We start from the raw sequence: 230,686 nt of genomic DNA, 5'->3' as shown, positions 1-230,686 counted from the left end.
GCTGCTGCCGAGAGACAATGAACGAGATTTGAAGGATATTCCGGATAGCATCAAGCAGGATATGATTTTTGTGCCGGTGGGGCATATGGACGAGGTTCTCCAGCATGCGCTGCTGCCGGCAGGAACAGTAGAGAAGGCGGGTACTCCAATTTCATGAAAATATTAGACGCACAATTTATTATTAGCGCGGTTCTGCCGCATCAATATCCTGAGGACGCCTTGCCAGAGATTGCTCTGGCAGGGCGTTCCAACGTGGGTAAATCCTCGCTCATCAATAAGATGATCATGCGCAAGAACTTAGCGAGAACGAGCTCGCAGCCTGGCAAGACGCAGCAGCTCAACTATTATAAAGTGAATGACTTCGTTTATTTTGTCGATTTTCCAGGTTATGGGTATGCCAAGGTGTCCAAGACGCAACGGGAGAAGTTCGGACAAATGATTGAGACGTATCTGCAGTCAAGAGAACCGCTTAAGCTGCAGCTGCTTATTATCGACATTCGTCACGAACCATCTAAGGATGATGTTTTGATGTACCAGTGGCTCAAGCATTTCGAGATCCCGACTTGTATCGTCGCGACGAAAGCGGATAAAATCCCGAGGTCAAAATGGGATAAGCATATAAAAATGATCAAGACTACACTCGAGGCCGATCCACGCGATTCTGTCGTCCTGTTCTCCTCCGAAACCGGGCTTGGCCGTGAGCAACTGTGGGACGTTATTACAGAAGCGATTGGCACATAAGGGTGTAAGTACGTGAAGTTCTCACATAAAGCAGAGAATTCCATGCAATTGTAGCGGTTCGTCGTGAAATCCTCCGTTTTTTATGGAAATATGCTTAAATATGAAGGCTGGCAGGCAGGAATAAAAAGCTCCGATCACGTATAATGAGAATAAGCAATTTGAAAAGGCTGTCTTCGCTGGAGCGAGGAGGTCTTCAAAGAATTGAGGAGATTTTTATGGCTAAGCGGCTAGCCACTGAGTATGTAAATGCCAAACTGCAGCTAAAACACGAAGAGATGTCCCGGTTTATCGCATTGATGGAGGATCAGCAGCTAAGGCTGCAGGTTCTGGTACTGGACAATGGCAATCAAGAGCTTGTGCTTCAAGATGTAGCAGGGCGGGAAGAAGTCCGTCTGACCTTCGAGAGGAGGCAGGACTGTTACGTATGCGAGCTTTCTTGCCGTGTGGTAGAGCCAAAACTGACCAACGCGTTGCGCAAAGCCGTCGCGGCCTTCAGAGGCCAAGCGATCGTCAATCGAATCTACAGCCATTATACGATGATCTATCACTATACGAACGGCGCCGTCCGCAAAATCGTGGAAAGCACGGCTAGCGGCGAACGCACTGTGTTCGAACACAAGGACACGCTTGCCGAGCTCGAGCGAGTATTCCAGAGCAGGCTAGTCGAACGCGAGATCGGTCTCGTACAAGGAGCCGTCAACGAGCTCCTGGATCTGCGCAATCAAACGAAGAACCATCGAGAAATCGAGGGTATCGACGAACGCTTGAAGCAGCTCACGCAACGATTGTTCGCGCTGGAAGCCTAACGCGAGCTTCGAAAAGTTAAGGAACAAGAAAGCAGCCGCGTCAGCGCGGCTGCTTTCTTGTTTTTGCAATATTTTTGTTTATTGGGCGCGTTGCGCGCGAGATCTGGCCGACATACATTGATACGTAACATTTGCCGCCGCTGCGCTCGAAGCCTGTTCTCCAAAAAAAACTATTGCAATTATAGCGGATAGATGTTATTTTTAGTTTCGTTGAAAACATTATAGTTACAAATTAGGAACCAGGATTCACTCAGGACATAGTTATGTTGCGAGAGATTAATCCCTCGGGAAGTGAATGACGTAGGTCCTAGCGGATGAAATTTTTTAAACATTTTATTCCTAGGAAGGGGGAACCGGAAGATGGAATACTCTACTTTCGGAAGACACGTTGCTGTTGATGCTTGGGGTGTAGATTTTGATTTGCTGAACAGTGCTGAAGAATTGCAATCTCACATGGTAGAGGCTGCAGAAGCATGCGGTGCAACGGTATTATCCGTGCAATCCAAACAATTTGAACCTCAAGGCGCAACGGTTCTCGTGCTGCTGTCGGAGAGCCACCTCTCGATCCATACGTATCCTGAGAGAGGTTTCGCTGCGCTGGACTGTTATACCTGCGGTGAAACTGTAGACCCTCAGCTTGCGATCGATTACATGCTGTCCGTTCTGAAACCAAAGACGACTCACGCGAAGAAACTTGTTCGCGGCATGGGCGAACTGCAAGTCGAAGAGCCAAAGATGAAACAAATCGAGCTTGTTTAACAGAGAGCTCATTCATGTACCATACAAGAATAACCATGGAGCCAATCCATGGTTATTTCTTTGCGAAAAGCGGGAAATACTACAATAGGGATTAGATATTTACCTTGCCGCTTGATTTTGTATGCGTGTATGCGGTCTAGTGTACATATTTCAAACATTGGTCAAATATGAACCCTGTATGAATGTCGAACTATGCTATAATAATGGCTAACATCTAGTTATCGGATACATAAAAACGTGGCGAAGAGAGACAAGCTTACGTCCGCGCAGGAAAGGGGGATACCACGCATGCACATTATCGCAGTCGGATTAAATTACCGGACCGCTCCCGTGGAAGTCAGGGAGAAGTTTTCGTTCGCAGAGAAAGAGCTGCCTGAGGCGATCAGCGCCCTGATGGGGACGAAGAGCATTATGGAATGTGTCATCGTGGCGACCTGCAACCGGACGGAGATGTATGCAGTAGTTGACCGCCATCAATTATGCGGACATTATATCCGCAGCTTTATGGAGAAATGGTTTCGTCTGCCGCGTGATCAATTCACGAATCATCTCTATATGTACGAGGACGAAGCGGCCATCAAACATCTGTTCAAAGTGACCAGCGGCCTTGATTCCATGGTGATCGGCGAGACTCAAATTCTGGGGCAGGTCAAGGATGCGTTCCAAACCGCGCAGAGCATGAGGGCGACTGGCACAGTGTTCAACATGTTATTCAAGCAAGCTGTCACCATGGCAAAGCGGGCACATACGGAAACGTCGATCGGCGAATCCGCTGTTTCCGTCAGCTATGCTGCCGTAGAGCTTGGAAAACAAATTTTCGGTCAATTTAACCGCAAGACCGTCATGATTATAGGTGCTGGCGAGACAGGCGAGCTGACTGCCAAGCACCTGTATGCGAACGGTGCGGAGCGTATATTGGTTGTTAATCGGACATTCGAGCGTGCTGCACAGTTAGCCGATAAATTCGGAGGAACGCCGCTTTCCTTGGAGGAAGGCATACAGAGGCTGGCAGAAACAGACATCGTTATCAGCTCAACGGGTTCGGAGAATTATGTGCTTAATCGTGCACAAGTTGCTGAAGCAATGAAACGTCGCAAGTCAAAGCCATTGTTTATGATCGATATTGCGGTGCCGCGTGACTTTGATCCATCCATCGCAGCTGTGGAGAACGTATTTCTCTACGACATTGATGATCTGGAAGGGATCGTGGAGAGTAATCTCGAACAGCGTCGCCTTGAAGCGGGGAAGATCGAAGTGATGATTGACGATGAGATGGCCGGATTCGAGCAATGGTATAAGACGCTTGGTGTTGTGCCGTTGATTCGTTCTTTGCAGACCAAAGCCGCTGATATTCATGAAGAAACGATGGTCAGCCTATCGAATAAGTTGCCGGGACTTAGCGAACGGGAGCTTAAAGTGATTCGAAAGCTGACAAAAAGTATGATGAACCAAATGATACAAGACCCCATATTGCGTATAAAAGAAATGGCAGGCGAGAAACGTTCTGAAGAAGCGATGGACACCTTCGTAAAGCTGTTCGCGCTGGAGGAACTCGCCGAATCACAGCAGTTATCCGGTCAATATCCCGGAGCTGTTGCGAAGCAGACCGAAGCAGCCAAGAGCATGTCGCATAAGCCTGCTCAGCAACAGGCAGGAGCGCCGATACTCGCTCGAACTTGATTGGCCGGATCGTTCGAACGCATGCGCGAATCGCTGACAGAGCATCTTATACATGATCCGTCGGCAACCCACGCGCTTGCAGAACAGCTTTAGCGGAGGGGTTATGGGAACAGCGAATTGGTTGTACGATGCGATATTGTATGTTTATGCCCTGAGCCTTCTGTTTTATTTCTCCGACTTTATGAACGCAAGCCGGAGAGCGAAACGGATAGGCACAGGGCTCCTTATTTTTGTATGGGTGCTTCAAACCGGCTATTTGGTCATGAGGCTGGTGTCTCATCTGGACTTATCCCAAATTTCTGCTTTTGAATATTGGTTATGCTTCTCATGGCTACTCGTGACGGTATCACTGGTGATGAGCCGGTTTTATTCCATTGATTATTTTGTGTTTTTTGTTAACGTAATCGGGTTCGCGGTGCTGGCGCTTAATTTGTATGCAGGCATAGCGGAGGGCAACGAAAATTCTGTCGGTCAGACGACGCGCGAGCTGCTTTATGTACATATTAGTTTGATATTATGCGCTTACGCGGCTCTTACCTTTGGAGCGCTGCTGTCTGGCATGTATTTGTTCCTGCATCATCGACTCAAGAGTAAGCGCTGGTCCAAATTCGTAAGGCGATACCCGAGTCTCGACACGATCGAACGTTTCTCTGATCGTTCTGTCATGATTGGAGTGCCGCTGTTGGCGATGTCGCTAGCGATCGCTGTTACATCGCTGTTAGTCGAAGGCAGGGCGCAGCTTCTTTTGGATTGGAAGGTTCTTTCGTCGTTCGCCGCGCTTGTGATGTTTGTCATTTATATTTATCAACGAGCTGTTAATAAACGGACCGGCGAAGAGCTCTCGAAGCTCTATTTGATCTCTTTTCTTGTTCTTCTGCTTAATCTGGCATCCAGCACGTTATCTTCGTTCCACTAAGATAGAGGAGTAACGGTCAGGGGCGTTAAGGAGGAAGAGATGGGTATGACGAATAGCGACGGGAATCAGGGGCATGAACGGTATTATGCGACGGCATTGTCCTTATCGGGCAAGCGCTGTGTCATCATTGGCGGAGGCGCTGTAGCAGAGCGGAAGCTGCTTGGTTTAATCGAGGCAGGTGCGAATGACGTTCTGATCGTAAGCCCCGACCTAACCGAAGGGCTGCAACAGCTTGTACAGCTGTACCCCGGCTGTATAGAGGCAGCAGGACGACAGTACCGCGAAAATGATCTTGCAGAGGCTTGGTTGGTTTTTGTTTGTACGGCTGATAGAGAGCTCAACAAGGGGATTGCGTTGACGGCTGAGCGGCTTCGAATATGGTGCCAAGTAGCGGATCAGGGAGCAACGGGAAGTATGGTTACCCCTTCTACCGTTCGTCGGGGGAGCTTATTGCTTGCTGTAACAGCTTCAGGTGCAAGTCCTGCACTTTCGATTGCAATCAGACGAGAATTGGAACGCCAGTATGGTCCGCGCTATGAAAGAGATGTCGAGAGACTTCGAGCCTTAAGAGATTATGTGCTCATGCAGCAAAGCAACGATAAGGTTCGCAGGAGTATTTTGACCCTTGCAGCTGAAGAAGTTATGCAACGCGATACGCTGATTGAACAGAGCGGGTATATGGCTCTTGCGATAGAAACATGGTATCAGAAATTATTAGAATTGACGAAGGAGAGCAACCACGATGAATAGAGCAGAACGCGTCATTACCGTAGGAACTAGGCAGAGCGCTCTTGCGCTGACGCAGACGGGTCAAGTTATCGACCAACTGAATGCGATTTGCGAGGAGCAGGGACTGCCTTATACGTTCGAAATTCGCAAAATATTAACAAAAGGGGACCGTATCCTGGATGTGACATTATCCAAAGTTGGCGGAAAAGGTTTGTTCGTCAAGGAAATCGAACAAGCGTTAATCGATGGCGAGATCGACTTAGCGGTTCACAGCATGAAGGATATGCCGTATGAGCTCCCTGAAGGTTTGATGAATGGTGCAACGCCAAAGCGTGTGAATCCGCTTGATTGCTTAATCATGAAGGAAGGCGGCAGCCTGCAAGACTTGCCTCTAGGCGCGAAAGTAGGTACAAGCAGCCTGCGCCGCTCCTGCCAATTAAAATATGTTAGACCCGATCTGCAGCTGGAGTCGATTAGGGGCAATATTGATTCTCGTATTCGTAAGCTGGAGACAGAGGGCTTTGATGCTGTCGTACTCGCAGCAGCAGGCATGAACCGCATGGGCTGGGAAGATCGGATCTCCACGCTAATTCCCGCTGATGTTTGTACGCCAGCTGTAGGGCAAGGTGCACTAGGCATCGAGTGCCGCGAGAGTGACGAAGGCGTGAGAGAGCTTCTTAGCTTCTTGAACGATGCGGAGACGGAATATGCCGTCCTTGCGGAGCGCAGCTTCCTTGGCACGCTACAGGGCGGCTGTCAAGTTCCGATTGGCGCGCATGCGGTCATTGTGGACCGCACAGGCGAAGCGCCGGTTCTGGAGTTAACTGGAATCGTCGGCTCACCGGATGGAGTTACGCTACTCAAGGAGATTAAACGCGGCACCGATCCGCTCGAGCTGGGCAAGGAAGTGGCAAGTTTGCTGCTTGCAGCGGGCGGTGACCGGATCCTGTCGGAAATCGGGGGATAAACATGGACAAGGGGAAAGTCTATTTGGTTGGTGCGGGACCGGGAGATCCTAAACTGATTACTGTGCGTGGCAAGGAATGTTTGGAGCGCTGTGATGTTGTTGTGTACGACCGTCTGGCGAGTCCGCGCCTGCTTCGACATGTTAGACCAGGAGCAGAGTTTATTTATGTAGGAAAACTGCCTGATCGGCATACGATGAAGCAGGAAGAAATTAATCAATTGCTTGTCGATCTGGCACTCGCCGGCAAGACGGTAACTCGTCTAAAGGGCGGCGACCCTACCATATTCGGCCGTGTCGGCGAAGAGGCGGAGCTGTTGTATGATAACGGCGTTGAATTCGAGATTGTTCCAGGTATTACTTCCGCGATTGCGGTGCCTGCATATGCGGGCATTCCGGTTACGCATCGCGACTTGGCATCTTCATTGTCGATTGTGACGGGACACGAAAGTCCGGACAAGCTGGACCGCTCCATTCATTGGGACAAAGTGACGAACGCAACAGGTACGTTGTTATTCCTAATGGGCGTAGCTAAGATCGGTTATATTGCCGAACAGCTCATTCGGCACGGCAAAGCGGCAACAACGCCTGTGGCGCTGGTACGTTGGGGGACTCGAGTGGAGCAACGGACCATCGTAGGAACGCTGGAGACGATCGAAGCTAAGGTCATCGCGGCAAATTTCCAACCGCCTGCTGTTATTATCGTTGGCGAGGTCGTGCTGCAGCGGGACAAGCTGCGTTGGTACGAACGTAAGCCGTTATTCGGCACCAGAGTTCTCGTTACGCGAGCACGCGCGCAGGCAAGCGAGCTATCGGAGCAGATCGAAGAGCTCGGCGGCGAGCCTTGTGAATTTCCGGTTATCGATATTCGTGAACCGGCAGGAGTAGCCGAGATGGATCACTTGCGAGAAAAGCTCTCTGCGGCTGGCAGCTATCAATGGCTAATCTTCACAAGCGTTAACGGCGTCCATTATTTCTTCCGCTGGCTGCGCCGATTCAATCTCGATATTCGCTCCTTCTCGGAGGCTCGTATCGTGGCCGTTGGTCCTAAGACAGCCGAAGCGCTCGAGAACAGAGGACTTCAAGTAGAAGAGCTTCCAGTCAAGTTCCATGCAGAGTCGCTCCTGGAGCGCGTGGAAGGCTGGATGCGGCCCGGTGACAAAGCGCTGCTGCCAAGAGGGGATCTTGCCCGCGAAGTGATGCCTAGGCTGCTGAGAGAGCGTGGCATAGAGGTAGATGAGATCGATGTATACGAAACGGTATTAGCAGATACGCAGGACGATTATGTGCTCGAATGGCTGAAGGAAAAGGCGATTCATATGATCACGTTCACAAGCTCGTCGACCGTAACGAATCTGCTTACGATATTGCAAAATAGCGGCATTGAGGATCCAGTCGCAGCGCTGGCAGGCATTCCAATTGCTAGCATTGGACCTATCACTTCGGAAACCGTGCGACAGGCGGGATTACAAGTGACGATAGAAGCCGAGGAAGCTACAATAGATCGTTTGATTGACGCAGTTGCCGGTTGGCGGCTCGCAACAAGAGCATCAGAGGAGGAAGAAACAAAATGACATTCCCAATAACACGAAATCGCAGACTCCGTAGAACAGCGGGAATCCGCTCGTTGGTACGCGAGACGCTGCTTCGCTCGAGCGACTTTATCTATCCAATCTTCGTGACGCATGGCGATAACGTGAAGGAAGAAATACCGTCGATGCCGGGTGTATACCACTTCTCGATGGATCGCCTCGAAGAAGAAATTCGCGACGTGGTTGCTTCAGGGGTATCCGCTATCTTGTTGTTTGGCGTACCGGAGCATAAGGATGCCACTGGTACATCGGCGTATGATTCCCAAGGTATCGTACAACGAGCAACCCGCGCAATTAAACAATGGGCACCTGAGCTCGTTATTGTGGCGGACACCTGTTTATGTCAGTTTACGGATCACGGCCACTGCGGGATCGTGACGCTGGATGAGACATCTGGGACTGCGATTGTGGATAATGATCAATCGCTCGCATTATTGGTACGTACAGCGGTATCCCAAGCGGAGGCGGGGGCGGATATTATCGCTCCATCCAACATGATGGACGGGTTCGTTCATGCGATCCGTGCCGGACTTGACGAAGCGGGATACAGTGATATCGCGATTATGTCGTATTCGGTCAAATACGCATCGGCATTCTATGGTCCGTTCCGCGATGCGGCGCATTCGGCGCCGCAATTCGGCGACCGCAAGACGTATCAGATGGATCCGGCCAATATGCGTGAAGCGATGCGCGAAGCAGAATCTGATGTGGCAGAAGGCGCAGACATGCTGATGGTGAAACCTGCTCTCGCTTATCTGGACGTCGTTCGTATGCTGAAAGAGCAATTCGATCTGCCTGTAGTGGCTTACAATGTCAGCGCAGAATATTCGATGGTCAAGGCTGCTGCTGCCAATGGCTGGATCAACGAAAAGTCGATTGTATTGGAGACATTAACGGGAATGAAACGCGCAGGCGCGGATATCATCATTACGTATCACGCCAAGGATGCAGCACGCTGGCTGAGAGGAGGGGAAGTCTAATGAGCAATACAATTGGCAATAGAAAAGACACGAACTCTGCAGCAGCTTTCGAGCAGGCGAAGAAGGTAATTCCCGGCGGCGTCAATAGTCCGGTAAGGGCGTTCAAGTCGGTTGGCCTGACACCTGTTTATATGGAACGTGGCGCAGGAAGCCGAGTGTACGATATCGATGGCAATTCGTACATTGATTATGTTGCATCCTGGGGACCGCTAATTATGGGTCATGCCCATCCCGAGGTTATAGAAGCGATTCGCAAGACGGCCGAGAAGGGAACAAGCTTTGGCGCGCCGACGGAACTTGAGACTCTTATGGCTGAACTCGTCTGCGAGCGTGTGCCTTCCGTAGACCTAGTGCGTATGGTCAACTCAGGTACGGAGGCAACCATGAGTGCGCTCAGGCTTGCTCGCGGTTACACGAAACGGAGTAAAATCATGAAGTTCGAAGGCTCCTACCACGGGCACGCTGACAGCCTGCTGATCAAAGCAGGATCCGGCGTTGCTACGCTTGGTCTTCCCGACAGCCCTGGTGTGCCGGAGCATGTCGCTTCGCATACCATTACAGTGCCGTATAACGATATCGAATCCGTTAAACTTGCGTTTGAGAAGTTTGGCGAAGAAATCGCTTGTGTTATCGTAGAACCGATCGCAGGCAATATGGGCGTCGTTCCGCCGCTTCCAGGATTCCTGGATGGACTTCGGTCTGTCACCTCCGAATATGGCAGCCTGCTGATCTTCGACGAAGTGATGACCGGCTTCCGCGTCGGTTATTCCTGTGCCCAAGGGCTATTCGGCGTTACGCCGGATCTCACATGCTTCGGCAAAGTAATCGGCGGCGGCTTGCCGGTAGGCGCGTATGGCGGCAAACGAGAAATCATGGAGATGATCGCGCCGAGTGGTCCGATCTATCAAGCTGGTACATTGTCAGGTAATCCGTTGGCGATGACAGCTGGTTATACGACGCTTAAGCTCATGACGCATGAGAAATACGAGTTGCTTGAACGGCAAGCTGTTAAGCTGCAACGCGGTTTCGAAGCCAATGCTGCGAAACATGGCATCGCCTCGACCATTAACCGAGTAGGCTCCATGGTATGTCCATTCTTTACCGAGCAGACGGTTATCAACTACGATTCGGCCAAAACATCGGATTTGGGACGATTCAGAGCCTATTTTTCGGCCATGCTGGATCTTGGTGTCAGCATAGCGCCTTCTCAGTTCGAAGGGATGTTCGTGTCTACGGTGCATTCGGACGAGGACATCGAAGCGACCATCGCTGCGCATGACGCTGCATTTGCACGTTTATAATGGCATAGAGGAGGTTCGGCGCAGAAGATGGATGATCGTTATGAACGCGATGGCGAGTGGCTGGTGCTGTATCCCGAAGCGCTAGCCCCGTTCTCCTCCGACAGCAGCCAGCCTAAAGCCGGCAGCCACGCGCACGAGGTGCGCAAGTGGCTGCTGGCTTGTTCTGTTTTTCCGGACAAATGGATTAATCGGCTGTTTTCGGTAGGCGGCATACGGATGAAGGAGGACGGGCGAATTGCTTTGCTGGCTTTTCCTGTCGACAGCTCGATGAAGCATCTCGGCGGATCAAGAAGCGGAGAGGCAGAAGGGAATGGAATAATTGTACCGCCTATTCTGTATGAGGATGACTTCTGCCTTGTGCTCGACAAGCCGGCAGGTATGCCTGTGCACGAGTCTTATCCCGGACAGCGCGGTACGCTCGATGCGGCAGCGAATCAATATATGTCGGATCAGAATGACCCTGTGCTCGTCAGGCATATTCATCGGCTGGATGATGATACGTCTGGTCCTGTGTTGTACTCCAAAAACGATCTGGCACAGCAACGCCTAGACGAAGCAATGAGAGAGAAGGAGATTGACCGCATCTATATTGCCGCTGTTCATGGCAGGCTGCAAGGCGGCAGCGGGACAATCGATGCCCCAATCGGCAAGGACCGCCATCATAAGTCGCGACGTCGTGTTACGCCAGGCGGTGATACAGCGATATCGCATTATGAGCGAATCTTTGCTTCGGATCCATATTCCATTGCGAGAGTAGAGCTGGAGACAGGCAGAACGCATCAGATTCGTGTTCATATGAGCCATATTGGGCATCCATTGCTAGGAGATATCCAATATGGCGGCAGACGGACGGACGAGCTAGGGCATCAAGCACTGCATGGTGAGCTGCTGATCTTCCCGCACCCGCTGACTGGCTTGAGGATAGAGGTACGTTCCGCTTGGCCGATATGGCTGACGAAACTTTATAATAGGTAGTCCGTCTTTGAAAATGACAGTCATGCTCCCGCTTGTTGGACCATATAGATAAGTAGTGTATGTGCCATTAGACCAAGCATTAAGGATGAGAAGGGAGGACTTTGGCGTGTCGAATCAAAATAACGGATTGCGATTTGACGTGTATGAACGCGTTCATCTGCCTGATGATGTCGCGGCGATAGACGAGTTGGAGGAGATTGAGTTAGTTCCCCGCATTCAGGTGATCGATCAGGGAGATCACGCTGTCCTAAAGGGGCAGTTGCTGCTTAGCGGGGTCTACCGGAGTCAGAATGCGATCGTGGGACCTCTTACGCTCGAGCATTGGATTCCTGTGGAAATTTCGTTGCCAATGAACCGTGTTACGAGGCTGGATGACATCTCCATCGAGATCGATAACTTCGATGTGGATCTGATCTCCGCACGCACGCTCAATGTTACAGGCGTGTTGTCGCTGAGAGGCATCACTGTCGATTCCGTAGAGGAACAAATCCAGTCATGGCAAGAGGAGCCGTTCACAGCAACGCATGAACGGGAAGCGGAGAATGAGGAATTGCCAGAGAACTTTGGGCAGCAAGCTCAGCCGTATGCGACGGATGCGTTCGGCAACATTGTGCAGGGTGGATATGGGGCCGTTCCTCAATTCTGGTCGCCGCCACAGCCGCAACAGCCGCAGCAGGATTACACAGGACGTGATCTGTCTCCGCCACAGTTTCAAGCAGAGCAGGACGAGCAGAGCTACATAGCGGAGGCCTCGGCAATCGAAAGCGGGGGAGATGCTCGCGAGATTACAATCGCATCGCAGCAGTCCGGAAGCGATAGCTGGCTGCAGTGGAGCGCCCTAGCCGAATCGGGTCAGAAGCAGGCTCAGTCTAATGCGGAGGTGCCGGCATCCGGCTCCCAGCCGTGGTCATCCGAAATCCAATACTCGGCGCCAGGGGAGCAAGGTATTGTACGCCCCGAAGAGGAGGCTGCGCTTCAGTCAACCGAGGAGAACTACGCAACTGCTGGCGAAGAGATCCGAATCGAGCAGCAGGAAGAAGAAGTTCTCAACGTTGCGATCGAGCAAGAGCAGCAGGAGCAGATATCCCGGAAGCCGGAGGAGGTCCAGATTGCGTTTTCGGGTAAATCAGCAACCGGCAGCGACAATGGGCAGCCTGAAGTCGGTTACCGTGCGATCTTGCAATCCAGCCGGCGCGAGCAGGCGCTGAGAGAAGCTGCTGAACAAGTGAATCAGGAGCAGCAAGAGGCTCAGAACAGCTCGAGGGCGACCGCCATCGAAGAGGAGATCGAGTGGAAGAAGTTATTCCTCAGTAACCAGCCTGAGCATAACGAGTTCCGTAAGATAAGAATGTGCATTGTTCAGAAGGAAGAGACGCTGGAGCAAATTGCCGTTCGATACAGCCTGAATCCAAGGGAAATCTTGAATTTTAATAGGCTGCATGAGTCGGCTGTTGAAGAAGGGCAGTTATTATACATCCCTTAACGATACGGAAAAAGCGGATAGCCGACCATTCATAGACAGTATGAATGGTGCGGATGAAGCGTCTCGCTGAATACAAGGCATCCGTGAAGGACGTCCTCAGGACTTTCTTCTAAAATGCTATATTCGTTAAACCGATAGAAGTTGTCTCTGGTGGTCGAATTGCGACCTGAACGAGGCAGCTTCTTTTGTTGTTGGCCGATTGCGAGCGCTTGAATATAGGCTTGCCATGTCTTAGCTTGGATCTATTGTCCCAATATGGCGCCTAATGTTGACTCTGTTCGTTAACAAATGTATGATAGAGCATATGTATGTATAGAAGTGATGGATATCTTTATACGAAAGACATTGAAGGGGAGTAGTACGCAGTATACCTTCAGAGAGCAGAATCGTTACGCTGAGAGGTTCTGCAGGATCGGACTGCATACGAGTCGCCCCGGAGTCACCCAGCTTAAAGCGGAGCCGATGAGGAATTGTCGTGTTTTCTTGCCCAGGTGGGGTCGGTCGCAGCCGTTATCTGCTCCAAGTGCCGTATGTCTAGACATACGGAACAAAGGTGGTACCACGGAAGATAACCTTTCGTCCTTTACGGGCGAGAGGTTTTTTTGATTTTTTTTTGGAATGGTGAGGGTCAACTCACGATGGAGATTGATACGCGCAGAAGAATGAATGGGAGATGAAACAATGTCTGACATGGAGAACAAATCAGCAATGCCTACGACGTACGACCCCAAATCGGCGGAGCAGAAATGGTACTCGTACTGGGTGGAAGGCAATTATTTTCAAGCGGGAAAGAGACCCGAAGCAGATCCATATACGATTGTCATTCCTCCTCCTAACGTAACGGGGATGCTGCATATCGGTCATGCGCTCGACTTCACGCTGCAAGATATACTGATTCGCACGAAACGGATGCAAGGCTACGATGCATTGTGGCTTCCGGGGACGGACCATGCTGGAATCGCGACACAAACAAAGGTGGAACAGAAGCTGCGCGAGCAAGGCATTACGCGTCATGATCTGGGCCGGGAAGCGTTCCTCGAGAAGGTATGGGAGTGGAAGGACCAGTACGCGGACACGATTCGCTCGCAATGGGCGAAGATGGGTTTGTCATTAGACTACTCCAGAGAACGATTCACGCTTGACGAAGGTTTGTCCAAGGCTGTTCGCGAAGTGTTCGTGCGTCTTTATGAAAAAGGATTGATCTACCGCGGCAAAAAAATCATTAACTGGGATCCGGCCGCTCGTACGGCGTTGTCGGATATCGAGGTTGAATATAAAGAGCTTAACGGTCATTTGTATCATTTGCGCTATCCGCTTAAGGATGGATCGGGTCATATCACCGTTGCAACGACAAGACCGGAAACGATGCTCGGCGATTCAGCGGTTGCGGTACATCCTGAAGACGAGCGATATGCTCATCTGATTGGATCGATGATTGTGTTGCCGGTAATCGGCAGAGAAATTCCGATTATTGCGGACGAGTACGTTGAGAAGGACTTTGGTTCTGGCGCGGTTAAGATTACTCCGGCGCATGATCCTAACGACTTCGAGGTAGGTGAGCGCCACAGCCTGCAACAAATTACGGTAATGGATGAATCCGGCGTCATGAATGCGGAAGCGGGTCCATACCAAGGCCTGGACCGATTCGATTGTCGCAAGCAGCTTGTAAAGGATCTGCAAGAGCAAGGCGTATGTGTCCTGATTGAGGATCATGTGCATCAGGTTGGTCATAGTGAACGCAGCGGCGCGGTAGTCGAGCCGTATCTGTCGACGCAATGGTTCGTGGCGATGAAACCGCTCGCGGAAGCTGCAATTGCTGCCCAGAAGTCCGGCAAAGGCGTACAATTCGTACCGGAGCGCTTCGAGAAAACATATCTGAACTGGATCGAGAATGTACGCGACTGGTGTATTTCCCGTCAGCTCTGGTGGGGTCACCGGATCCCGGCTTGGTACGATGATGCGACAGGCGAGATCAACGTTTCTCGCGAGGATATGCAAGGCGACCATCTTCGTCAGGATAACGATGTGCTTGACACATGGTTCAGCTCCGCTTTATGGCCGTTCTCAACGCTTGGTTGGCCGGACCAAACCAATGACTTGAAACGTTATTACCCGACGGATGTTCTCGTAACGGGTTATGATATTATTTATTTCTGGGTGGCGCGCATGATCTTCACCGCCTTGGAATTCACGGACGAGATGCCGTTCAAGGACGTACTGATGCACGGTCTCGTACGCGACAAGGATGGACAAAAGATGTCCAAGTCGCTTGGTAACGGGGTAGACCCGCTGGAAGTGATTGAGCAGTATGGCGCCGATGCCATGCGTTTTATGATTTCGACGGGCAGCACGCCTGGGCAGGATCTCCGCTTCCGCTACGAGAAGGTAGAGCAAGCCCGCAACTTTGCCAACAAAATATGGAACGCATCACGATTCGCGCTTATGAATCTAGAAGGATTCACTGCTGCGGACATCAATATCGATGTGCAATTGGGAACAGCAGACCGCTGGATTCTGCATCGATTAAACGAGACGGCTCGAGATGTTACTCGATTAATCGACAGCTATGAGTTTGGCGAGACTGGCCGCGTTCTCTACAACTTCATCTGGGATGACCTATGTGACTGGTATATCGAATTCTCCAAGCTGAGCCTGAATGGGGCAGACGAGGCTGCGCGACGCGCGACGCAATCCGTCCTTGCTTATGTGCTGGATCGTACACAACGTTTGATTCATCCGTTCATGCCGTTTATCAGCGAAGAAATTTGGCAGCATCTGCCTCATGTTGGCGAGACAATTACGCTGGCGGAATGGCCGATGTACGAGACGTCGCTTGAAGCTCCGGAAGCGGTCAAAGAGATGGAGCTGTTAATGGAGATGATCCGCTCCATTCGTAATATCCGTGCAGAAGTGAACGTGCCGATGAGCAAGAAGGTAGAGCTGTTGATCAAGCCTGCCGGCGAAGCCGAAGAAACGATTTTTACTCGCAACGAAGAGTTTATCAAACGGTTCTGCGGAACGTCGCTTCTTGAGATCGGACGGGATCTTGCCGCTCCGGACAAAGCGATGACCGCGATCGTGACGGGCGCCGAGCTATATCTACCGCTTGCAGGTTTGCTTGATATCGCGCAGGAAATCGCTCGTCTCGAGAAAGAGCTGAAGACGTTGATCGGCGAAGTTGAACGCGTCGAGAAGAAGCTTGGCAACGAAGGTTTCGTAGCGAAAGCGCCGGCGAAAGTAATTGAAGAAGAAAAAGCGAAGATGAACGACTACGCGGAGAAACGCGACAAGGTGCTTGCGCGGATCTCGGAACTGCGCGGTTAATCGCCGCGACCGCGGCAAGGAAGAAGGGTTAGGCATGACGGTTGAAGGAAACAACGGGACAGCGGCTGCTTCGCTGTCCTCCTACCGTGAAGCGGTAGAATGGATTACTGGGCTTATTCCTTTTGGCATTCGTCCGGGTCTAGAGCGAATTGAAGCGTTGATGGAGAGAGTAGGCAATCCGCATCGACGACTTAAGTTCATCCATGTAGCAGGCACAAATGGAAAGGGATCCACCTGTGCATATTTGACCAGCACGCTCATAGAAGGCGGGTATGACGTTGGTACGTTTACTTCGCCGTACATTACGAAATTTACGAACAGATTTCAATATAACGGTGTCGACATCGAAGAGGAAACACTGCTAAGGCTCGCCAATGACCTTCGCCCACATGTGGATGCAATAGCGGAGACGGAACTGGGTTCGCCCACGATGTTTGAGGTTTCTACGGCACTGGCGATCCTCTACTTTGCCAAAGTAACATTCCCCGATTATGTTGTATGGGAGACTGGGCTTGGTGGCAGGATGGATGTGACCAACATTGTTTATCCAGTTCTATCTATTATTACGAATATAGGCCATGATCATATGGATCGTCTGGGTGATTCTCTTGAAGCGGTTGCTGCAGAGAAAGCTGGCATTATTAAGCCGGGTGTTCCCATTGTCAGTGCGGCTACCCAGCCTGAAGTGATCGAAGTGCTTCGCCGGACGGCTGCTGAACGCAAATCGTCTTTCTATTTGATAGGTGAGCACTTCGAGGAGAAGCCACAGGATGTTCGCGAGGATGAGCAAACCTTCCGCTTCGAGGGTTTATTCCGTCATATCGAGCCGCTTACGATTACGCTCAATGGTTCGCATCAGCGCACCAACGCGGCGACGGCCGTAATGGGACTCGAAGTACTGCGTCAATACAATGCGCTGGTGCTGGATGATGAGGCGATGCGTGATGGCCTGCGCAAGACGGCCTGGCCGGGAAGGCTGGAGATGGTAAGCCGCAATCCTCGTATTGTGATTGACGGCGCACATAATCCGGAAGGTGCGGAGAGTCTTGCTGCTACGCTGAAATCGACGTACACATACAAGAAGCTGCATCTTATGATGGGGATGCTGGAGAATAAGAATCATCGGGAGACTTTGAAGCATATACTACCTATAGTGGATACGCTTATCTTGACCGAACCTGATTATCGCATGCGCATGGAAGCGCAGGACCTGGCTTTGATCGTCCAGGAAATGCGTCAGAGTATGCCCGAGCTTCCTCTTGCAGAAATCGTGATCGAAAAGAATTGGCAGCAAGCATTAAACAAATTACAGCAATTTACCGGGAACGAGGATCTCGGGGTCGTGACAGGAACGCTATATTTGATAGCGGACGTGCGCGCTTCCCTGCTATCTGGCTCGGCTGCTGAAAAAGGTTGGTGAACCGTCTTTGAACAGTGCAGAACACGTTCATTTCATCGGAATTGGCGGCTACGGAATGAGCGCGATCGCCCGCGTTATGTTGGAGATGGGGTATAAGGTAACTGGCTCGGACGTTGCTAGCCAAGAGTTAACGGAGAAGCTTGCCGCCAAAGGTGCGGATATTTTCATCGGGCATCAGCCCGAACATGTCAAGGGAGCGGATCTCGTCGTTTATTCGACGGCGCTAACTAGCGATAATGTAGAACGTAAAGCTGCAGAAGCGCTCAATATTCCCGTTCTGCATCGATCCCAAATGCTCGCAAGGCTGATGAATGCGGGCAAAGGTGTGGCTGTTGCTGGCGCGCATGGCAAAACAACAACCTCTTCGATGATCGCACTCGTCATGGAAACCTGTGGAATCGATCCTACTTACATTATCGGCGGCGAGATTGTTAACGTCGGCACCAATGCCAAAGCGGGCAAAGGCGAATACGTCGTTGCAGAAGCGGATGAAAGCGATGGTTCCTTCTTGCATTATCATCCGTCGATGGCGATTGTGACGAATATTGAGCCCGATCATCTAGAAAATTATGATGGCGATTTCGAGAAGCTAAAGTCGGCTTATGTTCAGTTCTTGAGTCAGGTGAGAGAAGGCGGCAAAGCAATCGTATGTGCGGATGATCCAATCGTACGCGAGCTGCTTCCCAAAGTATGGGGAACGGAAAACAATGCTCATTCGTCTGCTCTTGTCACTTATGGCATCGATGAGGATGCTACCTTCAAAGCGGATCAAATTATTCTCGGAGACCGTAAGGTGTCCTTTCATTTGAGCAAGGAAGGTGTCTTGCTTGGCAATGTGGAGCTGTCTGTGCCGGGCATCCATAATGTATACAATTCAATGGCGACCATCATTACTTGTTTGGAAGCAGGTTTGACGTTTGACTCTGTCAAGGAAGCGATTAAGTCTTTCCGCGGCGCGAAACGAAGATTCCAGGTGTTAGGCGAAGTCAACGATATACTTGTAATCGACGACTATGCCCATCATCCAACCGAAATTCAAGCGACGATTAGTGCGGCAAAAGCGACAGGCAAACGCATTATTGCGGTGTTCCAGCCTCAGCGCTATACAAGAACGTTTTTCCTATTCGAGCAATTCAGCAGGGCGTTCCCTGAGGCGGATCAAGTAATTATTACCGATATCTATTCCCCTGCGGGAGAGAAACAGATTGAGGGGATTAATTCCGGCAAGCTCGTCGAGCTGATTCGCAGCAACAGTCATGCGAGTGCTGAATATATCCCTACAAAGGAAGAAGTGCTGGAAGCGCTGAAAGCACGAGTTGTTCCAGGCGACCTGGTAATTACGATGGGCGCGGGTGACATCTGGAAAGTAGCTGACGCGTTAGCCCGATCTCTTACCGAAAAACAATCGTAATGTACGGATGTCCCCATATGCGTACAAAAGAGCCGTTCCGAATATTCGCAAATCATGCGATGTCCGGAGCGGCTTTTCTATTACTCCGCCGTTATGTGTAATGCCCTTACTCGTCATAACTCTCTCATTGATCTCATAGACTAATAGTAGACCAGGTAGAGGAGAGATCAACATGAAACCGAATAATCGAATCACCTATCGCTTTGACATCCCTGAGAGCCGGCCGAAGCAGGACAAGCCCCATAGACTTATCGAAGCTGAGCGTACGTGGGATACAGCACCGGATATTGACACCGAGGAGCAGAAGCAACTACCAACTTCATCCAAATTAAATGTCATCCCCTTATATTATCCTTCGTCTTCGAATGTTATAGAGGAAGCGCAGCCTTGGAACAACGCCTTTCAAGAAGATATTGGAGCATTGGAGCAATTGATTCGCGAAGCGGAATCCGATGACCATCCATCTTCAGCTAGTAAACAAACAGAATGGGAACATCCAATCGTCCCAGCAGCCCCAGAGCAAGTTCCTGTGACGACGATTATTACACCTCAGTGGCAGCCTGTTGTTGATTGGGAGTACGAGACGAAGACGGACAAACCGGTCATCACACGCAGAACAGGCGGCAAGGGTCCATCCTGGCTGCATGTATTCTTATCGGTAGGCGGAGCGCTTGCGACCGGAGCGATCTTTGGTTATTTGATTCTGACCTTATTTACAGGTGCAACGATATGGCCAGGAGGAGAACGGGCTGATAATGGCGGCAACACACAGCCGGTCGTTCAGCCAGAAGTGCGCGAGCCGATCGGATTGGATGATCTGCAGGATGATCCGCAGGTTGACGAGACAAAGGGAGCCAATGAAAATAATCTTCCTGCTGCCTCTATTCAAGCGGGAAGTATCGCGCACACGTATACGCTGCTTCAGTTCGGTCTGTTCAGTAATGCGGAAGGACGAGATGCCGCGCTAAAGCAATTAAAGGATGGGGGATTCGCGGCGGCGTCTATGAATACGCCCGAAGGGTACCGCGTCTATGCAGGGATGGCATTAGATGGAACCAAAGCTGGCGTAATCGTAAGCAACGTGCCGGATCTCTTGTTATATAAGAAACCGGTGACCTTGCAGGGACCTGACCAGTTGCCCTTCGCAGGTGGAGAAGAAGTCGCGCAAGGGTTCTTCGTTTCGACGAACGAACTGATTGCGACCTGGTCAGATCTCGTGATTGCTCAGCTGGAGCAACCGTCCCTTTCACCGCTAGGCGCTGCCGCAGCAGAAGGATGGCGGACAAGGCACGAGCAATGGACCGTGCATGCGGCGGCAATGGAGAAGGGTGTTTCTGATCCCGGAGGCGAGACGTACTTCGGTAAGCTAAGGACGGCAATCGATAAAGCCGCTGTGTCGATGACCGAATATGATAACAATCCTTCGAAAGCTCATTTGTGGGATGCAGAAACTTCTCTTATGGAAGCGGTGCTCGCGCAAAAAGAATGGTTTGAGTCTTCGAGCGCATTGTAAACGGACAGGCAACTGCGTATAATGGAATCAGGTGTCATTTCGTGGCGAAAGGGTCTGAACGATGAAAAAAAACGGATGGATACTTTTTTTGTTTATATTGCTCGGAATGATAGCAGGAGCGCTAGTCGCAAAATGGCTGGAATCCGTACCGGGCGTATCCTTCCTGACTAAGCCGATCGCGACTTCTTGGTCGCCTAACGTTGATCTGTATGTATTGAGCCTAAACATGTCGGTCAGCCTGCAGATTAGCTTGCTGAGCGTCGTCGGTGCAGCCATTGCGATTTGGTTGTACAGAAAAATGTAAGTACTGCACACATTTTTTAAGGTGGCAGCTGGATCATGATTGATCCGTAGAAGGAGCACGCCCTTATGAATGAAAGTTTTACTAACCAAGCACCGATAAGCCGGCTCGTGCTGGCTTCATCGTCTCCGCGCCGGAAGGAACTGGTCGCATCTCTGGACCTTTCCTTGCCGGTTTCTATTTTGTCTACGGATATGGATGAAAGTTATGAATCCAACTGGACGCCGCAAGAGGTGGTCGAACAGCTGAGTCTTCGCAAAGGTTTAGGAGCCGAAGCGCTGCTCACACAACGGGGCGAAGAATCTGCAGGCACGTTAATTCTTGCTGCAGACACGATCGTAGTACTGGATGGCCAAATACTCGGAAAACCCAATGATGACGAAGAGGCAGTACGGATGTTGACTTCCTTGCAAGGCAGGTCACATGAGGTATACAGCGGCATCGCATTACTAGCGGCAGGCACGGAGCATCACAGTGTTGCCAGTCGCAGAACGAAGGTTTTCATGAAGGCATTGGATGAACAACGAATCCGCAGATATGTCGCATCTGGCGAGCCGCGTGACAAAGCCGGAGCTTATGGCATTCAAGGATATGGTGCTGCTTTAGTAGATACGATCGAAGGCTGTTATTTCAATGTCGTGGGTCTGCCGCTATCGCTTTTGTCTGATCGGCTTAAGACGTTTGGCGTACAGACGTATTAATTCTATGATGGGATGGGATGATTATGGAAATACATGGTAATGTATTGCGTGATGTCCCCCATGAAGAACGTCCAAGAGAGCGCATGATGCGATATGGGGCGGAGGCGCTTAGCCATGCTGAGCTGCTTGCGATTTTGTTGCGAACAGGTACAAAACGTCAGTCGGCCATTCATTTGGCGAACTCGATTTTGCGTCAGAGCGGAAGCCTGCGCGGATTGCTGGATATGAGTCACGAAGAGCTCACGTCAATTAACGGGATCGGTCCGGCCAAGGCCTTGCAGCTGCGTGCAGGGATTGAACTTGGCAGACGAATGATCAAGACACGGATTGATGATTGGGTCACAATCCGCAAACCCAAGGATGCTGCTGATTATGTGATGGAAGAGCTTCGATATTTGGACAAGGAGCATTTTGTCTGCTTGTTCTTGAATACCAAGAACGGAATTATTGCCCGGGAAACATTGTCGGTCGGTACACTAAACGCGTCGTTAGTTCATCCTAGGGAAGTGTTCAGAGCGGCAATTAAACGTAACAGCGCCTCTGTCATTTGTGCTCATAATCATCCTAGCGGTGATCCAACTCCGAGTCCTGAGGATATTACGCTTACGGATCGACTTGTAGAAGCAGGTAAGCTTGTTGGCATCGAAGTGCTGGATCATATCATAATCGGGGATGGCAAATTCATGAGTTTGAAGGAACTTGGTCATATGTAATATAATATAAAAGGCGTATTAAAAAGTCTGATTAACAAGGCCACGGACGAATACAACATTCGACGTTGAATATGTACGTAAGATAAGAGCAAAATGGATGTACGGAATTAGAAGGGAGCAACAACATGTTCGGTAGATTGAACAAGGATTTGGGGATTGACCTCGGAACAGCAAATACGCTGGTATACGTTAAAGGCAAGGGGATAGTCGTGAGGGAGCCATCCGTGGTAGCCCTGCGTACCGATACAAAAACGATCGAAGCGGTAGGCGAGCAAGCCAAAAAAATGATAGGCAGAACGCCGGGCAACATTCGTGCGGTTCGTCCAATGAAAGACGGAGTTATTGCGGATTTCGAGACGACGGCAACGATGATCAAATATTTTATCCGCTCTGCGCAAAAGCAGCGTTCGCTGTTCCCGCGCCATCCGAATGTGATGGTGTGCGTGCCTTCCGGTATTACGGCAGTTGAGCAACGAGCTGTAGAAGATGCGGCTAAGCAAGCTGGCGCTAGAGAAGCGTATACCATCGAGGAGCCCTTCGCTGCAGCTATTGGCGCAGATCTTCCAGTCTGGGAGCCAACAGGAAGTATGGTAGTAGACATCGGCGGCGGAACGACTGAAGTGGCGGTCATCTCGCTAGGCGGCATCGTAACGAGCCGTTCCATCCGTGTTGCGGGCGACGAAATGGATGAAGCCGTTATCCAATATATCAAACGACTGTACAACCTGATGATTGGTGAGAGAACGGCAGAGCAGCTTAAGATGGAAATCGGCTCTGCATTGCAGCTTGATAAGCCAGAAACGCTCGAAATCCGTGGACGCGACCTCGTATCTGGCCTTCCGAAGACACTCGCTATTACATCGGATGAGATAACAGATGCACTGATGGATACCATTAATGCCATTGTGGAAGCTGTTAAAGTCACACTCGAGAAATGTCCGCCGGAGTTATCTGCGGATATTATGGATCGTGGTATTGTATTGACTGGCGGAGGCGCTTTGCTGCGCAATCTGGATAAGCTGCTGCAACGTGAAACCGGAATGCCGGTCATCGTGGCAGACAACCCGCTTGATTGTGTCGCGATCGGCACAGGCCGTTCATTGGATAATATTCATCTGTTCAAGAGCAGAGGATCGAATCGCTCGAAGCGTTAATACATGTTAGGCGCAATCACGGATTTGGGACAGGCAGGTGATCGGGCTGTTAAATTTCATGAGGAATAAGCGTGTGTTTATGCTTATGATCGGTTTTATTTTGTTTATCGCGATCATCGGCTTCTCGCTTAGCGATCGCAAAGAGCTGACCGGGCCGGAGAAGTTCCTCAAGGATACGTCCGGCTTCGTGCAGCAGTGGTTCTACAAGCCCGCTGGCTATATAGCGGGCTTCTTTGAGGACATTCGCGATTTTCGAATCGTATACCAAGAGAATGAGCGACTTCGCAGTACCGCAGCCGCTTATGCGCGCGACAAAGTGAAATACAATTTTATGGAGAAAGAAAACGTGCGGCTTAAGGAAGAACTTAATTTCACTGAGCAGCAGAAACAAATGAATAATTACAAATATCTTATCGCGCAGGTCGTATCGGTCAGCAATGATGCTAATAATCGGACGATGACGATTAATCTGGGATCGAAGCATGGAGTCCAGAAAAATATGGCGGTCACGACAGTCGACGGTCTAGTCGGATTGGTCAGCTCGGTTACGCCGTTTACCTCTGCAATTACGCCAATCACCGAGCTTAACGAAACGTCGCCGACGTTTAATTCGATTGCTGCGACGATTGAAGGACGTGAGGACGAATCCTTTGGCATTCTTAGCAGCTTCGAGAAAGAAACCAATCGGATCATTATGACTCGTATTGCCGAGAATGACAAAATGGAGATCGGCGATACCGTTATAACGTCGGGGCTTGGCAATGTATATCCGCGAGGTTTGCGGGTTGGAACGGTAGAGACGAAGCAGGTCGGAGACTTTGGTCTTACATACACGGCGACAGTTAAGCTGTCAGCTAGCTTCGATCATCTCACGGAGGTATTTGTCGTGCAGGTTCCTGGCATGGAGGAATCCGAGCAATGAGCATGAACCGAATCGTTGCGCTGATGCTGCTGCTATTCGTGGTGGAAGGTTCGTTAATGCCCTGGATCATCCCGGAAGGTTTCGGCGACCGGATTATTCCGCACTTTATTTTCGTTTTTGTATTATTTTCGGCACTTTACGGCAATCGTCATCAGGCTCTGTTGCTTGGCGCTGGATTTGGTTTGCTGCAAGATATTATCTATTTCGGACAGCTGCTAGGCCTACACTTCTTTGCGATGGGATTGCTGGGGTATCTTACGGGCATTCTGCTGGAGCGCAAACGCGCAACGGTCATGATGGCAGTCTCCGTCATCGGATTTGCTTGCATCCTATATGATTCCTCGTTGTTCTTTATCTACAAGGTATTCCGGATAACAGACGCTTCTTATGCTTGGGCGCTTCTTAATCATATTCTCCCCAGCTTGTTCCTGCAGTTAGCCTTTGCGCTTGCTTGTTATATACCGATTCGACGCATGTTCGAATCCCGCAATCAAATGGGAGAAAACGGCGAAGAGGAATAATGGTCGAACGCAGGCAGGAATTCGGGCTATCCGTTTAGAATTGAATAGGTTGGGGAGGGACAAACGTGACCGAGAAACAACATATTATGATTAAAGGCGTCAAGGAAGGTCTGCTGTTCCTTCTCGACGATCAATGTGCTTTCGATTCGCTGGTAGCCGAGATGAAGCACAAGCTGGAGAAGACACATCAGCAGCTGCTGACGGGACCACTCGTACACATACATGTTAAGCTGGGCTCCAGAATCATTACGGACGAACAGAAGGAACAGCTATCGAGCATCATCGGTGCGCAAGGCAATTTGATGATCCAGTCCATGGAGTCGGATCCGCCGACTAATCCGGAATCTGGCAATAACGGCAAGACGCTGCAAGTGATTACGTCCATTGTTCGTTCGGGGCAGACGCTGGAGCATGACGGAGACTTAATGCTCATCGGCGATGTTAATCCGGGAGGCACACTACTCTGCACCGGAGATATCTATGTGATGGGCGCGCTGAGAGGAATGGCGCATGCTGGAGTCGCAGGTAGAAAAGATGTGATCATCGCCACATCTCTGATGAAGCCTACTCAGCTGCGTATCGCGGACGTCGTCAGCAGGCCGCCTGAAGAATGGCTGACGCTGGACTCGGCGATGGAATTCGCCTTTCTGAACGAAGGACAAATGCAGATCGACAAGCTATCGCAGCTATTCCGAATCAGGCATAATCCGATCCTATTTAAAGGAGTGTAGAGCATGGGAGAAGCGATTGTAATCACATCAGGCAAAGGCGGTGTCGGCAAGACGACGACATCGGCTAATATCGGAACTGCGCTTGCGCTGCTTGGCAAAAAAGTTTGCATGGTCGACACTGATATCGGACTTCGTAACCTTGATGTCGTCATGGGTCTGGAAAATCGGATCATATACGATTTGGTCGACGTTGCCGAGGGCAGATGCCGACTGAATCAAGCATTAGTAAAGGATAAACGATTCGAAGAGCTGTATATGCTGCCCGCAGCACAAACAAAAGACAAAGATTCAGTTAAGCCCGAGCAAATTCGTGATATGGTGCTAGAGCTTAAGCAGGAACATGATTATGTCATCATTGACTGCCCAGCAGGCATCGAGCATGGTTTCCGCAACGCGATCGCAGGGGCGGATCGAGCTATTGTTATCACGACTCCAGAAAACGCGGCTGTTCGAGACGCGGACCGTGTCATTGGGCTTCTCGAAGGCAACAAAATTCCATCGAAGCTGATCATTAACCGCATTCGTCCAACGATGATGAAGAGCGGAGAAATGCTGGATATCGACGAAATTTGCCAGGTGCTTGCGATCGATTTGCTAGGGATTGTACCCGATGACGAGAAGGTCATTTCTGCAGCCAATAGCGGTGAGCCGACTGTCATGAATCCAACCTCTCGCGCTTCGATTGCATATCGCAATATTGCCCGCCGTATACTGGGGGATATGGTTCCGTTGATGGTTCTCGACGAGAAGGCTGGAGCGTTCAAGCGGTTCCGGAAGTTCCTCGGAATAGGATGATGGACTTGTGGTTAATAAAATAAAAAAACTCGATTGGGGCATCTTGGCCATTCTTGCTTGTCTTGCGGCGATTAGCGTTATCGCTATTCATAGCGCCACGGCTAATAACGCGCTTTATTCAAGCAACGATATGAAGCAGTTAGTGTTCTACGGACTTGGGTTTGTAGTTGCTATCGCTTCAGTGCTGTTTGATTATCGGATTATCTTGAAAATCTGGCATGTATTGTACGCGATCGGAGTCGCTTCGCTAATTCTCGTCTTTTTCTTCGGAGCCGAGATCAACGGTGCAAAGGGTTGGTTTAAGCTGCCAGGCGGACTTCTCAACTTCCAGCCTGCAGAAATTATGAAGATTATCCTGATCATCGGCATCGCATATCTTATGGGTCGCCGACAAGGAGACAAACTTAATTTTACGACGGACCTGCTGACTATAGGCTCATTTGCGTTATTGCCATTCGTGCTCGTTATGATTCAGCCGGATCTAGGCAATGCCATCATTTATCTTGTGATTGTGCTTGGGATGCTCTGGATCGGCAATGTCAAATACTCGCATGTGGCGATCGGGCTTGCAGCAGTCGTCGCCGGCATTGTGTTGTTTATGTTCTTGTTCAACGTGTTTAACACCGAAATCAAGGACTATCTTGTGGATCAGGATAAGAAGCATTGGTATGACCGGATTAATACGTTTATCAACCCTGAGCTTGCTTCTGCGGACAGTAAACATCAATCCATGTATGCGCAGATTGCGATTGGATCAGGCGGGTTGAATGGCGAAGGATTTCTGGAGGGCAAGCTGAAGAACGGCGGTTATATACCGTATGCTTACTCGGATTCCATCTTTGTTGTGGTCGGAGAGGAATTTGGGTTTCAAGGTGCCGCGGTGCTTCTGCTGCTGTACTTCCTATTGATTTATCGAATGATAATGGTTGCGTTCAAATGTTACGATCGAAGAGCGTCCTATATGGTGATCGGGATCGTCTCCATGTTTGTGTTCCAGGTGTTCCAGAATATCGGGATGATGATCGGTCTTATGCCGATTACCGGTATCACGTTGCCATTCGTCAGTTACGGGGGGACATCGCTGCTCTTAAATATGATGTCAATCGGCCTCGTATTCAGCATCAAGGCGCATCAAGAGGTATACGAGCTCGCCGAATGAGTGGGCTTAATAGATACGGCAGTGTAGCGGGAATTGTTCCCGGCACTGCCGTTTTGTCGTTTGTAAGGACTAGCGAAACTCTCTCCTCCGATTGCCCCGGACTCGCATACTTGTCCTCTGTAACTCATAAAGATGGTAGTAGGACAAGGTGCAGGGAGGATACTGGCATGGGACTAAGAGACGATGTTAGGCATAGAAGGCACGAGAAAATAAGGACGCTGCTGGAAGAGTATGCGGCGAAACAGGGGGGAGCAGAGAAACCCTCGCAGCAAGCGGAGCTGCCCGTGAAAGGTAATCCGAAGAAGGCGAATGACGTGCAAATGGATCGACAAGCTTGGCGGTCAAGATCGGATGAGGAAAGGCATCTGGAATTTCCGTCTCATCCGGCAAACGTACTGGAACGAGAGGATTTAGCGTCTGAAATTAGGAACAGCGGACAGACACAAGATCCGGAATTAGCTTGGAAACGTAATCCGAATCCATGGTCAGCTTGGGGAGAGGATTCCGCTCAAGGCGGGGAGTCCCGCAGCTTCGTTAGACAGACGAGGACGTACGATGATTCCGACAATCCACCAAGGAGCAGCTGGAGTCGTTTTCTCAAGGGCATGCAATGGAAGGCAGCAGCTGCTTTGCTTATTTTTGGCGGCATTTATGGCATGTTCCACTACGAAGCGGACTGGGCCGGACGGGGACAAACCATTGTGAAACAAGCGCTGACGGATGAGTTCGATTTTGCTGCCGTAGCGATTTGGTACAAAGAAGCTTTCGCAGGTGCGCCTTCGTTTATTCCGATATTCCAAGGCGACCCGGAGGCAGCAGTAGGGGTGGATGGAGACGTGACGGATCATGTTGTTGCTCCGCTCGAACATGGATCGCTTATACGTACATTCGCCGAAATGCTGAATGGCATCGAGCTGGCGGACGAGTCTGAAGCTTCCGTAGTAGCAGTTGAGATGGGCAGAGTTGTCATGGTGACGGAAGGTCAAGACAGCATCTTAATACAACATGCTAATAACCGAGTTAGTATCTACAGCAAGCTTGGCAGCGCAGGCGTGTCGGTTAACGATTGGGTAGAGGCCGGAGACCCTATCGGGAATCTTAAGGGAGCGAATGAAAGTGGACAAAGCCTGCTTCATTTTGCCATTAAGGAGAATGACCAGCATGTGGATCCACTTGAAGTGATCACGCTTGATTAAGTGGGGGGGCATCGTTTGGTCGATTCATCCGCTATTTGTAATGGTTATGGCAGCTTCCGCCTTAACCGGTTACTTTGCCGAGTTAGCCGTATTGTTCTTGATTGTGTTTGTCCATGAGCTTGGGCATGTCATTGTGGCCAAAGGGCTGGGCTGGCGCATAAAGGAGGTTAAGTTGCTGCCCTTCGGCGGTGTTGCTGAGGTGGATGCCGGGGCGGCAAATGCCAAGGAGGAAGCGTTGGTTGCCATTGCTGGACCTTTGCAGAACGTTTGGATGGGTCTGATTGCTTGGGGCTGCGGGTTCATAGGGTTATGGTCCGAACCTTGGTCCGATTACGTGGTGCAGGCGAATCTGATGATCGCCTTGTTTAATTTGCTGCCGATCCATCCGCTCGACGGAGGAAAGCTCGCCCATGCGCTAATTAGTGTGTTTGTTGATTATTATCAAACACTGCTATGGTCGGCACGACTGAGCCTTGCGTTCAGCTTGATTATGATTGTCGGCGCCGCAGCTCCAATCTGGATCGGTGGCGGCGATGGCGTACAGCTGAATCTACTGGTTGTCGGTTTGTTTCTATTGTTAAGCAACTGGACATATTATCGCAATGTTCCTTATTTGTTCGTGCGCTTCTTGACCCACCGCCAGCGTGCCGTTATGGCGGCACTTGAACGCGGAAGGAAAGCGACACCGATTATCGTCAGCAGCGAACAATCCATATTGTCTGTCGCGAGGCAATTAAATCGTGAACGTTATCATCTGATCTATGTGATGGAGCCGTCAGGCAGAGATTTGAGAGTGCTGCCTGAGGGGCAGATTGTGGAGAGCTGTCTCTCGGGACTAAATCCAAATCGTGCAGTCCGCGAACTTTTGGGCTAAAATAGAAGCATATGATAGAAGCATACGATGATAAAAGGGCGGATTCGCTACGATGAAACAAATGCTGATGCATGTGGAAGGCGATACGATGCAGACGGCCGTTCTGGAGAACGGGCAGCTGACAGAATTTTTTATGGAGCGTTCAGGCGGGGCAAGTCTCGTCGGCAACATTTATAAAGGCAAGATCGTCAATGTGCTGCCTGGTATGGATGCAGCCTTCGTCGATATTGGCACAGGCAAAAATGCATTTCTGTACATCGACGACATGTTGCATCCGCATGCGGATAAGCAGCCGGCGAACAAGCCGAGCATCCGTGAGCTTGCACAGCCTGGACAAGATATGATCGTACAGGTTGTAAAGGATCCGCTAGGCGGCAAAGGAGCTCGCGTGACGACACATTTTAATCTTCCGGGACGCTGGCTCGTGTATTTGCCATTTGCAGACTATGTAGGCGTGTCCAAGAAGGTGTCGAGCGAGGTGGAGCGCGAACGGCTGCGGGTGGCAGGTGAAAGAATCAGGCTGGATGAAGAGGGCATTATCATAAGAACTGCAGCTGATGGCGAAGCGCTGGAGTCGCTGCAGGTCGACGTGTCCAAGCTCCGCGAACGCTGGAGAATGATCGGAGTGAAAGCGGCAGGGGCGGTGGCGCCGGCAATGCTGCATTGCGAGGAGGGGCTGCTGCACCGGGTCATACGTGACACTTTCTCATCCGATATGGACGAGCTGTGGATCGACCATTCGGCACGATTTGGAGAAGCTGCCGGACTGCTTCGAGACATCTCACCGGCATTAGAGGGCAGGGTTAAGCTGTATCGCGGTGGCGGAGGCAGAGGCATATTCCAGGAGTTCCGCGTGTCGGAGCAAATCGAGACGGCTTTCTCCAAGCGTATTCCGCTGCAAAGCGGAGGTTATCTGATCTGGGAAGAAACAGAGGCGCTTACCGTTGTAGATGTGAATACAGGCAAGTTTACGGGCTCAGACAATTTGGAGGATACGGTATTCCGGACCAATCTTGAAGCGGCGGCATTAATTGGGCGATTGCTGCGCGTACGCGATGTCGGCGGTATTGTTATCATTGATTTCATTGATATGGAAAAGGAAGACAGCCGCTCGAAGGTGCTCGCGCGAATGGCCGAGGAAGCCAAGCGTGACGGCACCAAGACATCGATTGTAGGCTGGACTCGGCTTGGTCTAATGGAGATTACCCGCAAGAAAGCAAGAGAAAGCGCGGGCCGACATTTGATCCAGGGCACATTATAAAATACTGCTTGAACCAGCTTGTCGGATGTGATAAACTGTTTGGGTGTATGTTTCGTATGTACGTGATGCGAAGGTACAGGTACCGCTCCGAACAGGTTACATAAAAGTGTATCGCTACGGCGATTGCCACCTGCCTCAGGCGAGTCTTCGAAAACAAGGAGGTGCACCCATTATGTTCGCAATTATCGAAACTGGCGGCAAGCAATACAAAGTTCAGGAAGGCGATGTGATCTACATCGAGAAACTGAACGGCAGCGAAGGCGAAAGCGTAACGTTTGATCGCGTTCTGGCCGTAACTGGCAAGGACGGTCTCGTGACTGGCGCTCCGGTCGTATCCGGCGCAACGGTAACTGGCAAAGTCGAGAAACACGGCAAAGGCCAAAAGATCATCGTTTACAAATACAAAGCCAAAAAGAACTACCGTCGTAAGCAAGGCCATCGTCAGCCTTACACGAAAGTAACGATCGAGAAGATCCAAGCGTAAGCGGAGGATTCCTTCATGATTACGATTACGTTCGTACGTAATGAAACTGACAGACGCATCGTATCATTTGCAGTCGAAGGACATGCTAAATATGCGAAGCCCGGCAAAGACATTGTCTGCGCCGGCGTGTCGGCGGTATCGGTCGGCACGGTTAATGCGATTGAAACACTTGCGGGTGTCGAGTTACCCGCCATGATGAAGAACGGCTGGTTGTCATCGGACGTACCATTGCTGCCCGATGCAGCGGCGGACGGAGTGATGCAGTTGCTTCTTGAAAGCATGGTTGTGATGCTCGAGACGATCGCTACATCATACGGTAAGCACGTCGTAGTACATGAGCAGTTTCGATAAGACAGCTCATGGAAGGCGGCTCATCAACTCGCGGAAGGAGGGGTACACCATGTTGAAATTAAATCTTCAGTTGTTCGCATCCAAGAAGGGTGTAGGTTCCACGAAGAACGGACGTGACTCGCAATCGAAGCGCTTGGGCGCTAAACGTGCTGACGGTCAAGTCGTAACAGGCGGAAGCATTCTGTTCCGTCAACGCGGAACGAAGATCCACCCGGGAACAAACGTAGGTATCGGCAAGGACGATACGCTGTACGCGAAAGTAGACGGCGTTGTCAAGTTCGAGCGCCTGGGTCGCGATCGCAAGAAAGTGAGCGTATACCCTGTTGATCAAGCTCCTGTTGCAGCTGCAGTAGAAGCATAAATCACAACTTAAAGCCCCGGCCAGCATTGCTTGGTCGGGGCTTTTGTGTGGGTGAACCTATGGAATAGCTGTATGGTGATTTGGTCTGTTCAATCTTGTTACTCGCGCTTTTTAGCAGATGACCGGCATGGACGGGCATGATATACTGGGGAAGCTAGTATTTCCTAAGAAGGCAGGTTCTGGCATGATACCCAAGACATCGGCAAAACATTATGTCGCGACGACGGCGCTCTTGCCCGCGTCCGCGTTACTGATCTGGCCTGGCGAACGCCTGCTGGCGGCAGGCTGCTTAATTTGGATCGCCGCCGCCGCGATATATTGGATTCTCAGCGAACGCCGCGCGCATCGGGAACGATTGTCAGGTACGATTGCCGCTATGCAAGCATCGAGCGTGCGCACGTTAAACCATCATCGTCATGACTGGATGAATGACCTCCAAGTACTGTATGGCTACATCAGACTTGGGAAGCTGGATAAGACGATAGGTTACGTGGAGAAAATAAGAGAAAGAATGAATGCTGAAAGCTCGATATCGAAGCTGGGCATTCCTTCGTTAATTAGTTATATTCAATCGTTCCGTACATTAACGAACTCGCTGATGCTGGAGGTCGAGGTCGAAGGAAACGTAAATCTGCTGGATATGGGTCAGGACACGGCGGAGAGTACAGCAGAGATGCTCATACATACGATTAATGCTTATCGTCTGTCGGCGAAGCCTAGATTGGGCGAAGAAGCGGTGTTGCGCCTGCATCTTTGTGCCGACGAAGGAACATTGTATGCATCCTTCTTCTACGATGGCGAGCTTGTAAACCCGGAACTTTGGAACCAAAAATTGAAAAAGCAGTTGAGAGACGCGCCGCTCATCCATGTCTCGGAAGAACAATCTTATCAGAAGGTTGTACTCAAGGCAGAGCTGCGCGGGCTGGGCGCTTGAACGGAGGCATTACATGTTTGTCGATAAGGCGAAGATTTTTGTAAAAGGCGGCGACGGGGGAGACGGAATCGTATCCTTCCGCCGGGAAAAATATGTTGAAAATGGTGGTCCCGCAGGTGGGGATGGCGGCAACGGGGGAGACTTGATCTTTCGTGTCGACGAAGGTTTACGTACCTTGATGGACTTCCGCTACCAGAAACACTTCAAGGCGGAGCGCGGTGAACGCGGTAAAGTCAAGACGATGCATGGAGCGAGTGCGGATGATACGATCGTTCGTATTCCGCCAGGTACGGTTATCATTGATGATGACACGAATCAAATCATTGCGGACATGACGCGTCACGGGCAACAAGTTGTTGTGGCCAAAGGTGGACGCGGAGGACGCGGCAACTGCAGGTTCGCAACGCCGACTAATCCTGCTCCTTATATATCGGAGAATGGTCAAGAGGGCCAAGAGCGCTGGATCGTGCTCGAGCTCAAGGTGATGGCAGATATCGGTCTGGTTGGTTTCCCGAGTGTAGGCAAATCGACATTATTATCGGTCGTGTCCGGGGCCAAACCAAAGATCGGCGCGTATCACTTTACAACGATCACACCAAATTTAGGGGTCGTCGACGTAGGTGATAGCCGGAGCTTCGTTATGGCGGATTTGCCGGGCTTGATCGAAGGGGCGCACGAAGGCGTTGGACTTGGACATGAATTCCTTCGACATGTCGAACGTACGCGTGTCATTATCCACGTTATCGATATGGCCGCTTCAGAAGGACGAGATCCATTTGACGACTGGCTCAAAATTAACGCGGAGCTCACTCTGTATAATGAAAAGCTTGCTGATCGACCGCAAATTATCGCAGCGAATAAGATGGATATGCCGGAAGCCGAGGAGCAGCTAGCCCTATTCAAAGAGCAGCTGGACGCAGTGAAGGGCGACAAGGAATATCTCATCATGCCGATCTCTTCTTTGACCAAACAAGGCATCCAGGAGCTGCTGTATAAGGCGGCGGATGTACTTGATACGGTCGAGGAGACAATCGAGGTAGAAGATGTGAAGGAAATCGAAGAGCGCAAAGTATACACATACGAGAAGCGCGAAGAGATTACGTTCACGATTCACCGTGAAGACGAAGTGTTTGTGGTAGAAAGCGAAGGCATCGAACGGATGATGAAGCGGATCAATCTGAATTCGTACGACGCCGTTATGTTATTCGCCCGGACGATGCGGAAGCTCGGACTTGATGAGGCGTTGCGCAAGCAAGGCGCTAAGGATGGGGACATGGTTCAAATCGCCGACTTCGCCTTTGAATTTTTTGAGGGCTCCGATTATAATCCATACGATTAATGTGAAGAGACGACGGCAGTCGTCTTTTTTTTCGTACGGCCTATTGCTCCTTAGTCTGTAATTCGATATAATGTCCACTATAGGTGTACAGTTGTCTTTATGAGGAGGACTGAAGTGGCGGAACGCTATTACGTCGTCCGGGAGGATATATTGCCGGAAGCGATTCAGAAGACGATTCAAGTGAAGGAGCTGCTAAGCAGCGGTATGGCGGCAACGGTTCACGAAGCTGTGGAACGAGCAGGTTTAAGCCGCAGTGCCTTCTATAAGTATAAGGATGGGGTATTCGCTCTCAACGAAATTGCACGTGAGCGAATCGTAACGATATCCATGGATTTGGAGCATCGTTCAGGCATTTTGTCCAGCGTCTTGGGGCTCGTAGCGAGTCAAGAAGGCAATGTGCTGACGATGAACCAGAGTATCCCGCTACAGGGCTTTGCAAACGTCGTGTTGTCGGTCGATATTTCGGGACTGGCGGGTGAGCTGTCCGATCTGATCGAACTCCTTCGGAGGCAAGCGGGCGTGCGCAAGGCAGCGGTAATTGGGCAAGGATAATGAATAGAGCGGAGGATGTTAAGATATGAAGCCAATCAAGGTAGGATTGCTCGGACTAGGAACGGTCGGAACAGGCGTAGTGCGCATAGTGGAAGGGCATCAGGAGGATCTGCAGGGTCAGGTTGGCTCGCCGATTATGATCGAGAAGATTTCGGTACAGAATAAAGCAAAGGGACGTTCGGTTTCCATCGATCCGGATAAATTGACTGAAGATCCATGGGATGTAATCCGCGATCCGGAGATCGATGTCATCGTTGAAGTGATGGGCGGCATCACGCAAACCAAGGAATATATTCTTGAAGCGTTGTCTCTAGGCAAACATGTAGTTACGGCCAACAAGGATTTGATGGCGATGCATGGACCGGAAATCCTGGCGAAAGCAAAGGAAAACCGCTGCGATGTGTTATATGAAGCAAGCGTAGCGGGCGGCATCCCGATTCTGCGAACATTGGTGGAAGGTTTCTCTTCCGATCGTATCACGAAAATCATGGGTATTGTGAATGGCACGACGAACTATATTCTCACAAAGATGAGTCAAGAGGGTGCCTCTTACGGAGATGTGTTGAAGGAAGCGCAGGACCTCGGTTATGCCGAAGCGGATCCGACCTCTGATGTTGAAGGCTTGGACGCGGCACGCAAGATGACGATTCTCGCAACACTTGGCTTCCGCACAAACGTATCGCTCGAGAACGTGTCGGCTAAGGGGATTTCGCAAGTAACGAAAGAAGATATCCTGTATGCGAAACGACTGGGCTATGAGCTTAAATTGCTTGGCATCGCGGAGCGTCAAGACGATCTGGTGAGCATAAGCGTGCAGCCGACAATGGTGAAGCAATCGCATCCGATCGCATCCGTCAATGGCGTCTTCAATGCAGTGTATGTACACGGCGAAGCAGTAGGAGAGACGATGTTCTACGGCGCAGGAGCGGGTGAGCTGCCAACTGCGACTTCGATCGTAGCCGATCTCGTAGCAGTTATCAAAAACTTGAAGCTTGGCGTCAACGGAAAACAAAACAGTATTGCATACAAGGAAATGAAGTTAAAGACGGATGAACAAATTTCGTCTAAATATTTCCTTCTGCTGCATGTCGCGGATCGCGCGGGCGTGCTTGCCCGGATTACGCAGTCGTTCGCCGAATTCGAGGTCAGCCTGGAGTCCGTGCTTCAACAACCGAACCCTCACAATCCAAATGCCGAAATCATCATCATCACGCATGACGCCAGCAAAGCAGCTGTTCAAAAGGTGATTGAGAAGTTCGAAACGCTCGACGTGGTGCACAAGGTCAAGAGTGTGTATCGCGTGGAAGGGTAAGACGATGAACGGAGCGGGGAGCATGGAGATCAGAGAGACAACTAGAACAGCATTATTGGATAATCGCCGCGTGACAGTCAAGGTGCCGGCGAGCACAGCGAATCTGGGACCTGGTTTCGACTCATTAGGCATGGCCTTATCGTTATTTGCCTGGATCGAGATGTCGGCATCCACTACTGGGGAAACAACATTCAGGTTCTATGGCGATGGCATGGAAGGGTTACCTACTGACAAAAGCAATCTTCTCTACAAGGTCGCTCAGATGGTCTTTGATCGAGCTGGCGTAAACTGCCCGGAGCTCGAAATTGCGATGTACAGCGATATTCCGCTGGCGCGCGGTCTCGGGAGCAGCGCCACGGCGATTATTGGAGCACTGGTCGCAGCCAATGCGCTGATCGAAAGTCCGCTAAGCGACCATGAGCTGTTCCAGATGGCGACGAAGCTTGAAGGACACCCCGATAACGTGGGTGCATCGTTGTTCGGCGGCATTATTGTCGCCGCATGGGACGGCGAGACGGCAGTACACGCCAGAATTGAGCCGCATGAGAAGTTGCAGACATTAGTTGCGATTCCTGCATTCGAGCTTGCGACGGAGAAGGCTAGACATGCGCTTCCTTCGCAGTTAGCCATGTCTGACGCTGTATTCAATGTTGGACGCAGCTCGTTGCTCGTAGCGGCGCTTGCCAGCGGGGAACTTGGATTGATTCGTCATGCGATGAAGGATCGACTGCACCAGCCATATCGTGCGCCGCTTATTCCCGGCATGACGGAAATTCTGGAGCGGGCATCAGACTTCGGAGCGCTTGGCTCAGCCTTAAGCGGGGCAGGCCCCACGTTGATTGCATTTGTGGATGCGGATAGTCAGTCGAAGTCGGAGCTGGAACAATTCCTTCAGGACACGATGCGCAAGGAAGGAATCAAGGCCGAAACCTTATGGCTAGGTCCTTGCAGCTCAGGACCACAAATAACAGTAGAGAAACGGGATGCGGGCGCAGACTTCGAAGGTGCGACGCTTCTGGAGCGAATTAAAGGAGATTTGGCATAATGAAGACGATTGCTTTATTGCCTGCCGGCTCCGTATCGGACGAAGCGGCAAAGCAGCTATTTGCCGGCGAAGAGATGGACTGGAAGTATCATCGGATGATCTCAGATGTGTTCTTGTCGACGGTGAATGGTATCAGCGACTATAGTATCATCCCAATTGAGAATACAATCGAGGGCTCTGTTAGTCTGCATATGGATTGGCTTGTACATGAGGTGGATCTGCCCATGCAAGCCGAATGGGTATACCCCTCCATCCAGAATTTAATCGGCAGACGTTCCGAGTTGACCGGTGAAGCTGGAGAGCTTGATTTGAGCCGCATCAAGAAGGTAATCAGCCATCCTGTCGCAATGGCGCAATGTACGCAGTTTCTACGCGAGCAGATTCCGCAAGCGGAAACGGAACACGTTAGCAGCACAGCAGAAGCGGTACGAATTGTGCGCGAGCACCCAGGGGAAGGTTGGACGGCGATTGGCACACGAATTGCGGCTTCCAATAACGAGCTGGATATTTTGGCGCCCGAAGTGACGGATCACGACAACAACTACACGCGATTCGTGCTGGTGGGATCCGAGCCTTACACTTCCCGTAAGTCGGAGCGAATGAAGACAAGCATTCTGATCACGTTGCCCGAGGATTATCCAGGTGCACTGCACCAAGTGTTATCGGCTTTCGCATGGCGGCGTATTAACTTGTCGCGTATCGAGTCGAGACCTACCAAGAAAAAGTTGGGCAATTATTATTTTTATATCGAGATTGAGATGGCGCTCGACACGGTATTGCTCCCTGCGGCACTTCAAGAGATCGAAGCGATCGGATGTCAGATCCGTATACTAGGTTCTTATCCGACTTTTACGTACGAGCAGCTTTTGTAGTTGATCACTGCGTTTATGATAGAGCTCATTATGTAACAGTTCAGATCTAGATCTATGCAATTGTATTAACCTGGCAGTATGTTAGGACTTTAGCTTGGATGAAATCGCGGAGGTGTTAGGGAAGGTATGGCACAGCAATGGATTTATTTGAATGGTGATTATGTAACGAAGGAAGACGCTAAGATTTCTGTTTATGACCACGGTTTCTTGTATGGAGACGGCATCTTCGAAGGTATTCGCATTTATGACGGCAACATCTTTAAGTGCAAAGAGCATCTGGATCGTCTATATGATTCGGCCAAATCCATTATGCTTGACATCCCGTTGACATTTGACGAAATGCAAGCAGCACTTGTGGAAACGATTCGTCGCAATGAGCTTCGTGACGGTTATATCCGTCTTGTCGTATCCCGCGGACCAGGCAACCTGGGGCTAGACCCGCGTCGTTGTCCATCTGCTTATGTCATCATAATCGTCGAGCAGCTAGCGATTTATCCAGAAGAGGCTTATCGTGACGGTCTTGTATCGGTATCCGTTTCACAGCGCCGCAACATCCCGGATGCCCTCAATCCGAAGATCAAGTCGCTGAATTACTTAAACAACATTCTGGTCAAAATTCAGGCAAACCTCGCCGGGGTTGGCGAAGCCATCATGTTGAACTCCCAAGGCTATGTAGCGGAGGGTTCGAGCGATAATATCTTCATCATCAAAAACAACGTAGTTTACACGCCGCCTTGTTATGTCGGCGCACTTGAAGGTATTACGCGCGCAGCTATCATGGAGCTATGTGAAAAGTTTGGTTATAAGCTGAAGGAAGAGCCGTTTACGCTGCATGACGTGTACGTTGCCGATGAAGTGTTCTTTACGGGCACGGCTGCAGAAGTAATCGCAGTGCGCGAAGTAGACGGTCGCAAGATCGGATCCGGACAAGCCGGTCCAATTACGACACATCTGCTCGGAGAATTCCGTTCCATCGTCAAAGTTGACGGTGTGAAGGTGTACGAATAACTGTACGAATAATATATATATGGATCAATTGGAACCTGCTTGGGAGATGGAACACACTCCTAGGCAGGTTTTTATTTATGATGCTGCGTGTGTAACGTCAGTTGCAGTCGAGTTCGCTGGGATCGATTTTTCGAGTTTATTGGAGGTACTCGGGGTGGATTGAGCGCAATGAAGTGGATTTTTCGATCACATCCGGATGTGGCATTACATAGAGGTCGAGAATGTCCAAATGAATGGAGAGTTTTTTTTCGCACGAGATGGCGACACCTGCCCATGTTCTGCATAGGATGTAGAGATTGATAACGGGCATTAGCCGTGCCGAGTTATCCAGAACGTGACAGGAGGTTATCTGCGAGTGAAAATCCATATTGTGAAAAAAGGCGATACGCTTTATTTCATCGGACAGAAATACAATGTATCGATCGAGGAAATTGTTAGTTTGAATCCGGGTATAACGAATCCGGATACGCTTGAGGTAGGGATGAAAATCAAAATACCTAACGCTCAAGGACAAAACGGTGCTAGCGGCGTCGAAATCATGCATCAACATGTCGTGAAGCAAGGGGATACGCTTTGGAAGCTCTCCAAGGCATGGGGTGTTCCGTTAGCTGCCATGGTATATGCGAATCCGCATCTCAAAAATCCAAATGTTCTGCTGACTGGAGAAATCGTCAACATCCCCAAAGCGGACACCGTTGTTCCGCCATATGCGATGCCGGGCAAAACCAATACGGCGGTCAAACCAACTGGCGGTGGTGCTAATCCATTACATCCATCATCAATTATGCAAAGTGTGCAAGGCATAGTTGGCAAGTTGTCGACGGCTCCGGTCATCGGCAAAAAAAATACCGCACCGATAATGGAGAAGACGTCGACAGCACCGGTTTCTCCGGTTCCGGTTCCAGCTCCAGCACCGGCCCCTAAGGAAAAGGAAGCCAAGGTGGAGCCACTTGATACGGGCAAGGTCGAACCTCTTGCAACGAAAGTAGAGCCGCTTGACACAGGTAAAGTAGAGCCACTTGACACGGGGAAAGTTGAGCCGCTGTCTACGGGCAAAGAGCTGCCGAACACATCCGTGTCGCCGCTGTCTACGGGCAAAGAGCTGCCGAATACATCCGTGTCGCCGCTGTCCACGGGCAAAGAGCTGCCGAACACATCCGTGTCGCCGCTGTCCATGGGCAAAGAGCTGCCGAACACGTCCGTGTCGCCGCTGTCCATGGGCAAAGAGCTGCCGAACACATCCGTGTCGCCACTGTCTACAGGCAAAACGCTGCCGAACACATCCGTGTCGCCGCTATCTACGGGCAAAACGCTGCCGAACACATCCGTGTCGCCGCTATCTACGGGCAAAACGCTGCCGAACACGACTGTAGCACCGCTGAGCACGAATAACGTAGCGCCAATGTCGACGAACGTTTCTCCGCTGAGCACGAATAACGTAGCGCCAATGTCGACGAACGTTTCACCACTAGGCATGAACAACATGTCGCCGAATACGACAGTTTCGCCTGCAGCGGTGTCTCCGACGCCGTATGCGTCGAAAAAAGCGCTGCCGATCGAAAAAGCAATCGAGCAGAAGGTAAGCCCGGTGCAATCCGAATATATGCAGTCGATGGATATGAATCTATTCCAGCAATACAACGTTCCGGCAACTGAGGCGATCTTCGCTAATCCATCCAATCCAGTGGCGCCGTATGCTGCCAATGCTGCGATGTCACCATATGGTGAGATGGCCCCAATGTTCCCTTATGATTGTCCGCCAGGCACAGTCATGATGGGATATCCGGCTCCGGCTCTAATGCCTTACGGTGGAGCTATGGGCTACGGGTATCCTGACAGTGGATACGCGGGCTCAAACGATATTGGAGCGGTATCCCCGATGTCCAATATGTCAAACGCGGGTACGATGCCATATGCGAACCTGAATGCGGCTAACGCGGGTATGATGCCGTACTCCAACATGAACGCTGCGAATACAGTCATGATGCCAACTAGCGCAGGCATGGTTTCGCCAATGTCAGGCATGCCGACGAAGGGGCTGCCTAACACGATGTCAACTCAATCCATACCTGGTTATGATAATGGAGGATATCCAATGAACTACCCACCGTATGCACCGTATCCATTATGGCAAAATAACATGGGGGCAACACCTGCTCCGAATAACACAAATAACGATTGCGGCTGCGGCGGAAAGCGGGAGGATGAGGTTGAAGCTCAACCTGCCAAAGCAGGAGCAAGCAAAGCAACAGCTTCCAAGCCTCGCAAAAAAACGAAAAAAGTGGTCATTCGTACAGTTGCCCCTCGTCCAAAGAAAAGAACGACGAGCGGCAGCCGGCCATGGCTAAACCGGTAGTCAAACGGTAAAAAACAACTGACGACTCGAACGCATAAGCAAAGAGCGCCTTTACGAACGAAATTCGGAGGAATTCCGAAGTTCGTAGAGGTGCTTTTTTGATGTTTGCATCATGAACTAAGTTTTCCTCCTGAATGTCGGATCCGCAAAAATCCGGAAATTGGATAATTGACTATTTTACGATAACAAATATCATTCAAATATTCTTAATAAATGACAACAATTCACAAATCGGAAAATCGACAAGCAATTCAGAACAGTAATAGAATCGCTGTGAGTTCAAATTCCCTGCCAACCTTACCATATATTTGGTTCGTAAGGTCCAGTAAGCGGTTCGTCGGGAGAAAGGAGAGCAACATCATGATTTAGACAGATGCTATACAAGTACAGGTACGACAAAGACAGATGGCTACATCCTCATCGAGAGAGGCGACTCCGTGTATTTGGATTAAGAGTCGCAAGGATTGTTACCAATTTACTTTTGGAGGTACATGTATGGCAAAACGACTATTTGGATGTATGCTGATGCTCTTTGTATTCATTATTAGCGTTTGTATCTCTACCACGGAAGCTGCCGGCAGTTCGCTGGATAATTCCTTCGAATCGGGCGTAGCCGGAGAGCAATACGGACTCGAAGACTGGCAATCCATAGGCTGGACCACGAATCAATTGCTTGGCAAGGATCGGAGTTTCATTGATGGAACAATCAAGCACAAAGGAGACAATTCTTTAAAGGTGCTTTATCCCGCAGGCAAAATTGGACCAGAGGATTCAGGTTATCATGCACCATTTCAATTAGAGCCAGCCAGTGAATATTATCTCTCCTACTGGGTTCGGTTCAGTGAAGATTTTAGTTGGGGAACCAGTCAGTATGCCGGTAAAGTCGGGCTTGGCTTAACGGGCGGTGCAGCTTGTTCGGGTGGACAAGTATGCGACGGCACCAATGGTTTCAGTTCCAGACCCATCTGGAGGAGCAATGGGCAGGCAGCGATCTATTACTACTCGATGGAGCAAACTGCCGTAAACCAATACGGAGATTACAGAGTGTTGAAATACAATGGTTCGGATGTTTATTTTCCAAAGGGCAAATGGGTCAATCTGGTTCAACGAGTGAAAGTTAATACAATAACCGACGGTCAAGCTAATCCGGATGGAGAGATCGAAGTTTGGTATAACGGTCAATCCGCGACCTTGGTCACGGGTCTTCGCCTTGTCACGAATGAGGATCAAGTAGACACCGCGTATTTCTCTTCTTTTGCAGGCGGAGGGGACGAACGGTTTGCTCCTGTAAATGACTCATATATCTGGTACGACCAAATCAAAGTATCGACTAATCGGGCGGATATTTGTGAACTGAACGAAGGTGGATGTGATGGAGAATGGGCGCCTGGATACAACGACCCTCTACAGCATTTGCGTATTCAGCCCGTTGGAGTAGAAGCGAGTGCCGTTGATGGGGTTAATGAGGCTGCTAATACGATCGACAACAAATTGGAGACACGTTGGTCTGCAAACTCTGAGAGCGGCGGGCAATGGATATTGTATGATATGGGAGAAAGTATGCCTCTATCCCAGATGTCCATCGCGTTTTTCCAGGGTGCGGCCAGGGCGACGGATTTTATTATCGAAACGTCCCAGGACAATGTAGCTTGGACCGAACAATTTAAAGGTTATAGTTCCGGTACGACCACTGAGCTTGAACCTTTTCCTTTTTTGGAGGATACGACCGCTAGATACGTAAGAATCACCGGATTTGGCAATAACGCAACCACCGCAGCCCGAGTATGGACAAGCATAACGGAAGTCGTCCTATACACGGCAGAGGAAGAGGAAGAAGTAGAGGAGCCTGTGGTCGCAGATCCCCCACTGAAAAGCAGACTCGAAAATTCGTTCGAAGCGGGGAGCGCCGGCTCGACATACGGACTGAATCAATGGAAAAAAGACGGATGGTTAGCCGATTTTCTTCTGGGCGGCGATCGAAGTGAAATTGATAATACGATGAGCAAGACAGGCACTAAATCCTTGAAGGTGCTATATCCGGCAGGAGAGCTAGGACCAGCTAACGGCTATCAAGCTCCGTTCCAGCTCGTACCGGCCGATGAGTACTACTTGTCTTACTGGGTTCGTTTCGCTCAAGACTTCAGTTGGGGAACCACGCAGTTCGGCGGAAAATTGGGGCTAGGCTTAACAGGAGGCGCTTCCTGCTCCGGTGGTCAAATCTGTGATGGAGAGAACGGCTTCAGCGCTCGTCCCATCTGGAGGAAAGATGGACAAGCGGCGCTATATTATTACCATATGGATAAACCTAGCGCATTTGGCCAGGAGGCCGATCTAAAGTATCTGAACGGTTCTTCGATTCATTATCCCAAAGGAGAATGGTTCAACATCGTCCAACGCGTCAAGATGAACACGGTGACCAATGGGGGAGCGAACCCGGATGGCGAGATCGAGATGTGGTACAATGGCGCGCCTGCAGCGAAATTAACCGGTATGCGATTTGTCTCCAATTCGGATAAAATTGACAAAGCGTATTTCTCTTCCTTCTTTGGCGGAGGCACTGAAGGTTACGTGCCAGCTAACGATTCTTACATCTGGTATGATGATATTAAAGTATCGACAAATCGTAACGATATCTGCGAATTGGATCTCGGCGGTTGCGACTATATTGCCAATGACCCACTCAAGTCGTTTGTGTTGAAGCCTGTTTCCGTTACAGCTAGCGTATATGAAGTGGGCAATGGACCGGAGAACACGATTGATAACAATCTGTCGACCCGTTGGTCAGCAGAAGGCGAACAATATCTTCAATACGATTTGGGTAAATCGATAGCCTTGTCGCAAGTTTCCATTGCTTTCTATCAAGGGAACATAAGGTCCACTTTATTCAAAATCGAAGGGTCACAGGATGGTGAGACCTGGACCACTTACTATAATGGACAAAGCACGGGGCGCTTCTCGATCCCAGAGCCTTATGTGCTAGAAAACGCCAACGCCCGTTATATTCGCATTACCGGCTTTGGCAATACCATTAACAGGTGGAACAGCCTCTCTGAGGTTCGAATTTATGCTGTAGAAGAGCAAGAGCCGATTGATGAAGAAGAACCAGGCAATGAAGAAGAACCAGGCAATGAAGAAGAACCAGGCAACGAAGAAGAACCAGGCAATGGCGAAGAGGTTTCGCCTCCTCCTGTAACAGAAGAGCCTCAGGATGATAAAGAGACGGAGGAGCAGCCAGCTGCAGATGTTGTGAAAGCGCAGGTTGAAGCAATTCGTAAGGCAGTTGGCGGTCACTGGTCCAAGAATAACTTGATTGAAGCGGTCCAACTAGGAATCTGGCAAGTGCCAAGCGATTTGAGTTCGATTCAATTGGACACTCCGATTACGCGATTGGAATGGGTTCAGTTGCTGGTCAGAGCGTTGGATCTGAAGTCGGCTTCAACAACAAACCCATCCACACTTTTCCCGGATATGCGGACATTGAACAAAGGTCAGAGAGATGATATTGCGCTTGCTGTGCATGCAGGGATCATCAACGGATTTGAAGACGGCACCTTCAGACCGGACGAGAAAGTGACCCGGGCGCAAATGGCTGTGACCATTACACGTGCCATAAAGCTTTCTGTATCCGATGCATCTTCAACCGCTCGGTTTGCTGATGATGAGAAGTTGCCGACATGGGCCAAAGACAGTATCTACGCGCTCTCTCAGATCGGCATTCTGCAAGGACGTTCCGGCCATATGTTTGATTCGCACGACAATATGAAGTTGGCTGAAGCCATTACGGCCTTATTGCGCACCGTGAAGTCCGAATCTCTCTAGAAAGGCATTTTGAGACTCTGTTTCCAAGGCTGAATAATTACCCAATACTGGTGCACACTATGAGCAAAACGACAGTCAAAGGGGGCTTCCCCATGATTTTGTTCAGCCTGTGGAAGCAAGTCAAGAAACGTATCCTGAGAAATAGGCGTCCTTTATGGACGTTAGGCGGTTTTGTTCTATTCATTGCGCTGACAACTTCACCGCATGTCGCTTTCGCAAGTAAGTCTGTCACCATAGAGCCTGCGATCCGCCATATGATTCAAGATCGGAACGAGCCTGTTCAAGTGATTCTGCACCGCATTTATGTATGCGGAGAAGAAACAGAGCCGCTGGGATTAATGAGACCGGAAACGATCGTTCGGTTGCTGGGTCAGCATCCCGAATGGAGCGCAAAGCTTGATGACGATGAGCAGACGTTGCGCGTGATGCAGCAAATTGACGATTTGTCGGAGGCTTGCAAGAGCAATGCATATTTCGGGATGGACCGAAGCGGCAACTTCTCTTTGTTTGAAGGTGAGCCCAAAGGGGAGAAGGTCATGCGTACGTTCTTCCAGCTGGATGTCCACTTTATGGAGAGCAGCTTGCCGAAGGATCAGCTCAATCAGTTGTGGGAGGGCATTCGGGTAAGCGATATTGACGAATATAACAGCGTATTGTCCACTTACAGCGATTACGCGATGGAGACGCAAGATGTATCGGGCACAAGTCAAGGTTATGAATGAACGATTCGTCCAATGTTCGAAGTAGTGAAGTCATTCAAATTGGATCTAAAGGTCTGTTCCCTAAGTCATCAGCGAGATGAATGGGGACAGGCCTTTTTTGTCATGGACAAACGTTCGTTCTCATTTATGCTTTCTTTTGTTATAATGAAGGGCGGACATCATACTAGGCAGTTATAGTGCTCATAGCAGCTGGAACTTAATCGGCGTTATTACATAGGTAAGGGGCTGGAGATATTGCGTGTATTAGGCATAGACCCCGGCATTGCGATTGCGGGTTTCGGATTTGTGGACAAAAACGGGCATAAGCTGACCCCCGTACAATATGGCGCGATCACGACAGAGGCACACACGCCGCCAGAGACAAGACTGGTGCAGATTTATGAATCGGCGTGTTCGCTAATGGACCGTTATAAGCCTGATTCTGTCGCGGTGGAGAAGTTGTTTTTCAATAGCAATGTTACGACCGCGTTTGCTGTAGGACAGGCACGAGGTGTTATTATTTTGGCGGCGGCGCAGCGCGGTCTTCCCGTTGCAGAATATACGCCGCTGCAGGTGAAGCAGGCAGTCGTCGGTTACGGCAAGGCGGAGAAACGGCAAGTGCAGGAAATGGTCAAGATGTTTCTTAAGTTGTCCGCGATTCCTAAACCGGATGACGTGGCGGATGCGCTCGCAGTGGCAATCTGCCATGCTCATTCCGCTGTGATGACTAACAAAATCAATGAGGTGAAACGTTCATGATCGATTATTTGAGAGGTCCTGTCGTCCATATCGAAGCCGAATATATCGTAATGGATGTCAGGGATATAGGGTATAGGGTCTTCACGCCTAATCCCTATGCGTTCGCAGGCAAGGACGAGCCGAAGGTTGTCTACATTCACCATCATGTGCGGGAAGACGCCATCCATTTGTTCGGTTTCGAAACAAGAGAGCAACAGACGTTATTCCGCAAGCTGCTTGATGTTTCCGGGATTGGTCCACGCGTGGCGCTTGGGATTTTATCCGCTGGCCGGCCAGAATCAATCGTTGGGGCTATTCAGCAAGAAAACCTCTCGTATCTGACGAAACTTCCAGGCATAGGCAAGAAGACTGCGCAGCGTATGATCCTCGACTTGAAGGACAAGCTGGCCTTCGCAGACGCAGACGGACTATTATTCAGTGCGGCTGGATTCGCGGCAGAGCTTGGAGCGGGAGATACAGGCAGCGGCCAAGGTGCGGGCACGGCTTGGGAGGAGGCGCGCGAAGCGCTGGCGGCACTTGGTTATACGGCGGCAGAGCTTGATCGTGCTTGGAACGGATTGCAAGGCAGCGTGACAGCGGAGGAAACGGTAGACTCGCTTATGAAGCGGGCGCTGCAGCAGCTGTTTAAGGGCTAACAGAAAGGAGCGGAATAGAAGATGGACGACAGAATAATCTCCGCTAACCTGATGATGGAAGACCAGGCGGTAGAGCTGAGCCTTAGGCCGCGATATCTGGCCGAATATATCGGGCAGAACACAGCGAAAGAAAATTTGAAAATTTATATCGAAGCCGCTAAGATGCGTAAGGAAGCGCTCGATCATGTATTGTTATACGGCCCTCCGGGACTCGGCAAAACAACGTTATCCAACATCATCGCGAACGAGCTGGGTGTGAATTTGCGCACGACTTCAGGACCGGCGATTGAGCGTCCTGGCGATCTGGCAGCTTTGCTGACGAATCTGCAGGAAGGCGACGTGTTGTTTATCGATGAAATTCATCGACTCCATCGGACGGTGGAAGAGGTACTCTATCCGGCCATGGAAGATTTCGCGCTGGACATCATGATCGGCAAAGGTCCAAGCGCGCGCTCGGTCAGGTTGGATCTGCCGCCGTTTACTTTGATAGGCGCGACAACACGCGCTGGGCTGTTGTCCGCACCGCTTCGCGATCGTTTCGGCGTTGTAAGCCGATTGGAGTTCTATACGGTTGACGAACTCGCTTTCATCGTATCGAGAGCCTCCGAGATATTGAACGTATCTATAGTAGGAGAAGCATCCGTAGAGATCGCCATGCGTTCTCGCGGCACCCCGCGTATCGCAAACCGTCTTCTAAAGCGTGTGCGTGACTATGCGCAGGTACGCGGCGACGGAGTCATTACGCATGAAATCGCGAGAAGCGCCTTGGAGATGCTGCAGGTTGACCCGATGGGCCTTGACCATATCGACCATAAGATGCTGCATGCCATGATGACAACCTTTACGGGGCGTCCAGTCGGGCTGGACACGATTGCGGCAACGATAGGCGAAGAAAGCCAGACCATAGAAGATGTATATGAACCTTATCTCATGCAGATCGGATTCCTTCAGCGGACGCCACGAGGTCGTATTGCGACGGATAGCGCGTATCGTCACTTAGGATTGCCTATTCCCGGACGTTCTTAATAGACATACGTTTTCGAGAGGAGCAACAGGATGAGTTACTATTCTGCGGGGACAAAACCGCGACAACAACGCTACAAACGAATTGGCTGGTTAACATTAGCGATGGTACTTCTAGTATCGAGCTGGACACCCCAGTCGTCCAGCGCAGCCGTACCGACGCTCGACAACGTCAGGGTCGCAATGTTTATGAGTCTCCCTGGCAAATACAATACGACAACGCCATCCGCCACGTTCTCATCCCCTGATGGACTGTTTGTAGGTGTTCGAGAGCCAGACGGTGTGCAGAGCTGGTTCACCAGTGCCGAAGGACAGAATATCAGGTTTGGTGCGGATGACTTCAAGGTGAAGGTATTCGAATCAGCGACGTATGGGCAGGCTCTTGCGGTATTCCAACAGGTAAAGGCAAGCGCCGGAGCCGCGTTGTTAACATCGATTGCCACAACAACTGTTCCACGGTATCAGGTAACAGAGGGTACATACAAGAACGAAGAAGAGGCAAATGCCGCGTTAATCCGCTGGACATCAGATGTTAAAGTAGCCGGATTGCTTGGCAAATACAAGCCCAAGGTTCAAGGTCCGAGCCATCTGGAGACGGCAGCATTGCCAAGCAGGAAGGACGCAGAGATCGCTGCGGCTGCATTCGGCGGAGCTGGATTGGATGCGTTTGTTGCCGTAAGGGGGAGCGCGGGCAAAGCCGTATATTCGGTTATGCTGGGTAACGAACCTACAACGGCGGGATTGGCTGCCGTGCAAGCGGCGGCGTCCACTTTGCCAAACGGTGCTTCATTGAAGGCGATAGCGCCGCAATCGCGGCATTTGTTACTCGTACGAGATCATACGGTCAGCGGATCGTCAACTACCTCGCATGAGCTCTATCAGTTCCCATCAACGGGCGATATGAAGGTATGGATCCAGCCAGCTGGTGATCAATTTATAACGTTCACGGAGAGATTTAATCAGAAGTATAGAGGGAACTTTGAATTAAGCCTCCTTAACGGCAAGATGGCCGTCGTCAATGAGCTGCCATTTGAGCAATATCTATATTCGGTCGTTGCCATCGAGATGTATCCGTCGTGGCCACTCGAAGCGCTCAAGGCGCAGGCCGTGGCTGCAAGATCATTTGTGTTGAATCGAGGATACGGCTTTGGAATCGCGCATGTCGTCGATACGACACAGAGCCAAGCTTATAATGGCGCAGGTGTAGAGAAACCTTCGACTACGGAGGCGGTTGATGCTACGAGTGGCGTCGTTGCGATGTATAACGGCAAGGTCATCGAAGCGATCTATTCGTCAAGCGCCGGAGGGATAACGGCTGATGCCACAGAAGCATGGAATAATAGTGTAGCTTATCTGCAGCCAGTTACCAGCCCGGATGAAATTTCTGAGTCGGGACTCAAAAGCTGGTATCGAGTCGTATTATCCAGCGGCGCTGTGGGATACATTCGTGAAGATCTAGTACGCGATACGGGACGCAAGACGGACGCGGGCAGCACGATCCTGGAATCTACGACGGACGGAACGAATATTCGTCGTCATCCTTTGATTCAGGATTCCGTACCTGTTATTACCCAAATCCAAAAAGGCGAGACGCTCATCGCGATTGATAAAGTGACAGAATCGAATCCGATGAATTGGCAGCGAGGCCCATTCACAGGCGCGGAACTATTATCAGCGATCAATGTAAGCGCCAATCCCAAAATAACGGGTCCCATTACATCGATCGAGGTGACCAAACGAGGTCCATCTGGCCGAGCAACGGAAGTGTCTGTCAACGGTGTTCCGATCGGCATCGCTTCGCCAACTGGATTACGTTCGGCTTTGGGGTATGGCGGCTCGCTGCCAAGCACGAAGTTTGACGTGGAGCAGACGGGACAAATCGTTATGCAGGGCGCATCCGATGCGACAACAACTCGGAGCAACAACGCCAAGAAGCTTTATGTGATGGGAGCGGACGGTAAGTCTACGGTTTATTCTCAAGAGTATCTGTACGTCATGGACGGTGACGGAGACATGCGAGCAGCGACGATAGAACCGGGGTTTGCAATTGCCGGCACAGGCTTCGGGCATGGTGTCGGACTCTCTCAATACGGGGCATACGGCCTCGCGATGCAAGGGTATGACTATGAATATATTTTGCAATACTACTATAAAGGCATAACGTTAGGTAAGGAATGATGACTTCGATATGAAAGCGGATTGGTTTGACTTTGAATTACCGGAGGCGTTGATTGCTCAGACGCCTCTTGCCGAGCGTACAGCCTCCAGATTACTAATGTTGGACAAGAAGACTGGCGAAACGAGACACGGCATCTTTACCGACTTGGCGGATCAGCTTGGCGAAGGCGATGTGCTTGTGCTCAACAACACGAGAGTACTTCCTGCGAGACTTATGGGGGCCAAGCATGATACAGGAGCGAAAGCGGAGCTGTTGCTGCTGAAGCAGCTTGGAGACGATCAGTGGGAAGCGCTCGCGAAGCCTGCGAAACGATTAAAGGAAGGTGCCGTCATCGGCTTCGGCGACAACGGAGCAGGCGAGCCGCTGCTTCTTGCGGAAGTGATGTCCGAAGGAGAGATGGGCGCACGTACTGTGCGATTCCGTTACGAAGGTATTTTCCAAGAGCTGTTGGATAGACTCGGCGAGATGCCGTTACCGCCGTATATTAAGGAACGGCTGGCCGAGCAAGAGCGATATCAAACCGTATATTCGAAACATCAGGGATCGGCTGCAGCACCCACTGCAGGATTGCACTTTACGGAGAGCTTCCTCAGGCAGCTGCAAGAGAAAGGCGTGAAGCTAGCTTATATTACCCTTCACGTAGGTCTCGGAACGTTCCGTCCGATGACGGCGGAGAGTGTAGAGGATCATGAGATGCACTCCGAATATTATGAGCTGGACGAGGAGAATGCGGCCATATTGCGTGAAGCCAAGGCGGCAGGCAACCGTATTGTAGCGGTAGGTACTACATCCGCTAGGACGTTAGAGACGGTTGCGGGCAGGTTCCAAGGTGGAATGCTGGAAGCGTGCAGCGGATGGACATCGATCTTTATCTATCCCGGGTACGAGTTCAAGCTCGTTAGTGCTCTGTTGACTAACTTCCATCTGCCGAAGTCAACACTCGTCATGCTTGTCAGCGCATTAGCCGGCAGAGAAAACATATTGCGCGCCTATCATGAAGCGATTGAACTGGAATACCGTTTCTTTAGCTTCGGCGACGCCATGTTTATCGAATAAGACAACGAATAACGGACATGAACGATACTGTCCGCAAGAATAGGAAGCGTGCAAAGTGGCAATTAAATACGAATTTATAAAAGAGTGCAAACAATCCGGTGCGAGATTGGGGCGCGTTCATACGCCGCATGGGATTATCGATACCCCAACATTTATGCCGGTAGGAACACAAGCGACCGTTAAGACGATGAGCCCGGAAGAACTCAAGGATATGGACGCCCATATTATTCTAAGCAACACCTATCATCTGTTTCTTCGTCCCGGACATAACATCGTTAAGCAAGCTGGCGGACTTCACAAGTTCATGAATTGGGATCGCCCGATCTTGACGGATAGCGGCGGCTTCCAAGTATTCAGCCTTAGCGAGATGCGTAAAATTACCGAAGAAGGCGTACAGTTCCGTTCGCATCTGAACGGAGATAAGCTCTTTATTTCTCCTGAAGTGGCGATGGAGATTCAGAACGCGCTGGGCTCTGATATTATGATGGCATTTGACGAATGCCCGCCTTATCCAGCGGAGTACAAATACGTCAAAGAGTCGACTGAACGGACTTCGCGATGGGCCAAGAGATGCCTTGAAGCGCATGCTAGACCCCATGATCAAGCGCTATTTGCGATTGTTCAAGGAGGCATGCATAAAGATTTGCGCATTCAGAGCGCGAAGGATTTGACTTCCATGGATTTCCCGGGGTATGCTATTGGTGGACTAAGCGTAGGTGAGCCGAAACACTTGATGTATGAGGTGCTAGATTACACCGTTCCGGAGCTGCCAGCGGACAAGCCCCGTTATTTGATGGGTGTAGGATCGCCGGATGCACTTGTGGAAGGTTCCATTCGAGGCATCGATATGTTCGATTGTGTCTTGCCAACGCGCATCGCCCGTAACGGGACAACGATGACAAGCAGCGGTAGATTAGTGATCCGCAACGCTAAATTTGCGGAGGACTTCGGACCGCTGGATCCGAATTGTTCTTGTTATACATGCCGCAACTACTCGAGGGCTTATATCCGCCATCTGCTTAAAGCGGACGAGACGTTCGGTATTCGCCTCACGACCTATCATAATTTGCATTTCTTGCTGCAATTGATGCGCGACGTTCGTCAAGCTATCATGGATGATCGGCTGCTAGATTTCCGTGATTCCTTCTTCGAGGCTTACGGACTGAACGATAACGACAGAGGATTTTGAAAGGGGTGAATTCCATGTCTCAGTTACTAGCAGAGGGAGCCGGCAGCCAAAACATTTGGCAGTTGATCTGGCCATTTATTCTGATGTTCGCAGTATTCTACTTCTTGCTTATTCGTCCGCAACAGAAGAAACAAAAGCAACGTTCTTCGATGCTTAACCAGATCAAGAAGGGCGACAAAGTAACAACAATCGGCGGCTTGCACGGTACAATCGTTGAGCTCGCAGACGATACCGTTGTTCTGCGCGTCAACGACACAACCAAGATGACGTTCGAACGCAGCGCGGTTAATGCAGTTGTTGCTTCGGCACCTGCAGCTACAGAGTAATCACAGAATAATAGTAATACGATAAAGGGCTGCCCATAAGGTCATTCATTGACCTGAGGGCTGGTCCTTTTTTTGTTATGTTCAAAAACAAAAAAGGTACCTTCCCTCGATAAAATGGAAATGGCGGTGCAGGGATCGTACCCAAGCACCGCCATTTCCTTATGTAGGTTTAAGAATTGCCCCTTCAAGCGAAACAAACTTTCTTTTGGATTACCTTTTTAAGTTTACGCCGATCATGCCGCCAAACGCTCCTGACAGTAAGACCGTTCCAATCATAAGCAAGGTATGCCAGGATAAACCGGCATTCTCCGCAAGGAAACTTACGATGATGACAAGGATGCCGTAAATCCCGCCTAGCAGGCCGCCATTGTACCAGCCTTTGTTCTCCGACCGTCTGCCGGAAGAAAATCCTCCAGCAAGGGCAGAAGCTGCGTGAACGATAAGTGCGTAGGTTCCCAGCTCATTTTCCTGCATATTGCCGAAGTGAAGCAAAAGGGATAGCAACAGTGCGCCTGCTGCCAGCCAAATTAAGGAGAACGCAATACCCGCGAGTAACGGAGGTCCGATTACGGGCGGTTTGGGTGCTTGCTTGACGGAGCTCATCTTATTCCTCCATTCAATACCTATGATTATTAAACCATATGGCCAAGCAGGGCAAATTAGTACAAGGAGTTGCTGAGGAGCAATAAGATTTTTGCCATATATTCGCGTTTGCGCATCTGTATGAGCGATTGCCGCTGAGGTCAGAATAGCTGTACGAGCTTGATCGTACGCGGAGGTCTATGTTTGCAGTATTGCACCTTGCAGCGTAACGAACGGAAGGAGGCGATAAACCAGTGGAATTGTGGAGCCTGTTGATCCGGACTACGGTCATTTACTTTGTCGTTTTCCTAATTATGAGGTTAATGGGGAAACGAGAAATCGGCAAACTCTCGGTGCTGGACTTGATTATTTCCGTCATGATTGCCGAGATTGCGGTTATTGTTATAGAAGATGTTAATCGTCCATTATGGGATGGTGTTGTCCCCATGATCGTCTTGCTTGTCATCCAGGTGACGATGGCGTTACTTACGATGAGCAATCGTAAGCTTCGGCTATTCTTTGACGGTAAGCCGAGCGTCGTAATCGCCAAGGGCAAAATCAATCGTGATGTCATGCGAAAACAGCGTTACAATCTGGATGATCTGATGTTGCAGCTCCGAGAGAATAAAATTACTTCTGTAGCGGATGTTGAATTTGCGATTCTGGAAACGAGCGGTAAGCTATCGGTAATTCCAAAGGATGAATCTGGAGAGAGCGGCGCACAAGAAGCCGAGCGAAAATCAGGTCCTGTACGTAGCGTGGAGGACTCGGGAATACGATCCGTGACAGACAAACTCGCATCGCAGCATACAAAGGAGAAAACAACGATACCTGTCGGCTATCGTTTCGAGATTTTACCGATCCCGCTTATTATGGATGGAAAAGTACAAGACGAAAATCTTGCCAAAATCGAGAAAACACGCTTCTGGCTCAAAAACGCGCTGCAAGAAGAAAATGTCCATGACTTCAAAGAGGTTTTTCTGTGCACCATCGATCATAAAGGCAGGCTGTTCGTTGATGTACAGAATAAATTCACCTAAACCATGCGCCGATCCAAGGGATACGGGCAACGTCATGACGATCGATCAGCTTCATCCAGAACATGAGCAGCACATACAGAATGGCGGCGATGCCGCAAGCGGAAACTAAAGCTATCCACTCCAGTGTAAGCGGCAGATGGTTCATCAACCATCGCGCAGCGGCCCTTGTCACAATCATTGCAACGCCGACCTTTATAAAGTCGGCTATTTGCATGCGGAAGCCAATGTAACGCAGCACGCTTATTCCATGTAAAACGGTAACAAGAACGATATTTACGTTGATGGCGATGATGGCCCCGTTGATCCCAAGCTCAGGTCTGGAAGCGAGCTGGACAATCAATATTAGCTTCACGCACGCCGCGATAAACGTGTTGATTAAGGCTGCTCCCGGTCTGTCCAGAGCTTGCAATGCAGCTTGCAACGGGGCTTGCAAATAAATAAAGATGCCGATCGGAGCCATGAGCTGAAGCATAGGCGCATATTCTTCGTGCGCATAGATGATTCGGCAGAGTGGTTCTGCAAATAAGCTCATTACAACAACAAAAGGTGCCCCTGAAACAAGAGCAATTCGCATCGATTGATGCATCCGCTTCTGAATGAGTGCTTTATCACCTCGTGCCGCGGCTTCTGATAGGGAGGGGATTAATGATACGGCAAGGGAGTAAGTCAGTGCTGTTGGGAGCAGCAGAAGCGGGATAATCATCCCCTGTAATGCGCCGTACTGTGCTGTTGCAATACCGGTGATTATACCTGCTGCTGCCAGACTTTTTGCTGTGAAGATCGACTCAAGCAGATAAGATAACGAACCGACTAACTTGCTGCCCGTAACCGGTATCGATAGCCCCAGTAAACGTTTCAGTACAGGACGCTTCCCCCAGAAATGAGGTTGTTGAGTGGTTTCGCCAGCAGACGGAGCAGCTGCTTTCGAGGCATTCTTCGCTTCATTGGACAATCGTCTTTCTTGTTTGGACTTGTATGACAACAGCATGACGGCAAGTGCGCCGATTTCTCCTGCCACAACGCCGAGCATCGCGCCTGCAGCAGCCCATTCCAAGCCGTAAGGCAGCAGCATATATGCAAAGATGAGGGAGGCGATGATCCGAATAATCGTCTCTAGCGTCTGGGCTACCGCGCCGGGTATCATATTCTGTTTGCCTTGGAAGTAACCACGATAAACAGATGAAATACCGATAATAAGCAGTAATGGACTCATGATAAGAAATGTGTTGTACACACGAGTATCAGGTAATAGATGTCGGATAATAAAAGGAGCGAACAGCAGCATAACAATTGTCAGAACAGAGGCGATAAGGATTGTCAGCAGCATGGCGGTCCGGAATATCGATTTTACGCGGGCATGGTCACGAGCCGATTCCGCTTCGGCAATCCACTTGGAGATTGCGAGCGGAATACCTCCTGTAATAATCGTCAGCATGACGATCAGGAACGGATAGGATAACTGGTAAAGGCCGACGCCTTCTGCACCAATGATCCGCGGAAGTGTAATTCGCGGCACGAAGCCAAGTATACGGTTCACGATCCCTGCAATAAGAAGGATCATTGCGCCTTTAATAAAGGTTTGTTTCGTCATGACGTACACCTCAACTCCTTCAATGGACCTTGCTCTAGACACGTCTTATATCGCAGAGGTAGAATCGCCTTGTCCTTCTCTACCTTATCTGTATGCGCGGCATGTCCGCTTCAATGTCAGCCAATTTGCTTTCTTCTTGTATCGGACCTATGCAGGAGATTGATGCTAAGGGGTAGAATAAGTACGAATGGCATTCATGTCAGCAAGGAGAAAGAATACAGGAGGTTAGCCATGGCGGATGAAGAGCTTAACGCGATGATTGAAGAGTTATGCACGAGCAAAGCGGAGGAATTCCGGCTCATCGGCTACGAACATGTGACAGGCAAGGAAGTATGGGAATGCGTCAGTGCGGGATATGCCAAGACGGGTCTGCCGGAGCTCCATCAGATGGTTAACGATATATTGTCGCTGAAAGTCACTCGGTTCATGAATTATTTGACGATCAGCGCCTATAAGGGAACCTCATTCTGACGAAGAGGTTCTTTCTTTTTGACTCGATTTTGGTGCATCTGTATAATGGGAATATTGAGATCATAAGGAGGATTCAGACGTATGTTTGGGAAGAGAATTATGGCCTTCCTGTTGATCGTGGTCGTGGCGTTTGCCATTATGGCTAGTACGAGCCCCTGGCTGCTTAAGGGAGTCAAGCTTGGCCTCGACCTGAAGGGCGGCTTCGAAGTGCTGTACGAGGCAGTTCCGTTCGAGGGAGGCGTCGAGGTAACGCCGGATAGCTTGAAGCAGACGGCAATAAGCCTGCAGAAGCGAATTGACGATCAGGGTCTTGTGGAGCCAGAGATTACAACTGAGGGGACGAACCGTATCCGTATCAAGCTGCCGGGTCTCGAGAACGAGGAAGAGATGCGTGAGCTGCTGGCCAAGCCGATCAACTTGACATTCCGCGCGCCGGACGGCGAAATTATGCTGACAGGGACGGACTTCGTGGAGAATGCGGCAGGATTGGAGTTTAACGATCTTAATCAGCCTGTTGTCACCATTAAATTGAAGAGCGCGCAGAAGTTTGCCGATGTCACGTCTAAGCTGGTCGGTCAAACCATGTCCATTTATCTCGACGAAGAAGAGATTTCGAGTCCGAGAGTAAATCAGGTCATTAACAGCGACAGCGCTATTATCGAAATGGGCAATTCCTCTACTCAAGAAGCAAGGGATCTGCGGGACCTAATCAATATGGGCTCCTTGCCTCTGAAGCTGGAGGAAAAATATACACAAAGCGTTGGAGCCAAGCTCGGTATGGAGTCGCTTCAGGATACGGTGATGGCGGGCATTCTTGGCTCGATCATCGTTCTGGTGTTCATGATTATTATTTACCGTGTGCCAGGTTTTGTTGCATCAATTACAATCATCACATACGCTTGGCTGCTCATACTGGTGCAGAATCTGATGAACGCAACGCTGACCTTGCCAGGTATCGCGGCGTTTGTCCTCGGTGTCGGGATGGCCGTTGACGCCAATATCATTACAGCGGAGCGGATCAAAGAAGAAATCCGATCGGGCAAGAGCATGCTCTCGTCTCTTAAGGCGGGTTCCAAGAGCTCGTTCCGTACCATAATGGACGCTAATATAACCGGTATTATCGCTAGTGCCGTGTTGTATTTCATCGGCGATGGCGCGATTAAGGGCTTTGCGCTTACGATGATTTTCAGTATTCTGGTCAGTATCATCACGAATATCTTTTTTGCACGGTTCCTCTTGGACATGCTCGTACGCAGCAACCGGTTCATGAAGCCGGGCTACTATGGCGTTAAGGAGGGTGAGATCCGTGAACTATAACACCAAGATTCGGTACGACGTCGTCGGCAACCGGAATAAGTACTTTATATTTTCGATCGCCCTCACCCTTGTAGGGATTATCTCATTGATTTTGTTCCAGCTGAATTTCGGCGTCGACTTTAAAGCAGGTACGAATATCGACGTTTCGATTGGGCAGTCCGTCACGCAGCAGGAGATTAATGACACGCTGCATGAGGCCGGATTCCCTGATGAAACCTCGACGATCGGCGGTGCGAACAAGGACCGGGCGACGATTCGATTCACCGAAATATTGACACAAGAGCAATCAACCAAAGTGCTAGACGCTATGAAGGCGAAGTATGGCGACGAAGTGTCTGCAGAAGTGAACGTCGTGTCTACGGAGATCGCACAGGAGCTCGGTATTAAGACGATCTGGGCGATCCTGATCGCGAGTGTCGGTATCATGTTGTATGTGATGATTCGATTCGAATGGCGTTTCGCCGTGGCCGCGAATATTTCGATCCTGTATGACAGCTTTGTTGTTATCGCGATTTTCTCGATCTTCAGATTCGAGGTTGATCTTCCATTTATCGCTGCCGTGTTAACAACATTAGGGTACTCCATCAATGATAAAATCGTTATTTTCGACCGTATTCGTGAGAACCTGAGATTCTCGCAAGTGAAAAGCGAAGAGCAGCTTGCCAACCTTGTTAATGCGAGTATTTGGCAGACGATGGCTCGTAACCTTTACACAGTGTTGACGGTCGTCATCGTAACGCTTTGTATATTCTTCTTGGGTAGTCCTTCTATCAAAATGTTCTCTTTGGCTTTGCTAATCGGTCTCGTTAGCGGTGCGTATTCGACCATATTTATCGCGAGCCCGCTCTGGTTCCTGTTCAAACGCAAAGAGAAACATAAGCCAAAGGTTGCAGTTAAGACAGAACCTTAAATCATAAGCAATGGGACAATCGTCTAACGTTAGCGATACAGGAGGTATTTGGCACTCATGTCAACCAGAGAGCGAGAGGGCGGGAAACCGTCAGGTAATAAGAAGCGCTTATGGGATCACGTGACGAACATTCTGTTTCGTGGTACGCGAAGAAACGGCGCCAGCCGTAAACGTGAGGAATCCGCAGTTGAGCTGGCAGCAGTCGTACAACGCGTGGAAGGTGTTCTGACCGTACAGTCCATCAGGGCTAGGGAGCAAGGGCATTACGTGGTGGCCGAGATTGTAATCAGCGTTAACCCGCGCATTACGGTGCTGGAGGGGCAGGATATCGCCAAGCGAGTCAAGCTCTTGCTTATGCATCGATTCCTCCACTTATCGGAAGTTATGATCCATGTGGAGCCGTATGATCCCGGATATCCATACAAATCGAATCATGATCCTAATCAGGAACAGATGCCCACGCTGCTGCAATAAATGCAAGGGCAGCATGAAGGAGAGAACCTGATGATAGAGAGAAAGACCCGCTGGAAATTGGCGGAATGGAACGAATCGAACGAAACAAAGGCACGCCGGCTCTGCGAGGAGCTAGGCGTGCCTCCTCTTGTTGCGAGGCTGCTCGTGCAGCGCGGTTATGCGGATATGGAAAGCGCAGGCCGGTTTCTGAATGGCGGCGAGGAGCATTTGCATGATCCCTATCTGCTTCACGGCATGGACGCTGCTGTTGCACGGATCCGCCAAGCGCATGATGCAGGCGAGAAAGTGCGTATCTATGGTGATTACGATGCCGACGGCGTATCTAGTACCTCGTTGTTATGTCATGTTTTCCGCACACTAGGACTTCAATATGATTATTATATCCCTCATCGTGCATTAGAAGGTTACGGTTTAAATAACAATGCTATTACATTAGCTGCGGAGCAAGGCGTAAGTCTGATTGTCTCAGTGGATACAGGAATTAGTGCATTTGACGAAGTGGAATTTGCCAAATCTTGCGGGATCGATATTGTCGTTACGGATCATCATGAGCCGCCTGATGTCATCCCTAATGCAGTAGCGGTCGTCAATCCGAAGCAAGAGCATTGCTCATACCCGTTTAAAGGCCTGGCTGGTGTAGGCGTTGCATTTAAGCTGGCTACCGCGCTCCTTGAGAGACCTCCACTTGAGTGGGCGGATATTGTAAGTCTCGGGACGATTGCGGATCTTATGCCGCTTACAGACGAGAACCGGATTATCGTACGTTATGGACTTGAGAGGTTCCGGAAGGAGCCGTCAACCGGGTTCCGTGCACTCGCTGAGGCGGCTGGACTTGAGCTTGAATCCCTGACTTCAACGGGGGTTGCCTTCGGGATGGCGCCGAGAATCAACGCGGCTGGCAGGTTAGACCACGCGAGCCGTGCCGTCGAGCTTCTGACGACTCCGAATTACGACAACGCGATACTGGCTGCGATTGGTCTTGACGGGTTAAACAAGGAGAGGCAACGGATCGTGGATGATATCGTCAAGGAAGCGGATGCTTGCTGGCTTAGTAAGCTCGAATCCGCGGCTAGGGAAGGTACCGAAGTACCTTCCGTCATTCTTGTAGCGGGAGAAGGCTGGAATGTCGGCGTGATCGGGATCGTCGCATCGAAGTTGTTAGAGCGTTATTATAAGCCGGTAATTGTGCTCGGAATCAATCCGGAAACCGGTATGTGCAAGGGATCTGCCCGATCTATCGAGGGCTATGATCTTCATGCGGCGCTTAAAGCGAACGAATCCCTTCTCGATCATTACGGCGGACACCAAGCCGCGGCTGGCATGAGTCTTCATCGCGATAAGCTGGAGCTGCTCGAGCAAGGGCTGTCGGCGCTTGCTCAGACATGGCTGACTGAAGATGACTGGATTCCGAAAACATCCGTTGACCTTCGTTGCGAGCTGGAAGAAGCAAGCTTGACGACGATATCTCAATTGTCCTTGCTGGAGCCATTCGGCATCGGCAATCCTTCGCCCCGCGTGTTGTTCGAAGCGGCGAGAGTCGCAGACAAACGCGCAATCGGCAAGGAATCAAGGCATCTCAAACTATCGCTTGGTACAGGGCGAGCCGGACTTGATGTCATAGGATTTGGCATGGGTGACTTCGTGCGAGCTCTTGATCATGGATGCCGAATTGATCTGGTCGGAGAGCTGTCCATTAACGAATGGAACGGCAGGCGATCAGCGCAGCTGCAAGCTCATGATATTCACTATGAGCGTTATATGCTTGATGCTTTTCCGGATCGGACACAATTCGGAGCCGTCTATCAGCAGTTAAGACAGCTGGAGCGCGCCCCGGAGCAGCGGCTATCGGAGAAGTTGGCAACGACATGCGGCTTGACGATAGAGGCTGTACGGCTTATGCTTGACGTATTCGAGGAACTAGGTTTTATAACGGTTTCCGGCGGCTATATCTTGGTCGCCGCTTCGCCTGCGAAACGGGAATTGGCTTCATCCGAGCGTTACCAGATGGAGCTGCGACGTTATCAGGCGCAAAGTCAATAATCGAATGTGAAACAAAGGTATTAATAGCGAGAGAGGATGTTCCATCGTGTCTAACACAACTTACAATTACAAAGATTATATTCGGGTTATCCCCGACTTCCCGCAACCGGGTATCCGGTTCAAGGATATTACAACTTTGCTTAAGGATGGCGGCGCATACCGTGCAGCGATCGAAGAAATGAGAGCAGCAGTTGAACATTTGAAGATCGATGTTGTGGCGGGTCCAGAAGCACGTGGATTCGTTGTGGGCGCTCCGCTGGCCCTGGCGTTAGGCGTCGGCTTCGCCCCGATCCGCAAGAGCGGCAAGCTGCCTGGCGCGACAATTACAGCGAACTATGATCTGGAGTATGGCAAGGATCAACTAGCTATGCATACGGATTCGATTACTCCAGGTCAACGTGTGCTTATCGCTGACGACCTGCTTGCGACTGGCGGCACGATCGGTACCTCGATCAACCTTATCGAGCAGCTCGGAGGCGAAGTTGTAGGCGCGGCATTTTTGATTGAGCTTGCTTATTTGACCGGCCGTTCCAAGATGGAAGGCATCGATATCTTCTCGCTCATGACGTACGAATAATACATGCTGTACAAGTACCGCCCCGCACGGTCAACCGCTCTCATTTGGGTTGAACCACTGCGGGGCGGCTTCGTACCCCAATTGCTTTTTCTCGCTTTAAAGTTGACGCGGCGGGACAGTTGCAGGCATAATATGAGAAAACCTTTATTAAGGCTTGTCGCCTACTAATGGTGGAATGAAAGCACCATCAGTAGGCGATCGGGCCGACTGGCTACCACTTATTCGAGGAACGGTACAGGGCTATCCAGAGCTGGAAGTCGCCGTTGCTTTTTGGGAAGGGACGTTTCATGGGCATAGAGCAATTACTTGAGAAGGCTTCCGGATATATGAAGGAGCATGATCTCGAACGCATCAAGGAAGCCTACGACTTTGCAGAGCAGGCCCACCACGGACAAGTGCGCAAGTCGGGGGAGCCTTATATTCTGCATCCTGTCACGGTGGCGGATATATTGGTGGATATGGGAATGGACGTTCTGTCTATTATCGCCGCGCTCCTGCATGATGTTGTAGAAGATACAACAGTGGATTTGCAGACCGTTCGCGCGAAATTTGGCGAAACATGCGCCATGCTTGTGGATGGATTGACAAAGCTGGAGAAGATCCGGTTCCAGTCCAAAGAAGAGCAGCAGAATGAGAACTATCGCAAAATGTTCGTTGCAATGGCACAAGACATTCGAGTGATATTAATTAAGCTGGCGGATCGCCTCCACAATATGAGAACGCTGAAATTCCAATCGGAAGAATCTCAGCGCCGCATTGCGTACGAGACACTCGAAATTTTCTGTCCCATTGCACATCGACTGGGCATCTCGGCGATCAAGTGGGAGATGGAGGATATCGCACTTCGATATCTCAACCCGCAGCAATATTATCGCATCGCCAATTTGATGAAGAAAAAACGCGCCGAACGGGAGCAATTTATCGACGATGTCATTACCCGTATTAAAGAAAAGCTCGAAGAGATGGGTATTGACGGCGATATATCCGGCAGGCCTAAACATTTGTATAGCATCTACAAAAAAATGACGACGAGAAGCAAGCAGTTCAACGAAATATACGACCTGCTCGCAATTCGTATTATCGTAGAGAACATTAAGGATTGTTATGCGACTTTAGGTATCATCCATACGCTATGGAAGCCAATGCCTGGACGATTCAAGGACTATGTGGCCATGCCCAAGGCGAACATGTATCAGTCGCTCCACACGACCGTAATCGGACCGAACGGTGAACCTACCGAGGTGCAGATCCGTACCTGGGAGATGCATCGTACGTCGGAGTACGGGATCGCGGCGCATTGGGCTTACAAAGAAGGCATGATCGTGCCGAATGGGAACTTCGAGGACAAAATGTCATGGTTCCGCGAGATACTTGAGCTGCAGCAAGAGACACGGGATGCATCTGAATTTATGGAATCGCTCAAGATGGATTTTTTTGCTGATCTAGTATTTGTCTTTACGCCTAGCGGCGAGGTCATCGAGCTGCCTGCTGGCTCCGTACCTCTCGATTTTGCTTATCGGATTCATACGGAAGTCGGCAACCGAACAATTGGAGCCAAGGTCAATGGACGTATCGTCCCGCTTGATCACAAGCTCAAGACTGGTGACATCGTCGAAATTCTGACATCTAAACATTCGTATGGACCTAGTCAGGATTGGGTCAAGATCGCGCAGTCCTCACATGCTCGCAGCAAGATCAGACAGTGGTTCAAGAAAGAGAAGCGCGAGGAAAATGTAGCCAAAGGGCGCGAGATGCTGGAGCGGGAATTAAAGCGTCTCGGACTGGAGCCGTCTGCTTGGATGTCGGACGATAAGCTGCAGGAAGCGGCCTCCAAATATTCCTTCCACGATATCGAAGACATGATGTCCGCGATAGGATTCGGCGGCATTACGGCAGCTCAGATATGCACAAAGCTGACGGAGAAAATGCGCAAGGAAGCTGAAGAAGCCAATCAGATCGAGCTCACAGGCGAGAAGAAGGAGATCAAGGCGGCTTCGCCGAGCAAAAAAGGTCGTCCGAATCATGGCGTAACCGTTAAAGGCGTCGACAACTTGCTCGTTCGTTTCGCAAGATGCTGCAATCCGGTCCCGGGAGACTCCATCGTCGGTTATATTACGCGCGGACGCGGCGTGTCCGTTCACCGGATGGACTGCACCAACATTCCATTCGGCGAGGATGGAGAGGAAGCGGATCGCGTCATCGAGGTGGAGTGGGAGGATTCGGTCGAAGCCAATTATAGCGTCGATATCGAAATAACCGGCCATGATCGCAGAGGTTTGTTGAACGAAGTGCTGCAAGCCGTCTCCGAAAGCAAGACGAACATTAGCGCAGTAACGGGACGTTCCGTCAAAAACAAAATGGCGCTCATACACATGACTGTGCTGATCCGCAATATTGATCATTTATCAGCTGTCGTGGAGAAGATCAAGCGCGTTCAGGATATCTATTCTGTACAACGAATTATGCAATAAGTGCCTGTAGAAGGAGAATGGATATGAGGGTTGTTGTGCAACGCAGCAAGGAAGCCAGCGTGTCCGTAGAGGGCGAGATCGTCGGGGTAATCGACCATGGTCTCGTCCTTCTTGTCGGATTGACGCATGAGGATACGCTCGAGGATGTTCGCTGGATGTCCGATAAGATTGCGGGGCTTCGTATCTTTGAGGACGAAGCGGAGAAAATGAACCACTCGGTCTTAGATGTCGGAGGTTCTATTCTGTCCGTTTCCCAATTTACATTGTACGGGGATTGCCGGAAGGGCAGAAGGCCTAACTTTATGGCGGCTGCAAGACCGGACCAGGCGGAGCCGCTGTATAACGCGTTTAACGAGGCCCTGCGCAGCTTGGGCTTGCGGGTAGAGACCGGACGATTTGGCGCCATGATGAATGTATCGTTATGCAATGATGGGCCAGTGACACTAATTTTGGAGAGCGGCGCTTAAAAAGGGGACATGCTTGGCAACAATAAGGAGTAGAGTCGGAAAATTGATCCGGTCATTCCTTATTTGGAGGTATCCATGCATGCATCAATCCAGGAAAGAACAAGGTCTTGAGCGGACAGGGAGACAGCTGCTGCTTCCGGATCTTAGAGAAGCGCGTATTGTGGCGGAGCTGGAGGCGGATGTCGCTTCGTCAGAAGAGAAGTGGGGCGGACGTTCACCGCTAACAAGACGACCGGGATTAGGTTATTAAAGAGGGTTCAGAACCTTAATAAAAACGCTTTCGAAATTGTAATATTACTGTAACGAAATTCTAACTTTCGTTTAACATCGTTAACCTATAATAAATCTCGACCCCCTTTTTAAAATATGAATTACTTTGGACCTGCATGAAGATGCAGGTTTTTTTCTGCCCATTGGTCCTGAACGATGAACTTCCCTTGACTTCTGGCTGACAGGACGGTACAATAACATTCATTATTGACATATTGATTCGATGACGGGACAAAGTAATTCCACTTGCGAATACGCAGAGAAGGACGCCATGGCTGCAAGCGTTCTAATTCCGGTAGAATGAAGAACCTCCCCGAGAACACTCCGTGAAAGGCCCTGCTTGTCGTGCGATATGCACTCGAGCTCGCGGGAGACTAATTAGCAGAGACTGCGTCTAACGGACGTTACCCGTTATGGAGCGAGCCCATCGATACGTGATTACGTATCTCGATATCAGGCTCGGAATGTGGGTGGTACCACGGGAGCTATAACTCTCGTCCCTTACGGCAGCTATTGCCGTGAGGGGCGGGAGTTTTTTTGAATTCTGTAGGAGAAAACGATAGAGACAGGAGGAGTTACAAGATGAAATTTCAGAAATCGCCAGGCACGCAGGATATTCTGCCCGGTGCGGTAGAGAGATGGCAATTCGTCGAAGGCAAAGCGCGCGAACTGTGCAGACGATACAATTTCCGCGAAATTCGTACGCCGATGTTCGAATCGACGGAGCTGTTTAAACGTGGCGTCGGCGAAACGACCGACATTGTCGAGAAGGAGATGTACACGTTTATTGATCGTGGTGATCGCAGCCTGACGCTGAGACCAGAAGGTACTGCAGGCGTCGTGCGGGGTTACGTCGAGAACAAGCTGTTTGGCGAGCCAGACCTCTCGAAGCTGTATTATATCGGTCCGATGTTCCGCTATGAGCGGGCTCAAGCAGGGCGATACCGCCAATTCCACCAATTCGGCGTGGAAGCAATCGGTGCGGTGGACGCGTCTTTGGATGCAGAAGTAATTGCACTTGGGTATTCGTTCTATACGGAAGTCGGATTAAAAGGCGTACGAGTTGAAATCAATTCCGTTGGCACGCCAGCCGTACGGGCCGCGTTCCGCGAGAAGCTGCTCGCGTTCCTTGAGCCAATGCGCAGTGAGTTGTGCAAGGACTGCCAGTCACGTATGGATCGAAATCCGCTGCGCGTACTGGATTGTAAGACGGATCAGGCACGCTTCACGGACGCGCCATCCATTCTGGACAGCTTGGATGAAGAATGCCAGCTGCACTTTGGGAAGGTTCAACAATGTCTGAGCGATATGGACATCCCGTTCGAAATAAATCACCGTTTGGTGCGAGGTCTCGATTATTACACGCACACGGCGTTTGAATTCAAGGCGGAGGGTATCGGTGCCATTGATACGGTTGGCGGCGGCGGCCGTTATAACGGGCTTGTGTCCGATATTGGCGGACCTGATCAGCCTGGCGTTGGCTTCGGGATTGGTCTGGAGCGTACGGTACTGCTGCTGGAGCATCAAGCGACAGCGCTTCCTGATCTGCATGGAATAGACGTCTACCTGGTGGCGCTTGGAGAGGCTGCGGAGCGTGAAGTGTCGAAGCTGGTATATCAACTGCGGACACGCGGCATACGGGCCGAACGGGACTATCAGGGGCGTAAGATGAAGGCCCAGCTCAAGTCGGCTGATCGTATTGGCGCCAAGTTTACGGCGATTCTAGGCGATGATGAAATTGAGCGAGGCGAGATTGCGCTCAAAGAAATGGCATCCGGCGAACAACGAACCGTCGCTATTGCGGCACTCGCTGACGAGCTTGCGCAATCGCGTTAGATTATCATAGAAATTCGGCAAGACCCAAACCCTGCTTATTCTAATTCACAAAACAAAAGGAGTATGATGAAGATGATGTTAAAAACACATAGCTGTGGAACATTGACGAAAGCGGATGTTGGAACGACGGTTACATTGAACGGCTGGGTACAGCGTCGTCGTGACCTTGGCGGCGTATTATTTATTGACCTGCGCGATCGCACGGGTATTGTACAAACCGTATTCAACCCTGATTTCTCTGGCGACGCGTTGGCTATCGCTGACCGTGCACGTAACGAATACGTTCTTGCCGTTAGCGGCAAAGTTGTCGAACGTGATCCTGAAACGTACAACGCGAACCTTGCAACGGGTGAAATCGAAATTCGTGTCACTTCCATCGAAGTGATGAACGCAGCAAAGACGCCTCCGTTCCCAATTGAGGATGGCGTCGAAGTCGATGAGTCTCTTCGTCTGAAGTACCGTTATCTGGATCTGCGCCGGCCAGAAATGCAGAAGACGCTTCTGCTTCGTTCGAAGTCGGCCAAAATTTTCCGCGATTTCTTAGATAACGAAGGATTTATTGAGGTAGAAACTCCAATTCTGACGAAAAGCACACCGGAAGGCGCGCGTGACTATCTCGTACCAAGCCGCGTGCACGAAGGCGAATTCTTTGCTTTGCCGCAATCGCCACAAATCTTTAAGCAGCTGCTGATGGTTGGTGGACTAGAGCGCTACTACCAAATCGCGCGTTGCTTCCGCGACGAGGATCTCCGTGCTGACCGTCAGCCTGAATTTACGCAAGTCGACATCGAGACTTCGTTCTTATCGCAGGATCAGCTGCTTGGATTGATGGAAGAGTTGTCCGCCAAGCTACTTCGCGAGACAGTAGGCGTAGAGCTGGAGCTTCCATTCCAACGTATTACGTATGCAGACGCGATGAACAAATACGGCTCCGATAAGCCAGATCTGCGCTTCGGTCTCGAGATCGAAGACATTACAGACATCGTATCAAGCAGCGACGTGAAGGTATTCGCAAGCGTTGCAGCTGGCGGCGGCGTTGTTAAAGCGCTGAACGCGAAAGGCTGCGCGAGCTGGAGCCGCAAAGAGTTGGATGACCTGCAACCATTCGCAGCACGTTACGGCGGTAAAGGTCTTGCATGGATTACCGTGAAGGATGGCGAATGGCGCGGTCCGATCGTGAAATTCCTGAAAGAAGAGGAAATCGCAACTCTTACTGAACGTCTAGGTGTAGAAGAAGGCGACCTGCTCACGTTCTCGGCAGATAAACCAAAGGTTGTTGCCGACGTGCTTGGCAACCTCCGCTCGAAGCTGGGCCGTGATCTTGGCTTGATCGACGATTCCAAGTTCAAATTCGCATGGGTTGTAGACTTCCCGCTGCTTGGTTGGGATGAGGATTCGAAACGTTATGTGGCTGAGCATCATCCATTCACACGTCCGAACGAAGATGATCTTCATTACTTCGATACCGATCCAGGCAAAATCCGTGCACAAGCGTACGATCTTGTTCTTAACGGTTATGAAGTGGGCGGCGGCTCGATGCGGATCTACAAGCGCGACGTGCAAGAAAAAATGTTCAAGGCGCTGGGCTTCAGCATGGAAGAAGCGCAAGAGAAGTTCGGATTCCTGCTGGATGCCTTTGAATTCGGAACGCCTCCGCACGGCGGCATCGCATTCGGTTTCGACCGTCTTGTTATGCTGCTCACAGGCCGTACGAACCTGAGAGAGACGATCGCTTTCCCTAAAACGGCAAGCGCAACCGATCTGCTCTGCGATGCGCCGTCTGAGGTTGAGCTGTCTCAGCTGGAGCAATTGCATATCCGCACCGTGCTAAAGCCTAAGCCAGTTGCCGCATCTGCAGCTGCAGCAACAAGCGAGTCCAAAGAATAATCGGTTAGAATGACGAAGGAGGCGGCGAATATGCTGCATCAATTCTCTCGTACGGAGCTTGCGATTGGCCCTGAGGGGCTGGATCGGATGAAAGGCAGCACGGTGGCCGTGCTAGGCATCGGAGGGGTCGGCGCCATCGCGGCAGAGGCGCTGGCACGTACCGGTATTGGCCGGATCATCTTGATCGACAAGGATGTCGTTGACATTACCAACATTAACCGGCAGATTCATGCGCTGACGACTACGGTCGGCCAGCCCAAGGCTGATTTGATGAGGGACCGGATTAAGCTGATCAATCCGGAGTGCGACGTCATCTCCTTGCGGATGTTCTATACAGAAGAAACATACGAAACCTTGTTCGAATATCCGCTTGATTACGTCGTCGATGCGTCTGATACGATCATTTATAAGGTACATTTGATCAAACAATGCCTGGAGCGCGGCATCCCTGTCATCTCCAGCATGGGCGCAGCGAATAAGATGGATCCTTCCCGGTTCAAAGTAGCCGACATATCGAAGACGCATACGGATCCGATTGCACGCGTAGTTCGGACCAAGCTGCGGAAAGATGGAATCAAACGCGGCGTCAAGGTTGTATTCTCGGACGAAGATCCAATCAAACCGCGCGAGGACGTGACTCAGCGGATCGTGCCGGAGAACGCGCCGGAAATTCGTAAAGCCAAGCAGCCTCCGGCGAGCAACTCGTTTGTGCCGCCGGTTGCCGGGTTAATTATGGTTAGCGTCGTCGTTAAGGATCTTCTTGAGGTGGAGAACAAATAATCTGCGATTGTATTTGCTTGAATTGTAATCGCCAATAGCAATAAGCTGCAAAGCCGCCGAACGGGTTTCGAATCCGTTCGGCGGCTTTTTAGCTCCGTCTTCTTTAAGTCCGACGAACGATTGTGCGATTACATCATTCAGGATAAAATAAGGGTAAATTTATTGTAAATAGAACCTAGTTTTATTGTATGAAACTGTGTCAATGCTTCTTGAAAACGTTTATACGTCAATTTCACATTGGGGAGGTTCAACCGAAAATGAGCAATCTAGATAGCAAAGAACGATTCACCGAACGTGTCGATTCCTATGTCAAATACCGTCCTAGCTACCCAGCAACAGCGCTCGACTTCCTGTACAAGGAGGTCGGCTTCTCGGAGCGCAGCATTATTGCCGATATAGGCGCGGGGACAGGCATCTTCTCCGGACTGCTGCTGGATCGGGGCAGCCGTGTTGTTGCGCTTGAACCCAACGAAGCAATGCGTACCGCAGCAGAGAAGCGGCATGCCAGCCACCCTCGTTATGCTTCTTGTCCCGGTTCGGCGGAGCGTACCGGATTATCCGAAGAGTCGGTGCATCATATCGTCTGCGCGCAATCGTTTCACTGGTTCGATCGAACAGCAGCGCGCGAGGAATTCAGCCGAATTCTAAAGCCGAACGGTCATGTCGCGCTGATCTGGAACTCACGCAGGACGACAGGTACGCCATTCCTGGAGCAATTCGAGCAGCTTCTGCTGGATTACGGTACGGATTACGAGCAAGTCGGACACAAATATGTGACGATGGAGACGTTAGGTAGCTTTTTTGCAGATGGAGGCCCTCGTCTGGAAGTGTTCGCATCGGAGCAACGGCTCGATGAGGAAGGGCTCAAAGGCAGATTGCTGTCTTCGTCATACTGCCCGCTGCCGGGGCATCCCAATTACGAACCTATGATGGAGCAATTGACGTTGATCTTTGAGCAATGCTCCGTTAACGGCACCGTCACGATGACTTATGATACGGAGTTATATTGGGGACGCGTGTAAGTGGCGAACGTTTGTGCGGATGTGTTATGATTGAGGGAGCAATCATTTAGTCATTTTACTCATTCTCGTACGAAGGATTGAGCTGCTGCATGGATTTGTTTACGATGCAAGAAGAAGAAGCCCCGCGCGCCAAGCTGCTCGCCGACCGGATGCGGCCGCGCACGCTGGATGAATATATCGGACAAGAACATATCGTAGGCGAAGGCAAGCTGCTTAGAAGAGCGATCCAAGGCGATCAGGTCTCATCTATTCTGCTGTACGGCCCTCCCGGATGCGGCAAGACGACTCTAGCCCATATTATATCGCTTACGACCCAAGGTGATTTCGTCAAGCTGAACGCCGTGGATGCATCCGTTAAGGATGTCCGCGACGTGATCGACCGGGCTCGCACCAACAAAACGTTATATGGCAAGAAGACGATCTTGTTCCTCGATGAGGTGCACAGGTTTAACACATCGAGGCAAGACGCGCTGCTGCCCGCGGTCGAGCAGGGCATCATCATCTTTATCGGGGCGACAACCGAGAATCCGTTCCATCATGTCAACGGGGCTTTGTTGTCGAGATCGACGTTGTTCCAACTGCAAGCGCTGGAGGAGCGACATGCTCGGGATGCAATGAACAGAGCGCTGGTGGATGCGGAGCGCGGACTTGGCTTTATGACGCTGCATGCCGATAACGATGCGCTTGACCATATCGCGGCCATGGCAGGCGGCGACATCAGACGGGCGCTTAATGCGCTGGAGCTGGCGGCGGTCACGACGCCTTCGGAGCCGGACGGCTCGGTCCGGTTAACGCTCGAGGTGGCGCAAGAGTCGATCCGCAAGCCGACGATCCGGGCGGATCTGTCGACGCAATACGACGTGTTGTCCGCGTTCCATAAGAGCGTCCGGGGCTCCAGTGACGCGGCTTTGTATTGGTTTCTATATGCAGTGGAGCGGCTGGGCATGGATCCCATGACCTTTATTCGCCGCCTTATCGTGGCTTGCAGCGAAGACATCGGGCTCGCGAATCCGCAAGCGATGATCCAGGCGGTGACGGCCATGGACGCTTACCATAAGATCGGTTGGCCGGAGGCCAAATACAATATCGCACAAGCCATTCTGTTCGCGGTAGAGAGCCCTAAGTCCAACGCAACCGCCGTGGCCATCGGCAACGTCATGAACGTGATCGAACGATCAGGCAATGCCGAGGTACCGCTTCACTTGAGGGACACGCACTACAAAGGTTCGGCTCAGCTAGGTCATGAAGGCTACAAGTATCCGCATGATTATCCCGGCCATTACGTGAAACAGCAATACTTGCCGGATCCCCTCGCAGGAAAGACGTTCTACCAAGCGACGGAACAGGGAACAGAAAATAAGATCAAACAAAACCAGCAGCGGCGATCCACTTGAAGCTGCTGGTTTGTTTTTGCGCGGTTTGAATGCCGGGGAAGAAGAAATGAGCGAACTAGAGGGATGAGGAGACAACATGACGATTATCACCAAAAGGCAGCCTGTTTTTTATGGCGCGGTTCATTTATTGTTTTTCAAGAAGGATGAAGTGTTGCTGCTAAAGCGGAAGAATACGGGGTTTGAAGATGGGAAGTGGAGCGTAGTCGCGGGACGGATTGATGGCAACGAGGAGGTCAAAGCAGCCGCGATCCGGGAAGCGAAGGAAGAGGCCGGCGTGGATATTGACCCGTCCGACCTGGAGGTTAAGGGCGTTGTCCACCGTAGAAACCAGAGCGGGGCAGGGTCGGAGTGGATCGACTTCTATCTTGTCGCGAGCCGTTGGATGGGCGAGATCACGAATATGGAGCCGCACAAATGCGAGGAACTGAAGTGGTTCCCGCTTAACAGGCTGCCAGATGAGATGATTGAGTATGTCAGGAGCGCATTGAACGAAAATCAAGATCGGCTTTGGTTCAAAAGTGAGGGCTGGGACTAGGGAGGGTAGACTACATGCATTCATCTGAACAAGCCTCAGGCGCAGTTCAATTAGATGAGCTCGATACGACTTGGTGGAAGCTACGTTCGATCGAGAAACTTGGTTCTGGCGACAAAGGTTGGGAGCTAATCAAACAATTTGCCGATTCGCACATCATGATTATTACATCTCAAGGTACAGGCGAGATAAGTGTTGACGGCAAGTATACCGAATTAGTGAGTAACTGTACCTATGTTTGCACGACAGGACAGCTTATTGACGGCTCATTCCAATTTCATCAATCGGGATCAGAGCAAGGCGTCTTCCTCATCAAATTCGACAGTATACAGGAAGCGAGTACCGCATCACAGGATCTGATCCCGCTTAAAGGCATGATCCATCATTCTTCTCCTGTTACGATATGGTCACTATGCGAATCTCTAGAGCTTATTTGGAAGGAAAATACATCACTCGAAAGACTACGGGGAAGCATTCTGTTCCATGAGTTGGTGTATCGATTGATTAGAGATCGATTGCGGACAACAGAATTGGGCCTTGAAGATGCGCTGGACGATGTGAAGAAATATATAGAGCTTCATTATCAAGAGGATCTCACCATAGAAGAACTATCCGGACGTATCAACATAAGCCAACGGCACTTCGTTCGCTTATTTAAGCGGAAGTTCGGATGCGGGGCCATCGAATATGTCACCAAATTTCGGATAGGTGAAGCTCAAAGGTTGATGCGCTCCGGTGCGCGACACCGAATTCGCGATATTGCAAGACATGTAGGCTATCATGATGACAGTTATTTCAGAAGGAAATTCAAGCAGGTAACGGGTGTGCCACCAGCCGTCTATATCAGCAATCAGAATCGACAATTAGTCGCCTATCATCCTGAACTGATCGGACAATTGCTAGCTCTTGGATTTACTCCATGTGCCGCTCCTCATGCGCATCCATGGACCCATTATTATAGACGGAAGTTTAATACGGATAAAGTGCTGCCGCTAAGTGACAACAAAGCGGAAGTGCTGCGAGCGCTCCAGACCATTAAGGTGGATTGTATTATCGGGCTAGATCACGAGGTAAGTCAGCAGGAAGAAGCGGAGCTGAGATCAATAGCGGATGTTTGTCTTGTACCAACCCATCAGCGCGACTGGCGTCATCAGCTTCACCATCTAGCAAAGTTTCTTATGGCTGAGCCTGTTTATGTTCGTTGGCTTGCGGATTATCAATTAAAGGTGAATCGACTTAAAGGGCAGATCGAGCAAACGATTGGCAAAGAAACAATGCTGGTTCTGAAAGTGAAAGGTCTTTCCTGTTATATAGCAGGAAAGTATAGTTCGGCATCCGTTATTTATGATGATCTAGGCATCCCAAGTGCCTCGCCCCTGTCCAACTATGCAACGGATACATCTATCTCGCTGGAACATCTGTATCAGATACAAGCAGAACGAATCATTGTCATTGAGGAGAGTGAGCTTGGTCCGGGCAATCAATCGGCAACGCTTCTGAAGTTGCAAGGCTGGCACTCGCTGTCTGCAGTGCAGCAAGGGAAGATAGATATTCTTTCGGCAGAGCCATTCGGTGAATATACTGCCTTTACACATGATCTATTATTGGATGAATTGTTGCGAAGATGGCTTGATTGTGCATAACAATTGGTCCTTATTGTCACTATTTTCATCTGCGGCGGTAAGCTATACTTCTGGTTGTAGATAATGATTATCAATATCGAGTCATGACTCAGGAGGATTACAGATGAAGAATCGTGCAACAATGAAACGTTTATACGTACAAGCCTTATTATTGCTTTGCCTCGTATTTGTGAGCGCATGCGGGAATGTCGATAATGGTGGCGAGAATGTAACCCCGCCTAAGGAATCTGATCAACCAGCGACAGAAGCACCTCAGAACGAGGAGCCCAAAGAACGTACAGTAAGCTCGGCCAAAGGGGATGTCGTAATCCCTAATCAACCAGAGCGAATCGTGGGTATGTCGGTCGTCTATGGTGATTTTCTCGCTGCATTAGGTGTGAAGCCTATAGCGGTCGAAAACTATCATGCTGAATTCCCGACTTACATGAATGATGTCATGAAAGATACAACGAAGCTAGGCATTAACCGCACGCCTAACTTTGAAGGGATGATGGCTGTAAATCCGGATCTTATTCTTACGCCTGTCTGGTGGTCGGAAGCTAGTTATGATCAATTGACGAAGATTGCTCCTACAGTCCTTCTGCCAGAACGAGATAACTGGAGAGACGAATTGAAGGATATCGCCGCCGTACTAGGCAAAGAGGCTGAAGCAGAGCAAGTTATTGCTGATCTAGCTACGAAAGCCGAGGAGGCTAAAGCTAAGCTGGATACATTGGTTGGCGATGAAACGGTTTTATATATGATTGTAATGCCAAAAGAATTAGTCGTTTTTGGCGAAACGATTGATCGAGGCAGCTTTATCCATCAACAATTGGGGCTTAAGCCTGTGCCGACGTTCCCACAAGCTGAACGCAGCTTAACGATTTCGATGGAACAAATGCCCGAATTTAATCCCGATCACCTTATCATTCAATTGAATGATGAAGAAGACCCGGAGGTTCAACAGATGTACGAACAGATAACGGACAACTCAGTATGGAAAAACTTGAAAGCCGTAAAGAGCGGTCAGGTCTATATGGTAGGTGGCATAGAGTGGTTCAATCTAGGCATGTCGCCGCTATCGGATCAATATGCAATTGATGACATCGTTTCGAAATTCGAGAAATAATGGAATGGATGATCAATATGGATAATAGGACAGGGGATTGCCGCGAGGTGATCTCCTCTTCAATTGAACGAGGGTATTCGATCCGAATGATACACGATGCCCCTTGCAACGATTCTTATCTGGCTCATGAGCTTCATCAGAATCAAGATGTCATGTTAGCGTTCGTCGAACGATATGCTGTTTTGCTGCAGACAAAGGATATGGAAGTCGCCGCGGTTACGCTAGCTGGTTGGTTCGCAGAGGTTGCATTTGCCACTCATTATACGTTATCCGCTTATAATCGAGTTCTGAAGGTGGAACTGTCAAATGCGAGTTATTCTATACAAACAGAACAGTCAAAATTTCCAGTCATTCTGTGCGAAATCCAAAAATGGTCGGTCGGTGATAACGCAATAGAAGATTGCGCTCGCAGTGAGCGGATGGTGGAAGTGTTAGCGTATGCTTATGGGCAGTTGCTTACTCCGCTTCTAAACATGTTGAGTCAAGTAAGTGGAGTGAGTGTCAGAGATTTATGGGGACAAGTGCTGGCTGCTCTATATCATGAATATCAATCGTGGACACAGGATACTAACATAGCTCAAGTGAGACAACACATAGAAGATGACTATAACGCGGTTGTAAATAGTCTGCAGAGTTCCACGTTCCAACTCACCTCTAATCCGTTCAATCGTCCGCTCAGATTTGTGGAGTCGATGGAAGGAAACGGGCAAGTCGTACTGCAGAAACCATCCTGTTGCCTCTATTACCGCTTGAAAGAGGGCGTTTACTGCTATACTTGCCCACGGATATCTGAGCGGAAACGGAGTGAAATGAGGAAGGCGTATCAAGACGAACAGACGAAATGAAGCGAATACTTGGGCGACCGACACTCGTCTCCGGGACGAACCTGTGCTAAGATAATAGCGAATTGGGGCAAAGGCAGCTAGGCTGGGAGGAAGGATATGTTCTATTCGCTCAAGAGCAGACTTATCGCAATCTTTATTTTATTGTTTGTGTTGTCGTTCGGCGCTTTGTCTGCCGTCTTGTTTAACGAATCTCGGTCTATTATATTGTCCAACCTCGAGTCCTCTGCGCTTGAGAAGATGGAAGAGTACGGTTCGTATGTGGATATGGTCCAGATGGGGGTCTATGACGTCGCCTCTCTCGTATTTAACAACGAGAAGACGCATAACTGGGACGAGTTGCTCAGTGAACCGGGACTGTCCGCGGGTGAGAGGATCCTCTCGAATCTGGAGATGAGTGCCTTCTTGACCCAAGCAACTAACAGCTACACGAGCGTACAACGTGTGACGGTGTACCGCGATGACGGGTTATGGGTAAGCGGGGAAAATCAGTTCAAAGAAGAATCGATGTTTCTTGAGGAGAGCTGGTACCGGGATTTTAAAGGGAAAGGGGAACGCTGGGTAGCGGGGCATGTCGATCTCGTTGAACAGCGGTTTAATAGCAACAATCCTGTAGTCAGCATGATCATGCCCATCGCCGAGTTTGAGCCTAAATATGCAAGCGCCTTCATGAAGATAAATGTAAGCACCGACTACTTCTTAGAGCCGCTGGACCGGATTCATCTGGGTGTGACGGGATCCATCTATCTGCTGGGTTCCAACGGACTCCCAATGCTTGGCCAAGAAGGGTTCGAACTGACGGAGGCACGGTCGGAGATGGTTCGGATGATTAAGCAGAATGTTAGCAAACAGGGAGTCATCCATTCGCAAGCTCCTGGCGGGGAACGGGAGATCATTGTTTTCAAGAAGCTGAAGCGAACAAATTGGATGTTGGTCGGCATCGTTCCGGAGAGCGAGATGTATGCAGAGCTATTTGATCTTCGGCGAAATATGATTCTGATCGCTGCCCTGCTGCTGGTCTTGTCTGTTGGACTTGCCGTTTGGCTGTCGCATGGCATCTCGAAGCCCTTGTCTCGCCTCATCGCAGCAATGCGCCACGTTCAACGGGGAGACTTCGTACAGGCGGAGCTGCGATTGCCGCAGGAAGAAGGACTTCGCAACGAGGTTGGTTTTGCGATAGCCACCTTCCACAAGATGGTCGTCCAGCTGCGCCGGCACATCAAGACGGAGTTTGAGCTTAAGCTGCTTCGTCAGCAGGCGGAATATAAGGCGCTGCTTATGCAGATTAATCCGCATTTCTTATTTAACACGTTAGAGCTGATGATGAGTCTTGCGATGCAGAAACGGACGGAAGATAACGTGGATGTCATTGAGTCCCTTGGGCGGATGATGCGGTTCTCCCTGCGCATGAGCGACGATCTTGTGAGTCTGCAGGACGAGCTCAAATATGCAGGCGATTATGCCTCAATCCTTCGCATACGATTCGGTGACCGACTCCACCTGTCGATCGAAAGATCGGGAGGGCTGGAACGTTTAACGGTCATTAAGTTTATTCTTCAGCCGCTCATCGAGAACGCGGTGAAATACGGTTTCAGGCACAGCACCGAAGTTTATGTGGACGTAAGAGCGGAGCTTGTGGGAAACCACATTAGGCTCGTGGTGGAGGACAACGGACCTGGCCTGCCGGAAGAAGCGATCCGGATGCTTCGGGACAAGGCTCTGAATGCCAGGATGGAGGATGTGCTAGTCAGCAAGAGCAAGCAGATTGGACTTAGCAACGTACTCGCTCGTTGCAGGCTTTATTACGGAGGTTTGTTCGAGTTCCAGGTTGGTACTGGCGAACGAGGCGGCGCTTCTATTGTGCTTATCATTCCGATACAGGAGGAACAAGGCAATGTACAACGTGATGATCGTGGATGACGAGCAGGAAATCCGGCAAGGTATCCGGCTTAAAGTAGATTGGGAGGCACTTGGCCTTCGAATATCAGGCGAAGCGTCCAACGGCCAGGAAGCGCTTGAATTGCTTGAGCATGAGCCATGCGATATCGTGATTACGGATATGAATATGCCGGTAATGAATGGCTTATCGTTCTTGGAAGCCTGCAGGAAACTGGAGCCTGGAATCTGTCTGATCGTAATTACCGGATACGAGGATTTCCAGTATGCGCATGCCGCAGTCCGACACCAGGCGAGGCATTATTTGCTCAAGCCGGTCGCGCGCGACGAATTGACGGAAGCACTCGCGAAGGTCAAGATGGAGCTCGACAAGGAAGTGGAGGATGCAAGGCGCGCGAAGGATATGGAATGGCAGCTCTCTCGCTATTATAAGGAGCTAAAGTCTCAATTTCTCCTGCAATTGGCTAAAGGAGGCGTGACGGATTCGGGCGGGTTGCTGGAGCGGGCGAAGCGATTTGGACTGGATGACTGGAATGAAGGCGCAGTATGGTTCTTAAGCGCGGGGCTCCTGGATCGCCATGTCGGTGAGGCGAGCCGCTACGCCGATCCATTTCGTCTTCCCTTCGAGCTCCTCTGTTGTGAGCTCGCTGAGGTAAGAGAGGATCATGTACAGGTATTCCGCGATGAGCATTACCCTGGTCTTATGTTTGCCATCATCCTTGGCAACAAAGCGGAAGCTAATCGTTTTGTGGACGTGCTCAGAGAGGCCGTCCACCGTCATCTGGATTTCGAGCCTACGATCGGCATGGGGGAAGCTGTGACGGGATTCGCCCAGTGGAAGGAAGGATACTCAACCGCCCTGCTTGCTTGGCATCTATCCGAAAGCAACGTCCGTCAGCCGGAGAGACCAGCGGAGGAACCGACGTTTCTGCCGGAGGAGAAGGTTCAGCTGCTGCAGCGTGTACTGAAGAAGGCGGAGCTGGAATCGTTTGGCCGGATCGTTGAAGAGCTCCTCGTGCAGGCGCAGCGCTACTCCAAAACTGCGTTTGTGAAGACGATCTTCCGATTGCAGTTGGCTGTGGAATCCTTTGCGGAGCAAGCCGGCTCCCCCCTGGAGGGCAGGGACGCGCTATGGCTGCGACCGGATGTCGCGCTGCAGCTACGTACGCCGGAACTGGCGTTGGCCCATATTCGCAAGCTGGCGGCTTCCGTCATCAGCCGGTTATGCGAGCGTGGAGAGGATGCGGAATTGTCCGTCATTGAAGCCTCGCGCGTCTACATCGATGAAAATTACATGTACGAGCTGAACTTGACTTCGCTCGCAGAAAAGTTTAACTACAATCCGTCCTATTTCTCGGAGCTGTTTAAGGCGAAGACGGGCAAGACCTTCATCCAATACGTCTCGGACGTACGGATGGGACATGCGGCTAAGCTTCTTCACGAAACTTCACTCGGTCTGTGGGACATCTCCGAGCTGACGGGTTTCTCCAACCCAAGCTACTTCAGCTCACGATTCAAACGTATGTATGGGATGTCTCCGTCCGAATACCGCCAGCGCCCATCTGAAAAAAACGATAGCGAACTCCCGAAGAAATAAGATGTTAACGCGCAGCCTCCTTGCTTATGATGAATATACGGTCCGCAAGTGCCGTGTATCTATCATTCGAAGGGGGCTTTGCCATGGGAACACCACGTAAATCCTTGGCCCGCGAGCAGAACCAGACTGCGTATTTGTTTCTGCTGCCTTGGCTGCTCGGATTTTTCCTATTGACTGCCGGACCGATGGCCGGCTCGCTGTACTTATCATTGACCAAATACAATTTGCTTTCCCCGCCGACCTGGATTGGACTTGAGAACTACGCCCGCATCTTTGCAGAGGACGACACGTTCCGCGGCTCGTTATGGCTGACGTTCAAATATGTGTTCCTCTCCGTACCGCTTAAGCTGGCGTTCGCGCTGATGATCGCTATGGTGCTTAACAAAGGGCTGCGAGCAATCGGCTTGTATCGGACGGTCTATTATATTCCTTCTCTGCTGGGAGGCAGCGTGGCCATTGCGATCGTTTGGCGCCAAATTTTTGACGGAACCGGAGCGGTCAATCGTGCGCTGGCTTGGCTCGGCATCGAAGGTCCGTCCTGGATCGCTCATCCCGATTACATCATCCATACGATCGTGACGCTCTCCGTATGGCAGTTTGGATCGGCGATGGTGATCTTCCTCGCGGGTCTGAAGCAGATCCCCGCCGATCTGTACGAAGCGGCGCAGGTGGACGGCGCTAACGGCTGGAGACGGTTCAGCCGTATTACGTTGCCCATGCTAACGCCCGTCATTTTCTTCAACCTCGTTATGGGCGTTATCAACTCCTTCCAGACGTTTACGCCTGCCTTTGTTATCGGGGACGGCCGGGGCGGTCCGCTGGACGCGACGATGTTCTATACCTTGTATCTGTATCTAAAAGGTTTCTCGTTCTTTGATATGGGATACGCCTCTGCGCTCGCATGGATTCTGCTGTTGATTATCGGATTAATGACTGCGGTCATCTTCGTTACCTCCAAATACTGGGTATTCTACGGCGATAATAAGGAAGGGAGGTAGGTTAAGCTATGACCAACGCAACTGCCATGAAGGCAAGGATAGCCGAGCCGCTTAAGCACCTGCCTGTCATCGCCCTAGGGCTGCTGATGATCTATCCCGTGTTATGGCTGATCGCAAGCTCCTTCAAGCCGAATCAGCTGATCTTCTCTGACCCGTCCTTATGGCCCGCAACATTTACGCTGGATAATTACAAGAACGGCTGGGCGGGCTTCCAAGGGATTTCCTTCGGTCGATTCTTCGCCAATTCATTCGTTATCTCCATCCTTAGCGTATTAGGCAACGTCGTGACCTGCTCGCTTGCCGCGTTCGCGTTTGCAAGATTAAAGTTTTCGCTTGGCAAGTTATGGTTCGCTTTGATGCTTGTGACGATCATGCTGCCGTACCATGTGACGCTGGTGCCTCAATATATCATCTTCAACGAGCTGCACTGGATTAACACGTATTATCCGCTAGTCCTGCCGAAGTGGCTGGCTACCGACTCGTTCTTTATTCTACTTATGGTCCAGTTTATCCGGGGAATCCCCAAGGATTTGGACGAAAGCGCGACGATTGATGGCTGCAACTACAAACAAATCTATTTCCGCATCATGCTGCCGCTGTTGACGCCAGCGCTGATCACGACCGCTATATTTACCTTCATTTGGACGTGGGACGATTTCTTTAGCCAAATGATCTATTTGAGCGATATCCGTTTGTTTACCGTTCAGCTTGGTATCCGGGCATTGTTCGATCCTAGCGGATCTTCGGATTGGGGAGCGCTGCTAGCCATGTCAGCCTTGTCGCTCCTTCCGATCACAGCCGTATTCCTCATTTTCCAGCGTTATTTCTTGGAAGGGATAGCAACAACAGGACTGAAGTAGGCCAATGGGATACCCGAAAAAATGATAAGTCAAGTGCCGAAGGAATGGTATGCTCCTTCTTTCAATCATTCGGTAAGATGACGTTGTAAGGTGAAGTCGTATCACGATCATAATACATTCACAATAATGGGGGAGATCGACATGATTAAACGTCAAATGGCAGTCGGAGCGGTAGTTGCGATCAGCATGCTGGCTACAGCTTGCTCTGGTGGAACGGGATCGGGAGGCGCGGCAAGCAGCTCGCCTAGCCCAACAAGCAATACTGGCGGCAGCAACACTAGCGGAGGAGAGCAGGTAGAGCTTCGCGTGATGTGGTGGGGCGATCAGAAGCGCGCTGACATTACGAACGAAGTGCTGCAGCTGTTCATGGACAAAAATCCGAACATCAAGGTTATCGGCGAATTCGCACCTTCGTCAGGCTACTTTGACAAGCTGAATACCCAACTGGCCTCCGGAACGGCATCTGATATCTTCTTCTTGGGCGGCAACGTAGTCGATTACGCCAACAAGGATGTGCTTCTCGATCTGACGCCTTACGTTGGCGCAGAGCTGGATCTCTCCGACATGGATCCTGCGATGATCCAGTATGGCACGCTCAAAGACAAGCTGGTCCACGTATCTGCAGGGGCGAATGCAAGGGGAATCGTCGTCAATACGAAGCTGTTCGAACAAGCTGGCATTCCTGTACCTCAGGACGGTTGGAATTGGGATGATTATGCCCGCATCAGCAATGAGCTATCGGCAAAACTTGGCGAAGGTTTCTACGGCACATACAACTTTACGTACGAAGGCATGGACATCGCTTATAAGCAAAATGGCGCACAGCTCTATGACATGACGGCTGGCAAGCTAGGCTTCGAAGAGAAACACGCACTTGATTGGTTTGGCTACTGGGCCAAGACGACCGAAGGCGGCGGTGTAGTTACGCCAGAGCTGGCGGTATCGCATCCGATCGATGATCCAAGCAAATCGCTGATCACATCTGGCAAAGCCGCAATGAACCTGATTCCATCCAATCAGCTTGGCGCGTACCAAGGCCTTACGGAAGATCCGCTGACGATGGTTCAGCTGCCAAGGGGTCCTAAGGGAACAGGCGTCGTATTCGAATCCAGCCAAGGTTTGTCGGGTTATGCAAAGACGGAGCACCCTAAGGAAGTCGCGATGCTGATCAGCTTCTTTATTAACGATCAAGAGGCGGCCAAAATTCTCGGTAACAACCGCGGTGTGCCTGTGACATCGAAGAACCGCAGCGTGCTGGAAGCCGATGCAAGCGATGTCGACAAAATCGTCTACGACTACACGAGCCGGGTATCCGAGGCAACGAAGACAGAGCCGTTCGCAGTCAGCTATAATCCTCCAGGAAATGCCGAATTCGAGAAGATGGGCAAAACAACGGTTCAAGAAATTGGTTTTGGACGCAAGACGGTCGAGCAGGCGGTCAAGGACTTCTACGAGAACGCGGTTAAAATATTTAATAGCAACCAATAACGGCAGGTGATCGCTTGAGATGAATGAACAATTGCTAGAAAAGCTGCGAAACCGCACAACCGTGCAAACGTTAGCTATTGCGGCCGGTACAAGTAGCGAGCATCAAGCAATCGCAGCAGAATGGGATAGGGGAGGCGTCGCGTTCGCGGCGTCTTCCGGTATGCTAGAGGACACACACAGCAACGCGATGCAAGCGCTGCTGAGCTGTATCGTGCCAACAGGCGCGAATAGGACGCCCATCCTGCACGAGGGCGGCGTCTACAGAGGCTGCTGGCTGGAGAGCACGGGCACGATTAACGCGGAGCTGCTGTCTCGATTCGTGCCCTCCGTCGCGGAATCGACGTTCGCTGCATTTGCCGAACATCAGCGGGAGGACGGGTTAATCCCGTATAAGGTTACGGAGAACGGTCCCGTCTTTCGACAAATTCAGCTAGTGACTCCTCTTGCAAGGTCCGTATGGAATCATTATCGGATGAACCCGAACCCGGGAAGTGAGACTTTCCTCTCCCGCATGTATAGCGCCATGGAGCGTTACGACGATTGGCTGATGCAATATCGCAATACGCGCGGAACGGGCTGTATCGAAGCGTTTAGCACCTTTGACACCGGGCATGATCTGTCGCCGAGATTCTGGCATGTGCCGGACACACCTCACGGAGGCGATCCCGCGTCTGTCGATCCTCATTCACCGCTGCTTCCATTCCTTGCGCCGGATCTGACCGCCAATGTCTATTGCCAGCGGTTGTATCTGGCAAAGATAGCGGACACGTTAGGGCTGCCCGCAGCTGGATGGAGCGCCAAAGCAGAGCAGACGCTGGAGAGCCTGTTCGCCCATTGCTTTGACGAGAGGGATACATTCTTTTATGACCGAGATCGACATAACCGATTCGTGCGACTTCAGTCCGATGTGCTGCTGCGGGTGATGGCCTGCGAAGTCGGAGACCGCGCCTTCTTTGATGAGATGCTGCAGCGTTATTTGCTCAATACACGCAAGTTTTTTGCCAAATATCCGTTTACGTCCATCGCGATGGATGATCCCAGATTTGATCCTTCCTCTGCATATAACACTTGGGGAGGCACTTCCAATTTCTTGAGTATCATTAGGGCGCCTCATGCGTTCGAGAAACACGGGCGGCATGTCGAGCTGACTTGGGTTCTACAGCCGATTGTATCCGCAGCCGCGCGTATGAAACGATTCGCGCAGACCATCAGTCCATGGACGGGAGAAGAAGGGTTCACAGAGGTTTATTCGCCTTCTATTCTGTGCGTGTTGGACTTCGTCGAAAGGCTATGCGGCATACGCCCTACGCCGGAAGGTGAGCTCTGGTTTACGGCACTACGGCCTTATCCAATGGACCATGGCGAAGAGATTGCTGAAGAAACGGCGTATAGCAGATGGATAGACGGTATTCGATACGAGCTGCTTAACGGCAAAGTGAGTTCCACGCTTTATCGTGAAGGCAGGGTATGGATGACGTTCCCCGGCGGGATTCGAGTGAGGACAAATCGTCAAGGAGAGCTTCTTGGCGTGACCGGCATGACCGTACAGACAGTTAGCGGTGAACTTCAGTTTGATGGAGCGGCAATTCCCTTCGAGGTCAAAGGCAACGAAGTGTTGGCATACAGGGATGGGGCGTTCGTCAGCGTCCAGGAGATCGGCATCGTCTACCCCACATACGAATAAGAGGAGGCATGCAGCTTGAAGACGCTGGAGCAGATACAGATCCGTGATCCGTTCGTCGTTCCGCTGGAGCGGGAAGGGCGGTATTACATGTACGGCAGTACAGACGCCAACATCTGGGGCAAGGGAACAGGCTTCGATGTATATGTCAGCGAGGATTTAAAAGCATGGGAGGGGCCTCTGCCGGTGTTCCGTCCGGACGAGGCTTTCTATTCTGACACTAACTTCTGGGCGCCTGAGGTATATCCGGTCGAGGAACGTTGGTTGATGTTCGCGACGTTCCGCCGCAAGGATAACGGCTTGCTCGGCACGGCCGTGCTGACAGCAGACAGCCCGCTTGGTCCATTTGTCCCGCATAGCGACGGACCGGTCACGCCTGCAGAATGGAGTTCGCTGGACGGAAGCCTCTATCTGGACGGCGAAAGACAGCCGTGGATGATCTTCTGTCACGAATGGCAGCAGACGGGAGACGGCGAGGTGTGCGCAGTCAGGCTTTCGACAGACTTTAGGCGCGCGGAGGGAGAGCCCGTGTTATTGTTTAAGGCGTCTCAAGCGCCGTGGACTACGCCGTTCTTGCATAATCGGTACCCTGGCCGCAACAATTACGTGACGGATGGTCCTTATTTGTTTCAAGGCGAGGACGGTTCGCTTAACATGCTCTGGGCTAGCTTCATCGACAATCGATATGCCCTCGGCGTGGCACGTTCACCCTCTGGCAATGTCTTGGGACCATGGGAGCAATCGGATGAACCGCTATACCGCGACGACGGAGGTCATGGCATGGTGTTCCGAACCTTTGAAGGCCAACAGCTGCTGGCGATACACGCGCCTAACCGGACGCCGGAGGAACGACCTAAGTTCTTGCGGTTGGATGAAGACGGACGTATGTTAGCGTAAGCCCGAGTTAAGCGCTATTGTTGATCAAATGCGTTCTGGGAACCCGCATAAATCGGGTTGTAGCGCCGAAAGCATATCCGCATGGCGATTTAACCCGAAACAAACGGGTAGCATGCGAAAATCAATAAGCGGCAAGAGGCGCTTAAGCAGAGTCTCGTTTAATAAAATAGCGGCAGTCTAGGACACGCCTTACGTGTCTTTGGCTGCCGCTGTTTCCATTTCTAGAGTCAGTCTGTTTATTGCTGACATTCGTTACGTCATACAAAACACTTACAGCTCGAAGAGCTGCTTCTGTTGTTAAGTCATGGAGAACATCGCGCCAAGGTAAGCGAAAGCCGTGGCGAACAAGCCCATCACTAGCGCGATAGCTGGACGCTGTGCCCGAAACATCGCGATAATGCCGCCAAGCATAATTAAAGCAGCAGCAAACAACAACAGCCCGCTGCTCGTCAGCGAAAATGATAATTCCATATCCGGGCTGTACGGCCCCTGGAAGATTCGTGTGAAGAGGGGGGCAGGCGATACCGATTGCAACGTCTCGCGAACATCGTGCGGAGGCGATTGTTGTCCGAGCACGCCGGTTGCCGCAAGGACGAGCATGGCGATGACGCTTTCTGCTTTTAGCCATACACGAGGATTAAAATGTTCATTTGCTGCAGCCATCCTTTTGTATAAGAACCCGTTCGTAAATGCGAATACAAGCAGTGGCAGTATGAGTACATGTTTAATCAACAAAGCTTGACCATAGGGCAAGATCCACGATTTGACGTAATCAGGCGTCGTAAACGTCATTAGCGTGAAGCCGGCGGCCAAGGTCAGGATAACGGATCCAATCGCAACGGGTGAGAACCAGTTCAGGAAAGCCGGCCAATGATTGCTGCTCCGCGCGAACCAGCCAGCAACGAACAGAATGCCAATCCATGCCGAGAAGCCAAGAAAATGAGCCGTATGTACAAGTAATCCTTTTGTTGGACTGAGCGACGATGCATGACTGGCGTATCCAAGCCAGACGATGAGTAGCAAAGTGACGAACAAGGCGATCTTCGGCATATGACGGTCATTACGGAATAACTTGACACCTAGAAGGGTCAATAGCCCTGCGGAGCCGACCACCGTCCAAATCCATGCTTTGCCCGAATTGACGTCAATTAAGATACTTCGCATCATCTCCCCGTAAGATATATCAAATTCTGAGGAGAACTGTGTGGCGAGCTGATGGAGCGGGATAAACGACAACACGGGAATAGCCGCCGTGCAAACGAGCAGGAGGCCATTCGGCACGTGGATATCGGGCTTGAAGCGCTCGGGCACAATCTTAAGCAGGAGTGTGCCCATTAGGATTGCGAAGCAGATATATAACAAGCCTTCGCTAATATAGATCATGGCTTCCTTCTTCGAATCCATACAGCGGCAACTGCAACAACAAGTATGACTCCGCCGATCGCGAATAATGGCGACATGCCGGATTCGTTGTTATCCGAGTCCGTCTGCTCCGAATCAGGGACTGGAGACGGGCTGGCTTCCGCATCGGCAGTTGGGGACGCTGACGGGGTACCGGTTGGTTGCTCTGTGTTATCCGGTACGGCCGAAGGAGATGCTGCAGGTGCCGCCGTAGGTTCAGGTGTTGGAGAAGCTGCGTGAGCCTCTACAGAGAAGCTGTATTCGCCTTCGATCGCATGGCTGTCCGCTCCGACAATTGTCCATTTGACCTTGTAGACGCCATTGTCGAGCGGAGCGGCAGGTCGATTGGACATCGTTGCACCTTCTACGCCGGTTTTGCCGAGAGCAATTTCGTTACCCGCGGAGTCAAATAACTTGAAGTCACTTATTTTTTCGATACGGGTATTAAAGGTTAATCGAATCTCCTGCGGCGAGGTCTCGGATACAGAATCCTTCTCCGGCACAGATTCTTCCAATTTGGAATGGGCTAGCGCGGCCTGCGGCAACAGCCAAATGAGCGCAAGGCAAATCAAGATGATTCGTTTCATGAATGTAAACCTCCTAGATAAACTTGTAATGGTACTGGTCGTTTGCTGACCTCACGGCTGAACCCATTATACCAAATTGGGAGACGGCTTGATGCAGCGGCCGTGTTGTTTTGGTTGCAAAGTGTTGAACATTCTATGAAAAGGTGAGGTGTTGATCCATCTGTCGATCATAAAGGAAAAGCTATATTGAATATACATCATTCATGATATCCAGTCTTCTGCAAGGGAGGTGCGCCTGCTGCCAGCAATGCTTATTCGGCATGCGGCGACAGGCAGAATGAAGCTTGAGTGAGCCCTTATCGCTAGGCTGGTCGTTCATTGTCGCGCTTATCCTCATTGCTATACATGCACTTTGTGCAGCGGGACTGTCTTCCATCGCGCATGCACGCAACAATCGGCTCGAAGGGAGGGCCGACCATTTTTACGTGAACCGTGAATTATACGCAGCTGCATGTCGGATCTGCAAGGTCCTCGTCGTGATCGGCGTAGGTTTGCTAAGCTATTGGACTGCGGTTAGACACATCTCCCCATTGCTGGAATTGATCGGCGCAATACCTTCGATTGTGTTAACTGCAGTGTCCTTTAGCATAGCCTATGGAATTAATATTTCCTTGCTATTGGTAGTCGGGGAGCTAATCCCGACTAGGGTAGCCGAGCGCAATCCAGAGGCAGCTCTGGTTGTATTGGCAAGGCCGCTAAGACTGATGCTCATGCCTCTCTTACCGGCGGTCAGGCTGCTGATGCGTATAGCGAACTTACTATTGCCGCTGCTTGGGATCGAGCCCGCTAACGGGCAGATGGATGCGCATACTGAAGCCGATTTGCGGACATTAATGAAAGAAAGTCACCAGAGTGGGTATATCGACCAAACCGAGCTAACGCTCTTCGATAACATCTTCGAATTCACCGAAACAACCGCCCGCGAAATTATGATCCCCCGCACGGAGATGATCTGCCTCAAGGCAGGGCTGTCACTTAAAGCGAATGTGACCATTGCCATCATGCATATGCGTACCCGTTACCCCGTCTGTGAGCATGACAAAGACAATATTATCGGATTTGTCCATATTAAGGATTTGCTCAAAGAATCCGCCGAGTCTACGAGGCCGATCAAGAGCTTGACCAGACCTGTCACAACCGTACCGGAATCGATCCCAATCAGCGTGCTCCTGAAGCTTATGCAGCGCAGCGCCAGCCAGATTGCCATCCTCATCGACGAGTTCGGCGGCACCTCCGGGCTGGTGACGCTTGAGGATATTATGGAAGAAATTGTGGGCGACATTCGGGATGAATTCGATTCCGATATCTCGGATATCGTGAAGAGGGAAGACGGCTCCTATTCGGTTAGCGGATTGTTGCTTATTGAGGAAGTGAACGGATTCTTCAGCCTGTCAATCAGCACGGACAACTATGAGACCATAGGCGGCTGGCTGTATGCCCAGATCGACTCGCCTCCAATCATCAGTCAAACGATTGTTGTGCAGGGCAAATATGTATTTGAAATTGAAGAAACGCGTCATCTGCGTATCTCCCGCATTACGATTCGGTATGAAGGAGAAGGGCGAATGGCGGCAGAATGACAGCTAGATGAAGATTTTCAATCAAAGCTGAATATTTTCCGGAATCCCGGCGCCGGAGGGCTGGTCTATTTGGGGTCAGACAAAAAGGTAATTCGTACGTTCGACGACGAATATGCGGATAGCCTGATTCGGCGCTTCGATTCCATGGGCTGGTACAATGCATCGGTGTTCCAATTATCCGATACACAAAAGCCCCAGTATAGGCATCAGGTCAGAATCTGATGCCCGTACTGGGGCTTGTTGAATACTAAGGAGCTTACTGCGCCGCGTGCGCAGGCGGAGCGATCTTGTTCACAACGTCGATCGTGCCGCCGCCCAGGCATTGCTCGCCGTCATAGAAAACAACGGCTTGACCAGGTGTGACCGCCTTCTGGGGGCTGTCAAACACCACGAGCGCCGAGCCGTCTTCCTGCATCGTTACGGTAACGCCTTGATCGGGCTGACGATAACGGAACTTCGCGGCGCAACGGATAGGACTGGATATATCTTGAGGTACGATCCAGTTCAGTCCGGTTGCGATCAGGCTCTCCGAATAGAGACTGTGGTGCGTTTCTCCTTGCACGACGTACAGAATGTTCTGCTCCAGATCCTTCTCCGCTACGAACCACGGCTCACCGGAGCCTGTACCAGAGCCGCCGATACCAAGTCCTTGACGCTGTCCGAGGGTGTAATACATAAGGCCGTCATGGCGTCCCTTCTTCTCGCCGGTGCGAATATCGACCATGTCGCCGGACTTCGCCGGCAAATAACCGCTAAGGAACTCCTTGAAGTTGCGTTCTCCGATGAAGCATACGCCGGTACTGTCCTTTTTCTTGGCTGTGTACAAGCCGGCTTCTTCGGCGATTCTGCGTACTTCAGGTTTCGGCAGATGACCGATGGGGAACATCGCTTTGACCAGTTGGTTTTGGTTAAGCGCGCTGAGGAAATAAGTTTGGTCCTTGTTGCCATCTACGCCTCGGAGCAGCTTGGTCACACCGTCTGAGTCACGTTCAACGCGGGCATAATGACCTGTAGCAAGGTAATCGGCGTTAAGCTCCAGCGCTTTGTTAAGGAAATCGCCGAATTTGATTTCGCGATTGCACATCACGTCTGGATTCGGCGTGCGACCGCGCTTGTATTCGTCTAAGAAATAGGTGAACACCTTGTCGAAATACTGTTTCTCGAAGTTCACTGTATAATAAGGGATGCCGATTTGTTCGCATACCCGGCGCACATCCTCTGAATCTTCTTCTGCCGTGCAGACGCCGAATTCGTCGGTATCATCCCAGTTTTTCATGAATATGCCGATTACGTCATACCCCTGCTGCTTGAGCAGAAGCGCCGTAACGGAGGAATCCACGCCGCCTGACATACCTACCACGACGCGTATATTAGCATTGTTATTATCCAATTCGTTCACCGCCTTGTCTATTAAAGCAAATTATATTGTATCACAAAGGGAAAAGAATTTCATGAAAGCAGCAACCTTTTTGCACACGATGCGCAGACGATATGTTAACATATAAGGATGATGGGAATACAGTGATTTAGAGAAAGAGGTGCCATGTATGAAAATATCAACAAAAGGTCGTTACGGACTTACCATAATGATGGAACTAGCCGCTAAGATTGGTGAAGGTCCCATTTCCCTTAAAAGCATTGCTGAGCGCAACGGATTATCCGAACATTATTTGGAGCAGCTGGTCGCTCCACTACGAAACGCGGGACTAGTCAAGAGTATCCGGGGAGCCTATGGCGGATATATCTTGTCCAAGGCATCTGCGGACATAACAGCGGGCGATATTATTCGTATTCTGGAAGGTCCCATCTCTCCGGTTGACTTTACCGAAGAGGACGACCCGGCGAAACGTAATCTGTGGCTGCGCATTCGGGACAGTATTGCGGACGTATTGGATTCCACAACGTTAGAGGATCTGATTACGTACCGAGAAGAAGAGAAAAAAGATTCTTATATGTTCTACATTTAGCTATTAGTGCGTGTTCAAAAAGTTCGATTTTCAGCACCGAGAAGATTGGATGAGAGATTCGATGTCGAGTGTACTACTTGGATTATTTCGTGATGGGAAGCGGACTTTTTGAACAACCTCTATTCGATAGAATCCGTAGAACTTTATTTCTAATGCTAAGGTGATTACGATGAACAACTATTATTTTGACCATGCCGCCACAACGCCCATGCATCCTGCCGTCGCAGAAACGATGATGGAGCTGATGCGGGGACCCGGCGGCAACGGTTCAAGTACTCACGCGTACGGTCGGGCTGCCAAAGCCCGAATTAGCCGTGCGCGTGATTCTATTTCTGCGGCCATTGGCTGCAAGCCAGGTGAACTGATGTTCACCTCTGGCGGGACGGAGAGCAATAATACGGCAATAATAGGCTCGGCTAGGGCGCAACGCAAGCATGGGAGAAGTCATATTGTGACGTCCGCTGCCGAGCATCATGCGGTGCTGCATACTTGCGAATGGTTGAGGGACGAGGAAGGATTCGAGCTGACGGTAGTGCCCGTCAACGAATATGGATGCGTAGATTTGGCTAGCTTGACCGAGGCGTTAAGACCGGATACGGCGCTAGTCAGCATCATGCATGGCAACAATGAGGTAGGTACGCTATCCCCAATAACTTCAATCGGGGATGCTGCGCACGCTGTGGGCGCCTTGCTTCATGTAGATGCGGTACAGACGCTTGGCATGATCCCCTATCAGCTTGGTGAGATGCCCGTTGATCTTGCGACCTTTTCGGCGCATAAGATTAATGGGCCGCAGGGCGTGGGAGCTTTGTATATCGCTACGGGTACGCCATTCGAGCCGTTGTTGCACGGTGGTTCACAAGAGCGCAAGCGCCGTGCTGGCACGGAAAATGTAGCGGGAATCGTGGGATTCGCCGCAGCTCTTGACATTTGTGTGAACGATAGAGAAATAAAGCAACTTTTTTTGGACAAGCTTCGTATGAGATGGATAGAGCTGCTGCAAGAAGGTATTGGACATGCGAATATGATCGTTAATGGACATCCTGATGCTGCAAGTCGCTTGTCTCATATTATGAATATCAGCTTCCTGGGTACGCAGACGGAAAGTATGCTCATGAATCTCGATATGGCCGGTATTGCTGCTTCCAGCGGTTCTGCTTGCACATCAGGTTCGTTCGAGAAGTCACATGTACTGAAGGCAATGTCATTATCTCCCGCAAGTCTGGATTCGGCTGTAAGATTTAGCTTCGGATTGGGGAATACTTTGGAGGAACTGGAGGATGCGGCCCAAGTGGTAACAGCAATCGTGGACCGTATTCGAATCAAAGGTTAGGAAGGATTCCTGCTGGCGTGATCAAACTCCAAAGACTGATCGGACTTCCGGTCATTGTGATCCATTCCGGCAAACTTGTCGGGACAGTCAAAGACGCGTGGTTTGATGAACATTGGCGACTTCAAGGTTTAATACTGGAATTCGCGAAGTGGTATGCTTCGTCCGCAAGGACGGTATCGTGGAACGACGTATTGACGTGTGGTGAAGATACCGTTATCATCTCGAGAGAAGATGCGGTCACCGCCATGAAACCGAAGAATGTTCGCCGAGCGTTCCATTCTGGCATCGTCAAGCTAAAGGATTTGCCCGTTGTCACTGTACACGGCGTTCAACTTGGACGAGTGTCGGATGTTTATTTTTACCCGTTTCAGGGTACACAGATAGTAGGCTATGAGCTTACAGACGGTTTTATCTCGGATCTGATGGAAGGGCGTAAATGGCTGAAAGCGCCGAGTGATCCGGAGGAGGTATTGCTCGGGGAAGACGCGATTATTGTTCCGGCTGTCAGCGAAGCGGAATTGGAGCCTGTCGCAGCTTCCAATTTCAAAGAATAGGGAGAAATGTTTATGATGAGATGTCCGAATTGCAATTCGAAAGATATAGGGAAAATCGGTTCCCACCAGTTCTATTGCTGGGGCTGCTTTATTGAGTTAACGGTCAACGGCGACAAGATGTCGGTGTTCCAGGTCGAAGAAGATGGCACGCTCAGCTCGCTGGACGATTTGTTCTTCGAAGACGATGTTGCGCAGACGGAAGCGCAGTTGAATTAACCGTTATAGTGGTGATAAAACAATTAACCTTGTTAGGTCGCTCTGCATGAAGAAATCTGCAGAGCCCGAACAAGGTTTTTTTGACGCCTTATCCGTCTAAGGGATTACGGCGGTGCTTGGGCTTGAATTCGGTTGGCGAGAGACCGGTCCAACGGCGGAATTGTCTGGAGAAGTGGCTAGCAGATTGAAATCCCAGTCGCTCGGCAATGTCGGTGACAGACAAATAAGAGGTAACGAGCAACTCCTTCGCCAGCATCAGCTTCTGCTTGCTTATATATTGGCGCGGAGACAAGCCGTATACCTTCGTGAACAGCTTGGAGCATTGACTCCGACTCATATTTAATTCCTTCGCAATAGTGGTAATGGAAATTTCCTCGAACAGACCTAGCGACAGCTTCTCCTCGATAGCATGCGCCAGATTGGCCGCGAACGGCGTAACCTTGCCGGTGCCCGCGCTGTCTTCGCTCTGTTCCCTAATGAGCGATAGCAACTCGCGGATAATGAGAAAAATATTCCCCTGCAGCAGCAGTTTGTCCTCCAGTTTTGCCTCTGTTTTGTTACTCTCATCGGCTTGCGACTTCCTTGTCAATTCCTGGAGCTCTCCGATGTAACGGCTCAGTCTGCCGGAGCGATTGGCTTCCTCGGCGGATACGAAACGGTATGCGGCTGTGCCAAGCAGGCTGCGGAGATCCAAATCATCGAGATCGAAATGTACATTAAAGAAATCGTATTCCATGTCCGAGGCATTAGAAGTTCGATGTCTTTCGCCGGCATTAATTAAGAGCCAATCTCCCGGTCGCAGCGTGACAGTCGTTCGATTGATTTCTTGATCCGCCTCTCCACCAAGGCAACAGAGCAGCTCATACAAGTGATGATGATGCCTAGGATATGTCCAGCCGGGCGGGAATTTGGCGAGCTGAAAGCCTGTTACTTGCAGAGTTGTAGTTATATTTGGGAAGGCAATCGCATTTTGCATCGTAGGTCACTCTTTCGCTGGCGAGATGCCATTATTTTATCATAATAGACCATATGGAGTGAATCGACGGCACAAAAGGTATATAAGATGCACCATTTGGAGATTGAAGAGAGGCAGAACAATTCGCATAATGAAGTTAACATCATCTGCTTTGGAGGGGTTAACACATGGCTAAACTAGAAGTACAAGGTTCGCAATTTCAATTAGATGGAGAAACGATTCGGATTTGGTCCGGTGCCATTCATTATTTCCGCATCGTGCCTGAGCATTGGGAGGATCGTCTCCTCAAGCTGAAGGCTTGCGGGTTCAATACGGTTGAAACGTATGTTCCTTGGAATTTGCATGAACCAGAGGAAGGCTCGTTTAACTTCGAGGGGCTGGCGGATATCGAGCAATTTATCGCCCTTGCCGGGAATCTCGGCTTGCATGTGATCGTACGCCCTAGCCCGTATATATGTGCAGAGTGGGAATTCGGCGGGCTGCCTGCATGGCTGCTGCGGGATTCGGATATGCAGCTGCGTTGTATGAATGATACTTATTTGCAGAAGGTCGATGCCTATTACGATGTCTTGATTCCAAAGCTAGTCCCACTGCTGAGCACTAACGGCGGACCGATTATAGCTGTACAGGTCGAGAATGAATACGGCAGCTATGGCAATGACAAAGACTATTTGCTGTATTTGAAGAACGGTCTGCTAGAGCGGGGAATTGATGTGTTGCTGTTTACATCGGACGGCCCAACGGATCAAATGCTGCAAGGCGGTACGTTGCCAGGCGTGCTGGCGACTTCCAATTTTGGATCGAGGCCCGAAGAGGAGTTCGCAAAATTCCGGGAGTATCGCCCGGATGAACCGCTATTTTGTATGGAATATTGGAACGGCTGGTTCGATCATTGGCTAGAGACGCATCATACGCGCGATAGCAAGGATGTTGCCGATGTGTTCGACCGGATGTTGAGTGCGGGCGCTTCCGTAAACTTCTACATGTTCCATGGCGGTACGAATTTCGGATTCTATAATGGAGCGAATCACTTGGTGAATTACGAGCCTACTATTACGAGTTATGATTATGATGCGCCGTTGTCCGAATGTGGAGATGTGACGGAGAAATATATGGCCGTACGTGAAGTGATGCGTAAACATGGCGCCATTGTAGCGGATGAAGTGCCAGCTCCGTCCCGTAAACTAAATTATGGGAAGGTAGCCATGAAGGAATCAGCGAGCTTATTCGCTAATCTCGAATCGCTGTCGACTGCCGTTCAGCGTCGCTGCCCGGAACCTATGGAAAAGCTTGGTCAGAATTACGGCTTTATCTTATATCGTACGCAAGTTACTGGACCACGCACAGCTCAGCAGCTGCACTTGCAGGATGTGCATGACCGTGCACAGGTATTCCTGAATGGGGAATGGATTGGCACGATTGAACGCTGGGATCCTAAGCCGATCGATGTGAATATTCCAGCGCATGGCGCGACGCTCGACATCCTGGTGGAGAACATGGGACGAATCAACTATGGTCCTCTCTTAAGAGACCGGAAGGGTATTACCGAAGGTGTTCGTCTCGATAATCAATTCCAGTTTGATTGGACGATCTATCCGCTGCCGCTTTCTGATCTGTCCAAGCTGCCATTCTCGGCACAACCGAGTCAGCCGAGCGGGAAGGCAGCCGAAAATCCAGCATTCTACAAGGGCGAGCTGTTTGTTGACGAAGCAGCAGATACATTCGTAAGTCTCCAGGGATGGACCAAAGGGGTCGTATGGATTAATGGCTTCAACATTGGACGATTCTGGGAGAAGGGTCCTCAACAAACGTTGTACGTACCAGGTCCGTTGCTTCGTGAAGGCCGCAATGAGATCGTTGTGCTGGAGCTTCATGGCACAGATAGACTGGAAGTTGAACTAATTGATACACATAATCTAGGGTAAGTGAATACAATTACGGTTGTCTGGTGAATTCCTTGCTTATTGGTCGTCCAAGCCTGAATTCCATACGTAGCTGCGAAAACTATAAAGGGATGTTCGCAAAGCTCCAATGGAAAGGATTGAACGGGATGGAACCAAATGAGATAACCGAGGAAGAGATGCTCTCGGCAAGTGAGGAATTCGCCTATCTGTATCCCATTTTAATGAATGAAATTGAACATATCGAACGACTAAGAGGAAGGCTGAACGACTTTCAGCTCATGCTCGCTGTCTCGCGCGCCAAGGATTCGATGGAGATCGTCGGGTGGGAGCGCAGGCAGACGATTAATGCGATCCTCGGGAAATACGCACAAATCTATCGAACACTGGGGCGGGAAGAAGCGGATGAGTGGGTCATGCTCACATTCGGCTTTAGGCTGGTTAGATCGGTTCCGGCCGATCACTTGGAGAACGATGGGACAGAGCACGAGGTCACAGAAGCGGAAGCAGAGCTAAATTCCAATGTTCCGGCGGGCTTGGGCTCCAAGGATGAAGAGGAAACGATGTCAAACGAATTTACAAAGGATTTAACCTTTGACCTGCAAGAGATCGCTAGCTTGATTGCCATGAAAGAGGCTGAACTTCTTCAGCTTTATCGAGAATTTTATCGATTGTCCAAAGGATGATTCCCCCAACTTGTACATATAATGAATGAGTGGCTTCGCGTGATCCGCGATGCTAATTATCGGTTGCCAGCCATCATTCGTGTGTGCGACTGCAGGTTCGGGAGGAATAACGCGTGGAACGATTCACAAGTAATCGACTGTTTGTATGGATGGTTTATCTCATCCTTGGTCTAATCGCCATTTACTTCTTGTTGCAGTTAAAGCCGCTGATCGTTACGATCTACGGATTTCTTAAAGCGGTACTTGGTCCGTTCATTATTGCAATGATCATCTCTTACGTACTGAATCCCATCGTGTCCATGCTGCATGAGCGCAAAGTGCCGCGTACAATCGCGGTGCTTCTGATCTATGCCGTATTCTGTGCGGCGATTACGGTGCTGCTTGTCAATTTGATCCCGATGTTCGTCGGACAAGTGCAAGAGCTTAACCAGCATATGCCCGAACTTACGATTCGTGCTCAAAATATTGTAACGGATATTAACAATACTTCGTTCTTACCTTCCAGCTTCCGCGATGGCATTGATAAGGCGCTGCTCGGCATCGAAAAGAAAATATCGGAGTCGTTGTTTCATTTCGTCAACAATATCGGCTCTATGCTCAGCGCTGTGTTCGTTGTGTTCATTATCCCGTTTCTCGCGTTCTACATCCTAAAGGATTTTGACGTTTTCGAGCGGACGATCATCACCTACGTGCCGAAATCCCATCGCAAAAACACGGTCCGGCTTATGAAGGATATCGATCAGGCGTTAGGGAGCTACATACGGGGACAGTTTCTCGTCTGTGTGATCGTAGGCACTTTAGCGTATGGAGGTTACCTCCTTATTGGCATGCCGTATGCGCTGCTGCTGGCGAGCGTCGTTGCGATTACCAATGTCATTCCGTACCTTGGACCGTTTTTCGGCGCGGCTCCGGCGTTATTGATGGCATCAACCGTATCGGTCAAAATGATGATTTATGTCGCTATCGTAAACACGTTATGCCAAATTCTGGAAGGAAACGTGATTTCCCCGCAGGTCGTGGGCCGCACGCTGCACTTGCATCCGCTTCTCATCATCTTTGCTTTGCTTGCAGGCGGAGAAATAGCGGGTATCGCCGGCATGATTCTGGCTGTACCGATCTTCGCGGCATGCAAAGTGATTGTGCAGCATATGTTTGCCTATTATGTCAGGCGAAAGATCATTTGACAGCCTCATGCGGGACGGATATAATTTGTGCATATATGTATGAACAGCCTCATAAAGCGTTGATGAAAAAAAGTAGGTTATGACCTTCCAATCAGAGAGAGCGCTTCTTCGATATCTGCCAATTATATGGGTAGATGCGATGGTTGCGAGAGCGCTTATGCGAAGAGTGGCCGAAAGCTGTTTTCGGAGCGTGAACGAACTTCACCGGCTGGACCCGTTATCGTCCACGAAGGAGATCGCGTGCAATTACGCGATAACCAGGGTGGTACCGCGATATTGATTCGTCCCTGTCATTGACAGGGGCGTTTTTATGTTTTGACAGAGATATAGACGCGAGCGGTAAGCCGCATCGACGACCAAGGAGGATATAACTATGAAAGCCAGCGAAATAAGATCCAAGTGGCTGCAATTCTTCGAAAGCAAAGGCCACGCCATCGAGCCGAGCGCATCGCTTGTGCCGCATAACGACCCGTCCCTGCTATGGATTAACGCAGGCATGGCGCCGCTCAAATCGTATTTTGACGGACGAGTGATTCCTGAGAATCCGCGTATCGCGAACTCGCAGAAGTGTATCCGTACCAACGACATCGAGAATGTCGGCAAGACACGCCGCCATCATACCTTCTTCGAGATGCTGGGCAACTTCTCCATCGGCGACTACTTCAAGGAAGAAGTTATCACATGGGCATGGGAGTTCCTGACTGACAAGAAGTGGATTGGATTTGATCCGAACCGTCTGTCCGTTACGGTATATCCCGAAGACGAAGAGGCGTTCCGCTTCTGGAACGAGAAGATTGGTTTGCCTGCAGAGCGCATCTACAAGCTGGAGGAGAATTTCTGGGATATCGGCGAAGGCCCTTGCGGACCTTGTACAGAAATTTTCTATGACCGCGGCGACAAATATGGCGACTTGTCTGATCCTGAATGCTGGCCTGGCGGCGAGAACGAACGTTTCCTCGAAGTATGGAACCTGGTATTCTCGCAATTCAACCATAACAAAGACGGCAGCTATACACCGCTTCCGAATAAAAATATCGATACAGGTGCTGGTCTGGAGCGATTCGCTTCCATTCTCCAGGACGTAGACTCCAACTTTGACACGGATTTGTTCCGTCCGATCATTGACCGTACTTGTGAGATTGCTGGGGTTCAATACAAAACGAACGAGGATCAAGATGTTGCACTTAAGGTAATCGCGGATCATGTCCGTACAGTCGTCTTCTCCGTGGGCGACGGCGTAATGCCGTCGAACGAAGGCCGCGGCTATATTATCCGCCGCTTGCTCCGCCGTGCCGTGCGTTACGGAAAATCGCTTGGCGTGGACCGTCCGTTCTTGTATGAGCTGACACCGGTAGTTGGTGATGTGATGGGTGTATACTATCCGGAAGTCGTTGAGAAACGCGAGTTTATCGAGCGTGTGATTCGTACGGAGGAAGAGCGGTTCCATGAAACATTGTCCGACGGACTCGTCTTGTTAGAAGCGCTCGTGAAGGACGCGAAGGCTGCTGGCGCTGGTGCAATCGGCGGCGGCGATGCCTTTAAGCTGTACGACACGTATGGTTTCCCGTTCGATTTGACAGAGGACTTTGCGTCGGAGCATGGTCTGTCGGTCGACCGTGACGGCTTCGATTCTGCGATGGAAGCGCAGCGTGAGCGCGCGCGTGCGGCTCGTCAGGACACAGGCAGCATGAAGGTCCAAGGCGGTCCGCTTGCCGACTTTACGGATAAAAGCGAATTTGTTGGCTATAATGACTTGGTAACTGAATCCAAAATCTCGGCGATTATTCTGGATGAGGCGTTAGTGGATCTTGCTGGAGAAGGCAGCCGCGTAGCCGTGCTTCTGGACCGTACGCCGTTCTATGCGGAAAGCGGCGGACAGATCGGTGACAAAGGGACGATTACGGGTGGAGGCTTCACGCTGCAAGTAGAGGACGTTACCAAAGCGCCGCATGGCCAAAATGTGCATCATGCAGTTGTTGTTGCCGGTACAGTACGTTCGGGTGAGCTGGTGAGGGCTGCTGTTACGAGATCCGAGCGTGAGGACGTCATCAAAAACCATACGGCGACGCATTTGCTTCATAAGGCGCTCAAAGAAACGCTCGGCGATCATGTTAACCAGGCTGGATCGCTTGTCGAGGCCGATCGTCTGCGCTTTGACTTCTCCCATTTCGGCAGCATAACGGCTGAAGAGCTCGCAACGATCGAACGCAAAGTCAATGAACAGATCTGGACGGGCACAAACGTGGATATCTCGAACAAATCGTTAAGTGAAGCAAAAGCAATGGGCGCGATGGCATTGTTCGGTGAGAAATATGGCGATGTCGTTCGTGTCGTGCAAGTTGGCGACTATAGTCTTGAGTTATGCGGTGGCTGCCATGTAGGCAACACTTCGCAGATTGGACTGTTCAAGCTGCTCGGCGAAAGCGGCATCGGCTCCGGCGTACGTAGGATCGAAGCGGTAACAGGCAGACACGCATATGCCTACTATGAGGAACAGCTTGATTTGCTTAAACAATCGTCATCTCTGCTGAAGTCGAACATCGGCGATGTGCCTAAACGGATCGAAGGTCTGTTCGGTCAGGTGAAGGATCTCTCGCGCGAGAACGAATCGCTGCAAGCGAAGCTGAGCCGCATTGAAGCGGGATCGCTAGAGACGCAAGCCATTAAGGTTGGCGACATTCAAGTTCTATGTGCTAAAGTAAATGCGCCGTCGATGGACGCGCTTCGTGGCATCGTTGATGAGCTTAAGGTCAAGCTAGGCTCCAGCGTGATCGTACTTGGCGCTGTTCAAGAGGATAAAGTTAATCTTGCGGCTGCCGTATCCGCTGACCTGGTCAAAGCTGGTTATCATGCTGGCAAGATCATCAAGGAAGCGGCGGTCATTGTCGGAGGAAACGGCGGCGGTCGTCCAGATATGGCACAAGCGGGAGGCAAAGACGTCTCCAAACTGGATGAAGCGCTCAAAATTGCCGAGGAACTGGTTGTTGGCAGGGCGAATGTGATATGATAGATTCAGGCATTATCCCGATAGGGGTGCTCTTCTCGAAAGCGAGGTGCTGTTGATGAGTTCCATGGACCAAACAATGAAGTTTAACGTGAAGGCGGAGGGGGTGGAAACTTCTTCCGGGGATATTCTGCTCAGCGTTCACGAAGCGCTGCTGGAGAAGGAATACAATCCGATTAACCAGATCGTTGGGTACTTGCTGTCCGGAGATCCCGCGTATATTCCGCGGCACAACAACGCCCGTAGTTTAATCCGCAAGAAGGAGCGCGACGAGCTGATCGAAGAGCTGGTTCGGTTCTACTTGCAGCACAAGAAAGAATAAGTTTATATTTGAACTACCTTTAAAGGGGCCAGGCGGTTTAATGAGAGTAATGGGTTTGGATTATGGAGACCGTAACATCGGCGTTGCCGTCAGCGACGCATTCCGGTGGACCGCGCAAGGTTTGACGGTTGTGGAACGCAGGCGGGACGGCGGCGAGGTCGATGTCCTAGCCGGGCTTGTAAGCGAGCATGAAGTGTCGGAAATTGTGGTCGGTCTGCCCAAAAACATGAACGGTTCCATAGGCCCTCGCGGTGATATCAGCATCGCGTTTGCCGAACAGATTGGGCAGAAGCTAGGTATACCTGTTCACCTTTGGGATGAAAGGCTGACAACGGTAGCTGCCGAACGAACGCTCCTCGAAGCGGACGTCAGCCGGAGGAAACGGAAGCAAGTAATCGACAAGATGGCGGCGACGCTAATCTTGCAAAATTTTCTCGACTCTAAAACGAAAAGGTGATGGTAACGATGACAAATGAAGACTTGCAATACGAAGAGCCGGAAATTATTTATATTCCGGACGAAGAAGGTAATGAGGAAGAGTTCGAAGTCATCATGAAGTTTGAGGTTGATGGTTCGGATCAGAAATATATGATGGTTGTGCCTCTGATCGGCAATGACGAGGAAGAGGACGAGGTATACGCGTTCCGCTACGAAGAGGAAGGCGACGATCTTAAGCTGTACACGATTGATGATGAAGAAGAGTGGAATATGGTCGAAGAGACGTTTAACACGCTTCTGGGTGAGCTGGAGGAGCAAGAGTAATGTCCGAAGCTCATCAAGCGCCTAAACGGCAGAACAATTTGAAAGAGGTTTTCGGTGATCATGTCGAATTGATCGCCGAAGACGGCAGTGCAGAGACTTACCGGATCAAAGCTGAATTCGAGCTGGACGGCGCCGTATATGCGGCGCTGCAAAGCGAAGATATGGAAGCTGAGGACGAGGTGGAATTTCTGCGTGTACGGCAAGAAGGCGGAGAGCCTCAACTGGAGACGATCGAAGATGATGAAGAGTGGGAATTAGCCTCTGAAGCCTACGACGATCTGTTATTCAAGAGTGACGACAGGCCTTAGCATCTCCTAAATAGTTGACTCTAAGGGCGGCTGACAACCGCTCTTTTTCACGGAAACTGACAGAAGAGGGTGTAGCAGGTTGGATAAGCCGGAAGAGAAGCAAGCAGCAACAATTGCTCCAAAAGTGGAAAAAAAGAAAAAACGTAAAAATCGGGGTCGACCCAAAACATGGGTTATTTCGTTATGGGTCGTTGTTAGTTTGCTAAGCATCATGGCATTAGGTGCGGGAATTGCGCTTTATTATGTCTGGAGTAATCTGCAGCCAATGCCTGCTGGCGAAACGAAACAAGTAACAATTACGCGCGGTATGTCTGCAAACTCGGTAGCTAGCACGCTTGAAGAGAACGGCATCATTAAGAACAGCTTTGTGTTCGGTTACTATTTGCAGTTGAAGGATGAAGGCTCTAAATTCCAAGCGGGCTTGTATGAGATGAATCCAGGAATGGACAATGCCGCCATTATCACAAAGCTTAATACAGGCGATACGATTGCCGAAGAAACGATTCGCTTCACGATTCCCGAAGGATTCACCGTCTTGCAGATCGCAGACAAGCTGGCAACCGAAGGTTTAATTAACAAAGAAAAGTTTCTGGATTTGGCGGAGAATGGCCGTTCGTGGGGAACAGCAGAGGCGGCGCTCGTCATTCCGGATAATGATAAATTGCACAAACGTCTTGAAGGGTACATGTTCCCTGAAACGTATGAGCTAAAGAAAGACAGCTCGGAAGAACAGATCATCGCTCGTATGCTGCAAGAGACGGATCGCAAGCTTGCCACGTTACCGGATGGATGGCAGGAAGCGATGGAGGAATCGGGCAAGTCCTTGCATGAAATTATGACGATCGCTTCGCTCATCGAGCGTGAGGTGGTAGTCGACGAAGAGCGTGCGCTTGTATCAAGCGTAATATACAACCGTCTTGCGGAGCCAATGAGGCTGCAGATAGACGCGGCTGTTCAGTATGCGCTGGATGAGCCCAAAGAGAGATTGCTAACAAAAGATTTGGAGATCGACAGCCCTTACAATACGTACAAAAATGATGGATTGCCGCCAGGACCTATTGCAAGCCCGAGTCTTGCGTCGATCGAAGCAGCGTTGTTCCCGGCTGATTCGGATTATTTGTTCTACGTCACGAAGAAGGACGGCTCCCAGACGCATCTGTTCGCCAAGACGTACAACGAGCATCTTCGTAATATCGACAAAAGCGAAGCGGGGAGTTAAGCTGCTTAAGCAAGGAGAAGGAGAAAAACCATGACATACAGACCTGAATTGCTGACGACTGCATCGTCTCTTGAAGAGCTGGATCGGCTTATCCTTGCAGGTGCGGACGCATTTGTTATCGGCGATGAGCGATTCGGCACGCGACTTGCTGGAAACTTTACGCTGGAAATGATTGCCGAAGCCGTCAAACTCGCCAAAGCAAAAGGCGTGCGTATCTATGTATCCATGAATAATCTTATCGATAATGAGACGCTCGAAGCGGTACCGGACTATATTCGCTCCATACATCAATTAGGAGTGGATGCTATCGTATTCGGCGATCCGGCTATACTGTTGGCCGCCCGTGAGCAATCGCCAAACATCGGACTTCACTGGAACGCCGAAATGACCTCGACTAATTTCGTTACGGCAGAATATTGGGCACGCAGAGGCGCTACACGTTATGTGCTGGCGCGTGAGCTCAACATGGAGCAAATCGAAGATACGAAGGCGAAGTCCAGCCTTGCCATTCAGGTACAAGTCCATGGTATGACGAACATCTATCATTCGAAACGTGCGTTAGTGAACAGCTATCTCGAATTTCACGATGACCAGGATGTATTGGCTGACGCGGACCGCGCACGAGGCTTGTTCTTGACAGAAGCCGAACGCCCAGGTGAACGATACCCGATCTTCGAGGACTCGGCCGGTACACACATTATGAGCTCGGATGATATTTGCATGCTAGAGAATATTCACGAGCTGCTGGCGATTGGCGTTGACAGCCTCAAGATTGAAGGGATCATGAAGCCGACTGCCTATAATGAAGTTGTAGTACGAGCATATCGCAACGCGATTGATGCCTATATGACCGATCCTAGCGGCTATGAATTCCAAGAGGAATGGCTAGATGAAATAAAAGATATGCAGGATTCCAATCGGGAATTAAGCTACGGATTTTTTTATAAAGAGCAAGTATATTGATAGAGCAAGCCACACGTTACATGCAATACAAGCAAGAACTAGCAGGAGGTGCGATCAAGATGAGTACGACGAGTGCTGCCGCTCCGCGGTATAAAGGAAAACGCAACCGGCTCGACAGACCGGAGCTGCTGGCGCCGGCTGGCAATCTGGAGAAGCTGAAGTTCGCGGTGCATTATGGGGCAGATGCCGTTTATATTGGTGGTCAAAAGTACGGATTACGATCTGGCGCAGATAACTTCAGCTTCGAGGAGATGAAGGAAGGGGTCGAATTCGCGAGCCGTTACGGGGCAAAGGTGTTCGTTGCGACCAATATTTATGCGCATAACGAAGATATCGATGGACTGGAGTCTTATTTGCGCAGCCTAGAGGAAGCAGGGATTGCCGCGATCATTGCGGCGGATCCCGTTATTATCGAAACGGCTCAGCGTGTCGCTCCCAAGTTGGAGGTTCATCTCAGCACGCAGCAGTCGACGATGAACTGGCAAGCGGTGAAGTTCTGGAAGGACGAAGGTCTGCCGAGGGTCGTATTAGCAAGAGAGACGAGTTTCAAAGAGATTGCCGAGATCAAAAGCCACGTGGATATCGAGATTGAAGCGTTTATACACGGTGCGATGTGTTCTTCCTATTCGGGACGCTGCGTGCTTAGCAACCACTTCACGGATCGTGATTCGAACAGAGGCGGCTGTTGCCAATCATGTCGCTGGAAATATGATCTGTTCGTACAGGAGGAGCCGATCAACGAAGAAGGCGTGGATCAATTCACGATGGGCTCAAAGGATCTATGTATGATCGAATATTTGCCGGAGCTTATTGAGGTTGGCGTGGATAGCTTCAAGATCGAAGGACGGATGAAGAGTATTCATTACGTAGCAACGGTCGTTAATGTATACCGTCAGGCAATCGATTCTTACTTTGATAACCCAGAGGCTTTTCAGGTGAAGCCTGAATGGATCGATGAGATGAACAAAGCGGCGAACCGACCGCTTAATACAGGATTTTTCCTGGATACGCCGGGAGCCGAGGACCACATCTACGAGGCCGAAGATAAGGCAGCGCCATACGATTTCGCAGGTCTTGTACTGGATTATGATGATCGCACGGGCTTTGCGACGTTGCAGCAGCGCAATCACTTCAAATTAGGACAAGAGGTGGAGTTCGTTGGACCTGGAGGCACCTTCTTCAAGCAGACGGTAACAGAGTTGACGGATGCGGAAGGGCAGATATTGGATGCGGCCAGACATCCTATGCAGGTTGTTCGTGTACGAACGCTGAAGCCTGTAAAACCGATGGATATGATGCGCAAAAAAATCAGATAATTTTTATTGAAGAAGATGACTCCCGAATTCGACGAATTCGGGAGTATTTTTTTGCCAGAGGCAATTGACAAGCCCTTAACAATCACAAATAATAGAACGTATCTACTATACTTATACATACATAGACATGGTTCGCCACATCACTTCCATTATTCGACGAACGAATCAACTTGAAGAGCGGGGGACTTCGACGATGGCCGGTATGAAAAAGAAGCAACGAGCAAATGCAGCTCAAGCTGGAGGCAAGCAGGTAAGCATGGTGGATGTGAAAGCGGTTGCTGGAAAGTTCAGGGAGACGAATCGATTAAATCCGATGAAGTCTGTGGGTATGAAATTATTTCTGATTATATTCGTAAGTATTTTGGCATGTGTACTGACGGTGGGACTAATGGCTTATAATGAAGCAAAGTCTATCGTCGAGAGAAAGGTTTCGGATGCGAGCTTCCAGACGATTAATCAGGTTGCAGAGAATTTGAACATAATTTATAAAACATACGAGGATTTGACGCTTCAAATATTAGTAGATAAGGATTTTCATACAATCGTGAACACCATCTCCAACGGTGCGGATGATTATACGAGATTCGAAGCGACACGCAAGCTAAGTGACAAGATGCAAAATTATGCGATTGGCAATAGCTCCATTAAAGGTTTGATGCTGTTGCCGATTAATGATAACCTGCATGTTGTGGCTTCGGGATCGTCATTATCGACTAACGCTGAGGCAATGATGAGTCAGCCATGGTTCCAGGAAACAATTGAATTGAATGGTCGTACCAAATGGATCGCGCCTCAGACAGGCGGTGTATCTATGGGCTTGGATGATAATTCTATTGGGTTAAGCCGTATGCTCAAGGATAGTGTATCAAGCTCTGGCTCCTACATCTTGCTGCTTAATATCGACACAAAATCAATCAGCGAACGATATGAGGATGTCTCGCTGGGTGAAGGAAGCGAAATTGCCATCGTCGATGGCAGCGGCAACTACGTCATTACAAGCGATGAGGATAAGATTGGAAAAGCGGCTAACGTGGCGTTGCCAACTGGTGAAGCGGGGGCTAGTGGCGCCGAGTTGATGTCAACAACGGAAGGGCACGAGGTATTGACCGTGTTCAAAACGTTCACGGCGATGGATTGGAAGATCGTCGGCACGATACCAGTAAAGCTGCTCGTCAAGGATGCCGAGTCGATCCGGACATTAACTTGGATTACGGTAGCTGCGGCGGCTTTGATCGCGATTGCAATCGGTATTCTCGTTTTGTATTCCATTGCAACTCCGCTCGTCAAACTGAGAAACTTGATGGTGGAAGGTGCTGGCGGCAATCTGACTGTTCGTTCCTCCATTCAGAAACGGAAGGACGAGATTGGTGGATTAAGCGATAGCTTCAATAGCATGATGACTCAGATCATGGATTTGGCTCATCAGACGACGTCTTCGGCGGAGCAAGTGCTTTTGACCGCATCCGACTTGACCAGCGCATCTAAGAAAACCTCATTGTCGGCAAGGGAGATAGCCGTAGCCACCGAAGAAATTGCTGGCGGTGCGACTAGTCTAGCCGTTGAGGCGGAACGTGGAAATGATCTGACTTCGAATATGAATGAGCAGATGCGCAAAGTCATCGAAGCAAACCAAGAGATGTCGGTCTCAGCAACTCAGGTGGAACGTGCCAGCGGACAAGGGACGGCTTACATGGGGATGTTAATCGAGAAGACGGGACTGACGGAAGAAATGACTCGCTCCATGGTGGAGAAGGTGGACAAGCTCAAGGATAGTACGGGTTCCATCGTGAAGATACTTGATGTGTTGAATAATCTAACGAAGCAGACAAACATCCTGTCTCTTAATGCAACTATCGAGGCGGCGCGTGCAGGCGCGGCTGGAAAAGGGTTTATGGTTGTGGCTGACGAGATTCGTCAACTTGCCGACCAATCGCGTCAGTCCATCGATATCGTGGCGCAGATTACGGCCAAAATTTCCGGGGAAATAGAAGAAACGGTACATGTGTTATCGGATGCCTACCCGCTATTCCGCGAGCAGATTGGCTCTGTAAAAGAAGCCAACGAAATTTTCATCAGCGTTCAAGAACAGATGGGCACATTCGTGACTCGTCTGGAGGGTGTTACGAACTCCATTGAGGGACTCAATCAATCGCAAGCGGTACTTGCGGTCGCAATGACTAATGTAAGCGCAGTTGCCGAAGAAGCATCTGCTACGTCTGAGGAAGTGGCATCGCTAAGCAGCGAGCAGTTGTCCATTAGTGAAGGTTTGGTCCAATTATCCGAGAAGCTTGACTCCGTATCCAAGGGGCTAAAGGAATCACTTAATAAATTTAAGATATAAATTGTAGTTATTGTGGGTTCTCCTGAATCAGGGAGGACCCTTTTTCATCTTGTTTTTATATTTCGCAGAATGAATTCCGCCCCGCCGATAAAGGACGGAGGGCCGTTTCACCTAGATTTAGTCAAAGAAGAAGTTGAGAAATCGTTAACTTCCTATTACGTATCCAAGCGAGATGGTCGATAAGTATTAGTAGGTATACAAAAGTAGGTAGATTTATCTAATTTCGTGTACAAAATAATCGAGGGCGGTGTAACACTTCATGTCAGACTTGAAGGATCAGAAATCCCAAAAGGATAACAAAAAAAAATCTACAATGGGTAAGGTCACCGGAAAATTGCCGAACGCAGGCTCTGTTAAAGGGATGGTTAAAGCGTGGGGGGCCGGTCTTAAAGAAACTAAGCTATCCAATCCGATACGTTCGGTTGGCACGAGACTACTGATTATGATTTCTGTAAGTATTATCGCATGTGTTGCAACTGTAGGTGTACTTGCATATGTAGCAGCCAAAAATCTAGTTGAAGAAAATGTCTCCGAGGCGAGCTTTCAGACAATCGAGCAGGTAACAAACAATCTGGATACGGTATTCAACAATTATGAAGATTTGAGCATGCAGATCATGATTGATAAGCAGATTCGCGATAGTCTTGTTACATATATAGGCAAAGGTGATGAGTTTGAAGCATTGATGACAGGCCGAGATATCTCGGAGAAGCTATCGAATTATATTATGAGCAACAATACTATATCCGGCGCAAGTCTAATCCCGACGGATGCAGCGTTGAAGCCTATCACTGCAGGTCTGGCGGATATCGTTCTGTCTGCTAAGCAATTAGAAACGGACTGGTTCAAGCAAGTGGTTGAAGAGAGCGGACGCGTCCTGTGGATTGAACCGCAAGAGGCTGGCATAATCGCCGCCACAAACAATTCTACTATCGCATTGGCCCGTCTGGTGAAAAATGTCGGCGTTATCGAGGAAACGTTCGTCCTTGTTATCGAAATCCCAATCAAAAGTATTGCCGAGCGACTGGGAGAGGTTAACTTGGGTATCGGAAGTCAGTTATTTGTTGTTAATCCGTCCAGCGAAATGGTGATTAACGATGACAGTACCTTGATTGGTCAACCGGCATCCGTACAATTGCCTGAACAATCCGAGTCTGGCCGCCCTAAGATGGAAACAAACGATGGAGAGAATGTGCTTGCGGCATATCAGAGTCTCGAATTGTCGGGATGGAAGCTCGTAGGTACGATTCCTGTTGAAGAATTAGCCAAACAAGCCAGTGTCATTCGGACACTGACGATCTGGATGGTCATTATTGGCGCGATAATTGCTGTTGCGATTGGTTTGTTAGTCATTGCAACAGTGGCGAAACCTCTTGTGCAGCTTCGTAATTTGATGGTTGAAGGCGCGAGCGGCAACCTGACGATTCGTTCAAAAGTAGGCAATCGTCGGGATGAAATTGGTGAATTGGCGAATAGCTTTAATGAGATGATGTCTCAGATCCAGGCACTTGCGCAGCAGACAACAAGGTCTGCTGTCGAGGTGCTGAACACGGCATCAGAGCTTACAGATGCATCCAAGAAAACGTCGATTGCCGCCAAAGAAATTGCGGTTGCAACAGAAGAGATTGCAAACGGCGCGACCAGCCTGGCCGTGGAAGCGGAAAAAGGCAGTGATCTGACATCACAGATGAACATTCAGATGAATGAAGTGATCTCGGCTAATGGAGAGATGTCGAGCTCGGCAGTCGAAGTCGAGAATGCAAGTCGTCAAGGTACGGCATATATGGGCATTCTGATTGAAAAGACTGGAACTACGGAAGAAATGACACGGTCCATGGTTGAGAAGGTCGATGCGCTTAAGGATAGTACAGGTTCTATTGTTAAAATTCTCGATGTGCTGAATAACCTGACGAAGCAAACGAATATCCTATCTCTTAATGCGACCATTGAGGCTGCACGCGCGGGAGCAGCGGGCAAAGGATTTATGGTAGTTGCAGACGAAATCCGGAAGCTTGCTGATCAATCTCGTCAATCAATCGATGTCGTGGCGCAAATTACAGCCAAAATTCAAGGTGAAATCGAAGAAACGGTATCCGTATTGTCGAAGGCATATCCACTCTTCCAAGAGCAAATTACTTCCGTTAAAGAAGCGAATTCGATCTTCTTGCAGGTAGAAGCGCAGATGGGTCAATTCTCGGATAAGCTGACAGTAGCAACCAACGCAGTGAGCAGCTTGGAGCAATCGCAAGTCGTGATGTCCGATGCAATGACAAGTGTAAGTGCTGTAGCAGAAGAGTCATCAGCAACTTCTGAAGAAGTGGCATCGCTGAGCAGCGAGCAACTGTCGATCAGTGAGGGACTTGTTAATCTGTCCAATAAGCTGGACACAGTATCCCGCGAGCTGAAGGAATCATTATCGAAGTTTAAGATCGATTAATCACTGCAAGCTGTATCCAGAAGAGATTCGCCCCCTAGGCTTACTAGCCTGGGGGTTTTTGCTATTCAATCGATTTCAAAGGGTTTGAGAGCAGAAATTGCGTGGAACACTGATTACTGGAGGTGCGCGGGATGGTATTGAAACGTCTGATAATAACGTGTATATGTTTGAGTATTATTTTTATATTATTTTTAGGGCGATTGGCATGGCTTCAATTACTGCCTGGGCAGACAAGTGCCGCGTCACAAGGGGCGCCGTACAGGGAGAGCTGGAAGCGGATGGCGGTCGTTCAACGCCAGCGCAGCCTGGTGTTAGACACGGGGAGAGGCGACTTCGTCGATCGGTATGGCATGCCAATTACTGGTGAGACATACGAAACGTTGGCTTTGTTCCCCGTTCAACGTCAATCCAGAGGCACGGATAAGGAGCTTACTCAGCTGGCTGAAATATTAGGTACGACATTAGACGTATTAGTATCCCGGTGGGATGAGATGACGGTCCCGGACTTCTGGCGAAGCAGTCCCGATTCCTCCCCCTATCGTTTGACCAGCGATCAAGCAGAGCGGATTGGCAGGCTTAATACGAATGGCATTCGAATATTGCCATATCGCAATCGCTATCTGGAGGATTTTGATGCCAAACATGTTGTTGGTTTTACGAGTCAACATCCCGAGTGGTTAATGCGTACATATGCGCAAGATGTTAGAGAGGGGAAACGAAAGCTAACGGAGCAGGTTGGCGGATCTGGACTTGAGAAGTCTCTGGATTCATTTCTGCACGGTGTAGGTGAAACTTCGGTTTCCTTTTTTATCGATGGGCGTAATACGCCGTTGCAAGGACTTGATCTTCGTGTCGTGCAACCCAAAAACAGCTATTATCCGCTAAAGGCTGTGACGACAATCGATTTGTCGCTTCAAAATAAGCTGGAGGCGTATGCTGACAGCTCGGGTCTCAAAGAAGGCGCTATCGTGGTACTGGATGCGCGTAATGCAGATATTGTGGCGATGGTTTCTAGACCTAAGCTGCCAGCTATCTTTCAAGTTGCAGATGGTTCGGAATGGGAGAACCATGCGTTGAAAGCCGTGGAGCCGGGTTCGATCTATAAGCTTGTGACAGCAGCAGCAGCTCTTGAGAACAAGGTTGTTAGGAAGGGAGAACGATTCCATTGTGATGGCGAGTACGGCAAATATGGGTTATCCTGCTGGAAACATGGGGGGCATGGCGATATTACGCTGGAAGAAGGGATTGCTCAGTCCTGTAACATCGTATTCGCCACGATTGCCGAGCGTCTTCGTGCTGAGCAGTTGGATCGGATGGCAGCAGCGCTTGGGGTGAAGGAAAGAATAGGCTGGCATGTTGATAAGAAACAAGGGATGTTGCCAAGCTCATTCAGACTGCTCGAAGAAGAAGAGCGGGGCAGATTATTTGCTTATGACAACAAATCGGTCGATGGTGGAATTATGGCGCAGAGCGGCATTGGTCAACGAGATGTTCGGATGACGCCGTTGCAGGCGGCTAATCTAATGGTTACGCTGCTTCATGGGGGGCAAGTGAGAGAGCCTCGTCTCGTCAGTAAAATTCAATATGCAAACGGCGGCAGCTTGATCGAGTTTCCGTCGCGGCTGGATAAGGACTTGGGTGGGTCGTCCATTCATCCGTCTACAATCACGAAGCTGCTCCAAAGTATGGAGGATGTTGTGGAGCACGGCACGGCATCATCGATCAAAGGTGGTGTCTGGCCGCTCGCGGGGAAAACGGGTACTGCCGAAACGATTAAAGACGGTGCGGAGCGTAATCACCAATGGTTCGCAGGTTACGGACCGGTTGGAGCGCCGAAGTATGCGGTAGCCGTACTGGCATCCAATCGCGCGGTAGGCAGTCCGCATTTGGCGACGAAGCTGTTTCGAGGGGCAATGGACATCGCAGCCCGCCAATCGGATATGCCGAGGGGCGAGCTGCGATGAGATACATTTGTGGCTTATGAGCTGGCGACTACTCGTCCAGCTTCTTTAGTCTGTCGACAAAGGGCTCTTCGCTCTTCATTCGACTTATTTCGGGTACTGTCGGTCTTAGTGGAGAATCGCCGTCAAACTCATCTACAGGAGTATGAATCCAGCGGTGGAAGTAACCTTGATCATACAGCGACTTCACGAGGATGACCAGAATCGGCGACAGGATAACGCCTGCGATTCCGAACAACGATAACGAAATAATCATAAAGGCGAGCATTGTGAACGCAGATACGCCGAGTGAATCTCCCGTAATTTTGGGCTCGAGTATTTGGCGGGTAAGAATGACGACTAATAACAATACGGTTAACCATATCGCCAACGTCGTCTGACCCACGATAAAGAGGTAAACAATCCACGGGATGAACAACGTACTTACGCCTAGCAGAGGCAATACGTCAAAGATCGCAGCGACTATGGCGATTACAAACGCGTTTTTGACTCCGAGGGCGATTAGAGCAATCAGAATGACGATAAAGGTAATGCTGATCATCTTGGCTTGTGCTTTGAGGTAAGAGGCAATACCCTTAAAGACATTGTCGCGGAGGAATGTAAAAGCTCTCTTGAATGTGCGCGGTGTCTTGTCTGTTGCGGTTTGCTTCCACGCTTTAATCTCAATGCTAAGGAAATAAGCAAGAATGATCCCGATAATAAAATTAAATATAAATGAAGAGAACGAAGATACATATCCAACTAACCCAACAAGCAAACCCGTTCCGAATCGTTGAAGCATATCCGTTATGCCTTGTGTGAGATCCTGGGTCGTTTCGGCGAGATTAAAGTCTGTTGGAAGCCTGTCGAGTTGTCCTTCAAGCTCTTCTGACAAATTGCCGATCTGTTTCGTCAACAGCTCCTGGTATCGTGGGAAATCCTCGATAAGCTGGGTACCTTGTTTGGTAATGAGATACGCTGCGCCTGAGAAGGCAGCCAAGATGAGCAAGGAAAACAACATAATCGATATCCCAGAAGCAATCGATTTGGGCATGCCCCACTTGTTCAGTCTGCGCGCGAGCGGTTCAATCATCAGGTAGATCACAAACGCAAAGATGATCGGAGACGCGATCCGGTAGAAGTAACTGAAGGCGAACATGACTATAAATACAGTTAATGCGATCAAAGCAATGTCAAAAGCGGTTCTCCAATATTTTTTGTAAAACGGCAGCAAGGTATCCCTACTTTCTTCAGAACAGAATAGGATTTGGTAATCATTCCATAAAGATTGTACTATAGTTTTCGTGAATTGTGCCTATTTTTTGATGAGATATGATACAATAAGTGCTATTGTTATTGTTCTGAACCATTAGACAATCATTGACTATTTCATCAAAAACGGTGGGGATAACAAAATGGAGAACTTGTTCTTATGGGGATTCTACGTAATGACGTTCTATGCGTTTCTTCCTGGACTCATTAGTCGAACATTTGGTTTCCGCGTCTTCAAGAAAGGGCAAGCAGAAAAAGAAATTGCGCTCACCTTTGATGATGGGCCAGACCCCAAATATACACCTCTAGTGCTTGATCTGTTGGCCCGATACGGGGCGAAGGCAACCTTCTTCGTAGTCGGCTCCCATGCGGAGCATCAGCAAGATTTGCTTCGTCGGATGGAAAAGGAAGGGCATACGATAGGTATTCATAATTATGTCCACAAATCGAATTGGGTTATGCGGCCTAGCACAGTTAAACGCCAGATTGACAAAACAAACGATATCATCGAGCAGGCAACGGGCAAACGCTCTGTGTATTACCGACCGCCTTGGGGAATAGTCAATCTATTCGATTATTCAAATCTTGGTTATTTGCACATTATTTTATGGTCAGCGCTGTTTGGGGATTGGCGGATGCGCCTCGGCGCTGATGAGCTCAAAAAAAGGATGCTCAAGAAGCTTCGACCGGGAGAAGTGCTGCTGCTTCACGATTGCGGCAGGACGCTTGGCGCCGACGTGGATGCTCCGAGTAATATGCTAATTGCGCTGGAAGCTTATTTGAAGGAAGCGAAACGACAAGAGTATGAATTTGTTGGCATCGACCGTATGATCAAGCTGACGGACATGAAACGAGCACAGCATCGCTCGATCTTCAAACGATTCATCATTGGTGGCTGGTTACTTTGGGAACGAGCATTTCACGCAGCTTTCCGCCTCAAGGTCGTTGGTGAAAGCGAGACTCCGGCATTCCATTACCGGGTAACCAAATACACAGGAGAATCTGTGACATTCGCGAACGGTGAGTCGATCGCCAAAGGAGATGCTGTCGCGGAGCTGCACTTCGACAACAAGTTATTATCCAGTATTGCGCTGACCTCCAAATCTCCGTTAGCTACGGGGCTCCGACTTATCCGCGAAGTGGAGCATGCGCTGCCTTCACTTGCCAATCAATTGGCAGTTGACGCGCAGGCGCAGGGCATTAAAGCGGTATATGGCGTTACGATGATTCATCGTGGGGCGGATCGTCTTGGGTTCGAAATTTTCCAGCTGCCTGATGGATGGTTCAGACGTTCGACACAAATATACCTCAATGTTTTGATGAAGGTTCTCACCAATTCGAAACAATATAAGGCCGGTCGAATCAAAGCGGCCAAAACGAATACGGTTTCGCCACGGATGTTGTTTATGCCGCTCGAGCGTATCCGTGCTTATGCCACGATTGATTTAGATAAGCTGCATGAGGCTGGGCGGTTGAGTGGAACGCTCGATCGATCTATCGTCAGCGCGACGGATGAAGCGGCAGCTCTCGGCAATAATACAACGGCATTTTAACAAATCGTTTTATTTGATGAAGGTTGTTTCACGGATGGGAGATCCGTGAAGCAGCCTTTTTTTATTTGTGGCGTCTTGAGAAATGTGCCTCAAACCGACTATGTGGCTCCAACGTATGTAAAATTCTACATACAATGCAAGATTTTAAAGCCAAAAAGCCGCGTCAAATCAACAACTCTAGTCTAGAACTTTTTTTCTTTAGTCATGTGGTGTACAAAAAGACCGATCGGCTGCATGGAATATTCCATGAGTCGATCGGTCTTCTCTTGGCAGACCTGTTGGTCGCCATATGAGCTACATCTTCATGACGCCGCCTGTGCTTGCGGATGTTACGAGATGAGCGTAACGCGCAAGGTATCCGCGTTTGATCTTAAGCTCGAAGCCCGGCCATGCAGCACGGCGGCGTTCGAACTCTTCGTCGCTGATCAACAGATCCATCGTGCGATTGTTCATATCAATCTCGATCATGTCGCCGTCTTGGACGAATGCGATCGGTCCGCCTTCGGCTGCTTCAGGAGAAGCGTGACCGATGCTGATGCCGCGGGATGCGCCGGAGAAACGTCCATCCGTGACAAGAGCAACTTTGGCGCCGAGACCCATACCTACGATTTGGGAAGTAGGAGCAAGCATCTCAGGCATACCTGGTCCGCCTTTAGGTCCTTCGTAACGAATGACTACGACATGACCTTCTTTGATCTTGCCGCCTGCGATACCCGCAAGAGCTTCGTCTTGGGAGTCGAAGCAGATGGCAGGACCTTTGTGGTAGCCGCCAACAGACTTGTCGACCGCGCCTGTCTTGATGATCGCGCCGTTAGGAGCCAGGTTGCCGAATAGAACGGCTAGACCGCCGCGCTCTGTGTGCGGGTTGTCGATCGGACGGATGACATCATAATTCTGTACTTCGCAGCCCGCTACGTTCTCGCGAAGTGTCTTGCCTGTTACAGTGATGCAATCACCGTGGAGCGCGTCATCTTTCTTGAGGAGCTCGTTCAGAACGGCGCTAACACCGCCGGCAAGATGGACATCTTCGATGTGCCAATCAGAAGCAGGGGCAATCTTCGCTAGATGCGGAACACGTTCTGCTACTTCGTTAATACGCTCGATCGGATATTCGATACCGGCTTCATGTGCGATTGCCAATGTATGAAGGACAGTATTCGTGGAGCCGCCCATCGCCATATCGACCGCAAACATGTTGTCGATTGCTTCTTTTGTTACGATGTCGCGCGGTTTGAGGTTCAACTCGATCAGCTTCATGAGCTGGCGAGCGGATTCTTTGACGAATTCTTTACGCTCTGGGGATACGGCAAGAATGGTGCCGTTGCCTGGCATTGCAAGTCCCATTGCTTCTGCAAGACAGTTCATGGAGTTTGCTGTGAACATGCCAGAGCAGGAACCGCAAGTTGGACAACCAAATTGTTCAAGCTCAAGCAATTGATCGTCGTTGATCTTGCCCGCTTGATGCGCGCCTACGCCCTCGAATACGCTGGAGAGGGAGATGGAACGACCGTCGGATGTTTTGCCGGCTTTCATTGGACCGCCGCTGACCATAACCGTCGGAATGTTGACGCGTAGCGCGCCCATCATCATGCCTGGCGTAATTTTGTCACAGTTAGGGATACAAACCATGCCATCGAACCAGTGAGCATTAACGACTGTCTCGACGGAGTCCGCGATAATTTCGCGACTTGCAAGAGAGTAACGCATGCCGATATGACCCATTGCAATGCCATCGTCGACACCAATCGTATTGAATTCGAAAGGAACGCCGCCTGCTTCGCGAATTGCTTCTTTGACCAGCTTGCCGAATTCCTGCAAGTGAACGTGACCTGGTACGATGTCGATATAAGAGTTGCACACCGCGATAAACGGTTTGCCGAAGTCTTCGTCCTTAACGCCCGCTGCACGGAGCAAGCTGCGGTGAGGTGCGCGGTCGAAGCCTTTTTTGATCATGTCAGAACGCATTCTTTTGGCCGCCATAATTATGAGTACCTCCTTCAATATAGACGAGGACGCTGGCTAGCGCCTCGAGTAAAAACTTAAACCAATATTAAATATCAATAACGTACATTTTATCATATCGGACAACCAATGGCTACAAGTCGGGCGGATTGACCTTGGATCATAATAAATCCTTAAGATTGCCTTAACGATGCTGAAGTTTCGTGGTTTGAGATAGTTTTCCACCACCTGATGCGTTATAGTGAATGGCAAAGACCGATGTAATGAAACAGCTGTTGATAAGGGGATGAACCTCATGGAGAGACGCGTATTGATTGTAGACGATGAACGCGAAATCGCCGAGTTGATCGAAATATATTTGCGCAATGAAGGGTACCAAACAACGATCGCCGGAGATGGTGAGCAGGCGCTGGAGCTGTATGGCAAGGAGAGCTATGATCTTGTCATTCTGGATATTATGATGCCCCGAATGGACGGACTTGAAGTTTGCCGCAAGCTGCGAAAGGACCAGAATGTGCCAATACTGATGGTCAGCGCGAAGACACAGGATATGGACAAAATATTAGGACTCATGACCGGTGCGGATGATTACATGGCGAAGCCCTTCAACCCGATGGAGCTGGTTGCGCGTGTTCGCTCATTGCTTAGACGTTCTTACCAATACAGTAAGTCAGAGGAGGGCTCCTCTGGCCGTGATTCAAACAAGGAGATAAGGCTTGGGCAGCTCCGGATCGACAAGCTGAGTCATATTGCGGACGTAGAGGGCAGACCGCTGCAGCTCACGTCCACGGAGTTCGGCATTCTGTACCTGCTGGCAAGCCAGCCTGGCAGGGTTTTCAGCGCTGAGGATATTTTCCAGCAGGTGTGGAAGGAAAAATATTTTGAATCCAATAATACGGTCATGGTGCACATCAGCAAGCTGAGGGACAAGCTGGAGAAGGAGCTCGGCGAGAAGTTGATTGTAACGGTGTGGGGGGTTGGCTACAAAATTGAAGGATAACTTATCCTCGCGGTTAATGTGGCGCTCCTTGCTCAATCTGATTATAAGCGCTGTGCTCGCCTTGATTGGCTTGTCTCTCCTGTTCGCGGTCGCGTTCTTCCTGACGAGCAGATTTCCCGAGCTCGGCTTCATCCGGGCGGTGGGAGGTGCATTTCTTAACGGAACGGGAACGATCGGATTAGTATTCATGTGGGGCGTGTTGTTTTTGGGTGTCTTTATGCTGCTGCAATGGTGGATGTTCTCGCCGCTCAGCAAGGTCAACGATGCGGTCAGCGGCATCGCGGACGGCAAGCTGGAGCTCCATCATCAAATTCCCGTTCAATCTGGCGTGTTCGGGATATTGGCCGACAATGTCAACCGGCTGTCTCAGCGGCTCCAACTGGCGCTCGAAGAAGAACGTCGGGCGGAGCAGACCAAAAACGAGCTGATCACCAACGTGTCCCACGATCTTAGAACGCCGCTCACCTCGGTTGTCGGGTACTTGGGGCTGATCGAGCAAGACGGTTACCGTGATGAAGTGGAGCTTAGACATTACGTAAGTATCGCGTATGACAAATCGCAAAGGCTGCATGAATTGATAAACGACTTGTTCGAATATACACGCATGCGCCATGATACAATCGCGCTCAAGCTGACGCCGATCAATCTTGTAGAGCTGCTGGGTCAGCTATTGGTGCAATATCACGTACCGCTTAGCGAAGCGGGCATGGAGAGTCGGCTGAACAGAAGCGAGTCCGCCATCATGGTGCAGGCTGATACATCCAAGCTCGTTCGGGTGTTCGAAAATCTGATCTCAAATGCTATGTTGTATGGCAAAGACGGGAAACGGGTCGATATCGCGATAACGTCTACGTCAAGTACCGCCGAAGTGGAAGTCGTGAATTACGGAGAGGCGATACCAGCTGTTGACCTGCCGTATCTGTTCGATCGATTCTACCGGGTAGACAAAGCGAGGACACAATGGTCCGGAGGCTCCGGACTGGGATTAGCCATCGCAAAAAGCATTATCGAGAAACATGGCGGTACGATCGAGGTTGCCAGCAACTCGGAATATACCTCATTTCGTGTGACGCTGCCAAAGATTTAGCTCAAATTAAGAAATATTTATGATTCCGTTACAGTCTCTTTAAGGTTGTCTCCCTATACTGCTAAGTGTGGAGTGACAATGGAAGGAGATGTAACGACATCTTGGGATATCAATCAAAAGGAAGCAGCGGAGGACTATGGAAGCTCGTTGCAGTCGCAGTCGTTGCGGCTGCGGTTTATATGGGCTACCAACATATGGAGGATAAGGTTCAGGCAGGACGGATTGAACTGGAAGCAGAAGCAGCTATATTAATTGATGCCGAAACGGGAGATGTGCTATACGCCAAAAATGCAGAAATTCCGTTGCCGCCAGCAAGCATGTCCAAAATGATGACCGAAATCATTGTGCTGGACGAAATTCATGGAGGCACTTTGAACTGGCAGGATGAAGTGGTCGCCTCCAATTATGCTGCTCAAGTACCTGGCGCCGGCATGGGGCTGAATACAGGGGATGTTCTGACCATTCGCGAACTGTTCGACGCCATGACGGTCTATTCCGCGAATGATGCGGCAGTTGCGTTGGCAGAGCATATAGAAGGCACGGAAAGCAAGTTTGTGGCACGAATGAACGAACGTGGCGAGCGCATCGGATTAGCGATGGGGAACGTATCCGGATTCGGCAACGCCACGGGGCTAAGCCGTTCTGATCTTGTTGCATTTGACGAAGCGGCGACGGATAGAGACACTTTACTGACAGCAAAGGATACGGCAACGCTTGCGGGTTATTTGATAGGAAAATATCCTGAGGTTCTAGAAGTAACCAGCCGACACAGTGTGAAGGTGGCATCAATCGGTCAGTCGCTGGCAACAACGAACTGGATGCTTGAGGATCAGCCTTACGCTTACCCTGGCAATGACGGACTCAAGACAGGGTATACCCCGTCTGCGGGGTACTGCTTTACCGGTACGGCGAAACAAGGCGACAAGCGATTGATTTCTGTTGTGATGGGGACCGCTGATAAGGAATCCAGATTTACAGAAACTCAGAAGCTGTACGATCTAGGATTCGGGTCATCCAAAAAGTCGCTTCAGGCGGCTGGTGGGAAATAGTGGTTGTTAGTTATATGTCAATCCGAGTCTAATTCTACGGAATGGGCTCGGTTTTTGTGTTTATTATGCGGAATCTATGTTAGGAAAAGTGACATAAACAGATTTACTTCCCATAACATCCGATCTATAATAAAGGTAATTTTAGTCTGAGAGGTGATAGATTACATGCAACTTACGGATCGAGAGAAAGAAAAACTGTTGATAACGATAGCTGCAGATCTGGCAAGGCGCAGATTAGGTCGCGGTGTGAAGCTTAATTATCCGGAGAGTGTCGCGCTAATTACCTCTGAGGTCTTGGAAGGGGCGCGTGATGGGATGTCCGTTGCGCAGTTAATGGATTATGGCTCCAAGGTGCTGCGTAGGGATCAGGTCATGAATGGAATCGCCGAAATGCTGCATGAGGTTCAAGTCGAAGCGACGTTCCCGGACGGGACGAAGTTGGTTACGATACACCATCCTATTACTGGATAATCACTTAATAAGCTTCGTGTAGATATAAAGGGGGAGCGCGATTGATACCAGGCCAATATCGTACGATGCAAGGCGAAATTGAGTTGAATGCGGGACGGCGGAAGACTTCGCTAATTGTTGTCAATACAGGTGATCGACCTGTCCAAGTCGGGTCCCATTATCATTTCTTCGAAAGCAATCGCGCGTTAGCCTTTGATAGGGAAGCCGCGTTTGGCATGAGGCTTAATATCGCCGCGGGCACTGCCGTCCGATTTGAGCCCGGTGAAGAGAAGCCAGTATCGCTCGTTGCGCTTGGCGGCACCCAAACCTCTTATGGACTTAATGGTTTAAGCCAAGGCGTTGCTGAGGCTGGTAACATGCCAGAGGAAGTAAAGGTGCGTCTCGCGGCATGGAAGGGGGATAACCCTTGAGCAGGATGGATCGAAGCAGCTATGCTGCTATGTTTGGACCGACGACTGGAGATGCGGTGCGGCTGGCGGATACGGAGCTATGGGCGGTCGTCGAAAGGGATTATACCGTGTATGGAGACGAATGTAAGTTCGGAGGCGGCAAGGTCATCCGAGATGGTATGGGTCAATCCAGCGGAGCATTGCGCCACGAAGGCGTACTCGACACCATAATTACGAATGCACTTATTATCGACCACTGGGGAATCGTGAAAGCGGATATAGGTATTAAAGACGGGATGATCGTTGGCATTGGCAAAGGCGGGAACCCCGATATCATGGATGGTGTTGACGCTCAGATGATCGTAGGAGCCAGTACGGAAGTCATTGCGGGCGAAGGTAAAATTATTACCGCTGGCGGAGTCGACGCGCATATCCACTTTATCTGTCCGCAGCAGATCGATACGGCTTTATCCTCTGGTGTAACCACGATGATCGGAGGAGGTACGGGTCCGGCCACCGGGACGAATGCGACGACGGTTACACCTGGAGCCTGGCACATGCGCCGCATGTTAGAGGCGGCTGAAGCATTTCCGATGAATATCGGGTTTACGGGCAAAGGCAATTCGTCCAAGCTCGGTCCCCTTGTCGAACAGATCGAAGCAGGCGTTATCGGTCTCAAGCTGCATGAGGATTGGGGTACGACACCCGCAGCGATCGATACCTGCCTGCAGGCGGCAGATCAATACGACATCCAGGTGGCGATCCATACGGATACGCTTAACGAAGCGGGATTTGTAGAGGATACGCTTGCGGCAATCGGTGGGAGGACGATCCACACTTATCATACGGAAGGTGCGGGCGGTGGACATGCGCCGGATATTATCGTGGCGGCTGGACATCCCAACGTCCTTCCTTCCTCTACGAATCCTACCCGTCCCTACACGATCAATACGATCGAAGAGCATCTCGATATGTTGATGGTCTGTCATCATCTGGATAGCAGCATCCCTGAGGATGTAGCCTTCGCGGATTCGCGAATTCGTCCGGAGACCATTGCTGCAGAGGACATCCTGCATGACATGGGCGTATTCAGCATGATTAGCTCTGATTCGCAAGCCATGGGTCGCGTAGGTGAAGTCGTTATCCGTACTTGGCAGACCGCACACAAGATGAAGGAGCAACGTGGACCGCTTGAACCGGATACAGACGGGATGGATAACTTCCGGATTAAACGTTACATAGCCAAATATACGATTAACCCTGCCATTACCCATGGAATCTCCCATTTGGTCGGCTCTTTGGAGGTCGGTAAGCTGGCGGATTTGGCCATCTGGCAGCCCATGTTCTTCGGAGTGAAGCCGGATCTCGTGTTAAAAGGCGGATCCATCGCCTTCGCCCAGATGGGAGATCCCAACGCTTCCATTCCGACGCCACAGCCTGTGTTCGGCAGACCGATGTTTGCAGCATTCGGCAAGGCTGTATGCTCAAGCAGTGTGACCTTTGTGTCGCAAGCGGCATATGACCGGGGAATTGCGCAGGAGCTGGGATTGCAGAAACGTATCGAGCCGGTCAGAAATTGCCGTAACATAGGCAAAAAAGACATGATCCATAATAACGGCACGCCTGAGCTTGCCGTCGATCCCGAAACTTACAAGGTAACAGTAGACGGCGAACACATTACGTGTGAGCCTGCTACCGTGCTGCCAATGGCACAACGTTACTTTATGTTTTAGTCAGGAGAGAGGTGAGCAGGTGAACGAAGCAGCGCGTTGGTTAGCCATGCAGCAGCTTCTCGATTCGGCGTTGCCGATTGGAGGTTTCTCACATTCTTTCGGACTTGAGACGTTGGTGCAGAACGGACGAGTACGGACAATGGCAGATTTGTCTGCTTACGCCATCACGATGCTGCGTCAAAGCTGGGCGACGTCGGATTGTATGATCGTGAAAGCCGTATATCGGGATGCGCCAAGCCAGGATTGGGATCGGCTGTGGAACGTTGAGCGAATGGTCCATGTCCAGAGACTGTCATCCGAATCGAGAAGCGGCATGGAGAAGATGGGGCGTCGTCTGCTGCAGCTTGCCAAGAAGCTGTATCCCGATCTTGATTGGGTGGCTATCTCAGATGCTGTTGCGGCCGGTCGTTGCTCAGGCACGCATCCGCTCGTATTCGGATTCGTGTGTTATCGACTCGGCTTAAGTCGAGAGGCTACCATGACGGGATATCTTTATACGAGTATCGTACACTGCGTGAGCAGTGCACTTCGTCTGATGTCGATCGGACAGACAGAAGGACAGATGTTGATCGCTTCATTGACACCGCAAATCGAAGAAGCGCTCCAGCAAGCGATGGAGCTCGAGCCGGAAGATGCCTATTCCAATATGCCGATGGCCGAGCTGGGCATGATGGCACATGAGCAATTGTATTCCAGACTTTTTATGTCTTGATAGATGAATCAGCATGACTCATTACAGATCATACCTAAGGGGGAATTACGATGTGTCAAGGACAAGGGCATACGCATTCGCACGGTGGCTGGGAGAGCCCGGTAATCGAGCAAGGGAGACCGATACGAATTGGAATCGGCGGACCGGTAGGTTCTGGTAAGACCGCACTGGTGGAGAGAATAACAAGGGTGCTGCACGAGAAGTACAGTCTCGCGGTCATTACGAACGATATCTATACCAAGGAGGATGCTCGTATTCTGTTCCGAACCGGCGTGCTTCCCGAGGAGCGGATTATTGGCGTAGAGACTGGCGGTTGCCCGCATACAGCGATACGCGAGGACGCATCCATGAACTTTGAAGCAATCGAGGAGCTGGAGAAGAGATTCCAGCCACTGGAGTTGATCTTCATCGAGAGCGGCGGGGATAATTTAGCGGCAGCCTTCAGCCCGGAGCTGGTGGATCGATTCATCTATATCATTGACGTTGCCCAGGGCGAGAAAATTCCACGCAAAGGCGGTCCCGGCATCATGCGTTCCGATCTTCTGATCATTAACAAGATCGACCTCGCTCCACATGTCGGCGCAAGCCTAAAGGTAATGGAAGAGGACTCGCTTCGGATGCGGGGCGATCGTCCGTTTGTATTCTCCAATTTGAGGGGCGAAGATGGAATCGACGAAATCGTGGCATGGCTGGAGCATGAAATTGCCCATGCGCGCGGTCAAGATCACTCTCATATCATTCAACTAGATTCCTTCTCCTCGTCCCATAAGCATGGCTAATGGGGAGATACAACCATCGATCAGACCGATAACCGAAATCGGTCAATGCTCCGAGCTGCGAGCCACATTCAAGCGAGGCATACATAAGACGGAGATCGTGGATAAGTACCATACGGCTCCGGTTAAGATTGCCAAAGCGTTTGCCGTCCACAACCAGCTTGCCGTGATTGTCATGGATGTTTCGCCGGGCATGCTCGAAGGCGATCGTTACGAGATGGACTGGCATGCATGCGAAGGGACGCATGTCATGATTACGAATCAATCGTTCCTGAAGGTTCATCCGTGTGCGCTTGGCGGCTCAGCCTCGTTCAATCAACGGTTTGTTCTGGAAGAACATGCAGTTGTGGAGCATATGCCGGAGCCTGTTATGCTCTATCGTAACGCTGCATTCGCAGGCCGCACGACGGTCCAGCTTGCGTCCGGAGCGATCTGGATGCAGGCGGATGTCTTGTGTCCGGGACGCGGGCTTCGCGGCGAGAAATTCCTGTATCGGGAGTATGATAATCGTTTGACCGTCTATGCTGGAGAAGAACTCATCTACAACCAGCGGCAGTGGATCAAGCCGGAGAGCCAGCACTTGCAATCGCCGGGAGGTTGGGAGGAGATGACCCACTGGGCGTACTTCTTCGTTTTCTCGGATACCGTCAATGCTTCCTTTGTTGAGAAGCTTCAAGCGGTACTAGAACAATATCGCGGACCGGAATCGCACCCTGTGGAAGCTGCAGCATCAGCTACTTATAAATATGGCGTTGTTGTATCAGCATGCTCCACAGCAGCTTGGCCATTACAGGAACTGATGCGTCTCATATGGGCCAATATGCGCGAGCAGTTGCTTGGATTGCCTCCACTTCGCTTGTTGCAAGGGTAGACGTCCGTGGAGTACCTTCGAGGATAGCTTCTAGCTTCATAAAGCTTTATTTGTACTTGGATGAAAAACTTGCGATTTAGAATGAACGAGGTTATTATAGATTCATTAAGTCTTTGATTATTGCTGTTTGCATGCTCCGTAGGTGAGGATGCAATCTTTTTTGGGATAATCGCAGATATAATAGGTCTTTAATAGATTTTAAATAATGGAGGGATTGTCTATGTCTATCGACGTTGCAATAATCGGAGGAGGTCCAGCGGGACTAAACGCTGCGCTTGTATTGGGAAGATCAAGGAAAAATGTCATGGTTATCGATAACGACAAACCAAGAAACGGCGTGACGCATGCATCGCATGGTTTCATTACGAGAGATGGCATTACCCCAGCCGAGTTCAGACGTATCGGAATCGAAGAAGTACTTAAGTACCCAACGGTTCAGCATCTGAACGGCGAAGTGAGCGGCATTGCGAATAACGGTAATGGATTTGACGTTAAGATAGCTGCCGGAGATACTATCAATGCCAGAAGAGTGATATTGGCCGCAGGATTCCGCGAGGTGCTTCCCTCAATTGAAGGAATCAAAGAAATGTATGGCAAAAGTTTATTTGTATGTCCGTTCTGCGATGGATGGGAGTTACGTGACCAGCCGCTTGTTGTCATATCCGATCAGCCCGCCGTCTTCCACTCGGCGAAGTTGATGCTGAATTGGAGTCGGGATTTGCTTGTTTGCACAAATGGAGGAGATCCGTTGACCGCCGAGCAGCGCCGAATATTGGAGAGCAGGGGCGTTGTGATTGTAGATTCGCCTGTCATTCGTCTCGCCGGAGCAGATGGTAAGCTGGAGAACGTACATCTCGCAGACGGATCATCCTTGGCTCGCAGCGGAGGATTTGTTGCCCCAACTATGCTTCCTAACGCCGTATTCGGAGATACACTAGGATATAAGCTTGAGGCAAACGGTGGAATTGAGACGGATGCGTTCGGCAGAACAAGCATAGCTGGACTGTATGCAGCAGGAGATTCGGCATACGCGATGCCGTCCCAACTAATTTATGCCGCCGCGTCGGGCAGTAAGGCAGCGATGGCTGTCATGGCGGATATCTTGGAGGAGGAGTGGGGCAATATATAGTAGACAACAATCTGTTCGCTATCGTTGACGCGTTGGCGAAGGCAAGTCTATACTGATGACTAGATGGATGATAGACACATCAGGATAGGAGTGTCGCAATTGAGCGAAAACCAGAGAGATCGATATACGCTCATGAAAGAGCTGGATGATATATTCCGCGAAGTGCGCAAGCTGATCATCTCAGAATGGAATAAAAGCAACACGCACGGTCTTAATATGACACATGGGCGGATGTTGATTATTCTGTCGGAAGCAGGCTCCGTTCGTTCATCAGAGCTGGCGGAGAAGCTGTCCATTACGAATGGCGGTGTCACTGGGATTGCGGATCGGTTAATCGAGCTTGGATTCGTGAAACGTGAAAGAAGCGAACAGGATAGGCGAGCTGTTCAATTGATGCTGACCGAGGATGGCGAAACCGTCGTTGGCTCCATGATGAAAACACGTGAGCATGTCATGATGAAACTGTTCCATAACTTAAGCGAGGATGCCATGAAGGATGGAATACAGTTATTCCGCCAAATGAGCAGAAATATGACAGACGATGAGTTGTAAAACCGAGCTTCGGGGAGGTAGGCAATTGTTACAAAATATTGACGAAACAAAAGACGACACTTCCCCAATGGTTGATGTTCGTGTAGAATAAAGTAGAATTATGTCGAATAACTACGAACTGAATGCGGATTCCGAAAACGGACACGTGATTCGTACGGAATTCGCATTTTTGCTGCCCATAATTGAAAACAGAAGGAGAAAACAGTCATGAAGAAACATTTTGCTCTACTTTTGACGCTCGTGCTCGCAATTAGCGTCATTGCTGCTTGCGGCGGTAACAATAGTAACAAAGCCGGTAACGAAGGTTCTGCCAACGGCGGCGGGGATGATACAAAGAAAAAGCGAATCGCGCTTGTTCTGCCTGAACAAATTGGTGTCAATCCGTTCTTCGTACTGATGGATGAAGGCTTCAAACGCGCTGGCGAAGAATTTGGCGTAGAAGTGAAAACAATCGAATCGACCGATCCGGCTGGATTCGAACAGAATCTTCGCTCTACAGTAGCAGAAAATTATGACTTGATCATCACAGCTACGTTCCAAGCAGAAGATGCGCTGAATAAAGTGGCTGCCGAAAATCCGGACAAGACCTTTGCGATTATCGATACAGTGGTTGATCTGCCAAACGTTCGCAGTGTCGTATTCCGTGAGCAAGAAGCGGCGTTCCTTCTGGGAGCAGCTGCAGGTCTCTCGACCAAAACGAATATTGTTGGCGCGGTTGTAGCCATGGAAACACCGCTTCTGAGCAAATATACAAAAGGTTTCGAACAAGGTTTGAAGTACACGAATGAAAGTGCAAAGTTCCTCGTGAACTACGTAGGCAATTTCGAGGATTCGGCCAAAGGCAAGGAGCTTGCCGTAGCTCAGCATGCCGCAGGCGCGGACTTCATTGCGGGTATGGCTGCTGTAGGCGATCTCGGCGTGTTCGATGCAGCGAAGGAATTGAACTTCTTCGCTTCAGGCCAAGACGTTGACCGCACAGAGCTGGATCCGGAGCATATCGTATTGTCCCAGTTGAAAGGTACTGACGCCGTAGCATACGAAACGGTTAAAGCCTTCGTGGAAGATACGTTCGAATTCGGGGCTGCCGACTATGGCCTCAAGGAAGACGGCGTAGGTCTTACCTTTGTAACAAAAGAGAGCAAGTCGCCACTGAGCCCGTTCATCGGACAAGAAACGGTCGACAAAGTGAAAGTAATTGCCGAAGATATCATCTCGGGCAAGATCGAAGTCGTTAATCCTTTGGCACAATAGTTCAGAAACGATCGTTAACGATACCGGCTGCGCCTAGCAGCCGGTTTGCTTGTTGAAAGGAGAGACTTTATGCTGCTGCAAATGGAAGGCATTACGAAAAGCTACGGGAACGTAACCGCGAATCGGAACGTATCCTTTAATCTTCGAAAAGGCGAAATTCATGCGCTTGTCGGTGAGAACGGCGCGGGCAAAACAACGCTTATGCGTATTCTGTACGGCATGGAGATTCCGACTTCAGGCGATATCAAGGTGAACGGGAAGTCGGTACACTTCGGCAGTCCAACAGATGCGATCCGCAATGGGATTGGTATGGTGCACCAACATTTCATGCTGTTCCCTTCCTTCACGGTGGCTGAGAATATTGTGATCGGCAGGGAGCCTTCTCGAACGGTTGGTTTCGACCGCAAAGCGGCGGCTGAAGAAACGACTCGACTGGCGAAGCAGTTCGGCATGCCGGTGGATCCTTGGAAGCGAGTAGGGGATTGTTCGCCAGGTATCCAGCAACGCGTCGAGATTCTAAAGGTCCTGTATCAAGGCGCGGACATCATCATCCTAGACGAGCCGACAGGCGTATTGACACCATTGGAAGTGAAAGAACTCCTATTGGCGATCAAAGAGCTGGCACGGCAGGGGAAAAGTTTCATCTTGATTAGTCACAAGCTTGGAGAGATCATGGAAGTTTCTGATCGCATCACCGTTCTGCGCGACGGAGTCGTCACAGGAACGGTTCATGTTTCGGAAACGAACGAAGAGCAGCTGTCACAAATGATGGTTGGACGCGAGCTCGTGCAGCTAAGCCGAAAGGAAAAGGTTGTAGGAGATACGGTGCTTGACGCAATCGGGCTGACTGTCCACGGGAACAAGTCGAAGCCGCTCCTAAGCAATGTCAGCTTGTCCGTGAAAGCGGGAGAAATCGTGGGTATTGCAGGGATTTCGGGCAATGGACAGTCCGAGCTTCTGCAAGTATTAGCTGGATTAATGCCGCCGAACGACGGCACCGTCAAGCTTCTGGGGAAAGATGTAACAAGAGCGACGGTAGATGTGATCAGAGAAGCAGGTCTTGCGCATATCCCCGAAGATCGATACTTGTGGGGAGTCTCCAAGGATGCGGATGTGACCGAAAATGGCATCATGGGCCATACCAAGAAGCTATCCAAATCCGGAATTCTGCGGAGAGGAGAGGCGCGTGCCATGGTCGCGAAGTGGGTCGAACGATTCGGGATCAAGACGGGCTCGCTCGAGACGAAAGCTCAGCATCTCTCAGGAGGCAATTTGCAGAAATTGATCGTTGCAAGGGAGCTTGCGCAAGAGTCGCCATTCTTGATCGCGGCAGAACCGACTCGAGGCGTTGATGTTGGCGCCATGGAGATTATCCATACCGAGCTGCTCAAGAAACGAGATGGACAAGGCGCAATCTTGCTTGTATCCTCAGAGCTCACAGAGGTGCTTAAGCTCTCTGATCGCATTCTTGTGATGTATGAGGGACGGATTGTCGGAGAACTGGACGCGGCAGACGCGACGGAAGAAAAAATCAGTCTGCTGATGGCGGGAGGTAAGTCGGTTGGATAAGCTTATAAGATGGATCAAGCCGCTTCTGCAGCCTCTCCTTGCGCTTGCCGCGGGTCTCGCGATTGGCGCAATTGCCATTGCTATCGTTGGCGGGTCGATTACGGAGACCTACGCGGAAATGTGGAAAGGCGCATTCGGCAATTTTTATTTCATTACGAACACGTTAGCCCGCGCAACGCCGATTATATTGATCGGACTTGGTGTGGCGCTTGCGTTCCGGGCAGGCTTCTTTAATATGGGGTCCGAAGGTCAGATGGTATTAGGCGCCTTCAGCGCGGCCGTTACTGCGATCTATCTGCCTGGACCAGGTTGGTTGAAGGTAGTCGGAGCGCTCTTGGCAGGGATGCTTGCGGGCGGTATTTGGTCCACTTTCGCGGGCTGGTTGGACGCGAAATTCCGGATGAATCTGCTCATCACGACGCTGCTCTTGAATTATATCGCGATATATTTCGCTGGATATTTTGTCACGTATCCGCTTAAGGATACGAAAGGCTCCGCTGCAATGGCACAGACGGTCATGTTAGACAAAGCCAGCTGGCTGCCAAAGCTATTCCAGGGTTACAGTCTGCATGCCGGCTTCCTGCTTGCATTGTCAGGTACGATCCTACTGTACTTGTTCATGAAACATACCGTCAAAGGGTATGAGATTCGTATGCTCGGCGGCAATCCCTTATTCGCAAGCTATGGCGGCGTGCAACGCGGCAAGCTGATGCTCATGAGTATGTTCGTCAGCGGAGGTCTGGCAGGTCTAGCGGGTTCTGTCGAAGTGCTTGGCACGCAATACCGATACATCGATGGGGCGCTGACATCGCCAGGTTACGCATGGTCAGGCATTATGGCCACACTTCTTGCCGGCTCTAATCCAATCGGTACCGCAGTAGCCGCTATACTGATCGCAGCGCTGCAGACGGGCGGTATGGGCATGGAACGTAATACGGAAGTGCCCCTGGAAGTATCCAGCATCATTCAGGCGGTACTTATCCTGTTCGTATCGGCCAAATTGACTTATTCATTCATGAAACGGAAGAAAGCGGGGGCGAAGAATGGACCAGCTGTTTGATGCATCATTGTTCGCTTCGGCGCTTCGTATGCTGACGCCAATCCTTCTAGCCGCCCTTGGCGGAGCGATCTGCGCAAGAGTGGGCTTGTTTAACGTCGGTCTGGAAGGGCTGATGCTGATTGGCGCGTTCTCGGCAATCGTCGGCAACTATTTGACTGGCAGCATATTTGTTGCTCTGCTATTCGCGATTGGCTGTACACTTGTTTTCTCTATGCTGTTCGCGTTTATGAGCATACATTTGCAAGCGAACGTGATTGTTGTGGGTATTGCGCTTAATTTTCTTGCACTCGGTCTTACCACGTTCTCGCTTCGTGCCATCTTCGATGTGAAGGGCGCTTATTATGACAAAAACATGCTTGGTTTACCTAAGCTAGACATTCCGCTGATTCAGGATATTCCTTGGCTTGGCTACGTGCTATCGGGTCACTCGATCCTGGTCTATCTCTCGATCCTGATTGTTGCGGCGCTTCACTATTATTTGTTCAAAACGGTGTCAGGTTTCCGCTTGCTGGCTGCAGGAGAGAATCCAACAGCGGCACGAAGTCTCGGCATTAAGGTGACGCGTATTCAGTACGGAGCTGTGTTGCTCTGCGGAGCGTTATGCGGACTTGCTGGCGCTCAGTTATCGCTTGGCAATGTGACGATGTTTACCGAAGGGATGACAGCTGGTCGCGGATTCATTGCACTGGTTGCGACGATGCTTGGTCAATCCAATCCTCTGGGCGTAGCGGCTGCAAGCTTGTTGTTTGGTTTCATGGAGTCGCTGAGCATTAGGCTTCAAGGATTTGCGATGCCGACTCATTTCACCTTAATGGTGCCGTATGTCGTAACGATTCTGGCTATGTTATTCTTTAAAGACAAAGGATATATGCAGGAAGCGCGCAAATCGAGCGGAAGCTCGCGTTAATAAGCGAATAACCCGAATCAGATTTCCCGAAGGAGTGAGACAGCAAAGATGCATAACAAAGCGGAAAGACTGAAGAAGGTATCCCCTAAGCTCCCCGCGGTGCCGGCTGATATTGCCCATCGCGTGCCGCCGGGGCAGACGGTAACGGAACGATTCCCGATCTTGCACGAAGGAGAAGTACCCGAGTACGATCTATCTACATGGTCGCTTCGCGTGTTTGGCGAAGTAGAGCAGGAGATGCAATTTTCGTTCGAGGAGCTGGCGAAGCTGCCGCAGACCAAGATCCATTGCGATATTCACTGTGTGACCCGCTGGTCCAAGCTGGATACGGAGTGGGAAGGCGTCAAATTCTCCGAACTGCTGCCACTGCTGGGCGTAAGCCCGGAGGCTCGTTATGTGATGATACATGCGGATGAGGATTACGAAACGAACATACCGCTGGAGGATCTGCTTAGGGACGATGTTATCCTTGCGCATCGTTATGATGGCGAACCATTGACGGACAAACATGGTTGGCCGATGCGATTGATCGTGCCCCATCTCTACTTCTGGAAAAGCGCGAAGTGGATTCGCGGCATCGAATTTATGAAGGAAGATCGTCCGGGCTTCTGGGAGCGCAACGGCTTCCACAGCTACGCCGATCCGTTCGAGGAGCAACGATTCTCGGGCGAAGCTCTGGACATTCCGGAAGACGAATGGCACATAAAGGAGTTTGATTAACATGTATCTCTCGATATTGGAAGTTCATTCGGAGGAATTGCCTCCATACGCGATTGTTTGCGGTGATCCTAGACGAGCAGAGGTAATCGCAAGCAAGCTGGACGGTGCGAAGGAGCTTGCATACGCCAGAGAATACCGGACATTCGTCGGTGAATTTAAAGGGGTAAAGCTTGCAGTCGTCAGCCATGGCGTCGGATCGCCAGGAGCGGCAGTCTGCTTCGAGGAGTTGATCAAAGGCGGCGTACATACGTTGATTCGTGTCGGCACGGCCGGCTCCTATTCGGCAGATCATCCTGCTGGCAGCTTGATCGTCAGTACGGCGGCGGTTAGAGCAGAAGGTTTGACGAAGCAGCTTGTACCGGATGGTTTCCCCGCGATTGCGGATAACGAAATTGTCAAAGCGTTGTACGAATCGGCGTTAGAAACCGAAGGTATTGTCAAAAAAGGAATCACCGTTACGCTCGACGTATTTTTCTCTGGTGTTGTCGAAGTGCCGCACAAGCTTTACAAACAAGCCGGGGTTCTAGCGGTAGAGATGGAAATTGCAGCATTGTATGTTATCGCTTCGCTGCGTGGTGCGCGGGCAGGTGCGATTGTTGCCCTTGACGGATATGCCGATTCCGATCTGGCTGCAGAATATGATCCTCATACAAACATTGTTGCCAATGCGGTTGAACGGGAGATCGGGGCGGCTCTAGAGGCCATCGTGAAGCTAGCGACAAACGTGTAATCGGAGGTGTGTAGAAGGATGGTAAACGGGGAAGACCACGAAGCGCTCACACGATTAATAGCAGGCAAGGCAAACGTATCGGAAACGGTTGAGCGGAATGCAGGAGAAGCCGCTAATGTGCCTTCCGCTTCTCGGTTGTTCAAGCATGAATGGCTTAACGGCGACTGGCATCCTTTGGTATACGCCTATTACTATAAGCAATGGTCGGATTACACCATGGATTACCACACACACGATACCTTAGAAATTATGTACGTCATAACAGGCGAGTGCCAGATCGAGACCCGGTCTGCACTCGCCTCTTCGCCTTGTTCATATACACTTCGAAGAGGCGAATTCATGATTCTGGATGCCAACGTGCCCCATCGACTCATCGTGGACAAGCGAGGGCCTTGCCGTATGCTTAACGTCGAATTTACGATGCAAGAGCAGCCTACCGCACTCCCTTCGCTCCAATCACTCGGGGTGGAGGATCCTTGGGTAGCTGAGCTTGCCGGAGAACGATCTCCCGTGCTGGTCATGCGCGATAATGATGAATTATATCCGCTCCTTAAAAGTCTCGTGCTTGAATTGGATGGCGGCGATAAAAGGCGGGAGACGAGAATGCAATTGCTGTTCGCACAGCTGTTCGTCGCCATTGCTTATATTCGTAAGGAATCGCTAGAGCTTAATGAGAATCCGTACGATCGTTACGTCAAAGCTGCAATCCAATATATTCATCATAATTATGACCGCGAAATTCGCGTCAAGGATATTGCCGCATCCGTCAATTTGCATCCCGGATATTTGCATCGTGTCTTCCGAGAAGGGACGGGCGAGACCGTTACCGCCTATCTGAACGAGGTTCGTATGGCGAAAGCGATGATGCTGTTAGCACAGACCGATATTCCTGTCGCAGATATTTGTGATTATGTAGGAGTGGGGAATCGGACGTACTTCCACGCAATGTTCAAAAAGGCAACGGGACAAACACCTATCGCCTACCGTCACTCCTTCCACACGGAGAATCCACGTCATGAATAAGTGACGATTTCATACAGCTGCTGCAATAGCAGGTCAGTATTTTGATAACGCTTTCTCTCAGGTGTTGCTACAATAGGGATGAGAAATTCAGACCGAACAAAAACACATTCGAGAAGGAGCTGATTCTATGTCTCGTTTCAAAATTGCTTTTATCGGCGCAGGATCGATCGGATTTACGAGAGGGTTGCTGCGTGACCTGCTGTCGGTGCCGGAATTCGCGGATACGGAAGTTTCTTTTACCGACATTAACGAAAATAATCTTAGGATGGTTACAGAGCTGTGCCAACGAGATATCGATGAGAATGGACTTGCGATCCGTATCCATGCAACAACAGATCGCCGGGAAGCGCTGCAAGGCGCTAAATATGTGATCTGCACCATACGCGTCGGCGGCCTTGAAGCGTTCGCTACTGATATTGATATTCCGCTCAAATACGGCGTTGACCAATGCGTAGGCGATACATTGAGCGCGGGCGGCATTATGTACGGTCAGCGAGGCATCGCTGAAATGCTGAATATTTGCAGAGACATAAGGGAATGCGCTTCGGAGGATGTACTTCTTCTTAATTACGCGAATCCAATGGCAATGCTGACATGGGCTTGCAATAAGTACGGCGGTGTTCGGACAATAGGTCTATGTCATGGCGTGCAGGGCGGTCATAGGCAAATTGCTACGGCGTTCGGACTAGAGAAGAAGGACGTGGATATTATCTGCGCCGGCATTAACCACCAAACGTGGTATATCTCCGTCAAACATCGTGGAGAGGACTTGACCGGACAGATCCTGGAAGCGTTTGAGCGTCATGAGGATTTCAGCAGGACAGAGAAGGTACGAATCGATATGCTGCGGCGCTTTGGCTATTACAGCACAGAATCGAACGGGCATCTTAGCGAATATGTGCCATGGTATCGCAAGCGGACGGAGGAGATTCAAGAATGGATCGACCTTGGTTCGTGGATTAACGGAGAAACGGGAGGTTACTTGCGTGTCTGCACCGAAGGCCGCCACTGGTTCGAGACGGACTTTCCTAACTGGATGAAGGAGCCGGCCTATGTGTATGCGCAAGAGAAACGTGGCGAAGAGCATGGCTCTTACATTATCGAAAGTCTGGAGACAGGCCGTGTCTATCGCGGACACTTCAATGTCGTCAACAACGGCGTGATCACGAACTTGCCGAATGATGCCATTATTGAAGCGCCAGGCTACGTAGATCGTAACGGTATCTCCATGCCGCTAGTTGGAGAGCTGCCGCTTGGACCGGCTGCCGTGTGTAATGTCAGCATCTCGGTACAACGATTATCCGTAGAGGCTGCTATTCATGGCGATGATCAATTATTGCGTCAGGCCTTTATGATGGACCCGCTCGTCGGGGCTGTCTGTAACCCGAAGGAAATTTGGCAAATGGTAGATGAGATGCTTGTAGCGGGCGAGAAGTGGCTGCCGCAATATGGCGCTGCAATCGAAGCTGCGCGCGAGCGGCTGGAGCATGAACCTTTGCTGCCGACAAGTGATTATAAAGGCGCGGCGCGCCTCAAGGTTAAGACGATTGAGGAGATGCAGCAGGATCGTCAGGCAGCCAATCGTAATGCAGGCGAATCGGATAAGGGAAAAGACCGCGAGAAGACGGCGGCGGAACAAGAAGTTTAGTAAGAAGAGGTCTAGCCTTATTGGCTAGACCTCTATTGCTCTATTGCTCTATTGCATTATGCTTCGCGAGGCGCATACTTCAGCTCAATCGGAATCAGCTTGGCGTTAGGGGGACTCCACTTGGGAGGACCGTATTTCTTCATGTAACCCAGCACGTTTAACGAATCCAAAGCAGGCTGCTCCTCGTGCATCGTACGGAACAATTCCCAGCAAGCGACGACATCGTTAAGCGCTCGGTGTCCGCCGATAAGCGGAATGCCGTAACGACTGCACATGTCTCCTAATGTGTGGGGATAATCATGTCGTTCTCTGCTAATGGTTAACGTATCGATGAAGTCATTATGAAACGACCGGCCAGCGATCCTCATCAGCGAATGATGCAGGAAGGCAAGGTCAAACTGAGCGTTGTGAGCGATAAGAATATGATCGCCGAGCATCCTATTGAGGATGCGGAAGGCGGTATCTTCGTCCATCCCGCAAGCGGTCATGTCGTCGGTGATACCGGTTAATTCCGTTATTTTGGGAGCCAATTTGCCGTCGTATTTCACTAAAGTGCTGAACTCGCTTGCGACCACGCCGCCGACGACGCGTATGGCAGCCATCTCGATGACACGATCCTGCTTGGGATCCAGCCCGCTTGTCTCGAAGTCGAACACCGTGAAGGTATGATGTTGGATAGTACTCATTAAAATCACCGCTTTATGATTTGTCGTGTTTCTGTTGCTATACCCTTTATATTCTACGCCGAACCGCGATCCCCTGCCTGAAAATGCGAGTTATGCGTGCACCACTCCTTCGTGATCCCTAATTTTCCCTTCCAATACGGTTCCGATATGGTTAAACTAAATGTAAAGGTTAACGGATGCAAGCTGCGAAATGCTGCGAGGGGGAACAATGGATGCGATGGCCGGATTGGTCGAGTGTACAGAACATGTTTAAAGGAGGGGCGCTTCCGGAGGAGAGACGATTAAGCAAGGATGCAGTAACAGCACTTATCATCCATAGCTGCTTCCAATTCGGAGCTTCCATGTCCGGATTGTTTCTTAACTTGTACCTGTGGCGCCTTACTCAGGATTTGAAGGTCAATGCGCTGTACAACTTAATCGTGTTCGCGATAACGCCAATCGCATTCGCAGTGGGCGGGTTAATTGCAAAGAAACGCGATCGGATGGTGACGTATCGAATCGGCATCGTCATGATCGCTTTGTTTTATTTGATGGTGATCTTGGCGCAGGAGCAGGTACCGCAATACTACATTTGGTTTGCATTGTTTAACGGTGTTGCAGCAGGGTTCTATTGGACTGGATATCTAGTGCTGCAATACGATGTGTCGACGGAAGCGAACCGCATTCGTTTCCTGGCGATCAATATGGTCATGTTTAATAGCGCGGGTCTTGCGGGACCGGCGCTTGCAGGCTTCGTCATTCAACAGAACGATGGATTGCGGGGGTACATCATCATCTTCACGCTGGCGTTTGTTATGTTCGTAATCGCAGCGGTGATCAGTTTCCGAATACCGATGGTTCAATCTCATCATAAAGCCTATTACCTTAAATTCATGGGACTCGTCATGCATCGCAACAAGCGCTGGCTGAAGGCGCTGTTCAGTTTTTTGATCCTTGGGCTGTTCCAGGGGCTGATGTTGTTTCTGCCCAATATATTGTTGTTCCAGGCTGTTGGACGGGAAGATTGGGTTGGATATTTAGGCGTATTTTTCTCATCTCTTACGGTGGCAACAGGTTTCGTTATTTCCCGTAAGGCACAGAAGGAGAATGTGAAGCAATACGTATTCTACTCCACTTCCGGTGTCGTCGTCGGAGCTGGATTGCTGCTTACCGGCGTAGAGCTATGGTCAGTCGTTCTGTTTATGATCCTATTCTCAATCTGCAATCCGCTTGCGATCAACACGCTCACTTCGTATTATTACAGGCTGATAGGAACGCTGCCGCTCAAAGGACAGCTCCGGATCGAATCGGTTGTGATGCGAGAGTTATTCTTGAATGTTGGCCGCGTGCTGTCCATCGGATTGCTGGTCTTGTTCGTTAAGGATCTGGAATCGGCTATGATGCCGGTTATTTTGTTCGTGATGGCGGTCCTGCAATATGTGCTGGTTATGCTCATTAGCGAGAAGACTGAGAACCTGAAGGATGGTCAGCCCTCCTGATTCCGATATTGCCGAGGCGTTAAACCAGTTAGACGTTTGAATACGGTATTAAAGGAATGGATGTCCTTATAGCCTATGGATTCCGCTATGGTCGCGATCTTGTACGAAGACTGCCGCAGCAGCTCCATACTGCGGCGGACGCGCACAGATTGCAGATATTTGAACCAGCTCTGTCCGGTATGCTGATGGAATAAACGCTGCAGATGCCGTTCGCTAAATCCGCTTTTGTCAGCTAAGTGGGTCAAGGTGAGCTCTTGCTGACAATGATCCGTCAAGTAGTACAACAAGTCTTGGAAAGCTGTTTCCTTTGGCTGCGTCACTTTGGGAGTTGGAGAGCTGCGGTCCATCGAACGAAATAGTTCAACCAAGAGCTGAAAGAGAAGCGCACGAAGCAAGTCCCCGGAGCCAGGCTGCGGCGAAGCGTATTGCTCGAACATGGCGATAAACAAATGATCGAAACGGTCGTTGCGGTCATGGGTGGAGTAATAGGGCAGTTCGCCGTCAGCCATTCGTTTGAAAAAGGCTTTGATCGCTTCTTCTGCCGCGAAATCAGATAGCTTGGGCAGTAGTCCAGGTGTCAACAGGCAGTTGGAAACGACGAGATGACGACTACTCGTAGATGTCGGGCGGAACACATGCGATAAGCCGATCGGTATAAAAAACATATCCCCCTGGCGCACTTTATGTACGGATTCCCCCACATGATGAAACCCCTCGCCTTCGACAATGTAGACAATTTCCAGGAAGTCATGATCATGAAATGGGGCGTCAAAGCTCTCTGCGCTACGATTGACGTAGATGAGCTCATCCCTGCGAAAATAATAATGCCCTCGATAGGTCTCAATCGGTTGTTTCACGCCAGCATTCCTCCAGATCTCGGATTAAAATTGTCCGTTATACCCCATAAATATGTCCATTATACCAGTAATCAAATGAAGGCGCTCTCTTATAATTAGAATTACATTCGGCTGCACGAACAATCGTGTGGTCATTCATTGGAGGGCGAACTATGATGCAGGTTAAAGGTGTCACATGTGAATATCAACAGAATCCGATTGGAATCGGGGAGCAACAGCCACGGATAAGTTGGAAGCTGGAAGCTGGGGATAAACGCGGCGTTCGCCAAACGGCATACCAAATTGAAGTGGCAGAAGATTCTCTGTTCGCTAATCGTTTATGGGAGACTGGCAAGGTTGTATCCGATCAGTCAGTGCATATCGAGATCAAGGACCTCGTTACCCGATCTTGTAAGCGTTATTACTATCGTGTTCGTGTATGGGACGGAGAGGGATCGCAGTCGGATTGGTCCGAAACGGCATATTGGGAAACGGGCAAATTCAAAGGCGACACCTGGCAAGCCGAATGGATTACGGCTCCGCTGGAGCAGCTGCCGATTGAAGCCGAACAAACGCCTCTGCTGCGCAAGACATTTAACCTGAAGGACTCGGTTAAACGTGCAAGAATTTATGCGACGGCGCTTGGCATGTACGAGCTGGAGCTCAATGGCAAACGAGTAGGCGATTCATATTTCTCTCCGGGCTGGACGAGTTACGAGCATACGCTGCAGACTCAGACATACGACGTAACAGAATGCCTTGCGACAGGCGACAATGCCATTGGGGCATGGCTCGGCAACGGCTGGTACAAAGGCTGTCTTGGTTGGAACAATCGCAGCGCGTTGTATGGCGATCGACTCTCTCTGCTTTTGGAGCTTCATGTCACGTATGACGATGACAGCATGGAGATCATCACCTCTGACGGTAGCTGGTCATCCTCGCCGGCTCCTATTAAGATGTCGGAGATTTATCATGGCGAAACGTATGACGCGAGACTGGAGCAACCTGGCTTTAGCACGTCATCGTTTATTCAAGATGACAAGTGGATACAGGTAGACACGCTGGTGCGCAGCTACGATATTCTCACGCCGCAGATCAACGAGCCTGTCCGCAAGACCGAAGTGGTCAAACCTGCCGGCTGGCTGACGACGCCAAGCGGCGAGACGGTTATCGACTTCGGTCAGAACCTAGTTGGATGGGTCAAATTTACCGTTAGTGGGGAGGCGGGCAGCGAGGTCTCGTTGTCGCATGCTGAAGTACTTGACGGTGACGGCAATTTCTATACGGCCAACTTGCGCAGCGCCAAACAAAAAATAACGTATACACTGAAAGGCGAAGGCGCGGAGACGTTCGAGCCGCGGTTCACCTTCCAAGGGTTCCGTTATATTAGGTTAGAAGGCTTCAAAGCGCCTTATGATCACGAAGCGTTCGAAGCGATTGTTCTGCATTCGGATATGACGGAGACGGGGGGCTTCTCTTGCTCCAATGACCTGATTAATCAGCTGCAAAGCAACATCCGTTGGGGTCTCAGGGGCAACTTCGTGGATGTGCCGACGGACTGCCCGCAGCGTGACGAGCGGCTTGGCTGGACCGGCGATGCGCAAATGTTTATTGGGACAGCTGTTTACCTCAACAATGTTGCACCGTTCTTTACGAAATGGTTAGGCGACCTAGCAGCAGATCAGCGCAGCGACGGAGCCGTACCGTTTGTCATTCCACATGTGCTGGACGATGGCTCTTACGCGTCGGCGGCTTGGGGAGACGCCGCCGTTATCATCCCATGGAACATCTATGCGAGCTACGGAGACAAGCGGATTCTGGAGCGTCAATACGAGAGCATGAAGGGATGGATTTCCTACATGCGTGCGCAAGGAGACAACCCGTATTTGTGGAACACGGGCTTCCACTTCGGCGATTGGCTGGGTCTTGACGCGAAGTCGGGAGACTATGTCGGAGCGACCGATCGCGATCTCATTGCATCGGCCTTCTATGCCTATTCGGTTACGCTTGTCCGCAAGTCTGCGGAGGTGCTTGGATACACCGAAGATGCGGCAGCGTACGCTGAGCTCGAAGCCAATGTCGTTGCGGCGTTCCGCCAAGAATTCGTGACGCCGGGCGGCAGGTTGTCTTCTTCCACGCAGACCGGCCACGTGCTGGCGCTAATGTTCGGCCTGCTCGATGCTCCGTCCGCTAAGCGGTCCGCCAGAAGACTGAAGGAGCTGCTGGAGAGCAGCAAACATCATCTCACTACCGGGTTCGTAGGAACGCCGTATATAAGCCATGTTCTCAGCGAGAACGGGATGCTGGACGAAGCTTATACGCTGCTCATGCAGCAGGATTATCCATCGTGGCTGTATCCGGTGACCAAAGGCGCAACCACGATTTGGGAGCACTGGGATGGCATCAAAGAGGACGGCAGCTTCTGGAGCACCGATATGAACTCCTTCAATCACTATGCGTATGGTGCCGTAGGCGACTGGCTCTATCGCACTGTTGCGGGTATTCAACCGGTGGAAGCTGAGCCGGGTTACAAGTCTATCGTGATCGCGCCGCAGCCGGGAGGCGGTCTTACGTATGCGGAAGGATCGCTAGAAACGATGTACGGTGAGGTGAAATCATCTTGGTCGATCGACAAGGATGGTATGATCCAGCTTGAAGTCGTAATCCCTGCCAATACGACAGCCGCCATCACGCTGCCTGGAGCAAGCGATTTAGCAGACGTTAGAGAAAGCGGTCACCCACTTAGCCAATCCGCTGGCATCGTCATTGAAGAAGGAACGAACGGACAAACCATTACAGCAGGTTCTGGATCTTACAGCTTCGTATACGAATATGCCGTGCAGAAGACGCCGGCGCTCTCATAATGAATTTATTGTTGCCAGCTCTTTCATCCGCGAACTATCGCGGTTCGAAAGGGCTTTTTCTTTTGCTCCGAAAAGTAGTGGCCTGTCAGCTAACATATGTAGTTACTATGGTGCAATCATATAGGGCGTGTGGTTGAGGGTCAGGAGTCCTGAATTCATAATGAAGACATGAGTTACGACAGACGCAGCTTGGCTGGCATTAGGGGGAGTGAAGGATGGAAAAAGCGGAAATCGCGGGTAAAGCGGGCGTTCTGCCTCAAAAAAAACCGGGACTACTCAAGAAGATGTACATGCAGCGAAATTTGCTGATTATGACGGTGCCATTCGTCGTTCTGGCGTTCGTCTTCTCGTATTTGCCGCTGTGGGGATGGGTACTGGCGTTCATGGATTACAAGGTGGGGCATGAGATTTGGTCGAGCGCCTTTATCGGATTCGAGAGATTCCAACGGCTGCTCGGGGACGATCAGTTCTATCACGTCTTGTGGAATACGCTTGCGATGGGTTTGCTTAGCTTGGCATCCGGCTTCGTCGGAGCCATCGGCTTGGCGCTTCTGCTGAACGAAGTAAGGCTAAAGCTGTTCAAACGGGTCGTGCAGACGATCACGTACATCCCGCATTTCGTATCTTGGGTCGTCATCGCCAATATCGTAATTTCGTTCCTTTCTCCAGACGGAGGAGTGATCAACGAATTGTTGATGAAGATGGGGCTTATTAACGAAAGCATCTACTTCATGTCCAAGGAAAGCTGGTTCTGGACGATCAATACGATCGCGAGCCTGTGGAAGGAACTTGGATGGAGCACCATCATTTACTTGGCTGTGCTGTCTAGCATTAATCCGGAGCAATACGAAGCGGCAGACGTGGACGGGGCTAGCCGTTATCACAAGATGTGGCATATCTCCATTCCGGGCATTATGCCGACGGCCATGCTGCTTCTGCTGCTCTCGATCGGCTGGATCATTCAAGGCGGGTTCGAGTCCCAGTTCCTGCTGGGCAATCCGATGGTCATCAGCAAGTCGGAGGTGCTGGACCTGTACGCGCTGCGTTATTCGACGCAAATCGGAGATTGGTCTTACGGAGTCGCGATTACAATGTTCCGCTCCATCGTCAGCGTCCTGTTGGTGCTTATGGCGAATTACCTGGCGAAATTAACGACGAGCAGCAGGCTCTTCTAGAAAGGAGATGACAAGATGATACAGAGCCGCGGATTCGGCGACTATCTCTTCAAGACGATCAACTATACGCTGCTTCTGCTCTTGACGGCGGCGACATTGTTTCCGTTCATCAACTTGCTGGCCGTATCCCTCAACGACCCGCTCGATACAGTCAAAGGCGGCATCTACCTGTGGCCGAGGGAGTGGACCTTCTCGAACTACATGTATACCTTCAACAACGAGAAGTTATTCGGAGCCGCGTTCCGCTCCGTGCTGCGGACGCTAATCGGTACCGGGCTTGGGTTAATGGCGACGGCAATGGTCGCTTACGCACTGAGCCGGCGAGAGTTCATGTTCCGCAAGGGGACAAACATCTTCCTTGTCATGACCTTGTATCTCAACGCAGGGTTGATTCCAGCTTACTTGCTTATTAAGGAAATCGGCTTGATGAACAATTTTGCAGTGTACATCCTGCCTGGACTGGTAAGCGCTTATAACATCATGATCATGCGCAGTTATTTCGAGGGATTGCCGGAAGGCGTGGTTGAATCGGCCAAGATCGACGGCGCGAGCGACTTCCAGACGCTCTTCCGGATCGTATTGCCGATGAGCATGCCAGTTGTCGCGACGATCACATTGTTTATCGCCGTGATGCATTGGAATTCCTGGTTCGATAACTATCTCTACACCTCGCGTTCGGCTCATCTCAGCTTGCTGCAGTTCGAGCTGCAGAAGGTGCTGCTAAGCTCTATCTCGCAGGTGTTTACGCAAGGAGACAGCTCATCTATGCGACAAGCCTTGGGCGCTTCGCCGCAATCGATCCGCTCGGCCATCACGATTGTCGTCACGCTGCCTATCTTGTTCGTGTATCCATTCCTGCAGCGTTATTTCGTCAAGGGAATTACGATGTCCGCCATCAAAGAATAACGCTTACAAGCCTAGTATTCGTGGTATCATAGGGAAAAACTCCCTTGATATAGATTCCAACAACAACGAAAAGAGGGTGTCAGAACAATGAAAAAAAACAAGTCAATCCTGTCTCTCGCGAGCATGGTGCTTGTAGCCGGACTTATCGCCGGATGTTCCGGCAATAACGAAGGAAGCAACAAGCCTGAGCCAACAGCCGGCAATCAAGGGACGACGAACGAAGGCAAAGAAACGGACGCGCCGGACCTCAGCCCGGTTACGTACTCCATCAGCACGACAGACGACAAGCTGAACTGGGACGCTCCGATTACCAATGAATTGACCAATCGTACGGGCGTCTCGCTCAAATACGATGTCGTCGTGGGCGACCAATTCCAGAAGTGGGATCTGTGGCTCGCCGGCGGAGACTACCCGGACATTGTCGTCATGGATACAGCACATATTCAAAAGTACGCCGAAGCTGGCGCGATCATCCCGCTTAACGATCTGATCGATCAATACGGTCCAAATATCAAAGAGAAGTTCGGCAAGTTCTACAACCTGCTCAAAGACAAAGACGGCAATATTACCTCCTTATACAACGTCAACCTGAGCGAGGAGCCGGCAGCCGACGCTGCAGCATCCTTCGTGGTACAGATGGAAGTGCTGAAGGCTGCAGGCTATCCGGAAATAAAAACGTTCGATCAGCTGTACGAGGTCATCAAAAACTACGCGGATCAAAATCCGAAAATCGACGGTCAAGACACAATCGGCTACTCTGCGGCCATGAATGGCTGGACGGTCAACATCGAATTCAACAACCCGATCATCAGCGGGCTGGGGCTGCCGGATCATGGCAACTTCCGAATCGACGGCAGCAATCAAGTGACGTATAACCCGGTCACGAACGAAGCCAAACAATACTATTCGTTCTTGAACAAAATGTACAACGATGGATTGCTCGACAAAGAATCGTTCTCGCTGGATTACGACGGCATACGCGCCAAGATGGCTCAAGGACGGGTGCTTGCAGCCTACGCGCCGAAGTGGTTCGTGGACGAGCCTAACAACCTGCTTAAAGCCGAAGGCAAAAACAATCGCATGTATGCGCACTTGCCCATCTATTTCGATGGCGTAACGGAAGATCGTTCCAATGCGGGAACTCCGACGGGAGCCGGCAGCTTCCAATGGGCAATCACGACCAAAGCCAAAAATCCGGAAAGAATCATTCAGTTCATCGATTATTTGTTTACGGACGAAGGTCAAATCTTGACGCACTGGGGTCTTGAAGGCACACATTACGACGTCGTGGACGGCAAACGAACGGTCAAGCCGGAGCTCGTTGAGCGCCGCATTACGGATCCGTTGACCAACTACCAAGAAGGCTTCTACAGTCCGGAAGGAACGCAAATCAACTGGTTTACGTTCGGCGTCGGCGCGAAGCTGGGAGACGGCGATTATGCGACGCATCTGACCAAAGAATCAGTGATCAGCAATTACGATCCAATGACGAAGGAAGTACTTGCCGCGTACGGCAAAGAAACATGGGCGGACTTCCTGCCGAAATCGCAATACGTGCCTGGTTTCCTATGGCAGCTTAGCCCGCCGCAAGAAGCGGCCGTTCAGATTCAGAAGATTGAGGATACCTGGAAGCAACTGTTGCCTAAGATCATTCTGACGAAATCGGCGGAAGAGTTCGAGAAAGAATGGAATTCCATGCTCGAAACAATCGAGAAAGATGGATTGAAAGAAATGGAAGCCGCTTATACGAAAGTATGGCAAGAATTCGTAGCGAAATATGATGCGGCGGTAGCGGAATAACAAAGTGATAGCCAAGGCTCCTGAAGTCCGGCAACACCGGCCTTTGGGGGCCTTCTTCCTCTTAATGGGAGGCAGGATACCAGAGCATGGAAGAAAATAGATAACCATTCATCATGAGTCGTTAGGGGCGCTGAGGCTTGAAGATCAGGACCAAATTTTTTGTAACGAACATGCTCATAGTCCTCCTCTTGCTCGGTTCGTTATCTTATGTCTGGGTGGAGCGAAGCACGGATTTGATCATGGGCAGCATTGCCGAGAATGCCGAGCTGTCGTTATCTCAAGTAAGCGCGAACGTAGGCGACAAGCTGCTTTCCTACGAGGAAATCGTGAACACGTTGTACTCAGATAATACGCTGCAGAAGGAATTTATGCAGCATTACGATGATTTGAGGGAAGCCTACGATATTTATTTCAACAAGCAGCTCCCTTTCGAGCGGGCGATCCTGACGACTAAGGATGTTTATCGCATCGATATTTTTACCGACAATCCGACGTACGTGTTCTCCAATGTCCGGTTGATCGACGAGACGGTGGAGCAAAGCGACTGGTACAAACAAGTGCTCGAGAGTCCGTCGGGCAGCGTATGGACTCGCCCATACCGGAGCATCACGAATCAGACGCAAGTGTTCAGCATTAAGAAGAGGTTGAACAATCTGGTCAAAGATGCGAAGCTGTTCGTCTCCGTCGAGCTCCACATCCGCGTGTTATATGACCTCATCCAGGAGGAGAGCAAGGGAAAACGATATATTATCGCGCTCAAAGACGGCACCGTGCTGGTCGACAGCTCGCCCGGCAGACGAATCTCAAGCTTGGAAGAGCTGTCGTTCCATGAAGAGCTTCCCAAGAAGCCAGAAGGAAGCCGGATCTACGAAGAAGACGGACATTCGTATATGGTTCTTCATAATACGTTAAACGAAAGAGCGACGATAAGCGGCATCCAGGTTATCAGTTTCGTGCCGCTTGACGAGGTTATGCCCAAAGTCCAGGAAATGCGCAATTTGGCAATCGTATTGTTCGCGGGAACCTGCGCGATTTCTGCCATCGTCATCTATTTGTTCTCGATCGGGTTGACGCGGCGGATATCCGAGCTGTCGCGTTTGATGAGACGGGTAGATAAGGATGGCTTCCAGACGAGCGTGGACGTGCGAGGCAATGACGAAATCAGCGTGCTCGGGCAAATGTTCAACCAGATGGTAGGACGGATCGGACAATTAATCAAGGAAGTCTATCAATCAGAGATCGATCGCAAGGAGCTAGCGCTGCGGACGAAGGAAGTGGAGCTGTACGCGCTTCAGACACAGATCAACCCTCACTTCCTGTTCAACGTGCTGAACATGATAAGGGGCAAGCTGCTCATTAGCGGGGATCGGGATACGGCGAAGGCGGTCGGCCTGCTTGCCAAGTCGTTCCGGATGATGCTGCGCGGCGGCGGGCAGAGCATCGAACTGTCGCAAGAAATCGAGTTCATTACGAATTATTTGCTGCTCCAGCAGTATCGTTACGGCGAGAAGCTGAAATACGACATTTCGTTCCATGACGAAGACTTATTGATTGCCATTCCAAGGTTATGTCTGCAGCCGCTAGTCGAGAATGCGATCTCGCACGGCATTGAGCTCAAAGAAGGGCCATCCTGCATCTCGGTGCGGGGGGAGCGTACCGCGGAGGGATTGCTTATACGCGTCGAGGACGACGGACTCGGAATACCGGCGCAGAAGCTGGTCGAAATTCGTGAATGGTTTGCGAACCAGCCTCCGCTGACGCAGGAGAAGCATATCGGGCTTCGGAACGTGGATCAACGCCTTAAGCATCTGTACGGCGAAGGAAGCGGGTTATCGATCGATAGCAAGGAAGGCAAAGGGACTGTGGTAACAATGACCATTCCGGTATTGTCCGGACAGAGAGGTGAACGAGATGCATGATGTATTGATCGTGGATGATGAATCCATTGCAAGAGCATCTCTTACGTATTTGATCGACTGGGAGCAGCAGGGGTTCGTTATAACTGCGGAAGCGAGCAATGGCCAACAAGCGCTGCAATTAATAAGCGAACGGTATTTCTCTTTGGTCGTCACCGATGTACGGATGCCGGTCATGGATGGTCTTGCGTTTATCGCCGAGCTTCGCAAGTTCTCCGACGTGCCCGTCATTATCTTAAGCGGTTATGAGGATTTCGAATATGCAAGACAAGGCATTAAGATGGGCGTTCAGGATTATTTGCTCAAGCCGGTGGACGAAGATGATCTAATCGAGGTCTTGAAGCGGATCGAAGGGCAGCTGGAGCAACGATACTTAAAGGGGAGACAGCTCGATCGCGGGTTGTCCGTGCTGCAAGAGCAATTTCTGCGCAAGTGGACAAGTGGCGGTTTGAAGACCGGCAAGGAGTTCGATGAGCAATCCAAGCTGGTCGAATGGACTTCGCCGGAAGGAAAATACGGATGTTTAATCGTCGAGTTGGATCGCGTGACGCGGGATGACAATGCTTGGTCTCCAGAAGAGGATGAACTAAGGAAGTTTTCTGTTCGCAACATCATAACTGAGATCGCGGGCAAGGACTGCCATGCGTTCGAGCTGACGGAGGATCGGCTTGGCTTATTATGTATAATAAGCGGCGATAGCGAAGCGGAATCCGCGTGGATGGCGCTTGCCAGCCATCTATCGGGGGCTGTGGCCAGCTACGGCAAACAAACGGTAAGCATCGGCGTGGGCAGTATCGTCGATACTGCCGAACAAGTCCCTGCCTCTCTCACGGCTGCAGAACAGGCGCTGGACGGGAAGTTTCTGATGGGCAGAGCATCGATCTTGACGACAAACACCTTCGAATCCTCTCTCGCCGATCTTGCACCTATGAGGTTTCTTGGGGCGGAACTGCTCGATGTGATCCGAACTTACCGGACATCTCAGCTTTCGAGTGTATTGAAGCGCATCTGGGAGGGGTTACGAGAAGGCTATGTACCGCAGGCCAAAGTCAAATCGTTTGTGTTGGAGTTGCTGCTTCAGCTGTTCCGGATGCTTAAGGAAGCTGGAGCGGACGAGGACAGCGTATTCGATCACGAATACGGCGATTATGATTTTGTCATGAAATCCAAGTCGATGGAAGAGCTGCTCGTCTTCATGGAACGCAAATGTGAAGAAGCGGCGGCATTGCTGCTGCGATTTAAAGAAGTGCATCCGAATCAGAGCATTGAAGAGATTAAGGCTTTGGTCGCCGAACATTATGGCAGCAATATCAGTCTTAGAAGTATAGCGAGAGAGATGTATATGAATCCTGCTTATCTGGGTCAGCTGTTCAAGTCGCATGTCGATATGACCTTTAATGACTATCTCCTTAAGGTACGAATGGATAAAGCGATCGAGCTTTTGCTCCGCACAGATAAAAAGGTATACGAAATTGCCGGGGAAGTTGGCTACAAGCAGCTGGACTGGTTCTACAAACGATTTAAGGCCTATACCGGCATCAGCGCCGGCGAATATCGGGCTACTATACAATAATGAAAGTAGGGAACGAAATGGAATTTGGCGCCTGTTATTATCCGGAACACTGGCCGGAGGAGAGATGGCCGGAGGATGCCCGCATGATGCGGGAAGCTGGATTTACGATGGTACGCCTTGCGGAATTCGCTTGGTCGAAATTCGAACGCAGAGAAGGAGATTACGACTTCGACTGGCTGGATCGCAGTCTTGAGATCTTGTCGTCGAACGGCATTCGGGCCACTCTCGGCACGCCGACGGCGACGCCGCCCAAGTGGTTGATGGACAAACATCCGGATATCTATATGAAGGATTATTACGGTCGCGTGAGAGGGTACGGTAATCGCCGTCATTATTGCTACAACAACGAAACGTACCATGGCTACGTGGCGGGGATCGTGGAACGGATGGCGAACCACTTCGCGAACAACAAAGCCGTAGCCGCCTGGCAGATCGACAACGAGTTCGGCTGCAATGAAACGACCCGCTGCTATTGCGAGAATTGCCGCGATGGATTCCGGCTATGGCTGAGCGAGAAATACGGAAATATCGATGCGCTGAATGAAAGCTGGGGAACGGTGTTCTGGAGTCATATCTACAACGATTTCTCGGAAGTCGAATTGCCTGGGTATACCGTATTTCAGCTGCATAATCCCGGTCATGCATTGGATTATCGCAGATTCGCTTCCGATTCAGTAAAGCGCTTTCAAAAACTTCAAGTCGATATTTTGCGGAAGATTGTACCCCATCATGCAATCACGCATAACTTCATGGGCGCATTCAATGAAGTCGATCAATATGAGCTGGCTGATGATTTGGATTTTGTTTCCTACGATAATTATCCGAATCTGCACTTCGCCAAGGAAGCGGATCCGGCATTTGCTGCCCTGCAGCATGACCTGACGCGCAGCCTGAAGGGAAAGGGCTTTTGGGTGATGGAGCATCAGAGCGGGCAGCCTGGAGGCAATATTATGTTTGCGACACCAAAGCCAGGCGAGCTGCGAAGATGGACCTATCAATCGGTGGCTCACGGCGCAAATGGCATCTTGTACTTCCGCTGGAGGGGCTGCTTGTTCGGGGCGGAGCAATATTGGCACGGGATTCTGAACCATGACGGCAAGCCCGGCAGGAAATACGCCGAAACCAAGCAGGTTGGGTCGGAGCTTGCGCGATTGGCTCCAGTGTTTGACACGTCCATTCATAAGGCGAAGGCGGCGGTGGTACGTTCTTACGACATCGAATGGGTATTCGATATCCAGCCGCATATGCTCGATTACAGTTACATGAAACATCTCACGACCTATTACCGCTCTCTATACGAGCGGCATATCGCGGTTGACATCGTATCTCCCGACGCCGATTTGTCCGCTTATTCGCTGGTTGTGCTGCCGAATTTTATAATGGCGGAGCAGGCTGTGGCGAACAAGATCGATCGTTTCGTGAGAGATGGCGGAACAGTGGTCATGGATTTCCGGGCCGGAGCGAAAGAATGGAACAATCGGATGGAAGACTTGACGCTGCCAGGCAAATTCGCGGAGATGCTGGGCATCTCGATCAGCGATTACGGCATTATCGGAAAGGGCGAACAAACAAAGGTGAGGTATGACGGAGAAGATGAAACGAAATATTCCGCCTCGACTTGGTACGATGTCGTGAAGGCAGAAACGGCGGAAGCATTAGCTGTCTACGAAGGAGATTATTATGAGGGGAGCGCGGCTGTGACCCGCCATGCACATGGACAAGGAGCAGCTTATTATGTCGGAACGGAGCCAGATTCGGAATTGCTCAGTCGTATAATGGATCGAGTGTGCGAAGACGCGGGGTTGTATACCGCGCTGCCGATTCGCACGGGAGAGAAGACGGAGGTTGTGATTCGGGAGGGCGAGGATAACCTGTATTACATCGTCATTAACCACAGGGATGCCGCGACGACAATTCAAATCGAAGAGGAGCTTCAGGAATTGCTGACGGACCGAATCTTGCTCGGAGATATTGTGTTAGAAGGCAATGGCGTCATGATTCTATCGAAACTGAAGGGGGCGATTGTATGAACCTAGGAGTCGCTTATTACCCGGAGCATCACCGAGCGGATGAGTGGCCCGCCGATTACGAGAAAATACGCTCAGCGGGAATCAAACGCATTCGTATCGCCGAATTCGCTTGGGCGGCCATGGAACCGCGAGAAGCAGAATACCAGTGGGACTGGCTCGACGAATCGATCACGCTAGCGGCTGAATTCGGCCTCGAGGTCGTATTATGCACGCCGACGGCTTGCCCGCCGGTCTGGCTGGCGGAGCGTTACCCGGATATCCTGCCGGTTCACCACAGCGGTCACACAGTCGGCTTTGGCGCGCGTCAACACCGCTCGTACCATTCGCCCAATTATCTGGCCCACTCCGACCGTATCGTGCTCGCGATGGCACGGCGTTACGGAAGCCATCCCAATGTTGTAGCCTGGCAGCTCGATAACGAGTTCGGCGGCGAAACCAAATTCGATTATGGGGACTGTTCCCGCCAAGCCTTTCATGCCTATCTTGCCGCACGGTATGGTAGTATTGATGCGCTGAACGACAAGTGGGGTACGATGTTCTGGTCACAGCGCTACGAGCGCTATGACCAGATTCCCCTGCCCGCGCCGATCCAGAGCGACGTCATGATGTGGCATCATCCCAGCTTGGAGCTGGAATTCGCGAATTTCTCATCCGAGGGCATCGTCGCTTATGCAAGACGGCAGGCTAAGCTGCTTCGGGAATTCATTGGCGATAGGCCGATCACGACCAACGCCTTTATGTTCCGCTGGGGCGACAGCGTCGACTGGAGCGAGCTGTTCTCGGAGCTGGATGTCGTCGGAATGGATATCTATAGCGACAAGCCGCATGAAATCGCCTTCTACTGCGATGCTTGCAGAGGAGTGAAGGAGCGCTCGTTCTGGATGATGGAGTATGGCACGTCGTCGCCCAAGCTTGGCGATGAGATGGCGGATATTGCGTCGAGAGGCTGCGAGAGCTTCTACCTGTTCAAGTTGAAGCCGTTTCCTTGGGGGCAAGAGCAGGGCAGAGGCCAGGCGGAGCTGCTCACGATCACAGGAGAGCCGTCGCCGGCTTATCAGGAAGTACAGCGTTATGCCGAACAATCGGCGAATGTAGGCGAAGCTGCTCCGTCGAGCGAGACGGCGCCTGCTGGAGATAATGGAACCAAGACGAAGGATCGTGTGGCGCTCTATTACGATTTCACGAGCTCGTGGAGCTACAGAGTGGCCGTGGCAGATCGGCGCAAATACGCGGATTATGTCGTAGATGAAGTGTACCAGGCGTTGTACAAAAGTGATGTTGAGGTCAACGTCATCTTCCGGGCAGACCAGCTGACGGATCATAAAGCGGTCATTCTGCCCCTACATGTGATCCATGATAAGGGGTTAGAAGCGAGATTGATAGACTATGTCAAAGATGGTGGCATCGTGATCGCGACCGAAGATCTGTTCCGCAAGGACGAAGCCAATGTATTCTTGACCGAGCCGCCTTCTATCTTCTCCGAGGTATTTGGTCTGGAAGGGAACAACTTCGTTTCCGATATCGTGAAGGAATCCGGTACGGTGATGGCCTCGGTCCAGCATGACGGCGGGGGAGAAGCGTTCCTCGTCAAGAGGGAATCGGATCTTGCGCAATGGTCCGAATTGCTGCAAAAGGTGTTGAAATAGCCGTCAAATCAACCTTTTCTATACTTTGATAGGTCAACGCATTAAGTTCGTACGGTTGCGGGAAGACGCTTATCTGCCGACAATGAAGCTAGGATCAGGTTATGGTCCTAGCTTCACCTATTAAAGGAGGATGATGAAGGAATGGTCAATCGGATTCAAAGAATGGCGATGCTGTTATGCTTGAGCTTGTGCATCGCCGCAGGGATGCTTCCGCTCGGTATAACGGTTAATCCCGCTGAGGCGCATGCGGCCACCGCGTTCTCGGACGTGACCGTCAATACGACGACGCCGGCCATGTACGACAAGTACGAGATCAGCTTCAACTTAAGCGAGACTTACGATAATCCGTTCGATCCCGAGGAGGTCAACGTATATGCAACGTTCAGCAAGCCAGGCGGCGGAACGGAGGTCGTTCCCGGCTTTTACAAATCGAATTCTTCGCCGCATTGGGCGGTCCGATATTCGCCTAGACTAGCCGGCGCGCATAACGTCGTCCTTCGGGTAGTGGACGCGAGCGGCATCGGCCAATCACAAATGTATGCGTTTACAGCGGGAGGCCCCGGCCAAAACCGCGGATTCATGGACGTCGAGGGCGATCGATTCGTCGACAGCTATGGCTCCCAGATTACGCTGATCGGTACCAACTTCGCTTGGAATAATCCCAATCCGGATGCGGTCATCGACGAGATTCCGAACCTGAAGCCGGCCAAGATGAACCTGCTTCGCGTATGGTATTCCTGCTGGTGGAGCAGCTTGGCGCCGGAATGGGGACCGGTCGTCGCCCATGAAGCCGGTCTGACGACGACGTACGAAGGCATCGGCCGTTACCAGCTCGACAATCAGCAGCGCATGGACGAGATGCTGGAAGCGGCGGAGGACAACGACGTATACATCATGCTCACGATGAACAGCTTCGGCGACATGTACTACCAGTGGAGCGTCAACGCCTACAACACCGCGAACGGCGGCCCGTCCACGTATTCGGAGAATAATACGAACTTCTGGACTCACCCGGATGCGATCGGCTATCAGAAGAAGCTGCTTCGCTACATGTTCGCCAGATTCGGCTACAGCCGCGCGTTAGGCATGCTGGAATACTGGAACGAGCTGGATAACCGCGTCGACACGACGGCGGCTAACCGTGCGGCATGGCATGCCGAAGTAGACAGCTATTGGAAGAGCCTCGACTTCTACAACCACCCGACGACAACGAGCTTTGCCTGGAAGGATCACGCGAATTCCGGTCAAACGAGCTGGGAAAACCTGACGATGCTCGACGTCACGAATGTTCACCGATACGACGACAGTGCTGGCGTCGTGGACGCTTGGGCGCAGCAAATCAACAATCTGCGCACGATCGGCGGCAACAAACCGGCATTTATCGGCGAGGTAGGCAGAACGCACAACGATCAAACGACGGATCCCGTCATCGCCAATTACATGCACAACGCGTTGTGGGCGCCGATCTTCCGGGCGGGCGCGGCGGGCGGAAGCTTGTGGTGGATCTTCGAGAACGGCTTCGAGCTGCCTCCGTCGTTCAAAGCGATTCATACGCGGCTCGCGGATTTCGTGCAGCCCGAAGAAGACCATTTGATCGACTTGCCCCACGCGGATTACGGCACACAATCGAACGGAACGAAGGCAGGCGGCTTCAACGACGGCTCGAGGGCCCTGCTCTGGATCAACGATCCGCAAGGCAACCACACCGTCGCAAGTCCGAGAACGGTAAGCGGCATGTCGCTGTCGGTTCCCATGGACAACGGCTATTATGATGTTTCTTTCTATAACACGTATACAGGTACTTACGGCGCGGTGCAATCCGTGCAGGCGACGGGCGGAACGCTGACTTTGTCCGTACCTTCCTTCACGCGCGACATCGCGGTCAATATCAAATGCGAGAACTGCGATGCTCCAGATACGACGGCTCCTTCCGTTCCGACGGGACTGACCTCGCAGGACGTTACGGATACTAGCGTTCAACTGGTATGGACGCCGTCTACGGATAACGTTCGCGTAAGCAACTACGACGTGTACAGGAACGGTACGCTGATCGGCTCCACGGGCGGCGCGACCAGCTACAACGCCACGGGATTAACGCCTAATACGTCCTATTCGTTTACAGTTCGGGCGAAGGATTCGGCAGGCAACGCATCGGCTTTGTCCAGCACTTATTCGGTTACGACCGACCCGCTTGACACGACGGCCCCGACGGCTCCGACGAGCTTGACGTCGCCGTCCAAGCTGGATATCTCCGTCACCTTGTCGTGGGGGGCTTCCACCGACGATACGGACGTGACGGGTTACGATATCTACCGCAACGGCACGCTTGTCGGCTCCGTCTTAGGCAACGCGACGACTTACGTGGATACGGGACTCGTGGCGGAGACGGCATACTCGTATTACGTGAAGGCGCGAGACGCGCGGGGCAACGCTTCCGCCGCAAGCAATACGATCAGCGTAACGACGTTGCCTCACATCGAATTGAACCGGCTGCTGAACCCCGGCTTCGAGGGCGGGGGAGGCAAACCGAACAGCTGGGTATGCGAGAACGATTATTTCTGTTACCGCGATACGGCCGTGAAACGCACGGGCGCCGCGTCCATGCGGATGAGCGGCGACACCGGGCCATGGCTGGGCTTCTATCAGGACGTAACGGCCGCGCCGGGCGAAACCTTTACTTTTGACGGTTACATGAACATGTCGTCCAACAGCGGCACGACGGTCGAAGTACGTCTTCGTTTCCTGGACGGCTCGAATTCGGTCATCCAAGACAATCTATTGTCGACGCATACCGGAACGCCTGCCGGCTTCCTTGGAATCGGGGGCTCCAAGGTGGCTCCGACCGGTACGGCAGCAGCGCGGGTATATATCTACCTCAAAGACTTGCGAGGTGCGATCTACTTTGACGACTTCACGTTGACTGGCGGCAGCGGCGGCGGACCGGTAACGGATACGACTGCTCCTACGGCGCCGACCGGCTTGACGTCCCCGTCGATAACGACGACGACGGTCAACCTAAGCTGGAACGCTTCGACGGACAACGTCGGCGTAACGGGCTACGACGTATACAAGGACGGGGTCTTGGCCGGCTCCGTATCAGGTTCGACGACTGCGTATTCGGCAACCGGGCTTACGGCCAACACGGCCTACAGCTTCACCGTGAAAGCGAAGGATGCCGCGGGCAACGCGTCGGCCGCAAGCTCGGCGTTGTCGGTGACGACGCAAGCCGCGCCGGATACGACGGCTCCCACGGCGCCGACCGGCTTGACGTCCCCGTCGAAAACGACGACGACGGTTAACCTAAGCTGGACCGCTTCGACGGACAACGTGGGCGTAACGGGCTACGACGTGTATAAGGACGGCGTGTTGGCCGGTTCCGTATCGGGTTCGACTACTTCGTATTCGGCAACGGGACTTACGGCTAATACAGCCTACAGCTTCACCGTAAAAGCGAAGGACGCCGCAGGCAACGCGTCGGCCGCAAGCTCGGCGCTTTCCGTCACGACTCTCTCCTCCGGCGGCGGAGGTTCGAATTTGCTGGTCAACGGCGGGTTCGAGACGCTGGGCGGCAATAGCAAACCAAGCACTTGGGTATGCGAGCAGGACTACTACTGCTATACCGATACGAGCGTGAAACGTTCAGGAGACCGTTCCTTGCGCATTGACGGCAACTCGGGCCCATGGTTCGCGGTTTACCAAAGCGTAGCCGGATCCGCGGCAACGTCGTATACGCTGGACGGATACGTGAACATCGCGAGCAACAACAACACGAAGATGGATATCAAAGTCCAGTTCCTTGACGGCTCAGGTTCCGTATTGACGGAGCATACGGCATTGTCGGTCAACGGCACGACGACATCGGGCTTCGTTAACGTGAACGGCACGTATACGGCGCCTGCCAACACGTCTTCAGTACGCGTGCACATCTATTACAAAGATATGAGAGCCGTTATGTATGTGGATGATTTTTCATTGACGGCCAACTAAATCATTTTTGCTTTTACCCCCACAGGAAATGCCACAATAGGCGTTTTCTGTGGGGTTTGTTGGTTTTAGAGATTTTTTGCAAGAGTATGCAATGAAATCGAAAAAGTGGGGATAGTAAGCTAGGTAATATAAAACCCCGTTTAGAAAGGCTGTGTGCATACAAGTGGAGAACCAGTATCAAGATTCCGCAAGCAAAAGAAGAAGGCAACATCCCGGCATTCGTGCAGCAAAATACTTAAGCGTGGCCGTCATTACATTGGCGCTGATGTTCAGCTTGCCACATACGACGCTCGCGGTCGGTAAACGGGCGCAAGGACCAGATGTTTATGTCATTCAGGGCATGCTGAAGTCAATTGGCAGCTATGCAGGACCTATTGACGGCTACTATGGACCTCAGACTGTAAAAGGCGTGAAATATTATCAAAAAACGCATGGTCTGCCTATGACAGGCGCAGTGGATGGCAAAACCTTACAATCCATTACGTATTCGTATTCCTCTGCGAAAGCGGGTACGAAAGCACAAGCCAAATGGAAAGCGAAAGGAATCGGCTCCGGCGGCGGTGCAGGTAGCGGCGCAGGCGGTGGAGCTGGTGGCGGCGCAGGCGGTGGAGCTGGTGGCGGCGCAGGCGGCGGAGCTGGTGGCGGCGCAGGCGGTGGAGCTGGTGGCGGCGCAGGCGGCGGAGCTGGAGGCGGAGCTGGAGGCGGAGCTGGTGGTGGCGATGGTGGCGGCGCAGGCGGCGGAGCTGGTGGTGGCGCAGGCGGCGGAGCTGGTGGCGGCGCAGGCGGCGGAGCTGGTGGTGGCGCAGGCGGCGGAGCTGGTGGAGGCGCAGGCGGCGGAGCTGGTGGCGGCGCAGGCGGCGGAGCTGGTGGCGGCGCAGGCGGCGGAGGCGGCAAAGGAGATATGGGCGGCGGTACTGGCGGAACAGGCACAGGCGGCGGCAAAGGCAATATGGGCGGCGGTACTGGCGGAACAGGCACAGGCGGCGGCAAAGGCAATATGGGCGGCGGTACTGGCGGAATGGGCACAGGCGGCGGCAAAGGCAATATGGGCGGCGGCACTGGCGGAACAGGAACAGGCGGCGGCAAAGGCAATATGGGCGGCGGCACTGGCGGAGCCGGTACAGGCGGCGGCAAAGGCAATGTTGGCGGCGTAGACAGCAAGTCGAAAGGCCAACAATAATTTGTTTGTTACGGTGCATGCCTGAAGTTTGATTTTCAGATGGTGGAGAGAGACGGTGTTCAGGGTGAAATCCTGTTCACCGTCTTTCTATTTGATTGCCTCCGACCTGCGAAGGTGGTTGTTGTATCCAAAAAAGGGTAAACTATTTGAGAAGATTATATTGAAAATGAATGTTAAGCAAAGTTGGTGATGGGAGCATGGGGAGAAAAAACATTCGAAAACAAGCAAACTGGTTGCTCGCATTATCTGCGGCAGGCATATTGGCGGCGTTCCCGTTCCAGCACACGTTCGGCGGCGGATTATTGTTTGCCGCTTGCAGTGCAGCGATGATCGGCGGGCTCGCTGATTCCTTCGCGATCAGTGCATTGTTCGGCAACCCGTTGCTGATTAAATGGCCTGCGTGGATGGGGACTCATATTATCGCTCGCAACCGGGAGAGATTGATTGGCGAACTATCGGACATGGTAGAGAAGGAATTACTAACCGTCGAAACTATTCGGGAAACGTTAGAGGAGCTGAATCTGGCAGAGGTGGTTATTCGTTACTTGACGGAGCATGAAGGTTCCGATAAAACCAAGGAACTCGTAACCAGACTTGCAGCCGACATGCTGGGCAACGTTAACGCAGAGGAGCTTGCCCAAACGATTCAATCGTTCTTGAAGGATCGATCCGGCTCGATCCGAACGGCTGATCTGATCGCGGATGTGGCCGAATGGAGTGTGAAGCATGGTTATGACGACAGGGCAATTAGCTTCTTTGCGGGGCAACTCGCAAGATTGGCCGAGACGCCGCAATTCGGCGCCCTGATCGAGAAGTTCGCAGGTGCCGCAATCCGTTCTTACGAAGGAGATAAATTCAGAAGACGATTGGTAGACTTCACGGCAGGGCTAAATGCGCAAGCCATCAGTATGAAAGTACAAAGCTGGATCGTCGCGTTTCTTAAACAAATGGAAGAAGAGGATCATCCGCAGCGCACGGCCTTACGCGGCCGAATTGCTGAGCTCGTTGTACGGTTAAGAGAGGATCAGGAGCTTATTCGGAAGGTAGAAGCCGGTAAGGACAAGCTGCTGGAAACCGCTGGAGACAAACTCAAACTAGGTGAATTTCTTTCGGATCGTTTGACTTCCTTACAGATGAGCCTGCTCCAGATGGGCGAAGGGGAAAACATGTCTGTACCGCTTCAATGGCTGCGAAGTCAGTTGGATAAGTCGATTAATAGACTCGAGACGGATGAGGAGCTTCAATATGCCTTGGATGGCATGCTGAAGCGGGGATTACTCTCTTGGATTTCGCAGAAACATGCCATGATCGGCGTGATGATACGGGAGAAGTTGAGCTCATTCTCTGAGGCAGACCTCATCGATCTCGTGAAAGATAAAGCAGGCAAGGATTTGCAATATATTCGATTAAACGGCATGATTGTAGGCTCATTCGTTGGAGTTATTCTTTATTGCGCCACGTTCTGGATAGGAGGTGGACGGGTATGAGCATGAGGAAGAAGGCCAATGCAAGTTTGTTGCTGCTTGCTCTATTGTTCGTCGGCTCGGCTGTTGTCTATTACTTCTATCCGGATGCATGGTGGGCGAAGCTGCTGTTGTATACGGCAGAAGCGGGATTAGTTGGCGCGTTAGCCGATTTGTTCGCAGTGACCGTATTGTTCCGTCATCCGTTCGGCTGGCGCTGGGTTCCTCATACTGCAATCATCCCGCGCAATCGCGACAAGCTGGTCGACGGTGTGGCTTATATGGTAGAGGAGCAGCTGCTTAACAAAAATGTGATCCGGGACAAAATGATGCAATTCCGACTAGTCGAAGCGTTCATTTCTTGGGCGGACAGCCGTCCTGACGGCAAACGTTTGTCGGATCTAGGCTGGCAGCTTGCCAGCGGTTTTATAACCCGATTGGATGCGGAGGCAGCATCTGTTCTGTTGGACGGACACGCTAGACGCGCGTTAAGAGGCGTACAAATATCGTCTTATGCGGGTAAAGCGTTGCGCTGGATTGTGGATAGCGGCAATGTGCAGATTTGGTTAGGTTATATCGTCGATTATGCGGCCAAGTTGACCGCGGGCGAAGCGGTCAAGGATGCGATACGGGATATGCTCGCCAAGGAAAAACACAAATTTGTTAATGAAGGCGGCTCAATCGCCAGATGGTTTAAGCAGAAAATAATCGATTTCGCGGAATCGGCTGATGCTCTTAATCTGGACGAAGCTGCTGCTACCTTACATCGGGATTTGTCTCAGTTCATGGAGGAACTGAAGCGGCCGGATCATGAGCTTCGGATGCTGCTCGAAATGCAGCTTCGCGTATTATCTGATCGACTCTCTGACAGTGATGATGTCGCAGAAGCACTGGAGAGCTGGAAACGAGAGGTACTGGAGCAAATTTCATTGCAGCCGACCATTCATGGGTTGCTCAACACCATTCAACAACTGTTCATGGATGGAGCGGAGATGAAATATATTGATACGGGAGAAGGGGCGCTCCGCCAAGAGGATATTAAAGCTTGGTTCGTTAGTTTGTTAAACGGCTATTGGAATTGGTTCAAAGAGGACGAGGAGACCAAGGCTCGGCTGGAAACATATGCCCAGACATTTGTTAGAGGAGTAATCGAGACGGAATATAAGGTGATTGGACGGATCGTGCGCAAGACTTTGGGCACCTTTACGGAGGAGCGGTTAGTGGCGTTTATCGAGAGCAAAGTCGACACGGATCTTCAACGCATACGCCTTAATGGCGCGTTGATCGGCGCGGCAGTCGGAGCGATGATCTTTGTTATTCTCCATGGAGTGTATGCGCCGCTGCTCCAATTAATAGGGCTTTAGCCCGAACTGCAACATGAAGAAGGGGCGTCCCTCAGTCATTTATGACTTTTGGGACAGCCCCTATTACCCCCTTCAAGCGAGCCGTATAATGGCAGCTGTTATCTTTGGAACTCTTTGAATCGTGTACCTTGATAAGTAAGCTGCCCACGGTCACCTACGACAATAAGACCATATCGATCGCCTCTGAGTTGCAATTCCAAGCGAGTAGTATCATCTAATTGGAATGTCACATAATAATTCGTATTTGCACTGGAGTCCCCCGAACCACCCCATACCTCTGTTCTTTTATCTACTACCGTGACGGAGCGCGTATATACATCCGAAGCATTGTTTGATGTCCAAATTCGAATACCACGAATGAATACATAAAGAAATCCACCAACTACAAAGGTGAAAATTAAGCCTCCAAAAATCATGAAAAATAACGGTACTTCTCTTAAAAATCCGAAAAAACCAGGATCATTAGGGTATCTATTCATCGTTTCTCTCCTCGCTTAACTACCCAATTGTTCAAAACCCTCACGTCTATTACGCTTTCAAGATAAGGATAGTTGCGTTCTTCCTAATAAGGAGTAGGTCCTGTACGCTCAAATTAGGTCTTATCGTTCTGTATACCGCACAAATGGAATGGTATAGTTGGAAGAGAGTTACAGTTATAAGGGAAGGGATGTCATCTGCGCAGAGCTTTGACGAAATCATTTCATAAAGAATCAGGAGGGTACTTGTGAATTATATTGTTTGGAGTCTAATTGTCGTGATGCAAGTGACCATGTTAGCTTCCTCGACCTTAGCAGGGCAAGATGGTAAGGTGAACGCGGATATTCCGAAACAACCTGCAGCATTTGCTGCTGATGCGAAGCCGTCCTCGGAGACGCTCCCGGTAGGCGCTAATGAGGTGAATTATCAGGAGAATGCGCATGTCATCGATTTGAAGCGATGGGGGATCGCCAATAACGGCACGAAACCAGTCGAGACAACAAAGGGGATCAATCGGGCGCTCGCTTGGGCGCATAAGTCGGGTATTACGGCTATCACATTGCCGCCAGGGATTTATATGGTCGATAAGAATAGCCATATCGAGATGGTTCCCCATATGTTGTTTGAGCTATCCGACAAAGTTACGATTCAGAAAGAAACGAACAACAAAGAGAATTATGTGTTGATGAAAGTCGGCTTTGGCGATGACAACGTCACAATAAGAGGCGGAATTTATAAGGGTGACAAGGATACACATGACTATTCGAAGAAAGAGAGTCCGCATACACCGGGGACGCATGAAAGTGGGTATGGCATCAGCGTGGTAGGCGCTAGGAACTTAACAATCGAGAATGTGACTTCGACACACTTTACGGGTGATGGATTAGGGATAGGCGCGCATGGCACATTGGTTCGCGATTTGTATGAGAACAGTTTTGTATCAGGCGGCATCGACGATAAGGGGAAGTTTATAGCTAATGCCAATCAAATACGAACGACAAAGCCATTAAAGTTTGACCATGCCATCTTCAAAGATCGACGCGAGTTCGAGTTGGCTAATCCGATCAAGCTGAAGAGGACCTTTCACATCTACTTCTACACGAGCAAAAATGTATGGATTAGCAGTATACGAAACGTAAATGCTCGCGATATCCTTCAAATACCTGACGGGGCAAGCTATGCTCACCTCGTATTTGACCAGCCTTCCTTCAAGGATGCCTATATCGAGCAATGGAACCGGGCGCTAAGCGAGAACATCGTTGTTCAGGATTCTGAATTCGCATATAACCGTCGACAAGGCATTACCATTGGTGGTGCAGATGGCATATTGATTATGAACAATGAGCTGCATCATATGAAAGGCACAATGCCGCAATCCGGGATCGACGTTGAAGGCGGGTTTGGCGAGAATGGTAATCGCAATCTCAATATCATCATTAAGAATAACCAATTCCATAATAACGCTTCGTACGATGTAATCTTATATGATGGCAAGGATGCGATTATAGAAGGCAATCACTTGGCATCCAAGGGAGCGATTGGACTGGCTGTTTCTCCACCGTTTACAGGTGCGATTGTGAGGGACAATCATTTTGACGGATCGCGTATCATTGCCTACCATGATGTCACTTTCCTTAATAATCGACTGAACAATTCGTTCACGACACTGGAAGGTCCTCGTATTCATATTGATGGTATGGAAGTGACGGACGGGATCCTTAGCATTAACGCACAGACGGCATACGGCGTTACAGCCCAAAACGTAACGATCAAGGGCGAAAGCAAGAAAGCGGATGCGGGTCTAGTGCTGAATGGTAAGAAGGTCAACTTGTCGAACATTACGATCATCGGGGAATCCAAGCTTCGGACCGTTAGTGGAGCGGTGGAGCCGGGGAGTATGATTGAAGGGCTTAAGGTTATCGGCTACAACTCGACTTACGGTGTATCGCTGCCACCGGCTACATACAAAAATTGTACATTCGAAGGCGCTGAAGGAGCGACCACCGGTGCAATCGGCATGAGTATTGGGGGGAAATACGTATTCGATGGCTGCTCGTTCAAGGTGAGCCGGACGGCTATGCAAGGATTGATTGCTGATCATCCTAAACTTGATCTGACTGTACGCAATTCGAGCTTCCAGTCATTCGGCAATGGCTCGCCCATATCTGTACAGGCTGCCGCGAACGTGCTATTAGAAAATAATAAAATCATAGCCAATCAATTGACGAAAGAGAAGGTCGAGCTGATCAAGTTAAACGATTATTGGAAGCGTACGGAGAAACATGATATTTTGAAGGCTGTCATTAAAGGCAATACCATCACGTCTAACCTGGCATCCGTCGGTATCTCCACTGTCTATTCTGGTGTAGGCGCCCCCGCGTATTCGGTGACGAACAACAAGCTGGAAGGGGCTGTACTTGCGCTGAAAGATAATGATAAGACGAGCGACAACGAAATCATCGAGAGTGATTAACAAGGAATGATGGATAGGACTTCCTTCCGCGCCGCATACTAATTCGGTTACTTTGTAATCGGGAGTGAGATGCGGGATGATTATGAAATGGATGCTGGCTGCTTTGCTGCTGACAGGTGCTCCTGAAGCGGAGTCTGTTCATTTGGATATCGTTCATCAAGGCGAGTCTGTGCTGCGTATTAACAGATCGGACTACTATAACGATCTTGCAGGGATCCCGCTAATTGACGAGGACAAACTCGACAAACTTATGCAACGAGTTGCGGAGCTGGTAGAGACGGAACCGCGCAACGCTGTTCTTAACGGCGCGGGGGCAATCGTGCCTGAGCAGCCTGGGACTCAGTTGCATACCGTGGAATTCCGTAGTCGATTCTACGGCCATGTATTCGAAGGTGGACAGGAGGGACTGGAAGTACCGCTTAGAGCTGTATATCCTCGCGTTGACAGCGAAATTTTATCTAATATCAAACATCATGCCATTGGTTCGTACGCGACTTTCTACAATAGCCGTAATCACAACCGATCTTCTAATATCGCGTTGTCGGCGGCGGCGGTCAACAACGTTGTTGTTTTCCCTGGCGAACGATTTTCCTTTAACGAAACGGTAGGGATGCGAACGAAGGAAAAGGGGTACCTGCGAGCCCCTGTCATCGTGCGAGGCGAGTTATACGAGGATATCGGAGGAGGGATTTGTCAGGTTTCCTCTACGCTGTATAATGCGGTGGATCGAGCGGGACTCACAATCGTCGAACGATTCTCCCATAGCCGCAATGTTCACTATGTGCCAGCTGGTCGCGATGCGACCGTAAGCTGGTACGGTCCTGATTTCGTATTCACCAATCCATATAATCACCCTGTCTTGATTAGGGCTTTTGCCGGGCAAGGGACAATGAGCGTCGTGATCTATTCCTCGGATATGCTTGAAACGCAGCAGAGAGAAGTTCCCGGCGCATCTCGAACACTGCCCGAAGAAGTGCGAATCGAGGATCGTGGGGTTAGCGGCAAAGAGCATATGGAGCATATGGATAAACCTTAAAACGACAAGGGCTGCTCCGAGCAGCCCTTGTTTCAATTGGAGCGATCAAGGATTTATCGGCATGACTTCGATTTCCATCATGTAACCTTCGCCTTGCTGCTCGCGGAAAGTAGGTGTTATGGCGGAGTGAAACTCGCCATCGCCTTTGATCCGTACGGCCATTGGTACGGGAATGCCGCCTGGAGGCATGTAATGAGCAGTAACCTCATATTGGCCAATCGGCAGCGCCTTGATGCCTATGCCATCGTCCAACAGTGTCACGCGTTTGACGATCGTCTCACCATCCCTCCCATTAGGATGGGGCCCTATTGGCGAAAGTGTCAGAACTACATCGTCAGGAGAAAGCGGCTCACTGACGGGGGCCGATCCCTCTTCAAGCTCCATATAGACTGCTCCCATCAGCTCGATGACAGTCAAGTTTCGTATTCCGCCGGCGCTGGCGGATACGGGCTCCGAAGTATCCGACAGCAGCTTGCCTGTATACGTAATGCCGCTGTGAACCGACTCATAGGTTTCCGCAAGCTGCCACTTTTCATTGGCAGCCGGAAGCTCAATAGCGTAATATCCATATTCGTTGGATACAGCTTCCGCTTGAGCGTTCGTTGTATGGATTCCATGCGCTGTAACATGGAATCCGGATTCTCCATTGCCTTGCTCGTCCATCACGCGACCGACAATGGTTTGAGATACTGGAAGCAAGGGAATTGGCTCCGTTATTGAACCATCCGACACGCCAATTTTTAAGGCATTTGTTGTTGAAACATAAGTTTCCTCGTACCCGCTATGCTCCGATACGAACCGAAGCGGCACATACGTTTTGCCATCCAGAATGCGAGCGGGAACGTCTAGCGCCGTTTCCACTCCTCCAACGGTTGCGATGAAGCTGCCCGTCGGCAGCTCGATGACATATCCGTCCCGCTCACCGATTGCTGTCTGCTCCTCTACATCCCACTTTACCTGATACCCCAGTGCTTCGAACATGTCCCGAAACGGCACGAGTGTTCTCCCATCCAGCAATACCGGACCCGCTTCGCCGAACGATAAGCTTTGTCCGTTCACGAATACTTCCACTTGCTTGTCTGCCGAATAAGTAGCAGAGGGGAACAGAATCGCCGCCGCGAAGATGGAAGCTGCCAAAAACGTAAGCGTTTTCTTTTTGGGTAGACTGTACGTGTTCATACGCGTCACTCCTTGTTCGGTTATCGGCAATACGATATGCCGTCATTATACCGGACTCGCGAAGTCGAATGTTGTTGATTGATCATGTCGAATGCCGATAAGTTTCGGCAGCAAAGGCTAAGTATAACCGAATTATATAATTTGCCAGCCAAAATCTGCAAGACATGTTTCTTGATCATGCGTTAAACTATTAGATATGGATAATTGTAGAAGGTCGAAGCTAAGGATGGGGCTAGCTATCTTATAAAAGCGCCGCATGATTAAACCTGAAAGGGATGTTTATAAAATGGAAAATAAAGCGCGACTTGCGGTTATAGGCAGCATCAATATGGATCTTGTTGTTCACGTTCAGCGTCACCCGAAACCAGGTGAAACGATACACGGCTCCGATACTTTGTATAGTCCGGGCGGCAAAGGGGCAAATCAAGCGGTAGCAGGCGCGAGATCCGGAGCAGAGGTTACAATGCTTGGGGCGGTAGGCGGCGACTCTGCTGGACGCGACTTATTAACTTCGTTACAAACAAGCGACGTAAATACGGATACCATTATAAGCAAAGGTGGTTCTTCGGGACTTGCATATATTACGGTGGATGAAGCTGGAGAAAATAGTATCATACTGTCTTCGGGGGCCAATGGGAAGCTGACTCCAAGTGATCTTGAAGCGGCATGGCATCAGATTGAGAGCTGCTCGGCCGTCTTGCTCCAGAACGAAATTCCGATGGGGACGACGCTTGCGGCAATCTCCGAAGCATCGCGGACGGGGATGAGAGTTTATTGTAATCCAGCGCCTGCCGTCGCCCTTCCGAACGAAATATACAAGTATATTCATTGTCTGATCCTGAATGAGTCGGAGGCCGAATGGATTACGGGAGCAGAGCTTGGAGAAGGAGAAGAAGCCGAGGTGAAGATTGCGCGTGCGCTTGTAGAGGCAGGGGCCGAAAGCGTCGTATTGACGCTTGGCTCGAGAGGAGCGATCTATGCGGACCGAGCAGGGGGGCTGCAGCGCGTACAAGCCTATAAGGTGCAGCCGGTGGATACAACTGCTGCCGGTGACACGTTTATCGGAGCATTCGCCGCCGAACGGGAGAGCGGGGCCACGGTTGAGCGCTCGCTTCGCTTCGCGTCCGCGGCTGCTGCGCTAGCTGTTACGAAGTACGGAGCGCAGATATCGATCCCAACAAAGGAAGAAGTCGAGAGCTTCATGCAACGCTCCAACATTTAATGCCACCAGCCGAGAACATAGCGAATCGTATCGAACAAATAAAAACAGCGATGAATAGGAGCTAACCAAAGCTCATGTTCATCGCTGTACCTATTTAACCTCATACGGCAAGAAGTCTCCTATCCTCTATAGGTGGGAGATGAATTACCGTCTTCGAAGCGTTGCTTACAAAATACACGCCGTCATGATACAATCAGTAGTATAGTTGTAAATGGCGGTGATACTGTGGAATTAGATAATAATAATCATTCAGTATTCTTGATGTACTATCATCTTGTTTTAGTTATCAAATATCGTCGAAAAGTGATTGATGATCAAATATCGAATCGTCTCAAGGAGATATCCGAATATATTGCACCGAAGTACAATATTGCATTACAGGAATGGAATCACGACAAAGACCATGTTCATATTTTGTTCAAGGCACAGCCAAACAGTGAGTTATCTAAATTTATCAATACCTATAAAAGCGCATCATCACGTCTGGTCAAAAAAGAACATTCCATCATTAGAAAATCACTATGGAAAGAATATTTCTGGTCGAGAAGTTTTTGTCTGCTAACAACAGGCGGAGCACCCATTGAAGTGGTCAGACGTTATATCGAAAGCCAAGGTGAGAAGATATGAACAAAGCATTCAAATATCGGATTTATCCGAATGCCGAGCAAGAAATTCTCATCAATAAAACGTTTGGTTGTGTGCGATTTATCTATAATCAAATGCTTGCGAATCGAAAAGAAGTTTACGAGTCATTCAAAGACGATAAAGAAGCAATGAAGAAACAGAAATATAGGCTTCCAGCCGACTTCAAGAAAGATTTTGTTTGGCTCAAAGAAGTAGACAGTCTGGCGCTGGCGAATGCACAATTGAATCTGCAAACGGCTTATAAGAATTTCTTCCGAGACCCGTCTGTGGGTTTTCCGAAGTTCAAGAATAAGCATCACGATAAGAAATCCTATACTACGAACAATCAATGCGGCACGATTCGGCTCATAGACAGCCAAACCATCCGACTGCCTAAACTGAAAGATGTGAAGATTAAGCTTCACCGTCAGTTGCCAAAGGAAGCCATCATAAAGTCTGCAACGCTAAGTAAAACGGCAACGGGTAAATATTTCGTCTCCCTATTGATCCAATACGAAGCACGAATAAATCTAGTAGAGCCAACCCCTGAAACGGTAGTAGGTTTGGATTATTCGTCTCGTTCATTGTTTGTCGATAGTCAGGAAAACAGTGCTGACTATCCAAAATTCTACCGAAAGGCAGAAGAAAGACTGAGAAAAGCTGCGCGCAAGCTGTCTAAACGCAAAAAAGGCGGTAAAAACCGTGAAAAGCAACGCCTTAAAGTAGCCAAGCTCCATGAAAAAGTAGCGAACCAGCGCAAAGACTTCTTGCATAAGCGCTCCAGGCAGATAGCCAATGCCTGCTCAGCCGTTGCCATAGAAGACTTACATATGCGTGGAATGGCGCAAGGACTCCGTCTGGGAAAATCTACGAATGACAATGGATTCGGGATGCTAAAGACCTTTTTGGGGTATAAGCTTGCGGAGCAAGGAAAACAACTTGTTGTGATTGACAAATGGTTTCCATCCAGCAAACGGTGCAGATATTGCCAAAACGATAACAAGGAACTTACATTGGCAGATCGAACTTGGGTATGCCAGCACTGTGGCACAGCATTAGACAGAGACGTAAACGCGGCAATCAACATCAAAAATGAAGGTTGCCGGAAGCTGGGTATAGCCTAATCGGCACGAATCAGAACCGTGGGGCAAACGGGGATAGCTTGGTCATGATACTGGCATTAGCTGGTATGTCCCAAGAAGCCCCCACCTCTAAGCGTTAGCGCAGGTGGTGGGAGTATGTCACTACTCCGGAAAGTGTGCAGAGATTGTCCAATTGCTAGGCAGACAAGCTGCTGAAGACGTTTAAGGACAGGGATTATGCGATTTTTGCAGGTTATGGCACAATCGGTTATTTGTCTTACATCGCATTAAGCTGAAAAGAATGGAGAGAGCCGCCGGAAACTGAGTTCCGGCGGCTCCTTAGCTAATTATTATTCCGCGAACCAATTGGCCAGGATCATCTGCGCGACTGCAGCGAGGTCCTCGATCGTGATTTCTGCTTCTCCGAAGACGTCGGCTATTGCAATCTCGGACCAATTGGCATCCGAACTTGTTGCGCCGAAATATTTGGAGATGATGGACAGATCGTGAATCGAGATGCTTGTAGCCCCCGGAGTTAGTGTGATAATGGCAGCAGCGAAGGCTGCTTTGGCCTGATTCAGCGCCGTTACGGCTTGATCCACTTGCGCTTGTGTTGCAGAGTTGTTGTCGCGTACAAGCTTTGCAGACTGAATGGCGGTAAACAGGGTCGCTTTCGAGCCAGCTGTATATTTACCTAGCTTAGTACCTTCAGCGGCTTGCTCGTGTTTGCTTTCCGCGGATGCAATTGCTGATTGCAGCGCTGTCAAGTTCGCAGATGGAGAAGGATTCACAGAGCTCGTGAACGTCGTGACCGCAGCTTGCAAAGCGGCTACCGAGTTGCTTATCTCCAGTGGTGTCGCCGCCATATTGTTACGAACCGCAGACGCTGCTTGAATGGCGTTGTTTAAAGCGGTTTTTACGCTCGCCAGGTATTGTCCAGGCTGCGAGCCAACGACTGCGGAGTCGTAGATTTGCTGCGCTGATGAGAGGGCAGCTATCAAGTCCGACTTATCCGCTTGCGAAATCTCCATTTCTACGGAAGCCGTAGAAGTATCCAGCGTCGGGCCGGAACCATCCATCGATATTTTGAAGTTGGACAAGGTGATGGCGGTGCTGCCAAGTGCTGCATTAGCTCTCACTTTGCCATGCAATTTGAACAGAGGAAGATCGCCGCTTGCCGCATTAGCTTCTCCAGCTGTTAGCAATAGGAACATGATTTTGCCTTCGGATACCTTAATAGCATTGGCAATAGTGAAGTTCGGGAGCAGAGATTCGATGGCCGTATCTGCTAATACAACGATACCGCCTTCCGTCTCCGTGTCAAATTCAAGCTGTTGAGGATCATAGCTGACCATAACTTCCGCTGCCGTAAACGGCGTCGTGTCCTGAACGCCTACAGTGACTTCAAACTCTTGATTGACAAGTTTGGATACACTATCAATGGTTAGCGAGGCTGTGGCCTCTTGCTCTTCTTCGGTTTGACCGATTCTGCTGTGACTTAGAATCAAGTTGTCGAATACTCTAAACTCACTATCATTTCCGGCTACACCCGGTTGATTATTCGTATTATAAATCTCGAACGCATTGATACCATAATCGGTATATGCCCCTGTCCAATTGATATTGTATAAGCTGGATTCCAATACCCCGTTAATCCAAAGCTCGTATACGCCATTGGATTGTCCAGGCGTATTCAGCTTGACATGAACCTCGATCTCATGCCATGTGCCAGCTTCGGAGCGATGCATCACGGGAGTCGTGCTTTCCAATTCTGTATGCAAGACGAGTCCCGTAGGTTCGCCGTTCCCGTCGAACTCTCCGGTATACAGGATGGATTGAAGCTTACCCGATTGATCGGGATACCCGACCTCCACATTCATGAAGGGTACATTACCCGGACCATATCCCAATACTTGCATCAAAGGCCCCGTGCTTGCGAGAGCGGTTTCCGCTTCAGCTGAATTCGACTTCATGAAGAAGCGTGAATAAAGGTCCCTCACAGGCTCAGCTGTATTACCAGACGGTTTATAATACGTATTGTCCGGCGTTTTGCCAAAGGCTTTCCTGAGCCAGGTGCCATGCGGGGCAGTCTCCGGATCCGCGCCATAGTAGCCGAAGTAGGATGTGATGCCTATGGAGTTGCTGATGCCCTTGACGGGCTCTCTTAAGAACCGTCCCCATCTGGAGAAATAATCATAGTATTGATTCGTCTTATCTGCTTCGAAGTCATCGCAGAAGATCCATTGCCCATTCGGATTACTGGTACATTCATTGACTGGAACCGTAATCGGATTGACAGGCGGTTCCTCTTCTTCATATTCCAAAGAATCGGGGGGAGTTACGGAAATGACGAAATCATCGATATACGTATATGAAGTCTCGTGGAAGCCGCTGTTCGCCCAGCCCATCAAATAACCATGATTAAAGATGTTGAACTCGCCGTCATTGGGTCCGCCTGTCCAGAGCCATGCGTTCAGATCATGATGATTATGCACCTTTGTCCCGTCAACCCAAAGTTCGGCTACGCCATCGGCTACTTGCCAGCCGCTTGATACTTCGAAGTGGGCGATATATTCGACCCAGCGCCCGCGTGTCGTGTCATCCTGCAGGATACCGCCGTTAATGGATGGTTTGCCGTAAACACCAAATGAATTGCCATCAGGCACCCATTTGATATCGACTTTGGAGTTCCCGCCGGTTAGCGGCTCTGTCTCAAAGCCGTATTGATTAAAGGAACCGTGACCGCCAGGCTCCCAGTTCTTATTACCGATAAGAAGCAGCTTGTTGTTGTTTGGCCAACCGTCAACCGCTCGGTGATTCCACTCTGGACCGAGTCCCTCTGTGCCATCCGGGTAATATTGGTACCAACTGATCCAAATTTCCTCTGTGTCAGACAAAAGGTCGAATCGTTGTTCTGACCAGGAATAAGTTCCTTCTGGACCGCCGTTATACGTAAATTTCAAGCTCTGACTGCCGCTCCTGGCAATGTCCGAGGAGACGCCGGTATATACTTGATCGCTCCATTCAAAGAAGGAGTTAGTATTGCTCAAATCTCCTGTCTCGAAATCGTCTTCAAAATGAAGCGAGCCTGGCGGTTCCGGATCAGTTGGCTCATCCTCGGTCTCAATAGGGCCAACTGGCTCCGTGCTTAACACCAGATTGTCAATATATCGATGCTGTTGCGGGACGCCAGATGCGTCCAGAGACTGTTCAAATTCTACGACATTGAATCCATAGTCTTGATAAGATCCAATCCAGTTCATATTTGATAAATCGCTAACCAGATTTTCGTTGATATACACTTGGTATTTGCCGTTGCTTTGTCCAGGATCGTTTAATTTGATCTGGAACTCAACCAGATTCCAATCATGATTGCCTATTTCCAAAATTTTCTTTCCGGTTCCCACATATATTTGGCTATTCAATCCGTTTGGATTGCCGTTTCCATCCAGATTGGCTGTTTGGACATACGAATAGATGGCTCCATAGGCAAGGTTTGCCGTCACTTTCATCAGCACTTGATTGTTAGGACCATAGGCGTACAGGTTCGCAAACATGCCATCTTCTCCAACAGACCAAGCTTCATCATTTTTGACATAAAATCTCCAACTGAATTCGCGTACGACTTCATCTGGATCTCCGACAGGTTTGTATACAAGCGCATCCGGTGTTTTTCCGAATGCCAGACGAATGTTGCCGTGACCATTGTTTCCAGAGAAAATGCCATCGAGGCTCGTAGAATCCTCCATGCCCGTTCCCGCAGTACGTTTCAGCAATGCGGGATGGCTGTGGTGATAATAGCTGCTTAAGCGGTCTTCGTCAAAGTCATCACAGAACAGCCACGCTTCTTGTATGGCCTCGCATTCATCAGCAGCATGTTCTTCAGAGGCTAGCGCCATTGTTGCTGCCAGCCCTCCAATCAGCAGTATCGCAATCATGATGGTGCCTACTTTTACCCGAAGCTCAGAAAGAAATTCGTTAAACGTCAAACGTTTCATCATTTCCCCTCCTCATTAATGGGTGAATCTTAAGCCATCAGAGCCTGTCAAATCTCATTCATCCCGGCTGCTGCAGTTCTGCAAGATAACGTTTGTCGAGCAGACAGACGACGCTGTAAGCGGGATTATACACATTCGCGATTCGGTATTCGCCGGCCTGTCCCAATAGCTGGCTGGCCTCTTCTACAGTGAGCTTGCAGCGATCCATGAGCCAATCCATCATCTCGGTAGTCGCGTGCTGCAGCGCTTGATCCAGCGGCCTTGCGTTGCCAACTGTGAACAGATGACGATCGCTTTCTCCTCGCGGCCAGCGCAGGCTGCTCTGCTTATGTACGCGAACGGTCAACGTGACATCCATCGAAATTTCGATTGCGGCGCCAACAATTTCGCCGTCGCCTTGCAACGCATGACCATCCCCCAGATGAAGCAAAGCGCCTTCGGCAAATACCGGAAGGTAGGTCGTCGTGCCGGCAACGAAGCCATTGTAATCCATATTGCCGCCATATTCGCCGGAGGTGAAGGTCGTAATCGCCTGTCGGCCAGGCGGTGCGACGCCAAAGCAGCCCAGAAACGGGCGCAACGGCAGCTTGAGACGGGACAGCGCCGGAGAGGGCTCCTTTAACCAGCTCAAACCTCCATCGACATCTACATGCCAGATCACCTTCTTAGGTTCCGTCAGATGCATGGCATACGAAGGATCGACGGTATGGGGAGCAGCCATGTTGAGCGACCATCCCCAGTCCCGGCTCGGGACAATGGAATCCCAAGTGATCTCAAGCATGTCGCCAGGCTCTGCGCCTTCAATGTGCACTGGACCTGATAGTGGATTCCCGCCCGGCGCTGCTTGTTCCCCGAATTGATCCCATCCTCCTGCATCCAGCGTGGACACGGTTATCGTTTCGCCGCTTTTCACATAAAGCTGCGGTTGGTGCCAGCCTATTGTGTCGTAGTAGCGAGAGGGCTGAAAGCTCTTCGTCATGTCGCACGCTCCTTGAAAATGACTTCTTGTTTCGTCAACCTTTGATTAGCAGTGCGGGGCAATCCTGGGCGTCCAATAAATGATCAACCTCCTTTTTATTTGTGTGAATCTATCATTCGAATGACATGCAATACCGTTCTGGAAAACATGCAAGTTCAAACTTAGTAGCGACGGTATGGCAATTCGATTGTATAAGATGTTTTTGGGGATTGCGATTAACAATTCAATTACTTTTGTGTAAAACAACGATATTTTTTTATTTTTATACGGAGAAGTGAAAGGATAGATTAGAGGGATACGCCGGTGGAGAGGATCCGTAGGATCCTTGTAGAAGGCGGTCTTTGCTGCTTTGCGAGATGTAATCATAAATGGTTTTGATGCTAATAAGTACAAATTAGTTAATGGAAATCACAATTGGTTTGTACAATTCTCGAGACAGGAATCCTATACTAATCTCGCATCCTAATTGTATGACTAATGTAAAGGAGGACTGTTCTGATATCCACCGCTGATTATGAAATTGCAAATGACCACTGGAAACTATTCTAGGGAGGCTCGACAATGGGACAAAAGGTTCAACGTTTGGTTCACGGGTTTCATTCATCAACGCTTCTAGCTCGCATGCTCGTCTTGCTGATATTTCTAAGTATCATCCCGATCTATCCGGCTTCCATGGCCGACGGGGAAGCCTTCTTAGTCGGGGAGTGCGCGGAGCCTGATGAGGCATGGCTGTTCTGCGATGATTTCGAAAGTGACCGTTCCGCTTCATACAAGGAACCGTTCGGCGTCCAGCCCGATAAGCTTTTCAGGGAAGCGGGAACGGGTCTAGGCATGGCTTCGACGGCGCTGGCAAGTGAATTTTCCGGAAATACGGGTCCGCCTTATTTGAGCCTTGCCTTCGGCAAATCGCCAAATCCGGCAACGGACAAGCCCGTCGGCGATCCGAATACGGCTTACCGGGATGTTTATTGGCGAATGTATGTCAAGAATAGCGAGAGCTGGACCGTCGGCGACGGAGGCACCTTTGCAACCTTCTACGCCAATGGCGCCGGGAATCAGACAATGGCAAAAGCGGTAATCAAATATTCATATGGTCGGCCATATGTCGATCTCTATCCCGCTGTGCTCGATGGAAGCGGTAATCCGACAGGAAGCTTCCAGTCACCCATGTTCGTGGATTCTTTGAATCAGCCCCGTGTTTTCGGTTTAGGAGCTTCGGAAATCAATACCTGGAATCAAATTGAAGTCCGCATCAAACAAAATGATCCGGGGATGTCAAATGGAATCTTCCAGATGTGGGTCAATGATAATCTGGAGATCGACCGAAGTAATTTGAACTGGTTAGGCTCGTATCAGGATTATGCCTTTAACCAAATCGACGTAAACAATTATTTGGGCGCTTCAAGCATCCCTTTGCAATACAGATATCATGATAATTTGGTGGTAAGTACGGAGCGAATAGGCTCTGCATTGGATCCCAATGTGCCAGTAGGTCCGCTACCTAATTTGATCTTCGCGGACAACTTCGACGCATATTCAGATTCGCCTAGTAACCACGGATGGGGAGAGGTGGGCGGGGCGGTTGTCATTGATCCAACGGCAGGACCGGATGGATCGCATGCGGCATCTATTACCTACACAGCACCTAACAGCGTGCCGTGGTTCCGTTATCCGGTAGGTACCTTGAATCTGGATCAGGTCTTCGTCGACTTTGATTTCAAGGTCGACAACCCATCCGGCGGCAGCAAGTTTCTGAAGCTGTTCGGCAAACAGAACCAATCGCAAGGCTACGCCAATACAACGTTTGCACTCAATGGTGATCCGCCAGCTCGACTTACAGCGATTTCATACGGCAATGGCGCAGGGGTCGAGAACGATACGCAAACAACGATTAACTACGATGGCGTTCGGACTGACAATGCGGTAGTTGTCGAGCATGCCACCGAAGCCTTTATTCCGCCTTCTAACGAGTGGCATAACTTTAAAGCCTTTATGCGTTATAACACGGATGGTCAGCGCGATGGCGAATATATGGTCTGGATCGATGGCGAATTGCGTGTTCATGCGACGAATATCAAGAACAGAAACGACCTGAACGCCAGACATTTCGCAAGCCTGGATCTTGCGAATGCCAACTCCGCAAGTCTTGCCCATCCTTGGACGTTATGGTACGACAACGTGCAGTTCATGAGAGATTTGCCGGCTGAGTTGAAAGCGCAGATGGATACGGGCAATACGAATTTAACTGCAATAGATGTGGGAGCGAATTCGCTCAATCCCGTGTTCGATACCGGCACTCTTCAATACAATATGGAGCTGCCGGCTTCGGTATCCAGCGTGAACCTGTCGGTTGCGACCGAGAATCCTCAGGCGACCATCTCCATTAATGGACAGTCTGTTGGCAACGGCGTCGAGTTAGAGGTTCCCGTGGACGTCAATCATAGTAATGCGGAAATCGTCGTTACGGCACCGAATGGAACATCAACCAAAACATACACCATTACCTTTAAGCGGCCTGCCGTCGTTAATGAATGCCTCAACCCGCAATCGGGATGGCTGCATTGCGATACGTTCGAAACCAATCAATTGAACAAGTACTACGATTACTTCAATCGTTGGGGCCGTTTCGTTCGGTCGGGCACAGGGATTGAGAATTCTACCGCCATGTCGTCTTATTATGGTTTTTATGCCGGTGACAAGCTGAATGGGGAAGCTCATCCGGCTCACGGAACATGGCTGAAGCTCGCTGTAGGCAAAACGCCGGATAATACCGTATACAAGCCGGTAGGCGATGACAGCATAGCAGAACGTGATCTGTATTGGCGTTTCTATATGAAGAGCAACTCCATAGCCGAGGGAAATACTACGATTAACAACGGTCCGCTAGCCCGTGTCTATGGATATGGTCCCGGCAACGTGCCTTTCATGCAGATCGAGCTAAGTTATCCGGATACGACGGGCACTCTGGTCTCCAAATTAAGCACTGCTCAATTCGCCGGTGGCAGCGAGCCGGTCGGAGCAGTCTTGACGGATACGCTGAACGGAACAACTCCGGTAATGGCGGCTAACCAAGCGGGCCAGTGGCGGCTTGTTGAAATTCACGCCAAGCTGAACGATCCTGGAGCCAGCAATGGCGTCTACGAGCTCTGGATCGATGGCGAATTGGAATCCAGCAAAACAAATTTGGATTGGGTCGGCGACTATACCGATTACGGCATCAATGTTGTGGAGCTGTACAATACGAACAACCAGCCAGGCGTTCCAGGCGGTGATTACGAGTATCGGGCTTATGATAACTTTATCGTCAGCAGCGAGCCAATCGGAGCTCCCGGCGCAATAAGCCAGATCAATGCGAATTTAAGCAATATCGCCAAAAGCGATGGCAAGCTGTCGCCGCACTTCCAAGCGAATGTGACAGACTATACGTTGACGTTAGAGCATGGCTTAACGAGCACGGACATTACGCCGTTTACGGCTGATGAAGAGGCGACTGTGAAAGTGAACGGCGATGTGCTTCCAGCAGGCAGCGACTTCACATTAAGCGGAACGGATCAGGCCCTGATTGAAGTAACGGCAAGGAACGGCAGCACGGCGAAGACGTACAGCGTCACGCTGGCACAGGCTGCGCCGTTCAAGGTGAACGAATGTTCCGCAGCAAATGTGGACTGGCTGTTCTGCGATGACTACGAGGTTGATCGCATGGATCAATATTTCGAGCGGACGAGCCAGAATCAGTTTTACCGGACTGGCGATGTGGGTCTCGGAGGTTCTTCCGGCATGAAGGCGGAGTTCCGTCAAGCCGACGGGGCCGAACATGACACGGGCGCGATTAAAATCGCATTTGGCCGTACGCCTTCTACTTATCTGAATCCGGTTGCTGCGGAGAATGAAGATTTGACAGAGGTATACTTCCGGTTCTACCTCAAACATGAAAAGGACTGGATTGGCGGCGGCGGTGACAAGCTGGCGCGTCTCAGCTCCATGCAGACCGAGAATTGGGCGCAGTCGATGATCGCACATGTCTGGAGCGGGAACAATAACGGACGTAACCTTCTCGTAGCAGAACCGGCAAGGGGGACGGACGCAAGCGGTACGCTGTTATCTACGAAGTGGAACGATTGGCCTAACCTATACTGGTTTGGCGGGCAGACATCCCAGACGCCAATCTATGATGAGAACCACGTCGGTTCATGGTATGCGGTGGAGACGCGTGTCAAGCTTAACGATCCAGGCCAGTCCAACGGCATATTCGAAATCTGGATTGACGATGAGCTGCAGATGAGCCGCACGGACCTGAATCTGATCGGATCTTACGAGATTGGCCCAGGCAAAGGGTATGGCCTCAACTGGCTCGCTCTCGAAAACTATTGGAATGCGGGAACGCCGCAGGATCAGGAGCGTTATTTTGATAACTTTGTAATCAGCCGCTCCAAGATCGGTCTCGCGGTTGACGATGCCGCACCGGAAACAGCAAGCGGCAATCTGACAATCGATGAATCGTCGAAACAAGCTGGTGATGCGGTCGAACTGACGATTAGCGCTGTTGACGTTGAACCTTTTACCGTCTCTGACGTCATTATCCAGTATGATCCGGAGAAGCTTGAATTTGCTACAGCGACAAGCGGCAACACGGTTGCACTTGCAAGCTCCGCCATTGAATCGCTGCTTCCTAATTACTCGATCATAAGCGCCGTCAAAGAAAATGAGGGACAGATTCGCGTGATTCTTACGACGACGGGCGCAGCGAACGCAGTCAGCGGCTCGCTTCCGATCTTTAAGCTGTATGGCAAAGTGAAGGATGCTGCTGCAGCCGGTAGTTCCACGGTATCGCTGGTCAGCTTTGGGACATCGAAGAGTGGGGTTGGCAACATCCTCGACGTATCCGGAGCGATAGCGAACTTCGAGGTGCTCGCGGTTGACCGGACAACTCTAATCGCGCTGACTGCGAATGCCCTGCAAATCTACGCTGATGCTGTTGTTGGGAACGAGCCGGGGCAATATCCATCTCATGCCAAGACAGCGCTAAACACGGCTATTCAAGCCGCGCTTGCGGTTCAGAACGACAATGGTTCTACGCAGACGGGAGTGAGTCAAGCCATACTTACGCTTGAGGTTGCATTAACCACGTTCTCGAATGCTGTTCACGTAGCTAATCCAGCTAACTTCACGGCGCTGCAAGCCGCCATCTCGATTGCCGAGGGTCGTTACGCGTCAACGATCGAGGGCAACAAGCTGGGACAATACAGCCAAAGCTCGCGGGCAACGTTCCATACGGCGATTCAGGCCGCAATGACTAGAAAGAACAATAATACGTCCACGCAAGCGCAGGTTGATCTTGCCGTTACCACGTTGAATCAAGCAGTCACAGCGTACTCCGCATCGATCATTACCTTTATTGCGGGGCAGACGCAAATAACAATCAATGATCTATCATTCCTTGCAGAATACTTCGCTGTTAAGGAAAGTGATGAAGATTGGAACCAGGTTGCCATTGCTGATCTACTGGATCATGGCGAGATCACGATTGAAACGTTGGCCGCCGTCGCGCAGATGATTTTAGCCGACTGGCTGACAGAATAAGAAAGCAACAAGAAGCCGCCGGACCTTAAGGGTCTAGCGGCTTTCATTTGCAGTGCGCCCAGCGTGTGAGCGCTCTTTAGTGATTAAGACGTGAAGAGGACGACTTGCTCGTTCTTCGAATTCGGTATTTACGGCACGAGCCCGTCAATCGATTCTTCGGACAAGATCACGCGAGACTCGTAGAAGGTAGTCGGCTCTTCATAACCGGAGTTGGCCCAGCCCCACATATATCCATTGCGGAAAGAACCTGCGCCGGGACGAGCGCCCATGTTGAGAGCTCTTTGATCAAGCTTCTTCGTATAGCCTGTTTCCCCTTCCTTGCGGAGCCAGACGATAGCTGTACCGTCGTAGACCGTTGGGCTCGATGACATCTTCATATAGAACACGACATCGATCCACATCCCGACATCATCGCCGTCCAGGAACGGTACTGTCCCCATATTCGTATTGGGCTTTTGTCCGCTGCCAGCACCATCGACTGCGACTTGAAGCTGAAGGTTGCTGCCATTGCCGCCGATATTCCCTGGATAATCATTGGGCCATAGTTGAAAAACAGCGGTAGGGCTTTGGCCATTGAAGCTGTATCCATCGGAATAGAACACTTGGAATTTATTGTTCGTGCTTTGCTGCGAGCGGCCGCTGCCTACCGCCGTAAGTCCTTTCGTTACATTGGTCACGGTTGTATTCCACATATTGTTGTATTCGGGGTAGGTGGTGTCCTGCAAGGCAATTCGATTGCCGTCCATGTACTGGATGATGCCTTGCGCATTGGCATTGGCTCCTTGCACCAAATCGCCAACTTCCCAGCCTGTCGCATCCGATAGCGTTAACCGCATCGTCTTGCGATGGAAATAGTTTTCGGGAATCCATATTCTCCGTTTCAGCCAAAATTCGGACAGCTCCGGCATGCTGAAATACTGTTCTGCACCGAGCGTTCCATCACCGAACGGATTATTGCCTCCAGCGTAATGATATTTCGCGCCGCGTTCGGAAACACCGGATACCAGTTCTACGTCACGGATGCCGTCCTTCCAATCCCAGCCGTCTTTGTCCACCCAATTGTCGCCGGCAGCGAAATTATAATCGACGATGACACCGCTGGTTTCGGATTCGTTAGGCTGGCTTGGCAGATTCGGAATGCCGGCCCAATCATTCAAGATCATCTGAGCGATGGCCGCAATCGCCTCAATTGTGATTTCACCTTGGTTCTTGATATCGGCAGCGGCGATGTCCGACCATTGTGGATCTTGAGAGGTGACGCCAAAGTAGTTCGCGACGATCGACAAGTCGGCGATGGACACCCCAGTTGCGCCTGGCACAAGCGTAATAATCGTTGCATTGTAGTCCATGACGGCTTGGTCAAGCGTGTCTGCCGCTTGATCGACTTGAGCTTGCGTAGCGGCTGTGTTGCCAAGTACCGCTTCGGCTGCGCCGACAGCATTTGTTAATGCCGTCCTTGCCCCGCTCGGGTATTGACCCAGCTTGGTTCCTGCAAAGGTAGCGCTCAATCTGGCTTCCGCTGCTGTGATCGAGGCTTCAAGCTCGGCAAAGTTTGCCGGCAACGCGACAATAACCGACGCTTCGAAGGCTGCGATCGCGGCATTTAACGCCGTTAACGCTTGATCGATTTCATTTTGCGTCGCCGCACTGTTCGTGTACACCTGGTCTGCCGATTCAATTGCATTGTTCAGCGCTGTTTTTGCGCTTGCCGGGTACTGTCCTGGCAATGTGCCCACGGCTGCAGCGCTATGAATCTGCTCCGCTTCGACAATACGATCTCCGAGCGCTGTGCTGTCGATGACGATAATCGATGCGGTCACCGATGCGTTCGCAGCATTCAACGTTTGGCTAATTCCATTCGAGGCGGTTGTAAAATTCGTTAAGGAGATCGATGTATCTCCCGCCGCGGCCGATGGTTTGATTTGTCCGTTCAGCCTAATGAGAGTGGTCTGCTCGCTAATTGCAAGCGGTGCTCCGGTTTTGGCGACAATAAGTCGAATCTGTCCTTCGTTTTCTTTGACGAAGCTTGCGATTGCGGAATCCGGCACAAGAGATTCAAGAGCTGAATCGGCCAATCTTACAGCGGCGCCGTTCGTCACCGTGGCGAATGTCACCTTGTCCGGATCGTAATTTACGATAACATCCGCTGCATTGAGCGATCCAACACCACTTGCTCCTACAGTAAGCTCGAACGTATCGCCAGGCTGTTTGTCCAAGCTGTCGATGGAGAGCGTGCCTGTTGCTTCGGCAGGCACGGCCTCCTGCGTGGCCAAGCCGATCTTGGAACGGCTGATCACGAAGTTATCGAAGTACCGTTCCTGATCCTGCGGCGTTCCGGCGTTCCAATAGTTTTCGAGCGACACCCAGTTCAAGCCGTAGCCCGCGCCAGGACCAATCTCGTAGGTACCGATCCAATCCAGATTGGTATTGCTCATTTCCAGCTTATCGTCGATCCATACCTCGAATATCCCGTTCGATTGTCCAGGATCGTTTAATTTGACACGAGCTTCAACCGCATACCAGGAGCCCGCATGGTTTTCGTCATACATCGGAGTAGTTGATTGACGAGCGCCTACATAGCTATTGTTGGCAAAATCATTCCAACCCGTGGATTTCAGGTTGCCTTCTTCGTCAATCCCGCTAACTGCCTCCGATACAAGGTAATTTTTGGACAGGTTATTGCCGCTCCACACGACGGCGGTCATCGCCTGCGCCCAGTTGCCATTCTGGAGGGAGGTGACGCGAGCGAGCTTGTCGCCGCCTCCGCCCGTCCAATCCTGTTCGTGCTTCACGTAGAAGCGGTAATAGATCTCTCTCAAATCCTCGTTCTGCGCTGCAACCGAATTCAAGTAAGCGTGCGGCGTGCGGCCGATTGCAACCTTGATGGCACCGGTATCATGCTGGTCGCCATCGGCTTGTCTGTATTCGGCTTTCATGCCGGAGGAGCTGCCGAGACCGACGCTGCCCGTGCGATAGAACTGCTCTTGACTCGTGCGCTCAAAGTATTGGCTGGAACGATCTTGTTCGAAGTCGTCGCAGAACAGCCAATCGGCTTGCAACTGCTGGCATTCGTTGACGAGAATCGGATCTGCTTGTACGAGCGTTACGGTATACGACTTGGTTGTTGCGCCGTCGGCAGCCGTAACGTCGATCGTTACCTCATCGGTTAAGGTGACGGATGCTCCCGGCGCGAGGACGGTTCCTTCCACGCTGACGCTAGCCTCGGCAACAGCCGCTTCGGGCGTCAATTGCGCGCTTGTTACCCCATGCGGAACCGTGAGCGTATAGCTGGTCACGTTCGGCTGGAAATGCGGGGTCAGCTTGCCGACGCTTTTGCCAATGTTGTTTAAATTCGCATTGGTTTGCACGTCGAGCTGAGGATCTCCGATTCGCTCGCGACTGACAATCAGATTGTCGAAGACTCTGAACTCGTTGTCGCTTCCTACCGGTCCGTCTGGATCATTGTTGTTGTTATAGATCTCGATGGCATTAATGCCATAGTCCGTATAAGAGCCCACCCAGTCGATATCCTCTTGGCTGGACTCCAATTCGCCGTCAATCCATAGCTCATAGACGCCGTTCGTCTGGCCGGGATCGTTGAGCTTGGCATGAATTTCGATCATGCGCCATGCGCCTGCTTGATCCGCGCGCATGATCGGCGTCGTACCGGTTAATTCGGCTTCCATAGCTGTACCGGTTGGCTGTCCGCTCGTGTCGAATTGACCGGTGCTCAGCTTGGAGACCAGTGTGCCGTCCGCATTCGGATGGTCGATCTCGATCTGCATAATCGGCGTATCGCCGGCGCCATAACCGTATACGCGGGCTAGCGGTCCGTATTGGATGACGCTGTCTCCGATCTCTTGCGTCTTGTTCCGCAGGAAGAAGCGCCAATACAAGTCGCGCTCGGCAATCGCCGGATCGCCGGCAGGCTTGTATACGGCGTTGTCCGGCGTTTTGCCGACGGCTAGCTTCAGCTTGGTGCCATGAATCGGGTAGGGCTGACCTTCAAGCTTATCGCCTTCATAATAGCCGAAGTAAGAGGCGAGGGCTCTTGAGTTGTAGAGGCCCTCAGTTCGGTGAAGAAACCGTCCCCACCTGGCGTAAAATCCATAATATTCACTAAGTTTGTTCGTTTCGAAGGTATCGCAGAACAGCCAATCATCGTCCATATGATGGCACTCGTTCACGATGTATGGTTCTGCTTGCACTGAGGAGTAGGGCGGGATTAAGCCAAAAAGCAATGTGAAAGCGATACAGACGGCGAGGAGCTTCGAGGCGGATAGGTATCGCGACGTTTTTCTTTCATGTACTGCCATTGTCGTGGGCCTCCTTCGATCATTTTGAGATGCTTGCATTGCCGATGACTTCCAAAGCTCTTTGTTTAGCCGTAATCATATCCCCCCTCGATCGTATTGTGTTCATGATCATCAAGTAAGTGTCCTCATCATGGTGGATTAGCGGTGTGCGTGATTAGTATAAGTACGGAAATGCGGACATTTAAACAAACCGATGTTGTGATTCATTAACCTTGCAGAACGAATTTGGCTTACTGGGTCAAATAATCGTAGATTATTACAAATGGAATTCATTCGTCCAATTGAACCGTCGGGCTCAAACATGTATCCGCTTTCGAGTTCGTGTACGCTATCCGTCGCCGACGGTTAACCTGGTGGGAAGTATTCAGGATTATGTATTGGCTCATTATCGTGAAGAGATCAGAGTCGTACAGTTGGCAAAGCTCGTGAACCGTTCGCCTAATTATATGTAGGTTTTTTCGATCAAGCCTACTTCAACCGGGTATTCAAATAGGTTTATGGATTTCCTCCGTCGCTTCTGCTCAAGGAGTTGGGGCGCCTTAATCCCTTAACCAACACTGAGGAAACAATAGAGGATAAGTGAGCGGCAAGATGTCGCCGGACCTCAGGGTCCGGCTTTTTTTTCTGGCGTCACAAGGCCTCTGCTTCGCATCGCTATACATTTTGGCAAGACGAATTCATACATATGCGCTACAATATGGACATTAACGGCTGCATGATGCGGCTGATCACCTGCTTTCCTGAATTGGGACAAGCGTGTGAACGAGGAAGCGAGGCAGCAGCATATGATGATGCGTCCGTTCAAGCAGAAGAACAGTCTGAAGCTGAAGGTAGTGCTAAGTTTATGCGCCATCCTGGGAGCAGTTTTTTTTGTCGCGGGTTATATGACCTATAGCTGGCATGTACAGATTGCGCGCGATGAGATCAAGGGTCAGTTCTCCCGTACGGTAGATCAAGTATTGTACAGCGTAGAACAGAAGGTACAGAGCAGCTACAAGCTATCCAACCAGATGATCTTCCATCCACAGATTATCGAAACGCTAAACAAGAAAGCGGTTACGTATTATGATACGACCGCCGTTCAAGATATATTGGACCAAATGATGCTGGCAGAGCCGCAATTGTTATCGATCAACCTATTCGATCTGGAGGGACATCAATTCCGCCCGGCTAACTCCTTCCTGTTCCGTCCTCTTAACGAAACGGCGCATACTGCGATCTTGGACAAATTGGAGAATAGCAATGGCGAGCTTATCTGGTTCAAGGACTCGGTGGATGAGCTGCTGGCGGGCAGTCCGAACAAGGGGGATGCGATCATAGCCGCAAGGTGGATGAAATCGAACAAGCTCGAAACGTTTGGCGTCCTTGTCTTCGTGTTTCACAATCGGTATTTCATCAATGAGCTGCAGCACGTAATGAATCATGCCGAAGGCAGTCTAGAGCTCTATAACAACGAAGGCGAACTGCTCTATGGTGACGCTCCATCCGGTACAGACGATCCATACATTACCTCCGATAGCATCTCGGACAAAACAGGCTTTAAGCTGCGAGGCCGGACGTCACTGGCACAGTTGGAGGACAAAAGCAGCATTATTTTTCAAATATCGTTGTACAGCGGGGTGGTAAGCATCATCCTGTCCAGCATATTGCTTGTTCTTACGATGCAGCGCTTATTCACCCCGATGACGAGACTGATCGAAGGTATGCGCAAGGTTAGGGCGGGACAGATGGATACGCAAATCGAGGTAAGCACGAGTGATGACATGGCATTTCTCGGAGAGAGCTTTAACTCCATGGTCCGAAACATTAATAGCTTGATCGAAGAGGTGTACGAGAAGCAGCTGCGCGAGAGGGAAGCGGAGCTCAAGGCGATTCAGGCGCAATTGAATCCACATTTTCTCTATAACACATTGGACATGGTTTATTGGCGCCTGTACCTGCAGAACGATCATGACAACGCACGAATCATCATTGCTTTGTCGGAGATGCTTCGTTATTCTCTGGAACCTGCCGGCGGTGAAACAACCGTAAAAGACGAGCTTCGCCAGCTTAGTAATTATTTGAACATTCAGCAGGGCAGATTCGAGGATTCGCTGCATGTGACGATCGAGACGGATGAAGAAACGATGAACTGCCGGATCTTGCCGCTTCTCCTGCAGCCAGTCGTTGAGAACGTATTCGTACATGCCTTCCAACTGGAGGAGATAGAAGAGAAACGAGTTTCGGTTCGACTGAAACGAATAGAAGGTCAATTGGTCGCCGAAGTGGAGGATAACGGTTCGGGCATGCCCGTCACGATTCTGGAGGAACTGCGCGAAGGACGAACACAAGAGGAACGGGATAAGCATATCGGTCTTCGCGGCGTTATTCGCCGCATTGAGCTCGTGTACGGAGCGCCTTACCGATTAGATATCGAAAGCACGAAGGAGAAGGGCACTTTAATTCGGCTCATTCTGCCTTATCAAACCATTGAAGACACCAAGGGGGGCGACGGAGCAGCATGAAGGGCAAAGTGATTCTCGTAGATGACGAGCTGTATATTCGCAGAGGATTGAGCAAGCTGATTATGGAGCAAACGACTCAATGGACCATTGCAGGCGAAGCAAAGAACGGGCAGGAAGGTCTTGAGCTTATCCAGACCATCAAACCCGATCTGGCTATTATCGATATTCGGATGCCCGTCATTAACGGGATTGAGCTGGCAGAAGCCGTGGCGCGGCAAAAGCTAGGTGTAGAATTGGTCATCCTGACTGGTCACAAGGACTTTGCCTACGCACAGGCAGCCGTGAAGTATGGCGTCAGCGATTTCCTGCTGAAACCTTGTCCAGAGGAAGAAGTATCGGGCATGCTCGACCGAATGTATGACAAGCTGCAAACAGGGAAACGGCGATTGGAGCGAGAGCGAGAGTTGCTGGAGCATGAGGCAATTCGCGCGCTGTTGCTTCGGTTCCCGCAGCGGGATGAGATGACTCCAGTTCTTCAACAATCCTTGATTGGCCGGGCTTGCTGGTTCGTGGAGGGGCTTGCCGAATCCGGCAGCAAGTTCAAGGGCAACATGGAATTGCTTCAATTTGCGATAAGAAACATCGTATTGGAGCTCGCGGAACGGGCAGACTGCGAAGTGCGTTATGTGCCGATGTCTACTAATTTGAGTGTGCTGTTCGTGCAAGCAGGGCATGAAACAGACGTCCTCGGACAACTTTCTGGAGAGATGATTAATCAGACGAAGGGGCTGCTCGGTGTTGAACTGTCGTTAATGGATGCAGGTTTCATTACGGAGCTCAGCGAAGTGCCTAGCTGGTATGAGGGGATCAAGAATCAGGTGGTACATGACATTGCTACCGCCCAGCCGCGTCCGCAAGGCGAGACATTATTATGGTCTGGGGGCGCGCAATCGCTGTATGAGGAATGGTTGTACGTCATGTCTAGCGGAGTCGTGGATCAGCTGCGCGTTCTGGTGAAAGGGGAGGTCGACGGGATCGCTAATTTGCCCATGAGCGAACAACGGGGCAAGTATCTTATGGTTAGCGTAGTGCTGCAGACGTTAGCCCGCAAGCTCTCGCGCATGGACACGGGGCAACAAACAACAGCTCCAGATCATGGGTGCGAATCAGTCATCGCTGGATTGGCGTCGGATGTATCGCAATCAAATGCAGATCCTAGCGGGCTGGATGCCGAAGCACGGCCATCTGCCGTACGGGAGATGGCAGATCGATTCCTGCAGTTATTCGAGCAGTGGCAGGAGCGAAGCAATGGACAGGCAGTCCGCAAAGCAATGGAGTATATTGGCGAACATTATAGGGAGGCATGCAGTTTGTCGGAGGTCGCCGCTCATGTACACTTTAATCCCACTTACCTCAGTACATTGTTCAAACGCGAAACTGGCGAACGATTTGTTAACTATGTTTCGAAGGTGCGCATGGAGCAAGCGAGGCTGCTGCTTAACAATACGGATATGAAGATTGCGGAAATCGCGAATTTGGTAGGCTTCGACGATCCTAATTATTTCACAGCGAGCTTCAGTAAGATGCATGCGATGTCCCCCAATCAATATCGCAAGCAGCATTCCTCCTTACACGAATAGGACATGACTGCCCGTGTGTAGAAAAGCTATATCGGCTTTTCTTCATACGGTTTTTTTGCTTATAGAGGTTGTTCAAATAGTGATCCAAAGAATTCAAAGTTTTTTTCGATAAGAATCAAGGAAGAGGCTAGCGCTAATTCTCTATACTGTTCCTATGAAGCGCGGGAGCTTCAGATCCAACAACTTGTTACAGGGGGAATTTATTCATGAGGAAAACAATGATGTCCATGCGGCTGCTAACGTTGCTACTCGCCGCGCTGCTGCTCGTAACCGCATGCAGCTCCAATGCAGGGACGAACGGAAATACGGAGGCAAGCCAAGCGCCGGCCGCTACGAATGAGCCTGCGGCTACGGCTGAGACTAAAACTCCAGTTAAGCTGAGATTGGCGCATGGCTGGACAGGCGAGGTTGCAATGGCGGCTGCTTTCGAGCCGGCGCTTGATCGATTTATGGCAGCGAACGAGCATGTGGAGTTGACAGTCGAAACCGCTCCAGGCAACGGTATTCGCGAGAAGATTGTGGCCGAGATGGCTGCCAACGATCCACCGGACATTTTCTTGCACTGGGGCGTACGGGATACGGCCAGCTATATCCAGAATGGCATGGTTGCGGATTTGACGGATCTGATCGAAGCGGATGCGGAAATGGAAGGACGATATATCGAGAACGCCTATGCTTCGGCAACGTTCCAGAACCGAATCTACGGATTGCCAATCGAGGCCTATATGATGACTTTCGTCGTCAATGAGCAATTGTTCCAGGAGCATGGCGTGACGGTGCCGTCGACATGGTCCGAGCTTCTAACAGCCGTGGATGCGTTTAAAGCCAAAGGGCTGATCCCGATTGCAGCCAATGACGGTACGACCAGAGCGATGCTGACGGTGCTTAATGATCAGCTGTACGGCGAGAGTGTGCGGGACAGTTTGACAGGCAAGGCTCCATATGGCGAGAAGCTGGGCAAAACGGCGGAATATGCGGCCGAGCTGATCGGCAAAGAAGCATTCCCGGTAGGCATGGAAACGATGGGTACGCTGCAAGCGCTCGAATTGTTTAATGCCGGTATGGCTCCGATGTATTTCCAACATAGCTGGACCCTTGGCAGTATCGCGGAGGATATGCTGGATCATGTGAAAGTGGTTCCTTTCCCTAAGGTTGACGAAGCAGAACGTCATCAATTGACGGCAGGTGTAGGTTACTTCGTTTACATGAGTCAGCAGGCATACGAGGATGAGGCGAAGCGTGAAGCGGCTTGGGAGCTTGCCAAGTTCTTGGCTGGTCCAGAGGTAGGCAAGGATCTGGAAGAAATTTCGGGGAATCCAAGTCCAGTCGTCATGGAACGCAGCGATAAGATTCATCCGATTATGGCTCAGGCGCTAGCGCTCCGCGATTCCGGAGAAGCAGGCGTGTTCCCCGACCATAACGATATGTTGTCCAGTGACGCCAGCGCGGCGTATAACGATCTCAAAACGAGACTTTACTTAAAAAACATTACGCCCACTGAGTATGCGGAACGATTCCAACAGGCGATAAACGACCATCCCAATCCGGCGTTTCAATAACATCGAGAGGGTGCAAGAATAGGAGCGATTGGCGATGAGAAGGGAACGTTTGATCATTACAGCAGCCTTTACTTTGCCGACGCTGTTGCTTTACGCCTACTTCTTTCTAAGTCCGATCGGAGAGGTCGCGTACTTCAGTCTGTTTGACTGGGACGCGATTTCTCCCAAGGAATATCTGTTCCTGGACAACTATGTTCGGTTGTTCCAGGATCCGATCTTCTATCGTTCTCTGCTGAATACGGTGTATCTGCTGGGTTTTCTGACATTGCTGATGATCCCGCTGGCCTTGCTGCTTGCGTACTTGCTGTATACCGAAGTGCGCGCATTCAAGTTCCTGCGGACGATCTATTTCATCCCTGTCGTCATATCCAGCGTAGCAACGGCGCTCATGTTTCAATTCATCTATGAAAATAACTTCGGCATCTTAAATACCCTTCTTCGAAACCTCGGCTTGGGAGCTTATACGAAAGTATGGCTCTCCGATGCCGCTACTGCGATGTCGGCCGTATCGATGCCGCTCGTATGGGGACAGGTGGGACTGATGATGATCATCTTGCTGGCTGCGCTTCAAGGCATTTCGCCAGAAGTGCTGGAGGCGGCCGAGATCGATGGCGCGAACGCCTTCCAAAGACTCATTAAGGTCATCCTTCCGATGATCAGCAGCGTAGTTGGCATTTGTCTCATCCTGGCGGTTACAAGTGCATTCAAGCAATTTGATTTTATCTTGATACTGACGCAAGGCGGGCCCATTCATCGAACGGAAGTGACGGGCAGTTATATGTACAATCAGGGCTTCAGTCGCATGAATTATGGTTATGGAAGCACCATTGCGGTTGCCATCATGGCAATTGCCGTTACCATCTCCGTCCTGGTGAACAGATGGTCTGCGAAGGACTAAAGAGAAAGGTGATGGCAGGATGAAACGTATCGCCGCAAATGTATTCAAATATGGCTTTCTATGGGGCTACGCGCTGTTGTCCCTTGGTTTGTTCGCGTGGGTGTTGATTAGCTCGTTTAAGTCCAATCGCGAAATATTCCGCAGTCCGTTCGCGCTGCCCGAAGCGTTGAACTTCGATAACTACATTAGAGCCTGGAGCAGCGCCAGTATTGGAGATTACTTCTGGAACAGTCTTGTTGTTTCCGTATTCGGCACCCTGTTTACGGTTGTATTCGGAGCGATGACGGCTTATATCATTGCACGTCTGCCCTTTCGGGGAAGCGCATGGCTGTGGGCGTTATTCGCCATTGGCCTTGCCGTACCGATGCAGTCGCTGCTGCTGCCAACCTTCTTAAAGATGAACGAATTAGGACTTAGAGACAATCTGATATCGCTTGTTATCGTCTATTCGGTATTCGGTTTTCCGCGGGCGATCTTCCTTCTCGTTGCCTTTATGCGCACGATTCCGAAGGAAATGGAAGAAGCGGCGATTATGGACGGCTGCGGCTACTGGAAGAGCTTCTACAAAATTATATTGCCGCTCAGCATGCCTGGGATTGCGACGCTGGCCATCTTGGACTTCATCGGTGCTTGGAATGAATATGTATACGCTTCCGTGCTGATCACAAGCGATGTATGGCGTACGCTACCGATTGGGCTGGCCAATTTCCGAGGCGAATATTCAAGCGAATACGGCTTGATCAGTGCAGGCATTCTGTACACGATGATACCAGTTGTGATCATCTATATCATCTTCCAGGAGCAGATCGTGAAGGGTCTTGCGGCGGGATCAGTTAAGGGATAAAGCATTGGTTTGGAAGGATGGAGTCACAATTGAACAACAATCAGAAGGGCAGCCTGACAATACAGGCAAGAAAAACGTTCCGGGATGCCGTGACGGGCAAGCTGGTAACAAGGCTGACATCGGATGGCGTATTGTCGCATCATCCTTACTTCTATAATCGAATTTTCACCTCGCAGGGAAGCGGCCTCCTCTTTGCGACTCGCCACGAAGGTGTAAGCTCGCTGCATCTGATGAATTTGGAGAGCGGTGAGTCGCGTCAGCTGACAGACGGCCAAGATATTATGGCATTCAGCGCCAATCTATCGCCGGGCGAGCGCTGGTTGTATTATGTGCGGGGCCAATCCATCGTTAGGACCTGTATGGAGGACCTGCATGAGGAAACGGTGTATACAACGCAGGAAGGCTGGCTCGCTTACGATAATCCCGGAATGGGTGCCGACGGCGAATATATGGTTACCGTAGAGATGAAAGAAGAGGACCGGATCGAGACTCATGGAGGATGGTCTGCATTCGAAGCCCAGTGGGAGGCGCGCCCGCATTGCCGCATCGTCAGGATCCATCTCGCAACTGGACGCAGCGAGGTCATGTATGAGGAGCGTTGCTGGCTGGGACATCCGCAGCTGCGACCTGGCGATTGCGATACAATCATGTATTGTCATGAAGGGCCGGCACACAAAGTAGACTCGCGCGTATGGCTGCTGCGAGAAGGGAAAGGGATTTCGGCGCGACCACAATCGCCTGGCGAAATGATTTCGCATGAATATTGGCATCCGGATGGAACGGCGATTGCGTACGTATACCGGACACAGCGCAATGAAGGGTGGTCCTCCAGCGCGGTTGTCGATCCCCTTACTTACAGACCGATCACGAATGAGGCGGAATTAAAGCAGCAGATTAGACTGCTGGATCCAGACACCTTACAAGAACGTGTAGTGATGGATTGCTCACCCTATTGTCATTTTATCTCCAATGACGATCATTCGCTCATCGTAGGCGATGGTCAGACCGAGCATGAAGGGTATCTATACCTTGCAGATCCTGCCACAGGCCGCGAGACGGTGTTATGCGGGCATGGCTCCAGCTGGAGAAGTTACGGGACGACACAAGACGCCCATCCTCATCCAGTCTTTACGCCGGATGGGAAACATGTCGTCTTTACCTCCGATCGGGATGGACTTCCCGCTGTGTATATGGTCGAGCTTTAGAACGAAGGGTGGGTAAAGGATGGACAGAGGAACGATGCAGCGGACCCTGACGGCCGTATCTGACAAAATGATGCGTTTGGATAACGAAACGAATATGGACGAGACCTGTCCAATCAGCATTATCGATATGAATCAGTGGGAATGGGCGCAAGGGGTGGGATTGTACGGCCTGCTTAAACAATACGAGGCAAGCGGCGATCGGCAGCTGCTAGATGAGCTGATATGCTGGTTCGACGCCAGAATTGGCGAGGGGCTGCCCGAAAGGAACGTCAATACAACTTGCCCGATGCTGACGCTGTCCTATATGTATGCGTACACAGGGAGAGAAGATTATTTGCGGTTATGCGAGGATTGGGCCGAGTGGATCGTGAGGGATATGCCCCGCACGGAGCAGAACGGACTGCAGCATATCGTAAGCGGTGAGCCGAACGAGCAGCAGCTCTGGGATGATACGTTGTTTATGACGGTGCTGTTCTTGGCCCGCATGGGCAAGCTGTTGGATCGCCAAGACTACGTGGATGAGTCCGTGCGTCAGTTTCTGGTGCATCTGGCGTATCTGACCGATCGCAAGAGCGGTCTACTGTTTCATGGCTGGACGTTTGCCGGGCGCCATCATTTCGCCGAGGCACTGTGGGCCAGAGGGAATTGCTGGTTAACGGTGGCGATTCCGGATTATTTGGAGATGATCGACGGCAGTCATGGAGGCGTCAAACACTTCTTGTTAGACAGCCTTCAGGCACAGGTGAACGCGCTTCGAAGCCTTCAGTCTGATAGCGGCATGTGGCCGACGCTGCTTAACGAACCTCAATCGTACGGAGAAACTTCGGCTACGGCTGGATTTGCATACGGTATTCTCAAGTGTGTCAGGCTCGGATATCTTGGCAATGAATATCTGGAGAACGGACTTCGGGCTGCAGAGGCGGTCGCACGGCGAATTGCGGCGGATGGTACAGTGCTGGAGGTTTCCTATGGGACCGGCATGGGAGCGGATCTGGACGCTTATCGCAATATTCCTATCTGTCCGATGACTTACGGGCAGGCGTTAGCCATCTTGATGCTGACGGAATGGCAAAAAATCGACGAGGCGGGATAACAGTTGAATACGCAAACGATACAAGAGCGACTGGAGGTTCCGGTCGCCGGAGGTTACGACATCATTGTAAGCGGCGGCGGTCCGGCAGGAATTGCCGCGGCGCTTGCCGCCGCCGGTCAAGGCTTGAAGACGCTGCTGGTCGAAGTATGCGGCTGTTTGGGCGGTGTATGGACATCGGGGATGCTGACGCTGATTCTGGATATGGAGGGCAAAGGCGGGCTCATGCAGAGAATCAAGCAAGAGCTTGCTCTTCGAGGAGAAGTGCTGCCGCGAAACAATAACCATAATTTCATCTATGACGTGGAGTCCATGAAGATTCTGCTGGAGGACTTGTGCCGGGAGGCCGGTGTTCACGTCTTGCTCCATTCACGGGTGGTTCAGGCTGTCCAGGAGAGCGGCAAGCTGAAGGCGATTTGCGTCGAGGGTATGTCTGGGCGTCTGGCATTGGAGGCGAAGGTGTTCGTCGATTGTACCGGGAACGGCGATTTGGCGGCAAGAGCCGGCTGTTCCTTTGATATGGGTCATCCAGAGACGGGGCAAATCCAGCCTGCCAGCATGCATGCCATTGTAAGAGGCGTTCCGGAGTCATTCCGTACGATGGAGACGTACGAGAGTAAACGTGCATTCCGCGATTATTTGAACGGCTTGACATGCGAGACGAGCAACAAGGCGCCGACGATTATTGCACTGCCGCTAAAGGGGACTTACGTGCTGTCCGTCAATCATCAATTTGATGTTCGCTGCGACGATTCATTCGCGGTGACAGAGGCAACGCTGCAGGGGCGAGCCGAAATTCATTCGGTCATTCGTCTCTTGCGCAGGCAACCAGAATGGAGTGAGCTGGAGCTGATCGCAACGCCTCCGCACATTGCGATGAGAGAAGGCAGGAGACTTCGGGGTCTATACAAGCTGACGCTGGACGATATCGTGACGGGGCAGAAATTCGCGGATGGCGTGTGTATGGTCAAGTTTGCTGTGGACATTCATGCAACGAATTCCTCCCAGACACACGGATATGGAAATGCGGGGATTACTACACAGCCGTATCATGTACCTTTTCGAAGCTTGGTGTCCTCAGAAATACAAAATCTGGCATTCGCAGGCAGATGCATAAGCGGCGACTTCTATGCCCATGCCTCTTACCGGATCACTTCGACTGCTGTTGCAATGGGAGAAGCCGTTGGGATCGCAGCGGCAGAGGCCATTGCTTGCGGCGGATCGTTCCACGAGGTTCAAGGCGAACAAGTTGCCGCGGAGATGAAGAGGAGAGGTTACGAGCTGTAGCCGGACAACAATAAATGAGTCGATGTGGCAGAGCGGTGCCTGCATGCGAGCGGAGAAAGCTTGCGCAGGCGCCTTCTCGCCAAAGCTCGGCAATTGAAAACTAAAGGGGGATTTGGGAATGAGGAAAGTCTGGAGGAAAACGGTAGCCATGTTCGTCATGTTTGCATTGTTGACGAGCATAGCGTTACCCGGATGGGGAAGCGTAGCCAACGCTAATTATGTAAGCGCAATCATTTGGCAAGAGGATTTTAATGATACCGTAACAGGCAACTATCCGGCATCCATGAGCGCGCTGACGAGCAGCGTGAATTATTCGGCAGAGGTAGCAGAAATACCGGATGCGGTCAACAAGAGTTTGTTCATAGAACGAACTGCGGCCAATACAACGTCATCCTATGCGAACTATACGCTGCAAGAAGCCGATTATGCCGAGAAGGCAATCGTCGAGGTGCGGGCGAAGGCGATGCAATCGAATGTGATCGCTTATATTCCCGTGCTTCGTGGTGCGGATAATCTGCTGACTCAGGTTGCTTTCCATAGTGACGGAACGATTAAGGCGTTTCGTCCAGCCGGCTGGTTTACGGTAGCATCCTACCAAACTGACGTCTGGTACGACATCCGCATCGATATCGATGCCGAGTCGCAGACGTTTGATGTTTACGTTGACGGAACGCTTGCCGTTGATGGAGAGACATTCCGAACGAATCAGCCTTACTTGAGACAGCTTCAATTCGGCTTGCAAGGCGGTACGAATACGGGCTCGCTCGCTATTGATGAAATAAAGGTATCCAGTCTTACCGAGGAAACAGAGCCGTCTGTCGCATACACATTCGAAGAAGATTTCGAGGGACTCGATATCGGATTGTACCCTCCGAGCTTCGACGTAGAAACGACGGTTGCTGGCAATCGGGCTTTGACTGCTGCTATACCCGGCGACACGGGACAGAGTCTGTCGATTGAACGTTATGAAGGAAACAACGCAGCTACTTACTATATGAGCAAAACCTTGTCCGAGCCGCAGGAGCAAATGCTCCTTTCTTTCAGAGCGATGGCCGGTCAGCAGGATACCGTAGCTTATATCCCTATCCTGCGCGGCAGCAGCGGTGCAATCGCGCAGATCGCTTTCCACAGCAATGGCAATATTGCCGTCCATCAAGGTGGATGGATCACTATAATGGAAGGGTATGAAGCGGATCATTGGTATTCGTTCACCCTTGCGGTGGATGCATCAAGGGGAGAGTTCTCCATATTTATAGACGGCGTTCTCGCAGGTTCGGGTTATACGTTCCAGACCGCTCAGACTGCGATTACCAAAGTGGACTTCGGTCTCTTCCGCGGTCCTGACCCGGCTGTCATGTACATTGACGATGTACAGATCACATCGCTGATCCCGCAGTCGGTCACTTCCGTAGCGTTGTCACCTTCGTTATTGACGATCGACACTGGAGAGCAAGTTGAGATAAACGTAGAAGTAACGCCGGCTGACGCGTATTTCTACGAGCTCGCTTGGTCTAGCAGTGACGAAGCTGTGGCTATCGTGGATGCGAGAGGTCGTGTCACGGGCATTGACGAAGGCGACGCGGTCATTACTGCAGAGGTTACAGATTCGGTAACGAGCCAGAGCTATACGGCAACTGCAGTCGTGGAGGTGGTGCTGCAGCCCGCGACAGGCATTACCCTTCAGCCCGAAGAAGCAACAATGCCCGAGGGCGCATTAATTGCACTGGACGCTGCTGTTCTGCCGATGATTGCAAGTAATCGGGACATAGTGTGGAGCAGCAGCGACGATGCAGTCGCGATTGTGGACGGTTATGGCGGAGTTACCGCTGTATCGCCTGGGATAGCCATCATCACGGCGACTTCGGTGGATGGCGGGTTCACGGCATCTTCTGAAATCACGGTCACGGCTAGACCTATACAGCAAAGCATTTATGTTTCGCCAAGTGGAGATGATCCCAACGCCGGTACGGCACAGTCGCCATTCGCTTCGCTCGAGCGGGCAAGAGATGCAGCCAGACTATTATTGGCTAATCCGCTTAGTGGAGATATCGAAATCGTGCTGATGCCCGGCGTATACGAGCTTGAAGAGTCGTTCAAGCTTGATCAGCAAGATTCGGGAAATAACGGATTTGATGTTGTATACCGTTCGCAAGTCGAAGGGGAAGCGATTATTAGCGGCGGAAGAGCTATTGAGGGATGGCAGCTGCATGATTCGAGCAAAGGAATTTGGCGCGCACCTTCGGAAGGTATTACGACCAGACAATTATATGTGAATGGTGTGCGTGCCATCCGGGCACGGAGTGAAGGCGGTCTTACCGACGCTGTGAAAACTGGAACTGGTTTCACGAGCAAAGACATTTCCATCGCCAATTGGAGCAATCCAAGTGCGGTCGAATTTGTTTTCTTGGAGCAATGGACACAGCCACGTGTAGGGGTGGAATCGGTTCAATTGCAGTCGGGAGGTACGGAAATCGCCTTCACGATGAAGCAGCCTGCTTGGACGGCATCTACTACGAAAGGCGGAACCTCGGTCTCCAAGGGACCTGTCTACATCGAGAACGCGTACGAGCTTCTGGATCGCGAAGGAGAATGGTATGCAGACGATGATTATTTTTATTACAAACCACGTTCGTTCGAAAACGTGAATGAAGCAGTCGTGACGGCACCGGAGCTCGAGGAGCTGCTGGAGGTCGAAGGGCTTTCTGCGGAGCAGCGCGTCCATCATATTCGCTTCGAAGGTTTGTCCTTCGCCTACACAACATGGATGTGGCCAAGCACAGAGATGGGTCTGCCGGATGTACAAAACAATCAATTACGTTATCCGGGTCAAGATGATCGTCTGATCGAAGCGGCTGTCACCGTGAAGCTGGCGCATCATATTGTGTTCGAGCGTAACACGTTCTCCAAGATTGGCAGTACCGGGCTGCAAATGATTCAAGGTATTCAAGACAGCTTCATCAGGGGCAATCGATTCTACGATATTTCTGGAAGCGGGCTGAACGTCGGGGAGCCCACGGTCAATAATGCGGCCATCCATTCTCCGAGCGATGAACGATTACTGATCAGAAATGTCGATATTACGAACAACTATGTGCATGATATTGGAATTGAATACGCTTCGGCAGCCGCTATTTCGGCGGGTTTCCCTACCGATATGGAGATTAGCAACAATCATATCTTCAATATCCCTTATTCCGGCATCCATATTGGCTACGGTTGGTATAATTTCGTCAGCAAAGGTGTAAAGGATGTAAGGGTACACGACAATTATATTCACGATTTGCTTGGAGAAGGCGTTTATGACGGCGGAGCAATCTATGCAGTCGGCTACCACGCGGTTTCTCCGGATCAGCATAATACGGCAATCGGCAACTATATTGAAAATCAGATGAACCGAACGGCGGTCCTATACGCCGACAATGCCTCCAGATATTGGACGTTCCGCTCTAACGTGATCGACTTTACAGATACACCTCAGTGGCCGAATTATGATCTTTATTGGAACAGGGGCACAGAGACGGAATTGATCTTCGACAATACCTATATAACAGGCGGCAAGGTTCATGATTTGTACGGGACGACCTTCACCGTTACGAACACACACGTCTATCCGGATGCCAACTGGCCGCAGGAGGCATTATCGATTATTGCCAATGCGGGACTCAAGGATGAATATGCTGACTTATCCTCCGAGCTGGAGCGGGTGTTGGCGCCGAAAGTGATCGATATCGGTCTAAACGAAACGTATGAATTGAGCTTTGAGGCAACTAAAAACAAGGGCGAGCCTTCGGATTTAAGCTCGGCGACGATTGTATATCGCTCTGGCGACAATAGTGTCGTTTCGGTTGATTCCAATGGTATGCTGAGCGGGCTGTCGGCGGGGAAAACGACCGTCTACAGTGACATTTTGTGGGGGGATCTCATCCGAACGGTTCGCACGGAGGTATATGTAGGCGACGAAGTCCAATCGCTCGGATTCCGAAATGTGAATGGAGAGGGAAGAGTCGTCACGGTTGGAGAATCGCTGGAGCTTGGGGCGTTTGGTCTGACCGAACTTGGTCGTCAACGTGGGCTGGTTACCGTTCAATATTCCAGCTCGGCTCCCGAAGTTCTGACGATTGACGGCAACGGAGTAATGACTGCTTTAATGGAAGGTGAAGCTGCTGTCACCGTGACAGCCACGGTGGATGGCATCGTGCATTCACGGACATTATCGATCGATGTGGCGTTGTATAGCAGCGATCAAGGCCTGGAGATCCAGCCGTATCTACTGAACGACGAGCTGCAGGACGCAACGAATTGGAAGGTGTCCTCCGGTGTAGTCGATCATGTAAACGGGGAAGTGTTATTAACGACTCCTGCAGGTCAAGGATTTTACGAAGGCAATACGTTTCTGAACGAGCTGCTAACCTTCAATCTCCATATCGATGCGGAAGGGGGCTGGCAGGTCATTCAAATTCGTAATCAGAATAAAGCGTCTTCGCTACGCGACACGTATGCGATTGTCATCAAGCAGTCGGAGATTGAGCTCCAGAGATTCAACGGTGGGGTGAGGACAGTCTTATTCGGCAACATTCCGGGTTTTACGAGCTTTGGCGGAGATGCCTACCCCAACGATGTACTGCCTTATCGAGCGGACAGACAAATCCAGGTCGGAGCTATTAATGAGGAGCATGGCGTACGAATCATTCTGAACGTGGATGGGGTCAACATCTTCTATTTCCTTGACAAGGATGTCAATCGAATACAACAAGAGGGGTGGTTTTCCGCGGTTGCGAGATACGGTACATTAAAGCTGGGTTCTGCTTCGCTGGAGGAGCTGCATGTTCAGTACGATGGTAATGGTCATTCCTCTGGAGATGCTCCGGTGGACAACATCTTCTACACGCAAGGCATGGAAGTGGTCATGCTGGACAATACGGGAGCTTTATCGAAGACGGGTCATGTCTTTGGAGGATGGAATACAAAAGCGGATGGCTCAGGCTTGCAGCTTTCACCGGGATCAAGCTTGAATGTAGGCGGCGCTAATCTAACGCTGTACGCCGTCTGGGAACTTGAAGAAACAGGCAGCGGCGAGTCGATTGACGATGGACCTATCGCCCCCGGTCAGGATATCGGAGGCAAGGAGGAGGAGATCGAGCACGAACTTGAATCAGAGTCAGAACCCGAACCAGGTACAGAAGTTATGGAACGTTTCTCTGACGCGTTAGGTCACTGGGCATTTAATTCGATTACCTGGGCAGTAGAACAAAAAATTGTCGAAGGCTATCCAGACGGAACATTTAGACCGGATGTACCCATTAATCGAGCTGAGCTGTCCGTGCTGCTCGATCGGGCAATCTCTCCAGGGGGAGCAGAAGCGAATACGGTGATGTTCGCCGACACGAATGATATTCCGCAATGGGCAAGAGGCGCGGTCGAACGGCTTGCGGCTTTGGGCTGGATTAAAGGGGAGGATGGACAGCGTTTTGCCCCGCTTCGCCAGCTGACAAGAGCCGAATTGGCAGTAATCATCTATCGTGCTTTGGAGCTTCCGAATGGATCCGATATCGGTAAAAGATACAAGGATGAATCATCGATTCCTACTTGGGCAAGAGAGGCGGTATTCGCACTGTACCATGCTGAGCTTATGAATGGGAGAGATAATCATCTGTTCGCGCCAGCTGACACAGTTACCAGAGCAGAGGCATTAACGCTCATTCGGAGAGCACGGCTATGGATGGAGAACTTAGATTAAGACTCAATGAAGTAATAAACGAGCAAGCCCTCCGATATGCAGGAGGGCTTGCTCGTTTGGTCTGACGGTGGGCTGAAATCTACAATCTGCTTATTCGATTACACGCTAAGGTCAAATCGATCTGCATTCATGATCTTGACCCACGCTGCGATAAAGTCCTTCACAAACTTTTCCTTATTATCATCCTGCGCGTAGACCTCTGCAAGGGAGCGAAGGACGGAATTGGAGCCGAAGACGAGGTCCACGACCGTCGCTGTTCGGACAACCTGGCCGCTGCTGCGATCGCGGCCCTCGTACACGCCGTCTTCCGCAGGTTTCCACGCTACATTCATATCCAGCAGATTGACGAAGAAATCGTTCGTCAGCACACCGACACGATCCGTAAATACGCCATGTTGCGTACCGCCATAATTCGTGCCGAGCACGCGCATACCACCGATCAGCGCCGTCAGCTCTGGAGCGCTAAGTTGCAGCAAATGCGCTTTGTCGATCAATAGCTCGGCAGCGATGCTGGAGCTATGTTTGTGATGATAGTTGCGGAAGCCGTCGGCGTAAGGCTTTAAGACAGCGAAGCTTTCCACGTCGGTTTGTTCCTGCGATGCATCGCCGCGTCCTGGAGCAAACGGAACCGTGACATCAAAGCCCGCATCCCGTGCCGCTTTCTCGACTGCGGCGCTGCCTCCGAGTACGATGAGGTCAGCGATACTCACATTTTTGTCAAGCTCCTCCTGAATGCCTTCCAGTATCGTCAGCACCTTGGTTAATTGCTGCGGCTGATTAATCGCCCAGTCCTTCTGCGGAGCCAGACGGATACGTGCGCCGTTGGCGCCGCCTCGCTTATCCGAGCCGCGGAAGGTGCTTGCCGAAGCCCAAGCCGTCGTAACCAGCTCGCTAATCGTAAGTCCGGAGTCCAGAATCGAAGCCTTGATAGATTCGATTTCGTCCTCTGTCAGCTCATAATCGGCAGGTGCCACGGGATCTTGCCAGATCAGTACTTCGTCCGGGACCTCCGGACCCAAATACCTTGCGCGAGGTCCCATGTCGCGATGAGTCAACTTGAACCATGCGCGTGCGAACGCATCAGCGAATTCATCCGGATTCTGATGGAAACGACGAGAGATTTTCTCGTATGCCGGGTCCATGCGCATAGCCATATCGGCTGTCGTCATCATCGTCGGCACACGTATGGACGCATCCTCGGCATCCGGAGCAAGATGCTCCTCGGCGGGATCGATTGGCGCCCATTGATGCGCGCCTGCCGGACTTTGCGACAGCTCCCATTCGTAGCCGAACAGCAGGTCGAAGTAACCGTTATCCCACTGCGTGGGGTTCGCTGTCCAAGCGCCTTCTACGCCGCTAGTGATGGTATCTCGGCCTTTGCCGGAGCCATGCGAGCTGAGCCAGCCCAGTCCTTGCGCCTCGACTGCAGCAGCCTCCGGTTCTGCACCGACGAGTGCAGCGTCTCCTGCCCCATGCGCCTTGCCGAATGTATGACCGCCGGCGACAAGCGCAACCGTTTCTTCATCGTCCATACCCATTCGAGCAAAGGTATCGCGAATATCGCGACCGCTGGCAAGCGGATCCGGATTACCGTTAGGACCCTCCGGATTGACATAAATTAAGCCCATCTGCACGGCGGCAAGCGGATTCTCAAGATCGCGCTCGCCGGAGTACCGCTTGTCGCCAAGCCACTCCGTTTCCTTCCCCCAATAAATATCTTCTTCGGGATGCCAGATGTCCGGGCGCCCGCCGCCGAAACCAAAGGTTTTGCCGCCCATGGATTCAATGGCAACATTACCGGTCAACACGAACAGGTCCGCCCATGAAATTTTGTTTCCATATTTTTGTTTAATCGGCCAAAGCAGTCGACGCGCCTTATCGAGATTGCCGTTGTCCGGCCAGCTATTGAGCGGGGCGAAGCGTTGCGAACCGCTTCCGGCGCCTCCACGACCGTCGCCGGTACGATAAGTGCCGGCAGAATGCCATGCCATCCGGATAAAGAAAGGACCATAGTGACCATAATCGGCGGGCCACCAGTCCTGGCTATCGGTCATGAGATGAAGCAGATCTTGTTTAAGCGCAAAGTAGTCTAGCTTGTGGAACTCTACCGAATATTCGAAGCCTGCGTCCATCGGATTGGACTTTCTGTCATGTTGATGAAGAATGTTGAGATTCAATTGATTGGGCCACCAATCGCGATTTGACGTGCCGCTTGATTTGGGGCTTGTCGCGCTGCCGTGCATGACTGGGCATTTGCCTGTGCTTGCTGTGACGTTTGTGTCCATTGAATCAGCTCCTATTGGTTTATAGAAAATAGCAGTTAATAATAACTCTATTCTATGAAAACGGCTCTAATTCCTGCATGCTGCCTTCCTTTGCAGAGAAGCAATTTGCAGCGTGCATGACTTTGCATTACGGCGCGGTATCCAAACCGAAAGCGACATAGGTTAATGGATCTTTACATTGGATGCGTGCCGTCGACGCCACGGGCAATAAATCGGAGGTGAAATCGGATAACGACGGTAAGCTAGTGTAAGGAATGGTTTATTTCGGCAGGAGGGGAGGCGTTCTATGATGGAAGGGAATACGTAAACGGGAGGTTGGATGTTATGCAGAAGGGAAAGATTACGCTCCCGGAAATCGGGGGTCAAGCAGAAGCGATCAAAGCGGCCTGGTTAGGGCTGCAGGGGCAAGGGGACTGGGTATCATCTTATATCGGTAACCAAAGATTCGATGAGATCGTCTTCATCGGCTCTGGATCGTCTTATTATCAGGCGATGATTATGGCTGCAACATGCAGGTTATGGCTCGGCCGAAGAGCTGTCGCTCTTCCGTCCTCTGATATATTGCTGCTTCGCGAGCAATCTGTAGCGGGGGCAAGCCGTGTCTTGCTGGTTGGCGTTTCCCGTTCGGGCGAGTCCTCGGAGGTTATTATGGCTCTGGATTCGGTGAAGGAATTATTAGGCTGGACAACATGCGGCATTACTTGCCATCCTTCCAGCCAATTAGGAACGATGACAGAATGTTTGGTGTCGCCGCTCGGACAAGAAGCCAGCACGGTTATGACCAAGTCGTTCAGCAGCATGACCTATATGATGCAGGCCGCTATTGCCATGGCAGCGGGGCAACGATATGTCAGTCAAATGGAGAGCGTCAGCGAACTGTCGGCGGACATCGTGGCGCGAAGCGGAGGCTTTGCGGAACAATTAACGGACCGGCATTCGTTCAATAAGATTATTTATCTGGGGATGGGAACGTATTACGGCGCTTCTCAGGAGGCATGCCTGAAGCTCAAAGAGATGGCCTATGTGTGGACAGAAAGCTATGGGACGCTGGAGTTCCGTCATGGTCCCAAGTCGCTCGTTGAGCCTGGCACATTAATCTGTCTGCTTCTATCCGAGCAAACGCGTGCCTATGAGCTCAAGGTCGCAGAAGAGATGAAAAACTATGGAGCTACTGTGATGATCTTAACGGCAGCGGCAGGCGACGATACTTCGTTCGCCGATGAGGTATTCGAGATAGGCGGGGCCTCCCTCTCCGACGAGGCGCGTACCGTTCTCTACATGCCGGTCCTGCAATATTTGGGCTTCTATACAGCCTTGAAGCATGGGGTCGATCCGGATTATCCGCGGAATTTGACTCAGGTCGTCAAGATCTAATGGCATTGACGATTGGGGTGGATGTCGGGGGAACCAATATCGTATGTGGTGTGGTTGACGAAACAGGCCAAGTAATCGGCAAACGGAAACGTCCGACGGAAGCCCATCTTGGCGCTGCGTCGGTGTTGGACCGCATTGCCGCCATGGCAGAAGAATTACGGACGGAATACGGCTCGCAGGATACAATCGGCAGAATCGGCATTGGCATTCCCGGATTGGTGGATCCGCAAGCCGGCTTGTCCCGTTTCGCCGGGAACTTAAATTGGAGGAATATCCCGGTCGCATCCGAATTGGAGCAGCGCATCGGTATTCCTACGTTTCTAGATAACGACGTAAAGCTGTATGTATACGGAGAAGCAGTGGCAGGAGCGGGCAGGGGTTACCGTCACGTACTCGGCATTACGATCGGGACAGGCATTGCTTCCGCCGCCGTAAGCGACGGCAAGCTGCTGTACGGTCATAAGGCGATGGCGGGCGAAATCGGTCACGTACGCATGGACGGAATCGAAGAAGCATGTACATGCGGGTTAAGCGGCTGTCTGGAGACGGTCGCTTCTGCTTCCGGCATGCTCAGGCAAACGCACAAACGATTGGCAGCTGGCCGGGACAGTATTCTGCGGCAATGGTTCCCTGGCGATGCCATATCGGAAATTACCGGAGCCGATTTATCCAAGGCTCTTGATGCTGGAGATTCTCTAGCGACAGAGATCCTTACGAGAGCGGGCAGGTTATGCGGCAGGGCGCTTGCTGCTGCCGCAGCGGTGCTTAGCCCCGAGGTGATCATCGTTGGCGGAGGCGGAGCACTTGCGGGAGAGCGGCTGCTTGGGCCGCTGCGCGAAGAGTTGTTCGCTAATCTAATCCCGGAGTTCCGAGATGGCCTCAAGGTGGTTGCGGCAGAAAATAACGATGAAGCCGGCATCATTGGCAGTGCCTTATATGCGCGTGACCAACGCTAGAGAAATGATATTACTGGGAGGAATTTGTTATGTCTTTGGTATCATCCACACGATTGCTAGAAGCCGCGCGCGCTGGCGGTTATTGCGTCGGGGCGTTTAATGTGCACACCCTCGAGATGCTGCAAGCCGTCGTGGAAGCGGCAGAGGAGCTTCGCTCGCCCCTCATTATTCAGTCTACCGTCGGCACGGTCAAACATCTCGGAGCCGATTACATTGCCGCGGCGGCCATGACGGCTGCACGGAGGAGCTCTGTGCCAATCGCGCTTCATCTCGATCATTGTTCAGACTTCGATATCATCATGCAATGTATCCGTGCGGGCTATACCTCGGTTATGATTGATGCTTCGCATGAGCCATTCGAGGAGAACGTGGCGGCAACTCGCAAGGTTGTAGAAGTAGCGAGAGCAGTAGGCGTTAATGTAGAAGCCGAGCTCGGAAGAGTTGGCGGCGTAGAGGACGACATCGTAGTCGACGAACGTGACGCGATGCTGGCCGATCCGGATGAGTGCGCGGAATTTGTGAGCTTGACGGGCGTTCATACCCTTGCACCGGCTATAGGCACGGCTCATGGTATTTATAAAGGAGATCCCAACATCGACTTCGACCGTATCGGGCGCATTGCCTCCAAAGTATCGGTCCCGCTTGTCCTGCACGGCGGATCAGGGATCCCGGACGAACAGGTAAGGAAAGCGGTATCGCTTGGCATGGCCAAGATGAACGTGGCTACGGAGCTGCGCATTGTATTCTCCGATGCGATCAAAGCGGTGTTCGAGAACAATCCGCAAGAAAATGATCCGAGAAAATATATGGTGCCGGCTAAGCTGGCGCTCAAATTGGCCGCGATGGAGAAGATCCGGTTATGCGGCTCCGAGGGCATGGCTTGAGTCAGCCAACTGTTGCGCCGCAGTTCATGAGAAGGTGGAGGATTTCATGAGATCCTTAATCGTTACGGTAACATTAAATGCTTCAATCGATAAAACCTATTATGTACCGAGTTGGTCCAAAGGCAGCGGCGCGAGGGCCGTACAAACGATATCGACCGCTGGCGGCAAAGGACTGAACGTAGCACGGGTACTGAGGCAGCTTGGACATGAGAGGGTAGTCGCAACGGGATTCACGGCGGGGTACAATGGCATGTACATTGTGGAACAGATCGCCAAAGAAGGAATCCGCCCCGCATTTGTCCAAGCAGAGGGAGAATCCCGTATCTGCATGAACGTCATCGACCAAAGCGATGGCTCCTCCACGGAGGTGCTGGAGGCGGGTATTGAGGTAGGCGAGGCGCAATTGACGGAGCTGAAAGGGATGCTCCGTCTGGTAAGCAAGGAGGCTGCCCTTGTTATATTCGCGGGGAGCCTGCCGCGAGGCGTGCCTAACAGCTTATATGCGGAATTAATCGGAATTGCGCACGAAGAAGGCGCTAGGGCTTTTCTGGACGCGAGCGGAGATGCCTTGCTGCTCGGTCTTGCCGGAAAGCCGGACTTCGTCAAGCCTAATGAAGAAGAGATGAACGCCCTGCTCCCTGTAGAGGAACGGGGCGATTCACGTCGAGGGCTAGAAATATTAATGGAACAAGGGATTACACAGGCCGTTATTACGCTGGGTTCAGCCGGAGCGGTTGCGGGAGCCGAAGGTCAGCTCTATCGGGTAGTTCCCCCTAGCCTGCAGGCTGTCAATGCGGTGGGCAGCGGTGACGCGTTCGTTGCTGGATACGCTTTCGGCTTCGTCCGGGGGTGGCCCGCGACGGAATGTCTGCGCTACGCCGCTTCGGCCGGAAGCGCGAATGCCATGTCGCCGATGACAGGGGATGTGCGCGCAGATCTAATGACCGCAATGCTGGAGCAAGTCAAGGTAGAGACGCTGAGGACAAATGAAAAGGAGGTATGAGCGTGGAAACGCAATCGGGCTTCAGCATTCGTTGTGTAAGCTCTCTAGAGAAAGTATTCCCGGACGAAGAGCTTAACGCTCCAGCCTGGAATGCGGCATCGGCACTGCAGGGAGAAGTGTTTTCGTTACAGGTCGCTTATTGCGCGGATCGGCTCGTGAAGCCGTTACAATGTCGCATAACGGCTGGACTTACGAATGAAGTAACGGTCAGATCCGTCGGTCTTGTGCCGTCGGAGCTGCCTTGTTATACAGATCATGATGATAACGTGCTTCGTTCGAAGCCTGGACTATATCCCGATCCCTTGTACCCGATATCCGAGTATCAAGCTACAGGGCTGCCAGGTCAATGGCGTTCGTTCTGGTTGACGGTCGAAATCGGGGAGAATGAACCGTCTGGCGTCTATACGATAAACATCCAGTTATGCGATTCTGCCGGTCAGGTAAGGGGAGAAGAACAGTTCAAGCTCGAGATTATCGATGCTAGACTACTGCCGCAAACCTTGATTCACACGGAGTGGTTCCATGCCGACTGTCTAGCGACGCATTATGGAGCGGAACCGCTGAGCGAGGAGCACTGGCAATGGATCGAACGATTCGTAAGGACGGCGGCCAAACACGGTATAAATATGATTCTGACGCCATTGTTCACGCCGCCGCTCGATACGGCAGTCGGGGCTGAGAGACCGACGGTTCAGCTGGTAGACGTAGAGAGGCTGGCGACAGGCGAATATGTATTTTCTTTTGATAAGCTGGCGCGATGGATTGAAGTGTGCTCGGCTGCAGGCATCCGTTACTTCGAATTCGCGCATCTGTTCACCCAATGGGGAGCTGGACACGCGCCAAAAATTATGGCGAATACATCTCAAGGTATAACTCGCATCTTCGGATGGGATACGGATGCTTCGGGCGCAGAATACGGTGGATTTCTAGCACAGCTGTTGCCTCAGCTAGTTTCATTTGTTAGAAAGGAGGGGCTGGCCGATCGTTGTTATTTCCATGTTTCGGATGAGCCTACCGCCGCGCATATGGAAAGCTACCGAAGCGCTGCTGCGATGGTGAACGAGCACTTGGAGGGATTTCCGGTTATCGATGCGCTCTCCGATTATTCTTTCTATGAGCAGGGGCTTGTCCGGAGACCGATTCCGTCCGCTGATCACATCGAACCGTTCCTGAATGGCGGCGTACCGGATCTATGGACGTACTATTGCTGCGCGCAGTCGCGCGATGTCACGAACCGATTCTTCAATATGCCTTCTGCACGTAATCGTATTCTTGGGATGCAGCTCTATAAATTTCAAATGGCCGGGTTCCTGCATTGGGGTTATAATTTCTGGTATAAACAATATTCAGCAGGTGCCATTGACCCGTTCCGAGTGACGGACGCGGGTCATGCGTTCCCCTCAGGGGATGCCTTCCTTGTCTACCCCGGAACGAATGGTCCGATAGAATCTATTCGCCTGGAAGTATTGTTCGAGGCGCTTCAGGATTTGCGCGCGCTGCAAAGTCTGGAATCCCTCGTCGGACGTGAGGCAACGATCGGGCTGCTGGAGCAGGATCTGGAGGACGAGATTACGTTCAAACGGTATCCGAAGGACCCTGAGTGGCTGCTCGCGACTAGAGAGAGGATCAATAGAGCCATTGCGGAGCATCCGAACAGGTAGGATGACAGGTTTATACGCTTAATTGTAGGGAGGCAGCTAGATAGATGGGGCTTATCAAAGTTTTGTTCTGGTTCGATGTAGAGGACTTTATCAATCCGGAGTCTGAGGACGCGCTGCTGGGGTTACTCGACTTGCTGGACGAGAGAGGCATAACGGGCATCTTCAAATTGGTCGGAGAAAAGATTCGAGTGTTGGACAGAAATGGACGGTCCGATATTCTCGATAAGCTGAAGCGCCACGAAGTTGGCTATCATACGGATTGGCATAGCGTACATCCTGTTGTAACCGAATATTTAGAGCCGCTTGGCTTCCGCGAGGGAGCGGAGCAGTTCGTGATCCGCGAAGGCGGAGGGTTCGATGATCTCAAGCGGATTACCGGGGAACCTGTGCGGTGTTATGGTCAGCCGGGGCAAGCGTGGGCGCCGCAAGTATTCCCCGCGCTTCGCCGCTGGGGCGTCTCCGCCTATCTGGACGGTCATGATCAGGTGACGATGAACGGTCTTCCATTCTGGTACGGCGGATTACTGCATCTGGCATCGCTGGAAGGTCTGATGGGAATGCCGCTAATCGAAGGCGCATTGCCGAAAGCGATGGAAACATTCGATAAACTCTGCGAGCAGCAGAAGGATAAGGATGTTGGTTTTATTAGCATTTTCTATCATCCTACTGAGTTTGTATTCGAGGAGTACTGGGATGCGGTCAACTTCTCTAAAGGAAATAATCCGCCTCCCGAACAATGGGTGAAGCCGCGATTCCGGCCAGAAGGGCATATGCGCATGTATTTGGACCTTGTCGCGCAGCTGGTTGATTATACGCTCACCAAGCCGAATGTTTCATACGCTTCGACGGAAGAAATCATCGCGCTGGAGAAAACGACGGACAGACCTTTATCCGCTAGCGAGATTGTGGCAATTGCGAGCCAGATCGGAACCGAGCTTCGATATTGGGGGGACGGCAGTATCAATCTGTCGGCAGGCGAGCTGTTTGGCGTGTTCCGCCAAATCGCGCTGGGCTCCAAAGAAGCAACTCCAGAGCTGATCTACGGCCCTGAGCGCGATTATGACGAAGGACCGGCGGCCAGGGCCGTGCGCGTGTGCGACATCTTAGCTGCAATTGCGAAGCCGCTGCCTACCGTATGCGATTATCCGCAGCTGCCGGATTTCTTCGAAGCCGGAGGGACCAAGCTGGGTCCTGCTGCTATGACTTGCACGCTGGCGGCTATCATTCGAGATGGACTTGGTCCAGAAGATTCTATCATCCCCCTCCACGGGCGACTTCAGTCGGTCGAACACTCTGGCGTAGTCGGCGAGTGGTCTACTTACTGGTGTATCTTCCCAGAGGATCTGCAAGTGCCGAATATTGTGGAGCAGTCCCGGCTGCAGACGTGGACGATCAAACCAGCTATATTCTCGCGTATATCGGGAGGTTGAGACATGAGAGAAGCAGACTTTCTAACCGAAGCTTCTATTCGGGAAATCAATAAGTGGCTTGCTCTGCCCGAAGAACCTTTAGCTGCTGTACTAGAAGCAGCGGCTATCGTAAGGGAGGACGACGGCTTATTGGAGTTGTTGCTGCAATACGTCGTTGCCGCACAGATGGACTTGAATGAGGCGGCGTTCAGCGGAGCGATAAAGGGGCTCCCGGCAATCTCGGATGCCAGGAAAGAAGAGCTGAAGAACACTTTGAAGGAGCGGGCAGGATTATTTAACGTGTTAGTCGTCGTCGGCTTGCTCCCATGGACGATCCGATACTACCGATCCAAGGGCATCCAGGAGAGTGTGCTCGCCGAAACGATGAGCGATCTATTCATCTGGATGACCCATCATCATGCAGAGCATGGTGGTTGGGGACTGGATAATCTGGCCTGGCTTCTGAATCATGTCGGAGGGAGGATCTTCCGGCTGGGACGTCTGCAATTTGTGCACAAGATTTCGGATCATGACATTATCGTCATGCGCCACCGTGAGTCAGGACGCACAGTGCTGTTCTCAGAGCCTGGCATTCATTACCGCAGCGACGGATTAGTGAATGGTACCAACGGAAAGGTTGAAGCGGACAAGTATTGGACATCGGGCTTTCATCAGGATGACGGAGGTTTTACGGGATATCCATTGATTCCGACGGGACTTGCTTCGCAGGGGCTTATCCGACTGTCCTCTGCTGATTGGGAAGTGGCGTTCCGACGCGGCGATCCCGTGCTGGATATGCATATCCCGGAAGGGGAGCCTATGCTCCCCGAAGCATGCGAAGAATCGATGAAGAGAGCAGTCGCCTTCTTTGGCGAATATTTTCCTGAGAAAGCGGTCAAAGCCTTCGTGTGCGTCTCCTGGCTGCTCGACTCGCAGCTTGCGGATATCTTGCCTGCAGCCTCGAATATTACAGCGTTCCAGCGAAAACTCCAATTGTTCCCGGTGTTGTCCGATGAGCGAGAGACTTATGTTCGGGTATTCGGCACGGAGACGCTGGATCCATCGACGGCAAGTAGCGATACAGGCCTCCGTAAGGCGATTATTGCCTTCGCGGCGAACGGACATCGACTTCACGGCGGCGGCGGAATCAGAATGATCGGATGAACAGCCAAGCGATAGAACCTATGTAAGAAACAAGCTCCCATCCTCTGCTGTAAGCAGGACGGGAGCTTTGTTGTGTTTGTGCACGGTGCGGTGCTTATTCGACGAATCCGCGTCCGAGGACGGATGCCATATGCTCTTCTCCGTCCTCGTTGCGGATAATCACCTGATTATGGAGGTTGATCGTGCTGCAGATATGATTGGGGACAATATGCAAGACATCGCCAGGACGCAATCCAGAGGCTTGTGCGACAGGGCCGAGCTTCAGCATGCCGTGCTCTTCGGAAAGCCGCTCCAGCAGGATATCCTCCCATTCGAGCACGTGGCCAAATCCCTGAAGCTGAAGGGGTTGCGACATCGGTTGAATGTCCGTGGCAAATGTTTTGCTGCCGCCGTCAATAATGGCGAGATCGATGGATGGCCGGCTGACGATGGTAACGCGGACGCTGGCGGCCCAGTCCTCAGGTGTGCACACGCCAAAACGTGCTTGCATGCGGTCCTGAAACACATAGGTTCCAGGTCTAATCTCGGTAATGCCAGGTACGTCAGCCACATAGAGAGCAGTTGGCGTAGAGCCGACGCTTACATCCTCGATCTCGACTCCATGCTCGCGAATGCGGGCGGCGAGCTCAGCCATCAATTTGCCTTCATCCGCCCCTGCCGTCTTCAGATCCAGCGTTGGCTTGCCGTTATAGACAGCTCCTCGATAGGTGTAGATACCGTTCAAATGGAGGGAGGGCATAGAAGCGATCTGTTCCGCCAATTCTAAGGCATTATCGTACAGGACGCCGGTTCGGCGCATGCCGGTATCGATTTCGAGCCGAACCTGAATGACTTGACCGGACCGCGCAGCCGCATCCGCAAGCATTCGTGCTGATTCCAGACTATCAACGCCGGCTATCAAATGAATGTGCGCTGCGAGCTGCAGGAGCCTATCGATTTTGCCGGGGGAGACGATTGGATAAGCAATGAAGATATCCGCGATGCCATGCCGGGCCATCAGCTCCGCTTCCGATAGTTTGGCGACCGTGATACCGGACGCGCCTGCCTGTACTTGTTTGAGCGCAATAGCTGGCATTTTGTGCGTCTTCACATGCGGTCTTAGCTTGACTCCGGCTTTCTTGGCTGCAATCGCCATCTTGTTGATGTTGCTAGTCATGATGCCGGCATCAATTACGATATGAGGCGTTTCCATTTGTATATCATCCTTTTCAAAGCATTCGGCAGCGGACTCCGGCGCCAATCTTTAATTCAATTCGTCATACTTCAGATGAACACGAAGCAATCGCATAATGACCGTAATGGCTTCTGCTCGGCTCGTATAGCTGTTCGGCTCGAATTGATTGTCGCCTTTGCCATTCATCAGCCCTGCGGCGATGGCCGTGTTAGCGGCACCTTGTCCCCATGCGGGAATCGCATTGTAATCCTTCATTGCCGTTGCAGGTGTCGTCCTGTAGGTTTTGTCCAGGGATCGAACGGTCATTGCCGCGAGCTCGATCCGCGAGATGTTGCGCCCAGGCATGAAGGTTCCATCCTCGTAACCTTGCATAAGTCCCGCCTGGAAACCTGCAGATGCATAACCTCTAGCCCAAGTCGGAATGATGTTGCTGTCCGCGAAGGTCTTGTCCGTGAGCGACGGGTCCAGAGGGGCTATATTCAGCCCACGCAGCAGCATAACGGCAAATTCCGCGCGAGTAACCTTCTGCTCGGGACGGAAGGTGCCATCCGTGTAACCGTTAACAATGCCGAGATTGATAGATTCTTGAATATAATCCTTCGCCCAATGTTTATCGATATCCGTTAATTGTGGCAGCGGGGCTCCGGATGTCTTGGCCTCGACGATCAGATTCGGCGTGTAGACCTTGGAGTCAATCTTGGCATTTACTAACTTAGCTTCCCGTAGTTCGAAGGTTGAATCGCCGTCTGTCATCCGCTCGAATACAAAGGAGGCTAACCCTACGTTGCCATTCTTGCCTGATGCGCTTCCAATTTGCGTGTGCGCGAATCGGAGATCGTTGCCCTCGACCTTGGAAGGCACCGAGAAACCTTGGATGTCGCTGGAGGAATGGATCAGCTTCCAGTTGGCGGCATCAAACGACAACTTTAGATCATATGCGTAAAGATCGACTGCTCCGATGGCCTTAACAGACAGCTTTAGTCTGTGTCCGTCACTCACATAGTTCATCTGGAGGCTTGTGCCCTGATCTGCTGCGTGAACGAAGGAGGGGACAGCCAGAAGAAGCATGCAAACCCATAAAATCAGCTTTCGGGATACATTCATTGCGGAATCGTCCTTTCTGAGTGGGAGATAAGGGTTATGCACTTGTGAGATTAGTATAAGGTTATTGAAAGAGTCGCGAAACAAACCGATATTGCGTTTCGTTAACCGCTGAAGAGGGATTTGATCGTGAGCCGATTTGCGTCCGCAACGACGGCATGCATCCGCGTCCGCAAGTTCGCGATTCACCCATGTTTCCAAGATCAAAATTGATGATGGTTAGGCGATATCAAGGATGGTTTCTTCAAAGTCCGCGATCGTACCAGCTATAATAAGTCTTGTAACGAGATGAATTCCGCCAAGCGGACGGAGAATAGCACGATACCGGCTCTCTGAAGTTCGCGTTCGGCCGCACGCCTAACGGGTACTTCAAGTCGATCGCAGCCAAGAGCGAGGATCTGCGAGAGGTGTACATCCGCGAGCGCCCGGAAGATCTTGGTCGACTGGGCCGCTATATAACGATCTAACTTGAATCGGAGTTATTCTAGCTCCACAACCGATATGACGGAATCGAAGCGGGAGGCTGACATGAAAGACATCATATTAGACAATCTGACACTAGATGGACAGATAGAATGGGAAGGACGCATCGAACGAGGGAAGGCGAGCTTGCCTTCCGGCAAAGCGGCTTCCGCCGTACAGGGACGAATCGCGACGGACCGTCTTCCCGGCAATTGGAGTGGATATGGCTCGCTGCAGCTTACCGTGTTTAACCCCTGGAACCGTCCTGTCGTCGGCGGCATCGACATCTATGACAGCCGGTCGCTGGCAAGTCCGGAGCTTGAGTTCGGAGACTTCGTCGGACGCGGCAGGTCGCTTTTGCTCGGCGAAGGCGTCACGCACGTTATTGTTCGTATCGACCCGATTCAGACAACGCTCGGCAGCCGCATGCTTGATCTCGACCAAGTCGTTCGTGTGGCTATCCATATGCCCGAGCCTGAGGGAGAGGAAAAGCCGATCGCGCTCTCCGCGCTCCGTCTGAGCCCGGAGCGAGAGGAGCTCGACGACTTGGCCGACGCAAAGCCGGGAGACTCGGTGCTTGTCATTCGTCATCTGGACGTGAGCTGCTATACGTACGAACCGGACAGCTATCGCGATCCCGACGATGTCGCCCGGTTGTTCGAAGAGTTGACGCGCGAGAGGGACAAGCTGGAACGCGCTATTGACGTTGCCGAGATCAACGGCAAGCAGGCGCTGTACCCTCGCACGGCGCTCGTCGCCGCTGACATTGCGTTGATTGCCCGACCGATGTTGGCTTGGCACTTCTCTCCGCGCGCCAAGCGGGACAATCTGTCCGGGGCGTTGGGACTCGTGCGAGAAGAACGGGAAAAGCTAGAACGATTGCTGACGTCCAGGCAGCATGAGGATGACGAAGACGATTCGAACTTGCCGATTCCGCTCGTCAAGCCGTTGCCCGACTTCGCTTCGCTCCGCATCGACGGCAAGCGGTTCGTAGACAAGTCCGGGCAGCCCGTGCTCGTATGCGCAATGAGCTATATCAATGAAGGACCGCTGCTGCGGTTTTTCTCGCCCGAGCAGCATAAGAGGGAAATCTACGCCGTCGGCGGAGGCTCCCGCTACGATATCGAGTGGTCGCCCGTCTACGAAGCTTATCATCGTTACCCGGGAACGGAGCGAGTCGGCTGGCAGGGCTGGTGCGGCCATTTGATCAAAGACCAATGGGCGATGGGGGGGCGCAAGGAGAACGTTGTCATCTGTCTGGAGAACGAGCGCATACTCGAATCGATCGGGCGCTATAACCAGATTCATGCCGACGAGTGGCGCCATAACGATGAGCTCATGTACGTTATACTCGGATACGAGCTTAGCTACATGTGCTACTGCGAGAAGTCTCTCCGGCGGTTCCGCGAATGGCTGGCCGAGCGGCACGGCACCGTCGAAGCGTTGAACGGGAGATGGGGAACCGATTACCGATCGTTCGAAGAAGCAGAGCCCCCTCGCACGGACGTGTTCGGTCCGGCGCCGGACGCAAACCGCGCCGCTTGGTTCGATTGGGCTGATTGGAACACGCGCAGGTTCTCTGACCACCTGCGTTGGGCGCGGGACGACGTTCGCAAGCTGCATCCGAACATTCCGATATGCGCGGGCGGGACGCATAGCATGATGAGCGCGAGCAACGGGACGACGGGTATTGACGAAGAGATGATCGTGAACGAAGTGGACGACGTCATTCTGCACGAAGGCGGCGACCTGCTCAGCATCGACCTGCTTCACGCACTGTCCGACAAGCCGAAGCCGATGGTCGATCCCGAACACGGTGACAATTGCACCGGCTGGCTGCTGAACTACTTGCATGGCAAAAGCACGCTATCAATGTTCTGGTGGCCGAAACAGCCTTCCCGCCAATTCCCGGTCAGTACGCTGCGCGCTCCGCTGCACGGCACGATGGACATCAAGCTCGTCGCCGAGCACTTACGAACGGCGCTGCACGTACGCCGGTTAAACGAGGAGATCACGGCATTCTGGGACATCCCGCGCGAGGCCGCCATCCTCTATTCTAAGACGAACATGCTGCAGGTGCCGCCGGAGATGATGAACGCAAGCGCGACCGATTACTTGACGGCGTTGCGCGATACGTATGAAGCCGCACGTTGCCTGGACGCGGGATTGACGTTTATAACCGAGAAGCAGCTTCTCGCGGATCGGGCGACGGACTACAAGCTCATCATTCTACCGGCCGTTAAGCACTTGCCGGAATCCGTATTCGAGGCGTTGGACCGCTACGTTCGCGGAGGAGGCGTCGTTCTCGAGCTGCCCGAGTCGCTGACTCGCGACGAATACGATCGTCCGGCGGACTACTTGCAGCGTTGGAGCATTACCGTCCATCGCACGAGCTATCCGGCGATCGAAGGATTCGGCGAGCTTGAGCAGAGGTATGATCAGAATCTGGAGCGCGGCGTTCGCTACGGACTTGGGCGGGAAATCGAAGCATCACGGATCAACACTGAATTATGCGCGATGCCGCTGCGGATGTCCGGCATCTTCCAGGACATCGAATTGGCGGCAGGCGAAATCGTAGCCGAGGGCCCCGCGGCCGAGCCGATGCTGGCGCGCGTGCCGGTCGGTTCAGGCTTCGTCTGGCATTGCGCCGGCATGCCGGACGCCTCGTCTCTATCCGCGCTGCTCGATCTGCTATTCGCGGAAGCGGGCATCCATCGTCCGCTTACGGTGACCGATCCGGAAGGCAAGCGCATCCCGGGGCTGGAAGCGCGACTAGCAAGACGCGAACATGACGACCTGGTCTATCTGGTCAATCAGAGCGGTATGCCCGCAGATTACCGCATTCAAACGAATCGGCCGGTTCATCAAGTCCGCGAACTGCTATCGCTCGATTACTATACGGAAGCTAGCGGGCGAATCGAAGACAAGTCGACGCTTATATTCTCGCTTCGGGAAGACCCTGCAACAAGATGGCGCAAGTAGAGACTCGCAGAGTAGAAATCAGCTTTAATACCGCTAGGACATTGGCGTATTATTCAACTACACGGGGATTCTCGCTTTGAAATAAGCTCCCGTACTCTGCTCTAAGCAGGGCGGGAGCTTTATCGTGTTTGTGAAAGCTGCTTATTCGAAGAATCCGCGTCCAAGGGCGATTTTGCGTTTCATTAACGGTCACATCACCCCAAATGATGTGACCGTTTCGATTTGTAATACCGGGGAGTTTGTTATAACACTTGTCCGTCAGCCAGCAGACATTCGCGCAAAGCTTCGTATTCCACTTGCTGCACGCTGACATTGTTCGCGAGCGCGAGCGCCGCCGCTGATGCCGCCGATTGCCCCAATACCATAAATACGGGTTCCATCCGAATGGATCCGTAAGCGATATGGGAGGCGGATAAACAGACGGGAACGAGTAGATTACCGCACTCATCCTCCTTCGGAACGATGGAGCGATAGCTGATCGGATAAGGAGCGGCAAGCCCAATCTGAACATCGCCTTCGTTGACCACGTAACCGTCCTTCCCGACATGACGCTGCGTATTGTGGGAATCCATATTGTACGATCCCATGCCAACGCTGTCCGTTACAGGTATCCTGAGGAAGATATGGTTTTCGTTCATGACCGTGTCGCCGACCAGGCGCCTGGATTCCCTAATATAGAGCTGAGGAGTCCAGTGATCGTTGTCCTGGAATTCATCCAGAGGCAATCCCCATTCCTTGTAGAAATGCCGAATGTCTTCGGGCACGCGAGGATGATGCTGCAGCGTCCACAACAATCCCTTTTGATAGGTTGCGTGCTCTTGGACGATACGCTCGCGTTCCTCGTAGCCTGCTTCCGGATAGTTGTAATTTCGGCCTATATAATCGGTTGAGAAACCGTTGTCGTTGTTCGAGTCCGTCTTCCGGTTCGGAACCCCGTTCAGTTTGAAGAAACGTTTCTGTCCTTGCTCGATCGCCCGGAACATCAATTCGTATTCACGCTCGTCATAATCAGCAGGACAATCAACCATGACACGATTGTCAGGATTGTCCGTTAAGGTCATGCGGAAGCAATAAGCCTGTACACGGTGATCGCCGGCCCCGTCTTCGCCTCCTGCATCGGGATTAACGCCAGGCAGAAGACCGCTGCCGGGATCTCCCTTGACCACGTAAGGATCGATGCCAGCAGGCAACTGATTTAATCTGGCGACACCCGTCTGGATACCGTTGTGTTGTTCGTTATACACCTCATTGCCTTCGCGGCCTGTTGCATAACGGATACCTGCCGCTTTCATCAAATCTCCTTCGTAGCTCGTATCCATGAACATGCGGCCGGTTGCGCTCCTGCCGGATTCTAACGAGATTAGGGAGATGAGATTTCCATCCTTTGTTACGCCTTCAGGCAGTGCGAGTCTTTCTCCATACCATACTTCAATCTCATTGTTCTCGATCCATCCCAAGAAGACCTCAAGCGCCACTTTAGGCTCAAACAGCCATTCTGCTTGATCAGCATTATATTTTTGGCCAATTTCGCGATAAAACTCGAGCGATATGCCTCCGATAGCGGCGGATCTGCCGAAATCCGTATCGCCAAGCCCGCCGGTGCTAAGCCCGCCAAGCCGATTCGTCGGTTCGATAATGAGCGGTACAAGCCCCAGGCGTTTCGCTTGAATGGCAGCCGCAATTCCTGCTGAAGTGCCTCCGTAAATAACCAAATCATACATCCCAATAACCCCTCCCGAATGGTTCCAATCAACGGGTGTCGACCTTCGTTCCCCGTTCAATGCTTTATATTCAGAGAGTAGTATAAACCGCTTGGATAAGGATGGAAACAAACCAATCTTGAGGTGGATAAACCATCGCAAAGGAAATGAAAGCCATGCAGCGCTATGGCCGCATGGCATCGTTATTCTCGATATTCCGAAGGCATGGTACCCGTATATTTGCGAAATTGCTTGTAAAAGTAGGCCGCTCCCAACCTCATAATTGGTCTGTGGATTCGGACGAAATCGTAATCCTGCTTTTGGAGCGGCCTCGTTCTTTGAGCAATACGGACGGCGGGAAGCCGTAGATTTTTTTGAATACGCGATTAAAATACGCTTGATCGCAGAAGCCGACATATTCGGCGGCTTGTCCGATGCTGACATCCTGGTGGAATAACATGTCTCGCGCAACGGACACCTTCACTTGATGAATATAATCGACCAGCGACATGCCGGTTAATCTCTTATATACAGAAGAAACATAATTCGGGGTTCTGTCCAGCAGCTTCGCGAGCCTATCTACCCGAATCTCCTCGCGATAATGGCTTAGCACATAGTCCTGAATCGCTCCGACCAGGTTGAGCATGGGAGAAGGATGATGTTTATCGTCCAGGTCCCGATTCATGACTCCGAGCATCTCCGTTAAGATAGAGGAGCAGATGGTCTCGTGATAAGGCAGCTTCCCCATCCATTGCTGGATCAACTGCGCGAACCTCTGCTTCATGTAGTCGTGCTGCCTTGATTTGATCACTTGCGGCACGGATTCCGTCAACAAGGGCAGTATGTGCGCCGAAGGCCCCTTGATGAGGAAGGTGGCCCAATACTTCTGATGATAGTCGTCCCCGCTATGGAACCCTTCCCGTATGCAGTCGATCGGAATAAACAACAGATCGTCCTTCCCGAGCTGCAGCACGACATCGTTAATTTTGTAGACAAGGTTGCCCGACGTAATAAGCGCAATCGCATACGCGGTGGTTCGAGCCGGCTGGCGCCTCCACTCCGGATCCCGATAATCGAATCCCGCTCCGAACAATTCGATCACGACTCTACCCCTTTCGATGGACGTTCTGCATGTTACCATACTTTTGTGCAAAAAATTTCCATGTATTTTATCGTGCTTATTATGGATTCGATATACGACCAACTTAACACATGGCTTTGTTCTCTGACAACGATGAACAGGATTGAAGTCGAATTCCGTTCTTAGGCATGGCGGCTTCGAAATGCAAATGTTGTGATAAACGGAAGTTCTGGCAGACGATTCGATCGTAAAAATTCCATCAAATTAACTATTTTGCTTAAAAATTACAATAGTTTCATTCAAAAAATCGTAGTTTTATACGGGTATTATGAAATAGTTCAAATTGGTTAACCCATGACAACAATCGTATCTATATGGCTTGCATCAACACGAATTATACTATTTTCGCAATCGGACACCACCGCTTGAAAGAGGAACCGTACCTTGTGGATAGGGTCCCGGATATCAGGAAGAGGGGAGGCGAGCCGGAAAGAAAGCGTGGCGCCGCAATCGGCGATCCTTACAAAATATAAGGAGGCTACCAAAGAAATGTCCAAACAAACTGACCCTGCATTACACAGACGCCCAGCATTACCGCTACTTGCCGTTTTCATCTTGTTGACCTTGTTGATTGGCATTACTGCGTTTAATTCCTTGATTCGGGCAGACAACTCAGAGGTAGAGGAATGTGCAAGCCCGGATGCCGCGTGGCTGTTCTGCGATGATTTCGAACAAGACCGGTCCGATCAGTATTACATTCATCAGACATCGGCCAATTTATTGAGAGAAGCGGATACCGGATTCGGCGGGTCCAATGGTCTGACGGCCAACTTTCAAGGGAATTATCCGACTGCCGGCAATCTGAGTCTGGCCTTCGGCAAGACGCCGGATGCTGCGGCATATAACCCTGTAGGGAATCCCAATGAAGTCGTAAGAGATTTTTATTTCCGCACATACGTGAAGAACGATGAAGCATGGGTTGACGCCGAGAATGGACGTTTTATGAAATTCTACGCGTATGGCCCTAATCATCTTGTCATCGCCAAAGCAACCGTCGAATTTTCCGCGGGGAAGTTGTATTCGATTCTTGACGGCGCCAAGTTCGATGAGAACGGCAATCCTACCGGAATCGAATATTCGTCCTATCTAACAACCCCGACCAAAATATTGGGTGCCGGAGTCTCCAATCAAACATGGCATGAGGTGCAATTCCATATTAAACTGAATGATCCCGGACAGAGCAACGGAATGTATCGGGTATGGATCGATGGGGATTTGGAAACGAACAAAACAGATATGAATTGGATCGGTTCTTATGCGGACTACGGATTCAATGTCGTGGAATTTAATAATTACGTATCGGCTCAGAATGTGCCTTTGCAATCGCGTTATTACGACAATATCGTGCTTAGCGACGAGTACATCGAGTCCGTGGACGTAGAGGTTGAACCGCCTGCGAATCTTGTCTTCGAAGACAACTTTGATTCGTACACCGACTCGCCAAGAAATCACGGATGGGGAGAAGTTCATTCGGCGGTTGTTATTGATCCTACTGGAGGCAAAGATGGAACACATGCCGCCAAAGTACAATATACGACTCCGGAGCAAGTAATAATGTTGAGAAACGAAGTATCGAACTACGATCTGAATCAGGTGTTTGTAAGCTTTGACTTCAAGCTCGATTCTCCTGTAGACAATGATCCGAGCACCAAAGGCGGGAGCAAGTTCTTGAAGCTATTCGGCAAAGACGGTCTGAGTCCTAACGGAGCTGATGGATATGCCAATACCACATTCGGATTGTGGTACACGTCCAACACGCTCAATGAAATATCTTATGGAAGTGGTTCCGATCTAGCTAACGATACCCAGACTACCATCTCTTATAACGGCAATCACCTCGATAGTCTGGTAGATGTCCGTTACTCTACGGACACGTTCGTCCCGCAAACGAATCAGTGGCATAACTTCAAAGCGTTCATGAAATACAATTCCAATGGTAACAGGGACGGCGAGTATATCGTCTGGATCGATGGCGAGCTTAGGTTACATGCGACGAATGTGAAGAACAGACATGAATTGAATTCAGATGAATTCAAGTGGATCTCGCTCGGCGATTACTCCAAAGTCAATGCCGCCCATCCATGGAATCTCTGGTACGACAATGTACAGATCATGAGGGAAGTTCCCCAAGAGCTTGCTGAGGAATTAATAGGCACGAATGCCGATCTGAGCGCATTGGCTGTGAATAGCGGCGCCTTAAGTCCGGCTTTCTCGAAGGAAGTAACCAACTACACGCTCGAGTTGCCTGGCAGTGCGACAAGTCTGGACATTACTGCGACAACTGATCATAGCCATGCGTCAATCGAGGTTAACGGGGTTTCGTTGGCCAATAATGCCACGGCAACCGTACCCGTGGGAGTGAATTCCACGAAGGTTAACATCGCGGTTACGGCGATGGACGGGGTGACCGTCAAGACGTACACCATAACAGTCAAACGTCCTTTAGTCGTGGGCGAATGCGGGAATCCGCAGCAAGGCTGGCTATTCTGCGATGATTTCGAGACGAACCGCTTATCGCAATACTACGATTACTTTAATCGCTGGGGCCGGTTTGTGCTTCAAAATAAAGGTCTAGAAGGCTCTAGAAGCTTGAACTCCTTTTATGGCTTCTATGCGGGAGATACGGCCGCGGGCGGCGCGCACGGCACTTGGGCGAAATTAGCGGTTGGCCAAACGCCAGACAATGCCGTCTATAAGCCTGTCGGCGAAACGGATACGGCTGAGCGCGAGCTATATTGGCGCTTCTATGTCCGCAACAACACGATCGCCGAAGGGAATACGAACATCAGCAACGGACCGCTTGCCCGCGTATACGGCATGGGGCCGGGCAATGTGCCGTTCATGCAGATTAACATTGAGTACCCGGATTCGACCGGCGTTCTCGTATCCGAGCTGCGCACGGGGCAATTTGATTCGAGCGGCGTTCCGACAGGTACGGTGGTTGCCGATACGCTGACCGGCACGACGCCGATCATGGCCGCCGATCAGGCGGGACCGTGGAGACTCGTCGAGGTGCATGCCAAGCTTAACGATCCCGGTCAAACGAACGGTGTGTATGAGCTGTGGATCGACGGGCAGCTGGAATCGAGCAAAACCGGGATGGACTGGGTAGGCTCGTACACCGACTACGGCATCAACGTAGTGGAGCTCTACAATACGAATAACCAATCCGGCGTGCCTGGCGGAGATAACGAATACCGGGCGTTCGACAATATGATTGTGAGCCGCGATCCGATCGGAGAGCCTGGTGCCGTTAGCCAGATCAATGCGAACTTGAGCAATATCGGATTAAGCGCAGGCAAGCTGTCGCCGCACTTCCAGGCCAATGTGCTGGATTACACATTGACGGTGGAGAACGGCGTTACTAGCGCAACGCTCACGCCGGTGCTGGCGGATGAAGAAGCGACGTTGACCGTGAATGGCGTATCTCACGAGGATAACAGCGCGGTCACGATTACGGACGAAGCAACGATCGTCGTGACGGCCCGTAACGGGGTTACCACTAAGACGTACACGGTCAGTCTGGCCGAAGCGGAGCCGTTCTTCGCGAACGAATGCCAGCAGATGCAAGCGGATTGGCTGTTCTGCGACGATTACGAGGTCGATCGTATGGATCAATACTTCGAGCGGACGAGTCGGGAGCAGTTCTATCGGTCCAGCGCTGTTGGTCTTGGCGGATCCTCCGGGATGAAAGCCGAATTCCGGGCGGCTGACGGCGAGCAACATGATACAGGCGCAATAAAGATTGCCTTCGGTCGAACGCCGCATTCTTATATGAATCCGGTTGCTGCGGAGGACGAGGATCTGAAGGAGGTGTACTTCCGGTTCTACGTGAAGCATGAGGACGGCTGGATCGGCGGAGGCGGCGACAAGCTGGCCAGGTTAAGCTCCATGCAAGACACCAACTGGGCGCAATCGATGATCGCGCATGTGTGGAGCGGCAGCGGAAACAGCAGCGGGAATTTGATTGCCGAGCCGGCCAGAGGCACGGATGCGGCAGGCAATCTGTTGTCGACCAAGTGGAACGATTGGCCAAACTTGTACTGGTTTGGCGGTCAGGTTTCTGAAACGCCTATCTATGACGAAAATCACGTTGGCGAGTGGTATGCCGTAGAGACGCGTGTGAAGTTGAACGACCCTGGACAGTCAAATGGTATCTTCCAAGTTTGGATCGACGACGAGCTGCAGATGAATCGGACGGATCTGAACTTGATCGGTTCGTACGAGATTGGACCGGGCAAGGGCTACGGGCTCAACTGGCTCGCGCTCGAGAACTACTGGAATGCGGGTACTCCGCAAGATCAGGAGCGTTACTTCGACAACTTCGTAATTAGCCGCTCCAAGATCGGATTAGCGACGGAAGAAGCAACGAATGAGCTGAATCCGCTCCTGACCGCTGATAGCAATACAAAGCTGGCAGGCGAGGACCTCGAATTGACCGTCAGCGCAGCGGATCTTGACACTGCGTTCACGGTAGCGAGTGTTGTCGTGAATTACGATCCGCAGAAGCTGGAGTTCGAGACTGTTACCAATGGAAACAGCGTCGTATTGGCGGAATCAGCAATCGAATCTTTGCTTCCTCATTTCTCTGTGGCAAGCGCAGTTAAACAAGAACAAGGGCAAATTCTAATGATTTTGACAACAACAGGCGAACAAAACGCGTATAGCGGAGACGGTCCGATAGTCAAATTGTACGGTAAAGTCAAACATACCGCGCAGATAGGCAGCACTGCCGTGTCTTTGTCGGACTTTGAAGTTTCGCTAAACGGGCAGGGGGCAACTCTTGATACATCCGGTGCTTCGTTAACTATCGATGTAGGGCAAACGAACAAGGAAGCGTTGAGCTCCCTTATAGCTAACGCTCAACAAATGCGAGACGCTGCGGTTGTAGGCAGTCAGCCGGGACAATACGCTCAGAGCAGCGTGAGTGCGCTGACGGCGGCGATCCAATCGGCAACTGCCGTGCTTGACGATGCATCCGCTACGCAAACGGAAGTAGACCAAGCGGTCATTGCTCTGACCGGAGCACTAAATATCTTCGTAAGCTCGGTCAACGGGTATGTGTCTGCCAATCTGACCGACTTGAACGCCGCGATCTCTGCAGCGGAGAACAAATACGCCCGGTCGGCGGAAGGCAACAAGATCGGCCAATACGCAGCAACTTCGAAGGCAGCATTGCAGACAGCCATTAACGCTGCGAAGTCCGTTCGAGATAACCCGGCTGCGAGCCAGGGACAAGTCGATCTGGCGACGACGGCTCTGAATCAAGCGTCTGCGACATTCTCGACCACGATCATTACATTAGTTCCTAACGCTGCGAAAATTACGATACATGACTTGTCGATTATCGCGAAGTACTTCGGAGCATTAAGCAGCGATGCGAATTGGCCGGAGATTGAGAAAGCGGATCTGTGGGGTGAAGGGGAAATTACGATCGAGGTGCTGGCAGCCGTCGCACAGATGATTCTGGATGAGTGGGCCGCGAGCGAATAACAGAAAATGTGAACGTAATATGTATGGACCAACAAACGGTGCCGGGGAAGTGATCCCGGCACCGTTTGTTGGCGTGCTGCTTATTGGAATTGTAAAGGGCGGTTAATCATTCACATGAACGGTTTATATCAAAATGCCTCTAACTGGAAATATACTGTACATGCATAACCGCTACTAACTATGATGCGCACCGAATGCAACTGTATGACATGCCAGATTCAGCGGATTAGAGAAAGGAGGATGCCGATAAGCAATTCTACGAGAAAGCAAGCTTCAGAATCCCTCTCCGAGCCATTCCAATTGATGAAGGAGGAAGAACTAGTATGCCAGGATTAGCAAACCGAGTAATCCGACCCATCTCATCCTCAAAGCTCTTTGTCATCTTTGTTGCCCTCACATTGCTTGTCAGCCTGTCCCCTGTTTATCCGGCTCCTAATGCGCAAGCAGAACCATACATCGTGAACGAGTGTGATCTTATGGACGATGATTGGCTGTTCTGCGATACCTTCGAAACGAACAAATTAACTGAATATTACGGATTTTCTCAACGCTGGGGGCGTCTTCTGCATAGAACGGAAGGTCTCTATAACTCTAGAGCCCTCGCCTCTTACTTCGGCTATTATGAAGGCGATAAGCTTGAAGGTCAGCCCTACCCGATTCATGGCACCAAGCTGAAGCTAGCCGTCGGCAAAACGCCGGACAACGCCGTATATAAGCCTGCCGGCGATCCGGCGATTGCCGAGCGCGACTTGTATTGGCGCTTCTTCCTGCGCAACAAGACGCAAGAGATCGGAGACAGCGTCATCCAATACGGACCGCTAGCCCGCGTATATGGTTATGGCGCCGGCGATACGCCGATTATGCAAATCGAGATCGACCATCCGAATGCGGACGGCACACTGGTCTCCAAGCTGAGCACCGGTCAATTCGACACGAGCGGACAGCCGACCGGTACAGCTGTAGAAGCCGAATTAACCGGCACGACGCCGATCATGCGCGCGGACCAAGCAGGCGCATGGCGAATGATCGAAATTCATGCCAAGCTCAACGATCCCGGCCAGACGAACGGCGTCTATGAGCTATGGATTGACGGCGAGCTGGAATCAAGCCAAGAAGGCATCGACTGGGTGGGCTCTTATACGGATTATGGCATTAATGCCATCGAGATCTATAACAACAACAATGATCCTGCGGGTCCTATAGGAAGCGACAACGAGTTCAGAGTCTTCGACAATCTGATCGTCAGCCGCGAGCGAATCGGAGATCCTCAGCTCGACGTACAAACCAACGCGAATTTAAGCAACATTGGCAAAAGCGTCGGCAAGCTGACCCCGCATTTTCAGCCGAACGTGACCAGCTATACGCTCACGGTTCCGCATGGGGTAACGAGCGCGCAATTGACGCCCGAAGCGGCTGTTGCCGAGGCTAGCGTCAGCGTGGAAGGAACCGTCCTCGCGCCGGGAGCATCCGTCACCTTAACCGATGAGGTAACGATCGACGTTGCGGCTGCCGACGGCATCACGAGCAAGTCGTATACCGTAACACTCGCACAAGCAGATCCGATTCTTGTCAACGAATGCCAGCAGCAACAAACGGATTGGCTGTTCTGCGACGACTTTGAACAAGATCGTTCCAGCCAATACTTCGAACGCACGAGTCAAGAGCAGTTCTATCGCACGGGCAGCGTCGGCCTCGGCAGCTCCTCCGGCATGAAAGCGGAATACAGACAAGCCGATGGCGACCAGCATGATACCGGTGCCATTAAGGTTGCAATCGGCCGCACGCCTCACGCTTACTTGAATTCGGTTGCAGCGCAGAACGAGGATTTGAGAGAGGTTTATTACCGCTTCTACGTGAAGCACGAACAGGATTGGACGGGCGGAGGCGGCGACAAACTCGCTCGCGTCACCTCCCTCCAGAATGGCAACTGGGCGCAGGCGATGACCGCCGTCGTGTGGAGCGGCAATAACCTGTCCAAAAATTACCTTGTATCGGAGGCAGTGAGAGGGATTGACGAAGAAGGCAACCTGAAATCCACGGGTTGGAATGATTTTGCCAACAATAGCTATGTAGGCGCTCGTCAATCGACTACGCCGATGTATGACGAAAACCATGCGGGCTCCTGGTATGCGGTTGAAGCTCGTGTCAAATTAAACGATCCTGGACAATCGAACGGGATATTCGAGGTCTGGATTGACGATAAGCTGGAGATGAGCAATACCAATCTGGATTGGATCGGTACCTACGAGATTGGCCCGGGCGCAGGCTACGGACTGAACTGGGTGTCGCTCGAAAATTATTGGAACGCCGGAACGCCGCAGGATCAGGAACGGTACTTCGATAACTTCGTGATCAGCCGTTCCAAGATCGGCTTGGCCACGCAGGAGGCTTTGCCTGCCGAAGCAACAGGCACGCTCGCTATCGACAGCTTGGACAAACAGCCTGGCGATTCCTTTGAGCTTACTATAGGAGCAAGTGGTGTTGGATCGCTCCATGCAGCGGATGTTATCGTAAATTATGATCCGGACAAGGTGACATTCGCCACGGTGACGAACGGAGCCGCTGTAAGATTGGCGGATTCGGCTATTGAATCTCTTGTGCCGAATTCCGCAATCGTAAGCTCCGTCAAAGAAAACGAAGGACAGATTCGACTTATTGTCGCCAAGACGGGAGCGCCGCTTGATATTAGCGAGCAGACCGCTCTCATTAGGCTGAACGGACAAATCAAACCATCGGCTGCGGCGGGAGATACATCGATCTCCTTAACGAATTTTACAACCGCCTCGAATGGAATTAGCCAAACGTTGAATGCTGCGAACGCATCGGTGACCGCATCGATTGTCGTCATCGACAGCACAGCGCTCGGAGATCGTATTGTCGAAGCGGAGCAGATGCATAGCGCTGCAGCCGTGGGCACATTGCCAGGACAGTACCCGGCAAGCGCAAAAACAGCGCTGAACAATGCAATTGAATCGGCAGACCAGGTGTACACGAACAGTGCGGCGACGCAAAATGAAATCGATCAGGCGTTAACGGCATTAAATGCCGCAATCGCAGCCTTCGAAGCGTCGGTTATTGTCGCGTTGCCGGCAAACTTTGCCGAGCTTGAAGCCTCGATCACAGCAGCGGAAGCCAGATTGAGCGCTACCTTTGCAGGAACCAAGCTGGGTCAATACCCGAGCGGGGCAAGGACGGCATTAACGAATGCTGTCGGCGCAGCCGAAGCGGTACTTGGCAACACAGCCGCTACGCAAGCTCAAGTCGATCAAGCGGCAGACACGCTTGACCAAGCCGTCATGGACTACAATGCAACGATTATTACGCTTGTGCCAGGCGCAACTGGGGTGTCCATCGCCGACTTGTCGATCGTCGCGAACTACTTCGGCGTCACAGATGAGGATGCTGAGTGGGCCGACATCGCCGTGGCCGATATCCTGAACCAAGGCGAAATTACGATCGAGGCGATTGCGGCCATCGCTCAGATGATCTTGAATGATTGGGCTGGAATTACGACCGTTCCTCAAGAGCCGGGCGAAACTAGCGGCGTACTTGTCGATTACAATTTCGCTGCGGGGGATGAATGGGTTGACAAGGACGGATGGGATTGGAAGAACAGTGCCCGTGAAGTAGAGCAAGCACCGGGTGTTTCTGAACGCGGTGCGAGGTATCATTATGCTGGAGGTGATGACCCGTTTGGGGACGGAACACTGGGAGCGGAGCAATACTTCTCCATGCCGGAGCTCTCCGAATTCTGGTTCAAACGGCGGATCTGGATTCCCGAGAATTATACCCAACGCGATACCGTCATCGTCAGATTAGCCGATTCGGCCAACTGGGAGATCGGCGATTACGTGCTAGGTTCAAACGCGCAAGTACATGGTATCATCCAGTACAAAAAAGGCGATTACATTGCGCTGAAGGATGCTACCTTCGCCCTGTATAATCAGCATTGGAATACGACGCTAACCAACCTGACGAAAGACCTGACCACGACCGGAAGCGAGCGAAGGAAACAAAATAGGGGAAGGAAATTCCAGGTGTTCTATTCTGACGGATACAGCTCAAATGGACAAAGTCCGACCATAATATTCGGATTGACGCCAAACAACTATCCGGGTGATGTCAACGGCAACGGAAGCAACATCAATTTTAGTGTCGCTGTGGATGGGGTTGGCAGCGGGCAGAAGCCCAACACCCTGACGCCTGAAGTCCCATTCCTAAGCGGCGAAGATGTGGGGATCTGGATCGATGTCGTCTTCTATATCAAGATGGCATCCAGTCCTACCGATTATGACGGGACAGTTGTCGTGTGGCTCCGCAAGGAAGGAGAAACAGAATACACCAAGAAAGCGGATCAACGCACCTTAAATATGGGAGCGCGTCCAGGAGGGGGGGGCTTCCGCAACGGCTATATTTGGGGCTGGACCAACTCCGGTTACGAAGAGCCGACTACATTCTACGAATCTCGCGTAATCTTGTCGGAAGAACCGATTGACGGGCTCACGCCATAGTCGGAAGGACAACAGAAAGGCGGTGTCAGGGATTGCTCCCTGACACCACATTTTTACGCTAACTTTATTCCAGCTTACCTCGGTGCATTCATCATGCTTGAATCGACATGACAATAATCTTGAATGCAGACTCACAAAAGGATTGGAGCGTAGGTATGATCGAATTATTTGGAGCTGGCTTTGACGATCGAGACCCGAACTGGAAGCAGCCATCGTCTCGATTATATGTCTATTCCATAGCGCTTATTTGCTCGGGTAAGATGATCAGTCGGATCGACGGCAATATTCTGAAGGTATGCGAAGGGGATTTGTTATTCGTGCCGGAGGGCTGCGTGCTCGAGTCCTACCACGCGGATGATGACTATCATCAGAAATATTGGGCGACGTTCATTTATAAGCCGTCTGAGGGGCAGCAATTGCCAATGTTGCAGACATCTACTCCAGTTGTTGTAAAAGC

At 51.0% G+C, this 230,686-nt stretch carries 172 protein-coding genes, 2 pseudogenes and 1 other annotated feature (2 of these 175 cut by a window edge); of the genes and pseudogenes, 154 read left to right on the top strand and 20 right to left on the bottom strand.

The genetic code is table 11. The annotated features are described in order from the left end of the window. The 49 genes from lon to yajC form a co-directional block, all read left to right on the top strand. Positions 1–157: the end of an endopeptidase La gene (gene lon / locus ACX1C1_RS25100; RefSeq protein ID WP_458954843.1), read on the top strand. Its footprint begins 2,246 nt before the window's first position; the window shows 157 of its 2,403 coding nt (coding positions 2,247–2,403); the start codon falls outside the window, past its left edge; its stop codon occupies positions 155–157. Next, entirely contained in the window at positions 154–741 is a 588-nt protein-coding gene (gene yihA / locus ACX1C1_RS25095; protein WP_458954842.1) for a ribosome biogenesis GTP-binding protein YihA/YsxC, read from the top strand. Before lon ends, yihA begins: the two co-directional genes overlap by 4 nt. A gap of 215 nt (positions 742–956) precedes the next feature. After that, complete coding sequence (locus ACX1C1_RS25090) at positions 957–1,547, top strand: non-ribosomal peptide synthetase module (RefSeq protein ID WP_458954841.1); 591 nt, start codon at positions 957–959, stop codon at positions 1,545–1,547. 360 nt (positions 1,548–1,907) lie between these two features. Then, positions 1,908–2,306 carry an adenosylmethionine decarboxylase gene (gene speD / locus ACX1C1_RS25085; RefSeq protein WP_458954840.1) on the top strand — a complete coding sequence of 133 codons (399 nt, stop codon included), beginning with the start codon at positions 1,908–1,910 and terminating at the stop codon, positions 2,304–2,306. Positions 2,307–2,594: 288 nt separating this feature from the next. Then, positions 2,595–3,986 (top strand): glutamyl-tRNA reductase, encoded by a 1,392-nt coding sequence (gene hemA, locus ACX1C1_RS25080; protein WP_458954839.1) that lies wholly within the window; start codon positions 2,595–2,597, stop codon positions 3,984–3,986. Between the two features lie 103 nt (positions 3,987–4,089). Continuing rightward, positions 4,090–4,902: a cytochrome c biogenesis protein CcsA gene (gene ccsA / locus ACX1C1_RS25075; protein ID WP_458954838.1), complete on the top strand. Its 813-nt coding sequence runs from the start codon at positions 4,090–4,092 to the stop codon at positions 4,900–4,902. Between the two features lie 39 nt (positions 4,903–4,941). Further along, positions 4,942–5,652 carry a precorrin-2 dehydrogenase/sirohydrochlorin ferrochelatase family protein gene (locus ACX1C1_RS25070; RefSeq protein WP_458954837.1) on the top strand — a complete coding sequence of 237 codons (711 nt, stop codon included), beginning with the start codon at positions 4,942–4,944 and terminating at the stop codon, positions 5,650–5,652. Beyond that, on the top strand, positions 5,645–6,598 hold the full coding sequence (hemC, locus tag ACX1C1_RS25065) for a hydroxymethylbilane synthase (protein ID WP_458954836.1): 954 nt from the start codon (positions 5,645–5,647) through the stop codon (positions 6,596–6,598). The genes ACX1C1_RS25070 and hemC overlap by 8 nt, the downstream gene beginning before the upstream one ends. A 2-nt stretch (positions 6,599–6,600) precedes the next feature. Further along, positions 6,601–8,169, top strand: coding sequence for a uroporphyrinogen-III C-methyltransferase (gene cobA, locus ACX1C1_RS25060; protein WP_458954835.1), 1,569 nt, complete (start codon positions 6,601–6,603; stop codon positions 8,167–8,169). Beyond that, positions 8,166–9,167, top strand: coding sequence for a porphobilinogen synthase (gene hemB / locus ACX1C1_RS25055; protein WP_458954834.1), 1,002 nt, complete (start codon positions 8,166–8,168; stop codon positions 9,165–9,167). The genes cobA and hemB overlap by 4 nt, the downstream gene beginning before the upstream one ends. Next, the gene (gene hemL, locus ACX1C1_RS25050) at positions 9,167–10,468 is read left to right on the top strand and encodes a glutamate-1-semialdehyde 2,1-aminomutase (protein ID WP_458954833.1); all 1,302 of its coding nucleotides are present in this window, start codon (positions 9,167–9,169) and stop codon (positions 10,466–10,468) included. Before hemB ends, hemL begins: the two co-directional genes overlap by 1 nt. A 27-nt stretch (positions 10,469–10,495) precedes the next feature. Next, on the top strand, positions 10,496–11,443 hold the full coding sequence (locus ACX1C1_RS25045; RefSeq protein ID WP_458954832.1) for an RluA family pseudouridine synthase: 948 nt from the start codon (positions 10,496–10,498) through the stop codon (positions 11,441–11,443). Positions 11,444–11,549: 106 nt separating this feature from the next. Further along, complete coding sequence (locus ACX1C1_RS25040) at positions 11,550–12,926, top strand: LysM peptidoglycan-binding domain-containing protein (protein ID WP_458954831.1); 1,377 nt, start codon at positions 11,550–11,552, stop codon at positions 12,924–12,926. Between the two features lie 336 nt (positions 12,927–13,262). Continuing rightward, positions 13,263–13,513: a binding site (T-box leader), on the top strand. A 94-nt stretch (positions 13,514–13,607) separates the two neighbouring features. Next, a complete protein-coding gene (locus ACX1C1_RS25035) occupies positions 13,608–16,250 on the top strand; it encodes a valine--tRNA ligase (protein ID WP_458954830.1) in 2,643 nt (880 codons plus the stop codon). 34 nt (positions 16,251–16,284) lie between these two features. Continuing rightward, entirely contained in the window at positions 16,285–17,670 is a 1,386-nt protein-coding gene (locus tag ACX1C1_RS25030) for a bifunctional folylpolyglutamate synthase/dihydrofolate synthase (protein WP_458957793.1), read from the top strand. Positions 17,671–17,677: 7 nt separating this feature from the next. Continuing rightward, positions 17,678–19,081, top strand: a complete 1,404-nt coding sequence (gene murC / locus ACX1C1_RS25025; RefSeq protein ID WP_458954829.1) for a UDP-N-acetylmuramate--L-alanine ligase — start codon at positions 17,678–17,680, stop codon at positions 19,079–19,081. A gap of 172 nt (positions 19,082–19,253) precedes the next feature. Next, positions 19,254–20,594 (top strand): hypothetical protein, encoded by a 1,341-nt coding sequence (locus ACX1C1_RS25020; protein ID WP_458954828.1) that lies wholly within the window; start codon positions 19,254–19,256, stop codon positions 20,592–20,594. A gap of 61 nt (positions 20,595–20,655) precedes the next feature. Further along, positions 20,656–20,898, top strand: coding sequence for a DUF4321 domain-containing protein (locus ACX1C1_RS25015; RefSeq protein ID WP_458954827.1), 243 nt, complete (start codon positions 20,656–20,658; stop codon positions 20,896–20,898). Positions 20,899–20,963: 65 nt separating this feature from the next. Beyond that, complete coding sequence (locus ACX1C1_RS25010; RefSeq protein ID WP_458954826.1) at positions 20,964–21,596, top strand: Maf family protein; 633 nt, start codon at positions 20,964–20,966, stop codon at positions 21,594–21,596. A gap of 23 nt (positions 21,597–21,619) precedes the next feature. Then, the gene (gene radC, locus ACX1C1_RS25005; RefSeq protein ID WP_458954825.1) at positions 21,620–22,309 is read left to right on the top strand and encodes a RadC family protein; all 690 of its coding nucleotides are present in this window, start codon (positions 21,620–21,622) and stop codon (positions 22,307–22,309) included. Between the two features lie 125 nt (positions 22,310–22,434). Further along, on the top strand, positions 22,435–23,463 hold the full coding sequence (locus ACX1C1_RS25000) for a rod shape-determining protein (RefSeq protein WP_458954824.1): 1,029 nt from the start codon (positions 22,435–22,437) through the stop codon (positions 23,461–23,463). Positions 23,464–23,542: 79 nt separating this feature from the next. Next, on the top strand, positions 23,543–24,385 hold the full coding sequence (gene mreC, locus ACX1C1_RS24995) for a rod shape-determining protein MreC (RefSeq protein WP_458957792.1): 843 nt from the start codon (positions 23,543–23,545) through the stop codon (positions 24,383–24,385). Beyond that, positions 24,382–24,906, top strand: coding sequence for a rod shape-determining protein MreD (gene mreD, locus ACX1C1_RS24990; protein WP_458954823.1), 525 nt, complete (start codon positions 24,382–24,384; stop codon positions 24,904–24,906). The genes mreC and mreD overlap by 4 nt, the downstream gene beginning before the upstream one ends. An 86-nt stretch (positions 24,907–24,992) precedes the next feature. Further along, on the top strand, positions 24,993–25,637 hold the full coding sequence (locus ACX1C1_RS24985) for a septum site-determining protein MinC (protein ID WP_458957791.1): 645 nt from the start codon (positions 24,993–24,995) through the stop codon (positions 25,635–25,637). A 3-nt stretch (positions 25,638–25,640) separates the two neighbouring features. After that, positions 25,641–26,432 (top strand): septum site-determining protein MinD, encoded by a 792-nt coding sequence (gene minD, locus ACX1C1_RS24980; RefSeq protein WP_458954822.1) that lies wholly within the window; start codon positions 25,641–25,643, stop codon positions 26,430–26,432. A gap of 7 nt (positions 26,433–26,439) precedes the next feature. Beyond that, positions 26,440–27,591 (top strand): FtsW/RodA/SpoVE family cell cycle protein, encoded by a 1,152-nt coding sequence (locus ACX1C1_RS24975; protein ID WP_458954821.1) that lies wholly within the window; start codon positions 26,440–26,442, stop codon positions 27,589–27,591. Between the two features lie 167 nt (positions 27,592–27,758). Further along, complete coding sequence (locus ACX1C1_RS24970; protein ID WP_458954820.1) at positions 27,759–28,787, top strand: peptidoglycan DD-metalloendopeptidase family protein; 1,029 nt, start codon at positions 27,759–27,761, stop codon at positions 28,785–28,787. Beyond that, positions 28,780–29,661: a M50 family metallopeptidase gene (locus tag ACX1C1_RS24965; RefSeq protein ID WP_458954819.1), complete on the top strand. Its 882-nt coding sequence runs from the start codon at positions 28,780–28,782 to the stop codon at positions 29,659–29,661. The genes ACX1C1_RS24970 and ACX1C1_RS24965 overlap by 8 nt, the downstream gene beginning before the upstream one ends. A gap of 52 nt (positions 29,662–29,713) precedes the next feature. Beyond that, positions 29,714–30,922: an Rne/Rng family ribonuclease gene (locus tag ACX1C1_RS24960; protein WP_458954818.1), complete on the top strand. Its 1,209-nt coding sequence runs from the start codon at positions 29,714–29,716 to the stop codon at positions 30,920–30,922. A 172-nt stretch (positions 30,923–31,094) separates the two neighbouring features. Then, positions 31,095–31,406, top strand: a complete 312-nt coding sequence (gene rplU / locus ACX1C1_RS24955) for a 50S ribosomal protein L21 (RefSeq protein WP_458954817.1) — start codon at positions 31,095–31,097, stop codon at positions 31,404–31,406. Positions 31,407–31,421: 15 nt separating this feature from the next. Then, complete coding sequence (locus ACX1C1_RS24950; protein WP_458954816.1) at positions 31,422–31,757, top strand: ribosomal-processing cysteine protease Prp; 336 nt, start codon at positions 31,422–31,424, stop codon at positions 31,755–31,757. 49 nt (positions 31,758–31,806) lie between these two features. After that, positions 31,807–32,118, top strand: coding sequence for a 50S ribosomal protein L27 (rpmA, locus tag ACX1C1_RS24945; protein WP_458954815.1), 312 nt, complete (start codon positions 31,807–31,809; stop codon positions 32,116–32,118). A 127-nt stretch (positions 32,119–32,245) separates the two neighbouring features. Further along, complete coding sequence (locus tag ACX1C1_RS24940) at positions 32,246–33,052, top strand: Spo0B domain-containing protein (RefSeq protein ID WP_458954814.1); 807 nt, start codon at positions 32,246–32,248, stop codon at positions 33,050–33,052. A 13-nt stretch (positions 33,053–33,065) separates the two neighbouring features. Beyond that, complete coding sequence (gene obgE / locus ACX1C1_RS24935) at positions 33,066–34,391, top strand: GTPase ObgE (RefSeq protein WP_458954813.1); 1,326 nt, start codon at positions 33,066–33,068, stop codon at positions 34,389–34,391. A gap of 114 nt (positions 34,392–34,505) precedes the next feature. After that, positions 34,506–34,943: an ACT domain-containing protein gene (locus tag ACX1C1_RS24930; RefSeq protein WP_458954812.1), complete on the top strand. Its 438-nt coding sequence runs from the start codon at positions 34,506–34,508 to the stop codon at positions 34,941–34,943. A gap of 25 nt (positions 34,944–34,968) precedes the next feature. Further along, positions 34,969–36,255, top strand: coding sequence for a homoserine dehydrogenase (locus ACX1C1_RS24925; RefSeq protein WP_458954811.1), 1,287 nt, complete (start codon positions 34,969–34,971; stop codon positions 36,253–36,255). 22 nt (positions 36,256–36,277) lie between these two features. Next, positions 36,278–37,300: a homoserine kinase gene (thrB, locus tag ACX1C1_RS24920; RefSeq protein WP_458957790.1), complete on the top strand. Its 1,023-nt coding sequence runs from the start codon at positions 36,278–36,280 to the stop codon at positions 37,298–37,300. After that, entirely contained in the window at positions 37,300–38,172 is an 873-nt protein-coding gene (pheA, locus tag ACX1C1_RS24915; RefSeq protein WP_458954810.1) for a prephenate dehydratase, read from the top strand. Before thrB ends, pheA begins: the two co-directional genes overlap by 1 nt. 126 nt (positions 38,173–38,298) lie before the next feature. After that, positions 38,299–39,180 (top strand): branched-chain-amino-acid transaminase, encoded by an 882-nt coding sequence (gene ilvE / locus ACX1C1_RS24910; protein WP_458954809.1) that lies wholly within the window; start codon positions 38,299–38,301, stop codon positions 39,178–39,180. Between the two features lie 355 nt (positions 39,181–39,535). Next, entirely contained in the window at positions 39,536–41,536 is a 2,001-nt protein-coding gene (locus ACX1C1_RS24905) for a LysM peptidoglycan-binding domain-containing protein (protein WP_458954808.1), read from the top strand. A 495-nt stretch (positions 41,537–42,031) separates the two neighbouring features. Continuing rightward, complete coding sequence (locus ACX1C1_RS24900; protein WP_458954807.1) at positions 42,032–45,355, top strand: polysaccharide lyase; 3,324 nt, start codon at positions 42,032–42,034, stop codon at positions 45,353–45,355. Positions 45,356–45,447: 92 nt separating this feature from the next. Then, positions 45,448–46,077 carry a BofC C-terminal domain-containing protein gene (locus ACX1C1_RS24895; protein ID WP_458954806.1) on the top strand — a complete coding sequence of 210 codons (630 nt, stop codon included), beginning with the start codon at positions 45,448–45,450 and terminating at the stop codon, positions 46,075–46,077. A gap of 234 nt (positions 46,078–46,311) precedes the next feature. Then, positions 46,312–46,815 (top strand): crossover junction endodeoxyribonuclease RuvC, encoded by a 504-nt coding sequence (gene ruvC, locus ACX1C1_RS24890; RefSeq protein WP_458954805.1) that lies wholly within the window; start codon positions 46,312–46,314, stop codon positions 46,813–46,815. Further along, positions 46,812–47,450, top strand: a complete 639-nt coding sequence (gene ruvA, locus ACX1C1_RS24885; RefSeq protein ID WP_458954804.1) for a Holliday junction branch migration protein RuvA — start codon at positions 46,812–46,814, stop codon at positions 47,448–47,450. The genes ruvC and ruvA overlap by 4 nt, the downstream gene beginning before the upstream one ends. Before the next feature lie 21 nt (positions 47,451–47,471). Beyond that, positions 47,472–48,476: a Holliday junction branch migration DNA helicase RuvB gene (ruvB, locus tag ACX1C1_RS24880; protein ID WP_458954803.1), complete on the top strand. Its 1,005-nt coding sequence runs from the start codon at positions 47,472–47,474 to the stop codon at positions 48,474–48,476. A 30-nt stretch (positions 48,477–48,506) separates the two neighbouring features. Continuing rightward, positions 48,507–50,651: a SpoIID/LytB domain-containing protein gene (locus ACX1C1_RS24875; protein ID WP_458954802.1), complete on the top strand. Its 2,145-nt coding sequence runs from the start codon at positions 48,507–48,509 to the stop codon at positions 50,649–50,651. 10 nt (positions 50,652–50,661) lie between these two features. Then, a complete protein-coding gene (gene queA / locus ACX1C1_RS24870) occupies positions 50,662–51,708 on the top strand; it encodes a tRNA preQ1(34) S-adenosylmethionine ribosyltransferase-isomerase QueA (RefSeq protein ID WP_458954801.1) in 1,047 nt (348 codons plus the stop codon). A 55-nt stretch (positions 51,709–51,763) separates the two neighbouring features. After that, entirely contained in the window at positions 51,764–52,897 is a 1,134-nt protein-coding gene (gene tgt, locus ACX1C1_RS24865) for a tRNA guanosine(34) transglycosylase Tgt (protein WP_458954800.1), read from the top strand. Positions 52,898–52,911: 14 nt separating this feature from the next. Then, positions 52,912–53,223, top strand: a complete 312-nt coding sequence (gene yajC / locus ACX1C1_RS24860) for a preprotein translocase subunit YajC (protein ID WP_458954799.1) — start codon at positions 52,912–52,914, stop codon at positions 53,221–53,223. Positions 53,224–53,433: 210 nt separating this feature from the next. On the opposite strand, the gene ACX1C1_RS24855 is transcribed toward yajC, so the two are convergent. Beyond that, a complete protein-coding gene (locus ACX1C1_RS24855) occupies positions 53,434–53,826 on the bottom strand; it encodes a TIGR04086 family membrane protein (RefSeq protein WP_458954798.1) in 393 nt (130 codons plus the stop codon). Between the two features lie 233 nt (positions 53,827–54,059). Between ACX1C1_RS24855 and ACX1C1_RS24850 the strand changes: the two genes are divergently transcribed. Beyond that, on the top strand, positions 54,060–54,845 hold the full coding sequence (locus ACX1C1_RS24850) for a YetF domain-containing protein (protein ID WP_458954797.1): 786 nt from the start codon (positions 54,060–54,062) through the stop codon (positions 54,843–54,845). Here the strand turns inward: ACX1C1_RS24850 and spoVB are convergent. Next, positions 54,838–56,436 (bottom strand): stage V sporulation protein B, encoded by a 1,599-nt coding sequence (spoVB, locus tag ACX1C1_RS24845; protein ID WP_458954796.1) that lies wholly within the window; start codon positions 56,434–56,436, stop codon positions 54,838–54,840. The genes ACX1C1_RS24850 and spoVB overlap by 8 nt on opposite strands. 231 nt (positions 56,437–56,667) lie before the next feature. Between spoVB and ACX1C1_RS24840 the strand changes: the two genes are divergently transcribed. The 25 genes from ACX1C1_RS24840 to ACX1C1_RS24720 all read left to right on the top strand — a co-directional run bounded on the left by ACX1C1_RS24840 (position 56,668) and on the right by ACX1C1_RS24720 (position 85,894). Continuing rightward, positions 56,668–56,907 (top strand): post-transcriptional regulator, encoded by a 240-nt coding sequence (locus tag ACX1C1_RS24840; protein WP_458954795.1) that lies wholly within the window; start codon positions 56,668–56,670, stop codon positions 56,905–56,907. An 81-nt stretch (positions 56,908–56,988) separates the two neighbouring features. Beyond that, positions 56,989–58,224 (top strand): protein translocase subunit SecD, encoded by a 1,236-nt coding sequence (secD, locus tag ACX1C1_RS24835; RefSeq protein ID WP_458954794.1) that lies wholly within the window; start codon positions 56,989–56,991, stop codon positions 58,222–58,224. Then, entirely contained in the window at positions 58,214–59,134 is a 921-nt protein-coding gene (secF, locus tag ACX1C1_RS24830; RefSeq protein WP_458954793.1) for a protein translocase subunit SecF, read from the top strand. Before secD ends, secF begins: the two co-directional genes overlap by 11 nt. Before the next feature lie 57 nt (positions 59,135–59,191). Beyond that, on the top strand, positions 59,192–59,608 hold the full coding sequence (locus tag ACX1C1_RS24825; protein ID WP_458954792.1) for a cation transporter dimerization domain-containing protein: 417 nt from the start codon (positions 59,192–59,194) through the stop codon (positions 59,606–59,608). A gap of 30 nt (positions 59,609–59,638) precedes the next feature. After that, the gene (gene recJ / locus ACX1C1_RS24820) at positions 59,639–61,648 is read left to right on the top strand and encodes a single-stranded-DNA-specific exonuclease RecJ (RefSeq protein WP_458954791.1); all 2,010 of its coding nucleotides are present in this window, start codon (positions 59,639–59,641) and stop codon (positions 61,646–61,648) included. Between the two features lie 46 nt (positions 61,649–61,694). Further along, positions 61,695–62,225, top strand: a complete 531-nt coding sequence (locus ACX1C1_RS24815; protein ID WP_458954790.1) for an adenine phosphoribosyltransferase — start codon at positions 61,695–61,697, stop codon at positions 62,223–62,225. A 287-nt stretch (positions 62,226–62,512) separates the two neighbouring features. Further along, a complete protein-coding gene (locus ACX1C1_RS24810; protein ID WP_458954789.1) occupies positions 62,513–64,696 on the top strand; it encodes a RelA/SpoT family protein in 2,184 nt (727 codons plus the stop codon). A gap of 23 nt (positions 64,697–64,719) precedes the next feature. After that, positions 64,720–65,163, top strand: a complete 444-nt coding sequence (gene dtd / locus ACX1C1_RS24805; protein WP_458954788.1) for a D-aminoacyl-tRNA deacylase — start codon at positions 64,720–64,722, stop codon at positions 65,161–65,163. A 79-nt stretch (positions 65,164–65,242) separates the two neighbouring features. Further along, positions 65,243–65,413, top strand: a complete 171-nt coding sequence (locus ACX1C1_RS24800; RefSeq protein ID WP_458954787.1) for a hypothetical protein — start codon at positions 65,243–65,245, stop codon at positions 65,411–65,413. 602 nt (positions 65,414–66,015) lie between these two features. Further along, positions 66,016–67,269 carry a histidine--tRNA ligase gene (hisS, locus tag ACX1C1_RS24795; RefSeq protein WP_458954786.1) on the top strand — a complete coding sequence of 418 codons (1,254 nt, stop codon included), beginning with the start codon at positions 66,016–66,018 and terminating at the stop codon, positions 67,267–67,269. Between the two features lie 72 nt (positions 67,270–67,341). Further along, positions 67,342–69,156, top strand: a complete 1,815-nt coding sequence (gene aspS / locus ACX1C1_RS24790; RefSeq protein WP_458954785.1) for an aspartate--tRNA ligase — start codon at positions 67,342–67,344, stop codon at positions 69,154–69,156. Between the two features lie 30 nt (positions 69,157–69,186). Beyond that, complete coding sequence (locus tag ACX1C1_RS24785) at positions 69,187–69,936, top strand: tRNA threonylcarbamoyladenosine dehydratase (RefSeq protein ID WP_458954784.1); 750 nt, start codon at positions 69,187–69,189, stop codon at positions 69,934–69,936. Positions 69,937–70,193: 257 nt separating this feature from the next. Then, positions 70,194–70,958 carry a class I SAM-dependent methyltransferase gene (locus tag ACX1C1_RS24780; RefSeq protein ID WP_458954783.1) on the top strand — a complete coding sequence of 255 codons (765 nt, stop codon included), beginning with the start codon at positions 70,194–70,196 and terminating at the stop codon, positions 70,956–70,958. An 89-nt stretch (positions 70,959–71,047) separates the two neighbouring features. Then, complete coding sequence (locus tag ACX1C1_RS24775) at positions 71,048–72,352, top strand: replication-associated recombination protein A (protein ID WP_458954782.1); 1,305 nt, start codon at positions 71,048–71,050, stop codon at positions 72,350–72,352. A 76-nt stretch (positions 72,353–72,428) separates the two neighbouring features. After that, a complete protein-coding gene (locus ACX1C1_RS24770; RefSeq protein WP_458954781.1) occupies positions 72,429–72,887 on the top strand; it encodes an NUDIX hydrolase in 459 nt (152 codons plus the stop codon). A 14-nt stretch (positions 72,888–72,901) separates the two neighbouring features. Next, complete coding sequence (locus tag ACX1C1_RS24765) at positions 72,902–74,527, top strand: AraC family transcriptional regulator (RefSeq protein WP_458954780.1); 1,626 nt, start codon at positions 72,902–72,904, stop codon at positions 74,525–74,527. A gap of 103 nt (positions 74,528–74,630) precedes the next feature. After that, positions 74,631–75,635, top strand: a complete 1,005-nt coding sequence (locus ACX1C1_RS24760) for an ABC transporter substrate-binding protein (protein ID WP_458954779.1) — start codon at positions 74,631–74,633, stop codon at positions 75,633–75,635. Between the two features lie 17 nt (positions 75,636–75,652). Beyond that, positions 75,653–76,480, top strand: a complete 828-nt coding sequence (locus ACX1C1_RS24755) for a (2Fe-2S)-binding protein (RefSeq protein WP_458954778.1) — start codon at positions 75,653–75,655, stop codon at positions 76,478–76,480. A gap of 96 nt (positions 76,481–76,576) precedes the next feature. Next, positions 76,577–78,397: a sensor histidine kinase gene (locus tag ACX1C1_RS24750; protein WP_458954777.1), complete on the top strand. Its 1,821-nt coding sequence runs from the start codon at positions 76,577–76,579 to the stop codon at positions 78,395–78,397. Beyond that, on the top strand, positions 78,372–79,970 hold the full coding sequence (locus ACX1C1_RS24745) for a response regulator (RefSeq protein WP_458954776.1): 1,599 nt from the start codon (positions 78,372–78,374) through the stop codon (positions 79,968–79,970). Before ACX1C1_RS24750 ends, ACX1C1_RS24745 begins: the two co-directional genes overlap by 26 nt. An 83-nt stretch (positions 79,971–80,053) precedes the next feature. Further along, positions 80,054–80,968 carry a carbohydrate ABC transporter permease gene (locus ACX1C1_RS24740; protein ID WP_458954775.1) on the top strand — a complete coding sequence of 305 codons (915 nt, stop codon included), beginning with the start codon at positions 80,054–80,056 and terminating at the stop codon, positions 80,966–80,968. An 8-nt stretch (positions 80,969–80,976) separates the two neighbouring features. Next, positions 80,977–81,828, top strand: coding sequence for a carbohydrate ABC transporter permease (locus tag ACX1C1_RS24735; RefSeq protein WP_458954774.1), 852 nt, complete (start codon positions 80,977–80,979; stop codon positions 81,826–81,828). A gap of 141 nt (positions 81,829–81,969) precedes the next feature. Then, on the top strand, positions 81,970–83,316 hold the full coding sequence (locus tag ACX1C1_RS24730; RefSeq protein ID WP_458954773.1) for an ABC transporter substrate-binding protein: 1,347 nt from the start codon (positions 81,970–81,972) through the stop codon (positions 83,314–83,316). Positions 83,317–83,335: 19 nt separating this feature from the next. Beyond that, positions 83,336–85,000: an MGH1-like glycoside hydrolase domain-containing protein gene (locus ACX1C1_RS24725; RefSeq protein WP_458954772.1), complete on the top strand. Its 1,665-nt coding sequence runs from the start codon at positions 83,336–83,338 to the stop codon at positions 84,998–85,000. A 15-nt stretch (positions 85,001–85,015) separates the two neighbouring features. Next, positions 85,016–85,894 carry a glycoside hydrolase family 43 protein gene (locus tag ACX1C1_RS24720; RefSeq protein ID WP_458954771.1) on the top strand — a complete coding sequence of 293 codons (879 nt, stop codon included), beginning with the start codon at positions 85,016–85,018 and terminating at the stop codon, positions 85,892–85,894. A gap of 297 nt (positions 85,895–86,191) precedes the next feature. Here ACX1C1_RS24720 and ACX1C1_RS24715 read toward each other — a convergent pair whose 3' ends face one another. Next, the gene (locus ACX1C1_RS24715) at positions 86,192–87,298 is read right to left on the bottom strand and encodes a copper resistance D family protein (RefSeq protein WP_458954770.1); all 1,107 of its coding nucleotides are present in this window, start codon (positions 87,296–87,298) and stop codon (positions 86,192–86,194) included. Next, on the bottom strand, positions 87,274–87,882 hold the full coding sequence (locus ACX1C1_RS24710) for a copper resistance CopC family protein (protein ID WP_458954769.1): 609 nt from the start codon (positions 87,880–87,882) through the stop codon (positions 87,274–87,276). The genes ACX1C1_RS24715 and ACX1C1_RS24710 overlap by 25 nt, the downstream gene beginning before the upstream one ends. Positions 87,883–88,166: 284 nt before the next feature. On the opposite strand from ACX1C1_RS24710, the gene ACX1C1_RS24705 reads away from it, so the two are divergent. After that, positions 88,167–89,462 carry a hemolysin family protein gene (locus ACX1C1_RS24705; RefSeq protein WP_458954768.1) on the top strand — a complete coding sequence of 432 codons (1,296 nt, stop codon included), beginning with the start codon at positions 88,167–88,169 and terminating at the stop codon, positions 89,460–89,462. Between the two features lie 256 nt (positions 89,463–89,718). Here the strand turns inward: ACX1C1_RS24705 and mnmA are convergent, their stop codons facing one another. After that, the gene (gene mnmA, locus ACX1C1_RS24700; protein ID WP_458954767.1) at positions 89,719–90,852 is read right to left on the bottom strand and encodes a tRNA 2-thiouridine(34) synthase MnmA; all 1,134 of its coding nucleotides are present in this window, start codon (positions 90,850–90,852) and stop codon (positions 89,719–89,721) included. A gap of 157 nt (positions 90,853–91,009) precedes the next feature. Here mnmA and cymR point away from each other — a divergent pair, with 157 nt between their 5' ends. From cymR to ACX1C1_RS24680, 4 genes are all read left to right on the top strand, one after another. Next, entirely contained in the window at positions 91,010–91,429 is a 420-nt protein-coding gene (gene cymR / locus ACX1C1_RS24695; protein ID WP_458954766.1) for a cysteine metabolism transcriptional regulator CymR, read from the top strand. A 169-nt stretch (positions 91,430–91,598) separates the two neighbouring features. Beyond that, positions 91,599–92,762, top strand: coding sequence for a cysteine desulfurase family protein (locus ACX1C1_RS24690; protein ID WP_458954765.1), 1,164 nt, complete (start codon positions 91,599–91,601; stop codon positions 92,760–92,762). A 17-nt stretch (positions 92,763–92,779) separates the two neighbouring features. Next, positions 92,780–93,316, top strand: coding sequence for a PRC-barrel domain-containing protein (locus ACX1C1_RS24685; RefSeq protein ID WP_458954764.1), 537 nt, complete (start codon positions 92,780–92,782; stop codon positions 93,314–93,316). Positions 93,317–93,328: 12 nt separating this feature from the next. Further along, on the top strand, positions 93,329–93,532 hold the full coding sequence (locus ACX1C1_RS24680; RefSeq protein ID WP_458954763.1) for a hypothetical protein: 204 nt from the start codon (positions 93,329–93,331) through the stop codon (positions 93,530–93,532). An 88-nt stretch (positions 93,533–93,620) separates the two neighbouring features. Here ACX1C1_RS24680 and ACX1C1_RS24675 read toward each other — a convergent pair whose 3' ends face one another. Beyond that, on the bottom strand, positions 93,621–94,508 hold the full coding sequence (locus tag ACX1C1_RS24675; protein WP_458954762.1) for a helix-turn-helix domain-containing protein: 888 nt from the start codon (positions 94,506–94,508) through the stop codon (positions 93,621–93,623). 167 nt (positions 94,509–94,675) lie between these two features. Between ACX1C1_RS24675 and ACX1C1_RS24670 the strand changes: the two genes are divergently transcribed. The 14 genes from ACX1C1_RS24670 (at position 94,676) to ACX1C1_RS24605 (ending at position 112,915) form a co-directional block, all read left to right on the top strand. Continuing rightward, positions 94,676–96,433, top strand: a complete 1,758-nt coding sequence (locus ACX1C1_RS24670; RefSeq protein WP_458954761.1) for a glycoside hydrolase family 35 protein — start codon at positions 94,676–94,678, stop codon at positions 96,431–96,433. A gap of 125 nt (positions 96,434–96,558) precedes the next feature. Further along, entirely contained in the window at positions 96,559–97,095 is a 537-nt protein-coding gene (locus ACX1C1_RS24665) for a hypothetical protein (protein WP_458954760.1), read from the top strand. A gap of 113 nt (positions 97,096–97,208) precedes the next feature. Further along, positions 97,209–98,279 carry an AI-2E family transporter gene (locus ACX1C1_RS24660; protein ID WP_458954759.1) on the top strand — a complete coding sequence of 357 codons (1,071 nt, stop codon included), beginning with the start codon at positions 97,209–97,211 and terminating at the stop codon, positions 98,277–98,279. 373 nt (positions 98,280–98,652) lie between these two features. Then, entirely contained in the window at positions 98,653–101,286 is a 2,634-nt protein-coding gene (gene alaS / locus ACX1C1_RS24655) for an alanine--tRNA ligase (RefSeq protein WP_458954758.1), read from the top strand. A 55-nt stretch (positions 101,287–101,341) separates the two neighbouring features. Next, positions 101,342–101,605 carry an IreB family regulatory phosphoprotein gene (locus tag ACX1C1_RS24650; protein ID WP_458954757.1) on the top strand — a complete coding sequence of 88 codons (264 nt, stop codon included), beginning with the start codon at positions 101,342–101,344 and terminating at the stop codon, positions 101,603–101,605. A gap of 40 nt (positions 101,606–101,645) precedes the next feature. Next, positions 101,646–102,062, top strand: a complete 417-nt coding sequence (gene ruvX, locus ACX1C1_RS24645; RefSeq protein ID WP_458954756.1) for a Holliday junction resolvase RuvX — start codon at positions 101,646–101,648, stop codon at positions 102,060–102,062. 8 nt (positions 102,063–102,070) lie between these two features. Continuing rightward, the gene (locus ACX1C1_RS24640; RefSeq protein WP_458954755.1) at positions 102,071–102,367 is read left to right on the top strand and encodes a DUF1292 domain-containing protein; all 297 of its coding nucleotides are present in this window, start codon (positions 102,071–102,073) and stop codon (positions 102,365–102,367) included. Further along, positions 102,367–102,675 carry a DUF1292 domain-containing protein gene (locus ACX1C1_RS24635; protein ID WP_458954754.1) on the top strand — a complete coding sequence of 103 codons (309 nt, stop codon included), beginning with the start codon at positions 102,367–102,369 and terminating at the stop codon, positions 102,673–102,675. The genes ACX1C1_RS24640 and ACX1C1_RS24635 overlap by 1 nt, the downstream gene beginning before the upstream one ends. A gap of 79 nt (positions 102,676–102,754) precedes the next feature. Continuing rightward, on the top strand, positions 102,755–103,894 hold the full coding sequence (gene mltG, locus ACX1C1_RS24630) for an endolytic transglycosylase MltG (protein ID WP_458954753.1): 1,140 nt from the start codon (positions 102,755–102,757) through the stop codon (positions 103,892–103,894). 30 nt (positions 103,895–103,924) lie between these two features. After that, positions 103,925–104,857, top strand: a complete 933-nt coding sequence (locus tag ACX1C1_RS24625; protein ID WP_458954752.1) for a peptidase U32 family protein — start codon at positions 103,925–103,927, stop codon at positions 104,855–104,857. Positions 104,858–104,916: 59 nt separating this feature from the next. Further along, on the top strand, positions 104,917–106,173 hold the full coding sequence (locus ACX1C1_RS24620) for a peptidase U32 family protein (protein ID WP_458954751.1): 1,257 nt from the start codon (positions 104,917–104,919) through the stop codon (positions 106,171–106,173). A gap of 193 nt (positions 106,174–106,366) precedes the next feature. Next, the gene (locus tag ACX1C1_RS24615) at positions 106,367–108,514 is read left to right on the top strand and encodes a methyl-accepting chemotaxis protein (protein ID WP_458954750.1); all 2,148 of its coding nucleotides are present in this window, start codon (positions 106,367–106,369) and stop codon (positions 108,512–108,514) included. Positions 108,515–108,773: 259 nt separating this feature from the next. Continuing rightward, positions 108,774–110,951, top strand: coding sequence for a methyl-accepting chemotaxis protein (locus ACX1C1_RS24610; protein ID WP_458954749.1), 2,178 nt, complete (start codon positions 108,774–108,776; stop codon positions 110,949–110,951). Between the two features lie 278 nt (positions 110,952–111,229). Beyond that, a complete protein-coding gene (locus ACX1C1_RS24605; protein ID WP_458954748.1) occupies positions 111,230–112,915 on the top strand; it encodes a peptidoglycan D,D-transpeptidase FtsI family protein in 1,686 nt (561 codons plus the stop codon). A 28-nt stretch (positions 112,916–112,943) separates the two neighbouring features. Here the strand turns inward: ACX1C1_RS24605 and ytvI are convergent, their stop codons facing one another. After that, the gene (gene ytvI, locus ACX1C1_RS24600) at positions 112,944–114,125 is read right to left on the bottom strand and encodes a sporulation integral membrane protein YtvI (RefSeq protein WP_458954747.1); all 1,182 of its coding nucleotides are present in this window, start codon (positions 114,123–114,125) and stop codon (positions 112,944–112,946) included. Between the two features lie 181 nt (positions 114,126–114,306). On the opposite strand from ytvI, the gene ACX1C1_RS24595 reads away from it, so the two are divergent. Continuing rightward, positions 114,307–115,716, top strand: a complete 1,410-nt coding sequence (locus ACX1C1_RS24595; protein ID WP_458954746.1) for a polysaccharide deacetylase family protein — start codon at positions 114,307–114,309, stop codon at positions 115,714–115,716. A gap of 294 nt (positions 115,717–116,010) precedes the next feature. Here the strand turns inward: ACX1C1_RS24595 and ilvD are convergent, their stop codons facing one another. Further along, positions 116,011–117,696, bottom strand: a complete 1,686-nt coding sequence (gene ilvD, locus ACX1C1_RS24590; protein WP_458954745.1) for a dihydroxy-acid dehydratase — start codon at positions 117,694–117,696, stop codon at positions 116,011–116,013. Between the two features lie 277 nt (positions 117,697–117,973). On the opposite strand from ilvD, the gene ACX1C1_RS24585 reads away from it, so the two are divergent. From ACX1C1_RS24585 to melA, 19 genes are all read left to right on the top strand, one after another. Beyond that, the gene (locus ACX1C1_RS24585) at positions 117,974–118,678 is read left to right on the top strand and encodes a response regulator transcription factor (RefSeq protein WP_458954744.1); all 705 of its coding nucleotides are present in this window, start codon (positions 117,974–117,976) and stop codon (positions 118,676–118,678) included. Beyond that, a complete protein-coding gene (locus tag ACX1C1_RS24580) occupies positions 118,656–119,765 on the top strand; it encodes a sensor histidine kinase (RefSeq protein ID WP_458954743.1) in 1,110 nt (369 codons plus the stop codon). The genes ACX1C1_RS24585 and ACX1C1_RS24580 overlap by 23 nt, the downstream gene beginning before the upstream one ends. Before the next feature lie 101 nt (positions 119,766–119,866). Beyond that, a complete protein-coding gene (locus tag ACX1C1_RS24575; RefSeq protein ID WP_458954742.1) occupies positions 119,867–120,814 on the top strand; it encodes a D-alanyl-D-alanine carboxypeptidase family protein in 948 nt (315 codons plus the stop codon). Positions 120,815–120,979: 165 nt separating this feature from the next. Then, on the top strand, positions 120,980–121,285 hold the full coding sequence (locus ACX1C1_RS24570) for an urease subunit gamma (protein ID WP_458954741.1): 306 nt from the start codon (positions 120,980–120,982) through the stop codon (positions 121,283–121,285). 41 nt (positions 121,286–121,326) lie between these two features. Next, on the top strand, positions 121,327–121,695 hold the full coding sequence (locus tag ACX1C1_RS24565; RefSeq protein WP_458954740.1) for an urease subunit beta: 369 nt from the start codon (positions 121,327–121,329) through the stop codon (positions 121,693–121,695). Continuing rightward, positions 121,692–123,407 carry an urease subunit alpha gene (gene ureC / locus ACX1C1_RS24560; protein WP_458954739.1) on the top strand — a complete coding sequence of 572 codons (1,716 nt, stop codon included), beginning with the start codon at positions 121,692–121,694 and terminating at the stop codon, positions 123,405–123,407. The genes ACX1C1_RS24565 and ureC overlap by 4 nt, the downstream gene beginning before the upstream one ends. A gap of 19 nt (positions 123,408–123,426) precedes the next feature. Next, a complete protein-coding gene (locus ACX1C1_RS24555; protein WP_458954738.1) occupies positions 123,427–124,119 on the top strand; it encodes an urease accessory protein UreF in 693 nt (230 codons plus the stop codon). Between the two features lie 50 nt (positions 124,120–124,169). Beyond that, a complete protein-coding gene (ureG, locus tag ACX1C1_RS24550; protein ID WP_458954737.1) occupies positions 124,170–124,898 on the top strand; it encodes an urease accessory protein UreG in 729 nt (242 codons plus the stop codon). Between the two features lie 97 nt (positions 124,899–124,995). Next, positions 124,996–125,766 carry an urease accessory protein UreD gene (locus tag ACX1C1_RS24545; protein ID WP_458954736.1) on the top strand — a complete coding sequence of 257 codons (771 nt, stop codon included), beginning with the start codon at positions 124,996–124,998 and terminating at the stop codon, positions 125,764–125,766. A gap of 220 nt (positions 125,767–125,986) precedes the next feature. Beyond that, positions 125,987–126,895, top strand: a complete 909-nt coding sequence (locus ACX1C1_RS24540) for an NAD(P)/FAD-dependent oxidoreductase (RefSeq protein WP_458954735.1) — start codon at positions 125,987–125,989, stop codon at positions 126,893–126,895. A gap of 99 nt (positions 126,896–126,994) precedes the next feature. Continuing rightward, positions 126,995–127,447, top strand: a complete 453-nt coding sequence (locus tag ACX1C1_RS24535; protein ID WP_458954734.1) for a MarR family winged helix-turn-helix transcriptional regulator — start codon at positions 126,995–126,997, stop codon at positions 127,445–127,447. Between the two features lie 207 nt (positions 127,448–127,654). Next, positions 127,655–128,698: a BMP family lipoprotein gene (locus ACX1C1_RS24530; RefSeq protein WP_458954733.1), complete on the top strand. Its 1,044-nt coding sequence runs from the start codon at positions 127,655–127,657 to the stop codon at positions 128,696–128,698. Positions 128,699–128,767: 69 nt separating this feature from the next. Beyond that, positions 128,768–130,267 carry an ABC transporter ATP-binding protein gene (locus ACX1C1_RS24525; protein WP_458954732.1) on the top strand — a complete coding sequence of 500 codons (1,500 nt, stop codon included), beginning with the start codon at positions 128,768–128,770 and terminating at the stop codon, positions 130,265–130,267. Then, on the top strand, positions 130,260–131,327 hold the full coding sequence (locus tag ACX1C1_RS24520; protein ID WP_458954731.1) for an ABC transporter permease: 1,068 nt from the start codon (positions 130,260–130,262) through the stop codon (positions 131,325–131,327). The genes ACX1C1_RS24525 and ACX1C1_RS24520 overlap by 8 nt, the downstream gene beginning before the upstream one ends. Beyond that, positions 131,311–132,234, top strand: coding sequence for an ABC transporter permease (locus ACX1C1_RS24515; protein WP_458954730.1), 924 nt, complete (start codon positions 131,311–131,313; stop codon positions 132,232–132,234). The genes ACX1C1_RS24520 and ACX1C1_RS24515 overlap by 17 nt, the downstream gene beginning before the upstream one ends. Positions 132,235–132,282: 48 nt before the next feature. Further along, positions 132,283–132,954: a sulfite oxidase-like oxidoreductase gene (locus ACX1C1_RS24510; protein ID WP_458954729.1), complete on the top strand. Its 672-nt coding sequence runs from the start codon at positions 132,283–132,285 to the stop codon at positions 132,952–132,954. Between the two features lies 1 nt (position 132,955). Beyond that, positions 132,956–133,684: a nucleoside phosphorylase gene (locus ACX1C1_RS24505; RefSeq protein WP_458954728.1), complete on the top strand. Its 729-nt coding sequence runs from the start codon at positions 132,956–132,958 to the stop codon at positions 133,682–133,684. Positions 133,685–133,702: 18 nt separating this feature from the next. Further along, on the top strand, positions 133,703–134,707 hold the full coding sequence (locus tag ACX1C1_RS24500) for an AraC family transcriptional regulator (protein ID WP_458954727.1): 1,005 nt from the start codon (positions 133,703–133,705) through the stop codon (positions 134,705–134,707). A 127-nt stretch (positions 134,708–134,834) separates the two neighbouring features. Beyond that, entirely contained in the window at positions 134,835–136,355 is a 1,521-nt protein-coding gene (melA, locus tag ACX1C1_RS24495; protein ID WP_458954726.1) for an alpha-galactosidase, read from the top strand. Positions 136,356–136,411: 56 nt separating this feature from the next. On the opposite strand, the gene ACX1C1_RS24490 is transcribed toward melA, so the two are convergent. Next, positions 136,412–137,041, bottom strand: a complete 630-nt coding sequence (locus tag ACX1C1_RS24490; protein WP_458954725.1) for a 3'-5' exonuclease — start codon at positions 137,039–137,041, stop codon at positions 136,412–136,414. Positions 137,042–137,253: 212 nt separating this feature from the next. Here ACX1C1_RS24490 and ACX1C1_RS24485 point away from each other — a divergent pair, with 212 nt between their 5' ends. Beyond that, entirely contained in the window at positions 137,254–138,519 is a 1,266-nt protein-coding gene (locus tag ACX1C1_RS24485; protein WP_458954724.1) for an MFS transporter, read from the top strand. On the opposite strand, the gene ACX1C1_RS24480 is transcribed toward ACX1C1_RS24485, so the two are convergent. Beyond that, the gene (locus tag ACX1C1_RS24480) at positions 138,507–139,376 is read right to left on the bottom strand and encodes a helix-turn-helix domain-containing protein (RefSeq protein WP_458954723.1); all 870 of its coding nucleotides are present in this window, start codon (positions 139,374–139,376) and stop codon (positions 138,507–138,509) included. The two genes, ACX1C1_RS24485 and ACX1C1_RS24480, sit on opposite strands and share 13 nt — an antisense overlap. 152 nt (positions 139,377–139,528) lie before the next feature. Between ACX1C1_RS24480 and ACX1C1_RS24475 the strand changes: the two genes are divergently transcribed. The 13 genes and pseudogenes from ACX1C1_RS24475 (at position 139,529) to ACX1C1_RS24415 (ending at position 161,259) form a co-directional block, all read left to right on the top strand. Then, positions 139,529–142,219: a family 78 glycoside hydrolase catalytic domain gene (locus tag ACX1C1_RS24475; RefSeq protein ID WP_458954722.1), complete on the top strand. Its 2,691-nt coding sequence runs from the start codon at positions 139,529–139,531 to the stop codon at positions 142,217–142,219. 215 nt (positions 142,220–142,434) lie between these two features. Beyond that, positions 142,435–143,394, top strand: coding sequence for an ABC transporter permease (locus ACX1C1_RS24470; protein WP_458954721.1), 960 nt, complete (start codon positions 142,435–142,437; stop codon positions 143,392–143,394). A 15-nt stretch (positions 143,395–143,409) separates the two neighbouring features. Next, positions 143,410–144,300 (top strand): carbohydrate ABC transporter permease, encoded by an 891-nt coding sequence (locus ACX1C1_RS24465; RefSeq protein ID WP_458954720.1) that lies wholly within the window; start codon positions 143,410–143,412, stop codon positions 144,298–144,300. An 87-nt stretch (positions 144,301–144,387) separates the two neighbouring features. Then, positions 144,388–146,100, top strand: coding sequence for an extracellular solute-binding protein (locus ACX1C1_RS24460; protein ID WP_458954719.1), 1,713 nt, complete (start codon positions 144,388–144,390; stop codon positions 146,098–146,100). Between the two features lie 137 nt (positions 146,101–146,237). Continuing rightward, the gene (locus ACX1C1_RS24455) at positions 146,238–148,019 is read left to right on the top strand and encodes a sensor histidine kinase (RefSeq protein ID WP_458954718.1); all 1,782 of its coding nucleotides are present in this window, start codon (positions 146,238–146,240) and stop codon (positions 148,017–148,019) included. Further along, a complete protein-coding gene (locus ACX1C1_RS24450) occupies positions 148,012–149,589 on the top strand; it encodes a response regulator (protein ID WP_458954717.1) in 1,578 nt (525 codons plus the stop codon). Before ACX1C1_RS24455 ends, ACX1C1_RS24450 begins: the two co-directional genes overlap by 8 nt. A 17-nt stretch (positions 149,590–149,606) precedes the next feature. Next, the gene (locus ACX1C1_RS24445; protein ID WP_458954716.1) at positions 149,607–151,619 is read left to right on the top strand and encodes a beta-galactosidase; all 2,013 of its coding nucleotides are present in this window, start codon (positions 149,607–149,609) and stop codon (positions 151,617–151,619) included. Beyond that, positions 151,616–153,265 (top strand): beta-galactosidase, encoded by a 1,650-nt coding sequence (locus ACX1C1_RS24440; RefSeq protein ID WP_458954715.1) that lies wholly within the window; start codon positions 151,616–151,618, stop codon positions 153,263–153,265. The genes ACX1C1_RS24445 and ACX1C1_RS24440 overlap by 4 nt, the downstream gene beginning before the upstream one ends. A 141-nt stretch (positions 153,266–153,406) precedes the next feature. Next, positions 153,407–155,662: pseudogene (locus tag ACX1C1_RS24435) on the top strand (fibronectin type III domain-containing protein); the annotation flags it as partial. A 531-nt stretch (positions 155,663–156,193) separates the two neighbouring features. Further along, positions 156,194–156,787 (top strand): annotated as a pseudogene (locus ACX1C1_RS24430) (fibronectin type III domain-containing protein); the annotation flags it as partial. A gap of 628 nt (positions 156,788–157,415) precedes the next feature. Further along, on the top strand, positions 157,416–158,432 hold the full coding sequence (locus ACX1C1_RS24425) for a peptidoglycan-binding domain-containing protein (RefSeq protein WP_458954714.1): 1,017 nt from the start codon (positions 157,416–157,418) through the stop codon (positions 158,430–158,432). Positions 158,433–158,629: 197 nt separating this feature from the next. Further along, positions 158,630–159,919, top strand: coding sequence for a DUF445 domain-containing protein (locus ACX1C1_RS24420; protein ID WP_458954713.1), 1,290 nt, complete (start codon positions 158,630–158,632; stop codon positions 159,917–159,919). Continuing rightward, complete coding sequence (locus tag ACX1C1_RS24415) at positions 159,916–161,259, top strand: DUF445 domain-containing protein (protein ID WP_458954712.1); 1,344 nt, start codon at positions 159,916–159,918, stop codon at positions 161,257–161,259. The genes ACX1C1_RS24420 and ACX1C1_RS24415 overlap by 4 nt, the downstream gene beginning before the upstream one ends. 98 nt (positions 161,260–161,357) lie before the next feature. Here ACX1C1_RS24415 and ACX1C1_RS24410 read toward each other — a convergent pair whose 3' ends face one another. Continuing rightward, a complete protein-coding gene (locus tag ACX1C1_RS24410) occupies positions 161,358–161,738 on the bottom strand; it encodes a DUF2500 domain-containing protein (protein WP_458954711.1) in 381 nt (126 codons plus the stop codon). Between the two features lie 245 nt (positions 161,739–161,983). Between ACX1C1_RS24410 and ACX1C1_RS24405 the strand changes: the two genes are divergently transcribed. Both ACX1C1_RS24405 and ACX1C1_RS24400 read left to right on the top strand, forming a co-directional pair. After that, on the top strand, positions 161,984–164,209 hold the full coding sequence (locus tag ACX1C1_RS24405; protein WP_458954710.1) for a right-handed parallel beta-helix repeat-containing protein: 2,226 nt from the start codon (positions 161,984–161,986) through the stop codon (positions 164,207–164,209). Between the two features lie 76 nt (positions 164,210–164,285). After that, positions 164,286–165,245, top strand: a complete 960-nt coding sequence (locus ACX1C1_RS24400; protein ID WP_458954709.1) for a VanW family protein — start codon at positions 164,286–164,288, stop codon at positions 165,243–165,245. A gap of 45 nt (positions 165,246–165,290) precedes the next feature. On the opposite strand, the gene ACX1C1_RS24395 is transcribed toward ACX1C1_RS24400, so the two are convergent. Continuing rightward, positions 165,291–166,424, bottom strand: a complete 1,134-nt coding sequence (locus tag ACX1C1_RS24395) for a copper amine oxidase N-terminal domain-containing protein (RefSeq protein WP_458954708.1) — start codon at positions 166,422–166,424, stop codon at positions 165,291–165,293. Between the two features lie 286 nt (positions 166,425–166,710). Between ACX1C1_RS24395 and rbsK the strand changes: the two genes are divergently transcribed. The 3 genes from rbsK to ACX1C1_RS24380 all read left to right on the top strand — a co-directional run bounded on the left by rbsK (position 166,711) and on the right by ACX1C1_RS24380 (position 169,394). Continuing rightward, positions 166,711–167,646: a ribokinase gene (rbsK, locus tag ACX1C1_RS24390; protein ID WP_458954707.1), complete on the top strand. Its 936-nt coding sequence runs from the start codon at positions 166,711–166,713 to the stop codon at positions 167,644–167,646. 225 nt (positions 167,647–167,871) lie between these two features. Further along, a complete protein-coding gene (gene tnpA / locus ACX1C1_RS24385) occupies positions 167,872–168,273 on the top strand; it encodes an IS200/IS605 family transposase (RefSeq protein WP_458954706.1) in 402 nt (133 codons plus the stop codon). Next, positions 168,270–169,394, top strand: a complete 1,125-nt coding sequence (locus tag ACX1C1_RS24380; protein WP_458954705.1) for an RNA-guided endonuclease TnpB family protein — start codon at positions 168,270–168,272, stop codon at positions 169,392–169,394. The genes tnpA and ACX1C1_RS24380 overlap by 4 nt, the downstream gene beginning before the upstream one ends. Before the next feature lie 308 nt (positions 169,395–169,702). On the opposite strand, the gene ACX1C1_RS24375 is transcribed toward ACX1C1_RS24380, so the two are convergent. Together ACX1C1_RS24375 and ACX1C1_RS24370 are read right to left on the bottom strand one after the other, a co-directional pair. Next, a complete protein-coding gene (locus tag ACX1C1_RS24375; protein WP_458954704.1) occupies positions 169,703–173,353 on the bottom strand; it encodes a cohesin domain-containing protein in 3,651 nt (1,216 codons plus the stop codon). A 55-nt stretch (positions 173,354–173,408) separates the two neighbouring features. Further along, positions 173,409–174,329: an acetamidase/formamidase family protein gene (locus ACX1C1_RS24370; RefSeq protein WP_458954703.1), complete on the bottom strand. Its 921-nt coding sequence runs from the start codon at positions 174,327–174,329 to the stop codon at positions 173,409–173,411. A 561-nt stretch (positions 174,330–174,890) separates the two neighbouring features. On the opposite strand from ACX1C1_RS24370, the gene ACX1C1_RS24365 reads away from it, so the two are divergent. Continuing rightward, positions 174,891–179,909 carry a cadherin-like beta sandwich domain-containing protein gene (locus tag ACX1C1_RS24365; protein ID WP_458954702.1) on the top strand — a complete coding sequence of 1,673 codons (5,019 nt, stop codon included), beginning with the start codon at positions 174,891–174,893 and terminating at the stop codon, positions 179,907–179,909. Between the two features lie 128 nt (positions 179,910–180,037). On the opposite strand, the gene ACX1C1_RS24360 is transcribed toward ACX1C1_RS24365, so the two are convergent. Next, the gene (locus ACX1C1_RS24360) at positions 180,038–184,225 is read right to left on the bottom strand and encodes a cohesin domain-containing protein (protein ID WP_458954701.1); all 4,188 of its coding nucleotides are present in this window, start codon (positions 184,223–184,225) and stop codon (positions 180,038–180,040) included. Between the two features lie 785 nt (positions 184,226–185,010). On the opposite strand from ACX1C1_RS24360, the gene ACX1C1_RS24355 reads away from it, so the two are divergent. From ACX1C1_RS24355 to ACX1C1_RS24315, 9 genes are all read left to right on the top strand, one after another. Next, positions 185,011–186,729 carry a sensor histidine kinase gene (locus tag ACX1C1_RS24355; RefSeq protein WP_458954700.1) on the top strand — a complete coding sequence of 573 codons (1,719 nt, stop codon included), beginning with the start codon at positions 185,011–185,013 and terminating at the stop codon, positions 186,727–186,729. Next, positions 186,726–188,309 carry a response regulator transcription factor gene (locus ACX1C1_RS24350; RefSeq protein ID WP_458954699.1) on the top strand — a complete coding sequence of 528 codons (1,584 nt, stop codon included), beginning with the start codon at positions 186,726–186,728 and terminating at the stop codon, positions 188,307–188,309. The genes ACX1C1_RS24355 and ACX1C1_RS24350 overlap by 4 nt, the downstream gene beginning before the upstream one ends. Positions 188,310–188,515: 206 nt before the next feature. Continuing rightward, a complete protein-coding gene (locus ACX1C1_RS24345; protein WP_458954698.1) occupies positions 188,516–189,868 on the top strand; it encodes an ABC transporter substrate-binding protein in 1,353 nt (450 codons plus the stop codon). A gap of 34 nt (positions 189,869–189,902) precedes the next feature. After that, entirely contained in the window at positions 189,903–190,766 is an 864-nt protein-coding gene (locus ACX1C1_RS24340) for a carbohydrate ABC transporter permease (RefSeq protein WP_458954697.1), read from the top strand. A 19-nt stretch (positions 190,767–190,785) separates the two neighbouring features. Next, positions 190,786–191,610: a carbohydrate ABC transporter permease gene (locus tag ACX1C1_RS24335; protein ID WP_458954696.1), complete on the top strand. Its 825-nt coding sequence runs from the start codon at positions 190,786–190,788 to the stop codon at positions 191,608–191,610. 29 nt (positions 191,611–191,639) lie between these two features. After that, a complete protein-coding gene (locus tag ACX1C1_RS24330; RefSeq protein ID WP_458954695.1) occupies positions 191,640–192,815 on the top strand; it encodes an oligogalacturonate lyase family protein in 1,176 nt (391 codons plus the stop codon). A 19-nt stretch (positions 192,816–192,834) separates the two neighbouring features. Then, the gene (bglB, locus tag ACX1C1_RS24325) at positions 192,835–193,908 is read left to right on the top strand and encodes a beta-galactosidase BglB (RefSeq protein WP_458954694.1); all 1,074 of its coding nucleotides are present in this window, start codon (positions 192,835–192,837) and stop codon (positions 193,906–193,908) included. Positions 193,909–193,911: 3 nt separating this feature from the next. Beyond that, entirely contained in the window at positions 193,912–195,192 is a 1,281-nt protein-coding gene (locus ACX1C1_RS24320) for an FAD-dependent oxidoreductase (RefSeq protein ID WP_458954693.1), read from the top strand. Positions 195,193–195,310: 118 nt separating this feature from the next. Further along, the gene (locus ACX1C1_RS24315) at positions 195,311–200,929 is read left to right on the top strand and encodes an Ig-like domain-containing protein (RefSeq protein WP_458954692.1); all 5,619 of its coding nucleotides are present in this window, start codon (positions 195,311–195,313) and stop codon (positions 200,927–200,929) included. A 98-nt stretch (positions 200,930–201,027) separates the two neighbouring features. Here the strand turns inward: ACX1C1_RS24315 and katG are convergent, their stop codons facing one another. Then, entirely contained in the window at positions 201,028–203,214 is a 2,187-nt protein-coding gene (gene katG, locus ACX1C1_RS24310; protein WP_458954691.1) for a catalase/peroxidase HPI, read from the bottom strand. 324 nt (positions 203,215–203,538) lie between these two features. Between katG and ACX1C1_RS24305 the strand changes: the two genes are divergently transcribed. Genes ACX1C1_RS24305 through ACX1C1_RS24275 form a run of 7 tightly spaced genes read left to right on the top strand, consistent with a single transcriptional unit; the run spans position 203,539 to position 211,665 of the window. Continuing rightward, complete coding sequence (locus ACX1C1_RS24305; RefSeq protein ID WP_458954690.1) at positions 203,539–204,588, top strand: SIS domain-containing protein; 1,050 nt, start codon at positions 203,539–203,541, stop codon at positions 204,586–204,588. Continuing rightward, the gene (locus ACX1C1_RS24300; RefSeq protein WP_458954689.1) at positions 204,588–205,544 is read left to right on the top strand and encodes an ROK family protein; all 957 of its coding nucleotides are present in this window, start codon (positions 204,588–204,590) and stop codon (positions 205,542–205,544) included. Before ACX1C1_RS24305 ends, ACX1C1_RS24300 begins: the two co-directional genes overlap by 1 nt. Before the next feature lie 29 nt (positions 205,545–205,573). Then, a complete protein-coding gene (gene fba, locus ACX1C1_RS24295) occupies positions 205,574–206,428 on the top strand; it encodes a class II fructose-1,6-bisphosphate aldolase (RefSeq protein ID WP_458954688.1) in 855 nt (284 codons plus the stop codon). 46 nt (positions 206,429–206,474) lie between these two features. Continuing rightward, on the top strand, positions 206,475–207,431 hold the full coding sequence (locus ACX1C1_RS24290; protein WP_458954687.1) for a 1-phosphofructokinase family hexose kinase: 957 nt from the start codon (positions 206,475–206,477) through the stop codon (positions 207,429–207,431). A gap of 2 nt (positions 207,432–207,433) precedes the next feature. Continuing rightward, positions 207,434–209,092, top strand: a complete 1,659-nt coding sequence (locus ACX1C1_RS24285; protein ID WP_458954686.1) for a DUF4091 domain-containing protein — start codon at positions 207,434–207,436, stop codon at positions 209,090–209,092. 44 nt (positions 209,093–209,136) lie between these two features. Then, the gene (locus ACX1C1_RS24280) at positions 209,137–210,522 is read left to right on the top strand and encodes a polysaccharide deacetylase family protein (protein ID WP_458954685.1); all 1,386 of its coding nucleotides are present in this window, start codon (positions 209,137–209,139) and stop codon (positions 210,520–210,522) included. A 3-nt stretch (positions 210,523–210,525) separates the two neighbouring features. Beyond that, complete coding sequence (locus tag ACX1C1_RS24275; RefSeq protein ID WP_458954684.1) at positions 210,526–211,665, top strand: acyltransferase domain-containing protein; 1,140 nt, start codon at positions 210,526–210,528, stop codon at positions 211,663–211,665. Between the two features lie 94 nt (positions 211,666–211,759). On the opposite strand, the gene ACX1C1_RS24270 is transcribed toward ACX1C1_RS24275, so the two are convergent. Further along, complete coding sequence (locus ACX1C1_RS24270) at positions 211,760–212,857, bottom strand: alanine racemase (protein ID WP_458954683.1); 1,098 nt, start codon at positions 212,855–212,857, stop codon at positions 211,760–211,762. A 51-nt stretch (positions 212,858–212,908) separates the two neighbouring features. Continuing rightward, positions 212,909–213,943, bottom strand: coding sequence for an S-layer homology domain-containing protein (locus ACX1C1_RS24265; RefSeq protein WP_458954682.1), 1,035 nt, complete (start codon positions 213,941–213,943; stop codon positions 212,909–212,911). Between the two features lie 525 nt (positions 213,944–214,468). Between ACX1C1_RS24265 and ACX1C1_RS24260 the strand changes: the two genes are divergently transcribed. Next, a complete protein-coding gene (locus tag ACX1C1_RS24260; protein WP_458954681.1) occupies positions 214,469–217,384 on the top strand; it encodes a beta-galactosidase in 2,916 nt (971 codons plus the stop codon). 242 nt (positions 217,385–217,626) lie between these two features. Here ACX1C1_RS24260 and ACX1C1_RS24255 read toward each other — a convergent pair whose 3' ends face one another. Both ACX1C1_RS24255 and ACX1C1_RS24250 read right to left on the bottom strand, forming a co-directional pair. Beyond that, entirely contained in the window at positions 217,627–219,105 is a 1,479-nt protein-coding gene (locus ACX1C1_RS24255) for an FAD-dependent oxidoreductase (protein ID WP_458954680.1), read from the bottom strand. 256 nt (positions 219,106–219,361) lie between these two features. Next, on the bottom strand, positions 219,362–220,186 hold the full coding sequence (locus ACX1C1_RS24250; protein ID WP_458954679.1) for a helix-turn-helix domain-containing protein: 825 nt from the start codon (positions 220,184–220,186) through the stop codon (positions 219,362–219,364). A 528-nt stretch (positions 220,187–220,714) separates the two neighbouring features. On the opposite strand from ACX1C1_RS24250, the gene ACX1C1_RS24245 reads away from it, so the two are divergent. The 3 genes from ACX1C1_RS24245 to ACX1C1_RS24235 form a co-directional block, all read left to right on the top strand. After that, positions 220,715–225,718 carry a cadherin-like beta sandwich domain-containing protein gene (locus ACX1C1_RS24245; RefSeq protein ID WP_458954678.1) on the top strand — a complete coding sequence of 1,668 codons (5,004 nt, stop codon included), beginning with the start codon at positions 220,715–220,717 and terminating at the stop codon, positions 225,716–225,718. Between the two features lie 323 nt (positions 225,719–226,041). Continuing rightward, positions 226,042–230,229, top strand: a complete 4,188-nt coding sequence (locus tag ACX1C1_RS24240) for a cohesin domain-containing protein (RefSeq protein ID WP_458954677.1) — start codon at positions 226,042–226,044, stop codon at positions 230,227–230,229. A 155-nt stretch (positions 230,230–230,384) separates the two neighbouring features. Further along, a protein-coding gene (locus ACX1C1_RS24235; protein ID WP_458954676.1) for an AraC family transcriptional regulator crosses the window boundary here: on the top strand, positions 230,385–230,686 show its start. It continues 493 nt past the right edge of the window; only the first 302 of its 795 coding nucleotides appear in the window; it begins with the start codon at positions 230,385–230,387; its stop codon lies off the right edge, out of view.

The organism is Paenibacillus sp. strain BS8-2, from assembly GCF_054483835.1.
Note: the sequence above shows the minus strand (reverse complement) of the source record. Positions and strands in the feature narration are given on the sequence as shown.

Excerpts from the sequence above, each read along its gene's own strand:
- yihA (WP_458954842.1), top strand. The coding sequence starts at position 154 with ATGAAAATATTAGACGCACAATTTATTATTAGCGCGGTTCTGCCGCAT.
- ACX1C1_RS25090 (WP_458954841.1), top strand. The coding sequence starts at position 957 with ATGGCTAAGCGGCTAGCCACTGAGTATGTAAATGCCAAACTGCAGCTA.
- speD (WP_458954840.1), top strand. The coding sequence starts at position 1,908 with ATGGAATACTCTACTTTCGGAAGACACGTTGCTGTTGATGCTTGGGGT.
- hemA (WP_458954839.1), top strand. The coding sequence starts at position 2,595 with ATGCACATTATCGCAGTCGGATTAAATTACCGGACCGCTCCCGTGGAA.
- ccsA (WP_458954838.1), top strand. The coding sequence starts at position 4,090 with ATGGGAACAGCGAATTGGTTGTACGATGCGATATTGTATGTTTATGCC.
- ACX1C1_RS25070 (WP_458954837.1), top strand. The coding sequence starts at position 4,942 with ATGGGTATGACGAATAGCGACGGGAATCAGGGGCATGAACGGTATTAT.
- hemC (WP_458954836.1), top strand. The coding sequence starts at position 5,645 with ATGAATAGAGCAGAACGCGTCATTACCGTAGGAACTAGGCAGAGCGCT.
- cobA (WP_458954835.1), top strand. The coding sequence starts at position 6,601 with ATGGACAAGGGGAAAGTCTATTTGGTTGGTGCGGGACCGGGAGATCCT.
- hemB (WP_458954834.1), top strand. The coding sequence starts at position 8,166 with ATGACATTCCCAATAACACGAAATCGCAGACTCCGTAGAACAGCGGGA.
- hemL (WP_458954833.1), top strand. The coding sequence starts at position 9,167 with ATGAGCAATACAATTGGCAATAGAAAAGACACGAACTCTGCAGCAGCT.
- ACX1C1_RS25045 (WP_458954832.1), top strand. The coding sequence starts at position 10,496 with ATGGATGATCGTTATGAACGCGATGGCGAGTGGCTGGTGCTGTATCCC.
- ACX1C1_RS25035 (WP_458954830.1), top strand. The coding sequence starts at position 13,608 with ATGTCTGACATGGAGAACAAATCAGCAATGCCTACGACGTACGACCCC.
- ACX1C1_RS25030 (WP_458957793.1), top strand. The coding sequence starts at position 16,285 with ATGACGGTTGAAGGAAACAACGGGACAGCGGCTGCTTCGCTGTCCTCC.
- ACX1C1_RS25020 (WP_458954828.1), top strand. The coding sequence starts at position 19,254 with ATGAAACCGAATAATCGAATCACCTATCGCTTTGACATCCCTGAGAGC.
- ACX1C1_RS25015 (WP_458954827.1), top strand. The coding sequence starts at position 20,656 with ATGAAAAAAAACGGATGGATACTTTTTTTGTTTATATTGCTCGGAATG.
- ACX1C1_RS25010 (WP_458954826.1), top strand. The coding sequence starts at position 20,964 with ATGAATGAAAGTTTTACTAACCAAGCACCGATAAGCCGGCTCGTGCTG.
- radC (WP_458954825.1), top strand. The coding sequence starts at position 21,620 with ATGGAAATACATGGTAATGTATTGCGTGATGTCCCCCATGAAGAACGT.
- ACX1C1_RS25000 (WP_458954824.1), top strand. The coding sequence starts at position 22,435 with ATGTTCGGTAGATTGAACAAGGATTTGGGGATTGACCTCGGAACAGCA.
- mreC (WP_458957792.1), top strand. The coding sequence starts at position 23,543 with ATGCTTATGATCGGTTTTATTTTGTTTATCGCGATCATCGGCTTCTCG.
- mreD (WP_458954823.1), top strand. The coding sequence starts at position 24,382 with ATGAGCATGAACCGAATCGTTGCGCTGATGCTGCTGCTATTCGTGGTG.
- ACX1C1_RS24985 (WP_458957791.1), top strand. The coding sequence starts at position 24,993 with ATGATTAAAGGCGTCAAGGAAGGTCTGCTGTTCCTTCTCGACGATCAA.
- minD (WP_458954822.1), top strand. The coding sequence starts at position 25,641 with ATGGGAGAAGCGATTGTAATCACATCAGGCAAAGGCGGTGTCGGCAAG.
- ACX1C1_RS24970 (WP_458954820.1), top strand. The coding sequence starts at position 27,759 with ATGGGACTAAGAGACGATGTTAGGCATAGAAGGCACGAGAAAATAAGG.
- ACX1C1_RS24960 (WP_458954818.1), top strand. The coding sequence starts at position 29,714 with ATGAAACAAATGCTGATGCATGTGGAAGGCGATACGATGCAGACGGCC.
- rplU (WP_458954817.1), top strand. The coding sequence starts at position 31,095 with ATGTTCGCAATTATCGAAACTGGCGGCAAGCAATACAAAGTTCAGGAA.
- ACX1C1_RS24950 (WP_458954816.1), top strand. The coding sequence starts at position 31,422 with ATGATTACGATTACGTTCGTACGTAATGAAACTGACAGACGCATCGTA.
- rpmA (WP_458954815.1), top strand. The coding sequence starts at position 31,807 with ATGTTGAAATTAAATCTTCAGTTGTTCGCATCCAAGAAGGGTGTAGGT.
- ACX1C1_RS24940 (WP_458954814.1), top strand. The coding sequence starts at position 32,246 with ATGGACGGGCATGATATACTGGGGAAGCTAGTATTTCCTAAGAAGGCA.
- obgE (WP_458954813.1), top strand. The coding sequence starts at position 33,066 with ATGTTTGTCGATAAGGCGAAGATTTTTGTAAAAGGCGGCGACGGGGGA.
- ACX1C1_RS24925 (WP_458954811.1), top strand. The coding sequence starts at position 34,969 with ATGAAGCCAATCAAGGTAGGATTGCTCGGACTAGGAACGGTCGGAACA.
- thrB (WP_458957790.1), top strand. The coding sequence starts at position 36,278 with ATGGAGATCAGAGAGACAACTAGAACAGCATTATTGGATAATCGCCGC.
- pheA (WP_458954810.1), top strand. The coding sequence starts at position 37,300 with ATGAAGACGATTGCTTTATTGCCTGCCGGCTCCGTATCGGACGAAGCG.
- ilvE (WP_458954809.1), top strand. The coding sequence starts at position 38,299 with ATGGCACAGCAATGGATTTATTTGAATGGTGATTATGTAACGAAGGAA.
- ACX1C1_RS24900 (WP_458954807.1), top strand. The coding sequence starts at position 42,032 with ATGGCAAAACGACTATTTGGATGTATGCTGATGCTCTTTGTATTCATT.
- ACX1C1_RS24895 (WP_458954806.1), top strand. The coding sequence starts at position 45,448 with ATGATTTTGTTCAGCCTGTGGAAGCAAGTCAAGAAACGTATCCTGAGA.
- ruvA (WP_458954804.1), top strand. The coding sequence starts at position 46,812 with ATGATCGATTATTTGAGAGGTCCTGTCGTCCATATCGAAGCCGAATAT.
- ruvB (WP_458954803.1), top strand. The coding sequence starts at position 47,472 with ATGGACGACAGAATAATCTCCGCTAACCTGATGATGGAAGACCAGGCG.
- ACX1C1_RS24875 (WP_458954802.1), top strand. The coding sequence starts at position 48,507 with ATGAGTTACTATTCTGCGGGGACAAAACCGCGACAACAACGCTACAAA.
- queA (WP_458954801.1), top strand. The coding sequence starts at position 50,662 with ATGAAAGCGGATTGGTTTGACTTTGAATTACCGGAGGCGTTGATTGCT.
- yajC (WP_458954799.1), top strand. The coding sequence starts at position 52,912 with ATGTCTCAGTTACTAGCAGAGGGAGCCGGCAGCCAAAACATTTGGCAG.
- ACX1C1_RS24855 (WP_458954798.1), bottom strand. The coding sequence starts at position 53,826 with ATGAGCTCCGTCAAGCAAGCACCCAAACCGCCCGTAATCGGACCTCCG.
- spoVB (WP_458954796.1), bottom strand. The coding sequence starts at position 56,436 with ATGACGAAACAAACCTTTATTAAAGGCGCAATGATCCTTCTTATTGCA.
- ACX1C1_RS24840 (WP_458954795.1), top strand. The coding sequence starts at position 56,668 with ATGGCGGATGAAGAGCTTAACGCGATGATTGAAGAGTTATGCACGAGC.
- secD (WP_458954794.1), top strand. The coding sequence starts at position 56,989 with ATGTTTGGGAAGAGAATTATGGCCTTCCTGTTGATCGTGGTCGTGGCG.
- ACX1C1_RS24825 (WP_458954792.1), top strand. The coding sequence starts at position 59,192 with ATGTCAACCAGAGAGCGAGAGGGCGGGAAACCGTCAGGTAATAAGAAG.
- recJ (WP_458954791.1), top strand. The coding sequence starts at position 59,639 with ATGATAGAGAGAAAGACCCGCTGGAAATTGGCGGAATGGAACGAATCG.
- ACX1C1_RS24810 (WP_458954789.1), top strand. The coding sequence starts at position 62,513 with ATGGGCATAGAGCAATTACTTGAGAAGGCTTCCGGATATATGAAGGAG.
- dtd (WP_458954788.1), top strand. The coding sequence starts at position 64,720 with ATGAGGGTTGTTGTGCAACGCAGCAAGGAAGCCAGCGTGTCCGTAGAG.
- ACX1C1_RS24800 (WP_458954787.1), top strand. The coding sequence starts at position 65,243 with ATGCATCAATCCAGGAAAGAACAAGGTCTTGAGCGGACAGGGAGACAG.
- hisS (WP_458954786.1), top strand. The coding sequence starts at position 66,016 with ATGAAATTTCAGAAATCGCCAGGCACGCAGGATATTCTGCCCGGTGCG.
- aspS (WP_458954785.1), top strand. The coding sequence starts at position 67,342 with ATGATGTTAAAAACACATAGCTGTGGAACATTGACGAAAGCGGATGTT.
- ACX1C1_RS24785 (WP_458954784.1), top strand. The coding sequence starts at position 69,187 with ATGCTGCATCAATTCTCTCGTACGGAGCTTGCGATTGGCCCTGAGGGG.
- ACX1C1_RS24780 (WP_458954783.1), top strand. The coding sequence starts at position 70,194 with ATGAGCAATCTAGATAGCAAAGAACGATTCACCGAACGTGTCGATTCC.
- ACX1C1_RS24775 (WP_458954782.1), top strand. The coding sequence starts at position 71,048 with ATGGATTTGTTTACGATGCAAGAAGAAGAAGCCCCGCGCGCCAAGCTG.
- ACX1C1_RS24770 (WP_458954781.1), top strand. The coding sequence starts at position 72,429 with ATGACGATTATCACCAAAAGGCAGCCTGTTTTTTATGGCGCGGTTCAT.
- ACX1C1_RS24765 (WP_458954780.1), top strand. The coding sequence starts at position 72,902 with ATGCATTCATCTGAACAAGCCTCAGGCGCAGTTCAATTAGATGAGCTC.
- ACX1C1_RS24760 (WP_458954779.1), top strand. The coding sequence starts at position 74,631 with ATGAAGAATCGTGCAACAATGAAACGTTTATACGTACAAGCCTTATTA.
- ACX1C1_RS24755 (WP_458954778.1), top strand. The coding sequence starts at position 75,653 with ATGGATAATAGGACAGGGGATTGCCGCGAGGTGATCTCCTCTTCAATT.
- ACX1C1_RS24750 (WP_458954777.1), top strand. The coding sequence starts at position 76,577 with ATGTTCTATTCGCTCAAGAGCAGACTTATCGCAATCTTTATTTTATTG.
- ACX1C1_RS24745 (WP_458954776.1), top strand. The coding sequence starts at position 78,372 with ATGTACAACGTGATGATCGTGGATGACGAGCAGGAAATCCGGCAAGGT.
- ACX1C1_RS24740 (WP_458954775.1), top strand. The coding sequence starts at position 80,054 with ATGGGAACACCACGTAAATCCTTGGCCCGCGAGCAGAACCAGACTGCG.
- ACX1C1_RS24735 (WP_458954774.1), top strand. The coding sequence starts at position 80,977 with ATGACCAACGCAACTGCCATGAAGGCAAGGATAGCCGAGCCGCTTAAG.
- ACX1C1_RS24730 (WP_458954773.1), top strand. The coding sequence starts at position 81,970 with ATGATTAAACGTCAAATGGCAGTCGGAGCGGTAGTTGCGATCAGCATG.
- ACX1C1_RS24725 (WP_458954772.1), top strand. The coding sequence starts at position 83,336 with ATGAATGAACAATTGCTAGAAAAGCTGCGAAACCGCACAACCGTGCAA.
- ACX1C1_RS24715 (WP_458954770.1), bottom strand. The coding sequence starts at position 87,298 with ATGGATTCGAAGAAGGAAGCCATGATCTATATTAGCGAAGGCTTGTTA.
- ACX1C1_RS24710 (WP_458954769.1), bottom strand. The coding sequence starts at position 87,882 with ATGAAACGAATCATCTTGATTTGCCTTGCGCTCATTTGGCTGTTGCCG.
- cymR (WP_458954766.1), top strand. The coding sequence starts at position 91,010 with ATGAAAATATCAACAAAAGGTCGTTACGGACTTACCATAATGATGGAA.
- ACX1C1_RS24690 (WP_458954765.1), top strand. The coding sequence starts at position 91,599 with ATGAACAACTATTATTTTGACCATGCCGCCACAACGCCCATGCATCCT.
- ACX1C1_RS24680 (WP_458954763.1), top strand. The coding sequence starts at position 93,329 with ATGATGAGATGTCCGAATTGCAATTCGAAAGATATAGGGAAAATCGGT.
- ACX1C1_RS24675 (WP_458954762.1), bottom strand. The coding sequence starts at position 94,508 with ATGCAAAATGCGATTGCCTTCCCAAATATAACTACAACTCTGCAAGTA.
- ACX1C1_RS24670 (WP_458954761.1), top strand. The coding sequence starts at position 94,676 with ATGGCTAAACTAGAAGTACAAGGTTCGCAATTTCAATTAGATGGAGAA.
- ACX1C1_RS24665 (WP_458954760.1), top strand. The coding sequence starts at position 96,559 with ATGGAACCAAATGAGATAACCGAGGAAGAGATGCTCTCGGCAAGTGAG.
- alaS (WP_458954758.1), top strand. The coding sequence starts at position 98,653 with ATGAAAGCCAGCGAAATAAGATCCAAGTGGCTGCAATTCTTCGAAAGC.
- ACX1C1_RS24650 (WP_458954757.1), top strand. The coding sequence starts at position 101,342 with ATGAGTTCCATGGACCAAACAATGAAGTTTAACGTGAAGGCGGAGGGG.
- ruvX (WP_458954756.1), top strand. The coding sequence starts at position 101,646 with ATGAGAGTAATGGGTTTGGATTATGGAGACCGTAACATCGGCGTTGCC.
- ACX1C1_RS24640 (WP_458954755.1), top strand. The coding sequence starts at position 102,071 with ATGACAAATGAAGACTTGCAATACGAAGAGCCGGAAATTATTTATATT.
- ACX1C1_RS24635 (WP_458954754.1), top strand. The coding sequence starts at position 102,367 with ATGTCCGAAGCTCATCAAGCGCCTAAACGGCAGAACAATTTGAAAGAG.
- ACX1C1_RS24625 (WP_458954752.1), top strand. The coding sequence starts at position 103,925 with ATGACATACAGACCTGAATTGCTGACGACTGCATCGTCTCTTGAAGAG.
- ACX1C1_RS24620 (WP_458954751.1), top strand. The coding sequence starts at position 104,917 with ATGAGTACGACGAGTGCTGCCGCTCCGCGGTATAAAGGAAAACGCAAC.
- ACX1C1_RS24615 (WP_458954750.1), top strand. The coding sequence starts at position 106,367 with ATGGCCGGTATGAAAAAGAAGCAACGAGCAAATGCAGCTCAAGCTGGA.
- ACX1C1_RS24610 (WP_458954749.1), top strand. The coding sequence starts at position 108,774 with ATGTCAGACTTGAAGGATCAGAAATCCCAAAAGGATAACAAAAAAAAA.
- ACX1C1_RS24605 (WP_458954748.1), top strand. The coding sequence starts at position 111,230 with ATGGCGGTCGTTCAACGCCAGCGCAGCCTGGTGTTAGACACGGGGAGA.
- ACX1C1_RS24595 (WP_458954746.1), top strand. The coding sequence starts at position 114,307 with ATGGAGAACTTGTTCTTATGGGGATTCTACGTAATGACGTTCTATGCG.
- ilvD (WP_458954745.1), bottom strand. The coding sequence starts at position 117,696 with ATGGCGGCCAAAAGAATGCGTTCTGACATGATCAAAAAAGGCTTCGAC.
- ACX1C1_RS24585 (WP_458954744.1), top strand. The coding sequence starts at position 117,974 with ATGGAGAGACGCGTATTGATTGTAGACGATGAACGCGAAATCGCCGAG.
- ACX1C1_RS24570 (WP_458954741.1), top strand. The coding sequence starts at position 120,980 with ATGCAACTTACGGATCGAGAGAAAGAAAAACTGTTGATAACGATAGCT.
- ureG (WP_458954737.1), top strand. The coding sequence starts at position 124,170 with ATGTGTCAAGGACAAGGGCATACGCATTCGCACGGTGGCTGGGAGAGC.
- ACX1C1_RS24540 (WP_458954735.1), top strand. The coding sequence starts at position 125,987 with ATGTCTATCGACGTTGCAATAATCGGAGGAGGTCCAGCGGGACTAAAC.
- ACX1C1_RS24530 (WP_458954733.1), top strand. The coding sequence starts at position 127,655 with ATGAAGAAACATTTTGCTCTACTTTTGACGCTCGTGCTCGCAATTAGC.
- ACX1C1_RS24525 (WP_458954732.1), top strand. The coding sequence starts at position 128,768 with ATGCTGCTGCAAATGGAAGGCATTACGAAAAGCTACGGGAACGTAACC.
- ACX1C1_RS24515 (WP_458954730.1), top strand. The coding sequence starts at position 131,311 with ATGGACCAGCTGTTTGATGCATCATTGTTCGCTTCGGCGCTTCGTATG.
- ACX1C1_RS24510 (WP_458954729.1), top strand. The coding sequence starts at position 132,283 with ATGCATAACAAAGCGGAAAGACTGAAGAAGGTATCCCCTAAGCTCCCC.
- ACX1C1_RS24505 (WP_458954728.1), top strand. The coding sequence starts at position 132,956 with ATGTATCTCTCGATATTGGAAGTTCATTCGGAGGAATTGCCTCCATAC.
- ACX1C1_RS24500 (WP_458954727.1), top strand. The coding sequence starts at position 133,703 with ATGGTAAACGGGGAAGACCACGAAGCGCTCACACGATTAATAGCAGGC.
- melA (WP_458954726.1), top strand. The coding sequence starts at position 134,835 with ATGTCTCGTTTCAAAATTGCTTTTATCGGCGCAGGATCGATCGGATTT.
- ACX1C1_RS24490 (WP_458954725.1), bottom strand. The coding sequence starts at position 137,041 with ATGAGTACTATCCAACATCATACCTTCACGGTGTTCGACTTCGAGACA.
- ACX1C1_RS24485 (WP_458954724.1), top strand. The coding sequence starts at position 137,254 with ATGCGATGGCCGGATTGGTCGAGTGTACAGAACATGTTTAAAGGAGGG.
- ACX1C1_RS24475 (WP_458954722.1), top strand. The coding sequence starts at position 139,529 with ATGATGCAGGTTAAAGGTGTCACATGTGAATATCAACAGAATCCGATT.
- ACX1C1_RS24470 (WP_458954721.1), top strand. The coding sequence starts at position 142,435 with ATGGAAAAAGCGGAAATCGCGGGTAAAGCGGGCGTTCTGCCTCAAAAA.
- ACX1C1_RS24465 (WP_458954720.1), top strand. The coding sequence starts at position 143,410 with ATGATACAGAGCCGCGGATTCGGCGACTATCTCTTCAAGACGATCAAC.
- ACX1C1_RS24460 (WP_458954719.1), top strand. The coding sequence starts at position 144,388 with ATGAAAAAAAACAAGTCAATCCTGTCTCTCGCGAGCATGGTGCTTGTA.
- ACX1C1_RS24450 (WP_458954717.1), top strand. The coding sequence starts at position 148,012 with ATGCATGATGTATTGATCGTGGATGATGAATCCATTGCAAGAGCATCT.
- ACX1C1_RS24445 (WP_458954716.1), top strand. The coding sequence starts at position 149,607 with ATGGAATTTGGCGCCTGTTATTATCCGGAACACTGGCCGGAGGAGAGA.
- ACX1C1_RS24440 (WP_458954715.1), top strand. The coding sequence starts at position 151,616 with ATGAACCTAGGAGTCGCTTATTACCCGGAGCATCACCGAGCGGATGAG.
- ACX1C1_RS24420 (WP_458954713.1), top strand. The coding sequence starts at position 158,630 with ATGGGGAGAAAAAACATTCGAAAACAAGCAAACTGGTTGCTCGCATTA.
- ACX1C1_RS24415 (WP_458954712.1), top strand. The coding sequence starts at position 159,916 with ATGAGCATGAGGAAGAAGGCCAATGCAAGTTTGTTGCTGCTTGCTCTA.
- ACX1C1_RS24410 (WP_458954711.1), bottom strand. The coding sequence starts at position 161,738 with ATGAATAGATACCCTAATGATCCTGGTTTTTTCGGATTTTTAAGAGAA.
- ACX1C1_RS24400 (WP_458954709.1), top strand. The coding sequence starts at position 164,286 with ATGATTATGAAATGGATGCTGGCTGCTTTGCTGCTGACAGGTGCTCCT.
- ACX1C1_RS24395 (WP_458954708.1), bottom strand. The coding sequence starts at position 166,424 with ATGAACACGTACAGTCTACCCAAAAAGAAAACGCTTACGTTTTTGGCA.
- rbsK (WP_458954707.1), top strand. The coding sequence starts at position 166,711 with ATGGAAAATAAAGCGCGACTTGCGGTTATAGGCAGCATCAATATGGAT.
- ACX1C1_RS24380 (WP_458954705.1), top strand. The coding sequence starts at position 168,270 with ATGAACAAAGCATTCAAATATCGGATTTATCCGAATGCCGAGCAAGAA.
- ACX1C1_RS24375 (WP_458954704.1), bottom strand. The coding sequence starts at position 173,353 with ATGATGAAACGTTTGACGTTTAACGAATTTCTTTCTGAGCTTCGGGTA.
- ACX1C1_RS24370 (WP_458954703.1), bottom strand. The coding sequence starts at position 174,329 with ATGACGAAGAGCTTTCAGCCCTCTCGCTACTACGACACAATAGGCTGG.
- ACX1C1_RS24365 (WP_458954702.1), top strand. The coding sequence starts at position 174,891 with ATGGGACAAAAGGTTCAACGTTTGGTTCACGGGTTTCATTCATCAACG.
- ACX1C1_RS24360 (WP_458954701.1), bottom strand. The coding sequence starts at position 184,225 with ATGGCAGTACATGAAAGAAAAACGTCGCGATACCTATCCGCCTCGAAG.
- ACX1C1_RS24355 (WP_458954700.1), top strand. The coding sequence starts at position 185,011 with ATGATGATGCGTCCGTTCAAGCAGAAGAACAGTCTGAAGCTGAAGGTA.
- ACX1C1_RS24350 (WP_458954699.1), top strand. The coding sequence starts at position 186,726 with ATGAAGGGCAAAGTGATTCTCGTAGATGACGAGCTGTATATTCGCAGA.
- ACX1C1_RS24345 (WP_458954698.1), top strand. The coding sequence starts at position 188,516 with ATGAGGAAAACAATGATGTCCATGCGGCTGCTAACGTTGCTACTCGCC.
- ACX1C1_RS24340 (WP_458954697.1), top strand. The coding sequence starts at position 189,903 with ATGAGAAGGGAACGTTTGATCATTACAGCAGCCTTTACTTTGCCGACG.
- ACX1C1_RS24335 (WP_458954696.1), top strand. The coding sequence starts at position 190,786 with ATGAAACGTATCGCCGCAAATGTATTCAAATATGGCTTTCTATGGGGC.
- bglB (WP_458954694.1), top strand. The coding sequence starts at position 192,835 with ATGGACAGAGGAACGATGCAGCGGACCCTGACGGCCGTATCTGACAAA.
- ACX1C1_RS24315 (WP_458954692.1), top strand. The coding sequence starts at position 195,311 with ATGAGGAAAGTCTGGAGGAAAACGGTAGCCATGTTCGTCATGTTTGCA.
- katG (WP_458954691.1), bottom strand. The coding sequence starts at position 203,214 with ATGGACACAAACGTCACAGCAAGCACAGGCAAATGCCCAGTCATGCAC.
- ACX1C1_RS24305 (WP_458954690.1), top strand. The coding sequence starts at position 203,539 with ATGCAGAAGGGAAAGATTACGCTCCCGGAAATCGGGGGTCAAGCAGAA.
- ACX1C1_RS24300 (WP_458954689.1), top strand. The coding sequence starts at position 204,588 with ATGGCATTGACGATTGGGGTGGATGTCGGGGGAACCAATATCGTATGT.
- fba (WP_458954688.1), top strand. The coding sequence starts at position 205,574 with ATGTCTTTGGTATCATCCACACGATTGCTAGAAGCCGCGCGCGCTGGC.
- ACX1C1_RS24290 (WP_458954687.1), top strand. The coding sequence starts at position 206,475 with ATGAGATCCTTAATCGTTACGGTAACATTAAATGCTTCAATCGATAAA.
- ACX1C1_RS24280 (WP_458954685.1), top strand. The coding sequence starts at position 209,137 with ATGGGGCTTATCAAAGTTTTGTTCTGGTTCGATGTAGAGGACTTTATC.
- ACX1C1_RS24275 (WP_458954684.1), top strand. The coding sequence starts at position 210,526 with ATGAGAGAAGCAGACTTTCTAACCGAAGCTTCTATTCGGGAAATCAAT.
- ACX1C1_RS24270 (WP_458954683.1), bottom strand. The coding sequence starts at position 212,857 with ATGGAAACGCCTCATATCGTAATTGATGCCGGCATCATGACTAGCAAC.
- ACX1C1_RS24265 (WP_458954682.1), bottom strand. The coding sequence starts at position 213,943 with ATGAATGTATCCCGAAAGCTGATTTTATGGGTTTGCATGCTTCTTCTG.
- ACX1C1_RS24260 (WP_458954681.1), top strand. The coding sequence starts at position 214,469 with ATGAAAGACATCATATTAGACAATCTGACACTAGATGGACAGATAGAA.
- ACX1C1_RS24255 (WP_458954680.1), bottom strand. The coding sequence starts at position 219,105 with ATGTATGATTTGGTTATTTACGGAGGCACTTCAGCAGGAATTGCGGCT.
- ACX1C1_RS24245 (WP_458954678.1), top strand. The coding sequence starts at position 220,715 with ATGTCCAAACAAACTGACCCTGCATTACACAGACGCCCAGCATTACCG.
- ACX1C1_RS24240 (WP_458954677.1), top strand. The coding sequence starts at position 226,042 with ATGCCAGGATTAGCAAACCGAGTAATCCGACCCATCTCATCCTCAAAG.